Annotated in this window: 199 protein-coding genes, 6 tRNA genes and 7 pseudogenes (2 of these 212 running past the window's edge); 80 read left to right on the top strand and 132 right to left on the bottom strand. The window is 67.6% G+C overall.

The features are described from left to right. Positions 1–1336 carry the 5' portion of a thiamine pyrophosphate-requiring protein gene (locus LK409_RS11365; protein ID WP_010928652.1) on the bottom strand. Its footprint begins 431 nt before the window's first position, so 1336 of the gene's 1767 nt are visible here — the first part of the coding sequence; its start codon is at positions 1334–1336; its stop codon lies off the left edge, out of view. Between the two features lie 75 nt (positions 1337–1411). Further along, positions 1412–2800 carry a sigma-54-dependent transcriptional regulator gene (locus tag LK409_RS11360; protein WP_041937227.1) on the bottom strand — a complete coding sequence of 463 codons (1389 nt, stop codon included), beginning with the start codon at positions 2798–2800 and terminating at the stop codon, positions 1412–1414. 319 nt (positions 2801–3119) lie between these two features. Here LK409_RS11360 and LK409_RS11355 point away from each other — a divergent pair, with 319 nt between their 5' ends. Next, positions 3120–4085: a sigma 54-interacting transcriptional regulator gene (locus tag LK409_RS11355; protein ID WP_049788717.1), complete on the top strand. Its 966-nt coding sequence runs from the start codon at positions 3120–3122 to the stop codon at positions 4083–4085. Here the strand turns inward: LK409_RS11355 and LK409_RS11350 are convergent. The 15 genes from LK409_RS11350 to metE form a co-directional block, all read right to left on the bottom strand. Beyond that, on the bottom strand, positions 4048–5268 hold the full coding sequence (locus LK409_RS11350; protein ID WP_010927279.1) for an ISL3-like element IS1001 family transposase: 1221 nt from the start codon (positions 5266–5268) through the stop codon (positions 4048–4050). The genes LK409_RS11355 and LK409_RS11350 overlap by 38 nt on opposite strands. Positions 5269–5403: 135 nt before the next feature. Continuing rightward, positions 5404–5535 carry an entericidin A/B family lipoprotein gene (locus tag LK409_RS11345; protein ID WP_003812730.1) on the bottom strand — a complete coding sequence of 44 codons (132 nt, stop codon included), beginning with the start codon at positions 5533–5535 and terminating at the stop codon, positions 5404–5406. Positions 5536–5561: 26 nt separating this feature from the next. Next, entirely contained in the window at positions 5562–6257 is a 696-nt protein-coding gene (locus LK409_RS11340; RefSeq protein WP_010928650.1) for a fumarylacetoacetate hydrolase family protein, read from the bottom strand. Between the two features lie 183 nt (positions 6258–6440). After that, positions 6441–6977, bottom strand: a complete 537-nt coding sequence (gene ppa / locus LK409_RS11335; protein WP_003812734.1) for an inorganic diphosphatase — start codon at positions 6975–6977, stop codon at positions 6441–6443. A 28-nt stretch (positions 6978–7005) separates the two neighbouring features. Further along, a complete protein-coding gene (locus LK409_RS11330; RefSeq protein WP_010926375.1) occupies positions 7006–8601 on the bottom strand; it encodes a heme biosynthesis HemY N-terminal domain-containing protein in 1596 nt (531 codons plus the stop codon). A 3-nt stretch (positions 8602–8604) separates the two neighbouring features. After that, a complete protein-coding gene (locus LK409_RS11325) occupies positions 8605–9789 on the bottom strand; it encodes a uroporphyrinogen-III C-methyltransferase (protein ID WP_049788761.1) in 1185 nt (394 codons plus the stop codon). A gap of 37 nt (positions 9790–9826) precedes the next feature. Next, the gene (locus tag LK409_RS11320; protein ID WP_041937226.1) at positions 9827–10615 is read right to left on the bottom strand and encodes a uroporphyrinogen-III synthase; all 789 of its coding nucleotides are present in this window, start codon (positions 10613–10615) and stop codon (positions 9827–9829) included. Positions 10616–10647: 32 nt separating this feature from the next. After that, positions 10648–11592: a hydroxymethylbilane synthase gene (gene hemC / locus LK409_RS11315; RefSeq protein ID WP_003812742.1), complete on the bottom strand. Its 945-nt coding sequence runs from the start codon at positions 11590–11592 to the stop codon at positions 10648–10650. Between the two features lie 9 nt (positions 11593–11601). After that, positions 11602–11724 (bottom strand): hypothetical protein, encoded by a 123-nt coding sequence (locus LK409_RS22685; RefSeq protein WP_019247280.1) that lies wholly within the window; start codon positions 11722–11724, stop codon positions 11602–11604. After that, positions 11711–12430, bottom strand: coding sequence for a TerC family protein (locus LK409_RS11310; protein WP_010930986.1), 720 nt, complete (start codon positions 12428–12430; stop codon positions 11711–11713). Before LK409_RS11310 ends, LK409_RS22685 begins: the two co-directional genes overlap by 14 nt. Before the next feature lie 158 nt (positions 12431–12588). Beyond that, the gene (locus tag LK409_RS11305) at positions 12589–13284 is read right to left on the bottom strand and encodes a TerC family protein (protein WP_003812745.1); all 696 of its coding nucleotides are present in this window, start codon (positions 13282–13284) and stop codon (positions 12589–12591) included. 275 nt (positions 13285–13559) lie between these two features. After that, on the bottom strand, positions 13560–14441 hold the full coding sequence (sucD, locus tag LK409_RS11300; RefSeq protein WP_003812748.1) for a succinate--CoA ligase subunit alpha: 882 nt from the start codon (positions 14439–14441) through the stop codon (positions 13560–13562). 19 nt (positions 14442–14460) lie between these two features. After that, the gene (sucC, locus tag LK409_RS11295) at positions 14461–15621 is read right to left on the bottom strand and encodes an ADP-forming succinate--CoA ligase subunit beta (protein WP_003812749.1); all 1161 of its coding nucleotides are present in this window, start codon (positions 15619–15621) and stop codon (positions 14461–14463) included. Further along, complete coding sequence (locus LK409_RS11290; protein WP_010928647.1) at positions 15618–16232, bottom strand: DUF2889 domain-containing protein; 615 nt, start codon at positions 16230–16232, stop codon at positions 15618–15620. The genes sucC and LK409_RS11290 overlap by 4 nt, the downstream gene beginning before the upstream one ends. Before the next feature lie 204 nt (positions 16233–16436). Then, entirely contained in the window at positions 16437–18731 is a 2295-nt protein-coding gene (metE, locus tag LK409_RS11285) for a 5-methyltetrahydropteroyltriglutamate--homocysteine S-methyltransferase (RefSeq protein WP_010926372.1), read from the bottom strand. A 161-nt stretch (positions 18732–18892) separates the two neighbouring features. Here metE and LK409_RS11280 point away from each other — a divergent pair, with 161 nt between their 5' ends. Beyond that, entirely contained in the window at positions 18893–19822 is a 930-nt protein-coding gene (locus tag LK409_RS11280; protein ID WP_003812755.1) for a LysR family transcriptional regulator, read from the top strand. A 74-nt stretch (positions 19823–19896) separates the two neighbouring features. Here LK409_RS11280 and recX read toward each other — a convergent pair whose 3' ends face one another. Both recX and recA read right to left on the bottom strand, forming a co-directional pair. Then, positions 19897–20463, bottom strand: coding sequence for a recombination regulator RecX (recX, locus tag LK409_RS11275; RefSeq protein WP_010928645.1), 567 nt, complete (start codon positions 20461–20463; stop codon positions 19897–19899). A 32-nt stretch (positions 20464–20495) separates the two neighbouring features. Next, positions 20496–21557, bottom strand: coding sequence for a recombinase RecA (gene recA, locus LK409_RS11270; RefSeq protein ID WP_003812760.1), 1062 nt, complete (start codon positions 21555–21557; stop codon positions 20496–20498). A 239-nt stretch (positions 21558–21796) separates the two neighbouring features. Between recA and LK409_RS11265 the strand changes: the two genes are divergently transcribed. From LK409_RS11265 to LK409_RS11255, 3 genes are all read left to right on the top strand, one after another. Then, a complete protein-coding gene (locus LK409_RS11265) occupies positions 21797–22486 on the top strand; it encodes a response regulator transcription factor (RefSeq protein ID WP_010928644.1) in 690 nt (229 codons plus the stop codon). Between the two features lie 115 nt (positions 22487–22601). Further along, positions 22602–23960 (top strand): sensor histidine kinase, encoded by a 1359-nt coding sequence (locus tag LK409_RS11260; protein WP_003812764.1) that lies wholly within the window; start codon positions 22602–22604, stop codon positions 23958–23960. Between the two features lie 194 nt (positions 23961–24154). Further along, entirely contained in the window at positions 24155–25831 is a 1677-nt protein-coding gene (locus LK409_RS11255) for an MFS transporter (protein ID WP_010928643.1), read from the top strand. Positions 25832–25999: 168 nt separating this feature from the next. On the opposite strand, the gene LK409_RS11250 is transcribed toward LK409_RS11255, so the two are convergent. The 8 genes and pseudogenes from LK409_RS11250 to LK409_RS11210 all read right to left on the bottom strand — a co-directional run bounded on the left by LK409_RS11250 (position 26000) and on the right by LK409_RS11210 (position 33474). Continuing rightward, positions 26000–26776 carry an enoyl-CoA hydratase/isomerase family protein gene (locus LK409_RS11250; RefSeq protein WP_015064063.1) on the bottom strand — a complete coding sequence of 259 codons (777 nt, stop codon included), beginning with the start codon at positions 26774–26776 and terminating at the stop codon, positions 26000–26002. Positions 26777–26803: 27 nt separating this feature from the next. After that, entirely contained in the window at positions 26804–27868 is a 1065-nt protein-coding gene (locus LK409_RS11245; RefSeq protein WP_010928641.1) for an ABC transporter ATP-binding protein, read from the bottom strand. Continuing rightward, positions 27865–29616 (bottom strand): annotated as a pseudogene (locus LK409_RS11240) (ABC transporter permease). Before LK409_RS11240 ends, LK409_RS11245 begins: the two are co-directional and overlap by 4 nt. A gap of 28 nt (positions 29617–29644) precedes the next feature. Then, positions 29645–30682: pseudogene (locus LK409_RS22800) on the bottom strand (ABC transporter substrate-binding protein). A 37-nt stretch (positions 30683–30719) separates the two neighbouring features. After that, a complete protein-coding gene (locus tag LK409_RS11225) occupies positions 30720–31466 on the bottom strand; it encodes an SDR family oxidoreductase (protein ID WP_003812772.1) in 747 nt (248 codons plus the stop codon). Further along, positions 31467–31910, bottom strand: a complete 444-nt coding sequence (locus tag LK409_RS11220; RefSeq protein ID WP_010928639.1) for a MaoC/PaaZ C-terminal domain-containing protein — start codon at positions 31908–31910, stop codon at positions 31467–31469. Continuing rightward, on the bottom strand, positions 31911–32303 hold the full coding sequence (locus LK409_RS11215) for a Zn-ribbon domain-containing OB-fold protein (RefSeq protein ID WP_010928638.1): 393 nt from the start codon (positions 32301–32303) through the stop codon (positions 31911–31913). It lies immediately after the preceding gene. Positions 32304–32310: 7 nt separating this feature from the next. Beyond that, complete coding sequence (locus LK409_RS11210) at positions 32311–33474, bottom strand: thiolase C-terminal domain-containing protein (RefSeq protein ID WP_010928637.1); 1164 nt, start codon at positions 33472–33474, stop codon at positions 32311–32313. A gap of 215 nt (positions 33475–33689) precedes the next feature. On the opposite strand from LK409_RS11210, the gene LK409_RS11205 reads away from it, so the two are divergent. Beyond that, a complete protein-coding gene (locus LK409_RS11205) occupies positions 33690–34577 on the top strand; it encodes a LysR substrate-binding domain-containing protein (protein WP_003820443.1) in 888 nt (295 codons plus the stop codon). 17 nt (positions 34578–34594) lie between these two features. Next, on the top strand, positions 34595–35902 hold the full coding sequence (locus LK409_RS11200) for a CaiB/BaiF CoA transferase family protein (RefSeq protein WP_010928636.1): 1308 nt from the start codon (positions 34595–34597) through the stop codon (positions 35900–35902). Between the two features lie 262 nt (positions 35903–36164). Here the strand turns inward: LK409_RS11200 and LK409_RS11195 are convergent, their stop codons facing one another. Further along, on the bottom strand, positions 36165–36383 hold the full coding sequence (locus LK409_RS11195; protein ID WP_003812786.1) for a hypothetical protein: 219 nt from the start codon (positions 36381–36383) through the stop codon (positions 36165–36167). Positions 36384–36536: 153 nt separating this feature from the next. Between LK409_RS11195 and LK409_RS11190 the strand changes: the two genes are divergently transcribed. Further along, the gene (locus LK409_RS11190) at positions 36537–37436 is read left to right on the top strand and encodes a recombination-associated protein RdgC (RefSeq protein ID WP_010928635.1); all 900 of its coding nucleotides are present in this window, start codon (positions 36537–36539) and stop codon (positions 37434–37436) included. A gap of 39 nt (positions 37437–37475) precedes the next feature. Here LK409_RS11190 and LK409_RS11185 read toward each other — a convergent pair whose 3' ends face one another. The 4 genes from LK409_RS11185 to LK409_RS11170 form a co-directional block, all read right to left on the bottom strand. After that, the gene (locus LK409_RS11185) at positions 37476–38771 is read right to left on the bottom strand and encodes an aspartate carbamoyltransferase (RefSeq protein ID WP_010928634.1); all 1296 of its coding nucleotides are present in this window, start codon (positions 38769–38771) and stop codon (positions 37476–37478) included. Between the two features lie 105 nt (positions 38772–38876). After that, the gene (locus LK409_RS11180; protein WP_010928633.1) at positions 38877–39287 is read right to left on the bottom strand and encodes a hypothetical protein; all 411 of its coding nucleotides are present in this window, start codon (positions 39285–39287) and stop codon (positions 38877–38879) included. Position 39288: 1 nt separating this feature from the next. After that, positions 39289–39723, bottom strand: coding sequence for a BPTD_2524 family lipoprotein (locus LK409_RS11175; RefSeq protein ID WP_015039598.1), 435 nt, complete (start codon positions 39721–39723; stop codon positions 39289–39291). A 125-nt stretch (positions 39724–39848) separates the two neighbouring features. Next, on the bottom strand, positions 39849–39980 hold the full coding sequence (locus LK409_RS11170; RefSeq protein ID WP_010928631.1) for an entericidin A/B family lipoprotein: 132 nt from the start codon (positions 39978–39980) through the stop codon (positions 39849–39851). A gap of 175 nt (positions 39981–40155) precedes the next feature. On the opposite strand from LK409_RS11170, the gene LK409_RS11165 reads away from it, so the two are divergent. Continuing rightward, the gene (locus LK409_RS11165; RefSeq protein ID WP_010928630.1) at positions 40156–40896 is read left to right on the top strand and encodes an endonuclease; all 741 of its coding nucleotides are present in this window, start codon (positions 40156–40158) and stop codon (positions 40894–40896) included. 141 nt (positions 40897–41037) lie between these two features. Here the strand turns inward: LK409_RS11165 and LK409_RS11160 are convergent, their stop codons facing one another. Both LK409_RS11160 and LK409_RS11155 read right to left on the bottom strand, forming a co-directional pair. Further along, positions 41038–41370 carry a hypothetical protein gene (locus LK409_RS11160; protein WP_003812801.1) on the bottom strand — a complete coding sequence of 111 codons (333 nt, stop codon included), beginning with the start codon at positions 41368–41370 and terminating at the stop codon, positions 41038–41040. A 155-nt stretch (positions 41371–41525) separates the two neighbouring features. After that, positions 41526–41602, bottom strand: a tRNA-Met gene (locus LK409_RS11155). 523 nt (positions 41603–42125) lie between these two features. Here LK409_RS11155 and LK409_RS11150 point away from each other — a divergent pair. Continuing rightward, complete coding sequence (locus LK409_RS11150; RefSeq protein WP_010928628.1) at positions 42126–43574, top strand: aminotransferase-like domain-containing protein; 1449 nt, start codon at positions 42126–42128, stop codon at positions 43572–43574. Between the two features lie 114 nt (positions 43575–43688). Here LK409_RS11150 and LK409_RS11145 read toward each other — a convergent pair whose 3' ends face one another. Further along, on the bottom strand, positions 43689–43970 hold the full coding sequence (locus LK409_RS11145) for a hypothetical protein (protein ID WP_003812804.1): 282 nt from the start codon (positions 43968–43970) through the stop codon (positions 43689–43691). A gap of 103 nt (positions 43971–44073) precedes the next feature. Between LK409_RS11145 and LK409_RS11140 the strand changes: the two genes are divergently transcribed. The 3 genes from LK409_RS11140 to LK409_RS11130 all read left to right on the top strand — a co-directional run bounded on the left by LK409_RS11140 (position 44074) and on the right by LK409_RS11130 (position 45417). Continuing rightward, entirely contained in the window at positions 44074–44676 is a 603-nt protein-coding gene (locus tag LK409_RS11140; RefSeq protein WP_003812806.1) for a hypothetical protein, read from the top strand. Positions 44677–44746: 70 nt separating this feature from the next. Continuing rightward, entirely contained in the window at positions 44747–45046 is a 300-nt protein-coding gene (locus LK409_RS11135) for an Lrp/AsnC family transcriptional regulator (protein ID WP_041937223.1), read from the top strand. 17 nt (positions 45047–45063) lie between these two features. Further along, positions 45064–45417 (top strand): hypothetical protein, encoded by a 354-nt coding sequence (locus LK409_RS11130; protein ID WP_003812810.1) that lies wholly within the window; start codon positions 45064–45066, stop codon positions 45415–45417. Positions 45418–45431: 14 nt separating this feature from the next. Here the strand turns inward: LK409_RS11130 and LK409_RS11125 are convergent, their stop codons facing one another. Next, positions 45432–46349, bottom strand: a complete 918-nt coding sequence (locus LK409_RS11125) for a class A beta-lactamase BOR-1 (protein WP_010926363.1) — start codon at positions 46347–46349, stop codon at positions 45432–45434. 124 nt (positions 46350–46473) lie between these two features. Between LK409_RS11125 and LK409_RS11120 the strand changes: the two genes are divergently transcribed. The 4 genes from LK409_RS11120 (at position 46474) to LK409_RS11105 (ending at position 48602) form a co-directional block, all read left to right on the top strand. Continuing rightward, positions 46474–46851 (top strand): DUF1090 domain-containing protein, encoded by a 378-nt coding sequence (locus tag LK409_RS11120; protein WP_010928626.1) that lies wholly within the window; start codon positions 46474–46476, stop codon positions 46849–46851. A gap of 2 nt (positions 46852–46853) precedes the next feature. Then, a complete protein-coding gene (locus LK409_RS11115) occupies positions 46854–47327 on the top strand; it encodes a GNAT family N-acetyltransferase (RefSeq protein ID WP_010926362.1) in 474 nt (157 codons plus the stop codon). Between the two features lie 122 nt (positions 47328–47449). Beyond that, a complete protein-coding gene (locus LK409_RS11110) occupies positions 47450–48163 on the top strand; it encodes a class I SAM-dependent methyltransferase (RefSeq protein WP_003812818.1) in 714 nt (237 codons plus the stop codon). A 256-nt stretch (positions 48164–48419) separates the two neighbouring features. After that, on the top strand, positions 48420–48602 hold the full coding sequence (locus tag LK409_RS11105; protein ID WP_004567479.1) for a hypothetical protein: 183 nt from the start codon (positions 48420–48422) through the stop codon (positions 48600–48602). A gap of 100 nt (positions 48603–48702) precedes the next feature. Here LK409_RS11105 and LK409_RS11100 read toward each other — a convergent pair whose 3' ends face one another. The 10 genes from LK409_RS11100 to LK409_RS11055 all read right to left on the bottom strand — a co-directional run bounded on the left by LK409_RS11100 (position 48703) and on the right by LK409_RS11055 (position 56873). Next, positions 48703–49296: a BPSL1445 family SYLF domain-containing lipoprotein gene (locus LK409_RS11100; protein WP_010928625.1), complete on the bottom strand. Its 594-nt coding sequence runs from the start codon at positions 49294–49296 to the stop codon at positions 48703–48705. 214 nt (positions 49297–49510) lie between these two features. After that, positions 49511–49587: transfer RNA gene (locus LK409_RS11095), tRNA-Pro, on the bottom strand. Positions 49588–49759: 172 nt separating this feature from the next. After that, positions 49760–50170 carry a MerR family transcriptional regulator gene (locus LK409_RS11090; protein ID WP_003812822.1) on the bottom strand — a complete coding sequence of 137 codons (411 nt, stop codon included), beginning with the start codon at positions 50168–50170 and terminating at the stop codon, positions 49760–49762. Between the two features lie 58 nt (positions 50171–50228). Then, positions 50229–50570 (bottom strand): integration host factor subunit alpha, encoded by a 342-nt coding sequence (locus LK409_RS11085; protein ID WP_003812826.1) that lies wholly within the window; start codon positions 50568–50570, stop codon positions 50229–50231. Between the two features lie 5 nt (positions 50571–50575). Continuing rightward, on the bottom strand, positions 50576–52993 hold the full coding sequence (gene pheT, locus LK409_RS11080; RefSeq protein WP_010928624.1) for a phenylalanine--tRNA ligase subunit beta: 2418 nt from the start codon (positions 52991–52993) through the stop codon (positions 50576–50578). Positions 52994–53005: 12 nt separating this feature from the next. After that, positions 53006–54028 carry a phenylalanine--tRNA ligase subunit alpha gene (gene pheS / locus LK409_RS11075; RefSeq protein ID WP_010928623.1) on the bottom strand — a complete coding sequence of 341 codons (1023 nt, stop codon included), beginning with the start codon at positions 54026–54028 and terminating at the stop codon, positions 53006–53008. A 74-nt stretch (positions 54029–54102) separates the two neighbouring features. Beyond that, positions 54103–54462: a 50S ribosomal protein L20 gene (gene rplT / locus LK409_RS11070; RefSeq protein ID WP_003812832.1), complete on the bottom strand. Its 360-nt coding sequence runs from the start codon at positions 54460–54462 to the stop codon at positions 54103–54105. Positions 54463–54477: 15 nt separating this feature from the next. After that, positions 54478–54675 carry a 50S ribosomal protein L35 gene (gene rpmI, locus LK409_RS11065; RefSeq protein ID WP_003812834.1) on the bottom strand — a complete coding sequence of 66 codons (198 nt, stop codon included), beginning with the start codon at positions 54673–54675 and terminating at the stop codon, positions 54478–54480. Positions 54676–54997: 322 nt separating this feature from the next. Beyond that, positions 54998–56500 carry a YifB family Mg chelatase-like AAA ATPase gene (locus LK409_RS11060; RefSeq protein ID WP_010928622.1) on the bottom strand — a complete coding sequence of 501 codons (1503 nt, stop codon included), beginning with the start codon at positions 56498–56500 and terminating at the stop codon, positions 54998–55000. A 106-nt stretch (positions 56501–56606) separates the two neighbouring features. Continuing rightward, entirely contained in the window at positions 56607–56873 is a 267-nt protein-coding gene (locus tag LK409_RS11055; protein WP_041937222.1) for an accessory factor UbiK family protein, read from the bottom strand. A gap of 708 nt (positions 56874–57581) precedes the next feature. Here LK409_RS11055 and LK409_RS11050 point away from each other — a divergent pair. Continuing rightward, complete coding sequence (locus LK409_RS11050) at positions 57582–57920, top strand: P-II family nitrogen regulator (RefSeq protein WP_003812839.1); 339 nt, start codon at positions 57582–57584, stop codon at positions 57918–57920. A 25-nt stretch (positions 57921–57945) separates the two neighbouring features. Beyond that, positions 57946–59184 (top strand): ammonium transporter, encoded by a 1239-nt coding sequence (gene amt / locus LK409_RS11045; RefSeq protein ID WP_010928620.1) that lies wholly within the window; start codon positions 57946–57948, stop codon positions 59182–59184. A 53-nt stretch (positions 59185–59237) separates the two neighbouring features. On the opposite strand, the pseudogene bapC reads toward amt, so the two are convergent. Next, a pseudogene (bapC, locus tag LK409_RS11040) lies at positions 59238–62199 on the bottom strand (autotransporter BapC). 266 nt (positions 62200–62465) lie between these two features. On the opposite strand from bapC, the gene LK409_RS11035 reads away from it, so the two are divergent. Continuing rightward, positions 62466–63686, top strand: coding sequence for an ISL3-like element IS1001 family transposase (locus LK409_RS11035; RefSeq protein ID WP_010927279.1), 1221 nt, complete (start codon positions 62466–62468; stop codon positions 63684–63686). 60 nt (positions 63687–63746) lie between these two features. Here the strand turns inward: LK409_RS11035 and LK409_RS11030 are convergent, their stop codons facing one another. Then, the gene (locus tag LK409_RS11030) at positions 63747–64349 is read right to left on the bottom strand and encodes a TetR/AcrR family transcriptional regulator (RefSeq protein ID WP_010928618.1); all 603 of its coding nucleotides are present in this window, start codon (positions 64347–64349) and stop codon (positions 63747–63749) included. A 96-nt stretch (positions 64350–64445) separates the two neighbouring features. On the opposite strand from LK409_RS11030, the pseudogene LK409_RS22890 reads away from it, so the two are divergent. Beyond that, positions 64446–65735 (top strand): annotated as a pseudogene (locus LK409_RS22890) (MFS transporter). A 57-nt stretch (positions 65736–65792) separates the two neighbouring features. Here the strand turns inward: LK409_RS22890 and LK409_RS11020 are convergent. The 13 genes from LK409_RS11020 to clpS form a co-directional block, all read right to left on the bottom strand. Further along, the gene (locus tag LK409_RS11020) at positions 65793–66524 is read right to left on the bottom strand and encodes an ABC transporter ATP-binding protein (RefSeq protein WP_010928617.1); all 732 of its coding nucleotides are present in this window, start codon (positions 66522–66524) and stop codon (positions 65793–65795) included. Beyond that, a complete protein-coding gene (locus LK409_RS11015) occupies positions 66521–67324 on the bottom strand; it encodes an ABC transporter ATP-binding protein (RefSeq protein WP_010928616.1) in 804 nt (267 codons plus the stop codon). The genes LK409_RS11020 and LK409_RS11015 overlap by 4 nt, the downstream gene beginning before the upstream one ends. Further along, positions 67321–68409 carry an ABC transporter permease subunit gene (locus LK409_RS11010; RefSeq protein ID WP_010928615.1) on the bottom strand — a complete coding sequence of 363 codons (1089 nt, stop codon included), beginning with the start codon at positions 68407–68409 and terminating at the stop codon, positions 67321–67323. The genes LK409_RS11015 and LK409_RS11010 overlap by 4 nt, the downstream gene beginning before the upstream one ends. Continuing rightward, positions 68406–69335, bottom strand: coding sequence for a branched-chain amino acid ABC transporter permease (locus LK409_RS11005; RefSeq protein WP_003812854.1), 930 nt, complete (start codon positions 69333–69335; stop codon positions 68406–68408). The genes LK409_RS11010 and LK409_RS11005 overlap by 4 nt, the downstream gene beginning before the upstream one ends. Before the next feature lie 149 nt (positions 69336–69484). Further along, a complete protein-coding gene (locus LK409_RS11000; protein WP_010928614.1) occupies positions 69485–70630 on the bottom strand; it encodes a branched-chain amino acid ABC transporter substrate-binding protein in 1146 nt (381 codons plus the stop codon). 252 nt (positions 70631–70882) lie between these two features. Further along, a complete protein-coding gene (putA, locus tag LK409_RS10995) occupies positions 70883–74704 on the bottom strand; it encodes a trifunctional transcriptional regulator/proline dehydrogenase/L-glutamate gamma-semialdehyde dehydrogenase (protein ID WP_010928613.1) in 3822 nt (1273 codons plus the stop codon). 156 nt (positions 74705–74860) lie between these two features. Beyond that, positions 74861–75529: a PqiC family protein gene (locus LK409_RS10990; RefSeq protein ID WP_010928612.1), complete on the bottom strand. Its 669-nt coding sequence runs from the start codon at positions 75527–75529 to the stop codon at positions 74861–74863. A gap of 4 nt (positions 75530–75533) precedes the next feature. Further along, positions 75534–77207: a PqiB family protein gene (locus LK409_RS10985; protein ID WP_010928611.1), complete on the bottom strand. Its 1674-nt coding sequence runs from the start codon at positions 77205–77207 to the stop codon at positions 75534–75536. An 18-nt stretch (positions 77208–77225) separates the two neighbouring features. Further along, positions 77226–78545 (bottom strand): paraquat-inducible protein A, encoded by a 1320-nt coding sequence (locus tag LK409_RS10980; protein ID WP_010928610.1) that lies wholly within the window; start codon positions 78543–78545, stop codon positions 77226–77228. A gap of 4 nt (positions 78546–78549) precedes the next feature. After that, positions 78550–80862 (bottom strand): ATP-dependent Clp protease ATP-binding subunit ClpA, encoded by a 2313-nt coding sequence (clpA, locus tag LK409_RS10975; protein ID WP_041937220.1) that lies wholly within the window; start codon positions 80860–80862, stop codon positions 78550–78552. A 55-nt stretch (positions 80863–80917) separates the two neighbouring features. Then, positions 80918–83086, bottom strand: a complete 2169-nt coding sequence (pbpC, locus tag LK409_RS10970) for a penicillin-binding protein 1C (protein WP_010928608.1) — start codon at positions 83084–83086, stop codon at positions 80918–80920. After that, positions 83083–88263 (bottom strand): alpha-2-macroglobulin family protein, encoded by a 5181-nt coding sequence (locus LK409_RS10965; protein WP_161952232.1) that lies wholly within the window; start codon positions 88261–88263, stop codon positions 83083–83085. Before LK409_RS10965 ends, pbpC begins: the two co-directional genes overlap by 4 nt. Before the next feature lie 98 nt (positions 88264–88361). After that, on the bottom strand, positions 88362–88676 hold the full coding sequence (gene clpS, locus LK409_RS10960; RefSeq protein WP_003812873.1) for an ATP-dependent Clp protease adapter ClpS: 315 nt from the start codon (positions 88674–88676) through the stop codon (positions 88362–88364). Positions 88677–88903: 227 nt separating this feature from the next. On the opposite strand from clpS, the gene LK409_RS10955 reads away from it, so the two are divergent. Both LK409_RS10955 and LK409_RS10950 read left to right on the top strand, forming a co-directional pair. Further along, positions 88904–89149, top strand: a complete 246-nt coding sequence (locus tag LK409_RS10955; protein ID WP_003812875.1) for a cold-shock protein — start codon at positions 88904–88906, stop codon at positions 89147–89149. Positions 89150–89246: 97 nt separating this feature from the next. Further along, complete coding sequence (locus LK409_RS10950) at positions 89247–89765, top strand: DUF192 domain-containing protein (RefSeq protein ID WP_003812878.1); 519 nt, start codon at positions 89247–89249, stop codon at positions 89763–89765. Between the two features lie 99 nt (positions 89766–89864). Here LK409_RS10950 and pcaF read toward each other — a convergent pair whose 3' ends face one another. The 4 genes from pcaF to xseA form a co-directional block, all read right to left on the bottom strand. Next, positions 89865–91070 carry a 3-oxoadipyl-CoA thiolase gene (gene pcaF, locus LK409_RS10945; protein WP_003812882.1) on the bottom strand — a complete coding sequence of 402 codons (1206 nt, stop codon included), beginning with the start codon at positions 91068–91070 and terminating at the stop codon, positions 89865–89867. A gap of 115 nt (positions 91071–91185) precedes the next feature. After that, positions 91186–92583, bottom strand: a complete 1398-nt coding sequence (locus LK409_RS10940; RefSeq protein ID WP_041937219.1) for a chloride channel protein — start codon at positions 92581–92583, stop codon at positions 91186–91188. A gap of 116 nt (positions 92584–92699) precedes the next feature. Beyond that, the gene (gene sodB, locus LK409_RS10935) at positions 92700–93278 is read right to left on the bottom strand and encodes a superoxide dismutase [Fe] (RefSeq protein ID WP_003812886.1); all 579 of its coding nucleotides are present in this window, start codon (positions 93276–93278) and stop codon (positions 92700–92702) included. A gap of 72 nt (positions 93279–93350) precedes the next feature. Next, positions 93351–94742, bottom strand: coding sequence for an exodeoxyribonuclease VII large subunit (gene xseA / locus LK409_RS10930; RefSeq protein WP_003812887.1), 1392 nt, complete (start codon positions 94740–94742; stop codon positions 93351–93353). A 349-nt stretch (positions 94743–95091) separates the two neighbouring features. On the opposite strand from xseA, the gene LK409_RS10925 reads away from it, so the two are divergent. The 10 genes and pseudogenes from LK409_RS10925 to rpsT all read left to right on the top strand — a co-directional run bounded on the left by LK409_RS10925 (position 95092) and on the right by rpsT (position 102986). Next, complete coding sequence (locus LK409_RS10925) at positions 95092–95712, top strand: MotA/TolQ/ExbB proton channel family protein (RefSeq protein ID WP_003812889.1); 621 nt, start codon at positions 95092–95094, stop codon at positions 95710–95712. Continuing rightward, positions 95709–96122, top strand: a complete 414-nt coding sequence (locus LK409_RS10920; protein ID WP_010928605.1) for an ExbD/TolR family protein — start codon at positions 95709–95711, stop codon at positions 96120–96122. The genes LK409_RS10925 and LK409_RS10920 overlap by 4 nt, the downstream gene beginning before the upstream one ends. Beyond that, on the top strand, positions 96119–97162 hold the full coding sequence (gene lpxK / locus LK409_RS10915; RefSeq protein WP_003812892.1) for a tetraacyldisaccharide 4'-kinase: 1044 nt from the start codon (positions 96119–96121) through the stop codon (positions 97160–97162). Before LK409_RS10920 ends, lpxK begins: the two co-directional genes overlap by 4 nt. Before the next feature lie 55 nt (positions 97163–97217). Then, entirely contained in the window at positions 97218–97406 is a 189-nt protein-coding gene (locus LK409_RS10910; protein WP_003812895.1) for a Trm112 family protein, read from the top strand. 9 nt (positions 97407–97415) lie between these two features. After that, positions 97416–98180 (top strand): 3-deoxy-manno-octulosonate cytidylyltransferase, encoded by a 765-nt coding sequence (kdsB, locus tag LK409_RS10905; protein ID WP_004567493.1) that lies wholly within the window; start codon positions 97416–97418, stop codon positions 98178–98180. A 90-nt stretch (positions 98181–98270) separates the two neighbouring features. Beyond that, on the top strand, positions 98271–98927 hold the full coding sequence (gene adk, locus LK409_RS10900; protein WP_010928604.1) for an adenylate kinase: 657 nt from the start codon (positions 98271–98273) through the stop codon (positions 98925–98927). A 91-nt stretch (positions 98928–99018) separates the two neighbouring features. Next, positions 99019–99777, top strand: a complete 759-nt coding sequence (locus LK409_RS10895) for a 3-hydroxyacyl-CoA dehydrogenase (protein ID WP_003812901.1) — start codon at positions 99019–99021, stop codon at positions 99775–99777. Between the two features lie 25 nt (positions 99778–99802). Beyond that, positions 99803–101407 carry a murein biosynthesis integral membrane protein MurJ gene (murJ, locus tag LK409_RS10890; protein ID WP_010928603.1) on the top strand — a complete coding sequence of 535 codons (1605 nt, stop codon included), beginning with the start codon at positions 99803–99805 and terminating at the stop codon, positions 101405–101407. Between the two features lie 209 nt (positions 101408–101616). Next, positions 101617–102622 (top strand): annotated as a pseudogene (locus tag LK409_RS10885) (FecR domain-containing protein). A gap of 100 nt (positions 102623–102722) precedes the next feature. Beyond that, positions 102723–102986 (top strand): 30S ribosomal protein S20, encoded by a 264-nt coding sequence (rpsT, locus tag LK409_RS10880; protein ID WP_003812908.1) that lies wholly within the window; start codon positions 102723–102725, stop codon positions 102984–102986. 117 nt (positions 102987–103103) lie between these two features. Here rpsT and garL read toward each other — a convergent pair whose 3' ends face one another. The 6 genes from garL to LK409_RS10850 all read right to left on the bottom strand — a co-directional run bounded on the left by garL (position 103104) and on the right by LK409_RS10850 (position 109679). Continuing rightward, positions 103104–103880 (bottom strand): 2-dehydro-3-deoxyglucarate aldolase, encoded by a 777-nt coding sequence (gene garL / locus LK409_RS10875; RefSeq protein ID WP_010928602.1) that lies wholly within the window; start codon positions 103878–103880, stop codon positions 103104–103106. Positions 103881–103930: 50 nt separating this feature from the next. Further along, the gene (locus LK409_RS10870) at positions 103931–104920 is read right to left on the bottom strand and encodes a tripartite tricarboxylate transporter substrate binding protein (RefSeq protein WP_010926352.1); all 990 of its coding nucleotides are present in this window, start codon (positions 104918–104920) and stop codon (positions 103931–103933) included. 45 nt (positions 104921–104965) lie between these two features. After that, on the bottom strand, positions 104966–106711 hold the full coding sequence (gene araD, locus LK409_RS10865; protein ID WP_010928601.1) for an L-arabinonate dehydratase: 1746 nt from the start codon (positions 106709–106711) through the stop codon (positions 104966–104968). Positions 106712–106759: 48 nt separating this feature from the next. After that, positions 106760–107872: an Ldh family oxidoreductase gene (locus tag LK409_RS10860; protein ID WP_010928600.1), complete on the bottom strand. Its 1113-nt coding sequence runs from the start codon at positions 107870–107872 to the stop codon at positions 106760–106762. Positions 107873–107928: 56 nt separating this feature from the next. Beyond that, complete coding sequence (locus LK409_RS10855; protein WP_003812919.1) at positions 107929–108699, bottom strand: FadR/GntR family transcriptional regulator; 771 nt, start codon at positions 108697–108699, stop codon at positions 107929–107931. A gap of 62 nt (positions 108700–108761) precedes the next feature. Next, entirely contained in the window at positions 108762–109679 is a 918-nt protein-coding gene (locus LK409_RS10850; protein WP_003812921.1) for a dihydrodipicolinate synthase family protein, read from the bottom strand. A 208-nt stretch (positions 109680–109887) separates the two neighbouring features. Between LK409_RS10850 and LK409_RS10845 the strand changes: the two genes are divergently transcribed. From LK409_RS10845 to LK409_RS10825, 5 genes are all read left to right on the top strand, one after another. Further along, positions 109888–110079, top strand: a complete 192-nt coding sequence (locus tag LK409_RS10845) for a hypothetical protein (RefSeq protein WP_003812923.1) — start codon at positions 109888–109890, stop codon at positions 110077–110079. An 81-nt stretch (positions 110080–110160) separates the two neighbouring features. Further along, on the top strand, positions 110161–111132 hold the full coding sequence (locus tag LK409_RS10840; protein WP_010928599.1) for a Bug family tripartite tricarboxylate transporter substrate binding protein: 972 nt from the start codon (positions 110161–110163) through the stop codon (positions 111130–111132). Positions 111133–111234: 102 nt separating this feature from the next. Continuing rightward, positions 111235–112188 carry a 2-hydroxyacid dehydrogenase gene (locus LK409_RS10835; protein ID WP_010928598.1) on the top strand — a complete coding sequence of 318 codons (954 nt, stop codon included), beginning with the start codon at positions 111235–111237 and terminating at the stop codon, positions 112186–112188. Positions 112189–112334: 146 nt separating this feature from the next. Next, complete coding sequence (locus LK409_RS10830) at positions 112335–113108, top strand: SDR family oxidoreductase (RefSeq protein WP_003812930.1); 774 nt, start codon at positions 112335–112337, stop codon at positions 113106–113108. Between the two features lie 63 nt (positions 113109–113171). Continuing rightward, complete coding sequence (locus LK409_RS10825; RefSeq protein WP_010928597.1) at positions 113172–114080, top strand: LysR family transcriptional regulator; 909 nt, start codon at positions 113172–113174, stop codon at positions 114078–114080. Between the two features lie 4 nt (positions 114081–114084). Here LK409_RS10825 and LK409_RS10820 read toward each other — a convergent pair whose 3' ends face one another. Further along, entirely contained in the window at positions 114085–114375 is a 291-nt protein-coding gene (locus tag LK409_RS10820; RefSeq protein WP_003812933.1) for a DUF3579 domain-containing protein, read from the bottom strand. A gap of 209 nt (positions 114376–114584) precedes the next feature. On the opposite strand from LK409_RS10820, the gene LK409_RS10815 reads away from it, so the two are divergent. From LK409_RS10815 to argG, 3 genes are all read left to right on the top strand, one after another. Then, positions 114585–115766, top strand: a complete 1182-nt coding sequence (locus tag LK409_RS10815) for an aspartate aminotransferase family protein (protein ID WP_010928596.1) — start codon at positions 114585–114587, stop codon at positions 115764–115766. Positions 115767–115817: 51 nt separating this feature from the next. Continuing rightward, positions 115818–116759, top strand: coding sequence for an ornithine carbamoyltransferase (gene argF, locus LK409_RS10810; protein WP_003812938.1), 942 nt, complete (start codon positions 115818–115820; stop codon positions 116757–116759). Between the two features lie 150 nt (positions 116760–116909). Then, positions 116910–118247 (top strand): argininosuccinate synthase, encoded by a 1338-nt coding sequence (gene argG / locus LK409_RS10805; RefSeq protein ID WP_003812940.1) that lies wholly within the window; start codon positions 116910–116912, stop codon positions 118245–118247. An 85-nt stretch (positions 118248–118332) separates the two neighbouring features. Here the strand turns inward: argG and LK409_RS10800 are convergent, their stop codons facing one another. The 12 genes from LK409_RS10800 to rnr all read right to left on the bottom strand — a co-directional run bounded on the left by LK409_RS10800 (position 118333) and on the right by rnr (position 130877). Beyond that, positions 118333–120243 carry a potassium transporter Kup gene (locus tag LK409_RS10800; RefSeq protein ID WP_003820366.1) on the bottom strand — a complete coding sequence of 637 codons (1911 nt, stop codon included), beginning with the start codon at positions 120241–120243 and terminating at the stop codon, positions 118333–118335. Beyond that, the gene (locus tag LK409_RS10795) at positions 120240–121358 is read right to left on the bottom strand and encodes a sensor histidine kinase (RefSeq protein WP_010928595.1); all 1119 of its coding nucleotides are present in this window, start codon (positions 121356–121358) and stop codon (positions 120240–120242) included. Before LK409_RS10795 ends, LK409_RS10800 begins: the two co-directional genes overlap by 4 nt. 58 nt (positions 121359–121416) lie before the next feature. Continuing rightward, on the bottom strand, positions 121417–122088 hold the full coding sequence (locus LK409_RS10790) for a response regulator transcription factor (RefSeq protein WP_003812947.1): 672 nt from the start codon (positions 122086–122088) through the stop codon (positions 121417–121419). 82 nt (positions 122089–122170) lie between these two features. Then, positions 122171–122638 (bottom strand): ExbD/TolR family protein, encoded by a 468-nt coding sequence (locus LK409_RS10785; protein WP_010928594.1) that lies wholly within the window; start codon positions 122636–122638, stop codon positions 122171–122173. Further along, the gene (locus tag LK409_RS10780) at positions 122638–123615 is read right to left on the bottom strand and encodes a MotA/TolQ/ExbB proton channel family protein (protein ID WP_003820361.1); all 978 of its coding nucleotides are present in this window, start codon (positions 123613–123615) and stop codon (positions 122638–122640) included. The genes LK409_RS10785 and LK409_RS10780 overlap by 1 nt, the downstream gene beginning before the upstream one ends. A gap of 1 nt (position 123616) precedes the next feature. After that, on the bottom strand, positions 123617–124453 hold the full coding sequence (locus LK409_RS10775; protein ID WP_010928593.1) for an energy transducer TonB: 837 nt from the start codon (positions 124451–124453) through the stop codon (positions 123617–123619). Positions 124454–124752: 299 nt separating this feature from the next. Further along, positions 124753–124828: transfer RNA gene (locus LK409_RS10770), tRNA-Val, on the bottom strand. A gap of 108 nt (positions 124829–124936) precedes the next feature. Continuing rightward, entirely contained in the window at positions 124937–125209 is a 273-nt protein-coding gene (locus tag LK409_RS10765; RefSeq protein WP_003812968.1) for an HU family DNA-binding protein, read from the bottom strand. A 320-nt stretch (positions 125210–125529) separates the two neighbouring features. Next, positions 125530–126210 carry a Fe2+-dependent dioxygenase gene (locus LK409_RS10760; RefSeq protein WP_003812970.1) on the bottom strand — a complete coding sequence of 227 codons (681 nt, stop codon included), beginning with the start codon at positions 126208–126210 and terminating at the stop codon, positions 125530–125532. 40 nt (positions 126211–126250) lie between these two features. Continuing rightward, a complete protein-coding gene (locus LK409_RS10755; protein ID WP_003812972.1) occupies positions 126251–127495 on the bottom strand; it encodes a cystathionine gamma-synthase family protein in 1245 nt (414 codons plus the stop codon). A 53-nt stretch (positions 127496–127548) separates the two neighbouring features. After that, on the bottom strand, positions 127549–128286 hold the full coding sequence (gene rlmB / locus LK409_RS10750) for a 23S rRNA (guanosine(2251)-2'-O)-methyltransferase RlmB (protein WP_003812973.1): 738 nt from the start codon (positions 128284–128286) through the stop codon (positions 127549–127551). 110 nt (positions 128287–128396) lie between these two features. After that, positions 128397–130877, bottom strand: coding sequence for a ribonuclease R (rnr, locus tag LK409_RS10745; protein ID WP_010928592.1), 2481 nt, complete (start codon positions 130875–130877; stop codon positions 128397–128399). Positions 130878–131206: 329 nt separating this feature from the next. Between rnr and LK409_RS10740 the strand changes: the two genes are divergently transcribed. Beyond that, positions 131207–131291, top strand: a tRNA-Leu gene (locus LK409_RS10740). Positions 131292–131378: 87 nt separating this feature from the next. Here the strand turns inward: LK409_RS10740 and LK409_RS10735 are convergent. Further along, complete coding sequence (locus LK409_RS10735; protein ID WP_010928591.1) at positions 131379–131990, bottom strand: tRNA-uridine aminocarboxypropyltransferase; 612 nt, start codon at positions 131988–131990, stop codon at positions 131379–131381. Between the two features lie 161 nt (positions 131991–132151). Here LK409_RS10735 and LK409_RS10730 point away from each other — a divergent pair. After that, positions 132152–132236: transfer RNA gene (locus tag LK409_RS10730), tRNA-Leu, on the top strand. A gap of 93 nt (positions 132237–132329) precedes the next feature. Here LK409_RS10730 and LK409_RS10725 read toward each other — a convergent pair. After that, positions 132330–132773: a GNAT family N-acetyltransferase gene (locus LK409_RS10725; RefSeq protein ID WP_003812977.1), complete on the bottom strand. Its 444-nt coding sequence runs from the start codon at positions 132771–132773 to the stop codon at positions 132330–132332. Between the two features lie 124 nt (positions 132774–132897). Here LK409_RS10725 and LK409_RS10720 point away from each other — a divergent pair, with 124 nt between their 5' ends. The 3 genes from LK409_RS10720 to LK409_RS10710 all read left to right on the top strand — a co-directional run bounded on the left by LK409_RS10720 (position 132898) and on the right by LK409_RS10710 (position 136949). Next, positions 132898–133845 (top strand): AEC family transporter, encoded by a 948-nt coding sequence (locus tag LK409_RS10720; protein ID WP_010928590.1) that lies wholly within the window; start codon positions 132898–132900, stop codon positions 133843–133845. A gap of 60 nt (positions 133846–133905) precedes the next feature. After that, entirely contained in the window at positions 133906–135213 is a 1308-nt protein-coding gene (locus LK409_RS10715; protein WP_010928589.1) for a YeeE/YedE family protein, read from the top strand. A 74-nt stretch (positions 135214–135287) separates the two neighbouring features. Beyond that, on the top strand, positions 135288–136949 hold the full coding sequence (locus LK409_RS10710) for an FMN-binding glutamate synthase family protein (RefSeq protein ID WP_010928588.1): 1662 nt from the start codon (positions 135288–135290) through the stop codon (positions 136947–136949). A 9-nt stretch (positions 136950–136958) separates the two neighbouring features. Here LK409_RS10710 and LK409_RS10705 read toward each other — a convergent pair whose 3' ends face one another. Together LK409_RS10705 and LK409_RS10700 are read right to left on the bottom strand one after the other, a co-directional pair. Next, positions 136959–138389 (bottom strand): phospholipase D-like domain-containing protein, encoded by a 1431-nt coding sequence (locus LK409_RS10705; RefSeq protein ID WP_010928587.1) that lies wholly within the window; start codon positions 138387–138389, stop codon positions 136959–136961. Then, a complete protein-coding gene (locus LK409_RS10700; RefSeq protein ID WP_010928586.1) occupies positions 138377–138976 on the bottom strand; it encodes a hypothetical protein in 600 nt (199 codons plus the stop codon). Before LK409_RS10700 ends, LK409_RS10705 begins: the two co-directional genes overlap by 13 nt. A 331-nt stretch (positions 138977–139307) precedes the next feature. On the opposite strand from LK409_RS10700, the gene egtD reads away from it, so the two are divergent. The 3 genes and pseudogenes from egtD to LK409_RS10685 all read left to right on the top strand — a co-directional run bounded on the left by egtD (position 139308) and on the right by LK409_RS10685 (position 141793). Further along, entirely contained in the window at positions 139308–140282 is a 975-nt protein-coding gene (gene egtD / locus LK409_RS10695) for an L-histidine N(alpha)-methyltransferase (protein WP_003812989.1), read from the top strand. Positions 140283–140303: 21 nt separating this feature from the next. After that, positions 140304–141629 (top strand): annotated as a pseudogene (gene egtB, locus LK409_RS10690) (ergothioneine biosynthesis protein EgtB). 90 nt (positions 141630–141719) lie between these two features. Next, positions 141720–141793 (top strand) — tRNA-Met (locus LK409_RS10685). 107 nt (positions 141794–141900) lie between these two features. Here LK409_RS10685 and LK409_RS10680 read toward each other — a convergent pair. Together LK409_RS10680 and LK409_RS10675 are read right to left on the bottom strand one after the other, a co-directional pair. After that, positions 141901–142113 (bottom strand): hypothetical protein, encoded by a 213-nt coding sequence (locus tag LK409_RS10680; RefSeq protein WP_023853354.1) that lies wholly within the window; start codon positions 142111–142113, stop codon positions 141901–141903. Between the two features lie 61 nt (positions 142114–142174). Then, positions 142175–142375 carry a hypothetical protein gene (locus LK409_RS10675; protein WP_010931514.1) on the bottom strand — a complete coding sequence of 67 codons (201 nt, stop codon included), beginning with the start codon at positions 142373–142375 and terminating at the stop codon, positions 142175–142177. Positions 142376–142740: 365 nt separating this feature from the next. Here LK409_RS10675 and LK409_RS10670 point away from each other — a divergent pair, with 365 nt between their 5' ends. After that, entirely contained in the window at positions 142741–143007 is a 267-nt protein-coding gene (locus LK409_RS10670; protein WP_010928585.1) for a hypothetical protein, read from the top strand. A gap of 21 nt (positions 143008–143028) precedes the next feature. On the opposite strand, the gene LK409_RS10665 is transcribed toward LK409_RS10670, so the two are convergent. Next, a complete protein-coding gene (locus LK409_RS10665; RefSeq protein ID WP_010928584.1) occupies positions 143029–143352 on the bottom strand; it encodes a hypothetical protein in 324 nt (107 codons plus the stop codon). Between the two features lie 35 nt (positions 143353–143387). Between LK409_RS10665 and LK409_RS10660 the strand changes: the two genes are divergently transcribed. Together LK409_RS10660 and LK409_RS10655 are read left to right on the top strand one after the other, a co-directional pair. Continuing rightward, the gene (locus LK409_RS10660) at positions 143388–143993 is read left to right on the top strand and encodes an HD-GYP domain-containing protein (RefSeq protein ID WP_010928583.1); all 606 of its coding nucleotides are present in this window, start codon (positions 143388–143390) and stop codon (positions 143991–143993) included. Between the two features lie 165 nt (positions 143994–144158). Then, a complete protein-coding gene (locus tag LK409_RS10655; protein WP_010928582.1) occupies positions 144159–145586 on the top strand; it encodes a diguanylate cyclase in 1428 nt (475 codons plus the stop codon). A gap of 14 nt (positions 145587–145600) precedes the next feature. On the opposite strand, the gene LK409_RS10650 is transcribed toward LK409_RS10655, so the two are convergent. The 3 genes from LK409_RS10650 to LK409_RS10640 all read right to left on the bottom strand — a co-directional run bounded on the left by LK409_RS10650 (position 145601) and on the right by LK409_RS10640 (position 148155). Then, complete coding sequence (locus LK409_RS10650) at positions 145601–146248, bottom strand: isochorismatase family protein (protein WP_003813004.1); 648 nt, start codon at positions 146246–146248, stop codon at positions 145601–145603. Positions 146249–146329: 81 nt separating this feature from the next. Further along, positions 146330–147406 carry an AI-2E family transporter gene (locus tag LK409_RS10645; RefSeq protein WP_010928581.1) on the bottom strand — a complete coding sequence of 359 codons (1077 nt, stop codon included), beginning with the start codon at positions 147404–147406 and terminating at the stop codon, positions 146330–146332. A gap of 44 nt (positions 147407–147450) precedes the next feature. Continuing rightward, on the bottom strand, positions 147451–148155 hold the full coding sequence (locus LK409_RS10640) for a DUF3053 domain-containing protein (RefSeq protein WP_226376544.1): 705 nt from the start codon (positions 148153–148155) through the stop codon (positions 147451–147453). Positions 148156–148765: 610 nt separating this feature from the next. Here LK409_RS10640 and LK409_RS10635 point away from each other — a divergent pair. From LK409_RS10635 to LK409_RS10625, 3 genes are all read left to right on the top strand, one after another. Further along, on the top strand, positions 148766–149047 hold the full coding sequence (locus LK409_RS10635; protein WP_003813010.1) for a hypothetical protein: 282 nt from the start codon (positions 148766–148768) through the stop codon (positions 149045–149047). Positions 149048–149108: 61 nt separating this feature from the next. Next, positions 149109–149804, top strand: a complete 696-nt coding sequence (locus tag LK409_RS10630) for a cytochrome b/b6 domain-containing protein (RefSeq protein WP_003813013.1) — start codon at positions 149109–149111, stop codon at positions 149802–149804. Positions 149805–149944: 140 nt separating this feature from the next. After that, positions 149945–151165, top strand: coding sequence for an ISL3-like element IS1001 family transposase (locus LK409_RS10625; protein WP_010927279.1), 1221 nt, complete (start codon positions 149945–149947; stop codon positions 151163–151165). 38 nt (positions 151166–151203) lie between these two features. Here LK409_RS10625 and LK409_RS10620 read toward each other — a convergent pair whose 3' ends face one another. After that, positions 151204–151662 carry a c-type cytochrome gene (locus tag LK409_RS10620; RefSeq protein WP_003813017.1) on the bottom strand — a complete coding sequence of 153 codons (459 nt, stop codon included), beginning with the start codon at positions 151660–151662 and terminating at the stop codon, positions 151204–151206. A gap of 62 nt (positions 151663–151724) precedes the next feature. Then, positions 151725–153101 carry an adenylosuccinate lyase gene (purB, locus tag LK409_RS10615; RefSeq protein WP_041937216.1) on the bottom strand — a complete coding sequence of 459 codons (1377 nt, stop codon included), beginning with the start codon at positions 153099–153101 and terminating at the stop codon, positions 151725–151727. A 159-nt stretch (positions 153102–153260) separates the two neighbouring features. On the opposite strand from purB, the gene LK409_RS10610 reads away from it, so the two are divergent. Next, a complete protein-coding gene (locus tag LK409_RS10610; protein WP_033470747.1) occupies positions 153261–153872 on the top strand; it encodes a glutathione S-transferase in 612 nt (203 codons plus the stop codon). A gap of 97 nt (positions 153873–153969) precedes the next feature. Here the strand turns inward: LK409_RS10610 and LK409_RS10605 are convergent, their stop codons facing one another. The 3 genes from LK409_RS10605 to LK409_RS10595 form a co-directional block, all read right to left on the bottom strand. Then, positions 153970–154788, bottom strand: coding sequence for a sulfite exporter TauE/SafE family protein (locus tag LK409_RS10605; RefSeq protein ID WP_003813022.1), 819 nt, complete (start codon positions 154786–154788; stop codon positions 153970–153972). 100 nt (positions 154789–154888) lie between these two features. Further along, entirely contained in the window at positions 154889–156004 is a 1116-nt protein-coding gene (mnmA, locus tag LK409_RS10600) for a tRNA 2-thiouridine(34) synthase MnmA (protein ID WP_010928578.1), read from the bottom strand. Positions 156005–156016: 12 nt separating this feature from the next. Further along, entirely contained in the window at positions 156017–156937 is a 921-nt protein-coding gene (locus LK409_RS10595) for a LysR substrate-binding domain-containing protein (protein ID WP_010928577.1), read from the bottom strand. A gap of 171 nt (positions 156938–157108) precedes the next feature. Here LK409_RS10595 and LK409_RS10590 point away from each other — a divergent pair, with 171 nt between their 5' ends. The 5 genes from LK409_RS10590 to LK409_RS10570 all read left to right on the top strand — a co-directional run bounded on the left by LK409_RS10590 (position 157109) and on the right by LK409_RS10570 (position 162154). Next, positions 157109–158095 (top strand): Bug family tripartite tricarboxylate transporter substrate binding protein, encoded by a 987-nt coding sequence (locus LK409_RS10590; protein WP_003813030.1) that lies wholly within the window; start codon positions 157109–157111, stop codon positions 158093–158095. 58 nt (positions 158096–158153) lie between these two features. Then, positions 158154–159029, top strand: a complete 876-nt coding sequence (locus tag LK409_RS10585) for an N-formylglutamate amidohydrolase (protein ID WP_010928576.1) — start codon at positions 158154–158156, stop codon at positions 159027–159029. Positions 159030–159283: 254 nt separating this feature from the next. Next, positions 159284–160402, top strand: a complete 1119-nt coding sequence (locus LK409_RS10580; protein WP_003813035.1) for a Re/Si-specific NAD(P)(+) transhydrogenase subunit alpha — start codon at positions 159284–159286, stop codon at positions 160400–160402. A 1-nt stretch (position 160403) separates the two neighbouring features. Then, positions 160404–160721, top strand: a complete 318-nt coding sequence (locus tag LK409_RS10575) for an NAD(P) transhydrogenase subunit alpha (RefSeq protein WP_003813037.1) — start codon at positions 160404–160406, stop codon at positions 160719–160721. Further along, complete coding sequence (locus tag LK409_RS10570; RefSeq protein ID WP_003813039.1) at positions 160718–162154, top strand: NAD(P)(+) transhydrogenase (Re/Si-specific) subunit beta; 1437 nt, start codon at positions 160718–160720, stop codon at positions 162152–162154. The genes LK409_RS10575 and LK409_RS10570 overlap by 4 nt, the downstream gene beginning before the upstream one ends. Before the next feature lie 43 nt (positions 162155–162197). Here the strand turns inward: LK409_RS10570 and LK409_RS10565 are convergent, their stop codons facing one another. After that, positions 162198–163214, bottom strand: a complete 1017-nt coding sequence (locus LK409_RS10565; protein WP_041937408.1) for a helix-turn-helix transcriptional regulator — start codon at positions 163212–163214, stop codon at positions 162198–162200. Between the two features lie 175 nt (positions 163215–163389). Here LK409_RS10565 and LK409_RS10560 point away from each other — a divergent pair, with 175 nt between their 5' ends. Both LK409_RS10560 and LK409_RS10555 read left to right on the top strand, forming a co-directional pair. Continuing rightward, positions 163390–165603 (top strand): TonB-dependent siderophore receptor, encoded by a 2214-nt coding sequence (locus tag LK409_RS10560; RefSeq protein WP_010928574.1) that lies wholly within the window; start codon positions 163390–163392, stop codon positions 165601–165603. A gap of 2 nt (positions 165604–165605) precedes the next feature. After that, positions 165606–166517: an alpha/beta hydrolase gene (locus LK409_RS10555; RefSeq protein WP_010928573.1), complete on the top strand. Its 912-nt coding sequence runs from the start codon at positions 165606–165608 to the stop codon at positions 166515–166517. On the opposite strand, the gene glcF is transcribed toward LK409_RS10555, so the two are convergent. The 4 genes and pseudogenes from glcF to LK409_RS10535 form a co-directional block, all read right to left on the bottom strand. After that, a complete protein-coding gene (glcF, locus tag LK409_RS10550; protein ID WP_003813047.1) occupies positions 166508–167737 on the bottom strand; it encodes a glycolate oxidase subunit GlcF in 1230 nt (409 codons plus the stop codon). The genes LK409_RS10555 and glcF overlap by 10 nt on opposite strands. 32 nt (positions 167738–167769) lie before the next feature. After that, positions 167770–168877: pseudogene (gene glcE / locus LK409_RS10545) on the bottom strand (glycolate oxidase subunit GlcE). Positions 168878–168888: 11 nt separating this feature from the next. Further along, a complete protein-coding gene (locus LK409_RS10540) occupies positions 168889–170388 on the bottom strand; it encodes an FAD-linked oxidase C-terminal domain-containing protein (protein WP_010928571.1) in 1500 nt (499 codons plus the stop codon). A 134-nt stretch (positions 170389–170522) separates the two neighbouring features. Next, positions 170523–171932, bottom strand: coding sequence for an FAD-binding oxidoreductase (locus tag LK409_RS10535; protein WP_010928570.1), 1410 nt, complete (start codon positions 171930–171932; stop codon positions 170523–170525). Positions 171933–172061: 129 nt separating this feature from the next. Between LK409_RS10535 and LK409_RS10530 the strand changes: the two genes are divergently transcribed. After that, positions 172062–184718 carry a C80 family cysteine peptidase gene (locus tag LK409_RS10530; RefSeq protein ID WP_010928569.1) on the top strand — a complete coding sequence of 4219 codons (12657 nt, stop codon included), beginning with the start codon at positions 172062–172064 and terminating at the stop codon, positions 184716–184718. Positions 184719–184739: 21 nt separating this feature from the next. On the opposite strand, the gene aroG is transcribed toward LK409_RS10530, so the two are convergent. The 3 genes from aroG to LK409_RS10515 all read right to left on the bottom strand — a co-directional run bounded on the left by aroG (position 184740) and on the right by LK409_RS10515 (position 188371). Beyond that, complete coding sequence (gene aroG / locus LK409_RS10525; protein WP_010928568.1) at positions 184740–185813, bottom strand: 3-deoxy-7-phosphoheptulonate synthase AroG; 1074 nt, start codon at positions 185811–185813, stop codon at positions 184740–184742. A 256-nt stretch (positions 185814–186069) separates the two neighbouring features. Beyond that, the gene (gene tldD, locus LK409_RS10520; RefSeq protein ID WP_010928567.1) at positions 186070–187530 is read right to left on the bottom strand and encodes a metalloprotease TldD; all 1461 of its coding nucleotides are present in this window, start codon (positions 187528–187530) and stop codon (positions 186070–186072) included. Positions 187531–187540: 10 nt separating this feature from the next. Beyond that, positions 187541–188371 carry a carbon-nitrogen hydrolase family protein gene (locus LK409_RS10515; RefSeq protein WP_003813061.1) on the bottom strand — a complete coding sequence of 277 codons (831 nt, stop codon included), beginning with the start codon at positions 188369–188371 and terminating at the stop codon, positions 187541–187543. A 124-nt stretch (positions 188372–188495) separates the two neighbouring features. Between LK409_RS10515 and LK409_RS10510 the strand changes: the two genes are divergently transcribed. Next, positions 188496–188867 (top strand): H-NS histone family protein, encoded by a 372-nt coding sequence (locus tag LK409_RS10510; protein WP_010928566.1) that lies wholly within the window; start codon positions 188496–188498, stop codon positions 188865–188867. A 98-nt stretch (positions 188868–188965) separates the two neighbouring features. Here LK409_RS10510 and LK409_RS10505 read toward each other — a convergent pair whose 3' ends face one another. Beyond that, positions 188966–189604, bottom strand: a complete 639-nt coding sequence (locus tag LK409_RS10505) for a DUF4136 domain-containing protein (RefSeq protein ID WP_041937215.1) — start codon at positions 189602–189604, stop codon at positions 188966–188968. A 147-nt stretch (positions 189605–189751) separates the two neighbouring features. On the opposite strand from LK409_RS10505, the gene pepN reads away from it, so the two are divergent. Further along, on the top strand, positions 189752–192460 hold the full coding sequence (gene pepN, locus LK409_RS10500; protein WP_010928564.1) for an aminopeptidase N: 2709 nt from the start codon (positions 189752–189754) through the stop codon (positions 192458–192460). A gap of 9 nt (positions 192461–192469) precedes the next feature. Continuing rightward, positions 192470–193489 carry a class 1 fructose-bisphosphatase gene (locus LK409_RS10495; protein ID WP_003813068.1) on the top strand — a complete coding sequence of 340 codons (1020 nt, stop codon included), beginning with the start codon at positions 192470–192472 and terminating at the stop codon, positions 193487–193489. A gap of 72 nt (positions 193490–193561) precedes the next feature. Here LK409_RS10495 and LK409_RS10490 read toward each other — a convergent pair whose 3' ends face one another. The 4 genes from LK409_RS10490 to alaC form a co-directional block, all read right to left on the bottom strand. Further along, on the bottom strand, positions 193562–193783 hold the full coding sequence (locus LK409_RS10490; protein WP_003813070.1) for a YgdI/YgdR family lipoprotein: 222 nt from the start codon (positions 193781–193783) through the stop codon (positions 193562–193564). 213 nt (positions 193784–193996) lie between these two features. Next, positions 193997–195403, bottom strand: a complete 1407-nt coding sequence (gene thrC, locus LK409_RS10485; RefSeq protein ID WP_010928562.1) for a threonine synthase — start codon at positions 195401–195403, stop codon at positions 193997–193999. Further along, complete coding sequence (locus LK409_RS10480; protein ID WP_010928561.1) at positions 195400–196704, bottom strand: homoserine dehydrogenase; 1305 nt, start codon at positions 196702–196704, stop codon at positions 195400–195402. Before LK409_RS10480 ends, thrC begins: the two co-directional genes overlap by 4 nt. Beyond that, positions 196701–197888 (bottom strand): alanine transaminase, encoded by a 1188-nt coding sequence (gene alaC, locus LK409_RS10475; protein WP_041937214.1) that lies wholly within the window; start codon positions 197886–197888, stop codon positions 196701–196703. The genes LK409_RS10480 and alaC overlap by 4 nt, the downstream gene beginning before the upstream one ends. Before the next feature lie 216 nt (positions 197889–198104). Between alaC and LK409_RS10470 the strand changes: the two genes are divergently transcribed. From LK409_RS10470 to LK409_RS10450, 5 genes are all read left to right on the top strand, one after another. Then, positions 198105–198557 (top strand): Mth938-like domain-containing protein, encoded by a 453-nt coding sequence (locus LK409_RS10470; protein ID WP_003813077.1) that lies wholly within the window; start codon positions 198105–198107, stop codon positions 198555–198557. Positions 198558–198559: 2 nt separating this feature from the next. Next, entirely contained in the window at positions 198560–199024 is a 465-nt protein-coding gene (locus LK409_RS10465) for a peroxiredoxin (protein ID WP_003813079.1), read from the top strand. A gap of 57 nt (positions 199025–199081) precedes the next feature. Then, a complete protein-coding gene (locus tag LK409_RS10460) occupies positions 199082–200728 on the top strand; it encodes a PhoH family protein (RefSeq protein WP_010928559.1) in 1647 nt (548 codons plus the stop codon). A gap of 104 nt (positions 200729–200832) precedes the next feature. After that, positions 200833–201810 carry a 4-hydroxythreonine-4-phosphate dehydrogenase PdxA gene (gene pdxA / locus LK409_RS10455; protein WP_010928558.1) on the top strand — a complete coding sequence of 326 codons (978 nt, stop codon included), beginning with the start codon at positions 200833–200835 and terminating at the stop codon, positions 201808–201810. 79 nt (positions 201811–201889) lie between these two features. Next, on the top strand, positions 201890–202858 hold the full coding sequence (locus tag LK409_RS10450) for a bile acid:sodium symporter family protein (protein WP_010928557.1): 969 nt from the start codon (positions 201890–201892) through the stop codon (positions 202856–202858). A gap of 20 nt (positions 202859–202878) precedes the next feature. On the opposite strand, the gene LK409_RS10445 is transcribed toward LK409_RS10450, so the two are convergent. The 12 genes from LK409_RS10445 to LK409_RS10390 all read right to left on the bottom strand — a co-directional run bounded on the left by LK409_RS10445 (position 202879) and on the right by LK409_RS10390 (position 213290). After that, positions 202879–204252 carry a replicative DNA helicase gene (locus LK409_RS10445; protein ID WP_003813089.1) on the bottom strand — a complete coding sequence of 458 codons (1374 nt, stop codon included), beginning with the start codon at positions 204250–204252 and terminating at the stop codon, positions 202879–202881. After that, entirely contained in the window at positions 204249–205085 is an 837-nt protein-coding gene (locus LK409_RS10440; RefSeq protein ID WP_010928556.1) for a BUD32 family EKC/KEOPS complex subunit, read from the bottom strand. The genes LK409_RS10445 and LK409_RS10440 overlap by 4 nt, the downstream gene beginning before the upstream one ends. Positions 205086–205165: 80 nt before the next feature. Next, positions 205166–206386, bottom strand: a complete 1221-nt coding sequence (locus LK409_RS10435; protein ID WP_010928555.1) for an ISL3-like element IS1001 family transposase — start codon at positions 206384–206386, stop codon at positions 205166–205168. A gap of 131 nt (positions 206387–206517) precedes the next feature. Then, positions 206518–206973 carry a 50S ribosomal protein L9 gene (gene rplI, locus LK409_RS10430; RefSeq protein WP_003813092.1) on the bottom strand — a complete coding sequence of 152 codons (456 nt, stop codon included), beginning with the start codon at positions 206971–206973 and terminating at the stop codon, positions 206518–206520. A 15-nt stretch (positions 206974–206988) separates the two neighbouring features. Further along, the gene (rpsR, locus tag LK409_RS10425; RefSeq protein WP_003813094.1) at positions 206989–207261 is read right to left on the bottom strand and encodes a 30S ribosomal protein S18; all 273 of its coding nucleotides are present in this window, start codon (positions 207259–207261) and stop codon (positions 206989–206991) included. A gap of 92 nt (positions 207262–207353) precedes the next feature. Then, positions 207354–207677: a primosomal replication protein N gene (priB, locus tag LK409_RS10420; RefSeq protein ID WP_003813095.1), complete on the bottom strand. Its 324-nt coding sequence runs from the start codon at positions 207675–207677 to the stop codon at positions 207354–207356. Positions 207678–207724: 47 nt separating this feature from the next. Continuing rightward, on the bottom strand, positions 207725–208105 hold the full coding sequence (gene rpsF / locus LK409_RS10415) for a 30S ribosomal protein S6 (RefSeq protein WP_010926331.1): 381 nt from the start codon (positions 208103–208105) through the stop codon (positions 207725–207727). Between the two features lie 219 nt (positions 208106–208324). Next, entirely contained in the window at positions 208325–209122 is a 798-nt protein-coding gene (gene folE2 / locus LK409_RS10410; RefSeq protein ID WP_003813103.1) for a GTP cyclohydrolase FolE2, read from the bottom strand. A 156-nt stretch (positions 209123–209278) separates the two neighbouring features. After that, positions 209279–211141, bottom strand: a complete 1863-nt coding sequence (dxs, locus tag LK409_RS10405; RefSeq protein ID WP_003813105.1) for a 1-deoxy-D-xylulose-5-phosphate synthase — start codon at positions 211139–211141, stop codon at positions 209279–209281. 49 nt (positions 211142–211190) lie between these two features. Continuing rightward, on the bottom strand, positions 211191–212102 hold the full coding sequence (locus LK409_RS10400) for a polyprenyl synthetase family protein (protein ID WP_010928554.1): 912 nt from the start codon (positions 212100–212102) through the stop codon (positions 211191–211193). A gap of 4 nt (positions 212103–212106) precedes the next feature. Further along, positions 212107–212373 carry an exodeoxyribonuclease VII small subunit gene (locus LK409_RS10395; RefSeq protein WP_003813109.1) on the bottom strand — a complete coding sequence of 89 codons (267 nt, stop codon included), beginning with the start codon at positions 212371–212373 and terminating at the stop codon, positions 212107–212109. Between the two features lie 86 nt (positions 212374–212459). Continuing rightward, positions 212460–213290, bottom strand: coding sequence for an IclR family transcriptional regulator (locus LK409_RS10390; protein ID WP_059565414.1), 831 nt, complete (start codon positions 213288–213290; stop codon positions 212460–212462). A 174-nt stretch (positions 213291–213464) separates the two neighbouring features. Between LK409_RS10390 and LK409_RS10385 the strand changes: the two genes are divergently transcribed. From LK409_RS10385 to LK409_RS10375, 3 genes are all read left to right on the top strand, one after another. Continuing rightward, the gene (locus LK409_RS10385) at positions 213465–214430 is read left to right on the top strand and encodes a Bug family tripartite tricarboxylate transporter substrate binding protein (protein ID WP_003813113.1); all 966 of its coding nucleotides are present in this window, start codon (positions 213465–213467) and stop codon (positions 214428–214430) included. Positions 214431–214600: 170 nt separating this feature from the next. Then, a complete protein-coding gene (locus LK409_RS10380; RefSeq protein ID WP_010928552.1) occupies positions 214601–215620 on the top strand; it encodes an acyltransferase in 1020 nt (339 codons plus the stop codon). A 147-nt stretch (positions 215621–215767) separates the two neighbouring features. Next, a complete protein-coding gene (locus tag LK409_RS10375; protein WP_033449886.1) occupies positions 215768–216919 on the top strand; it encodes an aromatic ring-hydroxylating oxygenase subunit alpha in 1152 nt (383 codons plus the stop codon). Positions 216920–216983: 64 nt separating this feature from the next. Here the strand turns inward: LK409_RS10375 and LK409_RS10370 are convergent, their stop codons facing one another. Beyond that, entirely contained in the window at positions 216984–219926 is a 2943-nt protein-coding gene (locus tag LK409_RS10370) for a TonB-dependent receptor (RefSeq protein WP_010928550.1), read from the bottom strand. Positions 219927–220134: 208 nt separating this feature from the next. Here LK409_RS10370 and LK409_RS10365 point away from each other — a divergent pair, with 208 nt between their 5' ends. Continuing rightward, positions 220135–220668, top strand: a complete 534-nt coding sequence (locus LK409_RS10365) for a sigma-70 family RNA polymerase sigma factor (protein ID WP_010926327.1) — start codon at positions 220135–220137, stop codon at positions 220666–220668. Continuing rightward, positions 220661–220882 carry a FecR/PupR family sigma factor regulator gene (locus LK409_RS22870; RefSeq protein ID WP_033456933.1) on the top strand — a complete coding sequence of 74 codons (222 nt, stop codon included), beginning with the start codon at positions 220661–220663 and terminating at the stop codon, positions 220880–220882. The genes LK409_RS10365 and LK409_RS22870 overlap by 8 nt, the downstream gene beginning before the upstream one ends. A gap of 5 nt (positions 220883–220887) precedes the next feature. Here LK409_RS22870 and LK409_RS10355 read toward each other — a convergent pair whose 3' ends face one another. From LK409_RS10355 to LK409_RS10335, 5 genes are all read right to left on the bottom strand, one after another. After that, entirely contained in the window at positions 220888–222015 is a 1128-nt protein-coding gene (locus tag LK409_RS10355) for a TIGR03364 family FAD-dependent oxidoreductase (RefSeq protein ID WP_010928549.1), read from the bottom strand. Between the two features lie 64 nt (positions 222016–222079). Continuing rightward, positions 222080–223102, bottom strand: a complete 1023-nt coding sequence (locus LK409_RS10350; RefSeq protein ID WP_010928548.1) for a putative 2-aminoethylphosphonate ABC transporter substrate-binding protein — start codon at positions 223100–223102, stop codon at positions 222080–222082. A 28-nt stretch (positions 223103–223130) separates the two neighbouring features. Next, a complete protein-coding gene (phnX, locus tag LK409_RS10345; protein WP_003820286.1) occupies positions 223131–223961 on the bottom strand; it encodes a phosphonoacetaldehyde hydrolase in 831 nt (276 codons plus the stop codon). A gap of 16 nt (positions 223962–223977) precedes the next feature. Next, positions 223978–225669: a putative 2-aminoethylphosphonate ABC transporter permease subunit gene (locus tag LK409_RS10340; protein ID WP_041937407.1), complete on the bottom strand. Its 1692-nt coding sequence runs from the start codon at positions 225667–225669 to the stop codon at positions 223978–223980. A 64-nt stretch (positions 225670–225733) separates the two neighbouring features. Continuing rightward, positions 225734–226810, bottom strand: a complete 1077-nt coding sequence (locus LK409_RS10335; RefSeq protein WP_003813130.1) for a putative 2-aminoethylphosphonate ABC transporter ATP-binding protein — start codon at positions 226808–226810, stop codon at positions 225734–225736. Between the two features lie 159 nt (positions 226811–226969). Here LK409_RS10335 and LK409_RS10330 point away from each other — a divergent pair, with 159 nt between their 5' ends. Further along, positions 226970–227833 carry a LysR family transcriptional regulator gene (locus tag LK409_RS10330; RefSeq protein WP_041937213.1) on the top strand — a complete coding sequence of 288 codons (864 nt, stop codon included), beginning with the start codon at positions 226970–226972 and terminating at the stop codon, positions 227831–227833. A 30-nt stretch (positions 227834–227863) separates the two neighbouring features. After that, positions 227864–228433 (top strand): phosphonate degradation HD-domain oxygenase, encoded by a 570-nt coding sequence (locus tag LK409_RS10325; protein WP_010928545.1) that lies wholly within the window; start codon positions 227864–227866, stop codon positions 228431–228433. A gap of 16 nt (positions 228434–228449) precedes the next feature. Here the strand turns inward: LK409_RS10325 and LK409_RS10320 are convergent, their stop codons facing one another. Together LK409_RS10320 and LK409_RS10315 are read right to left on the bottom strand one after the other, a co-directional pair. After that, on the bottom strand, positions 228450–229301 hold the full coding sequence (locus LK409_RS10320) for a sulfurtransferase (RefSeq protein ID WP_003820280.1): 852 nt from the start codon (positions 229299–229301) through the stop codon (positions 228450–228452). A gap of 52 nt (positions 229302–229353) precedes the next feature. Continuing rightward, positions 229354–230208: a DMT family transporter gene (locus LK409_RS10315; RefSeq protein ID WP_010928544.1), complete on the bottom strand. Its 855-nt coding sequence runs from the start codon at positions 230206–230208 to the stop codon at positions 229354–229356. 153 nt (positions 230209–230361) lie between these two features. On the opposite strand from LK409_RS10315, the gene htpX reads away from it, so the two are divergent. After that, positions 230362–230686 carry the beginning of a protease HtpX gene (gene htpX / locus LK409_RS10310; RefSeq protein WP_003813142.1) on the top strand. Its footprint extends 557 nt past the window's final position, so the window shows 325 of its 882 coding nt (coding positions 1–325); its start codon is at positions 230362–230364; its stop codon lies beyond the right edge, outside the window.

Here is a 230686-nt window from a genome sequence, read left to right as displayed (position 1 = left end):
GCATCGCGCCGTCGCCCGCCAGCGCCACCACCGGTCGCTCGGGATAGGCCAGCTTGGCCGCCAGCGCGTAAGGCACGGCGCAGCCCATCGTGGCCAGCCCGCCCGACAGCGACGCCATCATGCCCTCGCGCAGCTTCACGTCGCGCGCATACCAATTGGCCGCCGACCCCGAGTCGGCCGTCACGATGCTGCGGTCCGGCAGGCGCTGCGAGAGTTCCCAGAACACGCGTTGCGGGTTGACCGGCGAGGCGTCCACCATGGCGCGCGCCTCGACGGTACGCCACCAGCGCGCCACCGACGCTTCGATGCGTTCGCGCCAGCGCACCTGCGGCTTGGGCTCGAGCAGCGGCAACAATGCCTGCAGGGTCTGGCGGCTGTCGCCAGCCAGGCCTACTTCCACCGGATAGCGCAGGTTCAGGTTGCGGCCGTCGCGGTCGATCTGCACCGCGCGCGCCTGGCCTTCGCTCGGCAGGAATTCGCTGTACGGAAAGGCCGTGCCGACCATCAGCAAGGTGTCGCACTCGTTCATCATCTCCCAGCTGGGCTGCGTGCCCAGCAGGCCGATGGCGCCGGTTACGTAGGGCAAGGCGTCGGGCAAGGCGGCCTTGCCCAGCAAGGCCTTGGCGACCCCGGCGCCCAGCCGCTCGGCGACCGCCTGCAGGGGCTCGGCCGCTTCCAGCGCGCCCGCGCCCGCCAGGATGGCGATCCGCTCGCCGCGGTTGAGAATGTCGGCGGCATTGCGCAGCGCCGTATCCGGCGGCACCGCCGCATGCGAGGTGACGCCGATGCCGGTCGGCACGCTGCCATGTTCGCGCGGCAGTTCACGCACTGCCGGCAGATCCTGCACGTCATTGGGCAGGATGACGCAGGTCACGCAGCGCCGTTCCAGCGCGATGCGCAGCGCGCGGTCGATCAGGTGCCGCGCCTGCTCGGCGCTGGCGGCCTGCTGTACGAAGTCGTGCGCGACATCCTTGAACAGCGATACCAGGTCGACTTCCTGCTGGAAGTCGCCGCCCAGCGCGCGGCGCGCCTGCTGGCCCACCAGCGCCAGCACGGGCTGGTGGTCCAGCTTGGCGTCATACAGGCCGTTGAGCAGATGGATCGCGCCCGGCCCGGAGGTCGCCATGCAGACGCCGACCTGGCCGGTGAACTTCGCATGCGCGCAGGCCATGAAGGCGGCCATCTCCTCGTGGCGGGCCTGCACGAACTCCAGCGGCTGGCGCGTGCGCCCGAATGCGCCCATCAGGCCGTTGATGCCGTCGCCAGGATAGCCAAAGATGCGCCGGATGCCCCATTGCGCGAGACGTTCCAGTACGAAGTCCGATACGGTTTCCATGCCTGCCCCCGAAAAGTGCCGGCGCCCCTGGGGCGCCTGGCTGGCGGGTCAGCATGCGCCATGCCCGTCCGGGTTTCAGTGCTGCGCGCGCGAGGCGGCCCCCTCTGCGCCGGGCGCCGCGTCCGGCGGACCTGCCTCGCCATACTCTTCCAGCCGGTTGTAGAGCGTCTTGGCGCTGATGCCCAGCATCGCGGCGGTCTGTTTCTTGACGCCGCCGCAACGCTGCAAGGTGGCCAGGATCAGACGCCGGTCCGCCTCGGCCAGCGTCGAGCCCACCGGCACGATCACCTGCCCGCCGCCAGCCGCGTCGCTGGGCGAGATCTGCGGCGTGAGCGCGCTGGCGTCCAGCGTGTCGGATTCGGCCAGGATGAACGCGCGCCGCACGAAGTTCTTCAGTTCCCGCACATTGCCGGGCCAGGCGTACTCCGCCATGGTCTGCAGCGCCTGCGGCGCGAAGCGCTTGTCCTTGCCGTACTCGCGATTCAGTCCGTCGAGGAAACGCCCGGCCAGCATGGCGAGGTCGTCGCCGCGCTCGCGCAGCGGCGGCAGCTCGATGGGAAACACGCTCAGGCGGTAATAGAGGTCCTCGCGCAGCCTGCCGTCGCGCACCGCCTGCTCGGGGCTGCGGTTGGTGGCGGCCACCACGCGCACGCTGCAGGAAATCTCGCGGTTGGTGCCCACCCGCATGAAGGCGCCGGTCTCCAGCACGCGCAGCAGCTTGACCTGCAAGTCCAGCGGCATTTCGGTCACTTCGTCCAGGAACAGCGTGCCGTTGTCGGCGCGTTCGAAATAGCCCTTGTGCTGGCGCTCGGCGCCGGTAAAGCTGCCGCGTTCGTGCCCGAACAGTTCACTCTCGATCAGGTTGGGCGAGATCGCGCCGCAGTTGACCGCCACGAAGGGGCCGGCGCGCCGCGCGCTGAGCTCGTGCACCGCATGCGCGGCCAGTTCCTTGCCGGTGCCGCTCTCGCCGATCAGCAGCGTCGTGACCTCGGTAGGCGCCACGCGCGAGATCTGGCGATACAGCGCCTGCATGGGCGCCGACGCCCCTACCAGGCGTCCGAAGCGGTCTTCCTGCTGGAACGGCTGGGAGGGATCCCAGTCGCCGTCCTGCCCCGCCGACGCCACGCGCGCAAGAATCTGTTCGAGGCGTTCCATGCAGATGGGCTTGACCAGGTAATCGGTGGCGCCGGCGCGCAGCGCTTCGATGGCGTTTTCCATGCTGCCGTAGCCGGTGATCACCACCACCTCGACCCCGGCATGCGAAATGCGGGAGAACAGGTCCATGCCGGTGGCGCCGGGCAGGCGCACATCGGTCAGCACCAGGTCCGGCAGTTGCCGTTCCACCTGGATCAGCGCATCGCGCACCGTGCCGGCCTGCGCCACGGTGTAGCCGTGCTCGCGGCCGATTTCCACCAGGTTGTCGCGTACCGCATCGTCATCGTCAACGATCAGCAAGTGAGGCATCGTTCCCCCGCAATGCAAGAATTGCGCATGGCGGCGCCAGCCGCCCTGCCGTGCAGTCAGTGTGCATGAGTGAAGTACCCGTGCTGCCTTGATAGCGTAGCGTGGCGGGGTCGATATGGCAGTAACAACACCCTACGGCGCAACATTTTTTTCCAACCTTTGCATCTGGTCTCACCCCTTGCACGGTCGGCGCATGACAATGGACCCGTCGCCTGGTTTCTTGCCGCGAGGCTGTATCGTGCCCAACCAAACCGCAACTACGCCTGCAACGACTTCCGACCCGCTCGAACGCCTTGCGGCGCTGGGCCCCAGCGCATGCATGCGCAAGCTGGCCGCCAGCATCGAGCGCGCCGCCGACAGCGACGCCACCGTACTGCTGGTGGGTGAAAGCGGCACCGGCAAGGATGTGCTGGCCCGCGCCATCCACGACCTGGGCGGGCGCCGCGACGCGCCGTTCATGGCCATCAATTGCGGGGCAATCAGCCCGACGCTGGCGCATGCCCAGCTGTTCGGCCACGAGAAGGGCAGCTTCACCGGCGCCTTGTCGCACAACGCCGGCTATTTCGAGAACGCCAGCGGCGGCACGCTGTTCCTGGACGAGATCACCGAGATGCCGCCCGACATGCAAGTGCATTTCCTGCGGGTGCTGGAAACCGGCGCGTACCGCCGGGTCGGCGGGGTGGAATTGCTGCATGCCAACGTGCGCATCATCGGCGCCACCAACCGCGACCCGCACGCCGCGGTGGCCGAGGGCCGGCTGCGCGAAGACCTGCTGCATCGCCTGCTGGTGCTGCCCCTGCGGGTGCCGCCGCTGCGCGAACGGCCGGAAAACGTCCGCTTCCTGGCCCAGCGGTTTCTCGACGAACTCAATGCGCGCCACGGCACCGCCAAGCGCTTTTCCGGCGCCATGCTCGACGCGCTGGCCGCCCACGACTGGCCCGGCAACGCACGCGAGCTGCGCAACGCGGTGCAGCGCGCCTATATCCTGCAAGACGGCCCGATCGGTCCGCAGGCGCTGGCCGATACGGTGTTGCGCCGCCCGGCCCGGCAGGATGCCGATACGTTGGCCTTTCCGGTGGGAACTCCCCTCGAATGCGTCCAGCGCGAGCTCATCCTCGCCACGCTGGCGCGCGCAGGCGGCGACAAGCGGCGCGCCGCCCGCACCCTCGCGATCAGCCTCAAGACGCTCTACAACCGCCTCAACGCCTATGGCGTGGGCGCCGGCGCGGACCCGGAAAAAAATAGGTTCATCGCGCATTGCCGGGGAAGGCGGCACGGATTTTGAGGAAGAAGTATTCCTGGTCGCGGTAGCCGTAAGCGCGCCGCTTGATGACCTTGATAGTGTTGTTGATGCCCTCGACAATGCTGGTGTTCAGGGGATGTCGGCATCTGGCCAGGATGCCGTGCAGATAGCCTTTCAAGCGCTGAGCGAAGGTGTTCAAGGCGGCTATTCCGCTTTGCTCGGCCTGCTCGTACCAGTGGTTCCAGGCTTGTCTTGCCCAGGCAGGTCTTTGGTAGAACCAGAGCCGTTTGAGTTCGTCACGCAGGACATAGACCGTCAGCAGCGGCTGGTTGGCTTGCAGCAATTCGTCGAGCCGGACGGCCTGCTGCCGATCCAGGTTGTCACGGTTGCGCAGCAGCAGCCAGCGACTCGATTTGATGATCCTGCGTGCGGGACGATCCTGGCGTAGTTGATTGGCCTGATCCACGCGCACCCGATCAATGACCTCTCGTCCATACTTGGCCACGACATGGAACAAGTCATAGACGATCTCCGCCTGTGGGCTGTGGGCCTGGATCTCCAACTCGTAGGCGGTGGTCATGTCGATGGCAACGGCCTTGATGCGTTGGGCGGCCCCAGGCGGCAATTGTTCGAAGAACGCCCGGGCCGTCTCGCGTGAGCGTCCTGGGCCAATCCACAGCACCTGCCTGCCGATCGGATCGACCACCACTGTCGCGTAGCGATGCCCTTTGTGCAGGGCAAACTCGTCCATCGCCAAATACTCGATCTTGGACCAATCCGGTTCGCGCACCGACGCACGCAGCCGAGCCTTGTCCAGCGTCTTGACGGTATGCCAACCCAGTTCGAAGAACCTCGCCACCGCCTGCACGTTGCTCGATTGCAGCAATTGGCTGCAGGCCTGCGCCAGCCGATCCGTCACCCGTTGATATCGCCCCAGCCAGGCAAGCCGCTCCAGGCGCGGGCCGCCGCATTGCTCACACCACAAGCGTCGGCGCGGCACGTGCAGAACGACCCGATACTCGAATAACGGCAGATCTCGCACCCGTCGAACCGTGGTCTCATGCACCTGGCGACACCGCGCGCCGCACTGCTCGCACAGCATCACCTTGGCCGTTGGCTTCAAATAGATCGACAGCGTGCGCCCTGGGTCTTCGGGCCATTCCACGCGTTCGACGCCATAGCCCTGCCAGCCTCCCAGCGACTCCAGCAACTTGCGATCCAGCATCTCCCTGCACTCCTGATGGCAAATACCTGCCGTCAAGAATACGAAAACTTGCCAAACCCCTCCACGCTATTGCGCGATGAACCAAAAAAAACCCCCGGAGCAACCGGGGGCTTGCATCATGCCGGCGCGGGCCGGCTACTTCTCGGCAGCGTGGGTAATGGCACTGCCCGCATCGGACATATCCTTGCCCATTCCTGCAACGGTGTTGCAGCCCTGCAGGACGAATCCAAACACCACGAAAGCCGTCAGCACTATCTTGCTGCGCATATGAGATCTCCGCCGTTACGCTCTGTTCAGGCGATGCGTACGCGCAGCTCGCCCAGGCCCTCGACGCCACCGACGATGACGTCTCCCTTGACCACCGCGCCCACGCCTTCCGGCGTGCCGGTGAAAATGATGTCGCCCGGTTGCAGCTCGAACAGGCCCGACAGATAGGCGATGCTTTCCGGGATGTTCCAGATCATCTGCGAAATGTCGCTGGATTGCTTGCGCTCGCCATTGACGTCCAGCCAGATGGCGCCTTTGTCCAGCGTGCCGACGGCACTGCGCGGATGGATGGGGCCGAGCGGCGCCGAGAGATCGAAAGCCTTGCCCACTTCCCAGGGACGGCCCTGCTTCTTGGCCTCGCCCTGCAGGTCGCGGCGCGTCATGTCCAGGCCCAGGGCGTAGCCCCATACGCATTCGTCGGCCTGCTCGACGGTCAGGTCGCGCCCGCCCTTGCCCAGCACGACGACCAGCTCCATTTCGTAGTGCAGGTTGGCCGTTTTGGGCGGGTACGGCATTTCGCCCGTGGCGCCATCGGCCACCGACAGGATGGCGTCGACAGGCTTGCAGAAGAAGAACGGATCTTCGCGGCCGGTGAAGCCCATTTCCTTGGCATGCTCGGCGTAGTTGCGGCCCACGCAATAGACGCGGCGCACCGGAAAGCGGGCGTTGCCGCCTGCCACCGGCACGGCCGCCGGCGGCGAAGGGGGAAATACGTAATCCATGTGATTTGACCTCGTAGCACACAAGGCCGGACAACGCCGGCGAGAATATTCAATGCGCGAGTTTATACGCTTCGGGCCAGGCCGCGCGCGGCGCGCCCGGCGCATGACGCAAAACGGCGCGGATGCGAGCGGCTGCCTGCCGTCGCTTCCGCGCCGCCGGCCGCCCCAGGCGGCCAATCTATCTCAGGCCTGGCCCTTGGCGTAGCGCTCGGCGCTGCGCACGATTTCCTCGTGCGCGGCGTCCACGCCCTTCCAACCCTTGACCTTGACCCACTTGCCCTTTTCCAGATCCTTGTAGTGCTCGAAGAAATGCTGGATGCGGCTGACGTCTTCGGCCGGCAGGTCCTCGTACGACTTGATGTTGCGGTACGGGGGGTACAGCTTCTCGATGGGCACCGCCAGCAGCTTGGCATCGCCGCCGGACTCGTCGTCCATCTCCAGCACGCCAATGGCGCGGCAGCGCACCACGGCGCCAATCTGGATCGGGAACGGCGTGAGAACCAGCACGTCGGCGGGATCGCCATCTTCCGACAGCGTCTGCGGGATGTAGCCGTAGTTGCACGGATAGTGCATGGCCGTCAGCATGAAGCGGTCGACGAAAATCGCGCCGGACTCCTTGTCGACCTCGTACTTCACCGGGTCGGCGTTCATGGGGATTTCGATGATGACGTTGAAATCGTCCGGCAGCTTCTTGCCAGGAGCGACACGATCTAGACTCATGATTGACCTTGTCTTGATGAAAATGAAATCAGGCTTTGTCGCCGGACGCCGGGCCGGCGGATGATACGGCGCCGCCGGGCTTGGCCGGTTGCTCGTCGTCCCCGCCGGCGCGATAGCTCGAGACCGGCGCTTCGATGGCGGCCGCCGGAATGGGCGCGCTGTCGAAGTAGTCTTCGATATCGATGGCGGTGCGCGGCGGCACGCTGACGGGTTCGGGCGCGACGGCGGACGCGGGCTCGTGTTCGCCCGCTGCGCGCGCATCCGGATCGAGCACATAGTCGACAGCGCCCGGCTCGACCTCGGGCGGCGCGTCGGCGATGACGGGCGCGGTGTATTCCGACATATTGGGCACGTACTCGCGCTCGGCGTCCAGCCACGCGGGGTCGGCCTTGGTGTCGGCCGCCGGCAACGCGATGTCCGCCGCCAGCACCGGCAGCGCCACGCGCGCCGCGGTGGCCTGGCGCCAGTGGCGCGCCGCGTCGGCGGGCCGGTCCAGCCTGTCGTACAGGCTGCCCAGCAAGGCATGCGCCTGCGGATCGTTGCGCCGGCTGACGCTGCGTTGCAGATAGCGCTCTGCCTGCCCCCACAGCTGTCCGTTCAGGCACAGCAGGCCCAGCGCCGTCAGCAGGTCGGTATCGGCCGGACGCTGCTGCAGCCAGGTCTCGGCCTTGGCAAGGCGGTGCGGCACCTGGGCGGCATCGCAGCGCGCATAGGCGGCCACCAGCGCGGGGTTGAACTTGACCGCTACCGCGGCCTCGAGAATGCGCGCGGCCTCGCTGGCCTCGCCCGCGTCCTCGAAGGCGGCGGCGCCGGCCAGCGCGATGTTCGGCAACAGCCGCTCATCGCTCTTGAGGTCTTTCCAGATGGGGCGCCATTGGTCCACGGCCATGCCTGCGCGCAGGCGCGCGGCGCCCGCGCTGTCGATCAGCTGCTCGGCCTCGGCCTTGCCGATGGCATTGCGGCGCAACAGGCCGCGCGCCAGCATGAAGACGCGCTCGTGATGCTGCAAGGCCGTCTCGGCGCGCAGCAGCAGGCGCATGGTGTGCAGATGGCGCGCGCCGCCGTCCTGCAGCGGCTCCAGCAGGTCCAGCGCCTGCTGGGCGCGCCCCTGGTCCAGCAGCATGTCGGCCGATACCGTGGCGGTGGCTTCCTGCAACCCGGCATCCTCGCCTGCCTGTTCGCGAGCGGATTCCAGCATGCGGTCCCGGCGCTCGTACTCGCCCAGGTTATGCGCCGCGCGCGCGCCCGACAGCGCCGCCAGGACGCGGCGGCTGCGCACCTTGGTCTGGTCGAACAGCTTCGACAGGTCTTTCTCGGCCTGCGCGAAACGCCCTTCCAGCAGGCCGATCCAGCCGCGTTCGAGCAGCTCGTGGTCGCGTTCCTGGGCACGGCGGCCGCGCCAGGCGCGCAAGCGATCGGGAATGGCCACCAGCCAGGCCAGCAGGCGCAGGCCGATGTACAGCGTGACGAAGGCGGCCACCAACAGCAATACCGTCAGCGTCAGCGACAACTCGATGCGCCACGGCCAGACCAGCAGCAAGACGTTGCCCGCGTGGGCGCGCAGCACGACGGCCAGCGCCACCGCGACAACGGCCAACAATAGAGTCCAGAACCAGGTACGCATGCGTCAGTCCTGTTGCCCGTCGGCGTTGAAGCCGGCCGCGCGCAGGGCCGCAATGCCGTTGAGGCTGTCGGCCACATCGGGGACGCGCACGGCGATCTCGACCTGTCCCAGTTCGCGGGCCAGCGCCAGCGCGGCGACGGTATCAGGCGCCTTGCCGTCGAAATACTGGGCCAGGGTCGCGGCCACCGCGTCCAGTTCGCTCTTCCAGACGGCGGGCTGGCGCATCAGCATCGACAACTGCGCCGTGAGCAGGCGCTGGCGCAGCGTGGAACGCAGCTGGCCGGCCTGCTCGGGCGAAAGCAGCAGCGCCGTGGGCTGATCGACACGCTGCACGCGGATCAGGTCGCCCAGCTCATGGGCCAGCGCACTGCCGGCGCGGCCTGGCCAGGAGGCGATCTCGGCCTGCCAGCGCTGCCACCAGGCGGCGTCGGCCGGCAGGTCGGCGCCCGGATCGACGCTGGCCGGCACGGCCTCGTTCGCCTGGGGCACGGCGGTCACGCCAGGCGCGGCCGCGTCGGGCACCAGCAGCGGCGCCCGGCCCACCAGGGCCACCAGGCGATCGATGCGGGCCGATTGAGCCGCGATGTCGACCACGCCGACCGCGCGCAGGCGGTCCAGGTCGCCGTTGATGCTTTGCTGCAGGCTGGCAAAGCGCGGCCGGTCGGCGCGCGCCAGGCGAGCCTGGGCCGTTTCCAGGGCCACGATGGCATTGCTGACATTGCCGGCCAGGCGCAGTTGCTGGCTGGCGATGGTGATCAGGCGCTCGATGTCGTTGGCCAGCATTTCGTCGCTGGCGCCGTCGTTGAGGTTCTGCAGCGCCTGCTGCAGCGCGCTGTACTGGCTTTGCGCTTCGCGCACCTTGCCTTCGAGCTCGGCCACCTTGCCGGACTGCGCCTGCGCCAGCGCCAGCGCCTCGCGCATGTCGTTGCGCGACTGCGTCAGCTCGGCGCCCAGCGTATTGAGACGGGCGGCCACTTCCTGGCCGGCGCTGACGAATTGCTTGCGCTGCAGCCACGCGGCCCACCCCAGGCCGACGGCCAGCAGGATGACGATGATAAGCGCGGTAACGAGCGTACTGTTTACGCCCTTGCCCTTGCGCGACTGGCTCGCGACGGCCTCGTCGGCGGCGGCCGTGCCCGGCGTACCCGGTACGGTGCCGGGCGAAGTAGCGGAGGTGTTGTCTGTCATGACGCGATTGTATTCGGTGATGGCATGTAACGACGATTCAAGCCGCAACAAAAGTCGCGAAGATCGCCTCATCGGCAGGCATGCAGTTTTTTACCATTGGCGCATCGGCCCCGCCACCGGCCAGCGCCCGCAGCCGCTCGGCCAGCACGGGGTGCGTGACGACGAAACGGCCTTGCAGCCACCAGTCCAGCAATTGCTCCTCGCGCAGGCCCTGAACCAGCGCGTCGATGCCCTCGCCGCTGGTGAGCAGCCAGGTCGGGCGCTCGCCCGCCCGGGCCCAGTCGCGCAGGCGCTGGCGCCCCTCCTGCGCCCAGGGCGCGGGCCGCCGGCGGTAGACCGCGTGGCGGCTGACCTCCACGCCAGCCGCGGCCAGGCGATCGGCCAGCCAGTCGCGCCCTTGGGTGCCGCGCACCAGCAGCGCGCGGCGCGGCAATGCCGGGCGCGCCCGCAACAAGGCCCACAAGGCTTCCGAATCGTGGGTGAGCGCGGTTTCCGCAGGGTGCAAAACTGTTGTATCGGCGCCAAACTGGCCCGAATCCAGCAGGGCGCGGGCGCTGGCCGGGCCCACGGTGGCGGCGACCGCGCCTGCCGGCCATGGCAATTGCCCCCGCTCCCCCAGCTGCTCCAGGTACAGGCGCGCCGCGTTGCCGCTGACAAACACCACCAGGTCGTAGTCGCGCGGCAGCGGCACCGCGCCATTTTCGGGCGGCAACGGCTCGATGCGCAAGGCCGGCAGGCAAAGGGTCTGCCAGCCGGCCTCGTGCAGGCGTTGCGCAAGCGCGCCATTGCGGCCTTGCGGCCGTGTCAGGATGGCAATCTGCGACATAGGCAAGCCCCCGCGAGGGCCCGACCGCCCTGTCAAGGCGCGGGCGAGGTTGGCAGCAATTCGGCCAGTATTGCGTCGGCGCCGTCGGCCAGCAAGTCGCGCGCGGCCGACTCGCCGATGGCCTGGGCCTGGTCGCGCGGACCGCGGCGCTCGGCCCGCACGATGCGGCGGCCGTCGGGCGCGGCGACCAGCGCGCGCAAGGCGAGCTCATCGCCATCGATACGGGCATAGGCCGCCAGCGGCACCTGGCACGATCCGCCCAGCATGCGCGAGACCGCGCGCTCGGCGGTCACGCAGGCCAGGGTGGCGGCGTCGCCCAGCGGCGCCAGCATGGCGCGCACATCGGCGCGGCCCTGCAGGATCTCGATGCCCAGCGCGCCCTGCCCGGCCGCGGGCAGGCTGTCGGCCGGTTCCAGCAGCGCACGGATGCGGGCGGCCAGGCCCAGGCGCTCCAGGCCCGCCGCGGCCAGCACGATGGCGGCGTAATCGCCGTTGTCCAGCTTGCCCAGGCGCGTATCGAGATTGCCCCGCAGCGGCTTGACGACCAGGTGCGGATAGCGGGCGCGGATCTGCGACTCGCGCCGCAGGCTGGACGTGCCGACCGCCGCCCCGGGCGGCAGGTCGGCCAGGCTGCCGTAATCGTTGGAGACGAACGCATCGCGCGGATCGGCGCGCTCGAGCACGCAGCTCAGCTCGAACGGCGCGTGCAGGTCCACCGGCACGTCCTTGAGCGAATGCACCGCGAGATCGGCGCGGCCATCGAGCAAGGCGGTTTCGAGTTCCTTGACGAACAAGCCCTTGCCGCCCACCTTGGACAGGGTGCGGTCCAGGATCTGGTCGCCGCGCGTGGTCAGCGTCAGCAACTCGACGCTGCACGCCGGGTAGCGCGCGCGCAGCAGATCGCGCACATGCTCGGCTTGCCACAAGGCAAGCCGGCTGGCGCGCGTGGCGATGGTCAGGCGTTCTACAGCGGCCACGTCAGGGCGTCAGAGAAAGCTGGAGACGATGACCGAAGCCACCACCCCCAGGATGGCCAGCACGAACAGGCCTTGCAGCAGGCTCAGGCCCGATTCGTTTTGCTGGGGGTTGGAAGTCTTACGCAGACTCATTGACGGATTCCTTGGAAGCGGTTTTACGGCTTGCCAGCCACCGCCCGAGGAGAACGACGAGCAGCGCACCGGCAATTTCAACGCCGATTTTAACCGCGCTGGGCTGTTCGCCGAATTGACGCACGACAAACACGTCGGTAATCAGCATGCCGCCGGCGATCCAGCCCAGCAGCGCCGCGCCGAAGGTGACGACCATCGGGAAGCGGTCGATCAGCTTGAGCACCAGCGTGCTGCCCCAGATGATGATGGGCACGCTGACCACCAGGCCGAAGACCACCAGGCCGATCTGGTGGTCGGCATGGGCGTTCTGCGCCGCGCCGGCAATGGCGATGACGTTGTCCAGGCTCATCACGAAGTCGGCGATGATGATGGTCTTGACCGCGGCGACGATGGACGTGCCGCCCTTGATGCTGTCATGCCCTTCGTCCTCGGGCACCAGCAGCTTGACGCCGATCCAGACCAGCAACAGGCCGCCCACGACCTTCAGGAACGGGATGTTCAGCAGCGTGAGGGCGAAGGCAATCAGCACCACGCGCAGGATGATGGCGCCGGCCGTCCCCCACAGGATGCCTTGCATGCGCTGCTTGGGCGCGAGATTTCGACACGCCAGCGCGATCACGACCGCGTTGTCGCCACCCAGCAGGATGTCGATGAGGATGATCTGGAAGACTGCCGCCCAACTCAGCGTCTGGAAAAACTCAAGCACTTGGAACCCCCAACAGGCGTTATTTGTAAAAACCGGAGAAATACCGGGAAGACCGCCGTCAGCCTCGCCGTGGCAAAACGCGGCCAAAAGAAAACGGGCTGGTCAGCCCCGCCTGAAGGCGGGGCCCGAACAGCCCGCTATTGTAGTTCAGCTTTGCGTCAGGCCCGTTGCCTGGCCTGGAAAATTTTGCCCAGCGCCAGCACCAGGATTGCACCAATTGCGCCTACCATCAGCGCGAAATCGTGTTGCGTGACACCCAGCATGGTGTCGATCCGCGCCACCGATTCTTCCAGTGCAGGATCGCCCACCAGCAGTTCGCCGGCGATGAAACCCAGCAGCGCCGCCCCCACCCAGACGATGATGGGAAAACGCTCGATCACCTTGAGCAACAGTGCGCTACCGAATATGACCAGCGGGATGCTGATGGCCAGGCCCAGCACCAGCAGCGTGGTGTCGCCCATGGCCGCGGCGGCGACAGCCACCACGTTGTCCAGGCTCATGACCAGGTCGGCGATCATGATGGTCCGGATCGCGACAAGCAGCGAGCCATGGCCCTTTTCCGCGCCATCGTCCTCGCCCTCGGGCAGCAGCAGCGACACGCCGATATAGACCAGCAGCGCGGCCCCGATCAGCTTCAGCCAGGGCAACAGCAGCAACTTGGCGGCCACCAGCGTCAGCACGATACGCATCACGATTGCCGCGGCCGACCCGACCACGATGGCCTTCTTCTGCTGATCCGGGGGTAGCGAGCGCGCGGCCAGCGCGATCACCACGGCGTTGTCTCCCGATAGCAGTATGTTTACCCAAATAATCTGGAGCAAGGCGATCCAGAACGCCGCAGAACTAAGTTCCATTCCTCTCTTTCCTAGTGATGATCCCCTAGGATTGAACAAACACAAGACACGCGTGGCCGCCTTCGACCAGGCGAGCCCTGGCGGCATTCTTGGTGCGTGGGTGGACAGGCAAATCGAAAAGCCCCTCGCTTTTGATTATAGGTTCGCGCGAATTCCTCTCTTTTCAATTCACTTTCAATATTCTTTCAGTCCGCTTTCAGCCGGCCGCGGCATGCGAAAAAAAACGGCCCGCGATCGCGGGCCGTCCTGGGACAGGCGGGCTGTCCGGCGCGTGATTACAGCACGGACTTGAGCAGCTTGCCCATTTCCGACGGGTTGCGCGTGGTACGGATACCGCACGCTTCCATCACTTCCAGCTTGGCATCGGCCGTGTCGGCGCCGCCCGAGATCAGGGCGCCAGCATGGCCCATGCGCTTGCCGGCCGGCGCGGTGACACCGGCGATGAAGCCGACCACGGGCTTCTTCATGTTGTCCTTGGCCCACTGCGCGGCATTGACTTCGTCCGGACCGCCGATCTCGCCGATCATGATGACGGCGTCGGTGTCGGGATCGTCATTGAACAGCTTGAGCACGTCGACGTGCTTCAGGCCGTTGATGGGATCGCCGCCGATGCCCACGGCGCTGGACTGGCCCAGGCCGAGCTCGGTGACTTGCGCCACGGCTTCGTAGGTCAGCGTACCGGAGCGGCTGACGATGCCGATGCGGCCCTTGCGGTGGATGTGGCCGGGCATGATCCCGATCTTGATTTCGTCGGGCGTGATCAGGCCGGGGCAGTTCGGGCCCAGCAGCAGCGTCTTGCTGTTCATGGCCTGCATGCGGTTCTTCACTTCCAGCATGTCGCGCACGGGAATGCCTTCGGTAATGCAGATCACCAGGTCCAGTTCGGCCTCGACGGCCTCCCAGATCGCGGCCGCGGCGCCCGCCGGCGGCACGTAGATCACCGACACGGTAGCGCCGGTATCCGCCTTGGCGTCCTTGACGTTGGCGTAGATGGGCACGCCTTCGAAATCCTCACCGGCCTTCTTGGGGTTCACGCCGGCCACGAAGGCGGCCTTGCCGTTGGCGTACTCGCGGCACATGCGGGTATGGAACTGACCCGTCTTGCCCGTGATGCCCTGGGTGATGACTTTGGTGTCCTTGTTGATCAGAATCGACATTTGTGAATCCTTGGCAATTTTATTTGACGGCGGCAACGACTTTGGTGGCCGCTTCGGCCATCGTGTCGGCGCTGATGATCGGCAGGCCCGATTCGGCCAGCATTTTCTTGCCGAGCTCTTCGTTGGTGCCCTTCATGCGCACGACCAGCGGCACATTCAGGTTGACCGCCTTGCACGCCGTGATCACGCCTTCGGCGATCACGTCGCAGCGCATGATGCCGCCGAAGATGTTGACCAGAATCGCCTTCACGCTCTTGTTCTTGAGCATGATCTTGAATGCTTCGGTGACCTTCTCGGCCGTGGCGCCACCGCCGACGTCCAGGAAGTTGGCCGGCTCTCCGCCGAACAGCTTGATGGTATCCATGGTGGCCATGGCCAGGCCGGCGCCGTTGACCAGGCAACCGATGTTGCCGTCGAGCTGGATATAGGCCAGGTCGAACTTGCTGGCTTCGATTTCGGCCGGGTCTTCCTCGTCCAGATCACGGTAGGCCACGATCTCGGGGTGGCGGAACAGCGCGTTCGAATCGAAGTTGAACTTGGCGTCCAGCGCGATGATGTCGCCGCTGCCGGTCAGGATCAGGGGGTTGATTTCAGCCAGCGAGGCGTCGGTGTCCCAGTACGCCTTGTACAGCTTCTGGAATTCGGCGGCAGCCTTGCCCACGGAGGCTTCGGGCACGCCGATGCCGCGCGCCAGTTCGGCGGCCTCGGCGTCGGTCAGGCCGGCGGCCGGATCAACGAAGACCTTCAGGATCTTCTCCGGGCTGTGCGCGGCCACTTCCTCGATGTCCATGCCGCCTTCGCTGGAAGCCATGACACACACGCGCTGCGTGCCACGGTCGGTCACGATGCCAACGTAGTATTCCTTCTTGATGTCCGCGCCCTCTTCGATCAGCAGGCGGCGCACTTTCTGGCCTTGCGGGCCGGTCTGGTGCGTGACCAGCTGCATGCCGAGGATCTCCGACGACAGCTGGCGCACTTCGTCGATCGAACGCCCCAGTTTGACGCCACCGCCCTTGCCACGGCCACCCGCGTGGATCTGCGCCTTGACGACCCAGACCGGCCCACCCAGCTTTTCAGCGGCAGCCACGGCCTCGTCTACGGAAAAAGCGGGGATCCCGCGCGGCACGGTCACGCCAAACTGCTTCAGCAGTTCCTTGCCTTGATACTCGTGGATTTTCATGTGATACCTGTCAGGACGTATGAGAGAGAGGGTGAATCGGAAGACGTATCGGCCGACGACCCGGCGTTGGCGCCCGTATACCATTTGGGGTAGTGCTCCTGCACGACCGGACCGTCGGTGCGCAAGGCATGGCAACCGCCAAGCTGGAACGGGCGCTTGTCTGGGTTGCTGTTCTGACGGCGCCGGCCGGCCATGGACTGGACGGCGGCTGTCGGCAGCACCTGCGAAAGCTCGGTCATGTGCGTACAGCCCGCGACATGACCGAAGCGCTCCTTGACCTGGCGACGAAACCCCTTGAGCAGGTTCATGCCGACCAGGTCGCGATAGGCTTGTTCGATGTTCGTGCACACGCCGTCGTACGGGGCGGCATCATAGACGGCCTGTGCCGCAATGATGGTATACGCCTCGTCGATCGTAATGCGCAAGTGCATGTGATGGATGAATTCGCCGACCTTGAAAAGCTGGCCGTCGCGCTTGGGAAAATCGTAACCCTTGTAATCGATCAGCTCGGCTTCGAGATCCCACAGGCCATCCTCGCGCCCATAAGACTGCACGCGTATCGAACGCGTGTGCAGGGGCTGGCGAGGGGTATCCGGCGGTGGCAAGGGCATGGTCGAACCTGCTGGGCGCGATTTTGACGCAAGGCAGCAAATCCTGGGGAGTATAACGCAGCCGATTGCCGGCGACGCGGCCCGGGCCGACCCTCCCCCGGAGCACGCGCCGCACAAATTTCAGGCGCGGCGCCGGGGGCCCGCCCCGGCCGGGACAGCCTCCCCCCGCGCCGCCGCAAGGGGACGGATACGGATTACCCGCCGTCAGGCGGCGCGCAGCGTGCGGGCCGCCTGCACCATGCCGATCAGGGCGGCTTCGGTTTCGGGCCAGGCGCGCGTCTTCAGGCCGCAGTCCGGATTGACCCACAGGCGCTCCTTGGGCAGGCGCGCGGCAGCCTTGCGCATCAGTTCCACCATCCAGTCCACCTCCGGCACGTTGGGGGAATGGATGTCATACACGCCAGGCCCGATGTCATTGGGATAGTGGAAATCCTCGAACGCCTTGAGCAGCTCCATGTTGGAACGCGATGTCTCGATAGTGATCACATCGGCGTCCATGGCCGCGATCGACTCGATGATGTCGTTGAACTCGGAGTAGCACATATGGGTATGGATCTGCGTCGCCTCGCCCACGCCGGCGGTCGACAGACGGAAGCAGTCGACCGCCCAGTCCAGATAGGCGCGCCAGTCGGCCCGGCGCAGCGGCAGCCCTTCGCGGATGGCCGGCTCGTCGATCTGGATCACGCGGATTCCGGCAGCCTCCAGGTCCACCACTTCGTCGCGCAGGGCCAGCGCCAATTGGCGGCAAGTGGCTTCGCGCGGCTGGTCGTCGCGCACGAACGACCACTGCAGGATCGTCACCGGCCCGGTCAGCATGCCCTTGACCGGCTTGTCGGTCAGCGATTGGGCGTAGGCGGACCAGCCCACCGTCATGGGCGCGGGCCGGGCGACGTCGCCGAAAATGATGGGCGGCTTGACGCAGCGCGAGCCGTAGCTCTGCACCCAGCCGTTCTTGGTGAAGGCAAATCCGGCCAGCAACTCGCCGAAGTACTCGACCATGTCGTTGCGCTCGGGTTCGCCATGCACCAGCACGTCCAGGCCCACCTTCTCCTGGAAGCGGATGACTTCCTCGATTTCCTTGCGAATGGCGTTCTCGTACGCCGAATCGGTCAGCGCGCCGGACTTCCAGTCGCGCCGCAGGGCACGGATTTCTGCGGTCTGCGGAAAGGAACCGATCGTGGTGGTGGGAAAGGCCGGCAGCCGCAACTCGCTTTGCTGGCGCGCGATCCGCTGGCCGAACGGCGCGCGTTCGCGCGACACCCCGGCCTGCCCGGCCATGCGTTGCGCCACGGCCGGATTGTGGATGCGAGGCGATTGGCGACGCGCCTGCAGGGCGGCACGCTGGGCGGCCAGTCCTTGCTGCACCGCCGGGTCGGCATCGCCGCCCAGCGCCTTGCCCAGCAGGCACAGCTCGTCCAGCTTCTGGACGGCGAACGACAGCCAGCCGAGCAACTCGGCATCAAGCTCGGTTTCTCCGGCAAGGTCCACCGGTACGTGCAGCAGCGAGCATGACGGCGCCAGCCACAGGCGTTCCTGCAATTGCTCGCGCACCGGCGCCAGCATCGCGAGCGCCGCATCGAGGTCGGTGCGCCAGATGTTGCGGCCGTTGATCACGCCTGCCGACAGCACCTGGCCGGGGCGCAGCCCGCTTGCCACGTCGCTCAGCTGGTCGGGCGCGCGCACCAGGTCCACGTGCAAGCCGGCCACCGGCAGGGCCAGGGCGGTGGCCAGATTGTCCTTCAGGCCATCGAAATAGGTGGCCAGCAACAGCTTGACCGGGCTGGCCGCCAGCTTGGCGTAGACAGCCTGATAGGCATCCCGCCAAGCCTGCGGCAAGTCCAGCACCAGCGCCGGCTCGTCGATCTGCACCCATTCGACGCCCAGCCCCGCCAGGCGCTCGAGCACTTCGCCATAGACCGGCAGCAAGGCGTCAAGCAACTGCAGCTTGCCGATGTCGCCGGCCCCCTGGGCAAAGGCATCGCCCTTGCCCAGCCACAGCCACGTCAGCGGCCCCGGGATGACCGGCTTGACGCGGTGCCCCAGGGCCTGGGCCTCCTTGACCTGCTCGAACAGGTCTTCGCGGGCGACGCGGAAGGTCTGTCCGGGCGTCAGTTCCGGGACGATGTAGTGGTAGTTGGTATCGAACCACTTGGTCATTTCGCAGGCAGCGGCCGGCTTGCCGCTGGGCGCGCGGCCACGGCCCATGCGAAACAGGGTGTCCAGGTCCACCGGCTTGCCTTCGGGATGGCCAAAGCGGGCCGGCACGGCGCCAAGCAGCGTGGTCCACTCCAGGATGTGGTCATACCATGCAAAATCGCCCACCGGCACGAACGCCACGCCGGCGTCGGCCTGGCGCTGCCAATGGGCCGCGCGCAAGGCACGGCCGGTCTCATGCAGCGCCTCGGCGGTCTGGCGGCCCGCCCAATAGGCTTCGACGGCGCGCTTGAGTTCGCGCTGGGCGCCGATGCGCGGAAAACCCAGATTATGAATAATAGTCATGACAATACCGGCCTTTCGCAAAAGTTATTCAAGTCAGGCCGCTATTGTGCGATCATCAACACATGAATCAAAATCAAAATCTACATTCATAAGTTGAGTATTATTCATATAAAACCAAAGGCGACGATTCATGCCCGCTCGCCGCGACCTCTATTGCCGCCATGCTCGAAATCCGCCATCTCGAAACCCTGGCCGCCATCCGCGATGGCGGCAGCCTGCAGGAAGCCGCCGAGCGCCTGCACCTGACCCAGTCCGCGCTCTCGCATCAGCTGCGCGACCTGGAAACCCGCCTGGGCACGCCGCTGCTCAACCGCCGCACGCGGCCGGCCCGCCTGACCACGGCGGGACTGCGCGTGCTCGCGCTGGCCGACGACGTGCTGCCCCGGCTGCGCGCCACCGAACGCGAGCTGCAACGCCTGGCTGCCGGGCGAACCGGACGGCTGCACCTGGCGATCGAATGCCACTCGTGCTTTCAGTGGTTGATGCCCGCACTGGACGCCTTTCGCGGGCAATGGCCGGATGTGGCGCTGGACCTGTCGGCCGCCTTCTCGTTCGCGCCCCTGCCCGCGCTGGTGCGCGGCGACCTGGACCTCGTCATCACGTCCGATCCGCAAGCGCTGGAAGCCGTCACCTATCTGCCGCTGTTCAAGTACGAGCTGGTATTGGCGGTCGCCGAATCCAATCCGCTGGCCGCCAACCGCCACGTGATGCCGGAACAACTGGCCGACCAGACGCTGATCACTTATCCGGTGGACCGCCAGCGCCTGGATATTTTCACGGGCTTTCTCGATCCGGCCGATATCGAACCCGCCGCGATCCGGCGCGCCGAACTCACGCCCATCATTGCGCAACTGGTTGCCAGCAATCGGGGCGTCGCCGCCCTGCCCAACTGGGCGTTGACCGAGTATCTGGGCCAGGGCTGGCTGCGTGTTTGCCACCTCGGGCCGCAAGGCGTCTGGCCCACGCTCTACGCCGCGGTGCGCACGGAAGACAGCGACAGTTCCTATATCGACGAGTTTTTGACGATTGCCCGTGACGTCTGCTTCAAGACGCTTAGCGGCATCAAGGCGGCCAAGGGCCTGCCGGCCTGATCGAACGGGCCGCAAGCAAGCCCCAGGCAGGCGGGCCCGCATCGCGCGCCGCCGCCCGCACGAAGCGGCATCGTTCAGTCGAGTTCGTCGTCGCCACCGCCCAGAATGCGGCGGATAACATCATGGGCGAAGCCACGGCCCGCCAGGAAGCGGGCCTGCCGCGCGTACGCGGCGCGGTCGGCGGGCTTTTCGCCAAAGCGCTTCTGCCAGACGGCCAGCGCGCGTGCGTATTCGGTGACGCGCAGTTGTTCGCGCAACTCGGCCACCTGGTCGTCGGCCACGCCCTGTTGCTTCAACTCCTGGACGATGCGCGAAGCGCCCTGGCGTGGCGCGCGCCGATGCGCCAGGCTTTGGGCAAAACGCGCATTCGACAACCACCCTTCGCGCTGCAGATCATCGAGCACCGCCTCGATGTCATCGCCCTCTTCGGCGTAAGGCTGCAGCTTGCGCGCCAGTTCAAGGCGCGAGTATTCACGCCGCGACAGATAGCCGACCGCGCGCGCCTTCAGAGTCCGGCCCGGGCGCGACGGTGCCGCCGCGTCGTCCCGGGATTGGGCCAGTGTCTCGAACTCATCGTCGGGATTTGCGGTCCGCCGCCCGGCTCGGGCGGCGGATGGCGGACGGCGGTTGAAAGTCGCCATGCCGGAGTGGGTGTGGATGCAGGCCTGACGGCTTATTCGCCGTCTTCGGCTTCGCTGGCCGGAAAGGTGGCGGCGCGGCTGACTATGCCCTGGTTCTCGCGCACCTTGTTTTCGATCTCGATGGCCATTTCCTTGTGCTCTTTCAGGTACTCGCGCACATTGTCCTTGCCCTGGCCGATGCGGTTGCCGCTGTAGCTGTACCAGGCGCCGGACTTGTCGACCACATTGGCTTGCACGCCCAGGTCGATGATTTCGCCTTCGCGCGAGATGCCGCTGCCATACATGATGTCGAACTCGGCCTGCTTGAACGGCGGCGCCACCTTGTTCTTGACCACCTTGACGCGGGTTTCGTTGCCGACCACCTCGTCGCCCTTCTTGATGGCGCCGATGCGGCGGATGTCCAGGCGCACCGAGGAATAGAACTTGAGCGCGTTGCCGCCGGTGGTGGTTTCGGGGTTGCCGAACATCACGCCGATCTTCATGCGGATCTGGTTGATGAAGATGACCATGCAGTTGGTGCGCTTGATGGTGGCCGTCAGCTTGCGCAGCGCCTGGCTCATCAGGCGGGCCTGCAGGCCCGGCAGGGAGTCGCCCATCTCGCCTTCGATTTCGGCCTTGGGCACCAGCGCCGCGACCGAGTCGATGACGATCAGGTCGACCGAGCCCGAGCGCACCAGCGCGTCGGTGATCTCGAGGGCCTGCTCGCCCGTGTCCGGCTGGGAGATCAGCAGGTCGGTCAGGTTGACGCCCAGCTTGGAGGCGTATTGCACGTCCAGCGCGTGTTCGGCGTCGACGAAGGCGCAGGTGCCGCCCAGTTTCTGCATTTCGGCGATGACCTGCAGCGTGAGCGTGGTCTTGCCGGACGACTCGGGGCCGTAGACCTCGATCACGCGGCCGCGCGGCAGGCCGCCGACGCCCAGCGCGATGTCCAGCCCCAGCGAACCGGTGGACACGACCTGGATGTCGTGTTCGACCTCGTTGTCGCCATAGCGCATGATCGAGCCCTTGCCGAACTGCTTTTCGATCTGCGACAGCGCGGCGGCCAGCGCCTTGGCTTTCTCGGCCGCGGCGGCCTTGCTGGTTTTGTCGTCCATGTAAAGTCCTGTATTGAAGCGGCGCCTGCAGGGGTGCGAAGCAGGCAGCCGTTGTCTAGCCGGAGAAAAAGAGCCTGGAGAAAACTCGAACCTTGGCGATTATGGCATTGGATTGTACTGGATAAAAATCCAGTATGCCATATATTTCCACGTATACCCTGAGTGGGCAAGCTCCATCCCCTGTGCCAGAATGGCCGGCGTAGCCAGCGCCCGCTGGCGGTTCCGCCGATGTTGCACGCATGCGTATCCTGATAGCTGAAGACGACAGCATCCTGACCGACGGCCTGTCCCGCTCGCTGCGGCACAACGGCTATGCGGTCGACGCCGTGCGCGACGGACTGGCCGCCGATTCGGCGCTGGCCGTCCAACCCTTCGACCTGCTGATCCTCGATCTCGGCCTGCCCCACCTGCCCGGGCTGGAGGTGCTGCGCAGGCTGCGCGCCCGCAACTCCGTGCTGCCGGTGCTGATCCTCACCGCCGCCGACAGCATCGAACAGCGCGTCAAGGGCCTGGATCTCGGCGCCGACGACTACATGGCCAAGCCTTTCGCGCTGTCCGAGCTCGAGGCCCGCGTGCGCGCCCTGACGCGGCGCGGCGCCGGCGGCGGCGCGACGATCGTGCGGCACGGCCGCCTGGTGTTCGACCAGACGGGCCGCATCGCCACGGTCGACGACCAGACCCTGGACCTGTCCGCGCGCGAGGTCAGCCTGCTGGAGATCCTGCTGGCGCGCAGCGGCCGCATGGTCAGCAAGACGCAACTGGTCGACCACCTTTGCGAATGGGGCGAGGCAGTCAGCACCAACGCCATCGAAGTCTATGTGCACCGCCTGCGCAAGAAACTCGAGCCCAGCGGCGTGAAAATCATCACCGTGCGCGGTCTGGGCTATTGCCTCGAGCGGGACCAGGGTGCCTCGTATCTCGCCAGCTGAAACGGCTTCGCGCGAACCGCTGAACCAAGAAGCCCTGGATGCGCTGCGCGGCGGGCCGCGCGGGCCGAGTTTCGCGCCGCCGCAGCGCTCGCTGCTGGGCGAGATCCTCGACTGGATGCTGGCGCCACTGTTTCTCCTGTGGCCCATGAGCGTGGCCATCACCTACGTGGTGGCGCAGAACATCGCCAACGTGCCGTACGACCGCGCGCTGGCCAACAACCTGAACGTGCTCAGCCACCAGGTGCACGCCGTGGACGGACGCGCCGCGCTGCGCATGACCGACGCGGCCCGCGACGTGCTGCGCGTGGACGAGACGGAAAGCGTGTTCTGGCTGGCCCTGGGCAGCCGCGGCGAATACCTGGGCGGCGATCGCGCCCTGCCGCTGCCGCCCAACGTCGGCCAGCCCCGGCCGGGCGAGATCCTGTACGCCGACGACACCTTGCGCGGCTTCGGCGTGCGGCTGGCCTACACCTGGATCGACCTCGGCCTGCCGGATACCCAGCCGGCCCTGGTGATGGTGGCCGAAACCGTGGAAAAGCGCGCCCAGCTGGCCAACGACATCATCAAGGGAGTCATCATCCCGCAGTTCGTGGTGCTGCCGATCGCGGTGCTGCTGGTGTGGTTCGGCCTGTCGCGCGGCGTGGCGCCGCTCAACGCGCTGCAGCAGCGCCTGCGCGCGCGCCGCCCCGACGACCTCTCGCCCATCGACGAACAGGCCGCCCCCTCCGAGATCGCGCCGCTGGTCGGCGCCATGAACGACCTGCTCGACCGCCTGTCGGCCAACATCGAAACGCAGCGCCGCTTCGTGGCCGATGCCGCGCACCAGCTCAAGACGCCCCTGGCCGGCCTGCGCACCCAGGCCGAGCTGGCGCTGCGCGACGCCAGCCCCGAGGAAATGCAGTCCAGCCTGCGCCAGCTGGTCACCGGCTCCGAACGGGCCACCCGGCTGGTCAACCAGTTGCTGCTGCTGGCGCGGGCGGAAAACCCGGACTCGCCCGGCCAGGCGCTGACCGACCTCAACGCCATCGCCTACGAACAGACGATGCAATGGGTGCCGCAGGCGCTCGCCCTGTCGACCGACCTCGGCTTCGAGGGCGCCGACCGACCGGTCGGCATCAGCGGCAACGCCATCCTGCTGGCCGAGCTGCTGAACAACCTGATCGACAATGCCCTGCGCTATACCCCGCGCGGCGGCCACATCACGGTACGGGTGAGCGCACAGGGCGATCACGCCGTCCTCGACGTCGAGGACTCCGGGCCGGGTATCGCCCCGGAAGAACGCGAGCGGGTCTTCGACCGCTTCTACCGCGTCCTGGGCACGGCGTCCGACGGCAGCGGCCTGGGGCTGGCCATCGTGCGGGAGATCGCCCAGAAGCACCAGGCGGAAGTCGTGATCGACGAACACCCCACTCCCTACTCGGACCTGCCCGGCACCCGCATCCAGGTGCGCTTCCCCCTGCCCGGCACGCTGTAGCCGCCAGCCGGCGCGTCGATCCGGGCTGGTCCGCGCAACAGTTACTTATTGTTTCAAATTTAAGATTCAGGTAAGGGTTACGTCAGAACCTCGTCAGCCTGGAGCCCTACCTTGTTCGGTAGCTTGATGTCGGCGCGGCCGGCGGAGGGTGCAGAGCACGGTGGCACACCACTGGCCTAACACGAGGAGACAACATGAGCACAGCAACCCTATCGGGCCAAAGCCCGTCGGCGCAACGGCGCCCCATGACCCGCGAGGAGCGGCGCGTGATCTTCGCGTCGTCGCTCGGCACGGTTTTCGAGTGGTACGACTTCTACCTCTACGGTTCGCTCGCAGCCATCATCGCGCAGCACTTCTTCTCCGGGGTCAATCCCACCGCGGCCTTCATCTTCGCGCTGCTGGCCTTCGCGGCGGGCTTCGCGGTGCGCCCGTTCGGCGCCCTGGTGTTCGGCCGCCTGGGCGACCTGGTGGGCCGCAAGTACACCTTCCTGATCACCATCGTCATCATGGGCCTGTCGACCTTCCTGGTCGGCGTGTTGCCCAGCTACGCCAGCATCGGCATCGCCGCGCCCGCCATCCTCATCATCCTGCGCCTGCTGCAGGGGCTGGCGCTCGGCGGTGAATACGGCGGCGCCGCCACCTACGTGGCCGAGCACGCCCCGCATGGCCGCCGCGGCTTCTACACCAGCTGGATCCAGACCACCGCGACGCTGGGCCTGTTCCTGTCGCTGCTGGTGATCCTGGGCGTGCGCACCTTCATGGGCGAAGAAGCCTTCAAGGACTGGGGCTGGCGCATTCCGTTCCTGATCTCGGTGGTGCTGCTCGGCATCTCGGTGTGGATCCGTCTGCAGCTCAATGAGTCGCCGACCTTCAAGCGCATGAAGGAAGAAGGCAAGGGCTCAAAGGCCCCCATCGCGGAATCGTTCGGCCAATGGCGCAACCTGAAGGTGGTGATCCTGGCGCTGCTGGGCCTGACCGCCGGCCAGGCCGTGGTGTGGTACACCGGCCAGTTCTACGCGCTCTTCTTCCTGACGCAGTCGCTGAAGATCGATTCCAACACCGCCAACATCATGATCGCGATTGCCTTGCTGGTGGGCACGCCGTTCTTCGTGCTGTTCGGCGCGCTGTCCGACAGGATCGGCCGCAAGCCCATCATCATGGCGGGCTGCCTGATCGCCGCGCTGACCTACTTCCCCATCTTCAAGGGCCTGACGCACTACGCCAACCCGGCGCTGGAAAAGGCCCAGGCCACCGCGCCGGTCACCGTGATCGCCGACCCCGCCACCTGCTCGTTCCAGTTCAACCCGGTGGGCACGGCCTCGTTCACCAGCTCCTGCGACGTGGTCAAGTCGTTCATGGCGCGCAACTCGGTGAACTACGAGAACCAGTCCGCCGCGGCCGGCTCGGTCGCCAAGGTCATGATCGGCAACGACGAGTTCGCATCGTTCGACGGCAAGGGCCTGGCGCCTGCCGAGTTCAAGACCAAGGCCACCGAGCTGGACAAGGCGCTGACCGCGGCGATCCGCAGCCATGGCTATCCGGCCAAGGCCGATCCGGCCCAAACCAACTACTTCATGGTGGTCGTGCTGCTGACGCTGCTGGTGATCTACGTCACCATGGTGTACGGCCCGATCGCGGCCATGCTGGTGGAGATGTTCCCCACCCGGATCCGCTACACCTCGATGAGCCTGCCCTATCACATCGGCAACGGCTGGTTCGGCGGCTTCCTGCCTCCGGTGGCCTTCGCGGTGGTGGCGGCGACAGGCAACATCTACGACGGCCTGTGGTACCCGATCATCATCGCTGTCATGACCCTGGTCATCGGTACGCTGTTCGTACGCGAAACCAAGGACAACGACATCAACGCCTGACAACCATCCCCCGCCGGGTTGGACCGCTGCGCCAATCCGGCTTTTTCAAGCTCCCACAGGGAGCTTTTTTTTGGTTAATCGCGCAATAGCGTACAGCGGTGTGCCTGTCCCGGCGGGGACAGGCACCTGCGGCCGGCGCAGCATGCGGGGTTGCCGCGATGCCTGCGCTTACGCGCCGATCCAGGCCGGCGCGCGCTTTTCCATGAAGGCACGCACGCCCTCCTGGAAATCGGCGGACATATAGCAGGCGGACAGGATGTCGTCGTCCGCAATGCCATCCACGGCCTTGTCGCGCAGGCGCAGCAGCGACGTCCTGGTGGCCCAGAGTGTCAGCGGGGCCAGCGCCATGACCTGGGCGGCGATGGCCTGGGCCCGGCCATGCAGCGCGTCCTCCGGAACGATCTCCCTGATGGTGCCCGCGTGCAGCAAGGCATCGGCCGAAAGCAAGGACGCGGAAAACACCATGTCCCGTACTCGTTGCGCCCCCAGATTCTCCGCCAGGCGGGCGTAGTTCTTCACGCTCAGGCAGTTGCCCACCGTGCGGGCAATCGGGAAGCCGAACTTCAGCGACGGCGTGGCGATACGGATATCGCAGCACAGCGCCAGCAAGGCCCCGCCTCCGACGCATGCGCCCGCCATGGCGGCGATGGTCGGCACTCGCATGCCTTCGATGGCCTCGAGCAAGGCCTCGCTGCTGCGCTCCAGCGCAACGAACTCTTCGGCCGTCGTGGCCGTTTCCAGCGCGCCGAAGTCGGCGCCGGCCATGAAGGCAGGCTTGCTGGCAGGCGCGCCGCTGAACACGACCGCCTTGATTTCCGGGCGATGGGCGACCGACTCGCACAGGGCCAGGATGGCGTGTTCCATCTCGGCCGTCATGGCGTTTCGTGCCGCCGGCCGGTCAAACAATATCCACAGCGCGCCCTCCCGGATTTCGCTGTGGACCATGGACGTATGACTGCTCAAGACTGACTCCTAGGAAGTGGTGACGCTCAGGATCTGGCAATGCTCGATGGGCAGATGAACCTCGACACGCTGGCCCGGCTCCAGCGTCGAGGACGGGTCGACGTAGGCGCGCACGAATTGCCCCGCCGCCAGCTCGACCTGGACGTCACGGTACTCGCCCAGGTACGCGACCCGTGTCACGGTGCCGCTCAGCGTATTGGCGCCGGGCGCGGCGCCCAGCTTGACGGCCGAAGGCCGAATGCACAGGCAGGCCGCGCCGCCGGCACCGGCCTGCCTGCGGTCGTCGCCATGCAGAACCCTGTCCCCGACCCGCAAGGCCCCCGGTTCGGCAAGCTGGCCATGCAGCTCGTTGTTGGTGCCGATGAACGAGGCGACAAACGTGTTGGCCGGCCGCGAGAACACATTGACGGGGCTGTCGAACTGCTGCACCTGCCCGGACTGCATGACGGCGATCTTGTCGGCGGTGACCAGCGCTTCGCCCTGGTCGTGCGTGACATAGACCGTGGTCAGGCCCAGAAGATCGTGCACCTGGCGGATCTCGTAGCGCATCTCCTCGCGCAGATGCGCATCGAGATTGGACAAGGGTTCGTCCAGCAGGAGGATGTCGGGCTCGACCACCAGCGCCCGCGCCAGCGCAACCCGCTGCTGCTGTCCGCCGGAGAGCTCCGACGGATAGCGTTGCGCGAGCGCCGTGAGGCGGACCGTGTCGAGCGCGCGCTTGACCCGCTGCGCGAGCTCCGTGCGGGCCACCTTGCGTACCTGCAGGCCATAGGCGACGTTCTCGAAGACCGTCATGTGCGGCCATACGGCGTAGTTCTGGAACACCAGCGAGATATTGCGCCGCTCGGGCGGCACCATGACGCCCGCGCCCGAAACCTGGCGATCGCCGATCCATATCTGGCCGTCGGTCGGCTGGTCGAAGCCTGCAAGCATTTGCAGGGTGGTCGACTTGCCGCAGCCCGAGGGGCCGAGCAAGGCCAGCAGCTCGCCTTGGGCCAGCTCCAGATCGATGCCGCGCAGAACCTGGTGTGCGCCATAGTGCTTGGTAAGACCTTGGATGCGAATTGCCTTCACGACGTAACTCCGGCGGTAACGGGCGCCGCGCCGCGGCGACGGGCAAGGCCCGTCAGCAGGCGGCCCAGCATGACAATCAGGATGGTGCCCAGCAACAGCACGTTGCTGGTAGCGCAGACGGCTTCGTAGTTGCCGCCGTCCTTGTAGTTGTAGATAAGCGTCGTCATGACATTGGTCTGCGGGGTGATCAGGAATACCGCCACCGACAGCTCGCGCATCACCGGGATGAACACCAGCATCCACCCCGACACCAGGCCGGGCTTCATGAGCGGCAGCGTGATGCGGCCGAACGTGCCGACCTGCCCCGCGCCCAGGATGCGCGACGCCCGCTCCAGATCGGGGCTGATGGTCTTGATGATGGCGCCGCCGTGCGAATAGGCGATCGGCAGGAACGTCGCCACGAAGGCCAGCACCAGCAACGCGCCCGTTCCATAGAGGCCATAGAACGGCTGGGTGAAGGCCGAGAAGAACCCCACCGACAGCACGATGCCCGGGATGATGATGGGCACGGACGCCGTCGCGCCCAGGGCCCAAGCGCCACGGAACAACTTGCGCTCGACCATATAGGCCACCACCACGCCCAGCAGGAGGCAAACCGTCGCCGCCATCGTGGCATAGAGCAGGGAATTGACGATGGCCGACTGGGTTTGCGGGTTGTCCAGCACGGCCCAGCGATACCAATGCAGCGTCAGGTTGTCCCACGAGGGCCCCTGACCCCAGGCCTTGCTGAGCGACACCAGCGTCAGCGAGGCATACGGCAGGAACACGGTCACCGCGGGCACCAGCAGCGCGCCCAGCAGGGCCGGCCAGCGCCAGCGGCCCAGCCCGACCAGCCGCGATCCGCGCGCCTTGCCGCCTATCATGACGTACTGCCGGCGGCCGAGAATGCGCCTGCGCAGGAAGAACAGGCCGCCGGTCATCAGCAGCAACGGCATGCAGTAGGCCGCCGCCAGATTGAGCTCCGGCGGGAACATCTGATAGAACTCGGCCAGCTTGGTCGTGACCACCGGGACACGCGCCGGCGTCAGCAGGAACGCGGGAACGCCGAAGAGCGTCATGCCCTGGATGAACGACAGGATGAAACCGGCCACGATGGCAGGCATGACCAACGGCAAGGTGACGCTGCGCATGGTCCGCAGGATGCCTCCTCCCAGCATGGCCGAGGCATCCTCCAGCTCCACGGCCATCTCATCGAGCGCGGTGGCGACAATGGTGAACGTGAACGGCACGGTATAGACGGCGCACACGAAGACCGCCCCCCACATCGAGTAGATATTCAAGGGGGAATCCCCGCCCAGCCATTGCCTGAGCCAGACGTTGAGCCAACCCGAGTTGGGCGCCGCCAACAGTATCCACCCCAGCGCGCCGATAAAAGACGGCGTGATGAACGCCGCCAGCACCAGTACCCGGACCAGGCCGCGCCCGGGCATATCCGTGCGCGACACCAACCACGCCATGGGCACGCCAAGGGCAGTGGCGATCACCGCCGTGCTGCCGGCCAGCACCAGCGAATTGAGCATGGGCTCGATCAGGTTGGGCGTGGTGAATATGCGCAGGTAATTCACCAGCGACCATTGCCCGGTCAGGTCGTCGCGCCAGCTGTTGAGCGCGATGATGCCGACGGGCTACAGGACCAGCAATGCCAGCGCTGCCGCCACCAGCACGGTGACGGCGATGGCTGGCAGCGCATGACGCCCGGCACGCGGCTCCCGCGCTACGGCGGGTTTTTCAGTCATTGCGACAGACATGGAATCCCCTGTTTCTTCCCCTGCGGACTCAACCGACCGTCGAGCGCCACAGGGCAATCGTGTCATTGATCTGCTTGGTCAGGTCATCGGTCGGATTGCGGAACCACTTCAAGGACTCGAGGCTGCGGCCTTCGGCCCAGGGCACGTCCGTGCGCAGCGTGGGCCAGTAGTTGCGCGCCAGGATCTGCGACACCTCGGTCGAATACAGGAAATCCGTGAACAGCTTGGCCGCGTTGGGGTGCGGGGCCTTGGCGGGAATCGCGGTCAGCCCGAGGTTGAGGATGGCATCATCGGTGGGCACCTTGACGTCCACCGGCTGGCCGGCCGCCTTCTGCGTCAGCGAATAGCTGAACGGCGCGGCGGCACCCACCACGCGCTCGCCTGCCAGGATATCGGTAACGGTATCGACGTTGGACTGGCCGACCTTCGGCTTCTGGGCGGCGAATTTCTTGAAGAAGCCATCGCCGTACTTCAGGCGCATGGCCAGCGCCCAATGCGCGACGTCGCCCGACGACGCCGGGCTCCCGACCGTGATCTTGCCGGCCCAGGCGGGATCCAGCAACGCCTGCCAGCTCTCGGGCGGATTGGGCACCTTCTGCGACTAGAAGTTGATCGACGTAATGCTGATTGCGCCGACATGGAAAGTGTTGTCCGGGTCCAGGCCGCGAAAGGCCTCCGGCAAATGCTCGGCCCCCGTCGGGCGGTACGCCATCAAGGCATTGATCTTCTTCAGTTCGGTGTAGTGCAGCAGATTGGTGGTGCCCAGCGAATCGCAGTTGGCGGCGTTGTTCTGCAGCTCCAGGCGCAGCCGGGTATAGACCGTTTGCGAACCCTGGCGCAGCAGATTGACCTGGATGCCGGGGTATTTCTTGACGAAAGCGTCACGAATGTCCTCGATGGACTTCTGTTCGTAGGACCCCCAATACAGGTTGAGGGCCCCTTCCTTGCGCGCCGCCTCGTAGAGCGGATTGTCCTGCGCGCGCACCGGCAGGAAGACGCTGCCTGCCAACGCTGCCGAGGCGGACACGCCCAGACGCAACATGTCCCGACGAGAATACTGATTCATGATGGTTCCCCTTTTCCTATGCGATGTAATGTGGCGCTCAGTAGTCGCCCGTGGTTGCCCCGCCGTCGACGACGAGGGTCTGCCCGGTCATATAGCTCGCATCGTCAGAGGCGAGAAAGGCAATGACAGCGGCGATTTCTTCAGGCCGCGCCGTACGCTTGAGCGGCATCCGGGCCAGCCAGCCTTCGCGGACCTGGTCGGGGACATCGGCCAGGATCGCGGTTTCGACGATACCTGGCGCCACGGCGTTGACCAGGATGCCGCGCTTGGCCCCTTCCAGCGCCGCGGTTCGCGTCAACCCCACGATGCCGGCCTTGGCGGCGGAATAATTGGCCTGGCCATAGGCGCCGAAAATGGCGGTGGACGCCACATTGATGATGCGCCCCCAGCCGCGTTCGCCGATCCACGCAAAGGCGCTCTGGCAGCCCAGCCAGGTACCGCGCAGATTCACGTCGATGACGGCGCTCCATTCGGCGTCCGACATCTTGGCCAGCGAACGATCGCGCACGATGCCGGCCACATTGACCACAATGTCCACCTGCCAGCCCTGCGCATCCACCGCCCGCTTGGCGGCGGCCCAACTCTGACGGTCCGCCACGTCCAGGAATACGCCAAGCGCCCCCTCGCCCAGCGACGCCGCCGCGGCAAGCACGCGCTCCTCGCCAATGTCGCCCACCACGATGCGCGCGCCTTCGGCCTGCAAGCGTCGACACACCGCCAGGCCTATGCCACCCGCGCCGCCCGTGACCAGCGCCACCCGCCCCTGCAATCGTTCGTTCTTCATTTACGCTACTCCACCGCGCATGGCGACCGCGAACACGTCTTCGCCGTCCTGCACTGTCACGCCATCCTGATTGCGCAGCTGCATGGATACCTTGACCACGCCGAAAGGCTTGGACCGGCTGGGCCGCAGCTCCAGCACCTCGGCCTCGTACCGTACCGAATCGCCGGCCAGGATGGGCGCGACAAAACGGCGCCGGGTTTCCAGGAAGGCCACGATGTCCCAATCGTCGATGCCCGAGCGCAGGCCGGTGCTCACGGCATGCCCCAGCATCCCATGCGCGATGCGCTGGCCGTAGCCGTTTTCGCGTGCCGCCACCTCGTCCATGTGCAGCGGGTTGAAATCGCCGGTCAGGCCGGCAAACGTGACGATATGGCTTTCGGTGATCTTGATGCGCGACGAGACATGGCGCTCGCCCAACTGTATCCGCTCGAATTCGACAGGCATTCAGGACTCCATGGGAACAAATACGGGCAAGGTCAGCGTATCGCCGATCTTCTCGAAGGCCACGCGCATCGGCATGTCGACCTGCAGCGGCCGCTCGCTCGGGCAGCGGGTCAGCATCAAGGGCCCTTCCTCCAGCTCGACCAGCACGCAGGTGTAAGGCGCCTTCTGCACACCGCCCTTGTGAATAACGGTGTAGGAAAACAAACGAGCGCGCCCGCTGGCCTGCACCCAGCGCGGCGCCGCGCCGGGGTCGGCCAGCGAATGGGCGCGCGGATACCACTGATGGCGGCCGGTCGTCGGGCATTGCTGGACCAGCAGGCGCTGTTGGCAGGCCGCCTCCCAGAAAGGCTGGCTGCAGACGTCCTGCACAGGGGGCATCGTTACGTCGAACATGGCGTCCTCACACGGTAAGAATGGCAGTGGCCGCGGCGCAAAAAGTGCCGCCCAGGCCGTGGACCAGGGCCCGCCCGGCATCGGGCACCTGCACGCCCGGCCCCTGGCCGCGCAATTGCCGCGCGCCCTCGATCAGGGCGAAAATGCCGCGCTTCCCAGGATGGTTGGAGGAAAGGCCGCCACCGTCCGTATTGCAGGGCAGCGCGCCACCCAGCGTCAGTTGGCCGTCGGCGGCGAAAGCGCCGCTTTCGCCGCGCTTGCAGAACCCCAGGTCTTCCAGCGCCAGCAGCGGCGTAATGGTGAAAGCGTCATAGAGCTGCGCGACATCGATGTCGGCCGGCGACAGGCCCGCCATCGCGAAGGCCCGCGGCCCCGACAGCGTCGCCAGTGTCGAGAGGTCCGGCGCGATCTGCGAGAGCTGCGTGCGCGCCGTCGCCGCGCCGAAACCGGACAGCAGCACCGGCTTGTGGCGCAAGTCCCGCGCGCGCTCGGCGCTGGTCATCACCACGGCGCCGCCGCCGTCGGTCACGACGCAGCAATCCAGCTTGTGCAGCGGCGAGGCGATCATGGGCGAAGCCAGCACGTCGTCCACCGTGATCGGCGTGCGCAGCCTGGCATGAGGATTGGCGGCCGCATGGGTCCGGAAGGTCACCGCCACGCTGGCCAGTTGCTCGGCCGTCGTGCCGTATCGCGCCATGTGGCGCTGCGCATACAGCCCGTAGGCCGAGATCAGGGTCGGGCCATAGGGAAGCTCGTACTGCCCCGGGCCGGCGGGGAAGACAAAGGGGTCGAAGGACGGCGTGCTCAGCGGCCACCAACGCGGCGTGGCCGCATAACTGATCACGACGACCTCGGCCAGGCCCGCCGCGATGGCCGCGGCGGCGTGGCCCGCGTGCACGATGTAGGAGCAACCCCCCACGTCCGTGCTGTTGAACCAGGTGGGACGCAGGCCGGCATATTCGGCAAACTCCGTCACGCTGTTGACCCCGCCCCCCTCGGCCCAGTCGCCGGCCGCCACGCACAGCCCATCCACGTCCGCCAGGCTCAGCCCGGCGTCGACCAGGGCGCCCTGCACGCACTCCATCTGGATCTGGTACGGATGCACCTCGGGCGCATGGCGGCGCGGCGATTCGCACAGGCCGACGATGGCCGCGCGATTGGAAATACTCATGACTTCCCCTTGTTCTGACCAGGCGCGGCATGGCCGCGCTGCTGAGGCAGAGAATGTCCGAATCCCCCAGGGCCAACAAGCAGTTTGCGAGACGTCTATCGGCAGCTTTTACGCACCTATTGCGCCGTACGCACCCAGACTCGGGATTACACCTATTGCGGCAACTCCTCCAAAAATGGCGCTATATCTGGTTTTCGAGGCAACCTTCAATCATCGTGATCTATCGCCGCCTTCCCCCCTTGATTGCCGTCCGTGCATTTGATGCGTTCAGCCGCAGCGGCAGCATCCGCGCCGCGGCCGACCTGCTGGCGATTTCCCATACCGTCGTATCGCGCCATATCCAGAACCTGGAAGATGCCGTCGGCACGCGATTGGTGAAAAAGGACGGCCGAGGCCTGGCCCTTACGCGCGAAGGCCAGCGCTTCGCCGCCAAGACGCGGCGCGCGCTGGACCTCATCGCGGACGCTTGCGGTGAACTCGTCCATGGCCGGGGCGACGCCATCCATGTCTGCTGCATGGCTGGCCTCGCCTCTCGCCGGCTGTTGATGCGCCTGCCCGAGCTGGAGAGCCGGCTCGACGGCAAGGAGCTGATCCTCCAACCCACCACTGCCCGGCCCGACTTCAACAAGGATGAGGCCGACGCCGAAATCATCTACCTGACCCAGCCGTTCATCGGCGACGGCCTGCGCGCGGAGATGTTCTCGCGCCCGCGCATCCTGGCCGTGTGCAGCCCGGCATTCCGGGAGCGCTTTCCCGACATCGGCGAACCCGAACACCTGGTTCACTTGCCGCTATTGCACGAGCAGTCCACGGATCAGTGGGAGCAATGGCTGGGCTCCGTGGGCGTGGCGCAGCTGCCCATCCTGCGCGGCCCGCGCTTGTGGCACGGGCACTTGACGATGGAGGCCGCGCAACTGGGCCAGGGCATCGCGCTGGTCAGCGAGCTCCTGGCCAACGACCGGATCGCGCGTGGCGATCTCGTGGAGGTGCTGCCCAACGTCTCCGTACAGATGGGCGGCTACTACTTCGTCGCCCCCGAGCACAAATGGAACGACCCGGCCATTGCGACCGTCCGCCAATGGCTGACCGAAGCCCTCTCCTAGGCCCGCGCCGGGCCTGATTGCACAAGCAGTGCATCAAATGCACGGATGCGCGACAAACTAAGCGATTGTGCTGGAGCGAAGCAGGCTGCAACATCGTTGCATCTCAGCCCTCATGGCGCCCTGTCGCCCATCTCTCCATGCTTGCACAATCTGCACCGGCCAAGCCTCTGGCTGGCCTCAAAGTCCTCGACATCACCCATATGCTCGCCGGCCCCTACTGCACGTGGCTGCTGTGGCTGCTCGGCGCCGAGGTCATCAAGGTCGAGCGGCCGGGCGAAGGTGACTTCGCCCGCGCCATCGCGCCCTTTCACGGCGGTGAAAGCCTGTATTTCATGAGCGTCAACCGCAACAAGCGCAGCATCGCGGTCAATCTGAAAACCGAGGAAGGCAAGCAGATCCTGCGCGACCTGATCGCTCGCAGCGACATCCTGGTCGAGAACAACCGGGCCGGCGTCATGGACCGGCTGGGCCTGGGGTATGACGATGCCAAGGCACTGAACCCGGGCCTGGTCTACGCCTCGATCTCCGGCTATGGCCAAACCGGCCCTTATCGCCACAAACCCGCCTTCGACGTGATTGCCCAGGCCATATCCGGCATGATGAGCATCACCGGCCAGGAAGGCGGCCCGCCGGCCCGCGTGGGCGTCTCGATCGGCGACATCGCTTCCGGCCTGTTCGCCACGGTGGCGATCCTGGCGGCGATCGAAGGCAGGCACGGCAGCGGCGAAGGCGCCTTCATCGACGTCTCGATGATGGATTGCCAGATGGCGCTGATGGAAAACGCGATTTCGCGCTACCTGAACGCGGGCGACGTTCCCGAGCGCCTGGGCAGCCGGCACCCTCTGATTGCCCCGTTCCAGTCTTTCGAGACCAAGGACTTCCCGATCGCGGTATGCGTCGATACCGAACCGCAATGGCAGCGCTTCTGCGCGGCGCTGGACCTGGAGCCCCTGCTGCACGACCCGCGGTTCCAGGACGGCCCGATGCGCGCGCTCAATCACAGCCAGCTCGAGCCGCTGCTCAATGCCGTGTTCGCCAGCGGCCGCCGCGATGACTTCATCGCGCGCCTGGAGGCGGCCGATGTGCCATGCAGCCCGATCAACAGCATTCCCGAAGTGGCCCGGGACCCGCAGGTGGCGCACCGCCGGATCCTGGTCGATAACGAGGGCGTCAAGTATGTGGGCGCGCCCTTTCACTACAACCGCGCGCCGGTGGGCGGCGAGACCAGCCCGCCCGCCCTGGGCGCCGACAGCGTGTCGATCCTGCGCGAACTGGGCCGCAGCGAAGCGCAGATCGCCGATCTGCAGCGCACCGGCGTACTGTAAGCCGGCCCGCGCTGCAGGCCCGACACCAAGGCCTGGAGACGCCGTCCGATTCAGGACGCTGTCAGACCTCCAGGATTAGACTGATCGCTCAGATCACGGCCTTGCGCCAATCCATGGACAAACGATCCCCTGTCCGCGGATTGCAGGGCCAGTACTCTGACACCAATGCCGTGTTCCCCGCGAGCCTTATTGACGCGGCATTGCGTGCCCCGTACGGGCCCGGCACGATGTGTCGGGCCTTTTTTTGCCTCGCGGCGCCGCCTCAGCGGCGCATGCCCACCCCGATGATGAGCACGCCGACCACGATCGCGGCGATCCCGGCCCAGCTCGGTATGGCGACGTCTTTCTCCGTCTGCGCGGTGGCCTTGACGGACCCGACTTGCAGCACGGTCTCCTCCGACGTGTACGAGAACCCCTTGTAGACCAGGGCGGCAGCGCCCAACACGATCAGAACGGCGCCTACGATGGTGGCTGGCTTCATCTTCTCTCCCCTTGCGGCAAGTGGTAGATGCGCCGGACGATACCCGAACGCCTGCACACTGTCAGTGACAGAAGGTGTCGTGTCAATGCCTGCGACGGCGCGGGTGCATGAGTGGGCCCCGGTCGTATAGAATCAATCCTTTTGCCCGACGCCATGTGGTTCAAGAATCTCAAGATTTACCGGCTTTCCGCGCCCTGGGCCTTGAATGGCGACCAGCTGGAAGAATGCCTTGCCCGCTTTGCCTACCAGGGCGGCAATAACCTCGAAATGCAGAGCCTGGGGTGGATATCCCCGCGCGAGAACGGCCTGCTTGCGCATACGCTCAACGGCCAGATCCTGCTGACGCTGCGCGCCGAGAAGAAGCTGCTGCCGACCACGGTCGTCAATCAGGTCGCCAAGGCCCGCGCGCAGGAAATCGAAGAGCAGCAAGGCTACAAGCCTGGCCGCAAGCAGATGAAGGAAATCAAGGAGCGCGTCACCGACGAGCTGCTGCCCAAGGCCTTCAGCATCTACCGCGACACGCGCGTCTGGATCGATACCGTCAACCACTGGCTGGTGATCGATGCGGCCGCGTCCGCGAAGGCCGACGAGGTCATCGGCCTGCTGGCCAAGACGATCGACCCGCTGCCGCTGGACAATCTCTATGTCGAGCAATCGCCCGCCGCGGCGATGACGGGGTGGCTGGCGGCCGACGAAGCGCCCGCCAACTTCTCGATCGACCAGGATACGGAGCTGCGCGCCTCCGGCGAAAGCCGCGCCGCGATCCGCTACGTCAAGCACTCGATCGACGTCGACGATGTGCGGCGCCATATCCAGTCCGGCAAGCAATGCACGCGCCTGGCCATGACCTGGGCCGATCGGGTGTCGTTCGTGCTGACCGAATCGCTGGACGTCAAGCGCGTCGCGCCGCTGGACGTGCTCAAGGAGAACCCGGACGCGGCCACCCAGAACGACGACGAGAAGTTCGATTCGGACATGACGCTCATGACCGGCGAAGTGGCCAAGCTGCTGGCCGAGCTGGTCGACTCGCTGGGCGGGGAAAAGCGCGTCTGAGGCGGAAATGCGTGGCGTCGACGCGCCACGCGGCACGGCCTAGTCCAGGCCGTGGAATACCGAGTCGTCGGGGCCGATGTGCGACGGATGCTGCCACGTCACGTCGCGCATCGAATGCTGCACCAGCCCTTCCACGCCCAGCAGCACCGCGAAGATCGCCATCCGGATCGGAATGCCATTGTCGGTCTGGCGGAAAATCGCCAGGCGCGGGTCGTGGTTCAGATCCGTGCTCAGATCGTTGGACCCCGGCCGGCTGTCGCGCGGCAAGGGGTGCATGACGATGGTATCCGGACCGCAGTAGGCGTCGATGATGGCGCGGCTGACCTGGAAGTCCGCCGTATAGCCTTCGCCCGCCTCTTCGTTGGCGAAGCGCTCTTTCTGCACACGCGTGGCGTAAATGACGTCCGCGCCCGCCAGGCCCTCGGCCAGCGTGCTTTTCTGCTCGATCACATTGCCGTTGCGGCTGGCCTGCTCGACGATGTAGTCGGGCATCTCCAGCCCCTGCGGCGAGATCAGCGTGAACTTCACGCCCTTGTACAACGCCAGCAGCTTGATCAGCGAGTGCACCGTGCGGCCGTACTTCAGGTCGCCGACCATGGCGATGTGCGCGCCGTCGAGCAGCTTGCCCAGGCGCGAGAACTCGGTAAGGATGGTGTACAGATCCAGCAGGGCCTGGCTGGGATGCTCGCCCGGGCCGTCGCCGCCATTGACCACCGGGATATTGGTCGCCTGGGCGAACTCCGCCACCGACCCCTGCTCGGGATGGCGGATGACCATGGCGTCCACGTAGCCGCTCATCACGCGGCTCGTATCGTAGATGGACTCGCCCTTGGCCATGGACGAGAACGTGAAGCCCGTGGTGTCGCAGACCGAGCCGCCCAGGCGGCAGAACGCCGCGCCGAAGCTGACGCGAGTCCGCGTGCTGGCCTCGAAGAACAGGTTGCCCAGCACCGCGCCTTCCAGCACCCGCGACACCTTCTGGCGGCGCGCAATGGGTTGCATCATGTCCGCCACGCGGAACAGGTCTTCCACCGATTCGCGGGTGAACTGGTCGACCGACAGCAGCTGATGACGCCCTTCGACGGCAATGCGGTCGCGCAAGGGGCCCACCTGCCCGCTCTGCGTATATTTCTCCAGCAAGTCGCGGTTCTGCACGATTTCGCTGACAAAGCGCTCCACCACTTCGGGCATCGCGCGAAATTCCTGCGACCCTTCGGGCAACAGCCACGTATCCAGCGCGCGGCGTTTGACGCCGATGCGGCCGGCGAACACGTCGCGCGTCAGGTTGAGGCGACGCATCGCGTCGCGCAGAAAGGCTTGTTGGGAAATGGACATGGGCGGCCCCAGGAAGGAATGCAAATATACGCAATGCGCATATTATTCGACCAAAAAACCGACGTCCATGATTTTTTGCGTATATAACCGGCACTGTGGCGCGGGTCAGACGCGGGTTGCGTATACCGTGGGTAGCTGGTCGTAGTCGGTATCGGCCGGGGCGACCGCCAGCCAGCAGCCCGCGCCAAAGGCCGCGACGCTGGCGAGATACAGGGCAATCGCCAGCACCACGGCGGGGAGATGGCCGCGACCGCGCACGCCGGCGGCCTTGCGGCGCCGCAGATAGCGGGCGGCCGTGCCGAACAACATCGCGGCCATCGCGGCGGCCAGCCCTGCCAGAAACAGGGCCAGAGGCGCCTGCAAGGCGGGCGGCACCACCTCGCCGCCGACGATGCCCAGAGAAAACGCGACCAGCATCAACGCCGCCAGGCCGTTCAGGCCGGCCAGCAGACGCAAGGGGCCGGCGAGCAAGCCCTGCCCGCTGTCGCCCGTACGCTCGTCCGCGCCGTGCTCCATCTCAGCCGACGTCCTGTCTACACACCGGCGTGGCCGACTGGATCGAGGCCTTGGCCGCGGCAATCTCCGCCGCATCCCACTTGCCATCGCCCAGCACCCTGACCGTCACCCGGGCCGTCGATGGCGTCTCGGTCTGCGACTGGATGATTTCGAGGATCTTGGTGGGCTCTTCCCGCTTGAACACATGCACCTCGTTGGGCGCGCCACGGTCGCCCAGGCGCCGCGACGACTGGTACACCACGCCGTACGGATGCGGTCGCTGCTCGTGGCAGACGCGCACGTATTCGCCGGCGCGGCGATACGCCGCCTGGAAATCGGCCGTGACGATGAAACTTTCGGACAGTCCGGGCGTATCGCCCGACAGCAGGCCCTGGCTGGCGCACCCGCTCAACACACCGGCGGCCAGCAGCGCTCCGATCAACCCTACCCTGCGCATATCGACTCCTGCTCCAAGTAATGCAACGGACGGATTATGCATCAACGCGCCCAATGAAAAAGCCGCCTTGGCGCCCTATCGCGGCAGGCGGCTGCGCATGGCGCGGCTAGCTACGCCGCCTTGCGCTACTTCTGGGCCGCACCCTGGATTTTTTCGCCACCTCGCTCGATATCCTTGCCCGCGCCGGCAACCGTATTGCAACCCGCGGACAGCGCGGCCATGGCAAGCAGCACAACAATGAGAGCTTTGTTCTTCATGACATCTCCTGGACTGGGAAGCGTCGAACGAGCGACGGGAAAGCCGGCGGGTCCGAGCCGGACCGGCTCAGGATAACGCAGCGGCGTGCTTTCTGCAGCAAGCACTCGCAATCAGTTGCATGCGCGCGCCATCCTGTGACGCATGGCGTAGGCAATCCACCTACAATGCTGCGCCATGAAATATGCTGTTGTATTGGCTGCGCTGCTCAGCCTGCCGCTGGCCGCCCAGGCCGAGCTGGTCACCCGTCCGAACGCCGTCGGACACCGCGACTTCCGGCACGCCAAGAAAGTGCTGCCACGCGTCTACCAGAGCCTGGAGCGCGACTTCTACTGCGGCTGCCCGTACCAGGGCAAGCGCATCGACCTGCAAGCCTGTGGCTACGCGCCGCGCAAGCAGCCCCGGCGTGCGCAGCAACTGGAATGGGAGCATGTGGTGCCGGCCTGGACGCTGGGCCACCAGCGCCAGTGCTGGCAACAGCGCGTCAACGGCAAGCCGGGCGGACGCAAGCATTGCGGCCGGACCGACCCCGTGTTCGCGCGCGCCGAAGGCGACCTGGTGAACCTGGTGCCGTCGGTCGGCGAGGTCAACGGCGACCGGCAGAACTTCCGCTACGCCGTCTGGGCCGATCGGCCCGCCCCCATGTACGGCCAGTGCGAAACCATCGTGGACTTCAAGACCCGCCGCATACAGCCGCGCAAGTACGTGCGCGGCCGTATCGCGCGCATCCAGTTCTACATGGTCGAGCGCTACAGGCTGAAGCTGTCGCGCGAGGACCGGCGCGTGCTGTGCGTATGGGCGCACGCCTACCCGGTGGACGACTGGGAACGTGCGCGCGACCAGCGCATCCGGACGCTGCAAGGCAACGGCAATCACTACGTGACCGATCCCGCCGCGATCCAGCGCCAGTGCGGCTGAGCATGCCGGCGGGCGCCTGCCGGCCGCCTTGCTCAGCCCCTTTCTTGAGCACGTTGCGCAAGTCCTTGTTTTGACGCGGGATTAGGCAGATGTGCGCACCCTATCCCAAGGGTTGTCCACATCGCCTGTGGGTAACCGCGCTCAGGCGGGTTGCGCCGCCGCCAACGGGCCGTTCCAGGGCTGGGCGTCCAGGCGCAGCCGGACCTCCTGGAAATCGCCTTCGCTCGCGGCCAGCAGGCCTTCGGCCAGCGCCTGCCCGAAAGCGCGCCGGCACAATGTTTCCATGTCGTCGGGCATGGACTGGAATACGCCGTCGGGAATGCGCAGCCGCAGGCGCGCATCGTCCTGGCTGCCGGCGCGGCCGATATGGACGTGGGCGGGATAACCGTGCGGGCACCAGACACCGACGTGATACGTACCGGCGGCGCCGGCGTCGGCCAGATAACCGGGATGATCGTACTTGGCAGTTCCCATGTCCCCTCCTTGGATGCGACAAGGTCGCTCGGGTGGCCCATGGTAGCGCATGAGCAGGGCTGGCAAGAAGCCCCGCCGCGCCAAGCGCGCAAAGCTGCGACTGCGACTGCGAAAACAAAAAAGGCCTGGCGATGAATCGCCAAGCCTTTTTGATCTGGTTGCGGGGGCAGGATTTGAACCTACGACCTTCGGGTTATGAGCCCGACGAGCTGCCAGACTGCTCCACCCCGCGTCTGATGAACGTAATCATAACCCATTTTGAAAATCCTTGCAGCGCGACAGCCAGCATCGCGCGCAACCGCGACGCCGGCTCTACCCACACGACCAGCGCCGCCGCCTGTGCGCGCACCGTCACGGCGCCACCGAATTCCACGCGGTGCGCCTGCCCCGCCACCAGCGGAACGTCGACCGGCACGCCCGCGCCGTCCTGGCCCGCGCAATGCTCCACCACCCGCACCCGCCCTTCCAGGCAGATCAATTGAGCGCCGCCTCGCGCATGGCGGCACAGCCCCGCCCCGGCAGCCAGTTGCAGGCGCGTGGCATGCGCAACAGCGCGGTCCGCGGGTTCCGTGGAATACAGCGAGCGATCCATGACAGCCTCGTATGACATCGGTAGACAGGTCTTCAGGCTACCGGTCCGCGCCGCGCCGCAACAGGCACAGCAACAGGCTGTCTGTATCGATACAGATCTGGAAATCGAACTCTGTTATGGTTGTTTTTCACCACAACTGTGCCTGTTGCGGCCAGCCCTGCCGATGCACCATCGCGCCATGAACACGCAGCCGCTGTATCTGCGCCTAGCAGACCACTATCGCCGCGCCATCCAGACGGGCGTACTGGCCCCGGCGCAACGCATGCCTTCGGTACGCAATCTGGTGCGCGCCCATCACGTCAGCCTGTCCACTGCCCTGCAGGCATGCCGCCAGCTCGAGGACGACGGCCTGATCGAGGCCCGCCCGCGCTCGGGCTATTTTGTCCTGCGCCCGCGGCGTCCGGCTCTTGCGCCGGTGCCCGAGCCCGATATCAAGGGCGCGCTCGATCCCGCGCAATACGTCGGCATCCACGACCGGGTCTCGGATTTCATTGCGTCGTGCCAGCAGCATCCGCTGAGCGCCGACTTCGCGCTGGCCGCCGCCCCGCCGCAGGCCTATCCGATGCGAGCGCTGCAGCTGGCGCTCACGCGCGCGGCGCGGCACACGCCGGAACTGCTGACAGCGCCCGTGCCGCCCTACGGCCATCCGGAGTTCCGCGCCGTGCTGGCGCGCCGTGCGATGGAATGCGGCATCAGTGCGGCCCCGGACGAAGTGCTGGTCACGCACGGCTGCATCGAAGCCCTCAACCTGGCCCTGCGCGCGGTGGCGCGGCCAGGCGATACGATCGCGGTCGAATCGCCGACCTACTTCGGCCTGCTGCAAATCCTCGAAAGCCTGGGCCTGCGCGCGCTGGAAATACCCACCAGCCCGCAGCGCGGCATTTCGATCGAAGCGCTGGAGCTGGCGCTGCAGACGCACGCGAACGTTCGCGCCGTCGTCGTCGTGCCCAACTTCCAGAACCCGCTGAGTTGCGTCATGGACGATAGCGACAAAGCCCGGCTGGTCACGCTGTGCGAACGCACCGGTATCGCCCTCATCGAGGACGACACCTATGGCGCGCTGGGCGACCATGGCACGCCGCTGGCGCTCAAATCATGGGACGACAGCGGCAACGTGATCTATTGCGCATCGCTGCACAAGACGCTGGCTCCCGGCATGCGGCTGGGATGGATGCTGGGCGGACGCTGGAGCCGGCGCATCGGCATGCTGAAATTCGCCCAAAGCCGGCCCAACCCGCCGCTGCCCCAGGCCGCGGCCGCCGACTATATGGGCACCAAGGCCTACGACCGCCACCTGGCGCGCCTGCGCCAGACGCTGCGCGTGCAGCGTGAAGCCATGGCGGCCGCCGTCGCGCGCCACTTTCCGGACGGCACGCGGCTGAGCGTGCCCACGGGCGGGATGCTGCTCTGGGTGGAATTGCCCGCGTGCATGCCCGCCATGCGCGTGTTCGAGCAGGCGCTGCGGGCCGGCATCCGCATCACGCCGGGCCCGATGTTCTCGAACTCGAACCGCTACGATCATTTCCTGCGGATCAGCTGCGGCGTCCCCTATACCGCCGATATTGCCGCGGCCATGAAGCGCCTGGCGGATATCGTCGCCGCCGGCCTGTAGCCCGCCGCCCGCTCCCGGATTGCCCGCCCCGGACAAGTCCTTGTTCCAGCGAGGAATTTTCGATCTACGCGCAGGCTATCCCAAGGCTTGTCCACAGAAGATGTGGGCAACTTGCTACTTGAGCGCGGCCACCACGGTATCGCGCACGCTCTCGAAGCCGGCCACGTACTGCGGGTTCTCCGAGCGTGCCAGCAGGTTGGCGTAGCTTTGCTCCAGGTGCGCCTCGATCGCCTCGCGCAATCCAGGCGACCCCTTGACCAGGTGCAACACCGACGCCAGCGTCGAATGAAGCGCATCGATACGCCCACCTTGATGCGACACCGTATGCACAATCACTGCAATCTGTTCTTGAATATCCATATCACCCTCTATGTCGCAGAATTTTCTGGGTCGCATGCTAGCACGCAGCCCGTTACCGCTATGCAGGCCGCGATGGCGGCGCTAGCATGGATCGACGGCCAGGCAAGCCGGCCAGGCCGGGTGGAAGCGGAGGCCAACCATGAAGACGATACGCAACTATGCGCCGCCCAGTCCGGCCGCGCTGCGTCGACTGCAGGAAACCCTGCACTACAGTACCGCACAGATGAACCAGCTGGCAGGCCTCGACGACCAGACGCCCTGGCCGCGCTATGTCGACGGAGCCGAACCGCATGCGCTGGGCCGCCAGCGCCTGCTTTACATGGCCGCCCGGCTGGCCTTGCCGGAAGCCCAATGGCGGCTGGTCCTGGAACGCATGCGCAATATCGGCGCGCGGTTCGACTACGACGATGGCGAGCCATTGCCCGCACCGGGCGCCGTGGCGCCGGAGCCGGTGACCGAAGTCAAATTCGGCATCACCCTGAGCAGCCTGTCCGGCGCCTTCCACGAGATGGAGCAATTGCGCGAGTTCGCCCACTTCGCGCATGAGGCCGGCGTCGACACCCTGGTGGCCCGCGCCTGGTTCGGGCGCGACGACGATATATGCCGCTTCGAGCCACGGCACGCCACGCCCGCCGTGGACGGCCAGCAAGACCGTCTTTTCGAGGCCGCTGCGCGCGCGATCGGCCACTTCGAGTTCGGCGGCAGGATCTACCAGGGCGGGCTGCCCACCGAACCCGATTGAGGCGGCGCGGTTGACGCCACCGCCGGCCGCCCTGTACCGTGCGCCAGACCGCAACCGCCCTGCGCCCGCCATGGATCCAAGACTCGACGCCATCGACCGGCAATTGCTCAGCCTGCTGCAGGCCAACGCGCGCGAACCCGCCGCCATCCTGGCGCGCAAGCTGCATCTTGCGCGCAGCACTGTCGTCGCACGCATTGCACGTCTGGAGCGCGACGGCGTGATCGCCGGCTACGGGGTGCGCTGCGAAACCCATGAGCAGCTCGACGACCTGCTCGACCACATCGGCCTGATCGACGGCGTGAAACAGACGCAGACATCCATCGTGCTCAGCCGCAGGCTGGACCGCCGCAGCGCCATCGCGCCGGGCTGACGCGACAAGGCTACACTGTGGGAACCGCCACCAACCCCCAGTCCCCGGCCCGTCCGGATGCACCTATGCCGCTACGTCTGCTCGCCCCCATGCTCGTCCTGTTTCTGGCCGCCTGCTCCAGCATGAGCGAGGTCACGCCGGTCGCCAAGAATCAGTACACGGTCAGCTACAACGCGGGCATGAAGGCGGCGACCTGGGTCGAGATCAAGAACCAGGCGCGCGAACGCGCGCGCCAGTACTGCGAAGCCCAGGGGCGCAAGTTCGCGCGTCCGGAAATCACGTCCAACCACGCGACCGGACTGATGCCCAAGAAGGCCGTGGTCACCTTCTATTGCGACGAAAAGCCGCAGCCGCCCGCCGAGAAGAACTGAACGGCGCCCCGAGGCTAGCTGCCAAGCCGCCACGCCGCCACCGCATGGGCGGCGATGCGACCCACTTCTGCCAGCACAGCATTCTGCGCCTCGCGCGAGGCGCTGGACTGGGTGAGATAGGCCGAGATCAGCACCGGCGCGCCATCGCGCGGCCAGATGACGCCGATATCGTTGTTGGTGCCATGGCCGCCCGCGCCCGTCTTGTCGCCGATACGCCAACCCGCGGGCAGGCCGGCGCGCAGGCGCGTATCGCCGGTCTGGCTGGCCAGCAACCAATCGGCCAGCCGCTGGCGCGAAGCCGACTGCAAGGCATCGCCCAGCAACAGGCGCTGCAGGTTGCCGGCCATGGCGGCCGGCGTGGTGGTATCGCGCGGATCGCCGGGCCTGGCCTCGTTGAGCGCGGTCTCGATGCGATCGAGCCGCGTCATCCGGTCGCCCAGGCCGCGCGCGTAGGCGGTCAACCCGGGCGGGCCGCCCAGCGTCGACAGCAGCAGGTTGCCCGCGGTGTTGTCGCTGCGCGTGACGGCCGCCTCGCACAATTGCTCCAGCGTCATGCCCTCGGCCTGGCGCGGTCCGGTGACCGGCGAATACGCCACGATGTCCGCCGCGCCGTAGCGGATCAGGCGCCGCAGGCTATCGTCGCCGCGGTCTGCGCGCGCCAATACGGCGCCGGCGGCCAGCAGCTTGAAGGTACTGCACATCGGAAAGCGTTCGTCGGCCCGATGGCTGAACGCGCGATCGCTGTCGCGATCGTGCACCTGGACGCCCAGGCGCACGCCATGCCGCTGCTCCAGCAGCGCAAGCTGGCGCTGCGCTTGCGCCGCCGCATCGGCCGGCCGCGCCGCGCGCCGCATGCCGGCGCGCGCCCATGGCGGCATGCACGCCGCCCCCAGGGCCGCCAGCATGCCGGCCCCGAATCCACGTCGATTCATGATGGTTCACCTCACGCAGGGAAAACGCCGCGATGCCGGATTGCGGGCGCCGCGATCCACCCATGTGCCGGCAATGTCTGCGTCAGCGTATGATCAAGCCTTTGCGACCGCGACGAGGTAGCTTATGTCACGACTAGTCTGGGCAGCAACCATCCTGGCATGCGACCAGGCCCTGGCGCAGCCCCCCGCGCCCTTGACCGGCTGCGCGGCCAAGCAGGACCGCATCGAGACCGAGCTGGCGCAGGCGCGCGCCCATGGCAACACCGGCCGCATCAAGGGCCTCGAAGAGGCGCTGGCGGGCGCCCGGCATTGCGACGACGCAAGCCTGCGGGCCGACCGCGAGCGCGATGTGCGCGACGCCACCGACAAGGTGGCCGAACGCCAGCGTGAACTGGACGAAGAGCGGCAGGAAGGCGACGCCGACGACATCGCCAAGGCCGAGCGCAAGCTGCGCGAGGCCCAGCAGGACCTGGACAACGCGCGCGCCGAACTGACCCGCTGACCATGGCGCCCCGCGACCTGCTGATCCGCCCCGTACGGCCGGGCGACGAACCGCGCTGGCGCGAACTCTGGGACGGCTATACGCGCTTCTACGAACGCGAACCCGTCGAGGCCGTGACCCGCCATACCTGGCGCCGCATCATGGACCCGGCCCAGGCCGTCTACGCCATCGTGGCCGAAAGCGCCACGCACGGCGTGCTCGGCATCGCCAACTACCTGCTGCACGAGAACACCTCGACCCTGGCGCCGGTGTGCTACCTGCAGGATCTGTATGTCGATCCGCAGGCGCGCGCCCAGGGCGCAGGGCGGCGCATGCTGGACTGGCTGGTGGACGAGGCCCGGACACGCGGCTGGTCGCGCCTGTACTGGAACACCCGGGAAAACAACTATCGCGCCCGGGCGCTGTACGACCAATACACACCGCATAGCGGGTTCGTTCGCTACGTGGTGCACACCAGCCCGCATAAACCCGCCTAGGTTATTGCCCGGATCGGGAAAATTCGGTGCCGCATCGCCGTGCATCGGTTCTTGCATGCCACGCAATCGGCACGCTATTGTTAAGGCGTTTGTCAGTTGTCCATTCACCTAACGGAGCGCCGATGGCCCCGTCTTCCCATGAGTGGACCGACACGCTGAAAGATGTCTATACAGCGCGCGCGGCCAACGCCGACCTGAATGCGCGCTACATCCCTCTGCTGCCGGTCAATCAACGTATTCAACACGAGCGCGATCGCGCGCTGGCCTACATGCTGCGGCAGCACCTGTCGGTGCCGCCCGCGCAGGCTCGCGTGCTGGAGGTCGGCTGCGGCTCGGGCAGCAATCTGCTCGACCTGATTCGCCTGGGCTTCGATCCCGCCAACCTGATGGGCAATGACCTCATGGACAGCCGCGTCGAACAGGCGCGCCACCGCCTGCCGCAGGCCGTCCCCATCCTGGCGGGCAATGCCCTGGACCTGGACCTGGAGCGCGAAGGCTTCGACGTGCTTTATCAATCGACCGTGTTCACGTCCATACTGGATGCCCAGGCGCGGCGCGATCTGGCGCAACGGATGTGGCACTGGACCAAACCAGGCGGCGGCGTGCTGTGGTACGACTTCGCCTATAACAACCCGCGCAACCCGAATGTGCGCGGCGTACCGCTGCGCGAAGTACGCGCGCTGTTCCCCCACGCCCGCATCCACACCGCCAGGATCACGCTGGCCCCGCCCTTGGCGCGTCGCCTGCCCGCCACACTGTACGCACCTGTCAACAGCCTGTGCCCGTTCCTGCGCACCCATTTGCTGTGCTGGATCGGCAAACCCGCCGCGCCCTGACCACGGCGCGCCGCACAATCGTCGCCGGGCCTGCCCCGGCAACACTTTTTTCCCTCCTCCCATCATCCGTTGCTGCAGCGCGGCGCAAGAGCGCGCCTGCCATGCCTTGCTGCTGCGCGCCGGCGCCTGCCCATCCGCCCCTGGAAAACCCTCAGACACTTCCTACACATTGAGGCGCACAATGGGGACACAAGAACAGCAAGCCGTAAACAACGGGACGTCCTACGCCAAGCTGGCATGGACGCTAGGAGGCAACATGGAATACGTGGCAGTTTTTTCGTCGTTGGCGATACTGAGTATTCTGGCGCTGCTTGCCAAGACGATTCAGTCCGCCGGTAGTGAAACGCTGGTCAAGATTTCTGCAACGGTCATCAGTTCGACCTTCGCCTTCCTGCTCATCATCCCCATCGCGTTCGCGATGTTCATGTCCCTGGAATGACCGCCCCCCTGGGGGCGCAAAACCAGGCGCCCGCGCGCCTGTCCACGCGCGCACGGGCCGAGGAAGCGTGCCGGACTGCCCACGGGCAGCCCGGCGCGGACTACAGATCCAGTTTGTTGATCTTGGCGCCTTCGATCGACACGCCCGCCATCAGGCCCGCGTTGTTGAGTACGAAGCCCACGATCGGCTGCTTGGCCGTGTTGGTATCGATACGGCCATTGGCCCCTATGGTGGCGACCGCCACCGACGCATCGGCGCCCGCCGTCCAACCGCTGCTCTGGCGGAATTGCGCCAGCGCCTCATCGGTCATGAACAACAGCACGTAGGCGCGCGACTGTGCCCCCGCCTGCAGTCCCACCGAACCGCTGGTGGTGCTGTAGTAGCCCGCATTCTTGCCGCCCGTGCGCAGCACGCCCTTGCCGTGCTCGCCGCCGACGATGAAGCTGGCGCCCATCACCGACGGGAACACCAGCACGCCACGCGCGCGCTGCACCAGATCCTTGGCCTGCGGCGAAGCGGTGTAGAGTTTCGACAGCGTCGCGTCGGCGCCGGCGTTGATCTCGTTGCGCTGGTCGGCCGCCGCCTGGTTGTTGGGCGTAGTCGTCGTGCATCCGGTAAACGCCAGGCCGGCGACGGCAATCGCCGCAGCCGCCCATCCGGCGCGACGCATTCTGGGGAGGTTTTCGATCATCATCAAACTCTCCTTCGGGTTGTGGGGGATTCTCCACTGTAGTCCCGTCCGCGCGGCCGCGCTTGACTAAACGTGTAATGGCTTAACCACAAGCCACTACCGCCCCCCTTCGTTGCGCTCGTGCCCGCTCTTGCACCGGGCAAACTGAAGCCGCAAAAGAGAAAAGCCAAAAGAGAAAGGCCGTCAGTGATGTGATCACTGACGGCCTTGGAACTACTGGTCGGGACGGCGGGATTCGAACTCGCGACCCCTTGCACCCCATGCAAGTGCGCTACCAGGCTGCGCTACGCCCCGAAAGAACGAAAGTATATCAGAACTGAAAAATGCGTGCACGCACTGCATCGCAAATTTTGCCGGCACGCCGTGCCTGGACGGCCGCGTTTGCGAGCGCCCAAGGAAAACGCCGCCGGTTCGCGAAGAACCAGGCGGCGTCGCGGCCTGCCGTACCTGAGCGGCCGGGCTTTGCTCAGGCGTTGGCCGCGTTCTCGGACTGGCCGCCCAGCGCCTCGCCCAGCATCGAGGAGATGTCGCCGAGCTCGTTGCGCAGGGCCTGCAGCTCGCCCGCGCTCAGCCGCACCGCGGCTTCTGCATCGTGCGCGGCGTCGCGCGCATCGCCCAGGCGGTTGCGCGCGCCACTGATGGTGAAGCCCTGTTCGTACAGCAGCGAACGGATGCGGCGGATCAGCAGCACTTCGTGATGCTGATAGTAGCGGCGATTGCCGCGCCGCTTGACGGGCTTGAGTTGCGTGAATTCCTGCTCCCAGTACCGCAGCACGTGGGGTTTTACGCCGCAGAGATCGCTGACCTCACCGATGGTGAAATAGCGTTTGGCGGGAATGGGCGGTAGCGTGGTTACAGTGGGTTCGGTACGTGTCATAAGGGGATTTTATGCCGCGAGGCCTGAATGAGCCGATGACAATTGCCGACAAAGCGTATCACTCCGCAGAGGCGGGGTCCGGCGGCGAGCTGGGCTGTTCGACCACGCTCTTGAGTTTCTGGCTGGCGTGGAAGGTGACCACGCGCCGCGCCGCGATGGGGATGGTCTCGCCCGTCTTGGGATTGCGGCCGGGCCTGGGCGGCTTGTCCCGCACCTGGAAATTGCCGAACCCCGACAATTTCACCGAGTCACCGCGCGCAAGCGCGTCGCGGATCTCTTCGAAAAAGGTGTCCACGATGTCCTTGGCTTCGCGCTTGTTCAGGCCGACCCGCTCGAAGAGCAGTTCGGCCAGCTCGGCCTTGGTCAACGTACGCGGCTCGGCAAGCATAGTGGTCCCCATGATGATCAGGCCCGTTGGCGCGCGTTGTGCGCGGCAACCAGCGCATCCTTGATGCGGGCAATGCAATCGGCAACGCGGGCTTCGTCCAGCGTGACCTCAGTGTCCTGTAGCCAGAATCGGAAAGCAAGGCTTTTCTCGGTAACAGTTTGCCCGGCCACCGGCTTTTCGCGCCAGACGTCGAACACCTGCGCATCCTGCACCACCGACAGTTGCGGATCGCGCGCGATGGCCGCGGCCACCGTATCGAGCATGGCCTGGGCCGGCAATTTCGCATCGACCCACAAGGCCAGATCGCGCACGACCGCAGGCTGGCGCGACAGCTCGCGCACCGCCGGCAGGCGCCGCTCGGCCAGCGCCTCGAAGTCCAGCTCGAAGACGACCGGTGCATGGTGCAGGTCGGCTTGCTGCGTCCATTGCGGATGCAGTTCGCCCAGCCAGCCGATGGGCTGGCCGTCCAGCTCGATGCGGGCGCTGCGTCCGGGATGTAGGGCGGGATAGCGGTCGGCGACGAAGCGCAACGCGTCGGCGCGCGCGCCGAACAGGGCCTCGACGTCCTGCTTGACGTCGTAGAAGTCGACCTGGCGGTGCGGCACGCCCCACTGCTCTTCGACCGCCCCGCCCCAGGCCACGCCCGCCAGCATGAGCGGCTGGCGCACGCCCGCCACTTCCAGCGGGCCGTCGGCCAGTTGCGGATCGCGATGGAACACGCGGCCCAGTTCGAACAGGCGCACGCGGCTTTGCTTGCGATTGGCGTTGTGGCGCACGATGGCGACCAGCCCCGCGATGAGGCTGGAGCGCATCACCGACAAATGGCTCGCGATGGGGTTGACCAGGCGCACCAGGTTGTCGTTGCCGGCGTAGTCACGTTCCCACGCGGCTTCGACGAAGCTGTAATTGACCACTTCCTGATAGTCGCGCGCGGCCACCAGGCGGCGCACGGCGTGCGCGCCGCGGCGCGCTTCGGGCTGCGCGTGCATCTTGGCGCGCGCCACCGGCGGCACGTCGGGAATCCGCTCGAAGCCGTAGACGCGTGCGACTTCCTCGATCAGGTCTTCCTCGATCTCGATGTCGAAGCGGTACGACGGCGGCGTCACGACGAAGTCGTCGCCCTGCTCCTGGAACGGCAGGCCCAGGCGGGTGAAGATCTGCGCCACTTCGGCACGCTCCACCGCCACGCCCAGCACACGGTGGCAGCGCGCCAGCCGCATGCGCACGGGCTCGCGTACGGGCAGGTTGACGCACTGGTCGTCGACCGGGCCGGCCTGTCCGCCGCAGATGTCGAGAATGAGCCGGGTGATCAGTTCGATGTGCTCGGGGATCGAGGCGTAGTCCACGCCGCGCTCGAAGCGGTGGCTGGCTTCGGAGCTGAACTTGTAGCGGCGCGCGCGGCCGGCGATCGCGCCGGGCCACCAGAATGCCGCCTCGAGATAGATGTTGCGCGTATCCAGCGTCACCGAGGTCGCTTCGCCGCCCATGATGCCGGCCAGGCTCTCTACCTGTTCGCCGGCCACCACCACGCCCACCTTGGGGTCCAGCGCAACGGCCTGGCCGTTGAGCAATTCGAGCGTTTCGCCTTCGCGCGCCCAGCGCACGGAGAGATCGCCGCCGATCTTGTCGAGATCGAACACATGCGAGGGACGCCCCACCTCGAGCATGACGTAGTTGGAAATATCGACCAGGGCCGACACCGAACGCTGGCCGGCGCGCTCCAGGCGCGTCTTCATCCATTCGGGCGTCGCGGCGCGCGCGTTGACGCCCTGGATCACGCGCCCGGCAAAGCGGCCGCACAGATCCGGGGCCTGGATGGCGACCGGCAGGCGATGGTCGATCGTGACCGGCACGGGCTCGGCCGCCGGCGCCGTAAGCGGCGTGCCGGTCAGCGCGGCGACTTCGCGGGCCACACCGAAGATGGACAGACAGTCGGCGCGATTGGGCGTCAGCTTGAGCGTGAACAAGGTGTCATCCAGGTCCAGCGCGGCGCGGATATCGGTGCCCGGGCGCAACGCGGCCGGCAGTTCGAGCAGGCCTGCGTGATCCTGCGACAGGCCCAGCTCGCGCGCCGAGCACAGCATGCCCGAGGATTGCACGCCGCGCATCTTGGCCACGCCGATCTTCATGCCGCCGGGCAGTTCGGCGCCCACGCGCGCCAGCGGCACGGTCAGGCCCGCGGCCGCATTGGGCGCGCCGCACACGATCTGCAGCAAGGCGCCCGAACCGTCGTCGACCTGGCACACGCGCAGCTTGTCGGCGTCGGGATGGGGCGCGATGTCGACGATGCGCGCCACCACCACGCCGGTAAACGGCGGGGCGGCCGGCTCGGTTTCTTCGACTTCCAGGCCGGCCATGGTCAGCCGGTGCGCGAGCTCATCGGTGCCGATCGAAGGGTTGACCAGCGAACGTAGCCAGGATTCAGGAAATTGCATGATTGCCCGTATTTATTCGTTGAACTGGCGCAGGAAGCGCAAATCGCCTTCGTAGAACTGGCGCAGGTCGTTGACGCCGTAACGCAGCATGGTCAGGCGCTCCAGCCCGGAGCCGAAGGCAAAGCCGATGTAGCGCTCGGGGTCGAGCCCGAAGTTGCGCACGACCTGCGGATGCACCTGGCCCGAACCCGAGATTTCCAGCCAGCGGCCGCGATTGGGTCCGGAGGTGAACATCATGTCGATCTCGGCCGACGGTTCGGTGAACGGGAAGAAGGACGGCCGGAAGCGCACGACCAGATCGTCGCTTTCGAAGAAGCAGCGCAGGAAGTCGGTGTACACGCCCTTGAGGTCGGCAAACGAAATGTCCTCGGCGATCCACAGCCCCTCGACCTGGTGGAACATGGGCGAGTGGGTGGCGCCGCTGTCGACGCGATAGGTGCGCCCCGGCGCGATGACCTTGATGGGCGGCTTGTGCATGCGCGCATAGCGCACCTGCATCGGGCTGGTGTGCGTGCGCAGCAGCAGCGGCAGGCCGTCGGCATCGTGCATGTCGACGTAGAAGGTGTCCTGCATCGACCGCGCCGGGTGGTCCAGCGGGTTGTTCAGGGCAGTGAAATTGGTCCAGTCGTTTTCCACCTCGGGACCGTCGGCCACGTCGAAGCCGATGGAGCGGAAGATTTCTTCGACGCGTTCCCAGGTACGGATGACCGGGTGGATCCCGCCGGCGGCCTTGCCGCGGCCAGGCAGGGTGACATCGATGGTTTCGGAGGCCAGGCGGGCATCCAGCTCGGCCTGCGCCAGCGCGGCGCGGCGGGCGTTGAGCAGCGCTTCGATCTGCTGCTTGGCCTGATTGATGCGGGCGCCCATCTCGCGCTTCTGCTCGGGGTCCAGCTTGCCCAGTGCCTTGAGCAGGACCGTCAGCGCGCCTTCCTTGCCCAGAAAGCGCGCCTTGGCGTTTTCGAGCGCGGCGGCGTCGGAGGCAGCGGCGAATCGTTCTTGAGCCTGAGAAACCAGGTCGTCGACCAGTAATGTCATGGAATTTGAGCCTTCAAAACGCAAACGGGGCCATTACAGCCCCGTTTGCAGCGATCCGCGATGTATGTACGCGATCAGGCAGCCAAGGCAGCCTTGGCTTGCTGCACGATGGCCGCGAAACCGGCCTTGTCGCGCACGGCCAGATCGGCCAGCACCTTGCGATCGAGTTCGATCGCAGCCTTCTTCAGGCCGGCGATGAACACGCTGTAGCTCATGCCCTGCTCACGCACGGCGGCGTTGATACGGGTGATCCACAGGGCACGGAACGTGCGCTTCTTGTTGCGGCGGTCGCGGTAGGCGTATTGGCCGGCGCGCATGACCGCTTGCTTGGCGATGCGGAATACGTTGCCACGACGGCCACGGTAACCCTTGGCGGCGGCAATGACTTTCTTGTGACGGGCGCGGGCGGTAACGCCGCGTTTAACGCGAGGCATAGTAGATCTCCCTTATCAAGCGAAAGGCATCATCGCTTTCACGGAAGCGACGTTGGTTTCGTGGACCGCAGCCGAACCGCGCAGCTGGCGCTTGTTCTTGGTGGTCTTCTTGGTCAGGATGTGACGCTTGAACGCCTGACCACGCTTGATGGATCCGCTGCCGCGAACCTTAAAGCGCTTGGCGGCGCTTTTCTTGGTTTTCATCTTGGGCATGATGATTCCTAGAGGATGTTGATGTACATGGCTACAGGTGCTTGGCGCCGGCTACTGCAAGTTGCCAACCGGGCGACAAAACTTGGTCGAACCTGTGTCCACTTATTGGTGCTGCTCATGGGTACTGCTTCGGGCGCGATTCCTGAGGCCTTGCCTGGCGGCAATCCCCTCATTAATGCCCCGCTCTCCCGGCCCCTGCGGCAAAAAAGGTCGCACAAGCGCCGGAAAGCCTTTAATTATATGGCGATTTCGCCCCGTTTGTCGAGCGGCCTGCGCAGCGCCCTTGTCTGCCCCGCGCTGTTCCGCCCCCGATTGCGGCCGGCTACGTGGGACGGCGGTACTGTACCGCTTCGGCGATATGGGCGGCGCCGATCTCCGGCTCGTGCGCGAGGTCGGCCAGGGTGCGCGCCACCCTGAGCGCGCGATGGGCGGCGCGCGCCGAGCCGCCCAGGCGCCGCATGGCCTGCTGCAGCAGCGTGCGGGCCGCGGCGCCCAGGGCGCAATGCGCATCGAGCGCCGGGCCGGACAGCTTGGCGTTCAGGCAGCCCTGGCGGGCCAACTGCCGCTGGCGGCAGCGCGCCACGCGCTCGCGCACCGGAAGGGAGGGCTCGCCCGGCGGTTCGGCCAGCCACTGCGGCTCGGTGGCGGGCAGCTCGATCCACAGGTCTATGCGATCGACCAGCGGCCCGGACACGCGCGCCGCATAGCGGCGCACCTGGTCCGGCGTGCAGCGGCAGGCCTTCGACGCATGCCCGCGCCAGCCGCAGGGGCACGGATTCATGGCCGCCACCAGCTGGAATACGGCGGGATACTCGACGCTGTGCAGCGCCTGGGAGATGACGACCTTGCCGGTCTCCAGCGGCTCGCGCAGAGACTCCAGGGCGCGACGCTCGAACTCGGGCAGTTCGTCCAGGAACAGCACGCCATGGTGCGCCAGGCTGATCTCGCCCGGGCGAGGCCTGGCGCCGCCGCCCACCAGGGCGGCGGCCGAGGCGGAGTGATGGGGGGCCCGAAACGGCGGCTGGCCGCGCAGGACCTCGGGCGCTCCGCCGGCGCCCGCGATGGCCGCCACTTCCAGCGCCTGGCGCTGCTCCAGCGGCGGCAGCAGGCCCGGCAGGCGTTGCGCCAGCATGCTTTTGCCCGCCCCGGGCGGCCCGCACATCAAGAGGCTGTGGCCGCCGGCGGCCGCCACTTCCAAGGCGCGCCGGGCAGCCGGCTGGCCCCGCACGTCGGACAGGCACGGACCGGGCTCGACCTCGGGCCAGCTGCGGCGCTCGGCTGGCGCCAGCTCGGCGTGCCCGGCCAGGTACGCCGCCGCCTCGCCCAGCGTATGGGCAGCCAGCACCCGGATGCCCGGCACCCATGCGGCCACGGCGGCGCTGCCAGCCGGCAGCACCAGCGTCGCACCCGGCTGCTCGCGTGCCACGGCCAGCGCCAGGGCCAAGGGCGCGGCCAGCGGCACCAGGGCGCCCGACAGCGACAGTTCGGCCGCCCACACGCAATCGGGCAGCGCCGCCGTTTGCGCGGCGCTGGCGGCCACCTGGCCGCTGGCCAGCAGGATACCCAGCGCAATGGGCAAATCGAAGCGCGCCGAGGCCTTGGGCAGGTCAGCGGGCGACAGGTTGACGGTAATGCGGCCGGGCGGGAAATCGAAGCCGCTGTTCTGGATTGCCGCCCTCACCCGTTCGCGGCTTTCGCGGACCTCGACGTCGGGCAGCCCGACGATGGCAAAAGCGGGCAGGCCGCTGCCCAGATGGGTCTCGACGCGCACGGCGGGCGCCTGCCAGCCGGCGATCGCCCGGCTGGCCAATACGGCCAGGGTCATGGCCAACTCCCCTGCGATGACGATGCGCCAGTATGGCCAAGACGGAGCTGGCGTGGGGGCGCGCCGTGCCGGAAACGTCACGCCGCGGGAGCGGCCGGAGGGTTGCCTATGCTTGCGGCTTGCCGGCTTCGAGCGTGGCCAGGCGGGCTTCCAGCTGCTGCACCTGCGCCGACAATTGATCGACCCGCGTACGCGCCCGGGCAAGCAGGTCCACCTGCACCTCGAATTCTTCGCGGGTGATCAGGTCCAGCCGGGCGAACGTCTGCGTCATCATCGCGCGCACATTGCGCTCCACATCCGCCGCGGGGCTGCGGGCGATCAGATCGGAAATGTTCTTCTGCAGGTCTTCCATCCATTGCTGTGTGCGGTTCATGGCTTCCTCGCCTTCGTGTCGGTTGTTGCTTGACCTCACAGTGTAGAGCCTCGCGCAGCGCCGACGCCAAGCGAAAAAAAAGCGGCCCGCAAGCGGCGCCGCCTTTCAAAGCACAGGAGAAAAACTAAATCGCCAGCCGGCGATCCCGAGAAGCAGCCGTCAGCTACGCCCCGTGGCCCAACGGAACGGGGTCGATTGCCGCGACACCGTTCCAGGCCTGCATGGATAGCGGCAACGCCGCCACCCATGCAGGCCATTCTTCCCGAGGGGCACGGCAACGCCAAGCGCTTACGTGTAAACCCGCGTATCAAGGCATGGATACATTTATGACAAGCAAATGCGCGCGGCAGGCGCCCCGGCCGGCTTGCCGGCATGACGGAAAGCCGCACGGGCATTGGGTCCGCGATCGACATCAGCGCGCCACGGGCAGCGCGAAACAACCCCTGCCCGTCCTGCAGCAATCTGCAATTTCCACGCAATTAGCTACAAAGCAGCCCGAAAAAACACAATTAGTTTCAATATTAAGCGGCTTTGGGCGCGTCATGCACCAGCGTGGCGCATACGCCACCCGGTGTGCCCTGTTGTGGCGCATGCACGCACGTCCAGGATGCCCGCCGCCCTGCGGGGCCGGGGTCGCAGGTACGAAAAAATATGGCATGGAATTTGCATAGGTCTTGATGCCTACGCGTAACCATGAGAGGAACCGCCATGAAACTCGTCATCGCCATCATCAAGCCCTTCAAGCTGGACGAAGTGCGGATGGCCCTGTCCGATATCGGCGTCCAGGGCCTGACCGTCACTGAGGTGAAGGGCTTCGGACGCCAGAAAGGCCACACCGAGCTTTACCGCGGCGCCGAATACGCCGTCGACTTCCTGCCCAAGCTGCGGGTCGAGGCGGCCGTGCCGGATCATCTGGTCGACCAGGTGATCGAAGCGATCGAACAGTCGGCCCGCACCGGCAAGATCGGGGACGGCAAGATATTCACCGCCCCGCTCGAGGAAGTCATCCGCATCCGCACCGGCGAGTCCGGTGAGGCCGCCCTGTAAACACGACTCCCTGGAGCCCATAAAAATGGATAAAGCCGATATCTCCTGGCTGCTGGTTTCGACACTGCTGGTACTGATGATGGCGGTGCCCGGCCTGGCCCTGTTCTACGGCGGCCTGGTGCGCAGCAAAAACGTACTGTCGGTGCTGCTGCAAGTGCTGTGCACCTTCGCCCTCGGGCTGCTGCTGTGGTTCGCCTACGGCTACTCGCTGGCCTTCACCGAAGGCAACGCCTTCTTCGGCGGCCTGTCGCGCACGTTCTTCTCCGGCATGTTCACGCCGGCCGATGGCACGTACACGCTGTCGGGCACGCTCACCGAGCTCTTGTTCGCCTCGTTCCAGGCGACCTTCGCGGGCATCACCTGCGCCCTGATAGTGGGCAGCTTCGCCGAGCGCGCGCGTTTTTCGGCCGTGCTGGTGTTCACGGCGATCTGGTTCACCTTTGCCTATATCCCGATCGCGCACATGGTCTGGTTCGCCTCCGAAACCGCGCCGGGCCTGCTCAATGCCCGCGGCGCGCTGGATTTCGCCGGCGGCACCGTGGTGCACATCAATGCGGGGGTGGCCGGACTGGTCGGCGCGTACGTGGTGGGCCGACGCATCGGCTATGGCCGCGAAGCGATGCAGCCGCACAACCTGCCGATGACCTTCATCGGCGCGGCGCTGCTGTGGGTCGGCTGGTTCGGCTTCAACGCCGGCTCGTCGCTGGCGGCCAGCGACGGCGCCACCCTGGCGTTCTTCAACACCATGACCGCCACCGCGGGCGCAGTGCTGGGCTGGCTGTTCACGGAATGGGCCGTCAAGGGCAAACCCTCGATGCTGGGTGCGGCCTCAGGCGCCGTGGCGGGCCTGGTCGGCATCACGCCCGCCGCCGGCCTGGTCGGCCCGGTCGGCGCCCTGGTCATCGGCGTGACCGCCGGCGTGGTCTGCGTCTGGGGAGTAAACGGCCTGAAGCGTCTGCTGCGCGCCGATGACGCCCTCGATGTGTTCGGCGTGCATGGCGTGGGCGGCATCGTCGGCGCCCTGCTGACCGGGGTGTTCAATGCCAAGGTGCTCGGCGGCCCGGGCCTGGACAGCGCCAGCGCGATTGCCGGCCAGGTGTGGGTGCAATTCGAAGGCGTGCTGCTGACGATCGTGTGGTCCGCCGTGGTGGCCTGGATCGCCTACAAGATCGCGGACAAGCTGTGCGGACTGCGCGTACCGGAAGATCAGGAGCGTGAAGGACTGGATGTGACCAGCCACGGAGAATCGGCTTATCACAGCTGAGCGACAAGGCGACAACGGGGGCATTGCGCCCCCGTTGTCGCGCCATACGCTTCCTACCAGGTGTAGCGGTAACCCAGATGGAGCGTCCAAGGCAGGGTCAGTTTGCTGCCCTTGGCGTATTCGTACGAGGTGTACAAGCTGTGGCCACGCCCCAGCGCGGCGGCCAGGCCCAATGCCAGCTCTGCGCGGCCGCCCCCCAGGTCGGTGCGCAGCCCGTACCCGTTGGTGCGGACGGTCGTGACGCCTTTGAATTCCTGCAGCCAGCTCAGGGTGGCATAGGGCTGGATCACGCGATCTTTGCCCAGGTCGATGCGCCGCCCGGTCGCCAAGCCCAGGCGCAGCACGGCGGAGGTGCCGCCTTCGTCCTTGACCGACAGATTGTTCGCGGCACGGTAGGTTCCGCCGCTGGCATGGAACAGCGACACCTCGGACTGAGGTTCGACGAACCAGCCGTCGTGCAACGTGAAACGTTTGCCGGCCTCCAACGTGGCGCCAACCCCATTGGCCCGGTACTTGCCCCGTATGGAGACGGCGTCGGTGGCCGTTACCGTGAAGTCGTTCTCGAAGCGGCTGGCGCGCAGGGTCGAATCGAAATAGAAGCCGTTGTCCGCCACGTACGCCGCGTAGGCCCCGATATGCGCGCTGTCGGTATGCCCGGCGCCGTCATCGACGAAGCTGCGCCTTGCGCGGGTATAGCCCAGCAGGCCGCCCACGTGCCACCGCCCTTGCTGTCCTGCGATGGCATGGTCGGCCCCCAGCTCGAAACCGTACACCTTCTGGTCGAAGCGTCGGCCAGCCTTGTTGTCGAGCTGCTGCTTCTGGGCGAACGTGCGCCCCCAGAAGCCGCCCGCGCCGGGATCGAGCCGCAACTCGCCCAGGCGCTTGGAGAGCGCATTGCCTTTCGCATACCAGATGCTGCTGGCTGCGCCCACGCCACCGGTATTCAAGGCCGCGTTGGCGACGGCCGAAAGTTGGCTGGTCCGTTCCAGGCCCCAGACACCGTTGTCCGGCGTCAGGCGATAGCGGAACGCGCCGGCGTCGACCACCCCGCCCCGGTTGGCAAGCGTGAACCCCGCCTGGCTGCCCTTGGGCAGCTCGACCAGCGTCAGGCTTTCTACACCGGTGGGTTCCGTGCCGGCTCCTCGCACCAGCACCTTGTGCTGCCCGCTGGCCTCGTCGGACACGACCAGCAAATCGCCATCGCTCAGGTCGGCGCTGGCGTTCATCTCGAACAGGCCGCTTCCCGACAGGGTCTTGACCCGCAGGTGTTTGAATTTTCCGTTGGTTTCGGCAGGCGTTGCGTACGCCACCTTGCCAGCCTGCAGGTGCAGGCTGTTCACCGCGGACGACCCGGTGACGGTCCAGGTGCCGTCCTCGATGCGCAACGCATTGACGGTCTTGGTGATGCCCCGCCATTGGGCGCCACTGTCGATGAACACGTCGATCGGGGCATCGGGATGCGAAGAGGCCGGGATCGGTACGGCAACAGGTTCCCCGCCATCTACCTGCGCCATGACCCGCGCTTTCGCCTTGGCGTCCGACTGCGCCGCGGCGTCCGGTTTCGGCTCGGCATCCGGTTGCTCCGCGAAATCGGGTGGCGCGGAAGGCGGCAGCGTGACGATGTCGCCGCGGGCGTCGGCCCCGCTGCTCAAGCGCAGCGTCATCGGCAACAGCCCGCCATGCGCGATCAACGTTTCTCCGCTGGCGCGCGCGCCGTCGGACAGCGTGACGTGAACCGGCGTCAACGGCGCATCAGCGGCCGGACGCTCCATGGAGAGGGAGTAGTCGTAGTAATACTCGACTTCATCGGGCGCCAGGGTGGTAAGCACGGCGCCCCCCTCCTCCGCGCTCAGACTACCACCCGAGATGTCCGCCTCGCCATTGAAGCCCAGCGCAATGGCGGCGACCTCTCCGTGGACGTCGGTGTTGCGCAGGCTGGCTCGCGGGCTGGTGTCCTTGCCGCCCAGCAACCATAGGCCAGCCGCCTCCTGGCCGGTCGCACGGACCTTGACGCCCTCCAGGTTGACTTGGCTGCCGTCGGTCAGGACCACGCCGCCATAGGGACCATCGGCGTAATCCTGGCTTGCGACGACATTGGTGTTGTGCGCCAGAATGCGCCCGCCCTTCATATCGACCCCGACGCCGAACGTGGCGTACACGCCGCTGGCTCCGAGCAGTTCCGCATTCTCGATCGCGACCTTTCCGGCCCCCGCCACCGCCACGGCGACGTTATTCGCGCCCACGCCACCCTGAACGACCCCGCCTTTGATGCGAATCGAAGGCGAGGTGCCGTCATCGTCTCTGCAGGTATCGCACATTTCAGCGTACAGCCCGAAGGTCGAACCACGCACGATCGAATTGGTGAATGTCGCCTCGCCCCCCCAGCCGACGACCGCGCCCCTCGTACCCGATACCTCGCTGTCGGTAACGTTGAGTATGGCCTTCTCGCCGAGCGCTGTTACTCCGACTCCTACCGCGTCTTCGAACGGCTGGGCCGCATAGTTATGGCGAACCGTGGAATTCTCGATATTCAGCGTGCCGGCATAGACAGCCGCGGCACCGTAATAATTGGGAGACTCGATGGAAGGCGGCTTGCCGTACGCGTCTATCCTGCTGTCACGCACGGTGAGCGAACGGTGCTCTGAGTCGACATACACGCCGAGGGTTTCGTTGCCGCGCACGTCCACCCGTATCCGCTCGGCTACGACATCATTACCCAATGAAACATAGGGCGCGGGTTTGAAGGGGGAGGGGGGCTTCGGGACCGCCTTCGGCGGGCTTGTAACTGATGTAGTCCTTGTTATCGGGAGCCATCACGATGCCATGCTCGTAGTCGCTGTAGATATCCGTATCCGACAAGGCCTCGATCTTGGCGGCCGCGGCGGCGGCCGGCGCGGCCTGTGCATCGACATCCGACGAAGGCAACGCGCCCGCCGCCACACCCGCTACCGCGGCAACGCCGAAACGCAAATATCTCGCCACTGGCGACACGCTGTTGGATTTTCTGTCATTCATATCAAATAGGAGGCCAACAAACGACCGTGAAAAAATTGCTGCGAACAGGTGCGTGGCACCCAGCGAAAAAGCCGCTCCAGTTTCAAATAAGCCCATATATCGCGGTACCAGCAATCAGCACCCGAATACGTACGAAAATGGCGGACTTACGCGCAGCACATCGCCCTCCCCCCCCAAAAAAAAGGTTCATCGCGCAATAGCGTGGAGGGGTTTGGCAAGTTTTCGTATTCTTGACGGCAGGTATTTGCCATCAGGAGTGCAGGGAGATGCTGGATCGCAAGTTGCTGGAGTCGCTGGGAGGCTGGCAGGGCTATGGCGTCGAACGCGTGGAATGGCCCGAAGACCCAGGGCGCACGCTGTCGATCTATTTGAAGCCAACGGCCAAGGTGATGCTGTGCGAGCAGTGCGGCGCGCGGTGTCGCCAGGTGCATGAGACCACGGTTCGACGGGTGCGAGATCTGCCGTTATTCGAGTATCGGGTCGTTCTGCACGTGCCGCGCCGACGCTTGTGGTGTGAGCAATGCGGCGGCCCGCGCCTGGAGCGGCTTGCCTGGCTGGGGCGATATCAACGGGTGACGGATCGGCTGGCGCAGGCCTGCAGCCAATTGCTGCAATCGAGCAACGTGCAGGCGGTGGCGAGGTTCTTCGAGCTGGGTTGGCATACCGTCAAGACGCTGGACAAGGCTCGGCTGCGTGCGTCGGTGCGCGAACCGGATTGGTCCAAGATCGAGTATTTGGCGATGGACGAGTTTGCCCTGCACAAAGGGCATCGCTACGCGACAGTGGTGGTCGATCCGATCGGCAGGCAGGTGCTGTGGATTGGCCCAGGACGCTCACGCGAGACGGCCCGGGCGTTCTTCGAACAATTGCCGCCTGGGGCCGCCCAACGCATCAAGGCCGTTGCCATCGACATGACCACCGCCTACGAGTTGGAGATCCAGGCCCACAGCCCACAGGCGGAGATCGTCTATGACTTGTTCCATGTCGTGGCCAAGTATGGACGAGAGGTCATTGATCGGGTGCGCGTGGATCAGGCCAATCAACTACGCCAGGATCGTCCCGCACGCAGGATCATCAAATCGAGTCGCTGGCTGCTGCTGCGCAACCGTGACAACCTGGATCGGCAGCAGGCCGTCCGGCTCGACGAATTGCTGCAAGCCAACCAGCCGCTGCTGACGGTCTATGTCCTGCGTGACGAACTCAAACGGCTCTGGTTCTACCAAAGACCTGCCTGGGCAAGACAAGCCTGGAACCACTGGTACGAGCAGGCCGAGCAAAGCGGAATAGCCGCCTTGAACACCTTCGCTCAGCGCTTGAAAGGCTATCTGCACGGCATCCTGGCCAGATGCCGACATCCCCTGAACACCAGCATTGTCGAGGGCATCAACAACACTATCAAGGTCATCAAGCGGCGCGCTTACGGCTACCGCGACCAGGAATACTTCTTCCTCAAAATCCGTGCCGCCTTCCCCGGCAATGCGCGATGAACCAAAAAAAAACCGCCTCGAGAGGCGGTTTGGAAATCGAACGAATACGAAACGGGGTGACTACAGGCTGGCTTCGATTAATCTGTCGGCCAGCAAGGCGACATGGCGCGCCGGCCCATCGCCGTGGAACAACTGGCCGGAGATGAAAGCGCCCTCGATGAGCAGCATCAGGCCGTCACCGAGGATCTCGGGCTCGCGCGCGCCCATGCGGCGCGCCATCTCGACGAGACGCTTGCGCAGTTCGCGCTTGTGCGTCTCGGCCACCAGGCGCGCGGGATGGTCCGGGTCGGGATATTCCACGGCCGCGTTGCTCAGTCCGCAACCGCGGTACGGCCCCGCCGCCACGGCGCGCCTGGCCAGGCTTTCCAGATACAGCCGCAGCTGCGCGCGCGGATCGTCGGGATAGCGTTGCGCGCCGGCATCGAAGCGGCTCCAGAACTCCGCCTCGTAGTCGCGCAGGTACGACGCGGCCAGTTCGTCCTTGGACGAGAAGCTGCGGTACAGGCTGGGCTTGGTGACGCCAGCGGCCGATACGATGGCGTCGACCCCCACCGCGCGGATGCCTTCGCGGTAGAACAGTTCGCGCGCGGTGGCGCGGATACGGTCGGCGGCCAGCTTGGGCGCCGGCGCGGCGGTGGACGACGGAGCGGATTTACGGGACATGCGGGCTCCTGGAAATCGGGGTCGCCAAAAACTGCTTGACGATGTTACTGACCGGTACGTACGATGCGAGCTCCACACTACGTACCGGTCAGTAACATGAGTATAACGCGTCTGCCACCGCCGTTTCGCCACCTGGGACAAAAGTACGCCTTCGTCGTGGTGGCCGTAATTTTCTTCTCGCTGCTGGTGTCGGCCGGCCTGCGCTCCACGCCCAGCGTGCTGATCGTGCCGCTGGAGCAGGCCTTCGGATGGAGCCGCAGCACGATCTCCCTGGCGGCGGCGATCGGTATTTTCCTGTATGGCCTGGCGGGTCCGTTCGCCGCCGCCGCCATGGAACACTTCGGCCTGCGCCGCGTGTTGATCGGCGCCCTGCTGCTGATGGCCGCCTCCAGCGCGGCCAGCGCTTTCATGACCGAATCGTGGCACCTGCTGCTGACCTGGGGCGTGTTCTCCGGGATAGGCTCGGGAGCGGTCGCGGTGGTCCTGGGCGCGACCATCGTCAATCGCTGGTTCACCACGCGCCGCGGACTGATGATGGGCTTGCTGACGGCCAGCACGGCCACCGGCAATCTGCTGTTCCTGCCCGTGCTGGCGGCCCTGGCGGCTTCCGGCGACTGGACCCGCGTGGTCTGGGCGGTAGCTGCCGGCGCCGCGCTGATGGCGCCCCTTGCCTGGTTGTAATAGACGAACAGCAGCCTGCGCGGGTCGTAGCGGTCGGTCAGCCAGCCCGAGGCCGTCGTGCCCACCAGGTCGAAGATGCCCATCAGCGCCAGCAGGCCGGCCGCCTGCACTTCGGCGATTCCGTGGTCGCCGCACAGGGCGATCAGGTGCGTGCCCACCAGGCCATTGGTGGTAAAGCCGCACACGAAGAAGGTCGCGAACAGATACCAGAACGTGCGGGTGCGCGCTGCGCGCCGCAAGGCGCCGAAGGTGGCGGCCAGCAGGCCGGTACGCGGCGCGACCGACGGCTCGGGCGTGTCCGGTGCGCTGCCATAGGAGCGCAGGCCGACATCGGCGGGCCGGTCGGGCACCTACAGCCTGCGCGGCCTGTCGCTGATGTACCTGCCCTACTCGGACTTCTCGTTCTACAGCCTGTCGCTGTTCGCGATTTTCTTCGGGCTGGACTGGATCGCCACCGTGCCGCCGACACTGCGCCTGACCACCGAAGCCTTTGGCGATCGCGACGCCCCCATCGTCTTCGGCTGGATCGTCGCCGGCCACCAGTTGGGCGCGGCCAGCGCCGCCTGGATGGGCGGCGTGGTACGCGAAACCACGGGCAGCTACCTGATGGCTTTCGTACTGGCCGGCAGCACCGGCCTGATCGCCGCGGTCATTGCCCTGATGATCAATCGCAAGCCGCGCCCGACAGCGCTGGCCGAAGCCTGAACGCGGCACGGGCGCCGGTTCCGCAAGAAGAACCGGCGCCCGTGCGTGCGGACAGGCTCAGGCCTCGACTTCGCCCAGATAGGCCGCGCGCACCTTGGGATCGTGCAACATCTCGCGGGCCGGCCCGGACAGCGTGATCTCGCCCGATTCCATCACATAGCCGCGGTCGGCATGTTCGAGCGCCAGGCGGGCATTCTGCTCGATCAGCAATATGGTCACGCCCTCGGCCGCGATGGTGCGCACCACTTCGAACACCTTGTCGACCATCAGCGGCGCCAGGCCCATCGACGGCTCGTCCAGCAGCAGCAGGCGCGGCCGCGCAATCATGGCGCGCCCCATCGCGACCATCTGCTGCTCGCCGCCGGACAGCGTGCCGGCAGCCTGGCGGCGCCGCTCGGCCAAACGCGGAAACAGCGTGAACACCCGCTGGGTGTCCTGGCGCACCTGCGCGGCATCGCGCCGCACGTGGGCCCCCATGGCGAGGTTTTCCTCGATGGTGAGCTGGCCGAAGATGCCGCGGCCTTCCGGCACCATCACCAGGCCCTTGCGCACCAGGGCGAATGACGGCTGGCCGCCGATGGAGTGGCCGTCGTACAGCACCTGCCCGCCGGCCAGCGGCACCAGGCCGCAGATGGCGCGCAAGGTCGTGCTCTTGCCCGCGCCATTGGCGCCGATCAGGCAGACCAGTTCGCCGGGATCGACGCGCAGGTCGATGCCGCGCACGGCCCGGATGCCACCATAGGCCACTTGCAGGCCACGCAATTCGAGTAGCGCTTGCGATGCCGTCATGGTGCTTGCTCCGTCGTATGCAGTTCGGGATCGTGCGCCGCGCCGGCCCCCAGGTAGGCTTCGATGACCTTGGGATCGCGCTGCACCTCGGCCGGCCGGCCCATCGACAGCACCTTGCCGTATTCCAGCACCAGCACCCGGTCGCACAGGCCCATGACCAGCTTCATGTCGTGCTCGATCAGCAGCACCGTCACGCCATCGGTGCGGATCTTCTCGATCAGCTGGCGCAACACCACGGTTTCCGAGGCGTTCATGCCGGCGGCGGGCTCGTCCAGCGCCAGCAGCCGAGGATCGGTCGCCAGCGCGCGGGCGATCTCGAGCCGCCGCTGGTCGCCGTAGGGCAGCGAACGCGCCACGTCGTTGGCGCGGTGCCCGATGCCGACGTATTCCAGCAGCTCCTGCGCGCGCCGTTCGATGGCGGCCTCCTCGGCCCGCTCGGCGCGAGTGCGCAGCACGGCGCCGAGCACGCCCGCGTGCGTGCGCACATGGCGGCCGATCATGACGTTCTCGATCGCGCTCAGGTTGGCGAACAGGCGGATGTTCTGGAAGGTGCGCGCCAGGCCGGCGGCGGCCACCTCGTGCGGCTTCTTGCCGATCAGCGACATGCCGTTGAACTCGCACTGTCCCTCTTCGGGGACGTACAGCCCGGTCAGCACGTTGAACAGCGTGGTCTTGCCGGCGCCGTTCGGGCCGATCAGCCCGTAGATCTCGCCGGCCTCGATATCGAAGCTGATCTCCGACAGCGCGCGCAGCCCGCCAAAGCGCTTGCCCAGTCCCTGGGCGTGCAGGATGCGGCTCATGCGGCACCTCCCTGGCGCGTGCTGCTCAGTTCGCGCTTGCGCACCGCCGAGGGCCACAGGCCGGCCGGCCGGAACAGCATGACGCACACCATCGCCAGGCCGAACAGCAGCATGCGGATGCCTTCGGGATCGAGCACCACGGCGCCGAACAGCAGGTGCTGCGCGGGCTCGACCACCGCGCGCAGAAACTCGGGCAGGACGGCCAGGATCACCGCGCCGAGGATCACGCCGGGAATATGGCCCATGCCGCCCAGCACCACCATGCACAGCACCGATATCGACTCCGTCAGGCTGAAGCTCTCGGGGCTGACGAAACCTTGCATGGCGGCGAACAGCGCGCCGGCCACGCCGCCGAACGAGGCGCCCATGGCGAAGGCCAGCAGCTTGATGTTGCGGCTGTTGATGCCCATGGCCTTGGCCGCGATCTCGTCTTCGCGTATGGCTTCCCAGGCGCGACCGATGCGCGAATTCTGCAGGCGCACGCACACCACGATGATCAGCAGCGTCAGCAGCACCAACAGGTAGTAGTACTTCTCGGGCCCCGTGAAGCGGATGCCCAGGATGGTCTCGGTGCGTCCGAAGGCGAAGTCTCCGACCTTGAAGGCGTCGATGCGGTTGATGCCCTGCGGCCCGTTGGTGATGTTGACCGGCGCATTCAGGTTGTTGAGGAAAATGCGGATGATCTCGCCGAATCCCAGCGTGACGATGGCCAGGTAGTCGCCGCGCAGCTTCAGGGTGGGTGCGCCCAGCAGCACGCCGAATACGCAGGCCACGCCCAATGCCATCGGCAGAATGGCCCAGAACGGCAGGTGCAGGCCGAAATGCGGCGAGGCCAGCAAGGCCCAGGTGTACGCGCCCACGGCATAGAAGGCGATATAGCCGAGGTCGAGCAGACCGGCAAAGCCCACCACGATATTCAGGCCCAGCGCCAGCATGACGTACAGGAGCGCGAAGTTGAGGATGCGCACCCAGCTCTGCCCGGCCATGCCGAGCACGAAGGGCAGCACGGCCAGCACGATGCCGATGAGCGCGATGCCGACCAGGTTGCGCGCCGACAGCCCGGACGTGTTCGGTTGTCGTGTCATGCCCGGTCTCCCACGCGCTCGCCCAGCAAGCCCGAAGGCCGGAAGATCAGCACCATCACCAGCACCACGAAGGCGAAGACATCCTGGTAGTGGCTGCCGAGGAAGCCGCCGGTCAGGTCGCCGATATAGCCCGAGCCCAGCGATTCGATGATGCCCAGCAGCAGGCCGCCGGCCATGGCCCCGACCAGGTTGCCGATGCCGCCCAGCACCGCCGCGGTGAACGCCTTCAGGCCCAGCATGAAGCCCATGGTGTACTGCGACACGCCGTAATAGGTGGTGACCATCATGCCGGCGATGGCCGCCAGCGCGGAACCGATCAGGAAGGCCGCCGAGATCACAGTGTTGATGTTCACGCCCATCAGGCCGGCCACTTCGCGGTTCTGCGCGGTGGCCCGCATGGCGGTACCCAGCCGCGTCTTGTGCACGACCAGCAGCAGCGCGCCCATGATCAGCGCGGCGATGACCACGATGGCGATCTGCAGCATGCTCATGCGCGCCCCGCCGATCTCGAACACGGCGGGCGTGAGCACCTGGGGAAAGTTGAGGTAATTGCGGCCCCACACCATCATCGCCACGTTCTGCAGGATGATGGATACGCCGATGGCGGTGATCAGCGCGGCCAGCCGCGGCGCGCGGCGCAAGGGCCGGTACGCCACGCGTTCGGCGGTCCAGCCCACGGCCATGCACAGGGGCACCGAGACCAGCAGGCCGGCGCCGAGGACGGCGAAGGCCGACGTGGACGGATCGCCGCCCACCAGGGCGGCGGCGACCATGGTCGCCGCCATCGCGCCGATCATGACCACGTCGCCATGCGCGAAGTTGATCAGGCCGATGATGCCGTACACCATCGTATAGCCCAGCGCGACCAGCGCGTACACGCTGCCCAGCGTCAGGCCATTGATTATCTGTTGAGTGAAAATATCCATACGAGCGTTCGTTCCAGCCGAGGGAGACGAAGCGACGCAGCGATCGGAAACGCGACGCCACTGGCAGCGCGCGGCGCCCGGCGGCGGCGCAGCTGCGGCAAATGGCGGCGCGGCGCCCCCGGGGGGGCCGCGCCGCCGGCACAGGCCGATCAGTTGGCCTGGCTCACCATGGTTTCAACCATTTCCCACTTGCCATTCTTGACTTCGTAGATGGTGACCGCAACTTCCTTGAGGTCGCCCTTGGCGTCGTAGGCAATGTGTTCGCTGGTGGCGCCCTTGCGCGACAGCTTGGCCAGTTCCGGCAGGTACTTGGACGGATCGGCCGAACCCGCCTTCTCGATGGCGGTGATCATGTTCCAGGCGCCGTCATAGGCGTAGGGAGCGTAGACGCCGGGCGCCTTCTTGAAGCGCTCTTCATAGCGCTTGGCGAACTCCTTGCCGGCGGCCATTTTCTCCAGCGGCACGCCGGCCAGCGAGGCGTAGGTGCCGTCGGCCGCATCGCCGGCCAGCTTGATGAAGGTGTCGCTGCGCGTCATCTCGCCGGACACCAGCGGCGCCTTCAGGCCCAGCATGGCCAGCTGGCGCTTCATGGGGCCGGACTGCGCGTCCAGCCCGCCATAGAAGATGGCATCGGGCGCCACGCCCTTGATGTTGGTCAGGATGGACGTGAAATCGTTGGCCTTGTCGGTGGTGTACTCGCGCCGCACCACCTGCCCGCCGGCCGCCTTGACGGCCTTCTCGACCTCGTCGGCCAGCCCCTGGCCGTAGGCCGTGCGGTCGTCGATGATGGCGACCTTCTTGGCGTTCAGCTTCTCGACCATGAACTTGCCGACCGCGGCGCCCTGCTGGGTGTCGCTGGTCATCATGCGGAAGGTCGTCTCGTACTGCTGGTTGGTATATTCGGGCGAGGTCGCCATGGCGATCTGCGGCAGGCCCGCGTCATGGTAGACGCGCGACGCCGGGATGGTGGTGCCCGAGTTGAAGTGGCCGAGGATGCCGTTGACCTCCTGGTCCACCAGCTGCTGGGCCACCTGCACGGCAACGCGCGGATCGGCCTGGTCGTCGCGCGAGACCAGCACGAACTTGGCGGGCTTGCCGCCCACGGTCACGCCCTTCTGATTTGCTTCTTCCAGCGCCAGCGTCAGACCGTTCTGCATGTCTTCGCCGTAATGGGACTGCGGGCCGGTCAGGGGCGCCGCGAAGCCGAACTTGATATCGGCCGCTTGGGCCACACCAGCCAGGCAGGCGGCGGCAATGCCCGCTGCCAGCATTTTGATGGGGGTGCGCAAGGTCATGGTTTCCTCCGATGTGTCGCACTAGATATCTGTTATGCCAGGCTTGTGGCCCGGTTTGCCGGATACTGGCCGCGCCGTGGGCGTGGCTATAAACACTAGGGCCTGGGCGGGAGTTCGTCCAGTGCTTGCAGGCCCCGTGTCGGATTACAGTGACAGCGCGTCCGCTCCGGGTGGGACCGGATTGTCGAACGAGTACAACCAACTTCGATATTGGAGATAACCCGCAAGCAGGCGCGGGTTAAGCCATGCAACTCAACCTATCGTCATCAGGCTGGCGTTGCCGCCAGCGGCCGCCGTATTGACGCTGATCGAACGCTCGGCCAGCAGGCGGTCGGGCGCGTAGCTGGCCCCGGCGGCCAGGGCATCGGCGCTCAGGCCATGCACGGACACCAGGGGGCCGGGACGTTGGGCGATGCGCATGTTCAGCGCGCGCAAGGCGTCGCCGTCCCCCTCGAACAGCACCGCCTGGAAATCGGCCTCATCAAGTTCGGAATCTTCCAGCAAGGCAGCCTGCTCGCGCAGCCTGGCGTCCAGGCCGTCGATCCAGGCGCGCGCCGCCGGCGTATCGGCGAACCAGGCATGGTTGCCGGTCTGGCTCACGACGGCCCATTGCGCCCGGGCGCCGGCCTCGGTGGCGGCCACGCAATAGACCGCGCCGCGCGGCTCGACCCGGTAGGTATTGGTCTCGCCGGTCGGGCCCGGCAAGGCAAGCGCCTGCGGCATCGGCGCCGCCGGGTCGAGGGCGGGCGGCAGGCCGGCCGGGCGCGTGGCCAGCAGCCGGTACATGTACAGCGGCCCCCCCGCCTTCGGGCCGGTGCCCGAGAGGCCTTCGCCTCCGAAGGGTTGCACCCCGACCACGGCGCCCACGATGTTGCGGTTGACATACAGGTTGCCGGCGTGCACCTGTTCGGTGACGCGGGCAATGGTTTCGTCGATGCGGGTATGCACGCCGAAGGTCAGCCCATAACCGGTGGCGTTGATCTGCTCGATCAGCCCGTCCAGGTCGTCGCGCCGGTAGCGCAATACGTGCAGTACCGGGCCGAACACTTCGCGCGTGAGCTCGCCGATATGGTCGATCTCGATCAACGTCGGCGGCACGAACGTGCCGTAGCGGCACTCGCCCGCCAGCTCGACCTGGTCGACCGGGCGTCCGGACGAGCGCATGGCCTCGATATGGCCCTGAATGCCGTTGCGCGCCTCGGCGTCGATCACGGGTCCCACGTCGACCGACAGGCGGTCGGGATTGCCCACGCGCAGCTCGCGCATCGCGCCGCGCAGCATGGCCAGCACGTGATCCGCACTGTCCTCCTGCAGGCACAGCACGCGCAGCGCGGAGCAGCGCTGGCCGGCGGAGTCGAACGCCGAGGTCAGCACATCGAACACGACCTGCTCGGCCAGCGCCGACGAATCGATCACCATGGCGTTCTGGCCGCCGGTCTCGGCGATCAGCGGAATGGTGTGGCCCTGATCGTCCAGGCGTTCGGCCAGCGCGCCGGCGATGATGCGCGCCACCTCGGTCGAGCCGGTGAACATCACGCCGCGCACCTGCGGACTGGCCACCAGTTGGGCCCCCACGGTTTCGCCACGGCCCGGCAGCAGTTGCACCGCGCCGGCGGGCACGCCCGCGGCGCGCAGGATGGCCACCGCCTGGCCGGCGATCAGCGACGTCTGCTCGGCCGGCTTGGCCAGCACGGTGTTGCCGGCGGCCAGCGCGGCGGCGACCTGGCCGGTGAAAATGGCCAGCGGGAAGTTCCATGGACTGATGCACAGTACCTGGCCCAGCGGACGATGGGTATCGTTGTCGAACTCGCGCTCGGCCTGGTCGGCGTAATAGCGCAGGAAGTCCACCGCTTCGCGCACCTCGGCGATGGCGTTGGGCAGCGACTTGCCGGCCTCGCGCACGATCAGGCCAAGCAGCGTCTGCATCTGCTCTTCCAGCAGCTGGGCCGCCCGCCGCAGGCACTGCGCGCGCTCGGGCACCGGCGTGGACTGCCAGATGGGCGCCGCGTTGGCGGCGTCGCGCAGGGCCTGTTCCACATGTTGCGGCGTGGCCTGCATGACGTGGCCGACGATGTCGCGCAGGTTGGCCGGGTTGGCCACTTCGACCGCGCCGGCCGGATCCCAGCCGGGATCTCCCTCGCCCAGCATGGGCCAGGCGCGCCAGTCGATCGCGGCGCTGGCCAGCAGGGCCGCCGACAGCGAGCCCAGGCGATGCTCGTTGGTCAGGTCCAGGCCGGCCGAGTTGGCCCGCGCGCCCTGCTGCACGCTGCCGTACAGCTCGCGCGGCAGGGGGATTTTCTCGTGCGGCGCGCCCAGCGGCACGATGCGGGACGCCGCCTCGATCGGATCGGCCACCAGTTGCTCGACCGTGATGCTGTCGTCGCCGATCAGGTTGACGAAGGAAGTGTTGGCGCCATTTTCCAGCAGGCGGCGCACCAGGTACGCCAGCAGGGTTTCGTGCGTGCCCACCGGGGCATAGATGCGGCAAGGGCGGTTCAGCTTGCCTTGCGCCAGCGGCCCGACCACCTCCTCGTACAGCGGTTCGCCCATGCCGTGCAGGCACTGGAACTCGTACTGCCCCGGGTAGTAGTTCTGTCCCGCCATCTGGTAGATGGCCGACAGGGTATAGGCGTTATGGGTGGCGAACTGCGGGTATGTGGCCTCGGGCGCCGCCAGCAGCCTGCGCGCGCAGGCCAGGTAGGCGACGTCGGTGTACACCTTGCGCGTGTAGACGGGATACCCCTCCAGGCCGTCGACCTGGGCGCGCTTGATCTCCGTGTCCCAATACGCCCCCTTGACCAGGCGCACCATCAGGCGGTGACGGCTGCGCTTGGCCAGGTCGATCACGTAATCGATCACGAACGGCGCGCGCTTCTGATAGGCCTGGATGACGAAGCCGATGCCATTCCAGCCGTCCAGCTCGGGGACGAAACACAAGGCTTCCAGCAGGTCCAGCGAAATCTCGAGCCGGTCGGCTTCCTCGGCGTCTATGTTCAGGCCGATATCGTATTGGCGCGCCAGCAGCGTCAGCGCCTTGACGCGCGGCAGCAGCTCGGCCATGACCCGGTCGCGCTGGGCGCGCGCATAACGCGGATGCAGCGCCGACAGCTTGATCGAGATGCCCGGGCCTTCGTAGATGCCGCGTCCGGCGGCCGCCTTGCCGATGGCATGGATGGCCTGCTCGTACGCCGCGTAATAGCGTTCGGCGTCGGCGGCCGTGGTGGCGGCCTCGCCCAGCATGTCGTACGAGTAGCGAAAGCCCCGCGCCTCCATCTTGCGGTTGTTGGCCAGGGCTTCGGAGATCGTCTGGCCCGAGACGAACTGCTCGCCCATCATGCGCATGGCCATGTTCACGCCCTTGCGCACCAGCGGCTCGCCGCCCTTGCCGATCAGGCGCGTCAGCGCCTTGGACAGCGACTGCTCGCTGCTGACGGCGACCAGCTTGCCGGTGATCATCAGGCCCCAGGTCGCGGCGTTGACAAACAGCGACTGCGATCCGCCCATGTGAGAGCGCCAGTCGCCGTGCGCGATCTTGTCGCGGATCAGGGCATCGCGGGTGGCGCGGTCGGGAATGCGCAACAGCGCCTCGGCCAGGCACATCAGCGCCACGCCTTCCTGGCTGGACAGCGAGAACTCCTGGATCAGTCCTTCGACGCCGCCGCCGCTGCGCTTGGCCCGCAGCGCGTGGACCAGCTTGCTGGCCATGGCGTGCACCTTCTCGGGGCCGGCCACGCGGGCCTGCCCCAGCAGCAACGGCACGCATTCCGGCTCGGGCCGGCGATAGGCGGCGGTGATGGCGGCGCGCAGCACGGATTGCGGCTGCACGTCCTGGCCGAACTCGAAGAAAGGCGGCATGGCATCGGCCGACGCGCCTGCGTCCTCGTCCTCGCCGCGCTCGTCGCTCCCCAGATGGGCCATCTCCGCCGGCAGATGGCCGCGTTCGATTCTGTCGAGATAGGAAAGAATGGCCTGCTTGTGCAGCCAGTGCGGGGTGCAGTTCAGTTTCTGCGCGGCGGCTTTGAGGCGATCGCGCAATGCGTCGTCGACCTTGACGCCCAGAGTCGTGCTAGCCATGGGATGCGTGCTTCCAGAGATACGGTGGCCGGCGTGATGCCTGCCATCAGGACTGCGATCCAGTGCCCGCGATCACGGCGGGCACTGGCGGTGGAACCGTATCCTAAAGAGGTTGCAACGCGTACGGTATTAAGGTTAACCCGTATACGAAAAAGGTTAACCCGCTGTTTTCGCGTCGTTGCGGCTGCAACCCAGCACCTGCACTTCGGGCCCGCCGGCCTCGGCCGACTGGCCCTGGCTGCGGATCGCCGAGGCAATGGTGCGCGCCAGCAAGGCCGTACCGCGCTGCTGGGCCTGGACCAGCGCCGCCGTGTCGCGCTCGCCGCCGGCCGGCACATCCACCCGCGTGCGGCACACCAGCGCGGGCGCGGCCAGGTTGACCGGCCGCACCCGCCAGGTGGCGTCGAGCAGGGACGGCCCGCCCGCCACCAGATCGAAGCGCTGCACGTCCACCTGGACGCGCCACACCGGCGTACCCGAGGCGGGCTTGATCACCTGCACGTCAGGCGCGCCCAATTCGCGCGTCAAGGTATCGGACAAGGCGGCGCGGAACTCGTCGGGCAGCGGCGCGCTCCAGCGCTCGGAGTACAGCGGCGCCACCGTGCCGTCGCCGGTACGCACCATCAATTGCGGCTGGTCGGCCTGCGCCGGCACGTTGACCGGCAGGATCTCGATCATGAACTGGGCGGGGGCCACGCCTGCCTGAACGGCCTGCGTGGCGCCCGGCGGCTGCAGCGTGTAGTAGCGGGCGGGCGGCGAGGCGCCGCAACCGGCCAGGATCGTGGCGATCAAGAGGGGCGCGCACCGGGCAACAGTGGATTTCATGGGCTCAGTTCCTGACGGGGCCGGCGCCGGGGATCGGGTCGGCGCCCCGCCCTTTCAACAACGCCTCCGGGTTGGTCTGCAGATAATCGGCCAGGTTGCGCAGCGAGCGCGCGGCGCGCGACATTTCCTGCATGGCGCGCTCGGTATTGGCCGGCAGGCCCGAATCGGGGGCCAGCATGTTGTTGATGTCGACCAGCGATTGGCGAGCCTGGCGCAGCACCGCGCGGGCCTCGGGCGCCAGATCCTTGTCGAGCCGGTTCATCAGCTTGGCGGTCGACGCCAGCGTGGCGCGCAGGTCGGTGCCGATCTGATCGAACGGGATCTTCTCGATCTTGGTCACGATGCTGCTGATCTGGGCCTGCAGCTGGTCCAGCTGCCCCGGGATCGTCGGAATGATGACCGGATCGTCGCCGGGCACGAACGCCACCGGCGGCGCCTCCGGGAAGGTGTCGAGCACGATGTAGAGCTGGCCGGTAAGCAGGTTGGCCGTGCGCAATTGCGCCCGCAGGCCATACTTGATCATGATCGACAGCAGCTGGCCGGCGGCGTGCGATCCGCTGCTGGCTTCGGTGCGCGCGCGGATCTCGTCGAACACCCGGCCGATGCGCTCGGGGTACACGGTGGCGTCGACCACCGCGAAGAAGCGCTTCTTGGCGTTGTCGAAATCGATGGCGATGCGCGTGACTTCGCCCAGCGTAATGCCCTGGAAATCGATGGGCGAACCGACCGTCAGGCCGCGGATCGACTGGTCGAAGCGCATGCGGATCGGGAATGGCTGGCCATCGGGGTTGGCCTTGGCCGCCGTCTCGCTCTCATACAGCTCAAAGCGCGTGTCAGCCTTGACCGGTTCGCCCTGGCGCGCCGACACGGATTCGAACGCCACGCCGCCCACCGCCAGCGACACCAGCGATTGGGTGCGCACCTTCAGGCCGCTGGCATTGACGGCCACGTCCACCCCGCTGGCATTCCAGAACCGCGTGGAGTCGGTGACGAAACGATCGTTGGGCGCATCGACGAAGACCTCGACATTGACCACCCGCCCGCTGTCGTCCAGCTTGTAGCCGATGACCCGGCCGACGGGAATGCGGCGGAAATACACGGGTGAACCGATGTCCAGCGAGCCCAGGTCGGTGGCGCTCAGCATGAAGCGCTTGCCGGCCCGGTCGTGCGTGACGGCGGGCGGCACTTCCAGGCCGACGAATTCGAACTTGGGCGCGCGGTCGGTGCCGCCCTCCTTGTCCGGCGGCGCATCGACGCCGATATAGGCGCCCGACAACAGCGTGCCCAGGCCGGATACGCCGCTGATGCCCAGGCGCGGGCGCACCACCCAGAACTGGGTGCCGTCGCGCGCCAGGTTGGAGACCTCCTTGGCAAGCTCCGCCTCGACCACGACCTTGCTGCGGTCCTTGTTGAAGTGGATGCCCTGCACCACGCCGATGTTGACATCCTTGTAGCGCACCTGCGTCTTGCCCACTTCCAGGCCCTCGGCGGTGTCGAACAGGATGGTGATCTCGGGCCCGGCCTGCATGATGGTGCGCACCACCAGCGACAGGCCGGCCAATGCCGCCACGATCGGCACCAGCCAGATCCAGGAAATGCGCGATTTCTGCTTGCGGGCGATCTGGGGGGCCGCTATCGGCGTGCCCGGTTCCTGCGGTGGAGGCGTCGACTCGGCCATGTCCGGGTTCCTTTGCTTCTAGGTAGACGGTTGGTCGCTGGCGGCTGCGCCATGCGCGGAAGAATGGGCGTGCAGGGCATCGTGGACGTGCGGCGCGGACGCGGATTCCAGGTCCCAGCTGCGCCGCGGATCGAAACTCATGGCGGCCATCATGGTCAGGATGACCACCATGCCGAACGACGCCGCGCCGCTGCCCGCGCTGATTTCCATCAGCCCCTGGAAATTGGCCAGCGCCGCCAGCACGATGACCACGAAAACATCAAGCATCGACCATTGTCCGATGAACTCGACCATTTGATAGAGGCGCGTGCGCTGGCGCAGGTTGGCCGTGCTGCCGCGCTGCAGCGTCAGCGCCAGCAGGGACAGCGCCAGCAGCTTGGTCAGCGGCACCATGATACTGGCGACGAACACGATCAGTGCGATATCCCACGACCCCATCTCCCAGAGTTCGACCACCCCGCCCAGGATGGTATGGGCGCTGTCGCCCACGACCGACGACACGCTCATGACGGGCAGGATGTTTGCGGGAATATAGAACACGACGGCGGCCAGCAACAGGGCCCAGGTGCGCGCCAGATGGTCGGGCTTGCGCAGATGCAGCTGGGCCGCGCAGCGCCGGCAGTGGTGCAGCGCCTCGTCGTCATGCCCGGCCGGCAGGGCCTGGACCTGGCCGCACACGTGGCAGCCGGTGAGCACCATGCCGGGGCCCGAGCGCGGCACGTGCACGTCGACCAGGCCGGCGCGCTCGGCGTAGCGCCACAGCACATGCGGGGACAGGCGCCCCAGTATGGTGAGCAACACCGTCAGGGCGGCAAACCCCGCCAGGCCGACGGCGGGCTTGACCGCCGCCATGCCCTGCAGCTTGACCACCGAAACCACCACGCCCAACAGGAACACCTGCACCATGCTCCAGGGCCGCAACAGCCCCAGGAAACGCATCGCGCCGCGAAACCCGACCGGCAGGCGCCCGGCCGCCAGGGGCCCCAGCACCCACAACAGCACCATGAGCTGGACCAGCGGCATGCCGAAGCCGGCCAGCCCCGTCATGATGGCCACCACCCAGTGCTGCTGCTGCCAGGTCACGCGGATGGCGTCGAGCAGCGAGGCCCGCTGCACCATGCCCTGCACTTCCAGGCTGGCCACGGGATAGGCGTTGGCCAGCACGAAGACGATCAGCGCCGCCAGGGCCAATGCCAGCCAGTTGGACAGCGTCAACCCGCTGTAGCGCCAGAGCGTGGTGCCACAGCGGGCGCAGGCCGCGGTTTCGCCAGGTTCGAGATCAGGTTGCCGGCAAATACTGGCGCAGTTCTCGCAGGCGATCAGAGAGCGTGGATCCACACGGTCAGTCGATCAGTTCCACTTCCTGTTTGTCGGCGGCGTTGGACGACGGCTTGCCGGGGGCCTCGAAACCGAGAACCACCTTGCCCGCGTCGTCCAGGTCCACCGTGACGTTGCCGCCGTCGACCAGCTTGCCGAACAGCAGCTCGTCGGCCAGCGCGCGGCGTATCGTGTCCTGGATCAGGCGCTGCATGGGACGCGCGCCCATGAGCGGATCGAAGCCTTCCTTGGCCAGGTGGTCGCGCAGCTTCTCGGTGAATACCGCGGCCACGCGACGCTCGTGCAGCTGGTCCTCGAGCTGCATGAGGAACTTGTCGACGACCCGCAGGATGATCTCCCGCGACAGCGCCGAGAACGGAATGATGGCGTCGAGCCGGTTGCGGAACTCGGGCGTGAACATCCGGCGGATCTCCGCCATTTCGTCGCCCGCGACGCGCTCATTGGCAAAACCGATGGCGGGACGGTTCAGGGTTTCGGCCCCCGCGTTGGTCGTCATGATGAGAATGACGTTGCGGAAGTCGGCCTTGCGCCCGTTGTTGTCGGTCAGCGTGCCGTGGTCCATGACCTGCAGCAGGATATTGAAGATATCCGGATGCGCCTTTTCGATCTCGTCGAGCAGCAGCACGCAGTGCGGCTGCTTGGTGATGGCCTCGGTCAGCAGGCCGCCCTGGTCGAACCCCACGTATCCCGGCGGCGCGCCGATCAGGCGCGAGACGGCATGGCGTTCCATGTACTCGGACATATCGAAGCGCAGCAGCTCGATGCCCATGGTGAACGCGAGCTGCCGCGCCACTTCGGTCTTGCCCACCCCGGTGGGGCCGGAGAACAGGAAGGCGCCGATGGGCTTGTCGGGCTTGCCCAACCCCGAGCGCGCCATCTTGATGGCGGCGGTCAGCGCGCTGATGGCCTCGTCCTGGCCGAACACCACGGTCTTGAGATCGCGGTCCAGCGTAGCCAGCTTGCTGCGGTCGTCGTTGGACACCGACTGCGGCGGGATGCGCGCGATCTTGGAAACGATGTGCTCGATCTCGCCCTTGCCGATGACCTTCTTCTGCCGCGAGCGCGGCAGCAGGCGCTGCGCCGCGCCGGCCTCGTCGATGACGTCGATGGCCTTGTCGGGCAGGTGGCGGTCGTTGATGTAGCGGGCCGACAGCTCGGCGGCGGCGCTCAGCGCGGCGGCCGAGTAGCGCACGTTGTGGTGCTCTTCGAACCGGCTCTTCAGGCCGCGCAGGATCTGCACGGTCTGCTCGACGCTGGGCTCGGGCACGTCGATTTTCTGGAACCGGCGCGACAGCGCGTGGTCCTTCTCGAACACCCCGCGGAATTCGGTATAGGTGGTGGCGCCGATGCACTTGAGCTGCCCCGACGACAATGCCGGCTTGAGCAGGTTGGATGCATCCAGCGTGCCGCCCGAAGCCGAACCGGCCCCGATCAGGGTGTGGATTTCATCGATGAACAGGATCGCGTCGGGATTGCCGCGGATCTGCTTGAGCACGCCTTTGAGGCGCTGCTCGAAATCGCCCCGGTACTTGGTCCCGGCCAGCAAGGCGCCCATGTCCAGCGCAAAGACCTGCGCGGTCTGCAGCACCTCGGGCACCTCGCCGCGCGTGATGCGCCAGGCCAGGCCCTCGGCGATGGCGGTCTTGCCCACGCCGGCCTCGCCGACCAGCAGCGGATTGTTCTTGCGCCGGCGACACAATACCTGGATGACCCGTTCGACCTCGTGCTCGCGGCCGATCAGGGGATCGATGCGGCCGGCCAGCGCCGCGGCGTTCAGGTCGTTGGCGTACTGGTCCAGCGGCGACTGGCGCGACTCTGCGCCCGGCTCCTCGCCGCTTGCCTGCTGCTCCTTGGGCAGCGCCGAGGATTCCTCCTGCGGCTGCTTGGTGATGCCATGTGACAGGAAATTGACGACATCCAGCCGCGTGACGCCCTGCTGTTGCAGGTAGTACACGGCGTGCGAGTCCTTCTCGCCGAATATGGCGACCAGCACGTTGGCGCCGGTAACCGGCTTCTTGCCGGTGCCGCCGGCCGACACGTGCATGATGGCGCGCTGTATGACACGCTGGAAACCCAGCGTGGGCTGGGTGTCGACTTCGGCCCCGCTGGGAATGACCGGGGTGTTCTCGGTCACGAACTGACGCAGATTACGGCGCAAGTCATCCAGATTGGCGGCGCAGGCACGCAGCACTTCGACTGCCGAAGCGTTGTCCAGCAACGACAGCAACAGGTGCTCTACGGTAATGAATTCATGCCGGGCCGAGCGGGTCTCGACAAAAGCCATATGCAGGCTGACTTCAAGCTCTTGGGAAATCACGCTTCCTCCGTAACGCATCGAAGCGGTCAAATACACGATTCATATTCTATGCCGATCATGGCGTAACGCCAGAGATTTCAAATTCCAGACCAGCATACCTGCCCTGGCCGTCCATCACTGTCAACGCGCACCGCCCATTGCGCGACAACGTCAGTGTCTGCGCCTGTCCAGCCGCGCCACTACGGTACACCTTACCGTCCAGCATCCACCATACCTCACCACTGGCGCCCTGCGCGCCGACTTCCAGCGTGACTGCCCGCCTTCCGGGCACCGGACGCAGAATGGTGCCATCGGCCACGCCCTCGATGCGCAAAGGCCCTGTCGCCGTATCGGCATAGCCGACGAACGACGGCGGCACCGTATCGTCCAGCGCCCAGGCCATGCGGCGCTCCGGACAAATGCCCGCTGGCGCGCTGCCCAGCCGCCAGCCCAGCGGCCAGCACGTCACCACGGCCTGCACCTGCGGCGGACGGGTGCGCGGCACGGGCGCGCCCGCCGGCAACGCGGCCACGATGTCCTGCAGCAGCGGCGCCGCCACGTTGGCCCCGAAAAATCCCGGGTTGGGCGTGCCGTCGGGCCGGCCCACCCACGCACCGATGGTATAGCGGTCGGTCACGCCCACCGCCCAGGCATCGCGAAAGCCGAAACTGGTCCCAGTTTTCCAGGCCAGCTGGCGGCCCGCGGCGCCGCCCTGAAACAGGGGACGATCCGGATGGCCGCCCGACTCGAGGATATCGCGCACGATCCAGGCCGCCCCGGGGCTCATCAGGCGAGCCTCGATGCGCGGCTGGCTGGCGCGCAGCCGGGGCCGGCCCGACAGGCCGCCGCGAGCCAGCGCGCGGTAAGCGCCGACCAGTTCTTCCAATGTGGTGCCGCCCCCGCCCAAAATCAAGCTGAGGTTCGGCACCGCGCCGGCCGGCATGCGCAAATGCACGCCCCCCGCCAGCATAACCGATGCGAATCTGGCCGGACCGACCCGGTCCAGCAGGTCCACCGCCGGCACGTTCAGCGACCGCTGCAGCGCCTGGGCCACGCTGACCGGCCCGGCGAACGCCGCCTGAAAATTGCCCGGCGCGTAGCCGCCGAACGACAGCGGCGCGTCCAGCAGCAGGCTTTCCGAATGGATCAGTCCCTCGTCCAGCGCCAGCGCATACAGGAACGGCTTGAGCGTCGAGCCCGGCGAGCGCACGCCGCGCACCATGTCCACGTGCGCGTAGCGGCTGTCGTCGGTGAAATCCGCGGAGCCGGCGTACGCCTTGACCTCCAGGCTGTCGTTGTCCATGACCAGCACGGCCATGGATACTTTGGGCGGCAAGGCGTCGACGCGGTCCAGCAGCATGGCTTCCACCGTGGACTGGATATCGGGATCCAGGGTGGATCGGACCACGCCGGCGGCCGGCCCCGCTTCGCCCAGCAGCCGCTGGGCGGCCAGCGGCGCCAGCCAGCGCGCGCGCAACGGCGGGGCGACCACGTTCTCGATACGCGCGTCGGCCACCAGCGCCGCGTCCCACACGCCGCGCTGCGCCATGCGCTGCAACACCTTGTCCCGGGCCAGCTGCGCGGCCTGCGGATGGCGGTCGGGGCGCAGGCGCGATGGCGCCTGCGGCAAGGCGGTCAGCAGCGCCGCCTCGGCGTGGCTCAGGTCGGCGGCCGATTTGCCCAGCCACATGCGCGCTCCCATTTCCACGCCCTCGACGATGCCGCCCATCGGCGCGTGGCTGAGGTACAGCCCCAGGATCTCGTCCTTGCTGTAGTGCATTTCCAGCTGGATGGCGCGCCAGGCCTGGCGCAACTTGGCCGACAGGGTCTTGGACGGCTGGCCGGCCAGCTCGGGATCGAGCAGGCGCGCCACCTGCATGGTCAGCGTCGAGCCGCCGGAGACGATGCGGCCGTGCGCAGCCCATTGCCAGCCCGCCCGCGCCAGGGCGAAGGGATTGACGCCGGGGTGCCAATAGAACCAGCGGTCCTCGTACGTGAGCAGGGTTTCGAGATAGTGCGGCGATACCTGGCCGGGCCCGACCGGGTAGCGCCAGACCCCATCGCGGCTGGGATAGGTGCGCAGCGGCGTGCCGTCGGCCGCCACGACGACCTGGGCGCCGTCGGAGCCGAAGCGCGGCAGCGGGAACAGGCGGTCCAGCGCCAGCAAGGCCATGACGACGCCGCCGGCCAGCACCGCCGCGGCCAGCGCCGGCCGGCGCCAGCCGGCCAGGCGCCGGAAGGTCATGGACGACGCGGCGCGCGGTCGCGGATCTCTATGCTGCTCCATGAGTCGCCCACTGCGCGCAATTCAGGCCGGTACATATCCTCGGCCTCGGTCGCGGGCACGCTGTAGCGCCCCGGCGTCACCACGCGCGCCAGGTAGAAGATATCCACCTTGCCCCGGCCCAGCATCGTCGCCGCGACGTAGCGGTCGTCGCGGAATTCGCGGTGCTTGATATTGGGGTCGGCCATGGACTCGGCCACGCGGCGTCCGCCGATCGTCCAGTCCTGCATGTCCGGACTTTGCGACAGGTTCAGGTTCTCGATCTCGAAGCCGGCCGGCACGCGGTCCACCACCAGGGCGTCCGGAATCAGCCGGCTGGCTTCTGCCTGCACCCACACCACCAGCATGTCGCCGGTCTGCAAGGTGCCGCCGTTCCAGGCGGTGCCATCCGGACGGTACCAGACGCGCTTGAGGCGGATCACGTCCGAGCGCGGCGCCGGGGCTGCCATGGTGGTGCCCTGGACGTCGAACTCGGCGAACATCGACTGGCTGCCGGTATTGCGCAACTGCAGGCCGGCCAGGTCGCCCGCGCTCAACGCGAGGGTATGGTCGTCGCGCCCCTGCAGCGTCTTGAGCTCGCCCGTGCCGATCTGCAGCGCGGCCTGCCAGGGCGTACGGCTCTCGGCGCCGGTGGCGCCCGCCGCCAGCAGCAAAGCCATCTGCTCCTGGGTGGACAGGTACGAACGCACCCCCAGGTACCCGCCGACCTGGTCGAGCAGCGCCTCGGTACGGTCGTGCTTGAGCCCGTACTGATTGACCAGGGCATACGACAGCGCGTAGTCGCGCACGGCGCTGCCGTAGTCGCCCAGCCATTCGTCCAGGTAGTTTGAGCCGGCGCGGCGATTGATGCCGTACGAGCGCGTCATCGCCTCGTCCAGCGCCGTCTTCATGCGGCCCTCGTCGCCCATCAGCTTGAAGGCGGCCGCCAGCTGCATCAACGGCAGGGGCGAGCGCGCGCGCTCCTGATAGTTGTCGTAGAGCTGGCGCACGGTCGACAACGGCGCCTTGCCGTCACGCGCCAGCACCAGCGCCGCAGCGGCCAGGCCGGCGAAGCGGCGGTGGTCCTCCCTCAGGATGGCGGCGTCGTTCTCGTCGAAGCGCCCGCTCGCCAGGGTGCGGCGCAGGTTCGGCGACCAGGTGCCGAAGCCGCCCGAAGCCTGCTGCAGCTGCTCGAGCAGCCACTGGCGCGGCCGTTCGAGCAGGGCCGGGGCAAGGTTGAACTCATGGTCGCGCACGTCCTGCATGAAGCCCACGGTGTAAGCCGTCAGCCAGACGTCGCGCGAGCTGCTGTCGCCCCACAGCGAATACGAGCCGTTGGCCGCGCGCATGCCGGCCAGCCGTCCCAGGGCCGACGCGACGCGGCTCTCGCGGTCGGCGCGCGAATACACCTTCAGGCCGAACCGCTCGGCCGCCGCCTCGTCGATCAGCACCCATGGGATCGCCGCGCTGATGGTCTGCTCGGTGCAGCCGTAGGGATAGGTCAGCAGGCCATCGACCAAACGGCTTACGTTGATCGGCGGACGGTTGGACAGCGTCATGCTGACCGACACCGAGTCCGGGAAATAGGCCGACGTCCAATCGCCCGGCGCCGGCAGCGCCTCGCCCGGGTTCAGCCGGACGCGGCGCACGCGGCGCTCCGGCGCATGGGCGGGCTGCACCTGCAGCACCGACTCGCGCACGATGCGCACCGGTTCGGCGGCGCCTTCGCCGTCGACCGACAGGCGCATCAGGCCCAGGCCGTACGAGCCGGTCGTGGTGGCCACGAAACGCAGCGTGCTGCGCTGCTTGTCCTTGAGGGTCAGGGTGCGCGTGCCGTCGGCGATGGCCAGCGGGTCCAGCGCCTGCAGGCGCACCGTGATCTTCTGGGTGGCGCCGCTGAGGTTGGTGACGTCCAGCGCAATGGCCGCCTGGTCGCCCGGCGTGATGAAGCGCGGCGTGTTCAATTCGGCCACGATGGGCGCGGCCACCGTCATTTCCTTGTCGGCGCTGCCGAACTGGTCGGCGGTGAACGCGACCGCCATCAGGCGCAGCGTGCCGTTGAAGTCCGGCAGATCGAGCGCGATGTCGGCCTCGCCCTTGTCGTCCAGCTTCACCGGCCCGGAGAACAGGTCGACCAGCTTGACCTTCTTGGGCAGGCTGCGGCTGTCGCCGCGCATGGCCGCGTCGCCGCCCCATTTGAGGCGGCCCTGCGTGCCATCCATCTTCTCGATCAGCTTGCCGTACATATCCAGCAGTTCCGGCGCGTAGCGATGCTTGCCGAAGAAGAAATCGAGCGGATCGGGCGTGGCGTACTGGTTGATGTTGAGTATGCCCACATCGACGGCCGACAAGGTCACCCTCGCCGCCTTGCCCGCCGCGCCCTCGACCTTCACGCGCACGGTGGCGCGCGTCTCGGGACGGGTCTTGGCCGGCGCCGACAACGACACCTGCAAGCGGCGCTCGTCACTGGCGATCGGCAGGAACGCCAGGCCCAGCGCGCGCGCCGGCGTCACCCGGTCGCCCTGGCTGCCGGGGCGAAAGACAGTGGCCGAGACATACAGATCGTGGCGCTTCCACGCCTTGTCGACGGGAATCTCGACCTGGGTGCCCGAGGCCTGGACCGGCACCCACTTGGACCACAGCATGCGGTCGCCCTCGACCGTGACCAGGGCCTGGCCGTCGTGCGGCGGCGTGATCGTCATGGCAACCGTGTCGCCCGGGCGCGCCGGCACGCCTTCCAGCTTGAGCTGCACCCGGTCGGGCCGATTGCCCACGGCATCGGCGTCCTGCGCGTTCCAGCCAGCATAGAAGCGGTACCGCAGGGTTTCGCCGGTCTGCGGATCGGCAATCTCCAGGCGATAGCGCCCCCAGCCCACGTTCAGGGTCAGCGGCGTGCGCTCGCCCACGTCGACGACGCGCGAATCGGTCAGTTCCTCGTTCTCGGTGTAGCCGCTGTGCCAGCCGCGCTGGTCGTCGAAGCGCCAGTAATACTGCCGCTCTTCATGGTACAGGCGAACCTGGGCCTGCTGGACGGGCACCACCTTGCCGCTGGCGTCCACCCGGGTGATTTCGAACGCCGCCGGCGCGCCTTCGCGCGCCACGTCGCGGTCGAACAGCGGCCGCACCGCGATCAACTGCGGCGCGGGCCACACGGTGCGCTCCAGCGAACGCACCACCGGACGCCCGCCCGACTCCAGCAGGCTGGCCGATACGCGCACGCTCATCGGCGAATGCGTGCCGTCGGTGTGCGGGTCGATCTCCAGCTGCCCGGCGCCGGCGTCGTCCAGCTCGCTTTCGGGCAGCTCCTCGTAGTGGCGGCGCGTATCGTCGGCCACGTCGCCGAAGATGAAGCCCGGCCACTGTTGCGGCAGCGCGTAGCGGTTGCGCTTGACCTGGAAGCTGGACAGCAGGCGGTTGCCGGCGGCCGGCGCGCCGTACAGATAATCGCCCTGCACGTCCACGCGCCACGGCTGGCCCGGCTGCAGCACGGTCTGCGCGGAGTCCAGCTGCAACTTCATGCGCTCGGGCAGGAATTCCTCGACCTGGAACTTCCAGGCGGCATCCGGCAGCCGCGCGGCCGGGTCGATGCGCAACTCCAGCATCCATGCGCCGGTCTGGGCATCGACCGGCAACTCGATGGCCTGCTCGATATAGCCGGGCTGGTCCTTGGCCGGATGCCACAGCGCCGTGCGCACCACGCGGCCATCGGGACGCTTGAGGGTGGCCGACACGGGCGCGGCGGTCAGCGGCCGGCCGTCGGGGTCGCGCGGCAGCACCGATACATGGAAGGTTTCGCCCGGCCGGTACAGATTGCGGCCGGCGTAGACAAAGAGATTGTTGCTGCGTCCCGGATGGCCACCTACGTCGAATTCGGACAGGTCCAGCGCAGGCTCGCCCAGCGCCAACACCGTCATTTCCTTGCCGCGCGAAGCGCGCAGCACCTTCGACTTGGCGAAGTCGCCGTCGATGCGCACATGGCCCTGGGCATCCGAGTTGGCCTTGGCCAGCACCTTGCCGGCGCCGTCGAGCACCTCGACCAGCGCGCCCGGAATGGCCACGCCGTCCTTCAGCGATACGGTATAGGCCTCGATGCGCTCGGCGTAGCGGCGCGTGTGCAGGCCGATATCGCTGACATAGAAATAGGTCACCTGGTATTCATAGCGGAACCGGCCCGGCTGGCTCATGACCGCGACATAAATACCCGGCTCCTGCAGCTCCTTGACGCCTTCGATCGGCAGGAAGGTCACATGGCGGCGGTTGGGCTTGTCGTCGGTCAGGAAACGTCCCTGGTAGACGCTGGTGGTCAGGCCGTGCAGGCGGTCCAGATCCCAGTTGCTGACCGATCCCTTCAGGCTGCGGTTATCGGCGTAGCGCCAATCGTCGGCATCATCGCGGTCGTCCGCGCCGGCGTCGTTGCCGATACCCAGCACCGAACCGAAGAACTCGGGCACGCGGTCGGGCTCGACCCGCAGGAACTGCACATCGACCTCGGCCAGGTTGACCGTGGCCACCGGCAGGCCGCCATTCTGGCCGGCCGGCAGCACGACGCCGCGGCTGGCGAAATAGAACGAGGGCGGCATGGCCTGGGTGTTGACGACGCAGTAGCCAACGGCGCCCAGGGTGCTCTTGCCGTCACCTGCCGGCACATCGCCCTGCCATTGCACGGCATAGGAGCGCTGCGGCCGCACATACGGGAAATACACGACGCGCGGATTGTCGCCGACCACCCAGGCGCCATCGACCTGCTTGCCCTTGGCGCCCGCCGCGCCGGCCCGGGCCGGCGCCGGCCGTTCAATGGCGGCATTCTCGTCGTCGGATTGCGCCAGCGGACCGGTGTCGACCACCTTGATCAGGCCCGACAGGTCGATCCTGCGGTCGACCGGCTGGGTAAAGGTGAGCGCCAGCGACAGGGTGTCGTTGTACTGGCGCGGCTGGCAGTTCAGCGCGGCAAAGGGGTCGGCGCTGCCGACCACCGCCTGGCCCGTGGCCGGTTGCGCGGCCTGCGGCGCGGGCTGCGCCGCCTGGCCCGCCGCCGGCGCCGTAACGGCGGCAGGCGTGGCGGCCGGTTGCCCGCCGCCCTTGCCCATCCACCAGCCTGTCCCCACGGCCGCCGCCACGACGACCGCCCCGCCCAGGGCCAGCCAGGCCCCTTTCTTCATTCCGCTCACAGACCACCCCTACTTTTTATTGAGGCCGATTTCTTATTGCGCCCGCGCAAGGCCAGGCAAAACGACGCGGCGACCGCGCCCGATGCGGATCAGGCCGGTTCCATAATGCACTGCAGCGGATGCTGGCGCGCCCGCGCATACTGCGAGACCTGCGCGATGCGCGTGGCCGCCAGATCGCGTGGATATACGCCACAGACGGCGCGGCCTTCGTGGTGCACCTGCAGCATGATGCGCGTGGCGTCTTCGCTGTTCTTGCCGAAGAATTTCTGCAGCACCTTGACCACGAACTCCATTGGCGTGTAGTCGTCATTAAGCAGCACGACCTGGTACATCGGCGGCGGCGCCGTGCGCGCCGGCTGCTTCTCGACGACCACGTCGTGCTGCGTATCCAAGGTAGAACTCATAGGGCGGCTATTTTATTTAAACGTACTGAAAGCAATGTGTTACTTACGTAGATTTACAACCAGAAATGCGTAGTTTCCATACTTGACATCAGAAAGAAAACCAGCGCATTATCCACGCATTCGGGGGGCTCTCGGCTGTTACGAGCCTCATCCGGACACCCGGGAGGGGTAAAAAGCAGACGCTGCCGCACCCTTCTGACAACATACGATTCAATGAGGCAGTCCGCATGTCTGATACGACCGCAACCGCTGTCCAAGGGGACAATCCTAAAGCCACGGGTACCGTTAAATGGTTCAACGATGCGAAGGGGTTCGGATTCATCACGCCCGATGACGGCGGTGAAGATCTGTTCGCGCATTTCTCGTCCATCCAGATGAACGGTTTCAAAACCCTAAAAGAAGGCCAGAAGGTCTCGTTCGAGATCATTCAGGGTCCCAAGGGCAAACAGGCACTCAATATTACGTCTGCCTGAGCACCATTGCTTATCGCGTCGCCACTGCGCCGATACCATTTGGCGCCGGGCGTCGTTATTATTTGAGGCGGGGCTGCATGCCCCGCCTTTTATTATTTTGCATTGTCCGCCAACTCCAGCCCCCATGTCGATTGCCGCCGTCCTGCCTGTCCTGCGCCGCATTGCCCGCAGCCGCTTCTGCGCCGCCGTGCTGGCGCTCTCCGTCCTTTCCTTCGGCGCCGCGGCGCAGCATAACAGCAGCGGCAAGCCGCAGCCCCGCCTGCCCACCACGCCGCTGTCGGCCGGCATCCATATCATCCACGCGGAGGTGGCGGACAACGACGACACCCGCCGCCAAGGTCTGATGTACCGCACCGAACTGCCCGGCAACGACGGCATGCTGTTCGTCTTCGAGGCTCCCGACCAGCAGTGCTTCTGGATGCGCAACACCCCGCTGCCGCTGTCGATCGCCTTCATCGCCGACGACGGCACCATCGTCAACATCGAAGACATGGCGCCGCGCACCGACGATACGCATTGCTCGCGCAAGTCGGTGCGCTATGCGCTGGAAATGGCCCAGGGCTGGTTCGCGCGGCACGGCATCAAGGCCGGCGCCCGGATCAACGGCCTGCCCTGAACCCGGCGCCGTCGGGCCGCGCCCGCCCCCGCGGCAGGCGCCGGAACGCAAAAAAGGAGCCTTACGGCTCCTTTTTGCCATGCCCGGGACTCGCCAGGCTCAGACGCGCTCGATGATCAGCGCGATGCCCTGCCCCACGCCGATGCACATCGTGCACAGCGCGTAGCGGCCGCCGCCGCGCTGCAGCTGGTTGATGGCGGTCGTCACCAGGCGCGCGCCGGAGGCGCCCAGCGGATGGCCCAGCGCGATGGCGCCGCCGTTGATGTTGACCCGGGCGTCGTCATCGGCGATGCCGAGGTCGCGCATCACGGCCAGGCCCTGCGCCGCGAAGGCTTCGTTCAGCTCGATGACGTCCATCTGCGCCAGCGACAGGCCGGTCTGCGCCAGCACCTTGCGCGTGGCGGGCGCCGGGCCCATGCCCATGATGCGCGGCGCCACGCCGGCAGTGGCCATGCCGACCACGCGAGCGCGCGGCGTCAGCCCATGGCTGGCGGCCGCCTTCTCGTCGGCCAGCAACAGCGCGGCCGCGCCATCGTTGACGCCCGAAGCGTTGCCGGCGGTCACCGAACCGCCCTCGCGCACCACGCCCCTGAGCTTGGCCAGCGCTTCCAGGCTGGTATCGCGCGGGTGCTCGTCCTTGGACACCACCACGGGATCGCCCTTCTTCTGAGCGATGGACACCGGCGTGATCTCGGCGTCGAAAAAGCCCGACTGCTGCGCGCGCAGCGCCTTCTGCTGGCTGGCCAGCGCGAATTTGTCCTGGTCGGCGCGGCTGATCTTGAAATCATCGGCCACGTTCTCGGCCGTCTCCGGCATGGAATCCACGCCGTACTGGGCCTTCATCAGTTTGTTGACGAAGCGCCAGCCGATGGTGGTGTCGTAGATGGCGGCGTTGCGCGAAAAGGCGCTGTCGGCCTTGCCCATCACGAACGGGGCGCGGCTCATGCTCTCCACCCCGCCCGCCAGCATCAGGCTGGCCTGGCCGGCGGCGATCGCGCGCGCGGCCGAGCCGACGGCGTCCAGCCCCGAACCGCACAGGCGGTTGATGGTCGCGCCCGGCACCTCGATCGGCAGTCCGGCCAGCAAGGCCGCCATGCGGGCGACGTTGCGGTTGTCCTCGCCCGCCTGGTTGGCGCAGCCGTACAGCACATCGTCCAGTTCTTCCCAACGTACGCCGGGGTTGCGCGCCATCAGGGCCTTGATCGGCACGGCGGCCAGATCGTCGGCCCGCACGGAAGACAGCGCACCGCCGTAGCGGCCGAAAGGGGTGCGAATCGCATCACAGATAAAGGCTTGCACAGTCATGGGAAGCTCGAAAGGGCGAAGGAAACTGCGGATCGGCTGATGTTACCGCAGTGCGTCATAAGCAGGCCGCACCCCGGCGCAGATGTCCAACAGACGGACGCCAAACGTGGTCCGTCTATTCCGTGGACGCCTTGCGCCCTGCTTCCACCACGGCCGTGCGACGAAACCGGCCAGCCGCCAAGTGATAGAACGGCCGCGGGCAGAACTGGCGCGACACGACCGAGGCCCCCAGCGCGCCGACCAGCAGCCAGAACAGCATGGGCTGGCTGCCCGTCATTTCCATGACGACCACGCTGGCGGTCAGCGGCGCCTGGGTCGCGGCGGCCAGGAAGGCCGCCATGGAAACCAGCACCAGCACGCGCGTATCCACGCCCGGGCCGGCCCAATGACTGATCTGCTCGCCGATGCCGGCGCCGGTGGTCAACGCCGGCGTGAAAATGCCGCCCGGAATGTCGGCCCAGTACGAGGCCACGGTGGCGGCCAGCTTGGCCAGCCCGAAGCCGTCCGGCACGCCGTCGTGGCCGGACAGCAGGGCCGCCGCCTGGCCGTAGCCGGTGCCGTAGACCGCGCCGCCGGTCAACAGGCCCAGGCAGGCCAGCGCCAGCCCCAGCCCGAACGCCGTCGCCACCGGATGGCGGCGCACGCGTTCGCGCCAGCGTTGCGGCGCCGCGCCGGCCGCGCCCTTGCCCAGCAGCCGGGCGAACACGCCGCCCAGGATGCCGTTGACCACGCAGCACACCAGCGTCCACCACAGCATGTTGTGCGCCAGCGCCTGGCCCGCGAAGGTACCGAGGTACGGGTTGTTGCCGGCGATGGCCGCCACCAGGAAACCGGCGGCCAGTACGCCGATCAGCACCAGGCGCTGCCAGCGCAGCACCGTGCCGCGGCCCAGCTCCTCGATGGCGAAGATCACGCCGGCCAGCGGCGCATTGAAGGCTGCCGCCAGCCCGCCGGCCGCGCCCGCGGCTATCAGCTCCTGGCTGTGAAAGCCGCGCAGCGGCACGCCGAGGCGGCGCCAGAGCTGGCCCCACGCCAGCATCAGCGCGGCGCCCACCTGCACCGAGGGGCCCTCGCGGCCGACCGATGCGCCAGCCAGCATGGCCAGGAAGGTAAGCGGAATCTTCCACAGGGCCTGGACCAGCGAGACCAGGCGCTGCTGCGCCCCGCCAGGCGGCAAGGACAGGCCGGCGATCACCTGCGGAATGCCGCTGCCCGATGCATAGGGCGCCAGGCGCAGCGTCAGCCAGCACAGGACGGCCAGCGCGCACGGCGTCACGATCAGGGCCAGCCAGCCGTGGGCGGCGGTCCATTGCCGGTTCCAGTGCAGCGCCAGGTCGGCCAATTGCGTAAAGCCCAACGACACCAGCGCAACCAGCGCCGCGCCGCCCAGCAGCAGGGACACGCTCAGCGTCCGATGCGAGACGCGCCGCATCTGGCGCAGCTTGCGGCGCGCCAGCCGGCGCAGATGAACGAGATAGCGGTGCGGACGAACGGCCAGTTCCGGATTCGGCATGGGCGCGCAGGGCAAGGAAGGAGGGTCGCAGGCCGTACCTTACCATCGCGCACGCGGCGTGGCTGCAATGCAAACGGCCCGGCAGGGCCGGGCCGTCTCGATCGCACGTGCGGCGATTAGGCGAAATTCTTCGCGGCGAATTCCCAGTTCACCAGCGCCCAGAAATTTTCCAGGTACTTGGGACGGGCATTGCGGTAATCGATGTAGTACGCGTGCTCCCACACGTCACAGGTCAGCAGCGCCTTGTCGGCGGTCGTCAGCGGCGTGGCGGCGTTGCTGGTGTTGACGATGTCCAGCGTACCGTCGGCCTTCTTGACCAGCCAGGTCCAGCCCGAGCCGAAGTTGCCGGCGGCCGACTTGTTGAAGGCTTCCTTGAAGGCGTCCACGCTGCCCCACTTGGCCTTGATGGCATCGGCCAGCGCGCCGGTGGGCTCGCCGCCGCCGTTGGGCGACAGGCTGTTCCAGTAGAACGTGTGGTTCCAGACTTGGGCGGCATTGTTGAAAACGCCACCCGAGGACTTCTTGACGATCTCTTCCAGCGACAGGTTCTCGAACTCCGTGCCGGGGATCAGGTTGTTCAGGTTGGTGACGTACGTCTGGTGGTGCTTGCCGTAGTGAAACTCGAGCGTTTCCTTGGAAATGCGCGGAGCCAGCGCATCCAGAGCGTAAGGCAGGGGGGGAAGAGTGTGTGCCATGAGTCGATTCCTTCTTTGTTGAATGCACGATCAAGCCTTCTCATTGTATCGGCTCTTGTGCGGGCTATCGCCTTAACCCCGCCGCAACGCAGGGTTACCGTCGGTGCCATCGGGTGTCCCGATGTCCGTGACGTCGGCGCCGATCCGGCCGCGCGCCACGGCGATCTCGATCCGGTCGCGCGCGGCCAGGCGCGTGGCGTCGGTAACGATGGCCCCGGCGGCGTCGCGCACGATGGCATAGCCACGCGCCAGCGTATGCTGCGGATCGAGCGCGCGCAGTTGCGCGGCCAGCGTGTCCAGCCTGGCCTGGCGGGCGGCCGCCAGGCGCGCCTGCGCACGCCCCAGTTGCGCCAGCAGCGCGGCGCTGCGTTCGGCTGCGCGCCCGGTATCGGGCCGCCGATGCGCCAGCCGCTGGGCCAGCATGTCCAGCCGCGCCACCCGGCGCCCCTGCGGCCCGCGCCATGCGGAGGCCAGGCGATGGCGCAGCGTGTTCAGGCGTTCTTGCTGGTGCGCCAGTCGTTGCGCCGGCGAAGTCAGCATGGCGGCGGCCCGGTCCAGGCGCTGGGCGGCCTGGTCGAGCCGGCGCTGCTGGGCCCGCGCCAGCCGCTCGGCGGTGTGGCGCAGCGCGGCCAGCAAATCGCCGCGCGGCACGCAGGCCAGCTCGGCGGCGGCGGTGGGCGTGGGCGCGCGCAGGTCGGCCACGAAGTCGACGATGGTGAAGTCGGTCTCGTGCCCCACCCCGCTGATCACCGGGATGTCGCTGGCGGCCACCTCGCGCGCCAGCGCCTCGTCGTTGAAACTCCACAGGTCCTCGATGCTGCCGCCGCCACGCACCAGCAGCAGCGTATCGACCTCGGCGCGCTGGTTGGCCTGCGCGACGCGCGCCGCCAGCCGGGCGGCCGCGTCGGCGCCCTGCACCGGCGCCGGGTAGATGATCACGGGCACCTGCGGCGCGCGGCGCGCCAGCGCCGACAGCACATCGCGCAAGGCGGCCGCGTGCAGCGAGGTCACCACCCCGATGGCGCGCGGCAGCCGCGCCGGCTGGCGCTTGCGCTGCGGATCGAACAGCCCTTCGTCCTGCAGTTGCGCCTTCAGGCGCAGGAAAGCCTCGTACAGGTTGCCCACGCCGGCGCGGCGCATACCGTCGGCCTGCAACTGGTAGTCGCCGCGGGGTTCGTACAGGGAAACGCGCGCGCGCACCTCGACCTGGTCGCCCGGGCGCGGCACGAACCCCACCTGGGCGGCGCGGCTGCGGAACATGACGGTGCGCACCGCGGCACGGCTGTCCTTGAGCGTGAAATACCAGTGGCCCGAGGCCGCCTGGGTGAAATTGGAAATCTCGCCGCGCACCCACAGCGACGGGATGCTGCGCTCCAGCAATTGGCCCACAGCCTGGTTCAACTGGGCAACTGTCAGGATATCCCGCGCGAATACGTCGTTTGTGACCGACAATCCAATTGTCATAAGGGTTTCCGAGCCGATATATGTCCACAGGCCTTATGCGGCGGGCCCGCATCATAACCGAACCGCCGCGCCGCCCCCCGGCTGCCCGCAACGCCAGCAAATTCCGTGCAAGTCTTTGTTTTTACACTGAAAATAGTGTCACGCATGCTGCATACATTGCGAGCAGCCTAGCGCAAACGCAATGCGGGACTGCGTTCGAGGCAAGTTTTGCACAGAATTATCCACAATTTCTGTGGATAGTTTTGCCGCCCGGGCGGCCTTGCCACCGCCCCCTTGTGGCCGTTACAGTGCGGCCTTGCACCGTCGCCGCGCTATCGCGGCGGCCGGCCCCCGCCCTGGAGTCTCCGTTTTGCTCAACCTGCTACGCGAAGCCGGCTGGCCGATCTGGCCCCTGCTCGCCACTTCCATTCTTGGCCTGGCGCTGATCGTCGAACGCCTGCTGGCGCTGCGCCGCAGCCGGATCCTGCCGCGCGGGCTGAACGAACAGGTCCTGGAGATGCTGCGCAACCAGCAGGACACCCCCGAAGCCCTGGCAAGGCTGGAGCGCAACTCGCCCTTGGGCCGGGTGCTGGCCGAAGTGCTGCGCCAGCGCCACCTGCCGCGCGAGGAACTGCGGACCGCCGTCGAGGACGCCGGCCGTGGCGCGGCCTACGAGCTGGGCCGCTACGTTTCGGCCATCGGCACCATTGCCGTGGTGGCGCCGCTGATGGGCCTGTTCGGCACCGTGGTCGGCATGATCGAGATTTTCGGCTCGTACGCACCGGGTGCCAGCGACCCCGCGCAACTGGCGCGCGGCATCTCGATCGCCCTGTACAACACCGGCTTCGGCATCCTGATCGCCATTCCCGCCATGATCGTGCACCGCTACCTGCGCGCGCGCATCGACGGCTACCTGCATGCCATGGAACAGTCGGCCGGGCGGCTGGCCCGCTACGTGGCGCCGGCCCGCTCGCGCGAGGCGCGGCCATGAACTTCCGCGGCGGCCGCGCCAGCCAGGATGAGCTCGAGATCAACCTGATCCCCCTCATCGATGTCCTGCTGGTGATCCTGATCTTCCTGGCCGCCACCACGTCGTTCGCGCGCTTCACGCAGCTGAAGGTCGTGCTGCCGGAGGCCGCGGCCGAACAGGAAGCCCCGCCGGCGCTGGAAATCGCCATCAGCCAGGACGGCCACTACGCCCTCAACGGCAACCTGCTCGACGCCGCCAACCCCACCGACATCGCCCATGCGCTGAACCTGGCCACCGCCGGCAAGGCCGACCCCATCGTGGTCATCAACGCCGACGCCCAGGCCACGCACCAGGCGGTGGTCAATGTCATGGAAGCGGCCCGCCTGGCCGGCATCGGCCGGGTCAACTTCGCCGCCCAGACCGCCCGGTGAACGCGCCGCGCTGCCTGCGCCGCCTGCTCGAGCGCCAATGGCGCCAGGGCGGCTGGCTGTCCACCCTGCTGCGGCCGCTGGCCGCGCTGACCGGCCTGGTCGTGGCCCGCAAGCGCAACGCCTATCTGACCGGCGCGCGTGCCGCCTGGCGGGCGCCCGTGCCGGTCGTGGTGGTCGGCAACATCTACGTGGGCGGCACCGGCAAGACCCCGGTCGTGATCGAAGTGGTCCGGCAACTGCAGGCGCGCGGCTGGACGCCGGGCGTGGTCAGCCGCGGCTACGGCGTGGACGTGGGCGCCGCCCCGCGCGTCGGCCAGGGGCAACTCGCTGCCGCCGACTACGGCGACGAGCCCGCCTTGATCGCGCGCGCCACCGGGGCGGCCATCGCCGTGCATCCGCATCGCCCCCGGGCCGTGCAGGCGCTGCTGCGCGCGCACCCCGGCGTCGACGTGGTGGTCAGCGACGACGGCCTGCAGCACCTGGCCCTGGCGCGCGACGTGGAAATCGTGGTGCAGGACGAACGGGGCGTGGGCAACGGGCGCCTGTTGCCGGCCGGCCCGCTGCGCGAGCCGGCGCAGCGGCTGGCCGATGTCGATGCCATCGTCACCAATGCGGGCCGCCCGCGCGCCGCGGCGGCGCCGGCGGCCGGGGCGCCGCGCCAGCTGGCCATGTGGCTGGAGCCCACCCACGCACAGCGCGTGACCGACGGCGCCACGCGGACGCTGGCCGACCTGGCCGCATTGCCGCCGGCGCGCCTGGCCGCCGCGGCCGGCATCGGCAATCCGGCGCGTTTTTTCCAGACGCTCGAGCAAGCCGGCATCCGTCCCGCGCACACGCTGGCGCTGCCCGACCACTACGCCTATGCGCAGTCGCCCTTTACCGCGCTGGATGCCGACCTCATCCTGGTTACCGCCAAGGACGCGATCAAATGCGCCGCGCTGGACGACCCGCGCCTGTGGGCGGTGCAGGTCGGCACGCGCCTGTCCGACCCGGATTTCGGCGACTGGCTGTCGGCCACCCTGCGCGCCCGCCAACCCTGACCCGGCCGCGCCGGCGCCGCCCCGCGCAGCCGGCGTTCTGCTTTAGAATCGCGACATGGAATCCCGTTTGCTCGACATCCTCGTCTGCCCGGTGTGCAAGGGCCGCCTCGAATTTCAGCGCGCGCAGGCCGAACTGGTCTGCAACGCCGACCGCCTCGCCTTTCCGGTGCGCGACGGCGTGCCCATCATGCTGGAGGCCGAGGCGCGCTCGCTCGACGCCGAGGCGCCCGCCCAACCCTCCTGAGTCCGGCCAGTGAGCTTTACCGTCCTGATCCCGGCGCGCCTGGCGTCCACCCGCCTGCCCGACAAGCCGCTGGCCGACATCGCCGGCAAGCCCATGGTGGTGCGCGTGGCCGAACGCGCCGCGCTGTCGGGCGCCGAGCGCGTCATGATCGCCACCGACGATGCGCGCGTCCAGCAAGCGGCCGCCGACCATGGCCATGCCGCCATCCTGACCCGTCCCGACCACCCCACCGGCACCGACCGCCTGTCCGAGGCCGTCGACGCGCTGGGGCTGCCCGATGACGCCATCGTCGTCAACGTACAGGGCGACGAGCCGCTGATCGAACCGGCCCTGATCGACGCGGTCGCCGCCCAGCTGGTGGCCGCCCCGCATGCCGATATCGCCACCTGTGCCTGTCCGCTGGCCGACGCCGAGGCGCTGTTCAACCCCAATGTCGTGAAAGTGGTGTGCGCGGCCGACCGGCGCGCCCTGTACTTCTCGCGCGCCCCCATCCCGTGGGCGCGCGACGCCCTGGCCGGCGGCGCACGGGTTCTTGCCCCCGGCCTGCCCGCCTGGCATCACATCGGCATCTATGCCTATCGCGTGGCCTTCCTGCGCCGTTTCCCGGCCCTGTCGCAGGGACAGCTGGAACGCTACGAATCGCTGGAACAGCTGCGCGCGATGGAGCACGGCCACGTTATCGTGGTGCACCATACCGACAGCGCGCCCGCCGCCGGCGTGGACACGCCAGCCGACCTGGAGCGTGCCCGGGCCGCATACACGAATCGGTTATAAGGGTTATTTCCCATGGCGCGGCCCCACATCCGGTGCTGCATTGCGGCATAATCGCCCCGATCACAAAAAACAAACCCATCAGGAGCCCCCATGCGTCTCATTCTGCTCGGACCGCCCGGAGCCGGCAAAGGCACCCAAGCCGCCTTTCTCACCCAACACTACGGCATCCCGCAGATATCCACCGGTAACATGCTGCGCGCCGCCGTCAAGGCCGGCACGCCGCTGGGCCTGGAAGCCAAGAAGGTCATGGACGCGGGCGGCCTGGTCTCGGACGACCTGATCATCGGCCTGGTGCGCGATCGCCTGACCCAGCCCGATTGCGCCAACGGCTACCTGTTCGACGGTTTCCCGCGCACCATCCCGCAGGCCGACGCGCTCAAGAGCGCCGGCATCGCGCTGGATTACGTGGTCGAGATCGAAGTGCCGGAAAGCGACATCATCGAACGCATGAGCGGACGCCGCGTGCACCCGGCCAGCGGCCGCAGCTACCACGTACGCTTCAATCCGCCCAAGGCCGAAGGCGTGGACGACGTCACGGGCGAACCGCTGGTGCAGCGCGACGACGACCGCGAGGAAACCGTGCGCCATCGTCTCAACGTCTACCAGAACCAGACCCGCCCGCTGGTCGACTACTACTCGTCCTGGGCCCAGTCCGATGCCGCCGCGGCGCCCAAGTACCGCAAGATCTCCGGCGTCGGCTCGGTCGACGAAATCAAGAGCCGCCTGTCCCAGGCTCTGCAGAGCTAAACCGCGCCGCGAGGCCGCCGCGCCGCCCGCGCAGGGGTGCGCGGCCGCGCGCGCCCTGCCCGCCTTCATTGCTAGCCAAGTAGGATCTGACATGGAAATCGCGAACAAGGTATTCATCGTTACCGGCGGCGCATCCGGCCTGGGCGCCGGCACCGTGCGCATGCTGGTGGCCAACGGCGCCAAGGTCGTCATCGCCGACGTGCAGGACGAACCCGGCCAGGCGCTGGCCAAGGAGCTGAACCAGCGCTACGTGCACTGCGACGTGACGCAGGAAGCCGATGGCAAGCAGGCGGTGGCCGCCGCGGTCGAGCTGGGCCCCCTGTTCGGACTGGTCAACTGCGCCGGCGTCGCGCCGGCCGCCAAGATCGTCGGCAAGAACGGCGCCCACCCGCTGGACCTGTTCCAGAAAGTGGTCTCCATCAATCTGATCGGCAGCTTCAACATGATGCGCCTGGCCGCCGAGGCCATGAGCGCCAACACGCCCGAGTCCACCGGCGAGCGCGGCGTGCTGATCAACACCGCCTCGGTCGCGGCCTTCGACGGCCAGATCGGGCAGGCGGCCTACGCGGCCTCCAAGGCCGGCGTGGCCGGCATGACGCTGCCGATCGCGCGCGACCTGTCCAAGACCGGGATCCGCTGCATGACCATCGCCCCGGGCATCTTCGGCACGCCCATGATCTTCGGCATGCCGCAGGAAGTCCAAGACTCGCTGGCCGCCAGCATCCCCTTCCCCGCGCGCCTGGGCCGCCCGGAAGACTACGCCAAGCTGGTGCACAGCATCATCACCAACGATATGCTCAACGGCGAAACGATCCGCCTCGACGGCGCGATCCGGATGCCGCCCAAGTAATCCCTCCCCCCGACGTGCCGGCTCGATGCCGGCACGTTGCTTTGGTACCCTGGCTTTTATGGCATTGCTACGCTCGGCGGCTACCGTCAGCAGTTTCACCCTGCTGTCGCGCATCACCGGCCTGGTGCGCGACATCCTGGTGGCGCGCGCGTTCGGCGCGGGCCCCCTGACCGATGCGTTCTGGGTCGCCTTCCGTATTCCCAACCTGCTGCGCCGCCTGTTTGCCGAAGGCGCGTTCGCGCAGGCCTTCGTGCCCATCCTGGGCGCGGCCCGCACCGAACGCAGCGACGCGGAGGTACGCACGCTGCTCGACCGGGTGGCCGTGCTGCTGACCGCCGCGCTGATGCTGGTCACCCTGGCCGGCGTCGTGGCGGCGCCCTGGGTGGTGACCTCCATGGCCAGCGGTCTGCGCAGCGCCGAACGCGGCGCCGAGTTCGGCGCCGAGTTCGGCGCCGCGGTATGGATGACGCGGGTGATGTTCCCGTACATCCTGTGCATGTCCCTCATCGCCTTCGCATCCGGCGTGCTCAACACGTGGCGCCGCTTTGCCGTGCCGGCGTTCACGCCCGTGCTGCTCAACCTTGCCATGATCGCGGCCTGCCTGTGGCTGGCGCCGCGCATGGACGTGCCGATCTACGCCCTGGCCCTGGGCGTGATGGCCGGCGGCGTCGCGCAACTGGCCGTGCAATGGCTGGCGCTGGCCCGCCTGGGCCTGACGCCGCGCTGGTCGCTCGATTTGCGGCAGGCCTGGCGCGACCCGACGGTGCAGCGGATACTGAAACAGATGGCGCCCGCCACGCTCGGGGTATCGGTGGCGCAGATTTCCCTGCTGATCAACACCAATATCGCCACCTGGCTGCAGCCGGGCAGCGTGACCTGGCTGTCGTTTGCCGACCGGCTGATGGAGTTTCCCACCGCCCTGCTGGGCGTGGCGCTGGGCACGGTGCTGCTGCCCAGCCTGTCGGCGGCGCACGCGCGCGCCGACCAGGACGGCTACAGCGGCCTGCTGGACTGGGGGCTGCGCCTGGTACTGATGCTGGGCCTGCCGGCCGCCCTGGGCCTGGCGCTGCTGTCGGACGGGCTGGTGGCGACCCTGTTCCACTACGGCGCGTTCCAGGCGCAGGACGTGCAGCAGACGCGGCTGGCCGTCATCGCCTATTCGGTCGGCCTGATCGGCCTGCTGGCGATCAAGATCCTGGCGCCGGGCTTCTACGCCAAGCAGGACATCCGCACCCCGGTCAAGATCGCCATCATGGTGCTGGTGCTGACCCAGCTGCTCAACGCCATCCTGGTTCCGTGGCTGGCGCATGCCGGACTGGCGCTGGCCATCGGCCTGGGCGCCTGCATCAACGCCCTCGCGCTGCTGACCGGGCTGCGCCGGCGCGGCGTCTACCGGCCCGGCGCCGGTTGGGGGCGTTTCATGCTGCGGCTGGTCCCGGCGCTGGCGGCCCTGGCGGCCGTATTGCTGGCCGCCGACCGCCATATCGACTGGATCGCGCTGCAGCCGTGGCCGGGGCTGCGCGCCCTGTGGCTGGGCGGCGTGCTGCTGGCCTGCATGCTGGCCTACTTCGGGCTGCTGCTGGCCGCCGGCATGCGGCCACGCGATTTCACCCGCCGCGGCGCCCGTTGACGCATGTAACATTTCCATTGATACACACGTTGAAATAGTGAAAATCACAACAAAGACCGGCCCTTACGGCCGGTCTTTGCATTTATTGGATCGACATTTGTAACCATATAAGGTAAATTTTCGTAAAAAAGCATACTGTTTAATCTGGCATTGATACTGTCCAACTTGCCATCGCCGGACGAGCCGTAAGGCTCAATGCGGATCGAACCTTGAACACTGCCGCCAATACGCCGCCGCTTTCCGACCAGGTCGTCGACTGGTTGCTGCTGCTGCTGCGCTCGGGCCAGGCCACGCGTACCGACTACGCCCGGTTCCTGGCGTGGCGCAACGAAAACCCGATGAACGAGAACGCCTGGCAGCAACTCACGGGTACCCTGGCCGGCGCCAATACCGGCCGGCTGGGCGACGCCTATCCGACCGGCTACGACGGCGCCGACCAGGCACCGCCCGCCGAGCTGCCCGCCGAGACGCTGGCCATGCCGGCGCGGCGCCATTTCCTCAGCAGCGTCGGCGCCCTGGCGCTGGGCGGCGCCGGCCTGGCCGCCGCGGCCTACGTCGGCAACAGCTTCTATCCGCTCAACGCGCTGGCCGCCGACGCGGCCACCAACACCGGCGAGCGGCGCCGCTACATGCTGTCGGACGGCAGCGAACTTGCTGGACGCCCGCAGCCGGGTCAACCTGGAATTCACGGCCACCTACCGGCGCCTGCATCTGCTCGAAGGCGCCGTCTCGGTCACGGTGCGCGCCGATCCGTACCGCCCGTTCTCGGTCCAGACCGCCGAAGGCGTGGTGCGCTCGCTGGGCACCCGCTACATGGTGCGGCAGCAGGTCCGCCGCACGCTGGTGGTCGTGCACGAGAATGACGTGGAGATCGAAACCGTGGCCAACGCGCGTGGCATCGTGCGCGCCGGCACCGGCGCCCGCTTCGACGCCACGCGCGTGGACACGCCGCGTGCCGGGCTGGCGGCCCACGCGGCCTGGGAAAACGGCTGGATCGAGGCGCATGGCCGCCCCCTGGCCGACGTCGTGGCGGCCATGCGCCCCTACCGGCGCGGCACGCTGCGAGTCAGCATGGCGGCGGGCGGCCTGCCGGCCTCGGGAACCTTCCCTCTGGACGACAGTGATGCTACGCTTGTGGCCTTGCAAGCCAGCGTGCCCATTCGGGTCACCCGCCTGACGCCCTGGTTCGTGTCGATCGGCGTCGCAACCGCCTGACACCCTGCCCCCGCCGCCCTTTTTGTTGGCGCTGGGCTTGCAATCCCCGTCGGACTTGATACAATGTCTGACTTTGCCGAATTCATACTAGCTAAGCAACATGGCCAATACCGCCCAAGCCCGCAAGCGCGCTCGCCAATCGGTCCAGCGCAACAAGCACAACTCCAGCCTGCGCTCGATGCTGCGCACCGCCATCAAGCGCGTTCGCCAATCCATCGCCACTGGCGATAAGGCTGCTGCTGGCGAAACGCTGCGTAAAGCCACGAGCGTGATTGACAGCGTGGCTGACAAGAACATCATCCACAAGAACAAGGCTGCTCGCCACAAGAGCCGCCTGGCTGCCGCCGTCAAGGCGCTGGCCTAAAGCCAGTATTGCCCTTCGGGGCAGCGAATACGGCGAGCAGAAAGGATGCCCGCGGGCATCCTTTTTGTTTTGGCGCACGCCTGTTTTGGCGCACGCCGGGCGCGGCCGCCGCCCGCCTCAGGCCGGAAATGCCGCGCGCAGGGCGAACGTGGCCTGCTTGAAGACGCCCAGGTCCGAACCGACCGCCACGAAGTGCGCCCCCATGTCCAGGTAGCGCCTCGCATCGGCCTGCACCGGCGCGAGTATCCCTACCGCCTTGCCTTGCGCGGCCACCCTGTCGTGCAGATGGCGGATGGCTTCCTGCACCTCAGGATGCCCGGGGTTGCCAAGATGGCCCAGGGCAGCGGCCAGATCGGACGGGCCGATGAAGACGCCGTCGACCCCGTCGACCGCGGCGATCTCGTCGACCGCCTCGACACCCGGGCGGCTTTCGATTTGCAGCAGCACGCAGATGTTGTCGTTGATGGTCCGCAGGTAGTCGGTCACCGTCCCGTAGCGGTTGCTGCGCTGCGCCACCGACACGCCGCGCATGCCCTGCGGCGGATAGCGCGTGGCCGCCACCGCCCGGCGCGCATCGTCGGCCGACTCGATGAACGGAATCAGCAGGTTGTAGAAGCCGATATCGAGCATGCGCTTGATCTCGACCGGATCGTTCCAGGAAGGCCGCCCCACGGCGGCGCAGGCGCTGCCCTGCAGCGCCTGCAACTGCTGCAGCAACAGCGGCACATCGTTGGGCGAGTGCTCGGCATCGAGCAGCAGCCAGTCGAAATCGGCCATTCCGGCCACTTCGGCGGTAATGTGGCTGGCCAGGCTCAGCCAGTAGCCGATCAGTTGCTCGCGCGCCAGGATGCGCTGGCGAAACCGGTTGGGCAGCGGTGAATTCATCGTCGTCATTCCCAGAGGTGGATGAGGGCCGGCGCCTGGCGCCGGCCGTGGTTGCCGGGTCAATCCATGCGGGCGCCGGAGGCCTGGGCCGCCTTGCCCCATTTGTCGATTTCGGCGGCGACAAAGGCGTCGAACGCCTTGGGGTCATTGCCCACGACCACGAACCCCACCGCCTGCAGCTTGTCGCGCAATTGCGGCGCGGCCAGCGCGCGCACGGTGGCCTGGCTCAGCCGATCGATGACCGGGGCGGGCGTGCCGGCAGGCGCCGACAGGCCGAACCACGATTCGGCGGCGAAACCCGGATAGCCCGACTCGGCAATGGTGGGCGTATCCGGGTAGGCCGGGTTGCGCTTGACGCTGGCCACCGCCAGCGCCCGCACCTTGCCGCCCTGCACCTGCGGCAGCAGGTTGTCCTGGTTCAGGAACAGCACCGACACGCGCCCGCCTATCGTATCGGTAATGGCGGCGGCCCCGCCCTTGTACGGGACGTGCACCAGCTCGATGCCCGCGGCCTGCTTGAGCATCTCCATCGCCAGATGCCCCGACGAACCGTTGCCCGAGCTCGCATGCGTGTACTTGCCCGGATTCTCCTTGGCCAGCTTGATGAAATCGGCGAAGTTGCGCGCCGGGAAATCGGGGTTGGCGACCAGCACGTTGGGACCGGTGGCCAGCAGGGATATATGGGCGAAATCGCTGTTGCGATAAGGCATGCTCTGGTAGAGCGCGTAGTTGATGGCGTTCGAACCCACGCCCGACAACAGCAGCGTATAGCCGTCCGGAGCCGCCTTGGCCACCATGTCCGAGCCGATATTGCCGTTGGCGCCGCCCTTGTTCTCCACGATGACCGACTGGCCCAGGTCCTTGGCCAGCTCGGCCGCCAGCAGGCGCCCCACCGAGTCCGTGCTGCCGCCCGGCGGAAACGGCACGACCAGATGCACCGGCCGCGAGGGCCAATCCGCCTGCGCGTGGGCCGCGCCGGCCAACAACAGTCCCGCCAGGGCCGCGGTCCAGCGCCGCGCTCCCGCCAACCTGAAGCCGATCTTCGTCATGCCTGTCTCCTTTGTCGTCGTGATCGGGCCGCGCCCGCGCGCCCCTCAGTGGATCTCCGGCTCTCCTTCGGCGGCCTGCTGCGGCCGCGTCTGCAGGAAGTCGAAATCGCAGCCGCTGTCGGCCTGTCCGATGTGCTTGAGGTACAGCACGCCGAAGCCCCGCTCGAACTTGGGCGGCGGCGCCTGCCAGGCCGCCTTGCGCGCGGCCAGCTCTTCGTCGGAGATCAGCACGTCGATGCGCCGCCCGGGCACATCCAGCGCGATCCGGTCGCCGCTGCGCACCAGCGCCAGCGGGCCGCCGACGTAGGCCTCCGGCGCCACATGCAGCACACAGGCGCCATAGCTGGCGCCGCTCATGCGGGCGTCCGAGATGCGCACCATGTCGCGCACGCCCTGCTTGAGCAGCTTCTGCGGAATGGGCAGCTGGCCCCACTCCGGCATGCCCGGCGCGCCCTGCGGACCGGCGTTCTGCAGCACGATGACGGAATCGGCGTCGATGTCCAGGTCGGGCGCGTCGATGCGCTCGGCCATGTCGTTGTAATCCTTGAACACCACAGCGCGGCCGGTGTGGCGCTGCAGGCGCGCCTCCATGGCGGCCGGCTTGATGACCGCGCCATCGGGCGCCAGGTTGCCGCGCAGGACGGCCAGGCCGTCGCGTTCGATCAGCGCGCGCTCGCGCGAGCGGATCACCTCTTCGTTGAACACGCGCGCGCCGGCGATGTTCTCGCCCAGCGTGCGCCCGTCCACCGTCATCTGGCGGGTGTCGAGCAGGTCGCCCAGTTGCGCCAGCAGTGCGCGCAGGCCGCCGGCGTAGTAGAAGTCTTCCATCAGGTACTGGCCGGCCGGCCGCAGGTTGGCCAGCACCGGCGTGCTGCGCGCCAGATGATCGAAGCGCTCGAGATCCAGCCCGAAGCCGGCACGGCGCGCCAGCGCGATCAGGTGCACGACTGCGTTGGTCGAGCCCGACAGGGCCAGCACGGTGCGCACGGCGTTATCGAACGACGCCGCCGTCAGGATGTCGGCAGGCTTCAGGTCTTCCCACACCATCTCGACGATGCGCTTGCCCGTCAGGCTGGCCATCTGCGCATGGCGGGAGTCGGGCGCCGGGATCGACGAATAACCCGACAGGCACAGGCCCAGCGCCTCGACCGCGGCCGTCATGGTGGAGGCCGTGCCCATGGTCATGCAGTGGCCGGGCGAGCGCGCGATACCGTCTTCCACGCCCTGCCAGTCCTCTTCGGTGATGTTGCCGGCGCGCAGCTCGGCCCAGTACTTCCAGGTATCCGAGCCCGAACCCAGCGTATTGCCGTTCCAGTTGCCGCGCAGCATGGGGCCGGCCGGCACGAACACGGTCGGCAGGCCCATCGACACCGCCCCCATCAGCAGCGCTGGCGTCGTCTTGTCGCAACCGCCCATCAGCACGCAGCCATCGGCCGGATACGAGCGCAGCAACTCTTCGGTCTCCATCGCCAGCAGATTGCGGTACAGCATGGTGGTGGGTTTCTGGAACGGCTCGGACAGGCTCATGGCCGGCATTTCCACCGGGAAGCCGCCCGCCTGCCAGATGCCGCGCTTGACCTCTTCGACACGCTGCTTGAAATGGCTGTGACAGGGATTGATGTCGCTCCAGGTGTTGATGATGGCAATCACCGGCTTGCCCGCGTAATCGGAGCGGTGATAGCCCATCTGCGCCGTGCGCGAGCGGTGCCCGAAGGCACGCAGGTCTTTGACCCCGTACCAGCGGTGGCTGCGCAGATCTTCGGGACGTTTGCGTTTGGGAGCCTGGCTCATGATGTCTCGTCTTCCTCGGGGATATGAATGCTCTTGTGCGCCGCCGGCTCAACCGGCATCCAGCACATACTCGGCGCCGCTGCGTTCGCAGATCCGCCGCAGCCGTTCGCGCAGCGCCGCCGCCAGCGGCACGCCATCGCGCAAGCGCCGCGCGCGCTCGGCCGCCTCCGGATCGCCGGGCACCAGCACCGGCTGGGCCGGGTCGGCCGCGGGCGTATCGTGCAGCGTGTCGATGAGGTCATCCATCTCGGACTCGAACGAGCCGCCGGCGCGAAAAGCGTCCGGATCGAGCGCCAGGAAGAAATGACCGACATCATCGGGATCGTCCGGCCTGCGCCGGGCCGCATGGCGCGCCGCCATCAGGCTGCCGCCCAGCGTGCCGCCCAGCACCTGGGCCATGATGGCCAGGCCGTAGCCCTTGTGGCTGCTCATCTCGGCGGTGCCGCCCAGCGGCGTGAGGCCGCCTTCGGGGCGCTGGAAGATGAATTGCATGGCGGCGGCCGAATCGGTCACGCCGGCGCCCGCCCCGTCCACCGCCCAGCCGGGCGGCAAGGGCTTGCCGTAGTAGTCGTACACCTTGACCTTGTTGGCGGCCACGGTGGTGGTAGCCATGTCGAGCAGCAACGCGTCGTTGTGGGCGGCGGGCGCGCCGAATGCGATCGGGTTGGTGCCCAGCATGGGGCGGGCGCCATGGGTAGGCACCATGATGAGCGTGGTGGCGCTGCTGGTCACCAGCGCCACGGCGCCGCGCTGCACCGCTAGGCGCGCGTAGACGCCGGCCGCGCCGAAATGATGCGAATTGCGCACCGACACCGCGCCCACGCCATGCTCGAACGCCTTGTCGACCGCCATCCGCATGGCCTGCGCCGCCACCGGGTGGCCCAGGCCGCCCATGCCGTCGAGCAAGGCGCTGGCCGTGCCCTCGCGCACCAGCCGCGGCTGCGCATCGATGCGCAGCGTGCCGGCGCGCAGCTTGTCCTCGTAGGAGGACAGCATGGAAATGCCATGCGAGTCGATGCCCAGCAAATCGGTCTCGGCCATCAGGTCGGCCGTCACGCCGGCCGGCGCTTCGGGCATGCCCCACGCCCGCAGGACGCGATCGATCTGCTCCCGCACCCGGCCTATCGCAACCATGTCCGCTTCCATACCGCTCTCGGGCACCGCACCTCTCCTCGCTGTGATTTCGCAGGCCGGCCGATGCGCCGGGACCTGCCGGCCTAGTCCTTGTCGCGATCCACCAGCCGGTGGCGTGCCTGGCCCAGGTGAAACTGCATGGCAATGCGCGCGCGCTCGGCGTCCTGCTCGCGGATGGCGCCCAGGATGGCCGCGTGCTCGTCGGCCACGCGCTGCGCGCGCTGGCGCGAACCGGTGCGCGTCAGGCTCAGGGTCAGGCGCATGAAGCCGCTGATCGACTCGTGTATGGTTTCCAGCACGCCGAGGTAGAAATCGTTGCCGCTGGCCTCGGCGATGCTGGCGTGGAAAGCCAGGTCGGCCTCTGGCGAGACGCGGCCATGCTCCAGTTCCTCGACGAAGGCGGCATGCGCCTCGCCGATCTTGTGCAATTGCTCGTCGGTGCGCCGCAGGGCCGCCAGGCGGGCCGCATCGCCCTCCAGCGCCACGCGCACTTCCTGGGCGCGCAGGTAGGCCCCGACGTTCTGCACGTCGCTGAACGTCTTCAGGCGCGGCGCGGGCTGGTGGCTGACGAATGTGCCCAGCCCCTGGTGCGCCGTCACCAGTCCGTCGGCGCGCAGGCGCAGCAGGGCTTCGCGCACCACCGGCCGCGACACGCCGAATTTCTCGCAGATTTCGTGCTCGGAAGGCAATTTGTCGCCCACGTTCAGGCGCCCCGAGGCGATCTGGTCGAAGATCTGCCCGTACAGCTGGTCGGCCAACCGCACGCGCTGGCCCCGCTCCAGGTGCAGGGCGACGCCGCCGTCGGCGTCGACGGCGGCGGACTTGGCGGACTCTTGCTTGCGGGCCACGGGCACTCCTGACTGATCACTGCGGTTGCGCCATCGTACGTCATCGCGCGGCGCGCCGCGCGCCAGGATTACTGGCGATCGCCCGCCAGCAACGCACGCGCCACCGGCGCCACGCGCTCGCGGTCGGCCGGATCCAGCCCGCTCAACAGCGGCAGCATGGGCCCCATGTCGGCCACGCCGGCCAGCGTCACGGCGTCGTGCAGCACGCGGATCGGGCTGATCCCGTCGCGGCAATCCTCCAGCGGGATATAGGCGGCGCGCACCTGTTCGGCCGCCTCAAAATCGCCTTGGTGCAGCAGATGCAGCAGGCGCATCGAGCCGCGCGGCGCCACGCAGACCGACCCGGAGGTGAAGCTGCGCAGCCCGAACTGGCGGAAGTGCACGATGGCCGGCCGCTCGCCGATGCCGCTGACGATCCAGCGCGGGTCGACTTCCTTGAGCAGTGCATCCAGATAAGGATCGCGCGCGGGATCCTCGCGCACCACCGCGTATTTCAGGGCTGCGATGCGGCCTTCGCCGATCAGGCGCGCCACCGTGGCCGGCGCCAGGTAGTCGGACGACTTGATGTAGACGACCGCCGGACGGTCCATCGCGTCGCTGAACCGGCGGATGCCGTCGGCCAGCCCGGCGTCCGTATACGGAAACGACATGGGCAGCAGCATGGCGGTGGGAAAGTCGCGCGTGCGCAGGATGGCAGCCTGGTCCATCAGCTTGCCGTAGTCGGGGCCGGCCGACGGCAGCACCCAGGTATCGGGGCCGGCGGACTCGGCCAGGAAGTCCAGCAACTGCGCGTACTCGCTGACCTGCACGTGGTAGAAGTTGGCATTGCCGCCGTACATCACGCTGCGCACTCCGCCTGCTTCCAGATGACGCAGCACCGCCTGGTTGGCGGCCGGATTGAGCGTCAGATCGGCATGGCGCGCCAGCGGCGGCACGGCAATGACGGAGCGCTGCAGGTCATCAGGGGTAACCGGGGTGGTTTTCATGAGCACGGCTCCTGCAAAATCTACGGTTGTATATGTGTTGGCGTGAAATTTTTTAAAAGTATACTTGGTTGACAAGTTAAATACTAATAAATATATTTGTCTAACAAGTAGCGCAGCATGGCGGCACATCGTCGCGCCCTCCGCGGCGACGTGCTCCGGCCGCCGCACCACACCACGCGCACCCGACGCGCACGAGGAGACACACGACATGTTTGCCATCCCCACCAACAGGGTGCGCGGCGTACTGGCCGCGTTGCGCCAGGGCAGCGTGCGCGCGCGCCTGCAGGAACAGGGCGCGCGGCCGTCGGGCAATACCCTCGAACCGTTCAAGGCTTTCATGGCCGACGAAGCCCGCAAGCGGGCCCAGGTCGTCCGGCAATCTGGCGCCACGGTGGACTGACACCTGCCCAGGCAAACCGCGGCGGCCGATAGCGCGTGGCCGGCCGCCGCGCCATAAAACAACACGTGCGCTGGAGACATCGTGAACAAACTGAAATCGCTGCTGGCCGCCGCCGGCATGGCCGCGTGCGCGGTGGGCACCGCGCACGCGGCCTCATACCCCGACAAGCCGATCACCATGATCGTGCCCTTCGTGCCGGGCGGCTCGTCCGACATCACGGCACGCGCCGTCACGCCCGGCATGACCAAGATCCTGGGCCAGAGCTTCGTGGTCGAGAACAAGCCGGGCGCCAACAGCGCGATCGGCGCGCAGGCGCTGGCCCGCTCCACGCCCGATGGCTACACCATGATGGTGGGCTCGATCGGCACCTTCGCCATCAATGAAGCGCTGTACAAGAAGCTGGCCTACAACCCCAGCAAGGACTTCTCGTACCTGACCCAGGCCGTGCGCAATCCCAACGTGCTGGTGGCCCCGCCCTCGTTCCCGGCCAATACCGTGGCCGAGCTGATCGACTACGCCAGGAAGAATCCGGGCAAGGTCTCCTATGCATCCTCGGGGACCGGGTCGTCCGACCACCTGTCGGCCATCCTGTTTCGCCAGCGCACCGACACCACCGGCGTGGACGTGCCGTACAAGGGCGGCGGCGCGGCCATCGCCGACCTGCTGGGCGCGCAGGTCAACGTGTCGTTCCAGAACCTCGGCGCGGTGCAGACGCACATCAAGGGCGGCAAGCTGAAGGCGCTGGCCATCACCGGCGACAAGCGCGTCGGCGAGCTGCCCGACGTGCCCACGCTGGCCGAAGCCGGCGTCAAGGACATGGTGGTCTATTCCTGGCAGGGCTTCGCCGTGCCCAAGGACACGCCGCCGGCCATCGTCAAGCAGCTGGCCGAGGCCTTGCGCACCACGCTGCGCGATCCGCAGGTCGAAAAAACCCTGCAGGGGCTGGGCTTCGAAGTGGTCGCCAATACGCCGGCCGAATTCAGCCGCTTCCAGCAGGACGAAGTCAAGCGCTGGCGCGAGGTTATCGAAAAGGGCGGCATCCAGCTCGAATAGGCGCGCCCGCCCCGGCCTGCGGCGCGCTTTGGCGCACCGCAGCGCCCAGCCGAGGCAGAATCAAGTAGCATTTTCGCTTTGCCACCCTAAGAATCAGACGACATGACCACCAAGCACCGCATCATCCAGGTAGGCTCCCTGGCCGGATCGCCGACGGCCAATCGGCGACTCGCCGACGAATACGATGTGCTCGAACTGTGGCAGCAGGCCGACCGTGCGGCCGCGCTGGCCCGGCATGGCAAGGGCGTCACCGCGCTGGTCACCTCGGCCAATTTCGGCGCGGATGCCGCGCTGATCGACGCGCTGCCCGATCTCAAGGCGATCTGCAGCTGGGGCGTGGGTTACGAAACCATCGACGTCGATGCCGCCCGCAAGCGTGGCGTGCTGGTCAGCAACACCCCCGATGTGCTCACCGATTGCGTGGCCGACCTGGCCTGGGGCCTGCTGATTTCGGGCGCCCGCCGCATGGCGCAGGGCGACCGCTTCGTGCGCGCCGGCCAATGGGGCCAGGTGCATGGCAGCATTCCGCTGGGCACGCGGGTCAGCGGCAAGAACCTCGGCATCATCGGCCTGGGCCGCATCGGCGAAGCCATCGCCCGGCGCGGCGACGGCTTCGACATGCAGGTGCGCTACCACAACCGCCGCCGGCGCGACGACGTCAGCTACGGCTACGAAAGCTCGCTGGCCGACCTGGCGCGCTGGGCCGATTTCCTGGTGGTCGCCACGGTGGGCGACCCGAGCACCCGCCACCTGGTCAACCAGGAAGTGCTGGAAGCGCTGGGCCCCAAGGGCCTCATCATCAACATCGCCCGCGGCCCGGTCATCGACGAAGCCGCGCTGGTGGCCGCGCTGCAGGCCGGCAAACTGGGCGGCGCGGCGCTGGACGTGTTCGAACACGAACCCTCGGTGCCCGACGCGCTGAAAGCCAGCGACGAAACCGTGCTGCTGCCGCACATCGGCAGCGCCACCTTCGAGACCCGCATGGCGATGGAAAACCTGATGCTGGACAACCTGGCCTCGTTCTTCAAGACCGGCGGCGTCATCACCCCCGTATAGGGCGCCTGCCCATTGCGCGCCAATCCCGCCCAATCAAGCGGAAATTGGCGCGTTTTCCTGGACAATCCATCCCGGCCCGGCCGGTTTATCGGCCGCGGCGCCGCGCCTAAGCTGGACGTTCCCCCGATTTCACACGGAGACGTCCCATGGCTGACCATTCCATCCAAGGCAAAGTCGCGCTCATCGCCGGCGGCGCCAAGAACCTCGGCGGCCTGATCGCCCGCGACCTGGCCGCGCACGGCGCCCGCGCCATCGCCATCCACTACAACAGTCCGGCGTCCAAGGCCGACGCCGACGCCACGGTCGCGGCGCTGCAGGCCGCCGGCGCCCAGGCGGTGGCGCTGCAGGGCGACCTCACCACCGCGGCCGCGGTGGAAAAACTCTATGCCGACGCGCTGGCCGCTGTCGGCCGGCCCGACATCGCCATCAACACCGTGGGCAAGGTGCTGAAGAAGCCATTCTCCGAGATCAGCGAGGCCGAGTACGACGAGATGGCCGCCGTCAACGCCAAATCCGCGTTCTTCTTCCTCAAGGAAGCCGGCCGCCACGTCAACGACCACGGCAAGATCGTGACGCTGGTCACCTCGCTGCTGGGCGCGTTCACGCCGTTCTATTCGGCCTACGCGGGCACCAAGGCGCCGGTGGAGCATTACACCCGGGCCGCGGCCAAGGAGTTCGGCGCACGCGGCATCTCGGTCACGGCGGTGGGCCCGGGCCCGATGGACACGCCCTTCTTCTACGGCCAGGAAAGCCCCGAAGCGGTGGCCTATCACCAGAGCGCCGCCGCGCTCTCGCCCCACTCGCCCACCGGCCTGACCCACATCGAGGACGTCGTGCCTTTCATCCGCCACCTGGTCAGCGACGGCTGGTGGATCACCGGCCAGACCTTGCTGATCAACGGCGGCTACACCACCAAGTAAGGCGGCCGGGGCAGGAACGGCTATGCTTTCGGCTGCGCCTGGCGCATTCCGAAAGCGAGCCTCATGGACAGATTCGACCAATACCGTGTCTTCGCCCAAGTCGCGGAGATGGGCAGCTTCATCAAGGCGGCCCACGCGCTGGAGCTGCCGCGCGCCTCCGTATCCGCCGCGGTCCAGCAGCTGGAGGGCCAGGTCGGCGCCCGGCTGCTGCATCGGACCACGCGCCAGGTACGCCTGACCGCCGACGGTACGCAACTGCTGGAGCGGATCCGCCCCCTGCTGGCCGAGGTCGAGGACATCGACCAGTTGTTCCAGGCCTGCCAGCGCCAGGCGGCCGGCAGGCTCAACATCGACGTGCCCAGCCGCATCGCGCGGCGCCTGCTCGCGCCCGCCCTGCCCGCCCTGCTGCGCCGCCATCCGCGCCTGCAGCTGGCGCTGGGCTCGGGCGACCGCGCCATCGACCTGGTACGCGAGGGCGTGGACTGCGCGGTGCGCATCGGCGTGCTGCACAGCAGCAGCCTGGTGGTGCGGCCGCTGGGCAGCCTGGCCTTGATCAACTGCGCCAGCCCGGCCTATCTGCGCGAACACGGCGCACCCGGGCACCCTGACGAATTGGCGGCGGGCCACTGGACGGTGGGCTACGCCAGCCCGCAGACCGGCCGCGCGCTGCCCTGGGAATACGCCACGCCGCGCGGCGGGACGAGTCTCGTCGAGGCGGCCAGCCGGGTGGTCGTCAACAACGCCGAGAGCTATATCGCCTGTTGCCTGGCCGGGCTGGGACTGATCCAGATTCCCCGCTACGACGTGCAGCACCTGCTCGACGGCGGACAACTGGTGGAGGTCATGCCGGACCAGCGCGCGGCCTCCATGCCGGTGGCACTGCTCTATCCGCACCGGCGCCAGCGCTCGCGGCGGCTGGCCGTCTTCCTGGAATGGTTCGAGGCGCTCATGCAGCCGCACCTCGAAGCCTGAACCATCAGGCTTCGCGCTCTTCCGTCTTGAGGTGGTTGTCGTGGGCGAAGTCGACCACGAACTTGTACGCCAGCGGTTCGAGCTCGCGCAGGCGCTGGTCGACCACGACGCTGCGCACGCCGTCGATGACGACCGGCAGCACGTAGGGCGAGTAGGTAAGGTGGTTGCCGGCGCTGCCGGGCGGGCGGAACTGGGCCATGACGCCGGCCAGGCGCTCCGCCCAGTCGCTCGGGCGAAAACGGACACCGCTTTCGGTGACGCCGTGGATAACGAATTGTTTGACGCGAGTTGCCATGTGACCTTCACTGCGGGCTTCGCGCGCGGACGCCGGGATCGGCCGCGTCTCAAACATGCGACCCGCGCCGCGAATTGTATATGATTGATCTTTTGGCCCGCGCCCGCCCTCGGGCAGGCGTCGGCCCACGACCGGCTTTCCGGCCGGCGCACGCCGCCGGCGCGCGCCGGCCCTCCGGTTCCGCCCCCTTTTTCGTGGAGAACCCCGCGATGTCCTCTGCCCTGGCCAACATCTACGCCCGCCTGCCGGTGTCCTTCACCCACGGCCGCGGGGTCTGGCTCTGGGACACCGGCGAGCGGCGCTATCTCGACGCCCTGGCCGGCATCGGCGTCTCGTGCCTGGGACACGGCCATCCGGGGCTGGTGGCGGCCATCTCCGAACAGGCCGCGCGGCTCATCCACACGTCCAATATCTACGAGGTGCCGCAACAGGCGGCCCTGGCGCGCCGCCTGGCCGAGCTGTCCGGCATGAGCGAGGTGCTCTTCAGCAACAGCGGCTCGGAAGCCAACGAGGCGGCCATCAAGCTGGCGCGCTACTACGGCTACAAGCAAGGCAATACGCACGCCCACATCATCACCATGGATTCGTCCTGGCATGGCCGCACCCTGGCCACGCTGGCCGCCACGGGCAGCGACAAGGCCCGCCAGGGCTTCGGGCCCATGCCGTCGGGGTTCATCCAGGTGCCCTATAACGACCTGCCGGCCATCCGCGCCGCGGGCGAGGCCGAGCCGCGCGTCACCGCCGTGCTGCTGGAAGTCCTGCAGGGCGAAGGCGGCATCCGCCCCTCCGACATGGCGTTCCTGCGGGGAGTGCGGCAGTTGTGCACCGAACGCGGCTGGCTGCTCATGATCGACGAGGTGCAATCCGGGATCGGGCGCACCGGCAAGTGGTTCGCCCACCAATGGGCCGATATCCGCCCCGACGTCATGACCCTGGCCAAGGGCCTGGCCGGCGGCGTGCCCATCGGCGCGATGCTGGCCGCCGGCCCCGCCGCCGGCGTGTTCGCGCCCGGCAGCCACGGCACCACCTTCGGCGGCGGTCCGCTGGCGTGCGCCGCCGGACTGGCGGTCATCGATGCGATCGAGCAGGAAGGCCTGCTCGCCAATGCCCACGAGGTGGGCGCCCACCTGCATGCCGCGCTGGCCAGCGAACTGGCCGGCGTGCCCGGCATCATCGAGGTCCGCGGCCACGGCCTGATGCTGGGCATCGAGCTGGACCGGCCTTGCGGCATCCTGGCCACCCGCGCCATGGAAGCCGGCCTGCTCATCAACGTGACGCGCGAACGCGTCGTCCGCCTGCTGCCTCCCCTGATACTCTCCGGGGAGGAAGCCGACCAGATCGTCCGGATCCTGGTGCCGCTGATCAAACAGTTCCTCGCTCAACAGCAATAACCAACAGCGCGCCGCGGCCATGAGCCCAGGCGCAAGACCTGCGACATCATCATGACTCCTCCCACGACCCAGAACGGCCCCTTGCGGCACTTCCTGCAATTCAAAGACTTCTCGCCCGCCGAGATCGCCTACGTGCTCGAACGCACCCGCATCATCAAGGACAAGTTCAAGCGCTACGAACCGCACATGCCGCTGCACGACCGCACGCTGGCCATGGTGTTCGAGAAAGCCAGCACGCGCACCCGCGTCTCCTTCGAGGCCGGCATGTACCAGATGGGCGGCTCGGTCATCAACCTGACGTCCAACGACTCGCAGCTGGGCCGCTCCGAGCCCATCGAAGACACCGCGCGCGTGATTTCGCGCATGGTCGACATCGTCATGATCCGCACCTTCGAGCAGACCCGCATCGAGCGGTTCGCCTCGCATTCGCGCGTGCCGGTCATCAATGGCCTGACCAACGAATACCACCCGTGCCAGATCCTGGCCGACATCTTCACCTACATCGAACACCGCGGCCCCATCGCCGGCAAGACCGTGGCCTGGATCGGCGACGCCAACAACATGTCGTATACCTGGCTGCAGGCAGCCGAAATGCTGGGCTTCACGCTGCATGTGTCGACGCCCGCCGGCTACGAACTGGACCCGGCCCGCATCGGCGCGCCGGCCGCCGGCGTGCTCAAGCAGTTCAAGGACCCGATGCAGGCCTGCCAGGGCGCGCACCTGGTGACCACCGACGTCTGGACCAGCATGGGCTACGAAGCCGAGAACGAGGAGCGCCGCGCCGCCTTCGCCGACTGGTGCGTGGACGCCGAGATGATGGCCGCCGCCGACCCGCAGGCCGTGTTCATGCACTGCCTGCCGGCGCACCGCGGCGAGGAAGTCACCGGCGAAGTCATCGACGGCGCCCAAAGCGTGGTCTGGGACGAGGCCGAGAACCGCCTGCACGTGCAGAAGGCGCTGATGGAATTCCTGCTGCTGGGCCAGCTCGCCTGAACCGGCGCGGCCCGCGCGGCCACGGGCGGCCGGGCGCAGCGCCCCGGCGCCGTCCGGCCGCCTGCGCCCAAAAGCGCTAAAATGCCCCGTTAGACTTCTTGTTTGACGGCCCGTTGCTGTCAAAGTCCTGTTGGCGTTTCACCTCAAACAATGACTACTATTCTCCCGAACCTTCCTACCGGCCAGAAGGTCGGCATCGCCTTTTCCGGCGGCCTCGATACCAGCGCCGCGCTGCTGTGGATGCGCCAGAAAGGCGCCGTGCCCTACGCGTACACCGCCAACCTGGGCCAGCCCGACGAGCCGGACTACGATGAAATCCCCCGCCGCGCCATGCAATACGGCGCCGAAGCCGCCCGCCTGGTCGACTGTCGCGCGCAACTGGTCGCCGAAGGGATCGCCGCGCTGCAGGCCGGCGCCTTCCATATCTCGACCGCTGGCCTGACCTACTTCAACACCACGCCTATCGGGCGCGCCGTCACCGGCACCATGCTGGTGGCCGCCATGAAGGAAGACGGCGTCAACATCTGGGGCGACGGCAGCACGTTCAAGGGCAACGACATCGAGCGCTTCTACCGCTACGGCCTGCTGACCAACCCGGACCTGAAGATCTACAAGCCCTGGCTGGACCAGACCTTCATCGACGAGCTGGGCGGCCGCGCGGAAATGTCCGAGTACATGCGCCAGGCCGGTTTCGACTACAAGATGTCGGCCGAGAAAGCCTACTCGACCGACTCCAACATGCTCGGCGCCACCCACGAGGCCAAGGACCTGGAGCTCCTGAACTCCGGCATCCGTATCGTGCAGCCCATCATGGGCGTGGCCTTCTGGCAGGACAGCGTGCAGATCAAGGCCGAGGAAGTGACGGTGCGCTTCGAGGAAGGCCAGCCGGTCGCCCTCAACGGCGTCGAGTACGCCGACCCGGTCGAACTGCTGCTGGAAGCCAACCGCATCGGCGGCCGCCACGGCCTGGGCATGAGCGACCAGATCGAGAACCGCATCATCGAAGCCAAGAGCCGCGGCATCTACGAAGCCCCGGGCCTGGCGCTGCTGTTCATCGCCTACGAGCGCCTGGTCACCGGCATCCATAACGAAGACACCATCGAGCAGTACCGCGAGAACGGCCGCAAGCTGGGCCGCCTGCTGTACCAGGGCCGCTGGTTCGACCCGCAGGCCATCATGCTGCGCGAAACCGCACAGCGCTGGGTCGCGCGCGCCATCACCGGCGAAGTCACGCTCGAACTGCGCCGCGGCAACGACTACTCGCTGCTGAACACCGAATCGGCCAACCTGACGTACGCGCCCGAGCGGCTGTCCATGGAGAAGGTGGAAAACGCCCCCTTCACGCCGGCCGACCGCATCGGCCAACTCACCATGCGCAACCTCGACATCGTCGATACCCGCGAAAAGCTGTTCACCTACGTCAAGACCGGCTTGCTGGCCCCGTCGGCCGGCTCGGCGCTGCCGCAGATCAAGGACGGCAAGAAATAGGCGGCAACCGCCGCGGGGGTGCCTGTCCCTGCCGGGACAGGCACCCTTTTGCTGCAGGTGTCGCCCCCCATGCCGGAACAGGCGCCTACAGTTCCACCTGCATGCCCATTTCCACCACGCGGTTGGGCGGAATCTTGAAAAATCGGGTGCTGCGGGTCGAGTTGCGCGCCATGAAAGCGAACAGGGCGCGACGCCAGCGCGCCATGGCCGGCCGCCGGGCCGCGACCACGGTCTGGCGCGACAGATAGAACGAGGTCCGCATGGGTTCGAGGTCGATCTCGGGATAGGCCTCGGCCACCTGGCGCAAGGCGTCGGGCACGTCCGGATCTTCCTTGAAGCCGTAGTTGATGCTTGCTTGCCAGCTCGACGCGCTGATCTTGTGCATCTCGAAGCGCTCGTCCTCCGAGACGTAGGGCACATCGGCCACCCGGATCGACAGGAACAGCACGTGGTCGTGCAGGACCTTGTTGTGCTTGAGATTGTGCAGCAACGCCGGCGGCACGTTGCCGGCGTTCATGGTCATGAAGATCGCCGTGCCCTGCACCCGCGCCGGCGGGAACGCCTCGAGCTGCGTCATGAACTCCCGCAAAGGCTGCCGGTCGCGCGCCTGCATGTCGGCCAGCAGGCGGCGACCGCGCCGCCACGTCATCATGAGCGTGAACACCACCACCCCGACCAGCAAGGGCAGCCAGCCACCCTCGTGGATCTTGAAGATATTGGCGCCGAACAGCAGGATGTCGATCACGAGCAGCGCGCCCAGCAGCACCATCCACAGCACCCGCTTGCCGCCGGTGGAATCGCGCGGCAACACCGCGAACGCCAGCACCGAGGTCGTCAGCATGGTCCCGGTCACGGCAAAACCGTAGGCGGCGGCCAGGTTCTCGGAATTGCGAAACAGCAGCACCAGCACCAGCACGGCGCACAGCAGCAAGGCATTGACCTGCGGCAGGTAGATCTGCCCCTTCTCGACCGCCGAGGTGTGCAGGATCTGCATGCGCGGCCAGAAACCCAGCTGCACGGCCTGCCGCGTCACCGAAAAGGCGCCGGAGATCACCGCCTGGGACGCCACCACGGTGGCCACCGTGGCCAGCCCGACCAGCGCCGCCAGCCCCCATTCGGGCGCCATCAGGAAAAACGGGTTGCGGATCGCCGCCGGGTCGCGCAGCAGCAACGCGCCCTGGCCGAAATAGCACAGCGTCAGCGCCGGCAACACCATGGCGAACCAGGCGCGCCGGATCGCCGGCCGCCCGAAATGCCCCATGTCCGCATACAGGGCTTCGGCGCCGGTCAGCGCCAGCACCACCGCGCCCAGCAACAGGAAACTCATCACCGGGAACTCGGCGATGAAGCGCAGCGCCCACACTGGATTGAGCGCGGCCAGCACCTCCGGTGTCAGCCAGATTTGATAGCCGCCCAATACCGCCAGCGTCGCGAACCACAGCGCCATGATGGGACCAAACAGCTTGCCCACCGCGCCGGTGCCGTGCGACTGGATGGCGAACAGCGCAACCAGCACCACCAGCGCCACGGGCACCACCCAGGGTTCGAGCGTGTGCGACACGATGCTGATGCCTTCGAGCGCCGACAGGACGGAAATCGCCGGCGTGATCATGCTGTCGCCATAGAACAGCGCCGCGCCGAAGATGCCCAGCACGATCAGCAGCCAGCGCGCCCTGCCCTCGCGGCCGCGCACGGCCAGCTCCAGCAGCGCCAGCGTGCCGCCCTCGCCCCGATTGTCGGCGCGCAGCACCAGCGTCACATACTTGAGCGACACCACGATCATGAGCAGCCAGAACAGGATGGAAAGCACCCCCAGCACGTGGGCAGGCTGCAGGTCGTCGATGGTGTTCAGACAGGCGCGCAAGGTATACAGCGGGCTGGTGCCGATATCGCCGTACACCACGCCCAACGCCCCCAGCATCAATGCCATGCGCGACGACGGCGCGTGGATGGCGGTCTTGGCGTCGCGGGGCGCGCCGGCGGCGGTGTGGGTCATGATGCTCGTTCTTGTCGGGTGAGTTGCGTACCGATGCGCGGGCCGGGAAACACCACCGACAGCCGCGTGCCCGCATACTCGGGCCGGCTGGACAGCTTCCACCACGCGCCATGGGCGTGCGCGATCTCGCGCACGATCGCCAGCCCCAGGCCCGAGCCGCCAGCCTTGGCATCGGGCGCGCGGTAGAAGGCCTCGAACACGCTGTCGCGCTCCTGGGGGCTGATGCCCGGGCCGTCGTCCTCGATGATCAGCGCCGGCGGATTGACGTCTATGGTCAGGCAAATGCGGCCGCGCGGCTTGCCGTAGCGCAGCGCGTTATCGATCAGGTTGCCCAGCATTTCGTCGAGCAGCAGCGGGTCGCCATCGATCCAGACCGGCTGTTCGGGCGCCACCAGGTCGATCTCGGCCTGCGCGGCGCGCACGCGCGGAATCCACTCGGCGCCGCTGGCGCGGACCCATTCGCACAGGTCCAGCCGAATGAAGCGGTCCTGCGGCCGCGCGTCGGGATCGGCGCGCGCCATCACCAGCAATTGCTGGCCCAGCCGGATCATGCGGTCGCTGACCGCCTTGATGCGCTCGGCGCGCATCCGCACGTCCTCGGGCAGGGGCCGCGCCAGCATCAGCTCGGACTCCAGGCGCAGCCCGCTCAGCGGGGTGCGCAGCTGGTGCGCCGCGTGGCCGATGAAGCGGCGCTGGGCCGCCAGCGACGCGTCCAGGCGGCCCAGCAGGTCATTGATATGCGTGACCAGCGGCGCAATCTCGGCCGGCAGGCCCGCCACTTCCATGGGCTGCATGTCGTCGATCGAGCGCTGGCGGATTTCCTCGGCCAGATGATTGACCGAACGCAGGCCCGAACGCACGCCGCGGATGATGACGCCGGTGAACAGGGCGATCAGGACGATCTGGCCCACCACCATCAGCCAGAAGAAGTCTTCCAGCATCCAGATCGACATGTCGATCTTGTGCGTGATCACCCAGGTCGCGGCCAGATCCAGCAGCACCAGCAGCAACAGCGGCGGCATCAGGCGCAGCACGAGGTGGCGCGCCAGCGAGCCGCGCGGCAGCTTCCAGCCTACGGGATCGGGCGGCGGCGGTGTGGGAGGAAGGAAATTCATGGTCGGAAGGCTGGCGGGGCCGGCATGCCCCGGGCCTGGGTCCGCCGGCCCGGGCTCATCACGCCGCTTCCACGTCCAGCATGTAGCCGAAGCCGCGCACCGTCTGGATGCTGGCGCCGGATCCCTCGAGCCGCTTGCGCAGGCGGTAGACATACACCTCGACGGCATTCTCGCTGAAATCGGCATCCCAGGCAGACAGGGAATTGACGATCTGGCGTTTGGTCACGACCCGGCCGGAACGCGCCATCAGCATTTCCAGCACGGACAGTTCGCGCACCGACAACGCCAGGCGCGTGCCGTTGGCGCGCACCTCGCGCCCGACGGTGTCGAACACCAGCGGGCCGACCTCGATCTGGGGCTGCGCCTGCCCGGACCGGCGGCGTCCCAGGGCGCGCACGCGCGCCGCCAGTTCGGGCAGGTCGAAAGGCTTGGTGACATAGTCGTCGGCGCCGGCATCCAGACCCGCCACGCGGTCGTCCAGGCCGTCGCGCGCGGTGAGGATCAGTACCGGCACCTGGTTGCCGTCCTGGCGCAATTGGCGCAGTACGTCGAGGCCGCTCATGCCGGGCAGGTTGAGGTCCAGCAGGAGGAGATCGTAGGGCTGGCCCGCCAGGGCTCCCAGGACCTTGTCGCCCTCGGTCAGCCAATCGACCGCATACCCCTGGTCGGCCAGGAACTCCTGGAGCGCGTGGCCCAGGGTGGTGTCATCTTCGATTACGAGTACTCGCATTCCGCGATTCTAGCGCGATCCGGGCCGACGGCAAGGCCCGCGCCCGCGGCGCGGACACCCCGGGAGCGGGAGCCGTGGCCGGTCAGGGCGCAGCGGGTGCGGCCGATGCGCCGGCCTCGCCGGGCGCGCCCTGGGGCGCGGGGCTGGTGATGAAGCCGATGCGGGTCATGCCCGAACGACGCGCCGACGCCATGACCTGGGCCAGCGTCTCGTAGCGGGTTGCCTGGTCGGCGCGGATGCGGATCTCGGCCTGCGGCTTGTCGCCGGCGATCGCCTTGAAGCGGTTGGGCAGGTCGTCGATGCTGACCGGCTTCTCGTCCCAGAACAACGCGCCGTTGGCGTCGATGGCCAGGTCGATCGTCTTGGGCTCTTCCTCGATCTGCTCGGCGCTGACCTGCGGAATGTTGATGCGGATCGAATGGGCCAGCAGCGGCGCCGTGATGATGAAAATCACCAGCAGCGCCAGCATGACGTCGATCAGCGGCACCATGTTGATCTCCGACACGGTGTGGCTGCCCGAGCCCTTGTTGTCGAAGCTGCCGAAAGCCATTATTCGCTCCCCCGGCCATGCTGGCGGCGCAGGGCACGCACCTTGCCGTCGGACACCGCCACCTGCTGGCCGGTGGTCAGGAAGGCGAACAGGTCATGCGCGAACGCATCCAGGCGCGACAGGAACACCCGGTTGTTGCGCACGAAGGCGTTGTACGCCAGCACCGCCGGGATGGCCACCGCCAGGCCCAGGCCGGTCATGATCAGGGCCTCGCCCACCGGGCCGGCGATGCGGTTGATGGTCACGCCATCGGACAGGCCGATACCGACCAGCGCGTGATACACGCCCCACACCGTGCCGAACAGCCCCACGAATGGCGCGGTCGAACCCACCGAAGCCAGCACCGTCAGGCCGTTCTCCAGCTTGGCGGTTTCCTCGTCGATGACCTTGCGCATGGTGCGCGACACGAACTCGCCATTCGAACCGCTTTCCTCCAGCTTGGTGGCGCCGAACTTGGCATGGTGCTGCTGCGCGTGCATGGCGTGGCTGGCCAGGTGCGAGAACGGGTCGCGCGCACCGTGCGTGACGATTTCGTTCTCGACCTGTTCGAGCGAGCTGGCATTCCAGAACTTGTTGAGGAAGTGCGCGGCGCGCTTGCGCATGCCCATGTTGCCCACCGCCTTGACCACGATCAGGTACCAGGTGACCAGCGACATGACGATCAGGATGATGAACAGCGTCTTGCCCACGAAGTCGCTTTGCGCGACGAAGTGTAGGAATCCCATGTCCGGCGTGGCCAGCGGCGCGGGCGGCACGGCGGGCGCCGCCGCACTCAGGGCCTGGGCGGCCTGGTTGACCGCCTCGGTACCTGCCTGGGCAGCCTGGTTGAGCGCTTCGGCGCCGGTCTGGGCGGCGGCGCCTGCGGCCTCGCCGGCCTGCTGGGCCAGCGGCGCGGCAGCGGGCGCGTCCGGCGTGGCCGCCGCCGAGGGCGTGGCCGCTTGCGCCACCAGCGTGGCGGTGTTGATAGCGTTGGACATCTCAGTTCCTCATCACGAAATCGAACGGTAATTTGGCCTTGGCCGGATACGCCACGCCATTACGGGTAAGGGGTTTGAAGCGGGCCTTGCGCGCGGCAGCCAAGGCCGACTCGTCCAGGCGCGAAAAGCCGGACGAGGTATCGATGCTGGCGCGATCGACCAGGCCCTGGGTGCTGATTTCCACCAGCACCACCACCCGCCCTTCCTCGCGCAGGCGCTTGGACGCCATGGGATAGACGGGCATGGGGCGCGCGCCCTGGTATTCGACGCTGGAGACCATGATGGGCTCGTCCGGCGGCGGCGCCTGGCGCGGCGCCTGCGTCACCTGCTGGGCCCCCTGAGGCGCGCCGGCAGGCGGCGTCTCGATCTTCTTGGGCTCCGGGGGGACCTCGGGTTTGGGTTGCGGCTTGGGCTTGGGTTTCGGTTTGGGTTTCGGCTTGGGCTTGGGCGCCGGTTCGGGCGGCTTCTCGACCACCGGCTCGGGTTCGGGCTCGGGCTCGACCACCGGCTCGGGTTCGGGCTCGGGCTCGACCACCGGCTCGGGTTCCGGCTCCGGCTCGGGCTCGATCACCGGCTCGGGCTCGGGCTCGGGCGGCGTCTCCTCGACCGGCGTGGGCGGCTCGGGCGTGGGCTCGGCCTGCGCCAGCTGCGGCAGGGGCGCCTCGATGATGCTGACCATCACCGCCTCGGGCTCCAGCAATTCGGGGCGCTCCGTCTTGGACAGAAACACCGCGCCTATGACTGCGGCATGCAGGGCAAGAACGGTAAATCCGGCGCCCGCGCGCAGGGCAAGCGACGTATGCGATGAAAAAGACCGACCAGATTGGGGGCTAGGCATGAATCAGCCAGGTACATTGACAATTCAGCCGGATGGCATGCACGACGAAGCGGCATTCCTATCCGGCTATTCCGAATTCGCCACGATATATTAAATGCGAATGATTCGCAAGCTCTATTCGGTCGCCAAATACAAGAAATTCAACCCGCCGCGACGATGCCGCAAACAGGCTGCCGCGCGCGCTCGGCACGCGCCGAGCGCGCAACAAAAAACCCCGTGCGGTGCGCCGATGCGCCCTCGCCGGGGTTATTGCGCCTGCTTGCGCAGGATTGTTACCTTGATTTTGCTGCCTTGATTCTTGGTGGGTGCTACAGGGGTCGAACCTGTGACCTACGCCTTGTAAGGGCGCCGCTCTACCAGCTGAGCTAAGCACCCCTTGCACCGCATTGCTGCCTCGGGGCCACTCAAGTAAATCGCGGGGCGCAGTATAGCGGACCCGGTTTTGTTAGGCAAATCGGCAGCGCCGATTTGCCTTTGCGTCCATCAGTTGACGGCGTCTTTCAGCGCCTTGCCCGGACGGAACTTCGGCACCTTGGCCTTTTTGATCTTGATCGTTTCGCCGGTGCGCGGATTGCGGCCGGTGCGTGCGGCGCGCGCGGACACGGCGAAAGTGCCGAAGCCCACCAGCGTGACCGTGCCGCCCTTCTTCAGGGTGGTCTTTACGGCACCGATCAGGGCGTCAAGCGAACGGCCGGCGGCGGCTTTCGAGATATCGGCCTTGCTGGCGATGTGATCGATGAGTTCGGTTTTGTTCATTCAGGTTTACCCCTCACAAGGTATTGGGTTTTCCAGACGCGCAGAGCAAGTAGACAAACAGGCGCCGGCAAACAGAGAACGGACGAGTGAAAAAATTTTTCTTGCGCTGCAAAGCACAACTTTTTAAAGGCTGCGTCGCAGGTACTTCCAGGCATATGAAGCCAGGGAAGGAGCTGCGACGCAGAGCAGTATTAGGCCTTGGCCGGGCGCGGCTGTCAAGAGAAAACAGCGCCCTGAGCCGCGCCAATACTAGCTTTTAGCGCTTTTCGCAATAAACAAAAACGCTACGTGCAAACCTTTGCGCGCCCGCCTGCGCCGCGTCAAACGTCGGTCCAGCGGCGCAGCAGGTTGTGATAGACGCCGGTCAGCTGCACGATCGAAGCGTGGCCCGGCGTATCCTGGTTCAGGCGCTGGATCGCCACATCCATCTCCAGCAGCAGGCTGCGCTGGCTGTCTTCGCGTACCAGGCTTTGCAGCCAGAAAAAGGCGCTGATGCGCGCGCCCCGCGTCACCGGCGTGACCTTGTGCAGGCTCGTGCCCGGATACAGCACCATGTGTCCGGCGGGCAGCTTGACCGTGCGCGGCCCGTAGGTGTCGTCGACGACCAGCTCGCCGCCGTCGTAGCTGTCCGGCTCGGAAAAGAACAGGGTCGCCGACAGGTCGGTGCGCACGCGCTCTGCCGTGCCCGGCACGGGGCGCAGCGCATTGTCGACGTGGTAGCCGAAGGCCTCGCCGCCTTCGTAGCGGTTGAACAGCGGCGGAAAGATCTTGCGCGGCAAGGCCGCCGACATGAACAGGTTGTTGGCGGCCAGGCGCTGCAGGATGAGGCCGCCGAGCTCCTGCGCCAGCGGGTGCTGCTCGGACAACTGGCGGTTGTGCTTGACCTGCGCCGACTGGTAGCCGGCCGTGACCTTGCCGTCGACCCAATCGGCCGCCTCCAGGCGCGCGCGGATCTGGGCGGCTTCGGCGGGGGTGAAGAGATCGGCGATCTGAATCAGCATGGTGGGACTCCGTGACGTGGGCGAGCTGCGCGGACAGGCATCAAGATTGCAAACAGCCGCGCAATGCCTGGTCAAAGTCGAACAGCAGGTCGGCCTCGTCCTCGATGCCTACCGATACACGGATCAGGCTGTCGGCGATGCCCATCTGCGCACGCTTTTCCGCCCCCATCTCGTAATAAATCGTATGCGCCGCCGGCAAGGCCAGGCTGCGCGTATCGCCCAGGTGCGTGGCCATCAGCACGATGCGCAGGCGGTTGAGGAAATCGAAACAATCGATGCCCTCGGCCAGCTCCACGCCCAGCAGGCCGCCATAGCGGCCGTCGAACAGCTCGCTGGCGCGCTGGTGTTGCGCATGGCTGGACAGGCCCGGATAGTGCACCCGCGCCACGCCCGGATGGCCTTGCAGGAAAGTGGCCAGGGCCAGGGCGTTGGAGCAATGCCGCGCCATGCGCAGCGCCAGCGTTTCGGTGCCGATGGCGATACGGTGCGCCGGCTCGGCCGCCAGCGTGCCGCCCATGTCGCGCAGCCCTTTCTTCTTGATCTGGGTCAGCCCCCAACCGGTGGGCGCTCCCTTGCGATACGACTCGTAGATATTGGCATACCCGCTCCAGTCATACAGGCCGGTATCGGTCACCGCGCCACCCAGCGCATGGCCGTGGCCCGCAATGTACTTGGACAGCGAATTCATCACCAGCGAAGCGCCCACCTCGACCGGGCGGAACATCCACGGCGAGGTCAGCGTGTTGTCCACCACATAGACCAGGCCGCGCTCGCGGCACAACGCGCCCATGCCGGCCAGGTCGGCGATCTGGGTGCCGGGGTTGGCGATGGTCTCGGTGAACACCATGCGGGTATTCGGCCGCAGCGCGTCGCGCACCTGCCGGACGTCGGTGGCGTCGACCATGGTGACTTCCACGCCCAGTTCCATCAGCGTATTGAGCAGGCTGTTGGTGTTGCCGAAGACGTACTGGCTGGACACCAGGTGGTCGCCGCGCCGCAGCAGCGTGGTGAAGATGGCCGCCAGCGCCGCCATGCCGGTGGCGAAGCTGACCGTGCTCTTGCCGGCTTCCATGCGCGTGATGCGCGCTTCCAGCGCCGTGGTGGTGGGCGTGCCCTGCCGCGCGTAGGTGAACCCGGCCTTGCCCTGGAACACCGCCGCCAGCTCGCGCGCATCTTCGTAGACATACTCGGACGAAGGATGCATGGGTTTGTGCACGGCGCCGTGCTCGGCGGATTGGTCGCGGTCGGAGTGAACGATGGTGGTGGTAAAGCCGTTCTGGTGCATGATGTCGGACGTTCGAAGAGGCGCGCGGCGCGACGGCGCGCCGCTGCAAGAGTTTACCCCTGGCGCTGGCGCACCGATTCGTAGAGGCAGACGGCGCTGGCCACGCTGACGTTCAGGCTCTCGACCGAACCGAGCATGGGAATGCGCACGAGCTGATCGCAGGTCTCGCGCGTCAGGCGGCGCATGCCCTCGCCCTCGGCGCCCATGACCCACGCCATCGAACGGCGCGCATCCACCTGGTGCATGCTCTCACCGGCCTGGTCGTCGGTGCCGACCAGCCAGACATCGCGTTCTTTCAGCTCGCGCATGGTGCGCGCGAGGTTGGTTACGGTCAGGTAGGGAACGGTGTCGGCGGCGCCGCAAGCCACGCGCTGCACGGTGGCGTTCAGGCCCACGGCGCGGTCGCGCGGCGCAATGACCGCATGCACGCCGGCGGCATCCGCCGTGCGCAGGCAGGCGCCCAGATTGTGCGGGTCCGTCACGCCGTCCAGGATCAGCAGCAGCGCCGGCCCCTCGATCACGTCGAGCACCTCGTCGATGCCCACCGCCAGGCTGCGCTCCTCGGCCACCGCCACCACGCCCTGGTGCCGGGTGCCGCGCGCCAGGCCGTCGAGCCGCTCGGCCGCCACCGGATGCACGCGGCGGCCGGCCCGTTCGGCCTGCTCCAGGAACGTCTGCATGCGCTTGTCGCGCCGCGACGCCTCGACATAGATTTCCTTGATCGACTCGGGCGCGTGGCGCAAGCGCGCAACGACCGCGTGAAACCCCGCCAGAACTTGGGTCGACGCCATGAATGAATACCTTCGTGATTGAAACGTGGAACGCCGCCGGAAAACGGCGGCGGGCCGGTCTACGGTGCAATGTTACCGCCTGCGGCCCCGGACGGGGCCGCCTGGCCGGTTCAATGGCGTGCGCGCGCCGGCTTTTTCTGCGCTGACGCGCCGGCGCTCTTGGCCGCCTTGGGCGTATTGGCCGGCTTGCTGGCCTGCTTGGCCTCGGCGCGCCGCTGCTTGGCGGTCTGCCCCTTCAGGGCCGCCGGCTTGGGAGCCGCCGCCTTCTTGACCCTGCGCCCCTCGTCGGGACCGCGCGCGGCGGCCTTGCGCAGCGCGTCGAAGCTGGTGCCCTTGACCAGGCGGAACTCGATGCGGCGCACTTCCAGGTCCACGCGCGACACCTGCACCTGCACCTTGTCCGTCAGGCGGTAACGCATGCCGGTGCGCTCGCCGCGCAGTTCGTGCAAGGCATCGTTGAACTGGAAATACTCCCCGCCCAGTTCCGAGACGTGCACCAGCCCCTCGACGTGCAAGGTATCCAGGGTCACGAAAATGCCGAAGCTGGCCACGCCCGTCACCGTCCCGCTGAAATCCTCGCCGACGCGCTCCTTGACGAACCAGCACTTCAGCCAGGCTTCGACATCGCGCGAAGCCTCGTCGGCGCGCCGTTCGCTGCCCGACAGGATCAGCCCCAGCTTCTCCCATACGGCGTGTTCGTGCTCGCGCTGCGAGCGCCCGATGACGATGGGCTGGTCTTCCAGCTCCGGCATGTAGCGCTGGCCTTCGAGCAGCGCCTTGATCACGCGGTGGGTCAGCAGGTCGGGATAACGGCGGATCGGCGAAGTGAAATGGGTATAGGCGGGATACGCCAGCCCGAAGTGGCCGAGATTGTCCGGGCTGTAGATCGCCTGCTGCATGGAGCGCAGGCACATGGTCTGCAGCAGCGGGTAGTCGGGGCGCCCGCGCACCGAATCGAGGAACTCGCCGTAGTCCTTGGCGGTGGGCTCGTCGCCGCCGCCCAGCGACAGGCCCATGGTGCGCAGGAAATCACGCAGGGACTGCAGGCGCTCGGGCGTGGGGCCTTCATGGATGCGGTACAGGCCGGGGTGCTTGCTGCGCGACATGAAATCGGCAGCGCACGTGTTGGCCGCCAGCATGCATTCTTCGATCAGCTTGTGGGCATCGTTGCGCACCATGGGCACGATCTGTTCGATACGGCCCAGTTCGTTGCAGACGATGCGCGTCTCGACCGTGTCGAAATCGATGGCGCCGCGCTTGCGCCGCTGCTGCGACAGCAGCTGGTACAGCTCGTGCAGGTGGCGCACATGCGGCATGATGGCGCCCAGCGCCGCGGCAGCCGGGCCGCCCGGCTGCTGCAGCGCCTCCCAGATACTGGTGTACGTGGTGCGCGCATGCGAATGCATCACCGCGTTGTAGAACTGGTAGGCCGTCACCGTTCCGGCCTTGGCGCCGGTCGCCGGGATCACCATGTCGCACACCAGCACCAGGCGGTCGACATTGGGGTTGAGCGAGCACAGCCCGTTGGACAGCACCTCGGGCAGCATCGGAATCACGCGGCGCGGAAAATACACGCTGGTGCCGCGCTCGTAGGCATCGTCATCGAGCGCGTCGTTGGGCCGCACATAGTTGCTGACGTCGGCGATGGCCACCAGCAGGCGCCAGGCCGGCCGCTTGCGCTGGCCGGTGCCCAGTTCGACCGGCTCGCAGTACACCGCGTCGTCGAAATCGCGCGCGTCCTCGCCGTCGATGGTGATCAGCGGCACGTCGCGCAGATCGACGCGTTGCTTCAGATCGGTCTTGCGTACCGAGTCCGGCAGCCGCGCGGCCTGCTTGTTCGCGGGCTCCGAAAAATCGACCGGCACGTCGAACTTGCGCACCGCGATCTCGATTTCCATGCCGGGATCGTCGATCTCGCCCAGCACCTCATACACGCGGCCCAGCGGCTGCGTATGGCGGGTGGGCTGCTCCATGATCTGCACCGACACCACTTGCCCGTGCTGGGCGCCGTTGGTGTCGCTGGGCGGAATGAGAATGTCGTGCTTGATGCGCTGGTCCTCGGGCACGACGATGGACAACCTATGTTCGTGCAGGAAACGGCCCACCAGTTTGTTGGTGCGCCGCTCGATGACCTCGACGATGGCGCCTTCCGGCTTGCCGCGGTACTCGCCCGACGGCTTGACCAGGACGCGGTCGCCGTGCAGCACTTTGAGCATCTCGCGCGGCGACAGGAAAATATCGGGCCCGCCGTCATCCCGCACCAGGAAGCCGAAGCCATCGCGGTGGCCCTGTACGCGGCCGGCCACGAAATCCAGCTTGGTGGCCAGCAGCAGCACGCCCTTGCGGTTGGGAAGCAATTGACCGTCGCGCTCCATCGCCCCGAGCCGGCGCTCGAAGCCGACCAGCGTCGCGGGCCGTTCCACGCCCATGCGTTCGGCCAGTTCGGCCGGCGACAACGGCGCCCCGGCCGACCGCAACGCCGTCAGAATGGCTTCGCGTGAAGGGACATCGGGGTCGAAGTCGGCAGGCACATCGGGCAAGACGGGCGTAGATCTGTTGTTATTGGATTCGTTTTTCGATCGTTTTGCCAAAGCTGAAAGTTCCGTATATAATGCGCAGCTTCTGTGGTTAGCCCAGCGGCAACACTGCAGCAGAAAGTGATACTCGATTCAGTATTATCACAGCATTATCGGCCTGTTTGTCAGGCAGGTGATCAGACTGAATCCGGTATTTGGTGATTTTGAAGTAGTTTTGTTTCAACGTCGAATCGACGTCCCGGCGAAACACCTGACAGAAAATCCGGATACGCAAGTCTACGGATTAAACACTGCAAGGTAAACCGCAAGGACGCTGTTTCCGGCAACGTGACAGGCACCTCGAAAGCAGCAAGCCGGCAGGGTATCACAAGCTCTGAGACAGTGCCCAGGTGGCGGAATTGGTAGACGCGCATGGTTCAGGTCCATGTGCCGCAAGGTGTGGAGGTTCGAGTCCTCTCCTGGGCACCACGGAATTCGCAAGGCAGGCATGGCCTGCCTTCATGAAAGCCCCGGTCAATCGCATGATTGCCGGGGCTTTCTCTTTGCCGCGCCGTCTCAGCCGCTTTTGCCGCGACGGCCTGCGCGCCGCACGTGGTGGCGCTGATAGACCTCATCGCCCATCGCCCTCACCTGCCCCTGCACCAGCGCATGAAAGGGCGCCAGCAAGGCATCGAAACGCGCCGGCGCTTCCAGCGCGTTGAGCACCTGCACGACAGCCTCGATGGTCGACAGTGCGCCCGGCAGATCGGCGTGGCGCACCCGATAAGCGGAAACGCCATCGGCCGGCAGCGCCAGGCGCGGCAGGCTGGCCAGATCGGGATTGCCCGCCACCAGTCCGCGCGCCTGCCGCCACGAACCATCGGGAACCACCAGCAGCAGCGGCCCGCCCTCGCCCACCGGCCCCGGCTCGCGCGCCGCCTCGCCCGGAAACAGCAGCCAGCTGCGCATGCCGGGCCGCCGCCACAACGCGGGATCGAAGCGCTCGCCCACGTGCAACTCGGCCTGGCGCAACCCGAGTGCGGCCAGGCGGGCGGTGTTGAGCGCATGGCGCGCTTCCGCCGGATGTTGCAAAAACAACTCGCGGGTACGGCACGAGAGCGCGGGTATCAGCGCGCACAGGCAATGGGATCGGGGCCGCGCGCAGCGCGCGCATACGGGACGGGACATGGAAAACGCATCGCGGCGAAGACGAGCCGCCTGGTGGGCGCAGTGTGCCACAGGACCGCAGGCCGCGATTTTTTCAGGCCGACTTGCACCACCGCGAAAAAATGTGCATAATTCGCCTCCTTGCTTGATCTGACGCAGCGACAGCGGCGGCAGGCAGCAAAGCCCAGGTGGCGGAATTGGTAGACGCGCATGGTTCAGGTCCATGTGCCGCAAGGTGTGGAGGTTCGAGTCCTCTCCTGGGCACCAATACATACTTCACGATACCTGTCGTGATGTGCCAAAAAACCCCGGTCGCGCAAGCGCCGGGTTTTTTTCTTTGCGCCTGCTGCGGCAAGCGCTTTAGCGCGCCAGTTCGCGCGTCATCGCGACATGCGCGATGCCCGCCTCGACGAACTCGTCGCCTTCGGCCTGGAAACCGTGCGCTTCGTAAAAGCCGCGCGCGTGCGATTGCGCGTGCAGCACCAGCATGCGATGCCCATCGCCGTGGCCCTGCTCGATCAGCGCATCCAGTATCCGCCCGCCCACGCCCAGCCCCCGGGCGCGCTTGCGCACCGCCATGCGCCCGATGTGGCCATCGGGCAACAGCCTGCCGGTACCCAGCGGCGCGCCGTCGGCGCCATAGGCGACCGCGTGGACCGACAGCGGGTCGAAATCGTCCAATTCGATATCCTCGGGCACGCGCTGTTCGGCGACGAACACCTCGAAGCGCACGGTGGTGGCGTCTTCGCGCAGACGGTCCCAGGTTCCCAATACGATGCGTAACGGCGCGGCGGTTTGCGGCATGGCGATTCCCCTTCTATGCTTGCGGCGGCGCGCCTGTGCGCCGCCCGCTCTCATTGTCGCAGGGCCGGCGGCGGCCTTGAACCCCGCGGCAGTAGAATGTGGCCTCCTTGTAACAACCTCGCCCATGCAAGCCGTCCTGACCGCCGCGCTACCGGTATTCGCCCTTATCCTGACAGGCTGGCTTGCCGCCCGTTGGCGCGTGCTGGGCCCCAGCGCCACCGACGCGCTCAACCGCTACGTGGTGTACCTGTCGCTGCCGGCGCTCCTGTTTCGCGCCATGGCCCAGGCCGACTTGCGCCAGCTGGCCGACTACTGGGGCTTCACGGCCGCGGTGGCCGGCGGCATCGCCCTGACATTCGGAGCCGCCATCCTGGCCTGCCGCCGCGACGGCGCGCGGCTGACGGACCTGAGCCTGGAAGGCCTGGCCACCTCGTACGGCAACGCCGGCTACATGGGCATCCCGCTGTGCCTGGCGCTGCTGGGCCCGGCCAGCCTGGCGCCCGCCATCATCACCACCTTGCTGACGGCCTGCGTCCTGTTTGGCGTGGCCATCGCGCTGATCGAGTTCGACCAGCACCGCGACCGCCACTGGAGCGCCACCCTGCTCAAAGTGGCGCGGGCGCTGCTGCGCAACCCCTTGCTGGCCGCGCCCCTGCTGGGGCTGGCCTGTGCGGCCGCCGGCATCACGCTGCCAGCCGGGCTGGACAACTATGCGGCGCTGCTGGGCGCCTCGGCCAGCCCTTGCGCGCTGGTGACCATCGGCCTGTTCCTGGCGCAATCGCAGCCCGGCGGCGACCGCGGCACGGTGGGGCTCATGGTGGACGGCAAGCTGCTGCTGCACCCCGCCGTCACGGCGGTGCTGGCATTCGCGGTGTTCGACATGCCGCCCTTGTGGGCCTGGTGCGCGGTGCTGATGGCCGCCCTGCCCATAGGCACCGGCCCCTTCATGCTGGCCCAGCTCTACGGACGCGACGCGCGCCCTTCGTCGCGCGCCATCCTGCTGTCGACGGTGCTGTCGGTGCCCACCATCACGGCGCTGGTGGCATGGATAGGCCGCCAGCCCCTGGGCTGAGCCCTCTCCGACAAATAACCAAAAGAAATTAAGAAATCAACAATAACTAGTTCGGGAAATTTGCCGCCCGTCCTATATTGCAATGACCCAGGGCGCGCCAGCGCCCTGTCCCTTTTCTTACACCCCCTCCGGGATGTCATCATGAGTATCAATACCTCCACCCTCGACCTGCCGTCGGCGCTGCCGCCGATCCGCATCAACCACAAGCCGCTGTGGGCGGCGCTGTTGCTGGTGCTGGCCGGCGCGGCCTATCTGCTGCAAAGCGTCGGGTGGCGCCAGAGCGCGCTATGGGTGGTGGGCGCCCTGCTGGGCGTAACGCTCTACCATGCGTCGTTCGGCTTCACCCAGGCCTGGCGCGTCTTCGTGTCCGACCGGCGCGGCGCCGGCCTGCGCGCCCAGATGGTCATGCTGGCCGTCGGCGTGCTGCTGTTCTTCCCCTTCCTCGCGCAAGGCACCCTGTGGGGCCAGCCCGTCAGCGGCTTTGTCTCGCCGCCGGGCGTGTCGGTCGTGCTGGGCGCCTTCCTGTTCGGCATCGGCATGCAGCTGGGCGGCGGCTGCGCCTCGGGCACCCTGTTCGCCGTCGGCGGCGGCAATACCCGCATGCTGGTCACCCTGCTGTTCTTCATCGTCGGCTCGGTCATCGCGACGGCCAACTTCGGCTGGTGGTCGGCCCTGCCCGCGCTGCCGCCCACCTCGCTGATCAAGAGCTGGGGGCTGCCGGGCGCGCTGCTGGCCAACCTGGCCGTATTCGCCCTGATCGCCTGGACGACCACCGTGCTGGAAAAGCGCCGCCATGGCCAGCTCATTTCGCACGCCGCGCGTACCAGCCGCACGCCGTCGCTGCTGCAAGGCCCGTGGCCCATGGTCTGGGGCGGCATTGCCCTGGTGGTGCTAAACTTCGCCACGCTGGCCCTGGCCGGCCGGCCCTGGGGCATCACCTCGGCCTTTGCGCTGTGGGGCGCCAAGGCGCTGGACGCGCTGGGCGGAGATGTGGCGAGCGGGGCCTATTGGTCCAGGCAGCAGGCCGCGCTGGCCGCGCCGGTGCGCCAGGACATCACCTCGGTCATGGACATCGGCCTGATGCTGGGCGCGCTGGCAGCCGCCTCGGCCGCCGGCAAGTTCGCCCCGGTGTGGAAAGTGCCGGCCCGCTCGCTGCTGGCCGCCGTGGTGGGCGGCCTGCTGCTGGGCTACGGCGCGCGGCTGGCCTTCGGCTGCAATATCGGCGCCTATTTCAGCGGCATCCTGTCCGGCAGCCTGCACGCCTGGCTGTGGCTGCCGGCGGCCTTCCTGGGCAGCGCGCTGGGCGTGCGGCTGCGCCCCTGGTTCGGGTTGGCGGTGGAAAAGACGCCCGCGGCCTCCAGCTGCTGAGCCCCGGCGCGGCCAGCCAGCCGTAAACCGGCATCTGGTATGGTTGCCTCCATTACGCCCCCCGGAGATGGAGCATGAACTGGATTGCTGGCCGCTATACGACATTCGCGCTGATGCTGATCGGCGCCGCCCTGACCTCGGCGCTGGCGGTCCATTCGTCGCGCGCCTGGCTGTGGGCAGCCGTCCCCTTCGTGCTGCTGTCCCTGCTCGGCGTATACGACCTGCTGCAGACCCGCCACGCCATCCGGCGCAACTACCCGGTCCTGGGCAACCTGCGCTTCCTGTTCGAATTCATCCGGCCCGAGATCCGCCAGTACTTCCTCGAAGACGATACCCACGCCTCGCCGTTCTCGCGCGCGCAGCGCTCCATCGTCTACCAGCGCGCCAAGCAGGACATCGACAAGCGGCCCTTCGGCACGCAGGAAGATGTCTATGGCGACCGCTACGAGTGGATCAATCACTCCATGACGCCGGCGCACGTGGCCGATGCCGACTTCCGCGTCACGGTGGGCGGCCCCGAGTGCCGCCAGCCGTATTCCATGTCGGCCTTCAACATCTCGGCCATGAGCTTCGGCGCGCTCTCGGCCAACGCCGTGCTGGCCCTCAACGAAGGCGCGCGCATCGGCGACTTCGCGCATGACACCGGCGAAGGCGGGATCAGCCGCTACCACCGTGAGCGCGGCGGATCGCTGGTCTGGAATATCGGCTCGGGTTATTTCGGCTGCCGCGACGCCCACGGCGCCTTTTCCGAGGAAGCCTTCGTCAAGAACGCCTGTACGCCGCAGGTGAAGATGATAGAAATCAAGCTGTCGCAAGGCGCCAAGCCGGGCCACGGCGGCATCCTGCCCGCCGGCAAGGTCACCCCGGAAATCGCCGAGGCGCGCGGCGTGCCGGCCTGGCAGGACTGCAACTCGCCCTCCAGCCACAGCGCCTTCGACTCGCCGGTCGGCCTGCTGCATTTCGTGGCGCGGCTGCGCGAGCTGTCCGGCGGCAAGCCGGTCAGCTTCAAGTTCTGCGTCGGCCACCCGTGGGAATGGTTCGCCATCGTCAAGGCCATGCTGCAAACCAATATCACGCCGGACTTCATCGTGGTCGACGGCGCCGAAGGCGGCACCGGCGCCGCCCCGGTGGAATTCGTCGACCACGTCGGCACGCCGCTGCGCGAGGCGCTGCGGCTGGTGCACAACACCCTGATCGGCGTGAACCTGCGCGACCGCATCAAGCTGGGCGCGTCGGGCAAGATCATCACCGCCTTCGACATGGCGCGCGCCATGGCCATGGGAGCTGACTGGTGCAACGCCGCGCGCGGCTTCATGTTCGCCATCGGCTGCATCCAGGCGCAGGCCTGCCATACCGGCAAATGCCCCACCGGCGTCACGACCCAGGACCCGCTGCGCCAACGCGCGCTGGTCGTGCCGGACAAGGCGCAGCGCGTGGCCAACTTTCACGGCAATACGCTGCACGCCCTGGCCGAGCTGCTGGGCGCCGCCGGCCTGACCCACCCGGGGCAGCTGCGTCCGCACCATATCGCGCGGCGCATCTCGTCGAGCGAAGTACGCCTGCTGTCGGCGCTGTTTCCCGAACTGGCGCCGGGCGAGCTGCTGCGCGGCGAATTCCGCCATCATGTGTTCCAGGTGGGCTGGGGCATGGCGCAGGCCGACTCGTTCCAGCCCGCCATGGACATCAGCGCGGCGCTGGCCGCGCTGCGCCCGGCCGGCGCGCCTGCGCACGCCTAGCAAGGCCGGCTACAGCCAGCGCTCGAACAGGCGCGAAAACGCCTCCATGAAGCGATCGTCGGCGCCGCGATCGGCCCAGTTGCGCGGGTCGATCGGCACGGCGGCGGCGCGGTCGCGTTCGAACAGCGCCTCCATCTCGGCGCCGAAGCGGGCCCCGACGATGACCGCGTTGAGCTCGTAGTTCAATGCAAAACTGCGCCAATCCATGTTGCTCGACCCGACCGTGGACCACACGCCGTCGACCACCGCCGTCTTGGCGTGCAACAGCGCATCGCGCCGCTCGTACAGCTTGACGCCGGCATCGAGCAGGGCCTGGTAATGCGAGCGTCCCGCGTACCAGACCAGCGATGAATCGCTGAATCCCGGCAGGACCAGCGCCACATCGACCCCGCGCCGCGCGGCATCGGCCAGCACGCGCACGAAGGCCGGATCGGGCACGAAATAGGCCATGGTGATGTGAATCGACTGCCGCGCGCTTTCGAACGCCGACATCAGCGTCAGGTAAACGGTATAGCCGTCGCGCTCGTTGGGCTCGTTGGCCAGGATGCGCACATGCAGATCGCCCGGCGCGGGCACGCTCAGCCGCACCGCGCCGCCGCCCAGCGGCGCGCCGGTCTGCCGCAGCCAGCCGTCCTGGATGACGCGCTCGATCTCCGCCACCGCCGGTCCGCGCACCGCGATATGGGTATCGCGCCACGGCGCGGTATCGGCACGGGACGCGGCCGGCCCGGGCGCCTGCGCCGCACGCCCCGAACCCGAGCCAGAGCGCGATCCGGACGAATAGACGCTGCTGATATTCAGCCCGCCCAGGAAGCCCACCTGACCGTCGACCACCAGCAGCTTGCGGTGGTTGCGCTGGTTGGGCGCCCAGCCCAGGCCGGCGCGCGCCGGGTTGACCGGATTGAACACCGCCACCTTGATTCCGCCCTGCTTGAGACGCTCGAACCACTGCCGCGGCGTATTCAGCGTGCCCACCGCATCGACCATCACCGCCACCTCGACGCCGCGCTGGCGCGCCGCCATCAGGGCGTCGGCGAAACGCTGGCCGGCCTCGTCATCTTCGAAGATGTAGGTTTCCATGTGGATATAGCGGCGGGCCTGCGCGATGGCGTCGAGCATGCTGCGGTAGGTCGCCGGCCCGTCGGCCAGCAGGCGGACCTGGTTGCCCGCCACCAAGGGGGCGCCGCTGATGGCCGCCTCGACGGCCAGGTGGCGCGCCATGGCATCGTCCCCGTCCCCGCCGGTCGCGTCCGTCACGATCGTGTGGCTGCGCTGCAGGCTTTGCCAGCCGTAGTCGGTGGACAGCCCGGCCTGGGCGCGCCGCTCGCGCAGCCCCTGCATGCCCGGCACCGTGGCGCATGCGCCCAACGCCGCCAACATGAACATGACGGCCACTTGGCGCGCCAGGCGGCACGCGAAGCCGCGCCTCAGGGTTGCCATTGCGTGCGCTGCGCCGGCGGGCGCGGGGCACGCGTGCGCCAGCCTGTGGGCGTGGACTGGCCACGTGCGCCCGGCCACCAGCGGCTGCGCGCCTTCTCTACCTGCAGGCCGCCGGCGTCGCGCAGCAGCGCGGCCGCGGCCTCTTCGTCGTCGGGATGCACCTGCACGGCAAGCAGCACCACCCGATCGCGCGCCAGCTGGCCGGCGTAGGCCGCTTCGGCGCGCGCGCGGCGCAGGCCGCTGGCCATCCAACAGGCGCCCGCCAGGGCGCCCGCATAGGCGCCCAATGCCGCGCCCACCACCATGCCCACGCGGCCGTAGCCGGTCAGCACGGGTACGATCACGCCGCCCAGGGTACCGATGGTCGCCAGCGCCGCGGCGCTGACAATGGCGCGCCAGCGCGCGGCGCGGGTGCGCAGGTCCGGCCCGAAACGCCAGGCCGGCCGGCCCATCCGCCGGCCCGTACGATCCGGGTCGCCGTACAGGATACTGATTGCCTCTTCGCGAAAGCCGTCGCCGACCAACGCGTGCGCAGCGCTTCTCGCCGAAGGGACGCTATCGAACCGTGCCACCACGATCGACGACATAGCGAATCTCCCACTTGGCCTTATGACACGCCCGTATTCTGACCGGGGCCCGCGCCGCACGCCTCTGGTTTGGCAACCAGCGGTAAAGCAGTATTTCCGCCGCCCGGAGCAGGCCGGCGCACGCCGGCGCGGGCGTGTCAATTGGCAACCGAATGCGAATCCGGCGCCTCCCTCTCGCGGCTGCCCGGGAACGGCGTTTGCGGCGCATCGCCGCCCCGCGCTTTTTTCTTTTCGTAAAAGTCCATTGCAGCCGGGACGTTAGCGCTTGACACCGACACGGCGCCGCCGCTCACAATAGATCCCTTCCATCCCATCTGGAAGGAACCCCGTCATGGCCCACACGCCCACGATGCTTGCCGCCGCCGCGCCTTTCATGCCCGAGGCCACCGGCGTCGACCCGGCCCTGGACGCCCTGCTGGCCGGCCTGCAGGCGCATCCCGCCCGCATCGACCCCAAATACCTGTACGACGCGCTCGGCTCCAGCCTGTTCGCCGCGATCACGCAGTTGCCCGAGTATTACCCCACACGCTGCGAAGCGGAAATCTTCGCCACCCACCTCGAGGCCATCGCCCGCCACACCGGGCCGGTTCGCACCCTGATAGACCTCGGCGCGGGCGACTGCGCCAAGGCCGAGCGCCTGTTGCCCTGTCTGCGGCCGCAGCGCTACGTGCCCATCGACATTTCCACCGATTTCCTCGGACAGGCCGTGGCGCGCGTGCGGCGCGCCCACCCATGGCTGGACGTGCTGCCGCTGGGCCGCGACCTCAATGCGGGACTGGATCTGCCCGAGGCCATCGACGCCCAGGGCCGGCTGTTCTTCTATCCAGGCTCCAGCATCGGCAACCTCGACCCCGACGCCGCATTGGCACTGCTGGCCAGCCTGCGTGCGCAGGCGGGCGTCAGCGGCGGGCTGCTGATCGGCGTCGACCGCGTCAAGGCGCGCGCCATCGTCGAACCCGCCTACGACGATGCCCTGCACCTGACCGGCGCCTTCAACCTGAACCTGTTGCGGCACGTCAACTCCGTACTCGGCAGCGATTTCGACGTACGCGACTGGACCCACGTCGCCCTCTACAACGAGCCGCGCAGCCGCATGGAAATGCACCTGCAGGCACGCAGCGACATACGCGTGCGCTGGCCCGGCGGCCAGCGGCGCTTCCAGGCCGACGAACGCATCCACACGGAAAACTCCTATAAATACACCATCGAACGCTTCGTCGACCTGCTGCGCCGCGCCGGCTACGGCGACATCCGGCACTGGTCGGACGCGCGCGACTGGTTTTCCGTATTCAGCGCCCGGGCCTGAACCCAGGCCCGCCCCACCGCCATGCGCCAAGGAGCTTCCATGGAGTCGTCAGCCTGCCTGCTCACTCGCCCCGGCCCGCCCGAACCGGCGCCGCACCCCACCGGACGCTACGCCCGCATCCGCGCGCAAAGCGCGGCGCTGGCCGAGCCCTTGTCGCCGGAAGACTGCCAGGCGCAATCCATGCCGGACTGCAGCCCCGTCAAATGGTACCTGGCCCACACGACCTGGTTCTTCGAAACCTTCGTGATCGGCCGCTTCGAGCCTGGCCGCCGGCCGTTCGACCCGTAGTACCGCATGCTGTTCAACTCCTACTACAACGCGGTCGGCGCCCGCCACCCGCGTCCGCAGCGCGGCCTGCTTACCCGCCCGTCGCTGCACGAGGTGCTGCGCTACCGCGCGCATGTGGACCAGGCCATGGAAACGCTGTGCGCGCGCCTGGCGGGCGTGGACAGCGACTTCGACGCGCTGGTGGAACTGGGGCTCAACCACGAGCAGCAGCACCAGGAGCTGATCCTCACCGACCTCAAGCACCTGTTCAGCTGCAACCCGCTGCGGCCGGCCTACGCGCCGCCCGGCATACCGGCGCTGCCGGCCGGCACGCCGGCGGGCTGGACCCGCTATGACGGCGGCATCGTGGGCATCGGCCACGCCGGTGAAGGCTTTGCCTTCGACAACGAAACCCCGGCGCACGAGGTACTGCTCAGACCGTTTCACCTGGCCGACCGCCCCGTCACCCAGGGGGAATACCTGGCCTTCATCCAGGACGGCGGCTATCGCCGCCCCGAGCTCTGGCTGTCGCTCGGCTGGGACCAGGCCTGCCAGCAGAACTGGCGCGCGCCACTGTACTGGGAAGGCCAGAAAGACGAGTGACGCGTCTTCACCCTGCACGGCCTGCATGCGCTGGAGCCGCATGCGCCGGTCACCCACGTCAGCTATTACGAGGCCGACGCGTACGCGCGCTGGGCACGCGTGCGCCTGCCGCGCGAAGCAGAATGGGAACTCGCCGCCCGCGCCCCTGGGGCCAGCGCGGACGCGCCGGCCAACCTGCTCGAAAGCGGCCACCTCGATCCGCGGCCCGCGCCGCGCCGCGCGGCCGCCGGCGTGCCGGTGCAGTTGTACGGCGACGTCTGGGAATGGACCTGCAGCGCGTACGATGCCTACCCGGGCTTCACGCCTCCAGCCGGCGCCGTCGGCGAATACAACGGCAAGTTCATGTGCAACCAATACGTGCTGCGCGGCGGCTCGTGCGCGACCCCGCGCGAACACATCCGCGCCACCTACCGCAACTTCTTCCCGCCCGAGGCGCGCTGGCAATTCTCCGGCATCCGCCTTGCCCGCGACGCTTGAAAGGCCGGCATGTTGCACATACAAAATCTTTCATGCTAGAATTTCGTTCTTCGTTTGGCAGCTGACTCTTGTTTGCGCCAGACCAGGGATGGCGCATTAGCTCAGCCGGTTAGAGCGACGGAATCATAATCCGCAGGTCCCCTGTTCGAATCAGGGATGCGCCACTAGAGAATTCAAAACAAAATGCCCGCAATCGCTTGCGGGCATTTTGTTTTGTGCGCGATGAAGGACAAGCGTGCGTGGACGGCCGCTACGTGCCTTGCGCTTGCTCCTACTCATCCCATACCGCGCTGGCTGGCAAAACGCCGAGCGCGGCATGGCAGTCTTCGGACGCGCAGGCAACGATGGCGATCGGCTTATCCGCGTTCACCACCGCGTCGTCATGCAGCACGATAAATCCCTGGTGGCCGCATTTCGGACATGCGGGCCGGATGCCTGCCGGAAAGAACCTGTCCAGAAAGCCGCGTTTCTGTTCCGTCTTCATCAATCCGCACCTCCTTTCGGCATCGATCTTACCGCGCCCCGGCACGCGCCCGCCATGCGCATTACCCCAGTTTCTGCATGTACAGATGCTGCGCGCCCTCCAGCGAGGCGCGCATGCCGTAGATGGTGCCGGCATCGCCGCGGCTGAACCACAGCTCGTACTGGTAGCTTCCGTCCAGCCAGACCCGGCAGATCGTCCAGCCAGGCGGGCCGACCCAGCAATAATCGTCCACACGCCGCCACGCGATCGCCGGCTCGCTCATCGTTTCCGCCTCCCGGCCCCGGGATTCCGAGGCCATATAGCGCGGATTCTAGGCCTATGAATACTGTATGTCCATACAGCAATCCGAATTCATTCCGCCCGGCCGGCGCGGCCTCTTTTGACATCGCTCAAGTCCAACACGCGCACCGGCGCGCGCGGGCGCATGGTCCGCCCGAAAACCGCGATTCGCTACGCTACAATTTGCAAAAAATAGCCAGACCGCTGGGCAGCCGGACAAGCCGCGCTGCTCCCGAGGTCCGTGTGACGCTGCCGATACCGGCAACCCGAGCCGGGTCCAGGCCCTGGTATTTGGCAACAAGTCTTGCGCGGAATACGGCTGGCGCAACCCGATATGGACGTCCTTCGATGGAAAACCAGGAAATCATGGTGGCTTTCGCACAAGCCATCCAGCAGGTCACTGCCAAGGTCAGCGCACTGGAGACGACCGTCCAGTGCCTGATCGCCGCCCAGCCCGCCGAACAGCGGGAGCAATTCGGCGCAGCCTTGCGCCAGGCTGCCAGCGGCCTGCTGGCCGAATCCGACCAGCGTCCGCTGACGGGCAGCGCCCTGTCCCACCTCAAGCTGGCAATCGACGCCTATCTCGAGGCGGCCGGCCAGCAACCCCTGCAATAGGGCCAAACGCCTCGCCGTCGCTCACTGCGCGCCCGTATCGCGGCACACCGCGGCAATGACACGCCGTTGCTCGGCGGCCAGTGTCTCGATCTTCGCGCGCCTGAGCGCCATCTCGCCCGTATCGCCCGCCTGCTTGGCGACGCGATAGGCGTGGTAGTTGGCGAAGATCTCCTCCATGAGGCCCAGGGCTGCTAGCGAATTGATGTTGACGTCGGTCTGCATGTTCAGAACTGCCCGGCCAGGGCAGCGCCATGAATGGAATTCCAGGAGGCTGCGCCAGTCTACCGCCGCGGCCGGCGCGCCATTCGTGGGGACTGAGGCGGCTTTGGCCGTCAATTTGGCCATTGCGGCAAGCACCACTTCGATCAGAAACACGAGTCATGCAAACTGAATCATTGCCGCGCTCCGAAGCCGATACGCGCGCCTGCCGCGCCCTGGCTGCCGCGCTGCGCGCACGCGACCCCAGCACTGCCATACACAGCGGACGCGTCGCGGCGCTGGCCGGGGAACTGGGCCGGGCATACGGGCTGGATGGCATGGCGATACGCCGCCTGGAACTGGGCGCGAGCCTGCACGACATCGGCAAGCTGGGCGTGGCCGATCGCGTCCTGCATCATCCGGGCCGCCTGCTGGGCGAAGACTGGACCCACATGCAGGAACACAGCGTGCTGGGCGAGCGCATCATCGCGGCAACCGGGCTGGACGACGGCGCGGCGATCGGCCGCATCGTCAGGCACCATCACGAGCACTACGACGGATCGGGCTATCCCGACGGGCTGGCCGGCGAGGCCATACCGCTCGAGGCGCGCCTGATCGCGCTGGTCGACGCCTATGACGCGATTACCGCGCACCGCCCCTACCGCTCCCCGGTTCCGCATGACCGCACCATGGCCATGCTGGAAGCCGAGCAAGGCGCGCGCACCGATCCGCAAGCGTTCACCATCTTTGCGCGCATGATCGAGCGCAGCCAGTGGCGCGCGGGCTGAGCGCCCGCCAAGACCCCGAAACCGCCGAAGTATTACCCAGTCTTGCCTATTGATGCCCTGCGCGCCCTATCGTGGACATATTCGGCGCCAGGGCCGCGCAGGGCGACTTTTAACCGTAACGGCGGACTACAATCTACTGTGGACCACCCCCCTGCTGGATACAACTTGAAGCCTTCGCCTGAAATCCTGGCCCTGCGCTGGAAAGACACTTGCGCGCATTATTCGCCCCATGAATGGGTTGCCGCCCGGAACGTCGTCACGGCGAACAAAGCGGCGCTGGCCGATTATTTCTACGAGTGCATGCTGGCCGATCCCAACGCGGCCTTCTTCCTGTCCGACCAGTTGGTCAAGACCAAGCTGCATGCCTCCATGCAGGATTGGCTGGAGTCGGTGTACGCCGCCGCCCCCACCGAGGAATACGAGCGGACCGTGGCTTTCCAGCGCAAGGTCGGCGAAGTGCACGCGCGCATCGACATCCCGGTCCACCTGGTGATGCGCGGCGCGTGCGCGCTGATCCGCAGGATCTGCGAACTGCTGGATCGCGATGCCAGCCTGTCGGCCGCGCAGGCGGCCGCGACATGCCGCTACGTCGCGGATGTCACCATGACCGCGGTCGAGATGATGTGCCATGCCTACTCGGTGTCGCACGACCGCAATGCGCGCGCCGAGGAAGGCTACCGGCTGCTGGCCTTGTCGCAGAACGTCGGGGCCGAGCGGGAGCGCCAGCGCGCCGCCCTGCTCGACTGGGAGAACCAGTTGATGTTCGGCCTGTCGGTCGGCAAGCCATGGGACGAGCTGCCCCCCATACGCAAATCCGAATTCGGCCTGTGGTTCATCCACAAGGCGGCGCACGCCTTCGAAGGCGCGGCCGAAAGCCGCAGCGTGTCGAGCCAGCTCCAGCACATCGACCAGTTGCTGGCCGATGCGCAGCAGACCCAACCGCCGCCCGACCAGCGCCTGGCCATCCTGCACAGCGTGCGCGATGCCACCAAGGCCATCGGCTTTCTGATCGACGGCCTGTTCGAACAGGCGGGCAACCTGGAGTCGGGCCGCGATACGCTGACCCGGCTGCTCAATCGCAAGTACCTGCACGTGGTGCTGAGCAAGGAAGTGGCGTATGCGCGCAAGACCGGCGTACCCCTGTCGGTGCTGGTGGCCGACATCGATTACTTCAAGTCGATCAATGACGCCCACGGACACGACGCGGGCGACTTCGTGCTGCAGCAAGTGGCATCCCTGATTGCCTCGTACAGCCGCGGCGGCGATTACACCTTCCGTCTCGGCGGCGAGGAGTTCCTGGTGGTACTGGTCGATGCGGACGGCACGCAGGCGCTGAACGTGGCCGAGGCCTTGCGCCGCCGCATCCAGGAAAAGGCGACCGTGCTGCCCGATGGCGGCGAAGTGCGGCTGACGCTGAGCATCGGGGTGGCGGCCCACGACAGGCATCCCGACTACCAGCGGCTGCTCAAGCGCGCCGACCAGGCCCTGTACGCGGCCAAGCCCGGCGGCCGCAACCGCTGCGTGCTGGCCAATGCCGGGCCGGCCGAACCGTCGCAACGCCCGGACGCCGTGTCGCAGTCCGGCCAGCACTAGCGCGGCGCGCTTCGTCAGCGGCCGGCGCGCACCAGCACGCCGGCATGCGGCACGGTGCGCACCCCGGCCTGGCTCAGCTCCCGCCTGGCCTGTTCGCACGTCGCGGCGGCAATGCCGCGGCACGCCGCCAGATTGACCACGACCTCCAGCCCGGCGCGACGCAGCTGCAGGGCCGTCACCTTGACGCAGTAATCCAGCGCCAGGCCGCCCACCAGCACGCAGCGCACGTCGCGCGCGCGCAGGAACTCGATGACGCCGGTCGGCTGCCGCTCGGCCAGGTCGTGGTAACAAGACCCGTACGGATGCATGTCGGGCTCCACGCCTTTCCAGACGAAGAAATCGTAGGCGGCCGGCGCCGGCAAGCCGTCGAGCAACTCGAAGCCGCGCGTGCCCGGCACGCAGTGCATGTTCCAGCGCACGTCGACGTTGGCGCCCGCCACCGGGCTGAACATGGGTTGATCGGCCGTCGCCCGCCAGATGGCGTGAGGGCTGTGCGCATCTTTCGATCCCAGTCGCAGATCCGCGTGCGCCGCCTGGGCGTTGAGTTCAGGGACGATCGCGTGCCCGTCGGGCACCGGCAGTTCATCCGGGCAAAGCGGCGTGAAACTCTTTTGTGCATCCACGTCGAACGACGCGATCAGCCCGTCGACAGGCAGCTTCATGGCAAGTGCGGCGCGTGGCGCCGCCCCATTGCTGGACACAGGGCAATTTTCGCACCCGCCCGGCGGCGCGGGCAAGCCCGGCTAGGGCCGCGCGGCGCCATCTCCGGCCGTGTCGTCGGGCGGCGAGAACAGGTCCCAGCAAGCCACGAACAGCGCCGCGATCAGCGGCCCGATCACGAAGCCGTTCAGGCCGAACAGCGCCATGCCGCCCAGCGTCGAGATCAGCACGACGTAATCGGGCAGCTTGGTGTCCTTGCCGACCAGCAAGGGACGCAGGACGTTGTCGACCATGCCGATCACCAGCACGCCGAACAGGATCAACACCACGCCCTGCCAGATCGCGCCCGTCAGCAGGAAATACACCGCCACCGGCGCCCAGATCAGGCCGGCGCCGATAGCCGGCAACAAGGACAGAAAGGCCATGATCACGCCCCACAGCAGCGCGCCCTGTATGCCCAGCACCGAGAACATCACGCCACCCAGCGCGCCCTGCGCGGCCGCCACGACGATATTGCCCTTGACCGTGGCGCGGATCACCGTGGTGAACTTGCGAAACAGGTGCTGCTTGTGATGCTCGTCCAGCGGGACCGCGCGGCGCAGCCGGCGCGACAGCTGCGAACCATCGCGCAACAGGAAGAACAGCAGGTACAGCATGACGCCGAAGCCGATCAGGAACTGGAAGGTATCCTGCCCGATGTTGAACGCCTGGGTGGCGATGAACTGGCTGGCCTGCATCATGCCGGCCGTCAGTTTTTCCTGGATGCTGCCCAGGTCGGCGAGGTCGAAGCGCGCCAGCACGTCGTGCACCGTGGGCGGCAGGGCATCGATGGCCTGCTGCAGGTAGGCGCCGAAATTCAGGTTGCCGCTCTTGAGCCGCTGATACAGATTGGCGCCTTCCTGGACCAGCGAACCGGTGATGAAGATCAGCGGGATGATGACCACCAGCAGGACCATCAACAGCGTGAGCAAGGCGGCCAGATTGCGCCGCGGCGCCAGGCGCACGGCGATACGGCGGTGGACCGGCGCGAAGATGATGGCCAGGATGGCGCCCCAGAACACGGCGCCGTAGAAAGGCCACAGCAACCAGGCGAAGGCGATCGTCACCACGATGAGCAGCCCGACGAACGCCCTGCTGTTGAAAAGACTCGATTGGCTCATGTTCCATCCCGGAAGCGGCCTGGCCGCACGAGGCGCTATTGTACTCAGGGCGCCTGGCGAGCCGGTCCCGCCAGGCCATTGAGCAAGGCCTGCGCCTGCGAAACCTGGTCGGAGCGGCCATCGAGCGCCTGCAGCAGTACATTGAGCTCGCTGCGCACCGAGGGATCGCGCACCTGGGTCAGCGGACCATCGGTATCGACCTGATCGCGATGGCGCGCAACGAACCCGGCCACGCGCCGCGCATCCTCCACGGCGGGTTCGAGCAGGCCGGATATCCGCGCCAAGGCCTGTGCCGGCGCCGTGACGCTGTGTTCATAGGCGCGCGCGTAGGCGTTGCGCAGGTCGGGAGGCTGCTCCATCCCGGCGCGCGCGGCGTCGGCGGCGGCGCGCGCCTGTTCGAGCCCGGTGCGCGCGGCCGCCAAGCGCTCGGCCAGCCTGTCCCAGCCGTCCTGGCGTGCGACGATCTCGTCGACCGAATGCAGCCGCAGCGCCTGCAGCGCCGCCTGCTGCGCCGCCAACGCTTCGCGCACGGCGGCGTGCGCCGCTTCCATCGGCTCGTACTGCGCCTCGTAGTCGCCCAGGGCCTTGCGCGTGGGCGGGTCGGGCGGCGCGGCCACGACGCCCGCCTGCGGCGCGGCCACTTGTTCCAGATACGCGATGAAGGCCGCGCGCTCCTCTGGCTCGCGATTCACGCATCCGGCCAGCGCAAGCACGACGGCCAGCGCCGGCAATCCCCATCCAAACCGCATAAACCTCCCTTCCAGCACCCATGCGGCGCCACTGCGCATTGCCGGCATTATCGGGCTGGCATCCGGAAAACTCCCCTGGAGCAGGCACTTTGTTGCCATCGAAGCGATCTGTGACAGGCGCCTGCGACAGGTTCTTGACAAACAAAATTCCATGCACTAGAATACTTAGTTATTCATGCTTGCCCATAACGCCGTATATCATCATATGGCAGCAACATGGCCGATCCGGTCATGTGCGCACAGGCAAGCCGTCGGCCCCCTCATATCAGAACACGCCTGGCGTGGCCGACCCGAAACCGCAAGCCCGCGCTTTACGCCTTACGGCTTGCTACAAACCCATCGCTGCCCTGCCCTGAACGCAGGGAACCCTGGCACCACCCTTGGTGTCCAACGCTGTGTGTGTCATCCGGCAACGCCATTGGCCTGCCCACGGCACGCACTTCGAGCATCGGGATACAGCCGGTCCCCGCCGGCCTCTCCGGGTCCTTGCGATCCGCCGCCCCATGCTCCCGGCGCCACGCATGCCGCGCATGCATGTTCGCCGTACCAGGCAAGACCGCTCTTGCGGCCTTGCGCACATTCCATAACTAGAACTCGAAAGAGGAAAAACATGAACCAACTGTTTGACACCAACCACCTGATCCGCCGTCCCACGCAAACCAAGCTGGACGACACTCCCATCCACGTCGGCGACGTCGTGCATCTGCAACTGGCCGACGGCCCGGTCATCCGGGCGCGCGTGATCTACAACGCGCCGATCAACGGCACCACGACGTACACGACCGAACTGATCCGCTGCGCCGGCGACGACAAGGCCAGCCACGGCCAACGCATCCGTTTCCGCCACGAGCACGTGCATCGCATCGAGTCGGTGCGCGGCCTGACCCACTGAAGCGGCGCGGCCGGCGCGCCGTGCTAAAGTTGGCTGCGTCCGTGCCCTACGCCGTCTTGCCATGCAGCCAACCGCAACCTCCGTTCGCATCTGGGACTTGCCCACGCGACTGTTCCATTGGGCCTTTGCGGCCGCCGTCATCGGCGCGCTGGTCACCGTCAAGCTGGGCGGGCTGTACATGGACTGGCACGTCCGGTTCGGCCTGACCGCGCTGGGCCTGGTCCTGTTTCGCCTGATCTGGGGCTTCGTCGGCCCGCGCCACGCGCGCTTTGCCACGTTCGTGCGCGGTCCCGGCGCGATGCTTGCCTACCTGCGCGGCCGCGCCGCCGACCATGCCGGCCACAATCCGCTCGGCGCCCTGTCGGTGCTGGCCATGCTGGCCGTCATCGGAGTCCAGGCCGCGACCGGCCTGTTCGCCAGCGACGACATCATGATCCAGGGCCCGCTGTACGGCCACGTCAGCGAGGCAACCGCCAACACCCTTACCGGCCTGCACCAGGCCAACGAATGGATCATCTTTGGCCTGCTGGGCGCGCATCTGCTGGCCATCGCGTGGTACTCGGCGGTGCGCCGCCGGGCGCTGGTGCGCGCCATGATCACCGGCAACGCGCCGGCTGCCCAGCTGCCGCCCGCCACGCCAGCCTCGCAGGACGGCCCGGCCATCTGGCTGCGCGCCGCCGTGGTGGGCGCCTGTTGCGCGGCGCTCGTGCTGTGGATACAGGCGCAGGCCGTCGCCGTCGACATGTCGTTCTCCTAGCGCGGGCAAGCGCCGGAACGAACGAAAAAAAACCGGTCGCGCGACCGGTTTTTTTTTGGTTCATCGCGCAATAGCGTGGAGGGGTTTGGCAAGTTTTCGTATTCTTGACGGCAGGTATTTGCCATCAGGAGTGCAGGGAGATGCTGGATCGCAAGTTGCTGGAGTCGCTGGGAGGCTGGCAGGGCTATGGCGTCGAACGCGTGGAATGGCCCGAAGACCCAGGGCGCACGCTGTCGATCTATTTGAAGCCAACGGCCAAGGTGATGCTGTGCGAGCAGTGCGGCGCGCGGTGTCGCCAGGTGCATGAGACCACGGTTCGACGGGTGCGAGATCTGCCGTTATTCGAGTATCGGGTCGTTCTGCACGTGCCGCGCCGACGCTTGTGGTGTGAGCAATGCGGCGGCCCGCGCCTGGAGCGGCTTGCCTGGCTGGGGCGATATCAACGGGTGACGGATCGGCTGGCGCAGGCCTGCAGCCAATTGCTGCAATCGAGCAACGTGCAGGCGGTGGCGAGGTTCTTCGAGCTGGGTTGGCATACCGTCAAGACGCTGGACAAGGCTCGGCTGCGTGCGTCGGTGCGCGAACCGGATTGGTCCAAGATCGAGTATTTGGCGATGGACGAGTTTGCCCTGCACAAAGGGCATCGCTACGCGACAGTGGTGGTCGATCCGATCGGCAGGCAGGTGCTGTGGATTGGCCCAGGACGCTCACGCGAGACGGCCCGGGCGTTCTTCGAACAATTGCCGCCTGGGGCCGCCCAACGCATCAAGGCCGTTGCCATCGACATGACCACCGCCTACGAGTTGGAGATCCAGGCCCACAGCCCACAGGCGGAGATCGTCTATGACTTGTTCCATGTCGTGGCCAAGTATGGACGAGAGGTCATTGATCGGGTGCGCGTGGATCAGGCCAATCAACTACGCCAGGATCGTCCCGCACGCAGGATCATCAAATCGAGTCGCTGGCTGCTGCTGCGCAACCGTGACAACCTGGATCGGCAGCAGGCCGTCCGGCTCGACGAATTGCTGCAAGCCAACCAGCCGCTGCTGACGGTCTATGTCCTGCGTGACGAACTCAAACGGCTCTGGTTCTACCAAAGACCTGCCTGGGCAAGACAAGCCTGGAACCACTGGTACGAGCAGGCCGAGCAAAGCGGAATAGCCGCCTTGAACACCTTCGCTCAGCGCTTGAAAGGCTATCTGCACGGCATCCTGGCCAGATGCCGACATCCCCTGAACACCAGCATTGTCGAGGGCATCAACAACACTATCAAGGTCATCAAGCGGCGCGCTTACGGCTACCGCGACCAGGAATACTTCTTCCTCAAAATCCGTGCCGCCTTCCCCGGCAATGCGCGATGAACCTTTTTTTGCCTTGCGGGCGCGGGCGGCGCGCCGCCTTACTTCTTCTTGCGGAACGAATCGTGGCAAGCCTTGCAGCTGGCGCCCACGTCGCCGAACGCCGCCCGCACCTTGTCGTAATCGCCCGCATCGGCCGCGGCCGACAGCTTGGCCACATTGTCGGCCAGGCGCTGCTGTTTCTGCTTGAAGTCCTCGGCGTCGCTCCAGACCGCCGGCAAGGCATCGCCGCCCTCGGTGCCCGGGCCGAACGCCGCCCACGGCAGCGTCGACAGCGTCTTGAAGATATCCACGTTGGCCTTGATCTGCGCCGCATCGTAGGGTGCCTGGCCGCGCATGACCGGCTGCATGCGGCCAAAGTGCGATGCCATCAGCGTGAGGGCCGATTGGCGGTATTTGATCGCGTCCTGGGGCTTGGCGAACTGGGCCGCGGCCGGCGACGACCAGAGCGGCGCCAGCATCGTACAGACCACCGCGGCAACAATGGACAGTTTTTTCATCGGGCAAACTCCTTGTGGATGGGCAACGGCCGGCCGCCTCGCGCGCCGGCCGGATAGCCGGACTATACCGCCCGCGCCAGTTGCGCGGCCAGGCCGATATACGAGCGCGGCGTCATCGCCAGCAGGCGGGCCTTGGGCTCGTCGGGCAGCGCCAGGCCGCCGATGAATTCGCGCAAGGCCTCTTCGGTAATGCCCTTGCCGCGCGTGAGCGCCTTGAGCTGCTCGTACGGCTGCGGCAGGCCGTAGCGGCGCATGACCGTCTGCACCGGCTCGGCCAGCACTTCCCAGCACGCATCGATGTCGGCGTCGATCGCCGCGGCGTTGACTTCCAGCTTGTTCAGCCCGCGCAGGCAGGCATCCCAGGCGACCAGCGCATAGCCCAGGCCCACGCCCAGGTTGCGCAACACCGTCGAATCGGTCAGGTCGCGCTGCCAGCGCGAAACCGGCAGCTTCTCGGACAGATGGCGCAGCACGGCATTGGCCAGACCCAGGTTGCCCTCGGAGTTCTCGAAATCGATCGGGTTGACCTTGTGCGGCATGGTCGAGGAGCCGACCTCGCCCTCCTTCAGGCGCTGCTTGAAGTAGCCCAGGGCCACGTAGCCCCAGATGTCGCGGTCCAGGTCCAGCACGATGACGTTGGCGCGCGCCACGGCGTCGGACAGCGCCGCCATCCAGTCGTGCGGTTCGATCTGGATGGTATGGCGGTTCTGGGTCAGGCCCAGGCCGGCCAGCACATTGCGGCTGAAGGCGGGCCAGTCGATTTCCGGGTACGCCGACAGATGCGCGTTGTAGTTGCCCGTGGCGCCATTGAGCTTGGCCAGCGGCTCGACCGCCTCGATGGCGGCCACGGCGCGCTGCAGGCGCGCCGCCACGTTGGCGAACTCCTTGCCCAGCGTGGTCGGACTGGCGGGCTGGCCGTGCGTGCGCGACAGCATGGGCTGGTCGGCATGCGTCCGGGCCAGTTCGTTCAGCTTGGCCAGCACCTGGTTGAGCTGCGGCACGACGACTTCGGCGCGCGCACGCGTGAGCATGAGCGCATGCGAAGTATTGTTGATGTCTTCGGAGGTGCACGCGAAATGGATGAACTCGGCGGCACGCGCCAATTCGGCATCGTCGGCCACCTGTTCTTTCAGCCAGTACTCGACCGCCTTGACATCGTGATTGGTCACGCGCTCGATGTCCTTGATGCGGGCGGCGTCGGCCTCGGAAAAATTGCGCACCAGCGCGGCCAGGCGCTCGCGCGCGGCGGCCGGGAACGCCGGCAGCTCGGGCAGGCCCGCATCGGACAACGCAACGAGCCAGGCCACCTCGACCTCGACGCGATGCGCCATGAACCCGGCCTCGGACAGCAGCCCCCGCAGCGCCCCGGCGCGCGACGCATAGCGTCCATCCAGTGGCGAAAGAGCATTAAGTTGGGTAAGCTGGTCGGCAATCTGCATGTCGGTGTAAGAAGGAAGCGGTTGTAAGCCGGGCGATTTTACCATTCGCCCTCTCTGTAACATATGTGGCAAATGCGCTGCGATCCGGCGCGCGCACGCCGATTCGAGAGCGGGCGCCCTGCTATACTTCGCCCGCTTCGACTACGCCTTTGTGACTCCATGAAACTGATCGGCTCACTTACCAGTCCTTACGTCCGCAAAGTGCGGGTCGTTATGGCAGAAAAGAAGCTGGACTACCAGCTCGAGCTGGAGAACGTCTGGTCGCCTGATTCGCAGGTACAGAAGTACAACCCGCTGGGCAAGGTACCCTGCCTCGTCATGGAAGACGGCGGCGCGCTGTTCGATTCGCGCGTGATCGTCGAATACCTCGATACCCTGTCTCCGGTGGCGCGGCTGATTCCGCAGCCGCGCCGCGAACGCGCGGCCGTCAAGTGCTGGGAAGCCATCGCCGACGGCCTGCTCGACGCCTGCGTCACCGTCGTGCGCGAACGCCTGCGCCCGGCCGCGCAGCAAAGCCCCGAATGGATCGAGCGCCAGTACGGCAAGGTGCGCGCCAGCCTGGACGCCATGGACCACAGCCTGGGCGAAAACGCCCACTGCATGGGCGTGAACTACAGCCTGGCCGACATCGCCGTGGGCTGCGCGCTGGGCTATCTGGACTTGCGCTTTGCGGACCTGGACTGGCGCGCCGATCACGCCAACCTGGCCCGCCTGTATGAAAAGCTGTCGGCACGCCCATCCTTCGTCGACAGCATGCCGCCGACCGCCTGACCGGACCGGCGCGCAATGAAAAAGGCGGCTCGCATGAGCCGCCTTTTTCATTGCCGGCCACCCTGGCCGCCGACCGGCGCCAGGATGCCATGGGCCGTCAAACCATGAACGCCTGCCATGCCTTGGTCAGCATGTAGGCCGCCAGGGCGAACAGCAGCGTGGCGAACACCCGCTTCAGCGTGCCCACCGGCAGGCGATGCGCCATGCGCGCGCCCAGGGGCGCGGTCAGCACGCTGGTGGCCACCAGCGCCAGCAGGGCCGGCCAGTAGATGTATCCCAGCATGCCGGGCCGCGTCACGCTTTCGTTCAGGCCCGAGATGACATAGCCCACGCTGTTGGCCAGCGCGATGGGAAAGCCGAGCGCGGCCGAGGTCGACACCGCCGTGTGCAGCGCCACGTTGCACCAGACCATGAACGGCACCGACAGGAAGCCCCCGCCCGCCCCGACGAGACCCGACAGAAAGCCGATACCGGCGCCGGCGGCGCTGGTGCCGACGATGCCCGGCATCTGGCGGCTTGCCTTGGGTTTCTTGCTGCGCAGCATGTTCCAGCCCGAATAACCCACGAACAGGGCGAAGAACAACGACAGCCAGGCGGTGCTCAGCGCCGCGAACACCGCGCCGCCCGACAGCAGGCCGCCGATGATGATGCCCGGCGCCATGGCCCACACAATGCTCCACTGGATCGTGCCGCGCTTCTGGTGGGCCCGCACGCTGGACACCGAGGTGAACAGGATGGAGGTCATCGACGTGGCGATGGCCGCATGCACCACCAGGTCGCCCGGCATGCCTTGCCAGGCGAACAACATCGTCAGGAACGGCACCAGCAACATGCCCCCGCCTATGCCCAGCAGCCCGGCGGCAAAGCCGACCACGGCGCCGAGCGCCAGCAGGCAAATCAACATCACTACATCCACGACAGACTCCTCTTTCCCAGGTTTATGAAACCGCTGTGGCGGCCGCGGCCGCGGCCACCGCGAGACCGGCGCGCCTCCCCTGGCGCGCCGGCCCGTATGTTCAGATGATGATGCCGCCCCCGAGGCAGACCTCGCCGTCGTACAGCACGGCCGACTGCCCCGGCGTGACCGCCCATTGGGCCTGCTCGAATGCCAGCGCGAAGCGCTCGCCGCCCGCCTGGTCCAGCCGGCATGCCGCATCGACCTGGCGATAGCGCGTCTTGGCGCCGTAGGCGCCGGCCGCGGGCGGCTCACCGGCGATCCAGCTCGCGTCCTGCGCCTGCAGCTGCGCCGACAGCAGCCATGGATGGTCGTGCCCCTGCACGACGTACAGCACGTTGCGCGCCAGGTCCTTGCGCGCCGCGTACCAGGCCTCGGCCGTGCCGTCGTCGCGCTGGCGCCCCTTGACCCCGCCCACGCCCAGTCCCTTGCGCTGGCCCAGCGTATAGAACGACAACCCATGGTGGGTGCCGACCCGCTGGCCCTCGGGCGTCAGGATGGGCCCGGGTTCGCTCGGCAGGTAGCGATTGAGGAACTCGCGGAACGGCCGCTCGCCGATGAAGCAGATGCCGGTCGAGTCCTTCTTGGCCGCGTTGTGCAGCCCGATCTCGTGGGCGATGCGCCGCACCTCGGTCTTGCGCAGTTCACCCAGCGGAAACAGGGTGCGCGCCAGCTGCGCCTGGTTGAGGCGATGCAGGAAATAGCTCTGGTCCTTGGTGTCGTCCAGGGCCTTGAGCAACTGGTGGCGCGGCCCGGCCGGCGTCTCGACGGTGCGCACCCGGGCATAGTGCCCGGTGGCGATATGCTCGGCGCCCAGCGCCATGGCGTGGTCCAGGAAGGCCTTGAACTTGATCTCGGCGTTGCACAGCACGTCGGGATTGGGCGTGCGGCCGGCCGAGTACTCGCGCAGGAACTCGGCGAACACCCGGTCCTTGTATTCGGCGGCAAAATTGACGTATTCGAACTCGACGCCGACCAGGTCGGCGACGCTAGCCGCGTCCAGCAGGTCCTGGCGCGTCGAGCAGTATTCGGAATCGTCGTCGTCTTCCCAGTTCTTCATGAACAGGCCGACGACCTCATAGCCCTGCTGCTTGAGCAGCCAGGCGGTCACCGATGAGTCGACGCCGCCCGACATGCCGACGACAACGCGGCCTTTGCGGGTAGGATTGGATGGCATGATGCGGCTATTTTAGACGGCCGCGGCCAACTGGTCCGGCCGCGGCTCGGCCTCGCTCGATACCTCCATCAGCCAACCCCGGAACGCCTGCAAGGTCGGCGAGCTGGCCTTCTGCTCCGGATAGCACAGGTAGTACCCCTGGCGGGCGCGGATCGGCAGCTGGATCGGCACGTGCAGCTTGCCGTCGCGCAGCTCGTCCTCGATCAGGCAGCGCGGTATCAGCGCCACGCCGAAACCGGCTGCGGCGGCCTGCGACAGCAGCGAATATTGGTCGAAGCGCGCGCCTTCCAGGCTGCGCCGCGTATCGCAGCCGGCTTGCTCGAACCATTCGCGCCACCCCTCCATCGCCGAGGTGTGGTGCAGCAAGGGATACGCCAGCAGGTCGGCCGCGTCCTGGCAGCCGCCGGGCACCAGGCGCTCGCTGCACACGGGCACGACGTCGCGCCCCACGATGTAGTCGGCGCCGCTGCCGGGCCAGATGCCTTCGCCAAAGCGCACCGCCGCATCCAGTTCCGGCGTGGAAAAATCGTAGCCCTGGCGATGCGGCAGGAATTCGACATGAATGTCCGGCCGCAGGCGGCGAAACGCCGCCAGGCGAGGGATCAGCCAGCGGGCCCCGAAGGTGAGCATCGCGGTCAGGTGCAGCGTGCCGCCGCGCCCCTGGTGGGCAATCAGCTCCAGCGTGGCCGCTTCGATCTGCCCCAGGCCGGCGCGGATCTTCTTCAGATAACTGCGGCCGGCCTCGGTCAGCACCAGGCCTTGCCTGATCCGCAGGAATAGTTCGACGCCGACAAACTCCTCAAGATGTTTCACCTGTTTGCTCACGGCGCCCTGGGTCACGCACAATTCCTGTGCGGCGCGAGTGAAACTGTTGTGCCTTGCGGCGACTTCAAAAGCCTGCAGATCGGTCAGGGACGGGCAAAAACGGCGCATGAAAAAAGGGGCCGATTCAGGTTTTATGACAAACCAGCCATGAGTAAAAGGAATAGCTTACGGAGAATCTTTCGTTTGCGCAAACCAGATACCCCTTACAGAATGACGCAGTCTGCGCCAAGAACCACAAAGTTCGCGCACTGATCTAAACATCTTCCTACAGGGGAAACCATGCAACGTCGTAATGTCATCCTGGGCCTGTCCCTCGCCGCGATCCTGGCCGCCCCGCTGGCCGCCGGCGTCGCGCACGCCCAAGACGCCTATCCCAACAAGCCGATCCGCCTGATCGTTCCCTTCCCGCCCGGCGGCACCACCGACATCGTGGGCCGCCTGTTCGCCGACAAGCTGAGCAAGGAACTGGGCCAGACCGTCGTGGTGGAAAACCGCGGCGGCGCCGGCGGCTCGATCGGCAGCGCCTTCGTGGCCAGCAGCGTCCCCGACGGCTACGTGCTGGGCATCGCGACGGTGAGCACGCACGGCATCAACCCGGCCATCTACACCAACCTGCCGTTCGACGCCGAGAAGGATTTCACGCCGATCTCCAATCTGGCGGCCGTGCCCAACATCATGGTGGTCAACCCCAAGGTGCCGGCCAAGAACATCGAAGACTTCATCAAGCTGGCCAAGAGCCAGCCCGGCAAGCTGACCTATGCGTCGGCCGGCAACGGTTCGGTCTCGCACATGATGGGCGAAATGTTCAAGATGGCCTCGGGCACCGACCTGATGCACGTGCCCTACCGCGGCGTGGGCCCGGCGCTGAACGACACCCTGGCCGGCCAGGTCGACGTGCTGTATGACAACCTGCCGTCGTCGCTGCCGCACGTGCAGTCGGGCGCCCTGGTGCCGCTGGCCGTGGCCGCGCCGCAGCGCGTCGCGGCCCTGCCCAACGTGCCGACCTTCGCCGAGGCCGGCCTGCAACCCGTCAACGACTCGTCGTGGTTCGGCCTGGTCGCGCCGGCCAAGGTGCCGCAGCCTGTCATCGACAAGCTGTACGCCGCTGTCGTGAAGGTCAGCGCAGAGGACGACGTCAAGAAGCGCCTGGAAGGCCTGGGTGCCGCGCCCGTGGCCAACACGCCCGCCGAATACGCCAAGCAGATTTCCGAGGAAATCGCCAAGAACAAGCGTATCGCCAAAGAAGCCAACGTGAAGATCGACTAAGCGCGCTCACCCCCCCGCCCGCGCGGCGGGGGGCCGATTCCAGCACCTGCACTCATATATGTTTATTACCCAGCCTCTGTCCTACCGACTCGACCTGCCGACCGAATATCCCCACGCGCAATCGTCCGCTCCCCTGGTGCTGGATTCCCCGCACAGCGGCGCGGCCTACCCGCCGGATTTCGCGCCGTCGGTGTCGGCCGGCGCGCTGCGCACGGCGGAGGACACCTGGGTCGACGATCTGTGGGGCGATGCGGTCGGGCTGGGCGTGCCGCTGATCGCCGCCAGCTTCCCGCGCAGCTACATCGACGCCAACCGCGCCGTCGATGAAATCGATCCGCTGCTGCTTGCGCAGCCGTGGCCCGAGGCCATCAACGAGTCGCCCAAGGTGAAACTGGGCAAGGGCCTGGTGTGGCGCATGCTGGACGACGGCACGCCGCTGTACGACCGCAAGCTGTCGGTCGACGAGGTGCGCCATCGCATCGAGGCCTGCTGGAAGCCGTATCATCGCGCCCTGGGCGCAGTCCTGGACCAGGCACATGCCCGCTTTGGCAAGGTCTGGCACATCAATTGCCATTCGATGCCCAGCGTGGCGGGCGCCTTCGCGACCGACCAGCCGGGTCTGGTGCACCCCGACTTCGTGCTCGGCGACCGCGACGGCTCGACCAGCGACTCCGCCTTCCGCGAGTTCGTCGCCGCGTGGCTGCGCGAGCGCGGCTACGACGTATCGGTCAACGACCCGTACAAGGGCGTGGAACTGGTGCGCGCCTTCGGCCGCCCGGCCGATGGCCGCCACAGCCTGCAGATCGAGATCAACCGCAAGCTGTACATGGACGAAGTCTCGCTGCGGCCCAACGACAACTATCCGCGCCTGAAGGCGCACCTGCGCGAGCTGACCGCCGCGCTGGTTGACTGGACGCGCGCGCAGGCGGCCTGACGCCGGACGTCTGCGCACTCGTGCATGGCGGGCTTGCGCCCGCCATGCAGCCGCCCCGTTGGACGACCACGCCAGCGGGGCTTTTTTTCGCCGGCCGCGCGGCTGGACGGCGCGGGAGCACGCCTCGCGGCGCGTGGCGCTTTTCCTCTTCCCCTGCCATCAACGCGTCGCAAGGACGCCACCGGCTGCCCCGATACCGGCGCCCTGTGAGGATTCGTGTATAACTACGGCGAACCTTCGGAGGAGAAGCGTCAATGCAAATCGGGGTACCTAAAGAAACCCGGGATGGGGAAACCCGCGTCGCGGCAACGCCAGAGACCGTCAAGAAGTACATAGGCGGCAAACACAGCGTGATCGTCGAACGCGGAGCAGGCGTGGCCGCGCATTACCCGGACAGCGCCTATGAGGAGGCCGGCGCCACGCTGGGCACGGCCGAAACCGCACTGGGTTGCGAGCTGGTGCTGAAAGTCCGCGCGCCGGCCGACAACGAACTGCCGCACATGAAACGCGGTGCGGTGCTCGCCGGCATGCTCGATCCGTTCGATGCCGACGGCCTGCAACGCCTGGCCGCCGCGGGGCTGACCGCCTTCGCGCTGGAAGCGGCGCCGCGCATCACCCGCGCGCAAAGCCTGGACGTGCTGTCATCGCAGGCCAACCTGGCCGGCTACAAGGCGGTACTGCTGGCGGCCAACTACTACGGCAGGCTGCTGCCCATGATGATGACCGCCGCCGGCACGCTGAAGGCGGCCCGCGTGGTCGTGCTGGGCGCCGGGGTGGCGGGCCTGCAGGCCATCGCCACCGCGCGCCGCCTGGGCGCCGTGGTCGAGGCCTCGGACGTGCGTCCGGCCGCCAAGGAGCAGATCGAGTCGCTGGGCGCCAAGTTCATCGACGTTCCGTTCGAGACCGATGAAGAGCGCGAAATCGCGCAGGGTGTCGGCGGCTACGCCCGTCCCATGCCCCCGGCATGGATGGCCCGGCAGGCCGAACTGGTCGCCCAGCGCTGCAAGCAGGCCGATATCGTCATCACCACCGCGCTGATCCCCGGCCGCCCGGCGCCCACGCTGCTGACGGCCGAAACCGTGCAGGCCATGAAGCCCGGATCGGTCGTGGTCGACCTGGCGGTCGAGCGCGGCGGCAACTGCCCGCTGACGCAAAAAGGCCTGGTGGCCGACCACCACGGCGTTACCCTGGTCGGCCTGACCAATCTGCCCGGAATGTTGCCCACCGACGCATCGGCGCTGTATGCGCGCAACCTGCTGGATTTCCTCAAACTCATCGTCGATGCCGAAGGCGCGCTGGCCATACGGCGCGATGACGAAATCGTCACGGCCTGCCTGATGTGCGAAGGCGGCCAGGTTACCCGGAGGTCATAAGATGGAAAGCATCAGCCCTACCCTGATCAATCTGATCATCTTCGTGCTGGCCATCTATGTCGGCTACCACGTGGTCTGGAATGTCACCCCCGCGCTGCATACGCCGCTGATGGCGGTCACCAACGCGATCTCGGCCATCATCATCGTCGGCGCCATGCTGGCCGCCGCGCTCACCGAGGGCGGACTGGCGCGCACCATGGGCGTCGTCGCCGTCGCCCTGGCGGCGGTCAATGTATTTGGCGGCTTCCTGGTCACCCGGCGCATGCTGGAGATGTTCAAGAAGAAGGAACGCAAGCCCGGCGCGGAGGGTGCGCAATGATTTCGTTGAACCTGGTTACGCTGTTCTACCTGATCGCCTCGGTCTGCTTCATCCAGGCGCTCAAGGGCCTGTCACACCCCACCACGTCGAGGCTGGGCAATACCTTCGGCATGGTCGGCATGGCCATCGCGGTCCTGACCACGGCGGCGCTCATCATCGCGCTGGCGCGCGACGGCGCCGGCCCCGGCCTGGGCTGGGTGCTGCTGGGCCTGCTGATCGGCGGCAGCGCCGGCACCCTGATGGCCAAGCGCGTCGAAATGACCAAGATGCCCGAGCTGGTGGCCTTCATGCACAGCATGATCGGCCTGGCCGCCGTGGCCATCGCGGTCGCGGTGGTGGCCGAGCCGCATGCCTTCGGCATCGCCACGGCCGGCGGGCTGATACCCACCGGCAACCGCCTGGAGCTGTTCATCGGCACCTTCGTGGGCGCCATCACTTTCTCCGGGTCGGTCATTGCGTTCGGCAAGCTGTCGGGCAAGTACAAGTTCCGGTTGTTCCAGGGAGCGCCGGTCGTGTTTCCCGGCCAGCACCTGCTCAACCTGGCGCTGGCCTTGCTGATGCTGGGCTGCGGCCTGTGGTTCATGGCCACCCAGGCCTGGCCGCCTTTCGTCATCATGACGGTACTGGCGTTCGCGCTGGGCGTGTTGATCATCATCCCCATCGGCGGCGCCGACATGCCCGTCGTGGTATCGATGCTCAACAGCTATTCGGGATGGGCGGCCGCCGGCATCGGGTTCTCGCTGAACAACCCCATGCTGATCATCGCCGGCTCGCTGGTGGGCTCTTCGGGCGCGATTCTCTCGTACATCATGTGCAAGGCGATGAACCGCTCGTTCTTCAACGTGCTGCTGGGCGGGTTCGGCGGCCAGGCGGGCACGGCCGCCGCGGCCGGTGACGGCCAGCAGCGCAGCGTGAAGTCGGGCAGCGCCGACGACGCGTCGTTCCTGATGGCCAACGCCGAAAGCGTGGTCATCGTGCCGGGCTACGGCCTGGCCGTGGCGCGCGCCCAGCACGCGCTCAAGGAACTGGCCACCAAGCTGGGCGAAAAAGGCGTGCAGGTGAAATACGCCATCCATCCGGTGGCCGGCCGCATGCCTGGCCACATGAACGTGCTGCTGGCCGAGGCCGAGGTGCCCTACGACCAGGTGTTCGAGATGGACGACATCAACGGCGAATTCGGCCAGACCGACGTCGTGCTGGTGCTCGGCGCCAACGACGTGGTCAACCCGGCGGCCAAGAACGACCCTGCCTCGCCGATTGCCGGCATGCCCATCCTCGAGGCCTACAAGGCCCGCACCGTCATCGTCAACAAGCGTTCGATGGCCGCGGGTTACGCCGGCCTGGACAACGAGCTGTTCTACATGGACCGCACGATGATGGTGTTCGGCGACGCCAAGAAGGTGCTGGAAGACATGGTCAAGGCCGTGGAATAAGGCACGGGGCCGGTGCGGCGCATGGCGCCGCGCCGGGGCCCGCCTAACCGCGCGCGCGCAATTGCCCTGGCGTCACGCCAAAGGCGCGCCGGAAGGCCGTGGCGAAATTGGCCGCACTGGTATAGCCGGCCAGGCAGGCGGCCTGGGCCACGCTCAGGCCGTCGCGCTCCAGCCCCAGCCGCGCACGCGTCAGGCGCGCGCCGCGCAGGCACTCGAACACCGTCATGCCCCATGCGGCGCGAAAATGACGCTGCAGCGTATTGACGCTCAGGCAGGCATGGCGGGCGATTTCTTCCAGGCTCCAGGCATCGGCCTCGCCGCTTTCCAGCAGTTCCCGTATCCGCGCCATGCGCAGGAAATCGCGCCGGGCCAGTCCGCCGCGCCCGGCCTGCGGCGCCGCGCCGGCCCCGGCCTCCAGGCCGTCGAAGCCCTCGACCAGCAGATCCAGCGCACGCGACTCCAGGTATAGGCGCCACAGCGCCGGCGCCAGCGCCGGCGGGCGCAGCATCTGCTCGGCCAGCGTGATCGCCTGGGCCGATGCCGGCCAGCAATGCATGGCCAGATGGCGCTGGGCAAACGCCGCCAATGCCGCGCCGTCGGCGCCCAGGCGCCGCGCCAGCCAGTCGTGGCTGAATGCAAGGCTGACCGTGCGCTCGATGTCGCCGCGGCGCGACTGGCGCGCGAACGTCGCCGGCGCGGCGACCGCCACCAGGGCGCCCTGCACCCCGTCGCCGCCCTGCGGGCCGCGCGGCAGGCGGCAATGGCCGATGGAGACGTCGGCGCTCCCGCCTATGGTCAGCGCCAGGCGCAGGCCGGGCTTGAGTTCGGCGCGCACGGCGGCGCCCTGCAGATCGCGGATATCGACCCGGTGCACCACCACGCCGGGCGCCACCTCGCTGGTATCGAACACGCCCTGGAAAACCGGCCGCTCCTTGCCGGGCACCGACAGGTAGTAGCGCGCGGCGCTGTGGCGCGACAGATCGATCAGCGTCTGGCCCGCCACCAGGGCGGCGCCGGCGCCGGCGCCGCCGCGCGGTGCGCGTGGAGGAGTCTGGGTCATGAATGAATGGCGATAGTGCAAAGGCTTATGGCGCGTGCCGAAACCTTTGCCGGGATCTTCTCTGACAGAATCATGAACGCCAAATCTTATTAGAAATCATTCCCAATCGCAAACAGGCCCGATACATGGCTGGCCGCCATGCGGACGGGCCCGCGCACGCACACGGAGAAGCCGCATGTCCACCCCCCGATTCGCGCTGCATTACGCCAGCGCGTCAGTCCTGCTGGCCGCATCCGGCCTGGCCATGGCGCAGACGGCCACCCAGATCCACGATCCGTCGCAGGTGCAGCAGATGGCGACGGTGCAGGTGCTGGGCACGGCCGAAGAGGAAATCAAGGAGTCGCTGGGCGTCTCGGTCATCACCGCCGAGGAGATCGCCCGCCGCCCGCCCACCAATGACCTGTCCGACCTGATCCGCCGCGAACCCGGCGTCAACCTGACCGGCAACAGCGCCAGCGGCGCGCGGGGCAACAGCCGCCAGGTCGACATCCGCGGCATGGGCCCCGAGAACACCCTCATCCTGATCGACGGCAAGCCCGTCACCTCGCGCAATGCGGTGCGCTATGGCTGGAACGGCGACCGGGACACGCGCGGCGACACCAACTGGGTGCCCGCCGAGGAAGTCGAGCGCATCGAAGTGATCCGCGGCCCGGCCGCCGCCCGCTACGGTTCCGGGGCGATGGGCGGCGTGGTCAACATCATCACCAAGCGCCCCGCCGATCGCGCCACCGGCTCCATCACCTACTACACGAACCAGCCGGAAGACAGCCGCGAGGGCAACACCAACCGCGTCAATGCGCGCATCAGCGCGCCGATCAGCGACACGCTGAGCATGCGGCTGTACGGCAACTACAACAAGACCAATCCGGATGCCCGCGACATCAACGCCGGCCACGCGAACACCAGCGACAACGGCAACCCCTCGACCGCCGGACGCGAGGGCGTCATCAACCAGGACCTGAGCGCGCTGTTCTCGTGGAAAGCCGACAGCCGCAACACCGTGGACCTGGACATGGGCTTCAGCCGGCAGGGCAACCTGTTCGCCGGCGACACCATGAACAACGCCAACAGCGACTTCTCGGACAGCCTGTACGGCAAGGAAACCAATGCGATGTACCGCGAGAACTATGCGCTGACGCACCGCGGCGTCTACGACTGGGGCACCTCGCGCGCCAGCGTCGGCTATGACTACACGCGCAACGCGCGCCAGCGCGAAGGCCTGGCCGGCGGCCCCGAGGGCGCGCCCACCGCGGGCGGCTACGACACCGCGCGCCTGAAGAACTGGCGCGCCGCGGCCGAGGCCAGCGTGCCGTTCCATCTCGGTTTCGAGCAGGTCGCCACGGTCGGCGTGGAATGGCTGCGCGAATCGCTGGAAGACCCCGCCGGCACGCGCCAGACCTATACCGGCGGCGCCATCGGCGGCACGGCCCCGGCCGACCGCGACCCGAAATCGCGCCAGACCAGCTCTGCGCTGTTCGCCGAGGACAACATCGAGATCGACGAGCGCACCATGCTCACGCCCGGCGTGCGCCTGGACCACAACAGCGAATTCGGCAGCAACTGGAGTCCCAGCCTGAACGCCTCGTACGCCGTCACCGACGCGCTCAAGCTCAAGGGTGGCATCGCGCGCGCCTACAAGGCGCCCAACCTCTACCAATCCAACCCCAACTACCTGCTGTACAGCCGCGGCAATGGCTGCCTGGCCTCGCAGGCCAACACCAACGGCTGCTATCTGGTCGGCAACGAGGACCTCTCGCCGGAAACCAGCGTCAACAAGGAAATCGGCTTCGAGTACGACCCGGGCACGTGGCGCACCAGCATGGCCTATTTCCGCAACGACTACCGCAACAAGATCGTCGCCGGCACCGACGTCCAGTACCGCCTGGCCAATGGCGCCCGGGTGCTGCAATGGACCAACAGCGGCAAGGCCGTGGTCGAAGGGCTGGAAGGCAACCTGTTCATTCCGCTGGCCAGCAATCTCGACTGGAACACCAACTTCACCTACATGATCCAGTCCAAGGAAAAGGCTACCGGCGAACCCTTGAGCGTGATTCCCGAATACACCATCAACAGCACGCTGGACTGGTTCTACACGCCGCAGCTGTCGTTCCAGGCCAATCTCACCTATTACGGCAAGCAGGAAGGCCCGTCCACCAATGTACGCACCGGCGTCGAACTGAACGGCGACGGCCGCCAGACCATCAGTCCGTATGCCCTGGCGGGCCTGAGCATGGGCTACGAAGTCAACCGGAACCTGAAGTTCCGCGTCGGCGTGAGCAACCTGTTCGACAAGCAGCTGTACCGCGAAGGCAATGCCAGCAGCGCGGGCGCGGCCACCTACAACGAACCGGGGCGCGCCTATTACGCCACGGCGACGGTGTCGTTCTGACCATGGCGACGGCTCTCCTGCCGCGTCGCGCCGCCCCCTGGCTGCTGGCCGCCGCCCTGCTGCCGGCCGCATCGCGGGCCCAGCCGGCGGCCGTGCCGAGCGAACCGCCCGAGCGCGCGCGGGCGCGCCTGGGCGTGCTGGGGCTGGTCCAGCAGACCGTGCTGGCGCGCGGCGGGGGCTTGCGCAACGTGCGCCTCACCGTGGCCGTGCCGGCGGGCCAGCCGCCGGCCGCCGGCTGGCCGGTCATCTATATGCTCGACGGCGACGCCGCCCTGCAGGCGCTGGCACAGGCCAACCGCGCCGACCTGGCCCGGCAGGCCGTGCTGGTGGGCATAGGCTACGACAGCCCGGGCCGCATCGATGGCCAGGCACGCGCCTGGGACTACACCCCTGCCCTGCCCGGTACCGGCGTCCATGGCACGCCGGACCCGCGCAGCCCGCAACGGCGCAATGGCGGAGCCGAGGCCTGGCTGGAATTCATCGAAACGCGCGTCAAGCCCTGGGTGGCGGGCACGACGCGCGTCGATACCGGCCGCCAGACCCTCTACGGCCACTCGTACGGCGGCCTGTTCGTCCTGCACACGCTACTGGCCCGTCCGCAAACTTTCCAGCGCTATGTCGCGGCCAGTCCATCCTTGTGGTGGCATGCGCCTTACATGATGCGGCGCGCGTCCGACGCGGGGGATTTCAGCCACGGCGCGCCAACCCTGCACCTGATGGCCGGCGGCGCCGAAATGCTGCGCCGCCCCGGCGCGGCGCCCTTGGCCACGGCGGGCGCGACCACCCGGCTGGCCGCGATCCTGGCCGCCAAGCCAGGCCTGTCGGTCACGCTGCGCGAGTTTCCCGGGCTGTCGCATGGCGCCATGCTGCCCGCCTCGGCGCAGGCGGCCGCCGAGCTGGCCGCTCAGCCCTGAGTGGCCAGGCGCTGGTCGACCACTTCGATCCAATGCCTGACGGGCGTATCCGTGCCGCTTTGCAGGTGGCCGATGCAACCGATGTTGGACGACATGATGACGGTCGGCGCCGCGGCGGCGATCTCGCCCAGCTTGCGGTCGCGCAGGGTGAGCGCGATGTCCGGATTCAGGACGGAATAGGCGCCAGCCGAGCCGCAACACAGATGCGACTCGCCGAACGGCGCCAGCTCGAACCCCAGCTCGACCAGCAGACGCTCGGCCAGCGGCCGCAGGCCTTGCCAATGCTGCAGCGTGCAGGGCGGATGGAAGGCCGCGCGCGGACCCGGCGCCAGCCGCTCGCGCAGCGCCGCCGCGTGCGGCGCCACCACTTCGGCGACATCCTTGACCAGCGCCACGATCCTGGCGGCGCGCTCGGCGTAGTCCGGGTCTCGGCGCAAATGGTGCGCATACTCCTTCACCATGGCGCCGCAACCCGAGGCGTTCATGACGATGGCCTCGATCTCGCCGCGCTCGACCCAGGGCCACCAGGCGTCGACGTTGGCGCGCATCTGCGCCAAGGCCTCGCCTTGCGCATCCAGGTGGAAGTTGACGGCGCCGCAACAGCCCGCGCCCGGCGCCAGGCGCGCGCCGATGCCAATGGCGTCGAGCACGCGCAGGGTGGCGGCGTCGATGGTGGGCATCATGGACGGCTGCACGCAGCCGGTCAGCATCAGCACCTGGCGCTCATGGCGCGACGGATCGGGCAACAGGCCGGGCGGCCGCGCCGCCGGCACCTTGCGCCGCAACGCCTGCGGCAGCATGGCGCGCACCATCTGGCCCAGCCGCATGGCCGGGCCGAACCAGGCCGAATTCATGCCTCTGCGCAGCGCTTCGCGGCGCAGCCTGTCGCCCAGCCGGCGCGGTACGCGCTCGTGGACCAGTTGGCGGCCGATATCGACCAGCCGCCCATACTCCACCCCCGATGGACAGGTCGTTTCGCAATTGCGGCAGGTCAGGCAGCGGTCCAGGTGCTGCTGGGTGGCCTGGGTCGGCTCGCTGCCTTCGAGCAGCTGCTTGATCAGGTAGATGCGGCCGCGCGGACTGTCCAGCTCGTCGCCCAGCACCTGGTAGGTCGGACACGTAGCGGTACAGAAACCGCAATGCACGCAACGGCGCAGGATGGCATCGGCCTCCTCGCCGAAATCGGTATCGCGTGCCCAAGAAGCAAGATTTGTTTGCATGGCGCCAGGGTATCTTCCAGTATTTGCAGGCCCTAGAGTTCGGGCACCAGACGCCCGGGGTTGAACAGGCCGGCCGGATCCAGCTCCTGCTTGAGGCGGCGCGTGATGGCCGCCACGCCGTCCGAAAGGGGATGGAACACGCCGTCGGCCGGCGCCGCGCGGCCGGCGGCACGAAACAGCGTGGCATGCCCACCCGCCTGGGCGGCCGCCGCGCGCACCGCCTGCGCATCGTAGTGGCCGCTGAGCCAGCGCTGTCCGCCGCCCCATTCGATCAGGGTGGGGCCCAGCGCCAGCGCGGGCGCGGTGGGCGGCACCGCCAGCCGCCACAGGGGCATGCCGCGATCGAAGAAGACATGGCTCTGCTCGCGCAAGGACTCCCACCAGTCGTGGGCCTGCGCCGCATCCAGCAGTTCTCCGCCCAGGACTTCGCGGGCCGCCTGCACCGCCGGCGGCGCGCCGGCCAGCCGCAGCACCACCGCGCCCCCGCCGTCGGCCGCGCCATCGGCCGTCCAGCAACTGGCCGAGATCGGCAGCGGCCGCCCGCGCCATTGTCCGAACCAGCGCAGAGCCTCGTCCTGCGTGGCGGGCAACCGCAACGACTCCACCACGGCCGGCCGGGGCACGACTTTCAGCGAGACTTCCAGCAAGGCGCCGAAAATCCCTTGCGCGCCGGCCTGCAGCCGCGAGACGTCATAGCCGGCCACGTTCTTCATGACTTCCCCGCCAAACGCCAGGATATGGCCCTGCGAATCCAGCAGGCGCGCGCCCAGCACGAAATCGCGCACGGCGCCGGCGGCCATGCGGCGCGGCCCGGACAGGCCGGCGGCCACGCAACCGCCCAGCGTCGCGCCAGGCCCGAAATGCGGCGGCTCGAAAGCCAGCATCTGGCCGTGCTCGGCCAGCGCCGCCTCGAGCTCGGCCAGCGGCGTACCCGCGCGCGCCGTCACCACCAGTTCCGAAGGCTGGTAGCTGACGATGCCGCGATAAGGGGTCATGTCCAGCAGGCAGTGGCCATCCTGCGGCGTCACGGCACGATGATTGCCGTAAAACCCTTTGGTGCCGCCACCGACGATGAACAGAGGCTTGTGACCGGCGCGCCGTCATCACCTGATCGCACAACTCCGACAGGACGAAATCCATGACCGCACGCCCTAGAAGCGCGCCAGATCGGGAAATCTCATTTCGCCGGCATGCACGTGCATCTTGCCGTATTCGGCGCAGCGTGCCAGCGTGGGTATGACCTTTTCAGGGTTGAGCAGGCCGGGCGGGTCGAACGCCCGCTTGACCGCCAGGAAGGCATCGAGTTCGTCACGCGAGAATTGCACGCACATTTGATTTATTTTCTCCATACCCACACCGTGCTCTCCGGTCACGGTGCCTCCAACCTGCACGCACAGCTCGAGAATGGCGGCGCCGAACTTCTCGGCGCACTCGACCTCATCGGGCTTGTTCGAATCAAACAGTATCAGGGGATGCAGATTGCCATCGCCGGCATGGAACACGTTGGCGCAGCGCAGGCCGAAATCGTCTTCCATCTGCTCGATGGCGCCAAGCACGCGCGCCAGGTGGCGCCGGGGAATCGTGCCGTCCATGCAATAGTAGTCGGGCGACACGCGGCCGGCGGCGGGAAAGGCATTCTTGCGGCCGGCCCAGAAGCGCAGGCGCTCGGCTTCCGAGCCCGATACCTGCAGGCGCGTCGCGCCGGCCCGCTTGAATACCGCCTCCATCATGGCGACCTCGTGGGCCACCTCCTGCGGCGTGCCGTCGGCCTCGCACAGCAGGATGGCCTGCGCCTGGAGGTCGTAGCCCGCCTGCACGAAGGGCTCGACCATGTGGACCGCCTGGCGGTCCATCATCTCCAGCCCGGCCGGGATCAGGCCTGCGGCAATGATCTGCGTGACCGCGTTGCCCACCGCTTCGACGCTGGCGAAGCTGGCCATGACCACTTGCGCGCAGGCCGGCGAGGGAATCAGCTTGACCGTGATTTCGGTCACCACGCCCAGCATGCCTTCGGAGCCGACGAACACCGACAGCAGGTCCAGGCCGGGCGCATCGGGCGCTTCCGAGCCGAGCTCGACGATCTCCCCGTCGATGGTCACCACACGCACGCGCAGCACGTTGTGTACCGTCAGCCCGTACTTGAGGCAATGTACGCCGCCGGAGTTCTCGGCCACGTTGCCGCCGATCGAACAGGCGATCTGGCTGGATGGGTCCGGGGCGTAGTAAAGCCCGTAAGGCGCGGCGGCTTCGGAAATGGCCAGGTTGCGCACGCCCGGCTCGACCACGGCCGTGCCGCCGGCGGGGTCTATGCGCTTGATACGGTTGAGCTTGGACAGCCCCAGCAGCACGCCCTGCGCGTGCGGCATGGCCCCGCCCGACAGACCGGTCCCCGCGCCGCGCGCCACGATCGGCACGTTCATGCGTTTGCACAGCTGCATGATGGCGCGCACCTGCGCCTCGTCTTCCGGCAGGGCCACCACCGCCGGCAGCGCCCGGTACAGCGACAGGCCGTCGCACTCGTACGGGCGTGTGTCCTCTTCGCGATGCAGCACGCAATGCGCGGGCAGTATCGACAGCAAGGCCTCGATCAGCGGCTGGGGCGCAAAGCCTTCCCGCCTGGGCGAAAAACCGGCATCCACCAAGGTGTTCATGACCGGAACAATAGCGCGAGCCCCCCTCGGTGCACACTACCGGATTTACCCGCACAACCTCGCCCGGCGGGCATGAAAAAGCCCACGCGACCTTCGCGTGGGCTTGCCGGGCACCGCGCGCCGCGGCGCCGGCGCTACCAGGCGATGATCTTGCCCGGGTTGAGGATGTTGTTCGGATCGAAGGCATGCTTGAGGCTGCGCATGAGCGCCAGCGCCTCCTCGCCGTGCTCCTCGGCCATGAACTGCATCTTGTGCAGGCCGACCCCATGCTCGCCGGTGCAGGTGCCGTCGGCGGCAATCGCGCGACGGACCAAATTGTGATTAATGGTTTCAGACTTCTGCCACTCCTGCGGGCTGTCGGCGTCGAGCAGCATCAGGACGTGGAAGTTGCCATCACCCACATGGCCCACGATGGTGTACGGGAAACTGGCGCGCTCGAGTTCGTCGACGGTCTCGCGCACGCAATCGGCCAGGCGCGAAATCGGCACGCACACGTCGGTGGTGCTGGCGCGGCAGCCCGGCCGCAATTGCAGGCCGGCGAAATAGGCATTGTGCCGCGCGGTCCACAGCCGGCTGCGGTCTTCCGGGCGCTCGGCCCACTCGAAGTCCATGCCGCCGTGCTCGGCGGTGATCGCCTGCACGGTCTCGGCCTGCTCCTGGACGCCGGCCGGGCTGCCGTGGAATTCGAACAGCAGCAGCGGCGTCTCGCGCAGCGTCAGCTTGCTGTGCATGTTGACGGCGCGCACGGACGCCTCGTCCATGAACTCCACGCGGGCCACCGGCACCCCCATCTGGATGATCTCGATGACGCTTTGCACCGCCGCATCCAGGTTCGGGAAATTGCAGATGGCCGCCGACACGGCCTCGGGCTGCGGATACAGGCGGACCGTCACCTCGGTAATGATGCCCAGCGTGCCCTCGCTGCCCACGAAAATGCGCGTCAGGTCGTAACCGGCGGACGATTTGCGGGCGCGGCCCGCCGTGCGCAGCACGCGCCCGTCAGCGGTCACCACGGTCAACGCCATGACGTTCTCGCGCATGGTGCCATAGCGCACCGCGTTGGTGCCCGAGGCGCGCGTGGCGGCCATGCCGCCCAGGCTGGCATCGGCGCCGGGATCGATCGGAAAGAACAACCCCGTATCGCGGATCTCCTCGTTGAGCTGCTTGCGCGTGACGCCGGCCTGCACCGTGACCGTCAGGTCTTCCGCGTTGACGGCCAGCACCTGGTTCATCTGCGACAGGTCCAGGCTGATGCCGCCCTGGATGGCCAGCAGGTGCCCTTCCAGCGACGAGCCGGCGCCATAGGGAATCAAGGGGACGCGGTGCTCGTTGCACAAGCGGGCCACCTCGGCCACGTCCTCGGTGGAATGCGCGAACACGACCGCATCCGGCAGCATCGGAGGGTACGGCGATTCGTCGCGGCCGTGGTGCTCGCGCACCGCGTGCGCCATCGACAGGCGATCGCCGAAGCGCGCCTTCAAGGCGTCGAGACAGGCGGGCGGCACCGGACGGCGCAACGCTTCGGCAGGCTGGGGAGCGTTCATGGCATCTACACAATTGAGGAAGCAAGTGCCGCCATTTTACGCCCACCTTCCTACTGAGCCCACGACACTCGCTGCGGACATGCCCCGGCCGTCAGGGCAGGATCCTATGCACCGCCAGCATGGATTCCTATGTTCGCCAGCCGCCCCGGACCACTATCGTATGTGGAGCTTCTGTATTCGCCTTCCGGCTGTATGAACAAGCATTGCTTCAAACTGGTCCATTCCCCAGCCCTCGGCATGCTGGTCCCCGTCCACGAACACCGTACCGGCCGCCCGCTGCGCGGCGCGCGGCGGGCAATGGCCGTGACGCTGGCCGTGCTCGCGCCGGCCGGCGCGGCGGCGGCGGCGGGCGGCATCGCCCCGCAAGGCGCAACGCAGGTTGCCCCGGCCCGCAATGGCGTACCGGTGATCCGGATCGCCGCTCCGGATGCGACGGGCATTTCGCATAATCGCTACACCGAATTCAACGTACGGCAGCCGGGCGTGGTCTTGAACAACAGCACGGCCGAAGGCGTCTCCGCCCTCGCCGGCCGGATCAGCGGCAATCCCGGCCTGCGCGGGCCCGCGCGCGCCATCCTCAACGAGGTGACCGGCGTCTCGCCCACCACGCTCGAGGGCGCCCTGGAGGTATTCGGCCCGGCCGCCGACGTGCTCGTCGCCAACCCCAATGGCCTGACCGCCAATGGTCTGAGCACCATCAATATCCGGGGCCTGACCCTGTCGACCGGACGCCCGGGCGCCGGCGGCGTGCTGGACGTCGCGCGCGGCAGGCTGGAAATCGGCCCGCACGGCGTCAATACCACCGGCCTGTCCTATTTCGACCTGGTCGCCCGCACCGTGGCGCTGCACGGGCCGGTCGGCGCCGGCGACGGCCAGCCGCCCGCCGACATCAATGTCGTGGCCGGCGCCAACCGCTACGACTACGGACGCCGGACCCGTCTGCAGCCGACCGGGCGGCCCGCCGCGGCGCCGGACGCCAGCGCCGGCCACGCCATCGACGGATCGGCCGCGGGCGCCATGTACGGACGACACATCACGCTGGTTTCCAGCGACGCCGGCCTGGGCGTGCGCCACCGCGGCCTGGTTTCGGCGGCCGGCCATATCGCCATCGACGCGGCGGGCGGCGTTTCGGTGCAGGCGCTGGCGGCGCACGCCGCCTCGGACGGCACGGCCGGTTCCGCCACGATTCGTGCCGGCGGCGACGCGCTGATCGGCAGCGTAATCGCGTTCGGCGGCGATATCGAGGTGCGCGCCGCCGCGGGCCGGATCGCGACGCACGGCGCGCTGAACGCGCCGCGTGGCCGCGTGCGGCTGCAGGCCGGCGACGCGCTGGCCGTGCACGGCCCGGTGCAGGCCGCCCGCGTTGCGCTGGCGACACGGGGCGATGCATCGATCGCCGCCGACCTGCACGCCACGCGCGATGGCGTCAGCCTGGCGGCGCGCAACGCCACGCTGGCGCATGCCCGCGTCATCGCCACGCCGCCCGCGGCGCAGGCGCGACCCTCCACGCCCGCCATCGATATCGCCCTGAGCGGCACCCTGACCCTGCGCGGTACGCTCCACGGCGCCGACGGCGACGGCCGGCGCATCGAGGGCACGAGCGTCGCGCTGGCCGATGGCATGCCCGTCATCGTCGACACGCGGCAGCCGCAGCGCGCCGTCCCGAACGCCTTGCTGGCCTCGGACGCCGGGCTGTACGCGGCCGGCCAACCCATATCGATCCGGGCCGCCGGGCTGCGCAACGAGGGCGGCGCCATAGACAGCACCGGCACGGGGCAAGGCCATATCGGCCTGCGTATCGGTGGCCCAGCGGTCAACCTGGGCTACATCGCCACGCACGGCACACTGGAGGCGACGGTCGACGGCACGCTGGAAAACCGGATGCTGCTGAGCGCAGCCGCGCTGCGCGTGGCCACGCATGATCTGTCCAACCACGCAGCGATGACGGCCAGCGGTCCGGACACCGGAACGCCCGCGCTCGACCTCTCGGTCCAACACCGGGTGGACAACGCCGGCTCGCTGCTGGCCGCGCGTGGCGCGCTGCGCCTGCGCGGCGGCGCCGAGCTGTCGATCGTCAACCAGCCGGCCGGCTTCATGCTCGCCCACGGCCAGGACATCGCCGCCGCCCGCCTCGCCAATGCCGGCACGCTGTCGAGCACCGCGGCCGGCACGCTGACGCTGGCGGGCGACCTGGAAAACAGCGGCATGCTGCAAAGTGCCCATGCCCTGCGCGTGCAGGCGCGGCGCATCGCCTCGCGCGGCCGTCTCGCCACCGCGACCGACGGCGCCGGCCTGACGCTGGCCGCCGACAAAAACCTGACCCTGGCGGGCCGCACCTCCAGCGCCGGCGCGCTGCTGGCCCGGGCCGGCGCCGCGCTTGTCAATGAAGGCATCGTCACCGCCCGGCAGGACTTGAGCTGGCGCGCCCGCGACATCGTCAACGACGCGGCCGGCGACGTCGTGGCGCGATCGGTCGACATGCGCGCCGGCCAAGGATTCGACCACCGCGGCGCGATCGGCAGCGTGACGGACCTGGTTCTGAAGGCGGCGCGCATCGACAGCGCCGGCGTGCTGCGGGCCAATCAGGACATCGACATGCATGCCGACGACGCCATGCGGCTGACGGCCGGCGCCCGCACGCTGGCCGGCCGCGACCTTGCCCTGGCCGCCGACCAGCTGGAGCAATCCGGCATGGCGCAGGCGGGACGCACCCTTACGGCCACCGCCGGCGCGCTCGAGAACGACGGTTTGCTCGACGCGGCCGACGCGAAGCTGCGAACCACGCGCGCCTTCGTCAACCGCGGCCAGATCCAGGCGGATATGCTGCAGGCGCAAGGGCCACAAATCCGCAATGCCGGCGTGTTGCGCACCGGCGCGCTGCTGGCGCTGCAGGCCGCCGGCCGGCTCGAGAATACCGGCGGCATGGCGGCCAGCGGTTCGCTGTCCATCGCGGCGGCCGGGCCCTTCGCCAATTCCGGAACGATGGGCGCGAACGGCGACGCCTCGTTCGCGCTGAGCAGCTTTGCGAACACCGGCAGCATCAGCGTCGGCGGCGACCTGGCGCTTCGCCTGCCGGACGTCGAGCTGACGCTCGATGCCGATCACCGCCTGCCCGTGTCGCAGGGAACGACGCTGCTGCAGGTCGCCAGCCTGGACAACCGCGCGCGCAGCGAGACACCGGGCCGGCTGTCCGTCCAGGCGCGCGGCGCGATCCGCAACCAGGATACGCTGGCCGCCGGCCAGGGCCTGTGGCTGGAATCCGCCGCGAACGACATCGAGAACGGCGCCGGCGCGCTGCTGTGGTCCGGCGCGGACCTGCGGCTGCGGGGCACCCGGATCATCAACCGCGAGGCGGCCATCATCGAAAGCGCCGCCGGCATGGTGCTTGACGCCCGCGCCGAGATCGACAACGGCCTGGGCATCATCCGCGCCGGCGGCGACCTGTGGGCCGATGCCCCGCTGCTGCGCAACTCGGGATGCCTTGGCGGCCGTATCGTCCCGGCAGGCGACGCGGCAATAGGCGGGGGCACTTACGACCACTACCATTCGGCGGCCGTCGTCTGGCACGAACTGTTCACCGCCGGCGCGGCGGGCATACGCGTGCCACGCTACGACGGCAAGGACGTGCGGGTCGCTCAATCCGTGGTGCAGGCCGGCGGCAATCTCCACCTCAACCAGGGCGAGCAGAAAGGCAGACAGGCCCGGGTCTCCAACCAGGGGCGCATCGAGGCAGCCGGCATGGCGCTGGTCGACGGCAACGTCGACAACGCATCGCTGCACCTGAGCCTGTCCGTGGACGAGTACCTGCGCCGGCCGCTGGCCGCCCCCATCGTGCTGCGGGCTACCGACAGCCGTGCGCAGCACGTCATCCCGGCGTTCTGGAAATTCCATACGCTGTACGAATTCCTGGACTTCCTGCTGTCGAACAACGAGCCCAGATACATCTGGGGCTACTACCGCACCTGGCCGGAATGGGCATTCCAGACGTTGCGCAATCTCGACCTGGGCTATGCCGGCGCGCCCGACCCGACGGCGCCGCCGGTGCCCCGCCCGCCCGTACTCGACCCGCAGGCCAAGGCGAGCACCACCCCGGCCGCCCAGGCGCTCGTCGCGCAATACCACAAGGACCTGGCCGAATACGCCACGGCGCTCGAGGCCGCGCAGCGAGCCGAGGCGATACGAACCGCGCGGCAGCGCGTGAACGGGGCGCTGCGAGCCCGCTACGGCGAGAAGCTGGCGCAGCTGGAGACCCGCACCCCCGAGGTGGATGCGGCGGTCGCCGCACTGGCGCAGACGATTTTCGACGCACGCGCCAAGCCCGCCGCCGAGGTCGAGAAACTGATCGCCGCCGCCCTTTGCTCCCCCCGGGCGCAGGCCTGCGCCGCCGGCACCGCGCGTATCGCGCAACTGCTCGACCAGGCCTCCCTGCCGCCCAGGCGGCCTGCCGTGGCGCTGTTCGCCCAGGCCATGGCGGCGGTGCTCGGGCCGGACTGGCGCGGCCCGGTCGGGCACGCCACCCTGATGGCGCGCTACGCCGACTTCAAGCGCCGCGTCGCCACCCAGGGACGCGCAGCCGGCGGCGAACTGGCCTTCTATCCGGCGCAACAGACCGTGCTGGCCGGCGGGGCCGGCCTGGTACTGTCGGGCGGGCGCGTCACCAATGGCGAGAACGTCGCCGGCCTGCTGGCCCGGAACATGACGGTGCACATCGGCGAACAACGGATCGAGACGCCGCGCGGCTCCATCGACGCGATCCGCCATCCCGACGCCGGGCCTGCGGTGACAGTCAAGGACAGCATCCACGCCCTGCTGGAAAACCGGCGCCTGTTCGCGCGCACCGCGCCGGCGCGCGCCGCCGCCGGGCCAGGCGGGCCCGACGTGCCGGCCACGCCGCCCGGCCTGCCCCAACCCCTGTACGAAACGCGCCTGAGCTATCTCGACCAAAGCCACTATTACGGCTCCCAGTATTTCTTCGACCTGATCCGCTACCGGCCGGACCGGCCACTGCGGACCATCGGCGACAATTATTTCGAGACCCGGCTGATCCGCGAACAGATCGCGCGCGCCATGGGCGGCCACGAATACCGCAACGCCGTGCGCGGCCTGGCGCTGGTGCAGTCGCTGATGGATGCGGCGCCGCTGGCGGCCGCCGAGCTGGGGCTGCGCGTGGGCCAGGCGCCGACCGCCGAACAGTTGGCGCGCGCCACCCGCGACTTCGTGTGGTACGTACGGGAAACGGTCGACGGCCAGGAGGTGCTTGTGCCGCGGGTATACCTGACTCGCGCGACGCGGACGGCCGCGAGCGCCACGCGCGAGGCCGGCGGCGCGCTCATGGCGTCGGCGGGCACGGTGCTCGCCGACACCGGCGGCGCGACGATCGAATCCGGCAATGCGGCATTCCTCGGCAAGGACGTCATCCTGGATGCTGCGGGCGGCGCTGTCCGCCTGATCAACGACAAAGGTATCGCCGGCGGCGCGCGCGCGCTGGGCACGCTGGCCATACGTGGCGGCGACATCGCGATACAGGGCGGCCTGCTGGACGCCGCGCAGGCCTACCTCACGGGCGAGCGGGTCAGCCTGGCCGCCAGCGCGCGCTACGATGCGCACGGCCGGCTGGTATCGCGCCACGACGCGCGCCTGAACGGCCGCGCCGATGCCGCGGGCCTGTTGTACATTGCCGCCAAACGGCTGGACAGCGCCGGCGCGACGCTGTCGGGCGACCATGTCCGCCTGGAGGCGGACAAGGTCCGGCTGGGCGGCCTGTATGACGTCGACAGCAGCTACTCGCAAACCAGCAGGTACGGCCTGGGCAAGGCTTGGTGGCTTCTGTCCTCGCAGACGGAAACCGCCACGGCCAGCCACGCGCGCTTCCAGGGCACGACGCTGGAGGGCGCGATATTGAGCGGGCGCGCCACGGACATGGATATCGAGGGCGGCAGCGCCCGCTTCCAGCAGACCGACCTGCAGGTCGCGCACGATTTCAAGGCTCGCGCCGCCGCCGATTACGCGTACGCCGAGCGCGCAAAGCGGGTCGATCAACTGTTCCTCAGATTGTCCGCCGGCGCCGGCGGCTACGAGGCCGACATCGACCTGAGCGCGCAAGGCGGCCTGCAAGCGCACGCCGGGCGGGGCCAGACCGCCGGCGCCCATACCTCGGCCGGGTTCGAATCGACGCGCGAATACGAAAGGTCGCGCATGACCCACTATCGCAATGCCGATCTCAATTTCGGCGCGGGCTTGCTGGCGGTGGGCAACACGGCCGATCTGGGCGGCGCCGACATCAACCGCGACCGCTACGGCCAGGGCGCGAGCACGGCGTCGGATGCCATCCCCGGCGATTTGCTGCGCATCCGCGCCGCGCGCGTGGCCGCCACCAAGTATCTCGACGTCACCGACAGTCTCACGGCCAGCAGTTACCTGCGCGCCAGCATCGATGGCGCGCTGACCTCGAGCGTGGCGACCGCCGCCACCCGCCTGGGCGATACGCTGGCCGAGGCCCGGCAGGAAAACAGCCAGGTGCACGCCGGCCAGATGGCCCTGCAAATGGCGGGCGAAGCGACACAGCTCGCGACCGCCGACACCGCGGCGCTCAGCATCAGCGCAACCTTCGCGGCGGGTTACGCCGACTCGCACAGGAATACGCAGACCGAGAACACGAACTACTTCGGCGGCAACCTCGACATCCGGGCCACCGAACAGGACATCGACCTGGCCGGAACGAAGTTCAGCGGCGCCGACTGGCTGGCGCTGTCGGCCCGGCGCGACATCAACGCCCGCGCTGCCGCCAGCCGCTACCAGGAATCGAGCGAACAGCACGACCTCCAACTGCACCAGACCATCAACGCCGGCGCGAACGCCATGCAGGCCGCGGCAGGCGTCGGCGTAACCGCGGGCCTGAGCGGCTCGCACATGGTCCGCCACGGTGCCGGACAGACTTACGAAGGCTCGGCGCTGCGCGCCATGCAGCTGCACCTACAGGCGCGCGACCTCAATCTCGACGCGTCGATGGCCCAGGCGACCCGCATGGACCTGCATGTGGCGCGCGACCTGAATGCCATCTCGCGGCAGGACGAGCAGCGATTCGCGCAGACCGGCGGCAACTGGGAGGTCTCGCTGGGCGCGGCGATCCAGAACCGGACGCTCGTGGCGCCGGTCGGTACGATCGGGGCGGGCGTGCGGCACGAGCACGACTACCAGGCCTTGACGCAAAACGGCCAGGCGGGCCTGCTGGCCTCCCAGGGCCTGCGCGCGACGGTGGGGCGAGACGCCCGGCTGCGCGGCGCTATCATCGCCGATGCGTCCAACCAGGGCGGCATGGACATCGCCGGCCGGATTCACGCCGAGGCCCTGCATGACTATCGCGACAAGGATGGATTCGAGACCGGCGCGAGCGTCGGCATATCGTCGACCACGCTCAACCCCACCCTCTCATTGACGCTGGGCCGCCCGGCCGTCGAACAATACCGGGCCCTGCGGCAGGCCACCATCGCCATGGGCGCCGCGCCGGGCGCGCCACGCTATACCGCGCGGGGCGGCGTGTCGGGCCGGTTGAATACCGACTCCGGCCAGGCCGTCGTCGTGCAGCGCGCCGAGCGCTGGGCATCTGCGCGCACCGAGTTCTCGTTCGACCAGCCATCGCGCCGCGACAAGGCCGACAGCGGCTCCCCTGGCGCGCGACCTGCCCACCCGGGCGCTGCAAAAGCGCCCGCGCTGCCGCTCGCGCGCCCATTGACAAGCGTCCTGGCAGGCCCATCGTCGACAAGCCCGACGGCCAACCCGGCGGCGGCGCCCGGCATCGCCGCGCAACCGGCCCCCGCTTCGCCAGGCCGCGACGCCCCCAAGCCGGACCCCTACGCCAACCGGGTCATCGTCCAGCTGGCGCAGGACGACGTCGCCACCCAGGCCGCGCAGGCGCTGTTTCACAAGCATGCGGAGCAATCCGACTGGTACCGGCAGGCGGACGACGGCAGCCTGCACCCCGTGCATCCGTTGCGCGCGGCCGCGGCCGGCCCTACCAAGATCCAGCTCGTCGGCCACGGCTCGGCGGACCGGCAAGCCTTGAGCGGGCACGACGGCCATGCCGTCGCCGGCATCGTCCAGCAACTGCGGGAGCGCCTGCCGCCCGCTGCGGCGCTGGCAAAGGTGGCGCTGGTGGGCTGCGACACGGACTGCGCCAGCGGCGCCAGCCTGCGCGGCGATGTCGCGCAACGCCTGGCGGCCGACGGGGCGCAACCGGCGCCTGCCGTAAGCGGCTACATCGGCCGCCTCGAGGTTGACGCCGCGGGCCGCAAGCACGCCGTGGCGCAGGGCGGCCTGGGCGACGTGGATCCCGAGGCGCGCGCGCAAGGCACGCAGCCCGTGCCACGGGTGTTTTCCCACGGCCCCGTCAACATCGCGCAAAGCGGGCAGGCCCGGCAATTGGTCATCGATGGCCACGGCAGCTGGGTGCGGCCCGACCGCGCCGTCGCGCCCAGCTACAGCGGCACGGTGCGCCTGCCCGCCGGCACACGCATGCATTTCTACTCGGACGACGGACAGATGGTCAGCGCGATTCCATTGCGCAATATCCCCGACAATCCGGAGCGGGCCTGGCGCGCGCAGCCGTTCAGCGAGCGGATTTCCGCCGAGCGCATACGGCGCGTGGCCAACGCGGCCAAGGTGCCGTTCGACGTCGCGCGCCAGGGGTTCGAAACCTCGACCCAGGTACGGGAAATCGCCGCGCCGGGCACCGCGGTCAAGAACTACCTGCTCACGCCGATCGATCCGCAGCGCGATGCCGCCCTGGCGTTCCACCAGTCGCGCAGCCAGGCCGACGTGGATCTCGCGTCAGCGGCGCCCGGCAAGGGCGCATTGTTGTCGGACCTGCTGCTTGCCGTCGCGGCCTCCGGATATTCGTACCCCCTGATCCATTACACCTGCTGCCGGGAAGAGTTCCAGCGGCCCGGATCGGATACCCCGAGTCCGCAACTGCCGCCGCACGAATTGCTGATCCGATCCTGGCTGGCCAGCTCGGCGCCCGTGCACGCCCTGCCCCTGCCGCCCTCGTCGCGCGGGACACTGCCCGGCGCCGACCCCTACGCGCTGCGCAGCATCGTGCAGCTCGGCACGGACGCGGCGACGGCACGAGCGGCCGCGGCGCTGCATGGAAAGCACCCCGCCAACAGCAACTGGTATCTCCAGACCAGGGATGGCGGGCTCGAGCCCGTACGCCAGGCTGCCGGCCCGGCCGCCGGCCCGCACAAGGTCCAGTTCGTCGGCCACGGCGACGTCTACCATGGCGTGCCGCTATTGGGCGGCAACGCCGCGGCAACGCTGGCGGACCTGCTGAACCAGGTGGAACAGCACAGCCCGGCCGGCGCCCGGTTGGACAAAATCGCGCTGGTGGGCTGCGACACCGACTGCACAGGCCGCCCCAGCCTGCGCGAACCCTTCCGGCAGTCGCTAGCCGCCCGCCCCGACGCGCCCGCCCTGACCGTCACGGGCTACATCGGACGCATCGATGTCGACAGCGCGGGGCGCAAGCGCCGCGTCGCCACGGGCGGCCTTGGCGATCGGCCGCCCGCCGACGAGCCTGCCTCGCCGCGTCCGCCCGCGCAGCCCGCGGCGCCCGGCCCTGGCGCGGCCACGCCCTCCTCCGCCCCGTCCGCGCCCGTGGCGGCGCGGCTGTTCACGCATGGCCCCATCACACTGTCGCAAAGCGAAAACGCCCGCCAACTGCTCATCCAGGGCCACTCCGGCTGGACCCGTCCGCCGGCCGGAACGTCCGGCGCCGGCGAGATCCCGGCGGGCTGGCTGCGGCTGCCGTCCGGCACCCGCATGCACTTCTACAGCGTGGACAACCAGCAGACATCGGGCGTGCCGGTACAGGCGATTCCACGCAATCCCGAACTGGCCTGGCTAGGCCGGCCGTTCGTCAGGGAATTCCCCGCCTCGGTCATCCGCCAATTCGCCCATGCGCGGCAGGCGCCGTTCGACGTGGCCCGCGCGGCGCTGGTCGAAAGCACGCGCGTGCAGGAAGTGGCCGCCGCCGGCGCGCTGGTCAAGAACTACAGGCTCGCCCCCGCGATCGACCCGCTGGTCACCGGCGTCGAGCAATTCCACGCGCAACGGCGCCAGGGCGATGTGGACATGGCCGTCGCGCGCGAGCGCGCCAGTTTGTCCGACGTACTGGCCGCCGTCGAGGCGTCCGGCCATCATTATCCGCTGCTGCATTTCACCTGCTGCCGCGGCGAGACCGCCCCGCCCGGCGCGCCGCCCGATGCCGTCGCGCCTCCCTTGGCGCCGGTTTCGGCGCGCTATCTGCAGCAATGGCGCGAGCGCTCCGGCGTGGCGCAGCCGCGTCCGCCCACGCCCCTCGGCGCGGAGCCGCCCGTGCATGGGCCGGACCGCTATGGCCACCGGACCATCGTCCAGCTGGGCAGCGACGCACTGACCGAAACGGCCGCGCGCCGCCTGTTCCGCAAGCATGCCGGCAATGCCAGCTGGTACAGCCAGGACGCGAGCGGCCAGCTGACACAAGTGCGGGCCCCCGCCGCGCCCGCCATCGGCCCGCAGAAAATCCAGTTCGTCGGCCACGGCAGCATACTGGAAGGCATGCCGCTGCTGGGCGGCAACAATGCCGCGCAACTGGCGCGGATGCTGCCGGCCATCCGGCAGGGGCTACCCGCCACGGCCCGGGTGGAGAAAATCACCCTGGTCGGCTGCAACACCGGCTGCGCGTCGCGCGCCAGCCTGCGCAACCTGCTGAACCATTACCTGATCACCACGGCCGGGCTGAGCGCGGAGGTCAAGGGCTACGCCGGCCGGGTCGACGTGGACGCTGCCGGCCACAAGCAGATCGTGGAACAGGGCGGCCTGGGCAATACGCCGCCGCCCGAAGCCGCGCCCGCGCCGCGTGTATTCCGGCACGGCAACGTCACCCTGTCGCAAAGCGGCGAAGCGCGGCAATTGACGATCGTCGGACACGGGTTCTGGCCCCGCCCCGGGCCCGCGGATCAGCCTGACGGCGCGTCCCCGCCCGGCTGGGTACGCCTGCCCGCGAACACGTCCATGTATTTCTACTCGAGGGAAAACCAGCTGGTCGGCGGCCTGCCCAGCCAGGCCGCGCTGCGCGCGCCCATGCTGGCCGCACAGGGCCAGGGCGCCGCGGAGCTGTTCTCGCGTGCCGTGATCCGCGGGTTCGCGCACCGGCATCAGCTGCCCTTCGACGTCGCCCGCCACACCCTCGTGGGCGCGACCCGCCCTCAGGATATCGGCGAACCCGGCGCGCTGATCAAGGACTACGTGGTCAGCCCCGCGCCCGAGACCGGACTCGGCGTCATCGAGGATTTCCATGCCGCCCGCCAGCAGCCGGACATGGATCTCGCACAGGCTGCGCCAGGCTCCGAAATCAGGCTGTCTGAAATATTGCAGGCCGTGGCCCAGTCCGGCGTCCGATACGACCTCATCCACTATGCATGCTGCCGCGCGGAAATCCCGGCTACCGATACGCCGACGCAGCAGGTCGCCACGCCGGTGCCGGCGCCGGACAAGCTGGTCATGCAGCAGTGGCATTCCGGCGCCGGCGCGGCACGCCCGCCTTCGCCGCAAGCGCAGGCGCAGGCGCCATACGGGCCCGACCGCTACGCCCATCGCGTCATCGTGCAACTGGGCTCCGACACGGTCACCGAATCCGCCGCGCGCAGGCTGTTTCGCAAACACGCGGCGACCTCGCTCTGGTACGGCCAGACCCTGGAAGGCACCCTGATGTTGAAACAGGGAGACGACACGCCGGCGGCCGGCCCGCTGAAGATCCAGTTCGTGGGCCACGGCGGCCCGCGCTACAGCATGCCGTTACTGGGCGGCAATACGCCCGCCGAACTGGCGCAGATGGCCAGCACGATCCAGCATGCCGGACCGCCCTCGCAGCTGGAAAAAGTAACGCTGGTCGGCTGCCAGACCGATTGCGTCGCGCGTCCCAGCCTGCGCAAGCTGTTCTCCACTGCCCTGGCCACGGAACACGGCCTGACGCCGGCGGTCACGGGCTACGCCGGCAGGGTCGACGTGGATGCGGCCGGCCGCAAGCGCATCGTGGAGCAAGGCGGATTGAACGAGCCGCGGGCGCAGGCGGGTGCATCGACGGCGGCGCCGAACCGGATCGTGCAGTCGGTGGCGCACGGCGTCGCGTTGTCGCAAAGCGGCCAGGCGCGCCAATTGGTGGTATTGGCGCATGGCGGCTGGAAGGACAAGACGACGTCGCGGTATCTCAGGCGCGTCCGGGGCGACGGCTATACCGAGCTGCCGGCGAACACGCGCATCGACTACTACACCGAAGACGGCATGCCGACCAAGGGATTCGCGGTATGCCAGGAAGTCACCGCGCGCGCGAACGACGCCTACACAGGACTGCAACCGGCCCTGGCCATATCGCCGACGGATCTCGAAGCACTGGCGCGCATGCGCAATACAAGCCCGCAGGCCTTGACCGATGCCATGCTCGCCAGCGCCGTCGGCAGGCGCGAATCCCTCATCGGGGCAGCCACGATGAAGGATTACGCCTTGTACTACCACGAGCAGTTCGCCCTGGACTTCCTGCGCCGGCACAACGCCGACGGCAGCAGCGCGGATGTGGACCTGGCCATCATCACCGAGCCGACGCACAAGCGCCATCTGTCGGATGTGCTGAAAGCGGCGAAAGAAAGCGGCGCGCACTACGACGTCGTGCATTTCGGCGCGTGCCGGGTGGGCCGCTGCCGCAACGCCGCGGCCGAGATGGGCGCGAGCGCTACCTCGCACCCGTCGCCATGACGAGATCGTGGCGCCGCGGGCCTACTTGCCGGCGCTCAGCGACGCGCGCCGGCGTTCGCGCACCGCATGGGCCAGGCGCTCCAGCACCTGCACCGAAGCATCCCAGTCGATGCAACCGTCGGTGATGCTCTGCCCGTACGTCAAGGCCTGGCCGGGCACCAGGTCCTGGCGGCCGCCCAGCAGATGGCTTTCTATCATCAGGCCCACGATGCGGGCATCGCCCTGCTCGATCTGGTTGGCCACATCATCGACCACCAGCGGCTGATTCTCGGGTTTCTTGCTGCTGTTGGCGTGGCTGGCGTCGATCATGATGCGCTGGGCCAGGCCGGCCTTGGCCATGTCCTGGCAGGCCGCTTCGATGCTGGCGGCATCGTAGTTGGGCGCCTTGCCGCCGCGCAGAATGACGTGGCAGTCCTCGTTGCCCGCGGTCGAGACGATGGCCGAATGCCCGCCCTTGGTCACCGAGAGGAAATGGTGCGGTTGCGAGGCGGCCTTGATGGCGTCGACGGCGATCTTCACATTGCCGTCGGTGCCGTTCTTGAAACCGACAGGACACGACAGGCCGGAAGCCAGCTCGCGGTGAACCTGGCTTTCGGTCGTCCGCGCCCCGATCGCCCCCCACGACACCAGGTCGGCGATGTACTGCGGGGTAATCATGTCGAGGAACTCGCAACCCGCCGGCAGGCCGCGGCTGTTGATGTCCAGCAGCAGTTCGCGCGCCACGCGCACGCCCTTGTTGATATCGAAGCTGCCATCCAGGTCGGGGTCGTTGATCAGGCCCTTCCAGCCCACGGTGGTGCGCGGCTTTTCGAAGTAGACGCGCATCACCACCTCGAGATCGGCGGCCAGGCGGTCGCGCACCGGCTTGAGGCGATCCGCGTATTCGAGCGCCGCCTTGGTATCGTGGATCGAGCAAGGGCCGATCACGACGATCAGGCGGTCATCCATGCCATGCAGGATGCGATGCATGCCCTGGCGGGCGGCGTAGACGATTTCAGAAACATCCTTCGAGCACGGAAACTCGCGCATGACATGCGCAGGAGGATTCAGCTCTTTGATTTCACGGATACGAAAGTCATCGGTATTGTGCGACACGGCACGGCTCCTGGGGTTGCCCGCCAGCCTGACGGCAAGAAAAAAGCCGCCAGCTATGCTGGCGGCTTTTTCGGGGATTCTTTACCAAACTTCAGTTAACACGCGTCCCTTCCTCCGCCAGCGGCTTCAGAAACCAAAAATAAAAGTAAAAAGCGGGGGACGCAAATTTCATAGCGGTAGACTCTAGCACAAAAAAAACCGCGCGGCACTACGCGATTTTTCCAGGCCAGGGACGGCGATACGTCCCTGGCATCCTTCAGGCGGTACCGCCCACGGTCAGGCCTTCCATGCGCAGAGTCGGCATGCCGACCCCTACCGGCACGCTCTGGCCGTCCTTGCCACAAGTGCCGACACCCGAATCCAGGCGCATGTCGTTGCCGATCAGGCTGACCCGATTCATGGCGTCCGGCCCATTGCCGATCAGGGTGGCGCCCTTGACCGGGTAGGTGACCTTGCCGTTTTCGATCATGTAGGCCTCGGAGGCCGAGAACACGAACTTGCCGTTGGTGATGTCGACCTGGCCGCCGCCGAAGTTCACGGCATACAGGCCGCGCTTGACCGAAGCGATGATTTCCTCGGGCGGCGTGGCGCCGCCCAGCATGTAGGTATTGGTCATGCGCGGCATCGGCAGGTGCGCGAACGATTCGCGCCGGCCGTTGCCCGTTGCGGCGGTCTTCATCAGCCGGGCATTGAGCGTGTCCTGCATGTACCCGCGCAGGATGCCATCTTCGATCAGTACGTTGCGCTGGGTGGCGTTGCCTTCGTCGTCGATGTTCAGCGACCCGCGCCGGTCGGGCAAGGTGCCGTCGTCGATCACGGTCACGCCGGACGAGGCCACGCGCTCGCCGATGCGGTCGGAAAACACGCTGGAGCCCTTGCGGTTGAAATCGCCTTCCAGGCCATGGCCGACCGCCTCGTGCAACAGGATGCCGGGCCAGCCCGAGCCGAGCACCACGGTCATCTCCCCGGCCGGCGCCGCACGCGCCTCCAGGTTGACCAAGGCCTCGTGCACCGCGCGCTCGACGTAGTCGCGCAGGATGTCGTCGGTGAAATAGGCCAGCCCCGTGCGGCCGCCGCCGCCCGCATGCCCCATTTCGCGACGGCCGTTGCGCTCGGCGATCACGGTCAGCGACAGGCGCACCAGCGGCCGCACGTCGGCGGCCAGGCGGCCGTCGCTGCCGGCCACCAGCACGACGTCGTATTCGGCGCCCAGCCCCGCCATCACCTGGATGACGTGCGGGTCGCGCGCGCGCGCCATGCGCTCGATGCGTTCGAGCAGGGCGACCTTGTCGGCCGCCGTCAAGGTGACCAGCGGATCGATGTCGGCATAAAGGCTGCGGCCGTCGACCGGCGGCACCTGCGCCGCCACCTTGACCTTGCCCGCACCCTGGCGGGCAATGCCGCGCACCGTGCGCGCCGACGACAGCAGCGCGTCGGCCGACAGGCTATCGGAATAGGCAAACGCGGTTTTCTCGCCGCTGACGGCGCGCACGCCCACGCCCTGGCCGATGGAGAAGCTGCCTGTCTTGACGATGCCCTCTTCCAGACTCCAGCCTTCGCTGCGGGTGTACTGGAAATACAGATCGGCGTAATCGACCTTGTGCGTGAATATCTCGCCCAGGGCGCGCGCCAGATCCGCTTCGGTCAACCCCCAGGGGTCGAGCAGCAGAGTCTTGGCGGTGGCCAGGGCGGAAATGGCGGGATCTATCAATTTCATGGAATTCCGTCTATAGAACGCGATGACGCAGGGCAGGCAGGCTGGCGCGTACCTCAGCCAGGCGCGCAGCCTCTATGGTACCGCCGATGACGCCCGGCCCCTCGGGTAAAACGTCCAGCACCTGCCCCCAGGGGTCGACCAGCATGGAATGGCCCCAGGTGCGCCGTCCGGTCGGATGCCGCCCGCCTTGCGCCGGCGCCAGCACATAACACTGGTTTTCGATGGCGCGGGCACGCAGCAGGAGCTCCCAGTGAGCCTGGCCCGTGGTGTAGGTGAAGGCGGCCGGCACCAGGATCAGGTCGACCGTACCCATGGCACGGTACAGCTCGGGAAAGCGCAGGTCGTAGCACACCGACAATCCGACCCGCCCGCACGGGCCATCGAATACCTGCACCTCTTTGCCGGGCCGGATGGCAATTGCCTCGTCATACGATTCGGCGCCGCGCTGGAAATTGAATAAATGGATTTTGTCGTAGCGCGCCGCCGGCTGGCCGCCGGGTCCGTATACAAAAGTTGTATTGAATACGCGCTGCGGGTCCGGGCTGGTTAATGGCAAGGTACCGCCCGCCACCCATATTCCATATTGGGATGAAATATTTGAAAGAAAGCTCTGAATTTTGCCATAACCACTCTCTTCCTTGATGGCAAGTTTGTCGGTATCGGTATGCCCCATAAAACAGAAATATTCGGGCAACGCAACCAGCCGCGCACCGTCTTGCGCGGCTTTCCCAATCAATTCAGCAGCTTGCGCCAGGTTTTCATCAACGTCAGGGCCGGAGACCATCTGTATGGCCGCCACGCGGCAGGACGGGGTTGTGTCGGTTCGAGGGTCGCCTGTCATATGAAACAAAAAATTCCTGAGTTGGAAGCACACCGTGCCGGGCAATTTCTGTATTATTGGAAAACAACAATCATATATACCCTTCAGCCGGCGACCGAGTCATTTGAAATAGTTAGGAATAACCATGCCCCGTGAAAACTATGCTGTACTGCAGGCCAAGATAGAGAAAGAAATCACCAAACTCAAGCGCAAGGCGGAAGCCCTGCATACACGGCGCCGCAAGCCCGTGATCGCGTCGATCGTCAAGTCGATGCGTGAATACAATATCACCCCCGAGGAAATCGCCGCCGCCTTCGGTTCGGCCAAATCGGTGCGCGCGCCCAGCACTCCGGTACGCCGCAAGGCTGGCGCGCCGGTCGCCAAGCGCGCGGTAGCGCCCAAGTACCGCCACCCGCAAACGGGCGAAACCTGGAGCGGCCGCGGCAAGGCGCCGCGCTGGCTGGCTGCCGAAGAAGCCGCCGGCGCCAAGCGTGACAGTTTCCTCATCCGCGACTGAACCGCCCGTTCGTCCCGGAATGCCGGCGCGCCTCAAGGCGCGCCGTTTTTATTGCGCCGCCGCCATCGCCACTGCGGTGCGCCGCGACCGCGCATTCGCTAGCGAGCCAGCGGATACTCGATCTCGCGTTCCGAGCCATTATTGCCCGGGAAATTGTCGAATATTGCCTGCACCAGATACGGCATGGCGCCCAGCAGGTCGTCGCGCCCGCTGGTAATGTACGCGGTCGAACGATAGACTTCGGCGCCGCCGCGCGCGGTATCGCGGATTTCCAGGCTCAGGCTATTGCGATACGCAACGGTGGGCACGTCGACCCATTCCGGCCCCCAATACCCGACGCCACCGCCCCACCAGCGCGACCCGTAATAACCGCCATAACCGCCGTAGAAATAGGGATCATAGGCGCGCCGCACCATAACCTGGGTCTGCGCGGAGCCATACCGGAAGGACACCGTAAACCGCGCTTTCCGGCCCTCGCGCGCCTCGACCAGGCCGGTGGCACCGATACCGGCGCGCACCATGTCCTGATAGGACTGATATTCGAGATTGTTGAGTTGCCCGGTTTCAGGCGCGAACTGGTAGGTCTGTCCGGCAACGCCGTCCGGCCATTGCTGGAATGAGGTGACGCGCGCCGACACGCTGGGCGCGGCGCACCCGGCCACCAGCGCCGCGCCCGCCAGCAGGGCCGCCAGCCCGGCCAGCCGCGCCAGGCGCGAATACGCATGAATACTGAACATGACTGCGGCCCTCCAGGCCGGACGCAAACCGGATATTCCTTCGACCGCTGCGCCCGGCGAAGGTTTCATTTGGGTACCTGAGCAATGCGGGGGCATGCGGCGCTGCATCTACAATACCCGCATTGTCCATCATCTGTTTCGTAGGCCATGCGCACAGACACGCCCGTCACCGTATACCGCAAGGATTATCAGCCCTATCCGTATACCATCGCCGACGTGGCGCTGGAATTCGACCTGGATCCCGCCTCGACCACCGTGCGCTGCCTCATGCAGGTGGCGCGCAAGGCCGATGCCCGGGACGACGCGCCGCTGGTGCTGGACGGCGAAGCGCTCGAGCTGGTTTCCATTCGTGTCGACGGCCGCGACTGGGCGCGTGACGGCTATGTCCTGGACGACGCCACCCTGACCTTGCGCGGCCTGCCGCCCAGCGCGGCGGTCGAAATCGTCAGCCGTTGCAGGCCCGCCGCCAATTCCACCCTGATGGGGCTGTATGTCTCCGGCGGCAATTTCTTCACCCAGTGCGAGGCCGAGGGCTTTCGCCGCATTGCCTGGTTCGCCGACCGGCCCGACGTCATGTCGCGTTATCGCGTGACGCTGCGCGCGGCGCCCGATTATCCGGTGCTGTTGTCCAATGGCAATCTGCTGGCCACCGCCACCCTGCCCGATGGCCGCCTGCAGGCGGAATGGGAAGATCCGTTTCCCAAGCCCAGCTATCTGTTCGCGCTGGTGGCTGGCCGCCTGACGCATCGCGAAGAGCGCGTGCGCACCCAATCGGGCCGCGATGTGCTGCTGCAGGTCTACAGCGATCCCGGTTCGGAGAACCGCACCGAATGGGCGCTGGAATCCTTGCGCCACGCGCTGCGCTGGGACGAGTCGCGCTTCGGCCTGGAGCTGGACCTGGACCGCTTCATGGTGGTCGCGGTACGCGACTTCAACATGGGCGCGATGGAAAACAAGGGCTTGAACATCTTCAACGCGGCCTATGTGCTGGCCGACCCGGCCACCGCCACCGACGCCAACTACGAAGGCATCGAATCCGTCATCGGCCACGAATACTTCCACAACTGGACCGGCAACCGCGTCACCTGCCGCGACTGGTTTCAATTGAGCCTCAAGGAAGGCCTGACGGTATTCCGCGACCAGGAATTCAGCGCCGACATGATGGCGCGCGGCCTGGACGAGCAAGCCGCCGCGAGCGCGCGCGCGGTCAAGCGCATCGACGATGTCGTCACGCTGCGCGCGGCCCAGTTCCCCGAGGATGCCGGCCCGATGGCCCACCCCATCCGGCCCGACAGCTACCAGGAGATCGGCAACTTCTATACCGCCACCGTGTACGAGAAAGGCGCCGAAGTGATCCGCATGCAGCACACCCTGCTGGGCGAGCCGGGATTCCGCGCCGGCATGGACGAGTACTTCCGGCGCCACGACGGACAGGCCGTGACCTGCGACGATTTCGTCGCCGCCATGGAATCGGTCTACGCCGCGCGCAATCCGGGCCGCGACCTGTCGGTGTTTCGCCGCTGGTACAGCCAGGCGGGCACGCCGCGCGTCAGCGTCAAGCTGGATCACGACGCGCAAAGCGGCCGTTGCACCGTCACGCTGACCCAGCGCTGCGCCCCGGTCGGCGTGGAGAAACGCGCCGGAGGCGACTTCGCCAAACAGGCATTCCACATTCCTTTCGCGATCGGCCTGCTCGACGCGCAGGGCCGCGCGCTGCCGCTGCACCTGGACGGCCAGCCGGCGCGCGACACCGTGCTGCTCGAACTGACCGAGGCGCGCGCCAGCTGGACGTTCGAGCAGGTGCCGGACATGCCGGTGCCGTCGCTGCTGCGCGGCTTCTCGGCGCCGGTCATCGTCGAATACGACTGGAGCGACGCCGACCTGGCGCTGCTGTCGGCGCACGACACGGATCCATTCGCCCGCTGGGAAGCAGGCCAGGAACTGGCCACGCGCGAGATCCTCGCGCTGACGGCCAGCCATCAGGCCGGCCAGCCGCTGGCCGTGCGCCCGGCCTTCATCGCGGCCTGGCGCGCCCTGCTGACCGACCCGACGCTGGACGCGGCCTATCGGGCCCGCGCCCTGGCGTTGCCCTCGGAAAAAACCCTGGCCGAGCGCATGGAGCAGATCGACCCGCCCGCCCTGGCCGTGGCGCGCGATTTCCTGCGCGCCGAGGTGGGCCGCCAACTGGCCGCCCCCTGGCGCGCGGCGTTCGACGCCAACCAGACGCCGGGCGCCTACAGCCCGGCGGCCGGCCCGGCCGGCCGGCGCGCGCTGAAGAACCAGGCGCTGAGCCATCTGATGGCCGCCGAAAGCGCGGACGCGCAAGCCCTGGCGCAGGCCCAGTACGACCAGGCCGACAACATGACCGACAGCATGGCGGCCCTGTCGGCGCTGGTGAATTTCGGCGCTCCGGACAGCGCCGCGGCGGCGCTGGCGGCGTTCTACGAACGCTGGCGCGACGACCCGCTGGTCGTCGACAAATGGTTCACGCTGCAGGCCACCGCGCGCTCGACCGACATCGACGCGGTACGCGCCCTCATGGCGCACCCGGCCTTTACGCTGCGCAATCCCAACCGCGCCCGCGCGCTGGTGTTCCAGTTCTGCCTGAACAACGCCCGCGGCATGCATCGCGCAGACGGCCGCGGCTATGACTTCTGGGCCGAGCAGGTGCTCGCCCTGGACGCGCTCAATCCGGAGATCGCCGCCCGCCTGGCGCGCGGCCTGGATAATTGGGCGCGCTTTGCCGAGCCGCTGCGCGGCGCCATGCAGGCCGCGCTGGCGCATGTGCGCGCGCATGCCGGGCTGTCGCGCAACGTACAGGAAATCGTATCGAAAGCCTTGGATCTGGCTGCTTAGGAGCTACTCTTGAAACGTAAAACCCTTACCCAATATCTGGTCGAGCAGCAGCGCTCGGCCCAGGCGCTCGGCCCGGAAGTGCGCCTGCTGATCGAAGTGGTGGCGCGCGCCTGCAAGGCCATCAGCCACGCTGTCAGCAAAGGCGCGCTGGGCGGCGTGCTCGGCAGCCTGGAAAGCGAGAACGTGCAGGGCGAAGTGCAGAAGAAGCTGGACGTGCTGTCCAACGAAATCCTGCTCGAAGCCAACGAGTGGGGCGGCCACCTGGCCGCGATGGCGTCCGAGGAAATGGAAACCATCCATCTGATCCCCAACCGTTATCCCAAGGGCGAGTACCTGCTGCTGTTCGATCCGCTGGACGGCTCGTCCAACATCGACGTCAACGTGTCGATCGGCACCATTTTCTCGGTGCTGCGCGCGCCGCACAGGGTGGCCGGCGCCGACGTCTGCGAGCAGGACTTCCTGCAGCCGGGCAGCCAGCAGGTGGCGGCCGGCTACGCCGTCTACGGTCCGCAGACCATGCTGGTGCTGACCATCGGCAATGGCGTGGTGGGATTCACGCTGGATCGCGAGATGGGTTCGTGGGTGCTGACGCACGAATCGATGCGCATCCCCGAGGACACCAAGGAATTCGCCATCAACATGTCCAACATGCGCCACTGGGCCCCGCCGGTCAAGCGCTACATCGATGAATGCCTGGCCGGCAAGACGGGCCCGCTGGGCAAGGACTACAACATGCGCTGGATCGCCTCCATGGTGGCCGACGTGCATCGCATCCTGACCCGCGGCGGCATTTTCATGTATCCCTGGGATGCCCGCGAGCCGGGCAAGGCCGGCAAGCTGCGCCTGATGTACGAAGCCAACCCGATGGGCCTGATCGTCGAGCAGGCCGGCGGCGCGGCCATCGACGGCACGGGGCGCATCCTGGATATCCAGCCCGACAAGCTGCACCAGCGCGTGTCCGTGATCCTGGGTTCGAAGAACGAGGTGGAGCGCGTGGGCCGCTACCACGCCGAAGCGCACGCCAGCTAGGGCCGCTTGCGCGAGAAAAGCCCGCCGCGGCGGCGGGGAGAGCCTCGCCGAGCCTGGACCGCGAACCCTCGCCTACTTGACCTCCTCGATCGTCTTGACGTCGTCCTTGTTCATCTGGACCTTGTGGCCGTCCTTCTCGTACTCGTAGAAGCCGGTGTCCTCGTTGTACTTCGGCTCGTCGGGCGTCACGACCTGACTGCCATCGCGCTGCTGTACCACCGAGGGCGATGAGCATCCCGCCAACACGCCAAGGCCGGTTACGGCAAAAGCCAGCGTCATGGTTTTCAGGGTCATGGGCAATCTCCAAAGTGACAATGTCGTTTCACTGTAGTGCGCCAGCCCGTCCCGCGCGGTGACCGGATGTGGTCAAAATGCATGGGACTGTAATCGCTGCGTCCCCGTCGCGCCTGCCCTGTTTCTCCCCTGTATGGACGGCCATGAAAAGGCAACCCCCGGGCGCCTTGCGGCGGCCGGGGGTTGCCCTTGCAAACAGCCTGCAAGGCGTCTTTACACTTTGGCGTGGGCCTCGATGAAGGCCCGCACCGCCTGCGCGTCGCAGTCCATGAGCGTCACGCGCTGGGGCAGCGATTCGAGGTCGGCCAGGTCAGCCGGCGGCGGCACGGTGCGCCCGAGCGCCGCCTCGATGGTTTCCGCGAACTTGGCCGGCAGGGCCGTCTCGAGCACCAGCATGGGCACGCCCGGCTCGACGAACTGGCGCGCCACCTTGATGCCATCGGCCGTGTGCGGGTCGACCAGCACGCCGGTTTCGTCGAAGGTATTGCGTATGGTCTGCAGGCGGTCGGCGTGCGAGCTGGCGCCGGCCACGAACCCGTAGCGGGTTTCGAACTGCGGCTTGAGCGCCGACAGGTCGAAGCTGCCGTCGCGCGCCAGGTCGGCCCACAGCGACGCCACGCGGCCGGGGTCGCGCCCGACCAGGTCGAACACGAAGCGCTCGAAGTTCGAGGCGCGCGAGATGTCCATCGACGGGCTGGAGGTGGCGTAGGTGCGCTCGGGACCGCGCGGGCGGTAAACGCCGGTGCGGAAGAACTCCTCGAGAACGTTGTTCTCGTTGGTGGCCAGCACCAGGCGGCGGATCGGCACGCCCATGCCGCGCGCGATGTGCCCGGACAGGATGTTGCCGAAGTTGCCCGAAGGCACCGCGAACGACACCTCGCCACCCTTGGGCGCGGCACGCAGCCAGCCGTGGAAGTAGTACACCACCTGGGCGGCGATGCGCGCCCAGTTGATCGAGTTGACCGCGCCCAGGCGATAGCGCGTCTTGAACGCCAGGTCGCCGGCCAGCTGCTTGACGATGTCCTGCGCCTGGTCGAACACGCCCCGCACCGCGATATTGTGGATGTTCTCATCCTGCAACGAGTACATCTGGGCGCGCTGGAATGCGCTCATGCGGCCGTGCGGCGACAGCATGAACACGGCCACGCCCTGCTTGCCGCGCAGCGCGTACTCGGCCGCCGACCCGGTATCGCCGGAGGTGGCGCCGACGATGTTCAGCGTGGTGCCGCGCCGCGTCAGGACGTACTCGAAGACCTGGCCGAGAAACTGCATCGCCATGTCCTTGAAGGCCAGCGTGGGCCCCTCGGACAGGCCCAGCAGCTGCAACCCCTGCCCCAGCTCGCGCACCGGGACGATGTCTTCGCTCTTGAACACGCCCTGCCGGTAGGCTGCGCGCGTCAGCCCGCGCAGGTCCTCGGCCGGGATGTCGGTGGCGAACAGCGACAGCACTTCGAAGGCCAGGTCGGCGTACGAGAGCCCGCGCCAGGACTCCAGCGTGGCCGCGTCGACTTGCGGCAGCTGCTCGGGGATGGCCAGCCCGCCGTCGGGCGCCAGGCCTTCGAGCAGGATATCGGAGAAACTCTGCGGGGCCATGCCGCCGCGGGTCGAGATGTACTTCATGTGAGGTTTTCCATGCGCAGGCGCGTCACCTTCGAACGCACGAACGGCAGCGCTTCGATGTGCTCGATGGCCTGGTTCACATTGCCTTCGACGGCTTCGTGCGTCAGGAAGATGATGTCGGCGCCGCCGATGCGCGCGGGCTGCTGGATCATCGAACCGATGGAAATCGAGCGGTCGGCCAGGATGCGCGCGATGTCGGCCAGCACGCCGGGCTGGTCGTCGACCCGCATGCGCAGGTAATAGGAGGCGCTGACTTCCTCGATCGACAGGATCTGCAGGTCGTACAGCGCATCGGGCTGGAAGGCCAGGTGCGGCACGCGGTGGCCGGGGTCGGCCGTGTGCAGGCGGGTCACGTCGACCAGGTCGGCCACCACCGCCGACGCGGTGGGCTCTTCGCCGGCGCCCTGGCCATAGTACAGCGTGGGCCCCACGGCATCGCCGCGCACCAGCACGGCGTTCATGGCGCCCTCGACATTGGCCAGCAAGCGCTCGGCCGGCACCAGCGTCGGATGCACGCGCAGCTCGATGCCATCGACGCGCCGCTTGGTGACGCCCAGCAGCTTGATGCGATAGCCCAGGCGCTCGGCGTGGGCGATGTCCTCCTGGGCCAGTTGCGTGATGCCCTCGACATAGGCCTTGTCGAACTGGACCGGCACGCCGAAGGCCAGCGAGGCCAGCAGGGTCAGCTTGTGCGCGGCGTCCACGCCTTCGATGTCGAAGGTGGGGTCGGCCTCGGCGTAGCCCAGGCGCTGCGCCTCGGCCAGCACGTCGGCGAACGGCAGCCCGCGGGCGCGCATTTCGGACAGGATGAAATTGGTGGTGCCGTTGATGATGCCGGCCACCCATTCGATGCGGTTGGCGGTCAGGCCTTCGCGGATCGCCTTGATGATGGGCACCCCGCCGGCCACCGCGGCCTCGAACGCCACCATGACGCCGCGGGCCGAAGCGGCGGCGAAGATCTCGTTGCCGTGCTTGGCCAGCAGCGCCTTGTTGGCGGTGACGACATGCTTGCCCTGGGCAATGGCTTCGAGCACCAGCTCGCGCGCCAGCGTATCGCCGCCGATCAATTCGACCACGATGTCGACCGCCGGATCGCGCACCAGGGCAAAGCCGTCGGTCGAAATCTCGACGCCATCCCCGACGCGGCTGCGCGCCTTGGCCACGTCGCGCACGGCGATGCGGTTGACTTCGATGCGCCGTCCGGCGCGCCGTGCGATTTCTTCGGCATTACGCGCCAGCACCGCCCAGGTGCCGCCGCCCACCACGCCCAGGCCCAACAGGCCCACCTTCATCGGATTCATTTAAGCAAACCGTCCTTGCGGAACATATCCTTGATGCCGCGCACCGCCTGCCGGGTGCGCTGCTCGTTTTCGATAAGAGCGAAGCGTACGTACTCGTCGCCATACTCGCCGAAGCCGATCCCGGGGGACACGGCCACCTTCGCATCCGACAGGACACGCTTGGTGAACTCCAAAGAACCCATCGCCCTGTAGGGCTCGGGGATCTGCGCCCAGATATACATGGACGCCTTCGGGATCTCCACATTCCAACCTGCCTCGTGCAGGCCGCGCGCCAGCACGTCGCGGCGGCGCTGGTATTGCGCCACGATCTCGTTGACGCAATCCTGCGGGCCGTCCAGCGCCGCGATCGAGGCCACCTGGATCGGCGTGAACGTGCCGTAGTCATGGTAGCTCTTGATGCGCGCCAGCGCGCCGACCAGCTCGCGGTTGCCGACCATGTAGCCGATGCGCCAGCCGGCCATGTTGTAGCTCTTGCTCATGGTGAAGAACTCGACCGCCACGTCGCGCGCGCCGGGCACCTGCATGATGGACGGCGCGACATAGCCGTCGAAACAGACGTCGGCGTAGGCCAGGTCGTGCACCACCAGGATGTCGTGCTCCTTGGCCAGCGCGACCACGCGCTCGAAGAACGACAGGTCGACGCACTGCGCGGTCGGGTTGCTGGGAAAGCCCAGGATCATCATCTTGGGCTTGGGAATCGACTCGCGCACGGCGCGTTCGAGTTCCTCGAAGAAGTCGATGCCGGGCGTCATGCGCACCGAACGGATGTTGGCGCCCGCGATCACCGCCCCGTAGATGTGGATCGGGTAGCTCGGGTTGGGCACCAGCACCGTATCGCCGCGATCCAGCGTCGCCAGCATCAGGTGCGCCAGGCCCTCCTTCGAGCCGATGGTGACGATGGCTTCCGAATCCGGGTCGAACTCCACCGCGTAGCGGCGCATGTACCAGTCGCAAATCGCCTTGCGCAGGCGCGGGATGCCCTTGGAGACCGAATAGCCGTGCGTATCGGGCCGGGTCGAGGCCTCGACCAGCTTGTCGACGATGTGCTGCGGCGTCGCGCCATCGGGGTTGCCCATCGACATGTCGATGATGTCCTCGCCGCGCCGTCGTGCCGCCATCTTGAGCTCGCCGGTAATATTGAACACGTACGGCGGCAAACGCTCGATGCGGGAGAACTTCCTCATGATGGGAATCCTAAAGGGCGACAGAAAGAGGGGCGGGAAAAGGCCGCGCGCGGCCGGCGCGCCGCAAGATTGCAGCGCAACAAAACCCTGTAATCTAGCGCAAGCCCGCCCGCCCGGCAAATGGACATTGATCCGTCCCCGCCGGCCCCGTGGATACCCTGCAACATGCTGTCATGCCGATGCGCTATTATCGGAACCACATAGTCGGAGTTTTTATTGAAGCTGCATACCGATCCTGCGACGGCGCTGAATACCGTCACCGCCTATGGTGACGGCTACATCGAAGTCAACCAGGTCCGCTTTTCCCACGCCATCGCCTTCGCGCCCGAAGGCCCGGTCGCAAGCTGGCCGGTCCAGCGTCCGGCCGACATTACCGCCTCCCTCCTGCAACAAGCCGCCGGTCTGGCCGAGGTCGTCCGCGATCCGCTGGCATTCCTGGACGAGCCCGAGGCAGGCGCCGGCGCGCGCCCGGCCAACGCCCCCGAAGTGCTGCTGGTAGGCACCGGCAGGCGCCAGCACCTGCTCGGCCCCGAGCAGGTGCGCCCGCTGCTGGCAATGGGCGTGGGCGTCGAGGCGATGGACACCCAGGCCGCCGCCCGTACCTACAACATTCTGATGGCCGAGGGCCGACGCGTCGTCGTCGCCCTCCTTCCCGACGGAGACTCCTAGCGATGACCCCGCTGATAGGCAAACCCGCCCCGCTGTTCACAGCGGAAAGCACCATCGGCCCCGTGAGCCTGGACCAGTGCCAGGGCCGCGCGGTCGTGCTGTATTTCTATCCCAAGGACAACACGCCCGGCTGCACCACCGAAAGCCAGGACTTTCGCGACCTGTACGAGGACTTCCTGGCCGCCAGCACCATCGTGCTGGGGGTATCGCGCGACTCGCTCAAATCGCACGAGAATTTCAAGACCAAGTACGAGCTGCCCTTCCCGCTGATCTCCGACGCCGACGAAACCGTGTGCAATCTGTACGGCGTCATCAAGCAGAAGAACATGTACGGAAAACAGGTGCGCGGCATCGAACGCAGCACCTTTCTGATCGACGCCTATGGCGTGCTGGTGCAGGAGTGGCGCGGGGTGAAAGTACCCGGCCACGCCAAGGAAGTCCTGCAAGCCGCCAAGAGCATCGGCTAAGCCTATATTGCCCATTGTCAGGCGCCCCAAGCCGGCTCACACAGGAGAGTGACACCTATGCCGCTTCCGAAGTTGCCCAATCGTCCCGCAGCCATCCTGACCTTCCCTTCGGGCGATACCGCCCGCGCCAAGGCAGCACGTACCAACAGCAAACCCGCGGTCGCCGGCAACACTGACGAGCCATTGTTGCAGCCCGAACTCGCCGGCCTGGCGCCGGCGCGCCCGGTGGCAGCGCCGGCGCCCGCCCCGGCCCCCGCGCCGGCGGCCAATCGCCCCGCCGCCAGGCCGGCGCCCGCGCGCAAGCCCCGTGCACGGACCGACAGCGCGGCGCGCAAGCTGTTCGTGCTGGACACCAATGTGTTGCTGCACGACCCCTCGTCGCTGTTCCGCTTCGAGGAACACGACATCTTCCTGCCCATGATGACGCTGGAAGAACTGGACCACCAGAAGAAGGGCATGTCGGAAGTGGCGCGCAACGCGCGCCAGGTCAGCCGCTCGCTCGATTCGCTGGTGCAGGATGCCGACAACCTGGATGACGGCCTGGCGCTCAATGCCCTGGGCAACAAGGACGCCACGGGGCGCCTGATGTTCCAGACCACCGCCATCCACAGCACGCTGCCGTCCGACCTGCCCATGGGCAAGGCCGACAACCAGATCCTGGGCGTGGTGCGCGCGCTGCAGGAACGCCACCCGCAGCGCGAGGTCGTGCTGGTGTCCAAGGACATCAACATGCGCCTGAAGGCCCGCGCGCTGGGCATGGCCGCCGAGGACTACTACAACGACCACGTCCTGGAAGACACCGACCTGATGTATTCCGGCGTGACGCAGCTGCCGGAAGACTTCTGGAACAAGCACGGCAAGGACGTGGAATCCTGGCAACAGGGCGGCACGACCTTCTACCGCATCCGCGGGCCGCTGTGCGCGCAGTTCCTGGTCAACCAGTTCGTGTATTTCGAAGGCCAGATGCCCCTGTACGCACAGGTGCGCGAAGTCAGCGGCAAGACGGCGGTGCTGGCCACGCTGCGCGACTACACCCACGGCAAGAACAACGTCTGGGGCATCACGGCGCGCAACCGCGAGCAGAACTTCGCCCTGAACCTGCTCATGAACCCGGAATGCGATTTCGTGTCGCTGCTGGGCCAGGCAGGCACCGGCAAGACGCTGCTGGCGCTGGCCGCCGGCATCACGCAGGTACTGGAGACCAAGCGCTACACCGAGATCATCATGACGCGCGTCACGGTGCCGGTGGGCGAAGACATCGGCTTCCTGCCGGGCACCGAGGAAGAGAAGATGCTGCCCTGGATGGGCGCGCTGGAAGACAACCTGGACGTGCTGAACATGGGCGAAGGCGAAGGCGGCGATTGGGGCCGCGCCGCCACCATGGACCTGATCCGCTCGCGCATCAAGGTCAAGTCGCTGAACTTCATGCGCGGCCGCACCTTCCTGAACAAGTACCTCATCATCGACGAGGCGCAGAACCTCACGCCCAAGCAGATGAAGACGCTCATCACCCGTGCCGGCCCCGGCACCAAGGTAGTCTGCCTGGGCAACGTGGCGCAGATCGACACGCCCTACCTGACCGAAGGCAGTTCCGGCCTGACCTTCGTGGTGGACCGCTTCAAGGGTTGGCCGCATTCCGGCCACGTCACCTTGCAGCGCGGCGAACGCTCCCGCCTGGCCGACTACGCCGGCGACGTGCTCTAGCATCCACCCATGCCGGAAGAAGGCCCTGCGGGGCCTTCTTTTTTTGCCCGGCGTGCCCGGCGGTGTAGCATGGTCGCATTCCCGACTTCCGCACCACTGCAACCATGACCGCCCCCCTTCCCGTCGGCATCACCATGGGCGACGCCGCCGGCATCGGCCCGGAAATCATCGCCAAGGCCTGCGCCCAGGGCCTGGGCGCGCCCGCCGTCGTCTACGGCGACCCGGCCATCATGCGGCGCGCCACCGAACTGCTGGGCGCACGGCTGCGCGTGCTCGAACTGGCCGCCATCGACCAGGCCAGCGGCCAACCCGGCTGTATCGAAGTCATCGCCCGCGGCACGCCGCTGCCGCCCGACCTGCCCGTCGGACGCGTCAGCGCGGCGGCCGGCCAGGGCGCCTACGACTACCTGTGCGCCGCGATCGACGATGCGCGAGCGGGACGCATACGCGCCATCGTCACCGCGCCGCTGAACAAGAAATCCATGCAACTGGCCGGCATCGATCAGCCGGGCCACACCGAGATCCTGGCCGAACGCACCGGCACCCGCGACTTCGCCATGATGCTGGCCAACGACGAATTGCGCGTGCTGCTGGTCACCATACACATTCCGCTGGCGGCGGTGGTGGCGCAGATCACGCCACAGGCCGAGCTGCGCGCGATCCGGCTGGCCGACCGCGCCTGCCGCCAGATGGGCGTGACGCGGCCACGCGTGGCGGTGGCGGGCCTGAACCCGCACGCCGGCGAAGACGGCAAATTCGGCCGCGAGGACATCGACATCATCGCCCCCGCGGTGGCCCAGGCGCGCGCCGAAGGCATCGATGCCTCGGGCCCGTGGCCGGGCGACACCGTCTTCATGCGAGCCCGCCGCGGCGAGTTCGACATCGTCGTGGCGCAATACCACGACCAGGGCCTGATACCCGTGAAGTACCTGGGGCTGGACCAGGGCGTCAATGTCACCGTCGGCCTGCCGTTCGTGCGCACCAGCGTCGATCATGGCACCGCGTTCGACATCGCCTGGCAGGGCATCGCCGACCACGCGTCGCTGGTCGCGGCCTTCGACCTCGCGCTGGCGATGACCTGACCGCCAGCTGACGATGGCCTGATCCCGCGCACCCTACAATAGCGGCGACCCAAACACTCTCAGCGCCTCCTCCAATCCGATGCAACGCATTGCCCGCTTTCTGCCCGATCGTTTCACGCTCCTGCTCGTCGCCACCGTCATCATCGCCAGCCTGGCGCCCGCCTACGGGCAAGGCATCGTCGCGTTCGGCTGGATCACCAACCTGGCCGTGGCGCTGCTGTTCTTCCTGCACGGCGCGCGCCTGTCGCGCGACGCCATCGTGGCGGGAGTCACGCACTGGCGCCTGCACCTGACGATCTTCTCGGCCACGTTCCTGATGTTTCCGCTGCTGGGGGTCGCCCTCAAGCCGGTGCTCGAGCCGCTGGTCACGCCCGAACTGTACCTGGGCGTGCTGTTCCTGTGCTGCCTGCCGGCCACGGTACAGTCGGCCATCGCCTTCACGTCGATCGCGCGCGGCAACGTGCCGGCCGCCGTCTGCAGCGCATCGGCCTCCAGCCTGCTGGGCATCTTCATCACTCCCCTGCTGGTGGGCACCGTCGTGGCCAGCGCCGCGGCCGCGCCGATTTCGTTCGACGCGGTCGGCAAGATCATGCTGCAACTGCTGCTGCCCTTCGTGCTGGGGCAATTGCTGCGGCCCTGGATCGGCGCCTGGGTGCATCGCCGCAAGGCGCTGCTCAAGTGGGTCGACCAGGGATCCATCCTGCTGGTGGTCTACACCGCCTTCTCGGAAGCGGTCAACGAAGGCCTGTGGAGCAATACGCCGATCCCGGCGCTGCTGGGGTTGCTGGCCGTGTGCTGCATCATCCTGGTCCTGGCGATGGCGGGCTCGCTGCTGCTGGAGCGGCTGTTCAAATTCGATGTGGCCGACCGCATCACGCTGCTGTTCTGCGGCTCGAAAAAGAGCCTGGCCAGCGGTATCCCGATGGCCCAGGTGATCTTTGCCGGACAGGCCGTGGGCGCCATCGTGCTGCCGCTGATGCTGTTTCACCAGATCCAGCTGATGGTGTGCGCCGTGCTGGCCACGCGCTACGGCAAGCGCCCGGACTGATCCGGGCGCGGCGGCCGGGCTCAGTACTGGGTGCCGGGCGCGAAATTGAGAAAGCGCGTGCTCGACCCCTGGAAGGTCAGGCGCACGGTGCCGATCGGACCGTTACGCTGCTTGCCGATGATGATCTCGGCCGAGCCCTTGTCGGGCGAGTCCGGGTTGTAGACCTCGTCGCGATAGATGAACAGGATCACGTCGGCGTCCTGCTCGATGGCGCCGGATTCGCGCAGGTCGCTCATTACCGGCCGCTTGTTGGGGCGCTGCTCCAGGCTGCGGTTGAGCTGCGACAGCGCGATCAGCGGACAGTTGAGCTCCTTGGCCAGGCCCTTGAGCGAGCGGCTGATTTCCGAGATTTCGGTCGCGCGGTTTTCGCCCGCGCTGTTGGCCGACATCAGCTGCAGGTAGTCGATGATGATCAGGCCCAGCTGCCCGCACTGGCGCGCCAGGCGCCGCGCGCGGGCGCGCACTTCCATCGAGCTGAGCGCGGGCGTTTCGTCGATGTAGACCTGCGCGTCCTGCATCAGTTGCACCGCGTGGGTGACGCGCGGCCAATCGTCGGCGACCAGCTTGCCGGTACGCATGCGATGCTGGTCGAGCATGCCCACCGAGCCCAGCATACGCATGGCCAGCTGCACCGCGCCCATTTCCATCGAGAAGACCGCCACCGGCAGCCCCTGCTCGATGGCGACGTGCTCGCCGATGTTCATCGAGAACGAGGTCTTGCCCATGGACGGACGGCCGGCCACGATGACCAGGTCGCCGGCCTGCAGCCCGGAAGTCATCTTGTCCAGATCAGCGAAGCCGGTCGGCACGCCGGTGACATCGGACTCGCTTTCGCGGTGATACAGCTCGTCGATCCGTTCTACCACCTGGGTCAGCAGCGGCTGGATTTCCTGGAAACCCGCCGAGCCGCGTTCGCCTTCCTGGGCGATCTTGAACACCTTGGATTCGGCCTCGTCCAGCAACTGGCGGGCCTCCTTGCCTTGCGGATTGAGCGCGGCCGCCGAGATCTCGTCGGCGATCGACACCAGCTTGCGCAGCATGGCGCGCTCGCGCACGATCTCGGCATAGCGGCGGATGTTGGCCGCCGACGGGGTGTTGTGCGCCAGCGCGTTGAGATAGGCCAGCCCGCCCACCTCCTCGGACTTGCCGGCGCTGGCCAGCGATTCATTGACGGTGATGACGTCGGCCGGGCGGGCCAGGCCGATCAGCCGGGCGATATGGTGCCAGATGAGGCGGTGGTCGTGGCGATAGAAGTCTTCCTCGACCAGGACGTCGGCGATGCGGTCCCAGGCGGCGTTGTCCAGCAACAGGCCGCCCAGCACCGACTGCTCGGCCTCGATCGAGTGCGGCGGCACGCGCAGGTATTCGAGCTGGGGATCGGCAGGGGTATTCATGGATGCAATAGTAACCTCAGGGTTTCGGCCACCCAGAAAAACGCCCGTACGTCGCGCCATGGCAGGCGGCCGCCCAGCGGCCGCAGCAAGCGGGCGGCGCCGCAGATCAGGCGCGCGATGCGCCGCATGCGCGCGCGCACTTCGGAATCGGGATGGGCCGCGAAATAGGTGTCCAGGACGAGTTTACCCAGATGGGACGCCTGCTCGGGCGGCAATTTGCGCAGGCTCACCAGCGACGCCAGCGTCTGGTAGAGATCATAGGCCTGCGCCAGGGGCAGCGACAGCGCGCCGCCGATGTTTTCCTCGAAATCGATGCGCCACAGCCTGCCATCGCGCAGCGTGACGTTGCGCACCTGGGCGCCCCCGTGCCACATGCCGCGGCCGTGGAATTCCGCCAGGTCGCGCGCCAGGGCCTGGGCCAGCGCAATCCGCCCCGCCTCGTCGACCTGGCGCAGACGAAACGGCAGATCGTCGCCCACGTGCTCGAGCACCAGCAGGCCGGGCTCCTGCCACCAGACCTCGGGCACCCGGCAGCCGGCCTGCAGCAGGCGGCGCAGGCGTTCGGCCTCGTAGTCCAGGCCGTTGCGCAGCAGCACCGAGGGACGCGGGAATTCGCCCAGCAGGATGCGGCACAGCAAGGCCAGGAAAAAGGCGCGCAGGTAGCGCAGCACATAGCTGATGCCGCGGCGCACGCCCGGGCGCCGGCGCTTCACCACGCACGGCACGCCATCGACCGTCACCTCCTTGACCGAACGGATGGCCGCGGCCTGTTCGCCATCGAGCCATGCCCGCAGGCCGGGCGGCGCGTTGTGGTGTAGTGGCGGCTCGTTCAAACCGGCATCCCCTGAGCAGAAACAATGGCGCTGATGGTAGCGCGCCTCCCGCGGCCCGCGCCGCCCTCGAAAAAAAAGGTTCATCGCGCATTGCCGGGGAAGGCGGCACGGATTTTGAGGAAGAAGTATTCCTGGTCGCGGTAGCCGTAAGCGCGCCGCTTGATGACCTTGATAGTGTTGTTGATGCCCTCGACAATGCTGGTGTTCAGGGGATGTCGGCATCTGGCCAGGATGCCGTGCAGATAGCCTTTCAAGCGCTGAGCGAAGGTGTTCAAGGCGGCTATTCCGCTTTGCTCGGCCTGCTTGTACCAGTGGTTCCAGGCTTGTCTTGCCCAGGCAGGTCTTTGGTAGAACCAGAGCCGTTTGAGTTCGTCACGCAGGACATAGACCGTCAGCAGCGGCTGGTTGGCTTGCAGCAATTCGTCGAGCCGGACGGCCTGCTGCCGATCCAGGTTGTCACGGTTGCGCAGCAGCAGCCAGCGACTCGATTTGATGATCCTGCGTGCGGGACGATCCTGGCGTAGTTGATTGGCCTGATCCACGCGCACCCGATCAATGACCTCTCGTCCATACTTGGCCACGACATGGAACAAGTCATAGACGATCTCCGCCTGTGGGCTGTGGGCCTGGATCTCCAACTCGTAGGCGGTGGTCATGTCGATGGCAACGGCCTTGATGCGTTGGGCGGCCCCAGGCGGCAATTGTTCGAAGAACGCCCGGGCCGTCTCGCGTGAGCGTCCTGGGCCAATCCACAGCACCTGCCTGCTGATCGGATCGACCACCACTGTCGCGTAGCGATGCCCTTTGTGCAGGGCAAACTCGTCCATCGCCAAATACTCGATCTTGGACCAATCCGGTTCGCGCACCGACGCACGCAGCCGAGCCTTGTCCAGCGTCTTGACGGTATGCCAACCCAGTTCGAAGAACCTCGCCACCGCCTGCACGTTGCTCGATTGCAGCAATTGGCTGCAGGCCTGCGCCAGCCGATCCGTCACCCGTTGATATCGCCCCAGCCAGGCAAGCCGCTCCAGGCGCGGGCCGCCGCATTGCTCACACCACAAGCGTCGGCGCGGCACGTGCAGAACGACCCGATACTCGAATAACGGCAGATCTCGCACCCGTCGAACCGTGGTCTCATGCACCTGGCGACACCGCGCGCCGCACTGCTCGCACAGCATCACCTTGGCCGTTGGCTTCAAATAGATCGACAGCGTGCGCCCTGGGTCTTCGGGCCATTCCACGCGTTCGACGCCATAGCCCTGCCAGCCTCCCAGCGACTCCAGCAACTTGCGATCCAGCATCTCCCTGCACTCCTGATGGCAAATACCTGCCGTCAAGAATACGAAAACTTGCCAAACCCCTCCACGCTATTGCGCGATGAACCAAAAAAAAACCGGTCGCGCGACCGGTTTTTTTCAGGCATGCCGGACAATCAGGCCATTTCGCCTTCGACCAGCACCACCACGTCGGCAACGACGTCGGCGTGCAGCACCGCTTGCACAGGGTACTCGCCCACGGCCTTGATCTGGCCATTGGGCATGCGCACCTGCGACTTCTCGACGGCTTCGAAGCCGGCCTTGCGCAGGCCTTCGGCGACGTCGGCGTTGGTGACCGAGCCGAACAGACGGCCGTCCACGCCAGCCTTCTGCGAGATCTTCAGCTGGAAGCCGTTCAGACGCTCGGCCAGGGCCTGGGCGGCGGCCAGCTTCTCGGCCTGGACCTTTTCGAGCTCGGCGCGGCGGGCTTCGAATTCCTTCAGGGCGGCGTCGGTCGCGCGACGGGCCTTCTTCTGGGGAATCAGGAAGTTGCGAGCATAGCCGTCGCGCACGCGCACGACTTCGCCCAGATTGCCCAGGTTGGCGACTTTTTCGAGCAGGATGATTTGCATGTCAGTGCCCCTGGATTATTTGTGGTTGTCGGTGTACGGCAGCAGGGCCAGGAAGCGCGCGCGCTTGATGGCGGTGTCCAGCTGGCGTTGATAGATCGCACGGGTGCCGGTCAGGCGGGCCGGGATGATCTTGCCGTTTTCTTGCACGAAGTCACGCAGCGTGTCGAGATCCTTGTAGTCGATCTCTTCAACGCCAGCAGCGGTGAAGCGGCAGAACTTGCGGCGCTTGAACAGCGGGTTCTGCTGCGTGAATTTGCGTTTTTCCTTGCGTTTTCCGAAGAAAGCCATGATATGTGCCTCTTTGTTTGGTTTGGGCCGGCCCGGCGCCTTGCGCCTGTTGCCGGTTCGCCCGTTATCTGTCCGTCAAAGCCTGACTGGCATCAACCCACCAGCGGATCGCGTCCCATGCTGCCGGCGATTCTGCGTGCCTGCTGCAAATGCAGCTTGACCTTTACCGAGTCCTTGCGGGCAGGTGCCAGAAAACCTTGCACCTGCATCTCGGTCCCCAACGGGGTATCGGCCAACAGCAACGCCAGATCGCCCAGGGCCACGGCGGAGATCGTGAGTTCGACGCGGCGCGGATGCCCCGCTTCGACGACCTCGGACTCGTGGACCAACAGCAATTCCAACGCAGGCAATCCGGCGGGAGTGTGGCGCATGGCACCGCATTCGAGAACGCGGGCGCTGAGCTCCAGAGTGTTCATCCTGCCGTCGCCGCTGGGTCTGCCAACCAGGCTCTGTCTGAGCCCTGTTACTCGGCCGCGGTCGCGGTCGCGGCGGCTTCAGCTGACGCCTTGCGGGCTTCTTCGCGCTCGACCGACTTCATCATGATCGAAGGAGCGGCGGGCGCCTTCTTGGTCTTGATGACGAGGTGGCGCAGCACCGCATCGTTGTAGCGGAACGAATGCTCGAGCTCATCCAGCGTGGCCTGGCCGCACTCGATGTTCATGCAGACATAGTGGGCCTTGACCAGCTTCTGGATGGGATAGGCCAGTTGACGGCGACCCCAGTCTTCCAGGCGATGCACCGTGCCGCTCTGGCCGGTGACAAGCGCTTGATAGCGCTCGACCATGGCGGGCACCTGCTCGCTTTGGTCGGGGTGAACGATGAACACTACTTCGTAGTGACGCATGTATGGACTCCTTGAGGATGTCTCGCCGGCAAGCCATGCAATGCTGGCCCCGGCAAGGGATAGCCCGCCGCCCAAAACCAGGCAGTCGAGCAAGAAAGCTCTCGATTATCGCCGATTGCGCTTCCCGATGCAAGATCGAGCGGAATCGGGCATTTGAGGGACGCATTGCCCCTCCAGGCCCCGGGCCACGGCCGCCGCGGCCGGACCGGCAGGCGCCACTCAGCCTTCCACGACGGCGTAGGCGGAGTGGTTGTGGATGGATTCGAAGTTCTCGGCCTCGACGCGGAAGCGGCCGATGCCCGGGTGCGCCTTCAGGCGGGCGGCGACGTCGCGCACCAGGTCCTCGACGAACTTGGGGTTGTCATAGGCGCGCTCGGTGACGTACTTCTCGTCAGGCCGCTTGAGCAGGCCCCACAACTCACACGACGCCTCGTCCTCGACCAGGCGGATCAGCTCGTCCATGCGGAAGTCGCCATCCACGATCGCCGACACCGTCACGTGCGAACGCTGGTTGTGCGCCCCGTATTCGGAGATGGCCTTCGAACACGGGCACAGGCTGGTGACCGGCACCTGCGCCACCAGCTCGAACTCGACCTGCTCGCCCACCGCGCGCGCGATCCACTGCATTTCGTAGTCGAGCAGGCTCTGCACGCCGGAGACCGGGGCCGACTTGTTGATGAAGTACGGGAACGAGGCCGTGATGTCGCCGCGCTCGGCATGCAGCAGCGGCAGCATCTCGCGCGCCATGGCGGCAAACAGCGCCGGCGTCATGGGGGTGGCGCGGTACTTTTCCAGCAGCGCCACGAAGCGGGACATGTGCGTGCCCTTCTCTTCCGCCGGCAGCGCTACCGTCAGCGTCCAATTGGCCACCGTCGGCTGGGCCGCGCCATCGCCGGCCAGCACCAGCATGGGGTGGCGCACGCCACGGATGCCGACCCGCTGGATCGGGATGTGCCGCGTATCCGTCGAGCTTTGCACATCGGGCATCACGATCGCGGGATCAATAGGAGAATTCATTTCGCCTTACCTGTCACGGGCCCGCCTGTCGCGCGTAACCCAGAAATTTTGAAGCGGAGGGCGCCCATTATCGCGCAAAGTCACCGAGCACGCAGGGAAAACCCTTCCATCTGTAGGATGCCGGGATGGAACAGTCCGTTCCCGCCGCGCCCGGCCTCAAGCCAGCAATGCGCCGAAACGCGCCCGGATCGCGCGCTCGATGCCCGCGGCGTCCAGCCCCAGGCCGGCCAGCAACGCGGCCTGGTCGCCATGATCGATGAACGCGTCGGGAAGCCCCAACTGCAGCACCGGCAGGGTCACGCCGGCCTCGGCCAGCGTCTCCAGCACGGCGCTGCCCGCCCCGCCCATGATTGCCGCCTCTTCGACGGTGACCAGCGCGTCGTGGCGCGCGGCCAGCTCCAGCACGAGTTCGCGGTCCAGCGGCTTGACAAAGCGCATGTCGGCCACCGTGGCGTCGATCTGGCCGGCCGCGCCCAGCGCCGCCTGCACCAGGGTACCAAAACCCAGGATGGCGATCCGGCGGCCTTCGCGGCGGACCAGCCCCTTGCCCAGCGGCACCGTGGCGAGGCCTTCGCCGACCGCGGCGCCGCATCCCGCGCCGCGCGGGTAGCGCACCGAAGCGGGCCCCGGATGCTCGTAGCACGTCGACAGCAGCAGGCGCGCCTCGCTCTCGTCCGACGGCGCGGCCACCACCATGTTGGGCACGCAGCGCAGGAAGGCGATGTCGTAGTTGCCGGCATGGGTCGCGCCGTCGGCGCCCACCAGGCCGGCGCGGTCCAGCGCGAAGGTGACATCCAGGTTCTGCAGCGCCACGTCGTGCACCAGCTGATCGTAGCCGCGCTGCAGGAAGGTGGAATAGATGGCCACCACGGGCTTTTGCCCCTCACAGGCCAGCCCGGCGGCGAACGTCACGGCGTGCTGCTCGGCGATGCCCACGTCGAAATAGCGTTGCGGGAAGCGCTGCTCGAACTCGACCAGCCCGCTGCCCTCGCGCATGGCCGGCGTGATGCCCACCAGCCGCTCGTCGCGCTCGGCCATGTCGCACAGCCACTGGCCGAACACTTGCGTGAAGGTCTTGCGGGCAGGCGCCTTGGCCTGCTGGATACCGACGGCGGGGTCGAACTTGCCCGGGCCGTGGTAGAGCACGGGATCGGCCTCGGCCAGCTTGTAGCCCTGACCTTTGCGGGTGACCACGTGCAGGAATTGCAAGCCCGGCAGCGCCCGCAGGTTCTGCAGGGTGGGCACCAGGGCGTCGAGGTCGTGGCCGTCGATCGGGCCGACGTAGTTGAATCCGAACTCCTCGAACAGCGTCGCCGGCGTCACCATGCCCTTGGCGTGCTCTTCGAGCCGGCGCGCCAGCTCCAGCACCGGCGGCACATGCTGCAGCACCGCCCGCCCGACATTCTTGGCCGCGGCGTAGAACTGCCCGGACATCAACCGCGCCAGATAGCGATTGAGCGCGCCCACCGGCGGCGAAATCGACATGTCGTTGTCGTTCAGCACGACCAGCAGGTTGATGTTGGGCGTGACCCCCGCGTTGTTCATGGCCTCGAAGGCCATGCCCGCGGACATGGCGCCGTCGCCGATGACGGCGATGTGCTGGCGCTGCACGCCGGCGTTGCGCGAGGCCACGGCCATGCCCAGCGCCGCGGAAATCGAGGTGGACGAATGCGCGGTGCCGAAGGCGTCGTACTCGGACTCGCTGCGCTTGGGAAAGCCCGAGATGCCGCCCTGCTGGCGCAGGTGCGCCATGCCTTCGCGGCGGCCGGTCAGGATCTTGTGCGGATACGACTGATGGCCCACGTCCCAGACGATGCGGTCATGCGGCGTGTCGAAGACATAATGCAGCGCCAGCGACAGCTCGACCGTGCCCAGGTTCGACGACAGGTGGCCGCCCGTGCGCGACACCGACTCGAGCACGAAGCCGCGCAACTCGTCGGCCAGCCGCTTGAGTTCGCGGCGGTCCAGTTGCCGGAGGTCGGCCGGGGATAGGATACGGTCCAGTAGTTCTGTCGTCATGCTCGGTAGATGGTCTTGGTGTCCGGCGCGCGGCGCCGGCCGCCCGGGTTCAGCGGTCTCTGAGTACGATGAAATCTGCCAGTTGGCCCAGCCGCGCGCCGGACTCGCCCAGCGGCGCCAGGGCCTGGTGGGCCGCCTGGCGCAACTCCTGCGCCAGCGCGCGGGCCTGGTCCAGGCCCAGCAAGGATACATAGGTCGGCTTGTTGTCGGCCGCATCCTTGCCGGCCGTCTTGCCCAGGCTGGCGGTGTCGGCCGTCACATCGAGGATATCGTCGACGACCTGGAACGCCAGGCCGATCGCCTGCGCGTAGCTGTCGAGCGCCTGGCGCGCGGTCGAGCTGGCGCCGGCCACGATGCCCCCCAGCGTCACGCTGCACGCCAGCATGGCGCCGGTCTTCATGCTGTGCATGGTCTGCAGTTCGTCGCGCGTGAGCATGCGGCCCACGCTGTGCAGGTCGATGGCCTGCCCGCCGGCCATGCCCTGGCTGCCGGCGGCGCGCGCCAGGACCTGGGCGGCCTGCACCACCAGCGCGGGCGCGATCGGCATGCCGGCCAGCAGTTCGAAGGCCAGCGGCTGCAGGGCATCGCCGGCCAGCATGGCCGTGGCCTCGTCGAATTGCACATGCACCGTGGGCCGGCCGCGGCGCAGCGTGTCGTCGTCCATGCACGGCAGGTCGTCGTGCACCAGCGAATAGGCGTGGATCAGTTCGACGGCCGCGGCGGCGCGGTCCATCGACGCCCCGACGGCCAGCGTGCTGCCGTTGACGGGGCAGGCCTGCCCGGCCGCGTAGACCAGGACCGCGCGCACCCGCTTGCCGCCGCCCAGCACCGCATAGCGCATGGCTTCGTGCAGCCGCGTGGGAGCGATATCGGCGCCAGGCAGCAATTCGTCGAGCACGTGCTCGACATGCTGCGCGCGTTCCCGCAGCCAGTCGGCGCAGGCGAGATGACTTTGCTTCATGCGTTTATTCGTCGTCCAGCGCCGCGGGATCGAGCGGGCGCAGCAAATCGCCCTCCAGGACTTTCACCTGCTGCTCGGCCTGCGCAAGGCGGTCCTGGCAGACGCGCGCGAGCTCGACGCCGCGCCGGTAGGCGGACAGCGACTGCTCCAGCGGCAGCGTCCCGTTCTCCATGGCGGACACCAGCGACTCGAGTTCGGCGAGCGCGGTTTCGAAATCCTGCGGCAGGGGACGGGCGTCGGTCTGTGGATCGGCTTGCTTGGATGAGGCCACGCGGGTCTCCGGTAAGGCGCGAAGTGGGGTTGATCGGAATCAATAACCGAATTGTACGAGATAGCCCCGTTCGCGCGCCGCGCCGCTCAACCGGCCCCGCCCGCAAGGCGCGCCGCCGCCTGGCGCAGCGCCGGCGCCACCTGCTCGCGCAAGGTGCGCTCGGGCAGCAGCCCGAGCGGCCCGCCGCAGCTCATGACGAACACGCCCTCTCCGGTGACCGAGGCGAACGGCACCGCCACGGCGTTGATGCCCGACTGCCACTCGCCCAGGGCATAGCAGCACCCTTCGGCGCTCAGCTCCTCGACCGCCCGCGCCACCATGGCGGGCGGCGGCGCGGCCTGGCCCAGGCGCCCAAGCAGGGCCTGGCGCGCGGCCTCGGGCAACGCGGCCAGGTAGGCCCGGCCCATGGCCGTGTCCAGGCTGGCCCGGTAACCGACCGGCAGGCGCAGGTACAGCGCCGGCGAGCCATGCATGGCCTCGACGTACACCATTGCATCGTTGTCGAAGGCGCCCAGCGCCACCGCGCCGCCCGTCTGCACGGCCAGCTCGGACATGCCGGCCTTGGCCAATTCGCGCACCTCCAGGCTGGCGAGCACGCCGAACCCCAGCGCCAGCACCGCGTAGCCGGGCGAATACTTGCCCGTGTCGGCGTGGTAGCGCAGATAGCCCAGCTCGGTCAGCGTGTAAGTAATGCGGCTGATGGTGGGCTTGGGCAGACCGGTCAGGCGCGCCAGGTCCAGATTGCCCAGGGCGCGCACGCCGGGCCGGAAACAGCGCAACACGTCCAGCCCGCGCGCCAGCGCGGTAATGAAATCGGGCGAGGCCGCGCCGGCGGCGCTGGCGGCGCGCTTGCGCCGCGCCGGCTGGCTGGCTAGCAGGCCGTCCGGATCGGGGGGCCGCGTCGAAAAAGGTTGCATTGGGATGGCGTCGTTTTTATAGTTGATTTCGGATAGCAAAATAAAATTCCGATACACGGAATTTAAGCACGCATCCTGCGGCTTGGAAAGCGAATTTGCGGGCCATCGCGGCCCGCCTGCCTCCCCGCTTCGACTCACACCTGCATCCCAACCCATACGCACAAGGGGAAGTTCATGCTACGCAAAGGTTTGCAACTGCTCGCCGCCCTGAGCCTGTCGCTGGCCGCAGCCAGTGTCTCGGCCCAGTCCTTTCCGGCCCGGCCGATCAAGGTCGTCTCGCCCTTCCCGGCCGGCGGCGCCACCGATGTCCTGACCCGCCTGCTGACCGAACGCATGGCCAAGGACCTGGGCCAACCCATGATCGTCGAGAACAAGGCCGGCGCCGGCACCTCGATCGGCGCGGCGTACGTGGCGCGCGAGAATCCCGACGGCTACACCCTGCTCATGGCGACCAACTCCACGCTGGTGACCAACCGCTACCTCTACAAGGAGCTGCCCTATGACCCGGACAGCTTCGTTCCCATCGGCATGGTCGGCATCGGCCCGCTGGTGCTGCTGGCCAGCCCAAAGCACGGCTTCAAGAGCACCCAGGACATCGTGGCCTACGCCAAGCAGCATCCGGGCAAGCTGACCTTCGCCACCTTCGGCGCCGGCACGTCCTCGCACCTGGCCGCCGAGCTGTTCAAGAAGCAGGCCGGCATCGACATCCTGCACGTGCCGTTCAAGGGCGCCACGCAGGCGCTGCCGGCGCTGATCAGCGGCGACGTGGACCTGTTCTTCGACATGGTCGCCACCGGCATGCCGCAGGCCGAGGCCGGCAAGATCGACGTGTTCGCCATCACCAGCCCCACCCGCCTGGCCACGCTGCCCAAACTGGCTACCCTGACCGAACAGGGCTATCCCAACGAGATGACGGCCTGGTTCACGTTCGTCGCGCCCCACGGCACGCCGGAAGCGGTACGGGCGCGACTGGAGCAGGCGCTGCAGGCCACGCTGAAGGACGAGACCGTGCGCGCCAAGATGCTGGCCATGGGCATCGACCCGCGCTCCGGCACCGCGCAGGAACTCACCACGCAGATGAAAAACGAGCAGCCCGTGGTGAGCCAGCTCATCAAGCAGGCCAACATCGTTCTGCAATAAGCCGCGCGGCGGCGCCGCCCGGCACGACACTCGCTCGAGATGTTGCCGGGCGGCCGCCCTTGCCCGGGCCCGGCGCTGCCATCGGCCACGCTTGCTAACGCCTCGATACAGCCCTGCCGCCGCCGGCGCTGCTACGGTATAGGCTAGTAATCCGACCGCGCAGGAGCGCCATGCCGACGATCGAAGATCGATACGCCCGGCTGGACGCGGCCCGCTGGCTGGCCGCGCTTGCCGTGGTATTGCTGCACAGCGCCGCCCAGACCGTATCCGACCCCGCCGCCTACGGCAGCCACGCCTGGCTGGCGGCCAACCTCTACGACTCCGCGGCGCACTGGTGCGTGCCCGTGTTCGTGATGGTCAGCGGCGCGCTGCTGCTGGACCCGGACCAGCCGCACGACGCGCGGCGCTTCTACAGTCGCCGCATGGCCCGCGTGTGCGCGCCGCTGCTGTTCTGGACCCTCTTCTACCTGGCCTGGCGCACCGCGCTGGACTGGTGGGACGACGGCCGCCTGGATTTCTCGTTCTGGCCCCGCAAGGTGGCCGAAGGCGCGCCCTACTACCACCTGTGGTACCTGTACATGATCGTGGGCCTGTACCTGTTCGCGCCGCTGGTGCGGCTGCTGTACGCCCGCAGCCAGCCGCGCGCCCGCGCGCTGTGGGTGGTGGGGATCCTGGGCGTGGCGGTGCTCGATGCGCTGTACCGGCGCGCGCTGGGCGGCGGCAATGGGCTGTTCCTGACCTGGTTCCTGCCCTACCTGGGTTATTTCGTGGCCGGCCGGCTGATCTTCGATGGCGAGTTGCGCATGCCACGCCCCGGCCTGGTGCTGGCCGCCAGCGTGGCCGCCACGGCCTGGGGAGTCAGCGCCCTGTCCGATTCGCGCGCGCTGGATCTGTACTTCTATGATTACTTCAGCGTCACCGTGCCCTTGATGTCGCTGGCGGCGTTCCAGCTGATCGTCGGCTCGCCCAGGCTGCCCGCCCTGCCCGCCCTGCCCGCCCTGGCGCCGCTCACGTTCGGCATCTACCTGATCCATCCGCTGTTCCTGGACCTGGCCCACCGCATCGGCGCGGCGCGCGCCTGGCGGCCGGACGCCTGGGGCGTGCCGGCAATCACGGCCGCCGTGTTCGCGCTGTCGGCGCTCGCCAGCTGGATGTTGCGCCGGCATCGGCTGACCCGCCGGCTGGTCTAAAGCGTATTGAGAATTACCCCCCCGGTTAACCCGGATGGGGTACAATTCCCGATTTGGGATCGGCCAGACCGATTTTTCTTCGCGCCAGAACGGCATGAGCGACACGACCTCAGCCGTCCTGGCTTTTTCATCCGTGCGGAGGGAATCATGACCGACATTGGTCGGATGGCACACGTGGTGCCAGCTCGCACCCAGCTTCCCGTCAGCGCCTATTTTGACGAAGCCCGCTTTGCGCGCGAGCAAGAACTCATTTTCAAGCAATCCTCGCTTTACGTCGGCCACCAGAAACTGGTGCCCGAGCTGGGGGATTGGCGTACCCTGGTCCAGGAGGACGGCGGCCGCGCGCTGGTGCGCAACCAGCAGGGCGTGGAGCTGGTCTCCAATGTGTGCCGCCACCGCCAGGCCCTGATGCTGGGAGGCGAGGCCGGCAACGTCAGCGGCAACGCCAATACGCGCGGCAGCCTGAAGGACACCGGCGGCAATATCGTTTGCCCGTTGCATCGCTGGACGTACAACGACCGCGGCGAACTGCTGGGCGCGCCCCAGTTCGACGCCACGCCCTGCATGAACCTGCAGCGCTTCCGGCTGCGCGACTGTCACGGCCTGCTGTTCGAAGGCCCGCGCGACCCGGCCGCCGACATGGCGCCGCTGTTCGCGCGTCCGGAGTTCGATTTCGGCGACTATGTGCTCGACCACGTCGAGGTCCACCAGTGCAACTACAACTGGAAGACCTTCATCGAGGTCTATCTCGAGGACTACCACGTCGGCCCCTTCCACCCGGGGCTGGGGCGCTTCGTCACCTGCGACGACCTGGCCTGGGAATTCAACGACTGGTACAGCCTGCAGCGCGTGGGCGTGCACCAGGCGCTGGCCCAGCCCGGATCGGCCGTGTACAAGCAGTGGCACGACCGCCTGCTGGACTTCCGCGCCGGCCAGGCGCCCGATTTCGGCGCGATGTGGGTGACCTACTTCCCCACCCACATGATCGAGCTCTATCCGCACGTGCTGGTGCTTTCCACGCTCTACCCCAAGAGCCCGCAGGAAACGCTCAACGTGGTGGAGTTCTACTACCCCGAGGAAATCGTCGCCTTCGAGCGCGAGTTCGTCGAGGCGCAGCGGGCCGCCTACATGGAAACGGCCATCGAGGACGACGAGATCGCCGAGCGCATGGATGCCGGCCGCAAGGCCTTGATGCTGCGCGGCGCCAACGAGACCGGTCCGTACCAGTCGCCCATGGAAGACGGCATGCAGCACTTCCACGAGTGGTATCGCCGCGTGATGGGCGAGACCGAGGACTAGCCCTCGCCTCGCCGCGTCCGGCCGGGCTGCCGGGGCCGCTGCCGTGCGGCCCCGCCTGGCCGGATCAGAACCACGCCTGCAGCCCCACGCGCAGCGTACGCCCCGGCGCGGGCATGTAGCTCTGTGCCAGCGGGTCCAGATAATAGCGATCGGTCAGGTTCTGGAGCGAAATGTTCAGCGCCACGCGCTTGTGCACGCGATACGCGAGGAACAGGTCGTAGACCGTGAGCGGATGGTAGAGCAATTGCGCCGTCGTCGCGCCCTGCTGCCACGGACGATCGGCCCTCGCGGTGGGCCCCGAGGTGTGCGTCATGCGCGCGCCCAGCGTCAGGGCCTGGCTGAGCAATCGCAGCCCGGCCGTCACGTTGACGGCCAGCCTGGGGGGGTTCTGCGTATTGGCATATGACCCCATGAAACTGCCTGGCGTGCAGTCCGGCGTGTCCTGCGTGGAACGGCCCCTGCCGGCGCTCGCGCGCAACTGCGCGGCGAAGGCGGGGTCGCAGGTTCCGGTTTTCAGGTAGTACGTCGCGGACAGGTCGGCGAAGTAGCGGCCGACATCGTAGCGGGTCTGCAATTCGAGGCCATGGACGCGATAGCGCTCGGCATTGCTGAACGTCATGAGGCCATTGGCGCCGGGGCGGTAATAGCGGGTGATGTAGTTGCGGATGTCGTTGCGGAAGTACGCCAGCTTGTAGGCGGCCGAATCTCCGGCCTGCAGCAGATCGTCCCGCATCGCTCCGATGCCCGCCTCCCAACTGTGCGCGCGCTCAGGCCTCAGGCCGGCGCCAGGCGTGGTCTGCAATACGCCCAGGCTGGTCTCGAACAGCGACGGCATGCGCAGCCCCTGGGTATACGAAGCATAGACGTGCATGTCAGGCGCGATTTCGTAATCGACACCAAGCGCGGGCGCCAGGCCCTGGTCGCGGTTGATCCGTGGCGGGGAAAAATCGTAGCCGATCACCGTGTCCCGGACCGAGGCATCGGTCACGCGGACGTTGGTCCGGGCATTGACGAGAAAGTCGTCGAAGGCAATTCCTTCGGACGGCAGCTCCGCGTCCCTGTATACGGTGCCGTTGTGCAGGCGGGGATCCGTGGCGTCCGTGAACTGCCCGTTTGCGTCGGGAAACCAGTCCATGTAGCCATAGGACATGATGCCATCGTCATCGGGATTGGTGATGACGATGCGGCGCATCAAGCGTTGCGCCTGGCGCGGCGTGGCATGGGAATTGTGGTCGCGGTGACGCATCCGCGCGTAGCGGACGCCCGCCCATGCAGTGAACCGCTCGGTCGGCTGGTAGGTCAGCTTTGCGTTGAGACCGAGCTCGCGGCGCGCGGCATCGCGCAGGTAGCGATTGCCGTTGCGGTCATGCTGCGTGATCCGCACGCCGCGTTGAGGCCCGATGTCCTCGTACTGGAATGCGCCGCCCAGCTCCAACCGGAATTCGCCATACGCGCTCGACAGGCGAGCCGTATTGCCGAAATCGCCGCCGATGCGCCGGTTGGCGACCCTGACCCAATTCCGGTCATCGCGATAGAACTCCGAGGCCGGCGCGATCACGGTATTGAGCTGGCGGGTCTTCGCATAGGTCGTCCACAGATTCACGGTAGCGTCGACCAGGTCCGTGCCGGACGGGGTATAGCGATAGCGCGCCGTCGTGGTGTCGACCAGGACCGTGCCCAGCGGATATTGCCAGATGCCGGCGGTCCCGTAGCGGAATATGTCGGAGGGCATGATTTCACCGTATCTGCCGTCCAGGCGGCGATAGCCCAACTCGACGGAGTGGCCGTCGGCCGGGCGCAAGGCGCCCTTGAGCAGCACGCTTTCGGTCCGCGCGGAAGCATTCAGCACTTCCTCGCCCGGCCGGTATGCGGTGGCGACGCTGGCGCGTTCGGCATTGCCCTCGAAGACACGATAGCGATCATGCCCGTGCCGTCCGGTGAAATAGTTGCCCTGGGAGCGGCGCGCATAGGCGGCGACGACATCGAACGTCGCATCGCTGTAGGCGAACGCGACGCTGCCGGCCTGGGCGTCGGAGCCGAACAGATTGCCGCGCTGGGTGCGCGGCGGCGCCGCGAGCTCGGCGTCCTCGGGCGGGTGGCGCGGGTGAGGATCGCGGCTTGCGGGCGATACGCCGTTGTTCCACAGGCTGCCCGTCACGCGCAGGCCCACGCTCTGGCCATCGCGCAGGATGTCCTGCACGCCAATGGTCCGCATCCGTACCGTGCCGCCAATCGCGCCCGCCGCGGCGGGCGCGAGGCTCGGCCCCTTGTCGATCACGATATCGCTGACAAGATCCGGATCGATGTAGCTGCGCTGCTGGGTGCCGGCATAGCCGCGATAGACGTCCAGCGCCTGCTCCGCCCCATCGACCTTGACCGCGACCCGGCTTTGCCCTTGTATGCCGCGGATGTTGACGTCCAGGCCGCCGCCATTGCGGCTATCGCCCGTTTGCACGCCCGGAAGGCCCTTGAGCAGATCGGCCGGCGACACCACGCCGAAGCGAGCGATGTCGACCGCCGACACATAGACGGACGAGCGCGGCGCCAGGTAGACATCTCGGACAGGGTCCGATAGGACACGAACCGGCGATAACTCGAACGTGGGCAATGTCGGATCGCGGCGCAGGACAAGGCTGCCATCATCGTGGACCACTGCCTGAAGGTGACTGCTGGCCAGTAAACGCCGCAAGCCGGTGCGTGCCGTATGGCGGCCGCGCAGCGCGGGCGCGCTCAAGCCGCGGGTGAGCGTGGCGTCGATCGCCAGGCGCAAACCGGACTGGCTGGCGAAGGCCGCAAGCGCCTGATCCAACGGCCCGGCGGCGATGTCGAAATCGTGCACGCTGTCTGCGCCGGCGGTTCGAGCGCGGCTTGCGGCGAGCGCGACATCCGCGCGGCTCGTGGCGGCTTGCGCGCCGACGGCCACGCCTGCGAGCAGGCACAGCGCGGCGAGCGTCGTCCGGCTGGACGGAACGACAAGGGATGCGAGGCGGAAATGGTTGGGGGCCATGACTGATGCTCCTGATTGCGTTGCGATGAGGCATGGGCCGCTTGCGGACCTGTCTCGGACTTTCTGTCGCACGAGATCGCAAAAGGGATATGGCGCCCTGTGCGCCGCGATTGCGGGCCGGGATGAATTAATAAATAATGCGTCGCATTTTCATTTATATGAGCCGGCAAGGAGCGGTGACGCGCCTGCCGTGCCTGTCCCCTCCCCCATGAAGGCTTGCTCTCCGTCGTCCGGCATGTGCGGGCGCGACAAGGTCGCGGCGCTGTACCAGGAACATCACGCCTGGTTGCGTAGCTGGCTCGGGTATCGCCTGCATTCCTGGGGACGCTGCGTGGCGGAGGATCTGGCGCACGACATATTCGTGCGCATGCTGGCGGCGCACCGCCTGGACCAGATGATCGAGCGGCCGCGCGCCTATCTGGCCGTGGCGGCCAAGGGCGTGCTGGTCAGTTGGCTGCGGCGGCAATCGCTGGAACGCGCCTGGCTGGAAACCTTGCAAGCCTTGCCGCCGGCCATGCATCCCTCGCCCGAGCGCCAGGCGCTCGCGCTCGAAACCCTGCACGGGATCGATGCCGCGCTCGATACGCTGCGGCCGTGCATCAAGCGGGTTTTCCTGATGGCGGTACTGGGCGGGATGAAGCAGCGCGACATCGCCCACGCCATGGACATCGCCATTCCCACGGTCAAGCGTTACATGCGGCAGGCCTATGTGGCGTGCCTGCACCTGATGCCCGATGACTGACGGCGCCATCGATCCATCCATTCTGCGCGAAGCGGCCGCCTGGCTCGCGCGGGCGCAGGACGGCCCGCTCGACAGCAGGCAGCAGGCCGCACTCGAGGCCTGGCGCGCGCGCAGCGCCATGCATCAACGCGCCTGGCGACGCGCCGAACGCCTGGCCGGCCAGTTGGAATCGCTACGCCCCGGCCCTGGAGCGACGGACGCCCGGGGCCGATAGGCGGCTCAGCCCAGGCGGGCCTGCACCGTGTTCTCGCCCACCGCCAGGCCCACGGTCATGCCCACGCCCGAGTGCATCACGGCCACCGTGGTCTGGTCGTCGACCGGCAGCACCGAGAACGGCGCCGGGCCATGGGCCCCGTACACGCCCTGCCAGCGCTCGATCACGCGCAGGCGGCAACCCAGGGCCTGCTGCGCCAGGTCCAGCATGGCGCAGTCGACCTGCTCGTCGTTGAACGGCAGGGCATCGACCCCATAGCGGTGCGAATCGCCGATGATCAGCTCGCCATGGGGGGTGGGGCTGACCAGCAGGTGAATGCCGTTGTCCAGCAGGTCAGGCTCGTGCCGCTGCAGGCTCTCGCGCAGCGTCCGGGCCGTCGGCAGGTCGGAGAAGGCGCCGTAGTACACGCAGGACAGCCCCGTGAGCAACGGCCGGTCCAGCGCGAACGGGCGCGTCTCGAAAGCGACCCGCAGCATCTGCAGGCAGCTGACTTGCAGGCCGAGCGGCGCGAACAGTTCCGGCGCCAGCGTCAGGTAATCGTGCCCCGGACAAACGAATGCGTGGCGGCCGCGCAGCGCGCCGGCCGAGGTCTGGACCACGCCCTCGCGCACCGCGCTTGCCAGGGTCGCGGTCAGGAATTCGACCCCGAACCGGTCCGCCAGGTAGGCCGTGATGGCGGGCAAGGCCTCGCGCGAGTAGATCTGCAGGTCGTCATGGCCGCGCAATGCCGCGCAATGATGGCCCAGGCGGCCATCGAACAGCCGCGCCAGCTCGCGGCCCGACAACAGTTCGGCGCGGTACCCTTCGGCCTGCAGGCGCGCGGCGGCGAACTCCTCCAGCACGTCCTGTTCCAGGGCGCTGCGCGCCAGCACCAGGCTGCCGTTGGCGCGCACATGGAACCCGGCGCCGGCCGCCAGCTCCAGCCACAGCTCGCGGGACTGGCGGGCGTGGCGGGCCATCACGCCCGGGGCCTGGCCGGTGACCAGCACCTGGCCGAAATTGCGGATGGTGGCGCCGTGCGCGCGCTGGCTGCGCTCGACCACCGCCACCGACAGGCCGCGCCGGGCGGCCGCCCAGGCGTGGGCGATGCCCAGCATGCCGGCGCCCACGACGACCACGTCATACGTCTTCATGATTTTGCTGCTTCCGGGAAAATGGACGGGCCGCCGCCGTGCGGAGCCCGCCGCCGATGCGGGATTACTTCTTCTTCGGCTCGGACTTGCCGTCGTAGCGCCTGGACCATTCGGCGATGATGCGATCGCGGTTGGTCGCGGCCCACACGAAGTCGTTCTTGATCATGCGCTCGGACAGATTGGCCGGCAGATGGGGGTTGACCGTGGCCACCGACGGGATCGCCAGCACGGCGAAGTTGCTCTTGTACAGCTCGTTGGCTTGCCGGCTGGCCGAGAAGTCGGCCAGCTTGCGGGCCGCCTCGAGATGCTTGGTGCCCTTGACGATGGCGGTGGCTTCCACTTCCCAGCCCAGTCCTTCGGACGGGAACACGGCTTCGACCGGCGCGCCGTCGGCCTTCAGCTTGGCGGCGCGGTAGTCGAACGAGATGCCGATCGGATATTCGCCGGCGGCGGCCATGTTGCAGGGCTTGGAGCCCGAGTGCGTGTACGGCCCCATGTTCTTGTGCAAGGCGTCCATGAACGCCCAGCCCTTTTCCTCGCCGAACATCTGCAGCCAGGCGCTCACGTCCAGGAAGCCCGTGCCCGAGGATGCCGGATTGGGCATCACGATCTTGCCGGCATATTCCGGCTTGGTGAGGTCCTGCCACGAGGTGGGCATGGGCAGGTTCTGCTTGCTGGCCTCGATGGTGTTGACGCACACCGCGGCGGCGTAGGCGTCCATGCCGACCCAGGCCGGCACGTCCTTGCCGTCGCGCATGTTGGCCGCGATCTGGTCCAGGCCCTTGGGCGCGTACGGCAGCAGCATGCCTTCCTTGTCCATCAGGCCCAGCGCCGTGCCGGCCAGGCCCCAGATCACATCGGCCTTGGGGTTGTTCTTCTCGGCCAGCAGCTTGGCGGCCACGATGCCGGTCGAATCGCGAACCCATTGGATCCTGATGTCGGGATGGGCTTTTTCGAAGGCGGCCTGGTAGGCCTTGATCTGGTCGGCCTCCAGGGCGGTGTAGACCGTCAGCGTGGTGTCGGCGGCGGCGACGCCGGCCGCGGCGGCCAGGACGGCGGCCAACAGGATCGAGGGAATGCGCTTCATGCGGAAACTCCGGTTGGGAAAGCTGGGTTCAGGGACGCTGGCCGGCGGCCAGGCGCGTTTCGATATCGGCCAATACCGGCGGCAGGTCCGCCACGGTATCGATGAGGTAATGGGGAGCGCCGGCCTGCAGTTCGGCGCGGGCGCGATCGCGCGCGGCCTCGCGGCCGGCCTCGTCCAGGCTGAGGAACTGTTCCAGGGACAGGCCGGCGGCGTTGCCCGACAGCAGCAGCCCGACCGTCCACATGCCGGCGCGGCGGCCCTCTTCCACGCCGGGCGCGGTGTCGTCGACCTTGACGCAGCCCGCCACGTCGGCGATGCCCAGCTCGACCACGTTGCGCAATGCCATGGCCGGCGCCGGCCGCGAACGCGGCACATCGTCGCTGGCGACCACGTAGTCCAGCGCCAGCCCTTCGCGCTCGGCGCGTTCGAGCACGCGCTGCATGACGGCGGCCGGGTAGCCGGAGCACGAGCCCAGCTTCAGGCCGCGCTGGCGCAGGCCGTGCAGCAGTTCAATGGCGCCGGGTATGGGCTGCGAATATTCGGCCACCTTCTCCAGCTGCATGGGCAGGAAGCGTTCGTAGATGGCGGTGACGTCCTCGTCGGTGGGCAGCCGGCCGAACTGTTCCTGGTACTGCCGCGCGATCGCCGCGTCATTGCACAGCGCACGGATGTGATCCCACTTGCCCATGCCCATGGGGCCGCGCGCCTGTTCCAGCGAGATCTGCACGCCGAAGCGGGCGAAGGCATCGACGAAGACCTTGGTCGGCGCGAAGGAGCCGAAATCGACCAGCGTGCCGGCCCAGTCGAAGACCAGCGCCTCCAGGCGCACGGGGAGTGTTGCAAGCGTCATGGCATTCATTCCTGTGGAGAGTCGGTCAGGCCGCCGGCGCGCGGCGCCACGCCTGGGTGCGCGCCACCAGCGCGCGGCTGGCCAGGTGAAGTAGCAGCGAGGCAAGCGCCGAGGTCGCCATGATTGCGGTGCACATGGCGGCCGCCGGGCCGATGAAGCCGGCGTCGTCCATGTTCAGCACCGCCACGGCAGCCAGCACGGTCTGCGGGCTGTAGAGAAACACCACGGCGGAGACGGTCGTCATCGCCGAGACAAACAGGTAGCGCGCGGTATCCAGCACCGCCGGCAGGCACATCGGCAGCGTGACGCGCAGGAAGGTCAGCGCGGCCGGCACCTTGAGCGAGGCCGAGGCCGCCTCGAACTCCGTGTCGAGCGCGCCCAGCGCCGTGACCGCGGTCAGGTGCGCGCTGGTGTAGAAGTGCACCACGGTGCACACCACCAGCAGCGTCATGGTGCCGTACAGGGCGCCCAGCGGGTTGCCGGGGCTGTTGAAGAAGAAGATGTACCCCAGCCCCAGCACCAGCCCGGGCACGGCCATGGGCGTGAGCGCCAGCATCCGCGCGGTGCCGCGCAGCGCCGCCGCCGGCACGCCGCGCGTCGGCAGTTTTTCCATCATCCAGGCGCCGCCATACACCAGCGCGGTGCCGGCCAGGGCCGTCCACGCGGCCAGCTGGATGCTGTTGCGCCACGCCAGCCAGCCGCCGCCGTCCATGTTGTCGAAGTCGTACGAACGCAGCGACAGCGACAGGTTGTACGGCCACATCTTGACGAACGACGCCCACACCGCCACGCCGACGATTGTCAGCAGCGCCAGGCCGATCAGCGCGGCGATGGCCAGGAAGCAGGCGTCGCGCAACCGGTGCGTGCCCGGCGCGTAGACCTGCGCGCGCCCGCTCAGGCCGGCGCCATGGCGCGCCCGCAGGTGCCGGTCGAGCAGGAAGGTCAGCATGGCCGGCACCAGCAGCAGGCCGATGGCCGCGCCCTTGGAGAAATTCTGCTGCCCCACCACGGCCTTGTACGCCTCCATGGCCAGCACGTTGTAGTCGCCGCCCACGACCTTGGGCACGCCGAAATCGGTGACCGTCAACGTGAACACCAGGCAGCAGGCCGAGAACACGGCATAGCGGGTGCCCGGCAGCGTCACGGTGGCGAAGGTGCGCCAGGGGCCGGCTCCCATGGCGCGCGCCGCGTCGTACAGGCGGCCGTCGGCCAGCGCCAGGCCGGTCAGCAGGATCATCAGCGCGTGCGGGAAGGTGTAGAAGGCTTCGCCGATCACGATGCCCCAGAAGCCATAGATGGTGGCGCCGCCGGCCAGCGCCTTGAGCAGGCCCTGGTTGCCCAGCAGGTAGATCAGCGCGATGCCCGGCAACAGCGAGGGCGCCAGCAGCGGCAGCAAGGCCACCAGCCGCAGCACGCCCTTGCCCGGCGCGCGGGTGCGGGTCAGGCAATATGCGTAGGCATAGGCGCAGGGCACCACCAGCGCCACCGTGGCCGCCCCCACCGCCAGGCTGCGCCATACCAGCCCCAGGAACGCGCTGTCGGCGACGATGGCGGCCAGCACGCCCACGCCGGCGGCGCCATCGGCGCCCGGCGCCACCGCCTTGAGCAGGATGGCCAGCAGCGGCAATGCCAGGAACAGCACCAGCGCGGCGACGAACAGGCCCTGCCCGCCCCAGCGGCCCAGGGTTCCGGTCCAGGCCGGCAGCGCCCGGCGCACGGGCGCGGCAGCGGCGGCCGGCCGCGCGATGGCGGCGCGCCGCGGCGCCTTGGCGACGGCGGATTCAAGCGTAGGCACGTAGCGCATGACGCGGCAGCTCCACCCAGCAACGGCCGGCAGCATGGGCGCCCAGCAGGGCATCACCGGTTTCAGCGGAAACCACGGACTGCACGGTGGCGCCCGGTATTCCTTCCAGCCGCAGCGAGATACGATAGCCGCGCCCCAGGAAAACGCCATCGAGCACATCGGCCAGCACGGTGTTGGCCGAGGCCGGCGTACCCGATGCGCTCAGCCGCACCGCCTCCGGCCGCACGAACAGGCGGCCGCTGTCGGCCTGCAGCGGCTGCTCGACGTCCAGTTCGAGCTGGCCGACGCGCGCGCGGTGGGCGTCGATGCGCTGGTACTGCAGCCAGTTGGCCTCGCCCACGAAGTCGGCGATGAATGCCGAACGGGGATCGCGATAGAGTTCGCGTGGCGTGCCGTACTGCTCGATGACGCCGCCGTTCATCACCGCGATCCGGTCGGCCATGACCATGGCCTCTTCCTGGTCGTGGGTCACCATCAGCGTGGTGATGGAAAGGCGCCGCTGCAAGGCGCGCAGTTCGCCGCGCAGGCGGTCGCGCACGCGCGCATCCAGCGCCGACATGGGCTCGTCGAGCAGCAGCAGCGACGGCGCCGGCGCCAGGGCGCGCGCCAGCGCCACGCGCTGCTGCTGGCCGCCGGAAATCTGCCCCGGATACTTGCGGGCCGCGCCGCTCAGCCCGACCAGGGCCAGCATTTCATCGACGCGGGCGGCCACGCGCTCGCGGTCGCCGCGCCGGCCGCTCAGCCCATAGGCCACGTTCTGCGCCACCGTCAGGTTGGGAAACAGCGCATACGACTGGAACAGGATGCCGTAGTCGCGCGCCTGCGGCGGCTCGTTCGAGATATCGCGGCCGCCCAGCACGATGGCGCCGCCATCCTGGCGCTCCAGGCCGGCGATGGCGCGCAGCAGGGTGGTCTTGCCGCAGCCCGAGGGGCCGAGCAGACACACCAGCTCGCCCGCACCGATGTCCAGCGACACGTCGGCCAGCGCCCGATGGACGCCATAGTGCTTGACCAGATTGCGTATCGACAGGAATGCGTCGCTGCCCCGGGACATATGCCCTCCAGAATGACTCGGTAACCAATGTCCGGGGAGTATGGGCAGGGCTTATTGTGCGTTTATGACAGTTCGCGCAAATGCAGTAATAAAAACATCAAATAATTTTGGTGTACTGGCGATCCTGCTCTATCTGGCACGCCGCGCGCGTGATTTCCTGTGCTGGTCGCCGAACTCAAATCTTTCCACGCCGTGGCGCGCTGCGGCACCGTCACCAAGGCGGCCGCCCAGCTGGGGGTCAGCCAGCCCACGGTAACGGGCCAGCTGCGCCAGCTCGAATCGCGCTACGGCGTGGAACTGTTCCATCGCCAGGGACGCGGCCTGCGGCTATCGGACGCCGGCCACCGCCTGATGCCGCTGGTCGAGAAACTGGTGCAGCAGGAATCCGAGATCGAATTCCGCCTGCGCGACGCCAGCGACCTGCGCGAGGGCTGCCTGCGCGTCGGCGCCACCGGCCCCTTCTACATCATGGACACGGTGCGGCGCTACAACCAACGCTACCCGGCCATCGAGCTCAGCGTCGCCATCGGCAACTCGCAGAGCATGCTGCAGGCCCTGCACGACTACCGGATCGACGTGGCGACGTCCTCGGTGGCGATGAACAACCCGAACCTGTACCGGCGCGCCATCGCCGCCGACCCGCTGCGCATCGTGGTCCACCGCGGCCACCCGCTGGCCGCGCGCGCCTCGGCCGGCCTGGCCGATCTGGCGCCGTACGCGCTGCTGCTGCGCGAGCCCGGTTCGATGACACGCCAGCTGACCGAAGAGGCGCTGCAGAAGGCCGGCGTGGCGCCGGCCCGGGTGCTGGAGATCGGCAGCCGCGAATCGATCCGCCAGGCGATCCTGTGCAACCTGGGAGTCAGCCTGATCCCGTCGCGCGAAGTGCCCGCCCATGCCGAACTGGCCACGGTGGCGATCGCCGATACCGAGGTCCTGATGCATGAGCACCTGTACTGCCTGCGAGAGCGGCAGCCCGTGCAGCTGATTGCACGATTTCTGGAACTGGCGCCGAGCGCGGCATGAGCGCGCCGCCGGCGATGCCGGGAGACAACCATGGCCCTGACCCTGCAAGACATCGAACAGATATTCCTCGAGCGCGGCCACCGCGCCTATGACGGCGAGCCCGTCAGCCACCTCAAGCACGCCCTGCAGACCGCGACGCTGGCCGAACAGGGCGGCGCCGGCCCGCACCTGATTACCGCCAGCCTGCTGCACGACCTGGGCCACCTGATCGCCGCGCACCCGGGCACCCCCAGCCTGCGCGGCCTGGACGACAAGCACCAGTACTTCGTGCTGCCCTTCCTGCGCGGCTTGTTCGGCAATGCCGTGCTGGACCCGATCCGCCTGCACGTCGAGGCCAAGCGCTACCTGTGCTTCGTCGAACCTGCCTACGCGACGCGCCTGTCGGCCGACTCGCGCCGCAGCCTGACGCTGCAAGGCGGCAGCTTCGATACCGGCCAGGCGGTGGATTTCGCCAGCATGCCGGGCGCGCCGGACGCGATCCGGCTGCGTCGCTGGGACGACCAGGCCAAGCAGCCCGGCATGCAGACCGGCTCGCTGACGCACTTCCTGGAGATCGCCGAGGGCGTGGCCGGCCGCGCCAAGGTGGCCGCCATCTGGTGACGGCGGCCGGATCGGCTCAGGCGCCCTTGGCGACCGGCCGCGCCGCGTCGCTGCACCATTCGCTCCACGAGCCGGGGTACAGGCGCGAACCGGCCAGGCCGGCGATCTCCATGGCCAGCAGGTTGTGGCAGGCGGTGATGCCCGAGCCGCATTGGTGCACGATGCCGTCGGCCGCGCGCCCGCCCAGCAGGGCCTCGAACTCCTGGCGCAGCTGGGCCGGCGCCTTGAAGCGCCCATCGGCCTGCAGGTTCTCGGTATTGGGCCGGTTCAGCGCGCCCGGGATGTGGCCGGCCACCGGGTCCATGGGCTCGACTTCGCCGCGGTAGCGATTGGCCGCGCGGGCATCGATCACGGTAAAGGCAGGCTGGCCGATGTTGGCCAGCACCGCGGCGGCATCGACGGTGCCGGCCAGGCTCTGGCCGGCCCGCGCCCCGGGCTGCGCCGAGACGGCCGGCGTGGCGCCGGCCTCGGTCGGCAGGCCGGCGGCGGTCCAGGCCTGCCAGCCGCCGTCGAGCACCGCGACCCGCTCGTGCCCCATCCAGCGCAGCATCCACCACAGGTGCGCGGCGAACATGCCGCCGCTGGCGTCATAGGCCACCACCAGCGTCTCGGGCGTCACGCCGTGCGCGGCCATCAGGCCGGCGAAGGCATCGCGCTCGGGCAGGGGGTGGCGGCCGTTGCTGCCGGAACGCGGCGCGGCCAGTTCGGCCTCGTGGTCCAGGTAGCGCGCGCCCGCGATATGGCCCTGCTCGTAGGCGCGGCGGCCGGCCGCATGGTCGGCCAGGTCGTGGCGCACGTCGAACACCCGCACGCCGCCGGCATCGAGTCGGGCGGCCAGGTCGGCGGCGGAAATCAGCGTCATGGTCATCGGTTTGCTCCCCTGTAGGCGCCCGCGGCCGCAGCCGGCCGGACGCGGATGATCAGGCGCCGCCAGGCCGGCGCATGGTGCGCCAGACCGACAGCAATCCCGCGAAAATGATCAGGCCCATGCCCATCCAGGCCAGGTTGTCCAGGGCGTCGCCCCAGAGCCCCATGCCTATGAAGGCGGCAAAAATGATGGTCGTGTACTGCAGCGCCGCGGTCAACAGGGCCGAGCCGTGTCCGAAGGCGCGCGTCATGGTCAGCTGCCCCACCAGGCCCGAGGTGCCCACGCCGAACAGCGCCAGATAGCCGTACAGGTCCGCCCGCCCCCACCCTCCCAGCAGCAGGCCGACCCCGCTGCTGGCGCATACCGCCACCGAGAAGAACAGCACCGTGCGCCACTCGGGCTCACCGACGCGGCCCAGCTGGCGGATCTGCAGCATGGCGATGGCCGACATGGCGCCGGCGGTCAGGCCCAGCAGCGCGGCCAGCCACTGGTCGTCGTTGACGCTGGGGCGCAACACCGCGATCACGCCCAGAAAGCCCAGCGCCACGGCGGCGATGCGCACCGGGTCGCGCTGCGCGCCGCCCCACCCCAGCATCCAGCAGGCGATGAACAGCGGCGCGGTGTAGTTCAGGCTGGTGGCGGTGGCCAGCGGCAGGTGCGCCAGGGCGAAAAAGCCCAGCCACATCGAGGTCACGCCGGACAGGTTGCGCCAGACATGCAGGCGCCAGCTGGTCGGGATGATGGACTGGCGCCCGGCGCGGGCCCAGATCAGCAGCAGCACCACCGAGGGCAGGCCGCGGAAAAGCACCACCTGCGGCAGCGAAGCCCCGTGCTCGCTCGCCAGCTTCACGAACGCCCCCATGATGGCGAACATGGCTGACGCCAACAACATCCAAAGAGCCTGCATGGGGCTTACCGCTACGAAAAAAGGGCCGGGGGGAATCAGGGAAAGCGATACTATACTCCCCATCGCTGCCGGCCCCGCCGGCGCCGGGAACCCGCGCCCCGCCCGCCAGTCCAAGCGGGGTACGACTTTCGCTCGCAAAGGACCATAACAAGCATGAAACGCATTTTCCTGTTCCTGATCACCAACCTGGCCGTCATGGTTGTGCTGTCGGCCACGATGCGCATCCTCGGCGTGGACCGCTTCCTGACCGCGCAGGGGCTGAACCTCACCGGCCTGCTGATCTTCTCGGCCGTGATCGGCTTCACCGGCGCGATCATTTCGCTGCTGATGAGCAAGCCCATGGCCAAATGGAGCACCGGCGCGCGCGTCATCGACCCCAACGCGCCGGCCAACCAGCGCGAAGCCTGGCTGCTCGACACCGTGCACCAGCTGGCCGACCGCGCCGGCATCGGCCGGCCCGAGGTGGCCATCTACCAGG

The organism is Bordetella parapertussis (assembly GCF_020735925.1).
GTDB lineage: Bacteria > Pseudomonadota > Gammaproteobacteria > Burkholderiales > Burkholderiaceae_B > Bordetella > Bordetella pertussis.
Note: the sequence above shows the minus strand (reverse complement) of the source record. Positions and strands in the feature narration are given on the sequence as shown.

Coding starts and splice junctions, on each gene's coding strand:
- LK409_RS11360 (WP_041937227.1), bottom strand. CDS start 2,800: ATGCCTCACTTGCTGATCGTTGACGATGACGATGCGGTACGCGACAAC.
- LK409_RS11355 (WP_049788717.1), top strand. CDS start 3,120: ATGCGCAAGCTGGCCGCCAGCATCGAGCGCGCCGCCGACAGCGACGCC.
- LK409_RS11350 (WP_010927279.1), bottom strand. CDS start 5,268: ATGCTGGATCGCAAGTTGCTGGAGTCGCTGGGAGGCTGGCAGGGCTAT.
- LK409_RS11345 (WP_003812730.1), bottom strand. CDS start 5,535: ATGCGCAGCAAGATAGTGCTGACGGCTTTCGTGGTGTTTGGATTCGTC.
- LK409_RS11340 (WP_010928650.1), bottom strand. CDS start 6,257: ATGGATTACGTATTTCCCCCTTCGCCGCCGGCGGCCGTGCCGGTGGCA.
- ppa (WP_003812734.1), bottom strand. CDS start 6,977: ATGAGTCTAGATCGTGTCGCTCCTGGCAAGAAGCTGCCGGACGATTTC.
- LK409_RS11330 (WP_010926375.1), bottom strand. CDS start 8,601: ATGCGTACCTGGTTCTGGACTCTATTGTTGGCCGTTGTCGCGGTGGCG.
- LK409_RS11325 (WP_049788761.1), bottom strand. CDS start 9,789: ATGACAGACAACACCTCCGCTACTTCGCCCGGCACCGTACCGGGTACG.
- LK409_RS11320 (WP_041937226.1), bottom strand. CDS start 10,615: ATGTCGCAGATTGCCATCCTGACACGGCCGCAAGGCCGCAATGGCGCG.
- LK409_RS22685 (WP_019247280.1), bottom strand. CDS start 11,724: ATGAGTCTGCGTAAGACTTCCAACCCCCAGCAAAACGAATCGGGCCTG.
- LK409_RS11305 (WP_003812745.1), bottom strand. CDS start 13,284: ATGGAACTTAGTTCTGCGGCGTTCTGGATCGCCTTGCTCCAGATTATT.
- sucD (WP_003812748.1), bottom strand. CDS start 14,441: ATGTCGATTCTGATCAACAAGGACACCAAAGTCATCACCCAGGGCATC.
- sucC (WP_003812749.1), bottom strand. CDS start 15,621: ATGAAAATCCACGAGTATCAAGGCAAGGAACTGCTGAAGCAGTTTGGC.
- LK409_RS11290 (WP_010928647.1), bottom strand. CDS start 16,232: ATGCCCTTGCCACCGCCGGATACCCCTCGCCAGCCCCTGCACACGCGT.
- metE (WP_010926372.1), bottom strand. CDS start 18,731: ATGACTATTATTCATAATCTGGGTTTTCCGCGCATCGGCGCCCAGCGC.
- LK409_RS11280 (WP_003812755.1), top strand. CDS start 18,893: ATGCTCGAAATCCGCCATCTCGAAACCCTGGCCGCCATCCGCGATGGC.
- recX (WP_010928645.1), bottom strand. CDS start 20,463: ATGGCGACTTTCAACCGCCGTCCGCCATCCGCCGCCCGAGCCGGGCGG.
- recA (WP_003812760.1), bottom strand. CDS start 21,557: ATGGACGACAAAACCAGCAAGGCCGCCGCGGCCGAGAAAGCCAAGGCG.
- LK409_RS11265 (WP_010928644.1), top strand. CDS start 21,797: ATGCGTATCCTGATAGCTGAAGACGACAGCATCCTGACCGACGGCCTG.
- LK409_RS11260 (WP_003812764.1), top strand. CDS start 22,602: ATGCTGGCGCCACTGTTTCTCCTGTGGCCCATGAGCGTGGCCATCACC.
- LK409_RS11255 (WP_010928643.1), top strand. CDS start 24,155: ATGAGCACAGCAACCCTATCGGGCCAAAGCCCGTCGGCGCAACGGCGC.
- LK409_RS11250 (WP_015064063.1), bottom strand. CDS start 26,776: ATGGTCCACAGCGAAATCCGGGAGGGCGCGCTGTGGATATTGTTTGAC.
- LK409_RS11225 (WP_003812772.1), bottom strand. CDS start 31,466: ATGAAGAACGAACGATTGCAGGGGCGGGTGGCGCTGGTCACGGGCGGC.
- LK409_RS11220 (WP_010928639.1), bottom strand. CDS start 31,910: ATGCCTGTCGAATTCGAGCGGATACAGTTGGGCGAGCGCCATGTCTCG.
- LK409_RS11215 (WP_010928638.1), bottom strand. CDS start 32,303: ATGTTCGACGTAACGATGCCCCCTGTGCAGGACGTCTGCAGCCAGCCT.
- LK409_RS11210 (WP_010928637.1), bottom strand. CDS start 33,474: ATGAGTATTTCCAATCGCGCGGCCATCGTCGGCCTGTGCGAATCGCCG.
- LK409_RS11195 (WP_003812786.1), bottom strand. CDS start 36,383: ATGAAGCCAGCCACCATCGTAGGCGCCGTTCTGATCGTGTTGGGCGCT.
- LK409_RS11190 (WP_010928635.1), top strand. CDS start 36,537: ATGTGGTTCAAGAATCTCAAGATTTACCGGCTTTCCGCGCCCTGGGCC.
- LK409_RS11185 (WP_010928634.1), bottom strand. CDS start 38,771: ATGTCCATTTCCCAACAAGCCTTTCTGCGCGACGCGATGCGTCGCCTC.
- LK409_RS11180 (WP_010928633.1), bottom strand. CDS start 39,287: ATGGAGCACGGCGCGGACGAGCGTACGGGCGACAGCGGGCAGGGCTTG.
- LK409_RS11175 (WP_015039598.1), bottom strand. CDS start 39,723: ATGCGCAGGGTAGGGTTGATCGGAGCGCTGCTGGCCGCCGGTGTGTTG.
- LK409_RS11170 (WP_010928631.1), bottom strand. CDS start 39,980: ATGAAGAACAAAGCTCTCATTGTTGTGCTGCTTGCCATGGCCGCGCTG.
- LK409_RS11165 (WP_010928630.1), top strand. CDS start 40,156: ATGAAATATGCTGTTGTATTGGCTGCGCTGCTCAGCCTGCCGCTGGCC.
- LK409_RS11160 (WP_003812801.1), bottom strand. CDS start 41,370: ATGGGAACTGCCAAGTACGATCATCCCGGTTATCTGGCCGACGCCGGC.
- LK409_RS11150 (WP_010928628.1), top strand. CDS start 42,126: ATGCACCATCGCGCCATGAACACGCAGCCGCTGTATCTGCGCCTAGCA.
- LK409_RS11145 (WP_003812804.1), bottom strand. CDS start 43,970: ATGCGACCCAGAAAATTCTGCGACATAGAGGGTGATATGGATATTCAA.
- LK409_RS11140 (WP_003812806.1), top strand. CDS start 44,074: ATGAAGACGATACGCAACTATGCGCCGCCCAGTCCGGCCGCGCTGCGT.
- LK409_RS11135 (WP_041937223.1), top strand. CDS start 44,747: ATGGATCCAAGACTCGACGCCATCGACCGGCAATTGCTCAGCCTGCTG.
- LK409_RS11125 (WP_010926363.1), bottom strand. CDS start 46,349: ATGAATCGACGTGGATTCGGGGCCGGCATGCTGGCGGCCCTGGGGGCG.
- LK409_RS11120 (WP_010928626.1), top strand. CDS start 46,474: ATGTCACGACTAGTCTGGGCAGCAACCATCCTGGCATGCGACCAGGCC.
- LK409_RS11115 (WP_010926362.1), top strand. CDS start 46,854: ATGGCGCCCCGCGACCTGCTGATCCGCCCCGTACGGCCGGGCGACGAA.
- LK409_RS11110 (WP_003812818.1), top strand. CDS start 47,450: ATGGCCCCGTCTTCCCATGAGTGGACCGACACGCTGAAAGATGTCTAT.
- LK409_RS11105 (WP_004567479.1), top strand. CDS start 48,420: ATGGAATACGTGGCAGTTTTTTCGTCGTTGGCGATACTGAGTATTCTG.
- LK409_RS11100 (WP_010928625.1), bottom strand. CDS start 49,296: ATGATGATCGAAAACCTCCCCAGAATGCGTCGCGCCGGATGGGCGGCT.
- LK409_RS11090 (WP_003812822.1), bottom strand. CDS start 50,170: ATGACACGTACCGAACCCACTGTAACCACGCTACCGCCCATTCCCGCC.
- LK409_RS11085 (WP_003812826.1), bottom strand. CDS start 50,570: ATGGGGACCACTATGCTTGCCGAGCCGCGTACGTTGACCAAGGCCGAG.
- pheT (WP_010928624.1), bottom strand. CDS start 52,993: ATGCAATTTCCTGAATCCTGGCTACGTTCGCTGGTCAACCCTTCGATC.
- pheS (WP_010928623.1), bottom strand. CDS start 54,028: ATGACATTACTGGTCGACGACCTGGTTTCTCAGGCTCAAGAACGATTC.
- rplT (WP_003812832.1), bottom strand. CDS start 54,462: ATGCCTCGCGTTAAACGCGGCGTTACCGCCCGCGCCCGTCACAAGAAA.
- rpmI (WP_003812834.1), bottom strand. CDS start 54,675: ATGCCCAAGATGAAAACCAAGAAAAGCGCCGCCAAGCGCTTTAAGGTT.
- LK409_RS11060 (WP_010928622.1), bottom strand. CDS start 56,500: ATGACCCTGGCCGTATTGGCCAGCCGGGCGATCGCCGGCTGGCAGGCG.
- LK409_RS11055 (WP_041937222.1), bottom strand. CDS start 56,873: ATGAACCGCACACAGCAATGGATGGAAGACCTGCAGAAGAACATTTCC.
- LK409_RS11050 (WP_003812839.1), top strand. CDS start 57,582: ATGAAACTCGTCATCGCCATCATCAAGCCCTTCAAGCTGGACGAAGTG.
- amt (WP_010928620.1), top strand. CDS start 57,946: ATGGATAAAGCCGATATCTCCTGGCTGCTGGTTTCGACACTGCTGGTA.
- LK409_RS11035 (WP_010927279.1), top strand. CDS start 62,466: ATGCTGGATCGCAAGTTGCTGGAGTCGCTGGGAGGCTGGCAGGGCTAT.
- LK409_RS11030 (WP_010928618.1), bottom strand. CDS start 64,349: ATGTCCCGTAAATCCGCTCCGTCGTCCACCGCCGCGCCGGCGCCCAAG.
- LK409_RS11020 (WP_010928617.1), bottom strand. CDS start 66,524: ATGACGGCATCGCAAGCGCTACTCGAATTGCGTGGCCTGCAAGTGGCC.
- LK409_RS11015 (WP_010928616.1), bottom strand. CDS start 67,324: ATGAGCCGCATCCTGCACGCCCAGGGACTGGGCAAGCGCTTTGGCGGG.
- LK409_RS11010 (WP_010928615.1), bottom strand. CDS start 68,409: ATGACACGACAACCGAACACGTCCGGGCTGTCGGCGCGCAACCTGGTC.
- LK409_RS11005 (WP_003812854.1), bottom strand. CDS start 69,335: ATGGATATTTTCACTCAACAGATAATCAATGGCCTGACGCTGGGCAGC.
- LK409_RS11000 (WP_010928614.1), bottom strand. CDS start 70,630: ATGACCTTGCGCACCCCCATCAAAATGCTGGCAGCGGGCATTGCCGCC.
- putA (WP_010928613.1), bottom strand. CDS start 74,704: ATGGCTAGCACGACTCTGGGCGTCAAGGTCGACGACGCATTGCGCGAT.
- LK409_RS10990 (WP_010928612.1), bottom strand. CDS start 75,529: ATGAAATCCACTGTTGCCCGGTGCGCGCCCCTCTTGATCGCCACGATC.
- LK409_RS10985 (WP_010928611.1), bottom strand. CDS start 77,207: ATGGCCGAGTCGACGCCTCCACCGCAGGAACCGGGCACGCCGATAGCG.
- pbpC (WP_010928608.1), bottom strand. CDS start 83,086: ATGACCTTCCGGCGCCTGGCCGGCTGGCGCCGGCCGGCGCTGGCCGCG.
- LK409_RS10965 (WP_161952232.1), bottom strand. CDS start 88,263: ATGAAGAAAGGGGCCTGGCTGGCCCTGGGCGGGGCGGTCGTCGTGGCG.
- clpS (WP_003812873.1), bottom strand. CDS start 88,676: ATGAGTTCTACCTTGGATACGCAGCACGACGTGGTCGTCGAGAAGCAG.
- LK409_RS10955 (WP_003812875.1), top strand. CDS start 88,904: ATGTCTGATACGACCGCAACCGCTGTCCAAGGGGACAATCCTAAAGCC.
- pcaF (WP_003812882.1), bottom strand. CDS start 91,070: ATGACTGTGCAAGCCTTTATCTGTGATGCGATTCGCACCCCTTTCGGC.
- LK409_RS10940 (WP_041937219.1), bottom strand. CDS start 92,583: ATGCCGAATCCGGAACTGGCCGTTCGTCCGCACCGCTATCTCGTTCAT.
- sodB (WP_003812886.1), bottom strand. CDS start 93,278: ATGGCACACACTCTTCCCCCCCTGCCTTACGCTCTGGATGCGCTGGCT.
- xseA (WP_003812887.1), bottom strand. CDS start 94,742: ATGACAATTGGATTGTCGGTCACAAACGACGTATTCGCGCGGGATATC.
- LK409_RS10920 (WP_010928605.1), top strand. CDS start 95,709: ATGAACTTCCGCGGCGGCCGCGCCAGCCAGGATGAGCTCGAGATCAAC.
- LK409_RS10910 (WP_003812895.1), top strand. CDS start 97,218: ATGGAATCCCGTTTGCTCGACATCCTCGTCTGCCCGGTGTGCAAGGGC.
- adk (WP_010928604.1), top strand. CDS start 98,271: ATGCGTCTCATTCTGCTCGGACCGCCCGGAGCCGGCAAAGGCACCCAA.
- LK409_RS10895 (WP_003812901.1), top strand. CDS start 99,019: ATGGAAATCGCGAACAAGGTATTCATCGTTACCGGCGGCGCATCCGGC.
- murJ (WP_010928603.1), top strand. CDS start 99,803: ATGCCGGCACGTTGCTTTGGTACCCTGGCTTTTATGGCATTGCTACGC.
- rpsT (WP_003812908.1), top strand. CDS start 102,723: ATGGCCAATACCGCCCAAGCCCGCAAGCGCGCTCGCCAATCGGTCCAG.
- garL (WP_010928602.1), bottom strand. CDS start 103,880: ATGACGACGATGAATTCACCGCTGCCCAACCGGTTTCGCCAGCGCATC.
- LK409_RS10870 (WP_010926352.1), bottom strand. CDS start 104,920: ATGACGAAGATCGGCTTCAGGTTGGCGGGAGCGCGGCGCTGGACCGCG.
- araD (WP_010928601.1), bottom strand. CDS start 106,711: ATGAGCCAGGCTCCCAAACGCAAACGTCCCGAAGATCTGCGCAGCCAC.
- LK409_RS10850 (WP_003812921.1), bottom strand. CDS start 109,679: ATGAAAACCACCCCGGTTACCCCTGATGACCTGCAGCGCTCCGTCATT.
- LK409_RS10845 (WP_003812923.1), top strand. CDS start 109,888: ATGTTTGCCATCCCCACCAACAGGGTGCGCGGCGTACTGGCCGCGTTG.
- LK409_RS10835 (WP_010928598.1), top strand. CDS start 111,235: ATGACCACCAAGCACCGCATCATCCAGGTAGGCTCCCTGGCCGGATCG.
- LK409_RS10830 (WP_003812930.1), top strand. CDS start 112,335: ATGGCTGACCATTCCATCCAAGGCAAAGTCGCGCTCATCGCCGGCGGC.
- LK409_RS10825 (WP_010928597.1), top strand. CDS start 113,172: ATGGACAGATTCGACCAATACCGTGTCTTCGCCCAAGTCGCGGAGATG.
- LK409_RS10820 (WP_003812933.1), bottom strand. CDS start 114,375: ATGGCAACTCGCGTCAAACAATTCGTTATCCACGGCGTCACCGAAAGC.
- LK409_RS10815 (WP_010928596.1), top strand. CDS start 114,585: ATGTCCTCTGCCCTGGCCAACATCTACGCCCGCCTGCCGGTGTCCTTC.
- argF (WP_003812938.1), top strand. CDS start 115,818: ATGACTCCTCCCACGACCCAGAACGGCCCCTTGCGGCACTTCCTGCAA.
- argG (WP_003812940.1), top strand. CDS start 116,910: ATGACTACTATTCTCCCGAACCTTCCTACCGGCCAGAAGGTCGGCATC.
- LK409_RS10800 (WP_003820366.1), bottom strand. CDS start 120,243: ATGACCCACACCGCCGCCGGCGCGCCCCGCGACGCCAAGACCGCCATC.
- LK409_RS10795 (WP_010928595.1), bottom strand. CDS start 121,358: ATGAATTTCCTTCCTCCCACACCGCCGCCGCCCGATCCCGTAGGCTGG.
- LK409_RS10790 (WP_003812947.1), bottom strand. CDS start 122,088: ATGCGAGTACTCGTAATCGAAGATGACACCACCCTGGGCCACGCGCTC.
- LK409_RS10785 (WP_010928594.1), bottom strand. CDS start 122,638: ATGGCTTTCGGCAGCTTCGACAACAAGGGCTCGGGCAGCCACACCGTG.
- LK409_RS10780 (WP_003820361.1), bottom strand. CDS start 123,615: ATGTCCAACGCTATCAACACCGCCACGCTGGTGGCGCAAGCGGCCACG.
- LK409_RS10775 (WP_010928593.1), bottom strand. CDS start 124,453: ATGCCTAGCCCCCAATCTGGTCGGTCTTTTTCATCGCATACGTCGCTT.
- LK409_RS10765 (WP_003812968.1), bottom strand. CDS start 125,209: ATGAACAAAACCGAACTCATCGATCACATCGCCAGCAAGGCCGATATC.
- LK409_RS10760 (WP_003812970.1), bottom strand. CDS start 126,210: ATGCTGATTCAGATCGCCGATCTCTTCACCCCCGCCGAAGCCGCCCAG.
- LK409_RS10755 (WP_003812972.1), bottom strand. CDS start 127,495: ATGCACCAGAACGGCTTTACCACCACCATCGTTCACTCCGACCGCGAC.
- rlmB (WP_003812973.1), bottom strand. CDS start 128,286: ATGGCGTCGACCCAAGTTCTGGCGGGGTTTCACGCGGTCGTTGCGCGC.
- LK409_RS10735 (WP_010928591.1), bottom strand. CDS start 131,990: ATGTCCCGTCCCGTATGCGCGCGCTGCGCGCGGCCCCGATCCCATTGC.
- LK409_RS10725 (WP_003812977.1), bottom strand. CDS start 132,773: ATGCCGCAAACCGCCGCGCCGTTACGCATCGTATTGGGAACCTGGGAC.
- LK409_RS10720 (WP_010928590.1), top strand. CDS start 132,898: ATGCAAGCCGTCCTGACCGCCGCGCTACCGGTATTCGCCCTTATCCTG.
- LK409_RS10710 (WP_010928588.1), top strand. CDS start 135,288: ATGAACTGGATTGCTGGCCGCTATACGACATTCGCGCTGATGCTGATC.
- LK409_RS10705 (WP_010928587.1), bottom strand. CDS start 138,389: ATGGCAACCCTGAGGCGCGGCTTCGCGTGCCGCCTGGCGCGCCAAGTG.
- LK409_RS10700 (WP_010928586.1), bottom strand. CDS start 138,976: ATGTCGTCGATCGTGGTGGCACGGTTCGATAGCGTCCCTTCGGCGAGA.
- egtD (WP_003812989.1), top strand. CDS start 139,308: ATGGCCCACACGCCCACGATGCTTGCCGCCGCCGCGCCTTTCATGCCC.
- LK409_RS10680 (WP_023853354.1), bottom strand. CDS start 142,113: ATGAAGACGGAACAGAAACGCGGCTTTCTGGACAGGTTCTTTCCGGCA.
- LK409_RS10675 (WP_010931514.1), bottom strand. CDS start 142,375: ATGAGCGAGCCGGCGATCGCGTGGCGGCGTGTGGACGATTATTGCTGG.
- LK409_RS10670 (WP_010928585.1), top strand. CDS start 142,741: ATGGAAAACCAGGAAATCATGGTGGCTTTCGCACAAGCCATCCAGCAG.
- LK409_RS10665 (WP_010928584.1), bottom strand. CDS start 143,352: ATGGCCAAATTGACGGCCAAAGCCGCCTCAGTCCCCACGAATGGCGCG.
- LK409_RS10660 (WP_010928583.1), top strand. CDS start 143,388: ATGCAAACTGAATCATTGCCGCGCTCCGAAGCCGATACGCGCGCCTGC.
- LK409_RS10650 (WP_003813004.1), bottom strand. CDS start 146,248: ATGAAGCTGCCTGTCGACGGGCTGATCGCGTCGTTCGACGTGGATGCA.
- LK409_RS10645 (WP_010928581.1), bottom strand. CDS start 147,406: ATGAGCCAATCGAGTCTTTTCAACAGCAGGGCGTTCGTCGGGCTGCTC.
- LK409_RS10640 (WP_226376544.1), bottom strand. CDS start 148,155: ATGCGGTTTGGATGGGGATTGCCGGCGCTGGCCGTCGTGCTTGCGCTG.
- LK409_RS10635 (WP_003813010.1), top strand. CDS start 148,766: ATGAACCAACTGTTTGACACCAACCACCTGATCCGCCGTCCCACGCAA.
- LK409_RS10630 (WP_003813013.1), top strand. CDS start 149,109: ATGCAGCCAACCGCAACCTCCGTTCGCATCTGGGACTTGCCCACGCGA.
- LK409_RS10625 (WP_010927279.1), top strand. CDS start 149,945: ATGCTGGATCGCAAGTTGCTGGAGTCGCTGGGAGGCTGGCAGGGCTAT.
- LK409_RS10620 (WP_003813017.1), bottom strand. CDS start 151,662: ATGAAAAAACTGTCCATTGTTGCCGCGGTGGTCTGTACGATGCTGGCG.
- purB (WP_041937216.1), bottom strand. CDS start 153,101: ATGCAGATTGCCGACCAGCTTACCCAACTTAATGCTCTTTCGCCACTG.
- LK409_RS10610 (WP_033470747.1), top strand. CDS start 153,261: ATGAAACTGATCGGCTCACTTACCAGTCCTTACGTCCGCAAAGTGCGG.
- mnmA (WP_010928578.1), bottom strand. CDS start 156,004: ATGCCATCCAATCCTACCCGCAAAGGCCGCGTTGTCGTCGGCATGTCG.
- LK409_RS10595 (WP_010928577.1), bottom strand. CDS start 156,937: ATGCGCCGTTTTTGCCCGTCCCTGACCGATCTGCAGGCTTTTGAAGTC.
- LK409_RS10590 (WP_003813030.1), top strand. CDS start 157,109: ATGCAACGTCGTAATGTCATCCTGGGCCTGTCCCTCGCCGCGATCCTG.
- LK409_RS10585 (WP_010928576.1), top strand. CDS start 158,154: ATGTTTATTACCCAGCCTCTGTCCTACCGACTCGACCTGCCGACCGAA.
- LK409_RS10580 (WP_003813035.1), top strand. CDS start 159,284: ATGCAAATCGGGGTACCTAAAGAAACCCGGGATGGGGAAACCCGCGTC.
- LK409_RS10575 (WP_003813037.1), top strand. CDS start 160,404: ATGGAAAGCATCAGCCCTACCCTGATCAATCTGATCATCTTCGTGCTG.
- LK409_RS10570 (WP_003813039.1), top strand. CDS start 160,718: ATGATTTCGTTGAACCTGGTTACGCTGTTCTACCTGATCGCCTCGGTC.
- LK409_RS10565 (WP_041937408.1), bottom strand. CDS start 163,214: ATGACCCAGACTCCTCCACGCGCACCGCGCGGCGGCGCCGGCGCCGGC.
- LK409_RS10560 (WP_010928574.1), top strand. CDS start 163,390: ATGTCCACCCCCCGATTCGCGCTGCATTACGCCAGCGCGTCAGTCCTG.
- LK409_RS10555 (WP_010928573.1), top strand. CDS start 165,606: ATGGCGACGGCTCTCCTGCCGCGTCGCGCCGCCCCCTGGCTGCTGGCC.
- glcF (WP_003813047.1), bottom strand. CDS start 167,737: ATGCAAACAAATCTTGCTTCTTGGGCACGCGATACCGATTTCGGCGAG.
- LK409_RS10540 (WP_010928571.1), bottom strand. CDS start 170,388: ATGAACACCTTGGTGGATGCCGGTTTTTCGCCCAGGCGGGAAGGCTTT.
- LK409_RS10535 (WP_010928570.1), bottom strand. CDS start 171,932: ATGAACGCTCCCCAGCCTGCCGAAGCGTTGCGCCGTCCGGTGCCGCCC.
- LK409_RS10530 (WP_010928569.1), top strand. CDS start 172,062: ATGTTCGCCAGCCGCCCCGGACCACTATCGTATGTGGAGCTTCTGTAT.
- tldD (WP_010928567.1), bottom strand. CDS start 187,530: ATGAAATTGATAGATCCCGCCATTTCCGCCCTGGCCACCGCCAAGACT.
- LK409_RS10515 (WP_003813061.1), bottom strand. CDS start 188,371: ATGACAGGCGACCCTCGAACCGACACAACCCCGTCCTGCCGCGTGGCG.
- LK409_RS10510 (WP_010928566.1), top strand. CDS start 188,496: ATGCCCCGTGAAAACTATGCTGTACTGCAGGCCAAGATAGAGAAAGAA.
- LK409_RS10505 (WP_041937215.1), bottom strand. CDS start 189,604: ATGTTCAGTATTCATGCGTATTCGCGCCTGGCGCGGCTGGCCGGGCTG.
- pepN (WP_010928564.1), top strand. CDS start 189,752: ATGCGCACAGACACGCCCGTCACCGTATACCGCAAGGATTATCAGCCC.
- LK409_RS10490 (WP_003813070.1), bottom strand. CDS start 193,783: ATGACCCTGAAAACCATGACGCTGGCTTTTGCCGTAACCGGCCTTGGC.
- thrC (WP_010928562.1), bottom strand. CDS start 195,403: ATGAAGTACATCTCGACCCGCGGCGGCATGGCCCCGCAGAGTTTCTCC.
- LK409_RS10480 (WP_010928561.1), bottom strand. CDS start 196,704: ATGAATCCGATGAAGGTGGGCCTGTTGGGCCTGGGCGTGGTGGGCGGC.
- alaC (WP_041937214.1), bottom strand. CDS start 197,888: ATGAGGAAGTTCTCCCGCATCGAGCGTTTGCCGCCGTACGTGTTCAAT.
- LK409_RS10465 (WP_003813079.1), top strand. CDS start 198,560: ATGACCCCGCTGATAGGCAAACCCGCCCCGCTGTTCACAGCGGAAAGC.
- LK409_RS10460 (WP_010928559.1), top strand. CDS start 199,082: ATGCCGCTTCCGAAGTTGCCCAATCGTCCCGCAGCCATCCTGACCTTC.
- pdxA (WP_010928558.1), top strand. CDS start 200,833: ATGACCGCCCCCCTTCCCGTCGGCATCACCATGGGCGACGCCGCCGGC.
- LK409_RS10450 (WP_010928557.1), top strand. CDS start 201,890: ATGCAACGCATTGCCCGCTTTCTGCCCGATCGTTTCACGCTCCTGCTC.
- LK409_RS10445 (WP_003813089.1), bottom strand. CDS start 204,252: ATGAATACCCCTGCCGATCCCCAGCTCGAATACCTGCGCGTGCCGCCG.
- LK409_RS10435 (WP_010928555.1), bottom strand. CDS start 206,386: ATGCTGGATCGCAAGTTGCTGGAGTCGCTGGGAGGCTGGCAGGGCTAT.
- rplI (WP_003813092.1), bottom strand. CDS start 206,973: ATGCAAATCATCCTGCTCGAAAAAGTCGCCAACCTGGGCAATCTGGGC.
- rpsR (WP_003813094.1), bottom strand. CDS start 207,261: ATGGCTTTCTTCGGAAAACGCAAGGAAAAACGCAAATTCACGCAGCAG.
- priB (WP_003813095.1), bottom strand. CDS start 207,677: ATGAACACTCTGGAGCTCAGCGCCCGCGTTCTCGAATGCGGTGCCATG.
- rpsF (WP_010926331.1), bottom strand. CDS start 208,105: ATGCGTCACTACGAAGTAGTGTTCATCGTTCACCCCGACCAAAGCGAG.
- folE2 (WP_003813103.1), bottom strand. CDS start 209,122: ATGAATTCTCCTATTGATCCCGCGATCGTGATGCCCGATGTGCAAAGC.
- dxs (WP_003813105.1), bottom strand. CDS start 211,141: ATGACGACAGAACTACTGGACCGTATCCTATCCCCGGCCGACCTCCGG.
- LK409_RS10400 (WP_010928554.1), bottom strand. CDS start 212,102: ATGAAGCAAAGTCATCTCGCCTGCGCCGACTGGCTGCGGGAACGCGCG.
- LK409_RS10390 (WP_059565414.1), bottom strand. CDS start 213,290: ATGCAACCTTTTTCGACGCGGCCCCCCGATCCGGACGGCCTGCTAGCC.
- LK409_RS10385 (WP_003813113.1), top strand. CDS start 213,465: ATGCTACGCAAAGGTTTGCAACTGCTCGCCGCCCTGAGCCTGTCGCTG.
- LK409_RS10380 (WP_010928552.1), top strand. CDS start 214,601: ATGCCGACGATCGAAGATCGATACGCCCGGCTGGACGCGGCCCGCTGG.
- LK409_RS10375 (WP_033449886.1), top strand. CDS start 215,768: ATGACCGACATTGGTCGGATGGCACACGTGGTGCCAGCTCGCACCCAG.
- LK409_RS10370 (WP_010928550.1), bottom strand. CDS start 219,926: ATGGCCCCCAACCATTTCCGCCTCGCATCCCTTGTCGTTCCGTCCAGC.
- LK409_RS10365 (WP_010926327.1), top strand. CDS start 220,135: ATGAAGGCTTGCTCTCCGTCGTCCGGCATGTGCGGGCGCGACAAGGTC.
- LK409_RS22870 (WP_033456933.1), top strand. CDS start 220,661: ATGACTGACGGCGCCATCGATCCATCCATTCTGCGCGAAGCGGCCGCC.
- LK409_RS10355 (WP_010928549.1), bottom strand. CDS start 222,015: ATGAAGACGTATGACGTGGTCGTCGTGGGCGCCGGCATGCTGGGCATC.
- LK409_RS10350 (WP_010928548.1), bottom strand. CDS start 223,102: ATGAAGCGCATTCCCTCGATCCTGTTGGCCGCCGTCCTGGCCGCCGCG.
- phnX (WP_003820286.1), bottom strand. CDS start 223,961: ATGAATGCCATGACGCTTGCAACACTCCCCGTGCGCCTGGAGGCGCTG.
- LK409_RS10335 (WP_003813130.1), bottom strand. CDS start 226,810: ATGTCCCGGGGCAGCGACGCATTCCTGTCGATACGCAATCTGGTCAAG.
- LK409_RS10325 (WP_010928545.1), top strand. CDS start 227,864: ATGGCCCTGACCCTGCAAGACATCGAACAGATATTCCTCGAGCGCGGC.
- LK409_RS10320 (WP_003820280.1), bottom strand. CDS start 229,301: ATGACCATGACGCTGATTTCCGCCGCCGACCTGGCCGCCCGACTCGAT.
- LK409_RS10315 (WP_010928544.1), bottom strand. CDS start 230,208: ATGCAGGCTCTTTGGATGTTGTTGGCGTCAGCCATGTTCGCCATCATG.